The following is a 229,232-nucleotide window of genomic DNA, read 5'->3' as shown; positions in this document are numbered from 1 at the left end:
GATATAGACCACAACCACCGGCTTGCCCAGCTGATGAATCTCCTTGAACAGTTCCAGCTGCACACCTGAGAGGGCCAGCGAGATCCGGTCAATCCCTTCGCCGCAGTCCATATCGCTCCAGGCATGCTCCGTCACCTTTGACGCTCCGGTCTTGAGGTCAATGCTGCCTTCGCCGAAATCGCGGGCACTTGAGCCACCAAGCACCATAACCACAGTGTCAGCCTGCTCGGCGCAAGCCAAGGCGGCTTCGAAGCCTTCTCTGTCCTCGCCTTTGATCCGGCAGCCGGGGGCGTACAGCACCCGCTCCGCTCCAAGCTTGCTGCGGACCCCGTCCAACACGGTGACGATACTGGACCGCGGCTGCGGCGAGGTATAATCCCCCAGCTGATTGTACGGCGCATCGGCGTTCGGGCCGATGACCGCCACCTTGCCGGTGCTCCCGCTGCCCGCGCCCATGCTACCGTTACCCGCCAGCGGCAGCGTCCCGCCATCATTCTTCAGCAGAATGATGCTCTCCGCAGCCAGCTTCCGGGCAAGCTCCCGGTGCTTCGCGCTACCGATGAACTTCTCCGCCGCCTCCGGATCGGCGTACGGCTGCTCGAACAGGCCGAGCTTGAACTTCAGCTCCAGCACCCGCTGCACGGCACGGTCCAGGACTTCCACGGCCAGCTTGCCGCTGCGGACAGCGTTCACCAGATGCTTGACGAACATCGCGCCGGACATCTCCATATCGATCCCTGCCGTGATCGCCTGCACCGACGCATCCAAACCGTCCTCGGCGACATCATGGCCGGCGGCCAGCATTTCGATGGCACCGCAATCGGTAATCACGAGGCCGTCAAAACCCCAAGCCCCCCGGAGAATCTCCTCCAGGAGTGCGGTATTCGTCGTACAGGGCACGCCGTCAATCTCATGGTAGGCAGGCATAATGGACACCGCGCCTGCTGCCACCGCCTTCTTGAACGGTAGCAGATCCACTTCCAGCAGCTCGCGCCAGCCCATATGCACCGGACCGGCATTGCGTCCGCCCTCGGAGCTGCCGTAGCCGACAAAGTGCTTCAGTGTAGCACCCACACTTTCCGGGCTGCTCAGCGATTCTCCCTGAAGCCCCTCCACGGCGGCAACCGCCAGCTCGCTGATCAGATAGGCATCTTCGCCAAAGCATTCCTCCGTCCGGCCCCAGCGGGGATCGCGCACGACATCCAGCACAGGCGAGTAAGTTACCGTCCCCCCTTGGCTGCGGGTCTCCAGTGCCACCGCCCGGCACATCTCCCGGTACAGGTCCACATTCCACGAGCTGCCCAGGGATAGCGGAACCGGAAATACGGTCGCCCCGATGGCCATATGGCCGTGCGAGCACTCTTCCCCGATCAGGATCGGGATGCCGAGGCGTGAGTTCCCGATGGCATAACGCTGAATCGCATTCACTGCCTCCGCCCCCTGGCGCGGGGACAGCCCGCTGGCCAGGGTCACTCCGGTCCACGGATCCGCACGGAGCATGCCGTAGAGCGAGCCGATGCCCGTCTCTGCCACCTGGCGTTTGAAGTCTTCCGTAAGCGTAATTGCTCCATCTGTATGTTCATAGACTTGCCAGCCGAAGGGCTGAACCAGCTGTGCGGCCTTTTCTTCCAAGGTCATCTGTCCCAGCAGATGCTCCGCCCGTTCTTGGGGAGAGTGCTGACTAGACTTGTCACTCATAGGCTTCTCTGACCTCCCTTTCCTGGAGTTATCCTTTAACACTGCCGAGTACGAGACCCTTCACAAAATACTTTTGTAAAAATGGATAAACAAGCAGAATGGGGAGCGCTGTAAGAAAGATCTGAGCTGCCCGTCCCGTACGGTCCGACACGAATTTCAAGGTATCCGGGTCCTGCATTTTCATATTTTTCAGCGAATTGGCATCTATTGTAACGGCTTGAAGATAAGTCGCGAGCGGATAATGCTCCGGGCTTTTCATATAGATCAATCCGTCGAACCAGGAATTCCAATGGAATACCATCGTTAACAGCGCAACGGTCGCAAGCGAAGGGAGTGAAACGGGCAGATAGATGCGGAAGAGCACGGTCAAATGGTTCGCACCATCCATCAAGGCCGATTCCTCCAGTTCTTTAGGCAACCCCCTGAAAAAATTCAGGACAAGAATGACATTGAACACGTTAACGGCACCAGGGAGAACCAGGGCCCAAATCGTATCCAGTATCCCCGTCTGTTTTACTGCCAGATAGGAAGGGATTAGACCCCCGTTGAACAATATCGTAATGACGAAAATCCATGCATAAATGCTTCTCCAGGGAAATTTATCGTTTTCCTTAGAGAGCGGGTAAGCGGTAAGGACACAAATGAAAAGACTCAGCACAGAGCCGAGCACAAGCCGTTCCACTGAGTTGAACAGGGAATGCATGAATGTGCCATACTTCATCACGACTGCATAAGAGTGGAGATTGAAATCCACCGGCCAGAAGTTGACCTGACCTGCACTCACCGCGCCCGAAGAACTAAAGGAGACCGCCAGCACATTGAGCATAGGCAGGAGACAAACGATAGATAAGACGATTAGGAAGACATAATTGCAGATCATAAACAGCAGCCGGGATTTTGAACGTTTATACATATCAGGAACCCCTTTGGTTAGAAGATTCGGTAATTCGCCAGGCGATAGGCCAGATAATAGGAGCTCGAAATGAAGAATAGCGAAATCAGCGATTTGAATAGTCCGATAGCCGTAGATACGCTGTACTGGGCATCAACAATACCAATGCGGTAAATCAGTGTATCCAGCACATCTCCCGAAGAATAGGTGGCAGGTGTGTACAGGTTGAAGATCTGGTCAAAGCCTGCATTCAGCACATTGCCCAGGCTCAGTGTCCCCAGGAGAATAATAATCGGCAATATCCCCGGGAGGGTCACATTCAGCGTCTGCTTCCATCGCGAGGCACCATCCATCAGTGCGGCTTCGTACAGGGAAGGATTAATTGCGGTAAGTGCCGCCAGATAAACAATCGTATTGAAGCCAAATTCTTTCCAGATATCGGTGCCCACCAGTACAAAACGGAACCATTGATTATCCCCCAGAAAGAACACCGGATTGAACCCGAAGAAGGTAATCACCTGATTGACCACGCCGGAGGAGGGCGAAAGAATATCCTTCAGAATCCCGGCCAGAATAACCCACGAGAGGAAGTGGGGAAGATAGATCAGGGTTTGAACGCCTTTTTTGATAAAAGTGTGTACCACCTCATTGAGCAGCAGGGCAATGATGATGGGCACAATCAAATTACCAATCATTTTCATCACGGCAATCAGTACTGTATTTCGCAGTACCGGCAGAAACTCCGGCATTTTAAACACATAGGTGAAATTATCGAAGCCCACCCAGGGTGAATGGAGCATCCCCTTAAATCCTGAGAACTTCTCAAACGCTATCACAATGCCGGCCATAGGATAATAGCAGTAGACCAGCACGAGAATTAGAGCGGGAAGCAGCATCAGGTGCAGGATTGTGTGTTCTTTGAAACTTCTCAGATAGCGCATTCTCTTCGTCTCCCTCAATCCATTTATTGATATGAGGCCATTCGAATAGGCGAAGGGGAAGAATCCTCCCCCTCCGCTCACCGATATTCTTTTAATGCGAGGCTTTCCAATCATTAACTTCCTTGGTGATTTGCTCACCGCCGAGAGAGTTCCAGTCTGCTACGAACTTGTCAAAATCCTCGCCGGAGCCTTTATTCATAATGATTTTCGTGAAGACCTCCTGCTCCAGCTTATCCAGTGAGCTTTTCTTGGTTACCATCGTCGGAGTAGGCGCCCCGTAAAACTCGGATTTCAGCTGATTCGGCAAATTATCTTTTTTGATAATGGCAAAAGCGTCAAATTGGCGCATGGTGCCGTAGCCCTTGGCGATATCTCCTTTTTTGAAAGCTTCAATTGCATTGAAGGCTTCGATCTGCTCGGAATTCAGTTTGGAGGAATCTCCAGAGGTGAGCGCTGCTTCCACTGCATCGAGATTATCGGGAATATCTTTGGTCGTCGGCCAGGATTGCACGAGCGGATATTTAAAGTAGCTGACGACCGGTGTAACATTCATATTTGCTCCGAATTTGGCATTCTCGGATGTTGCTCCCCACATTTTTTCCTGGAATTCATTCAGCAGCTTCACTGCCGCCTCCGGATGCTCGTATCCTTTGCGGATAACCGTATAGGAGTTGACTGTTGGATTGACCGCTTGAACCACGGGCTTGCTGCCATCTACAGATACGATGGAATAAGGCTTCAAGTTGACCAGATCGGCATTTTTACTGACATCAATGGGCCAGAGTGAATTCCAGTTCCCGCCATACCACATGCCAAGCTTATTACCAATGATATCTTCGCCCAGCTTGCCTCCATCCTTGACAATCCATTCCTTATCGATGAGTCCGTTTTTGTACAGCTCCTGCAGCTTAAGCAGAGCTTCCTTAACTTGAGGCTGAATGCCGCCATAGACAATCTTGCCATCGCTGCCCTTCACCCACATTCCGGGATAGGCCTTAAATCCGGCAAACCAGCCACCGAGATCGGCAACATCTCCTCCAGTCATTACCGGACCCTGGGCAATGCCCAGCCCGTAGCTGTCCTTCTTGCCGTTTCCATCCGGGTCCTTGTTCACAAAGGCATCAGCGATAGCCTCCAAATCCCCGATAGTTGCGGGTTCGGCCAGTCCCAGCTTCTTCAGCCAGTCCGATCTCAGCCAGAGCACATCATTATTGGTTATGGTTCCAGCCAGATTAGGCAGCGCCATAAGCTTGCCGTCAAAAGTAGCGGAGCTGATCCCGATACCTCCGTCCTTGTTCATCAGTTCTTTGGTGAACGGCTTGGCAGATTGCTCAAAGGCTTCTGTCAAATCGGCAAGTTGACCCTCCTCTACAAGCTGCTGCAGCTGAGTGGAATTGACCTGAAACATATCGGGCAGGTTGTCTCCCGAGCCGATAATGACATTCAGTTTGTTGGTATAATCCTCTGCTTTGGCCGCGGTCCAATCCAGCTTCACCTTGATGCCAAGGGTATCGCTGAAATAACGGCTCCACACATTGTTGTTAATATCATCCCCGGAATCATATACCCAGTTGGATTCCGCCAGCTGTGCCGCTACAATCTCAATCGGAGGATCGTACTTCCCGTCTTTTTGTCCTGCAGGGGCATTGGTGCCGGCATTGGCTCCGGCAGTGCCGGCCGCTGTTTCCTGTGCCTTCGGTTCATTGTTCACTTGGGCTTCTTTGTCAGAACATCCTGACAATACCAATACCGTGGCCAGAATAAGAGCTAGACCACTGCTTCCTGTCACCTTTTTGCTCATGTTCATGTTATAGCCTCCCTAGAATTCGTCTATCTAAGTGTAAGCGGAGCTGAAAGATTGCCCGCATAGTCTTCCATGACCACGTATACAGAAGTAGCCGTGGAGGTGAAGCTCAGGCTTGCCTTGGTTGTGCGCCCCCGGATAATACGGGGTTTGCTGCCGCTGCTGTAAGTGGTGTCGAAGGATTTTGGTGTTCCGTTCTCATACACGTACAGATAACGCCAATCCCGGGTCGTAGGCATAGGCAGATTCAGTGTATTCCCGCTCCATGACCAGCTCTCGGCATAAGGAGCACAGACCACATCAATGAAATTGCCGCTTTTGGATACCGGCAGATTGCTGCCGATAGCTACAGTTACCTCATAATCATCCCCGTTCACCGGCATATTGCTGAAGGTAGCCGAGGTCGTTCCTTGGGCAACAGTGGTTTGAGCCGAGACAGCCGCCGGAGTCGTGATTTGATTCAACGATTTAACGGTTACCTTGATCGAGCCTGCTACCCCGGCCGGATTCGTCCAGGATACGGTCAAATTACCATTGGACTGTGAGCTTGCGTTCAGATTTGAAACTGCATTATTCAGGTTGTAGTCGAGGGTTGCAGCTGTTCCTTCATTACCGTCAGCACCTACAGGAACAACCTTGATGGTGCCCGACTGGGCAGGTAATTTTTTAATATAGAACATACTGTCATATTTGCCGCCCATAAAAATGTCATTAACATACACGTTATACTGCTTGACCTGGGCATAGTTGGTGTTCATATCCCAGTTGAGCACCATTTCTCCGGTACCCGGATAAGCAGAAGCGATGGCAAGTCCGGTTGGAGCTGCTGGTGAAACTGCTGATCCGTCATACACACGGAGCTGGCCGACGTTCATCTGATAATTGGCAACAGCGGCGGAGCCAGGGTTATAGACAAGGCCGAGCGCAGCGATTTTTTGGCCTGCATAAGCGCTCAAATTGAGCTCAGCAGTGGTCCAGCCAGTGGTCTTGTTGCCGCTGCCGGGAACAGCGATTTTGACAACAGTAGTCGGATTGGCTGCCGTCACAAGCCCGATATACATCGTGGAGGTGTCATTATTGGAAGGCTTATTGTAGGTAACAGATACCTTGGAATTGGCATTTACGCTAAGGTCGGTCTTATACAAACGGAGAAAATTCTCCGCATTCAGATTTCCTTTGACCACAAGTGAACTGCCGCCTTTGTAGCCTCCGATTTGCTGATAGCTGAACCGGGTTGTGCCGGTAAGGTCATAGGAAGGGCCATAGTCAAAATCAACAGCGAGCCGGTTGCCGGTTGTATCCTGCCACCACTCCCAGGTCACCGGAATGTCCTGCAAGCTCATGTTAGACCATTCTGCAGTATTGGAGACCGCTCCGTTCACATAGTAAGACAGCCCGTGTCCCGTATTGAAGCTGGTGCTGAAGTTGTTCCCTCCGATTACCGAGCGTTCGGCAATAACCGAGGCTACACCCGGCCAATTACGGTTATCTGCGTAAACGTCAGTAACTGTATTGGTGGATGATGGTGTTGTGTTCTTCGGATTAACATTGGGACCGGACCACCACAGCTGCTCGCGCAAGGTCGTCATCCACTGATATTTATTCTCTGACCGGTGGCTGACCGGATAAGACAATCCCATATCCTCATCCAGGCCGGAATGTACGAAATCTGCCCCGAGTGTAGACAGGCTGACTCTGGGCACGCCTCCGCTCAGCTTGCTGCTCAGCTGCGAACTGTTCGTGGTACTCCAGCGGTTAGCACCCGCTTCAATCCCTGCGAATCCATTCTTCAGAATGTTATAGCTGGTGCCATTGGCGGTATTGAAGCTGTTAAGATAATTGATTGCATTGGTAATCTGTGTGCCGGTCATCCCGTAATCGAAGAAAAAAGAATTGGATACCTGCTTCCCGCCGTTATACAGGAAGGAAATATTATTGGCATTGAAGGTGCGGGCGAATGTATTGGCACCTGTACTGGTATTGACCGAATCATCCCACTGCACATAAAGTCCGGCGTCCTGAAGAACTTTCATAAATGCGATGTAATTCGGAATATCGGCGACGGCGATATCAGGATTCAGCTCTTCCTGGTTGATGAAGAATCCGTCAAACCCATAGTATTGGGCCATTTCAATCAGCTTGAGGGCTACCGTGAACTGGCCGCTGGCATTCTTAACGAGCATCTGCTTATACGTTTGCTGACCGCGGTCATTGTTGGAGAAGAAGATGCCTGCCAGGGAGAGAACCCCATTCTTGTGCGCGGCATCTGTATAGGTTGGGTTCGGGATGTTCAGCATCCCGAACTCGAACCACTTCTCCTGCCAGTTGGACTGCGCTAGGCTGTCGTAATAAGAAGGAGGGGTATATGCGGTGGCTGTTCCATGCCAGTAAGAGTAATAATCGGTGTACTGCCAGAAGTTGAAATGGTATTGGGCAAACTTGTTAGTATAGGGGGCATTTTCAATGAAAGCATTCCCATAATCCCCGGCAATGGTGCCCATTTGCACACTAGGATTCAGCGTCTGATTCGCTTGTGTTGCCGTAAAAGGGGCGATCCGGGTCTGCAGTGGCACGCGGGACCGGAGCAGTGCAGAATCGGGGTCCGTTTGCGGGGTCCAGTTCGCAATTTGACTGCTGGTATAGCCATGTACACTAGGCTGGTTGGCTCCGTGAGCGCTTTCACCAGTGAACGGCCAGGTGTCGCCGGCACTCACTGTTGTTGCCCCTAGCAGCACTAAGGCTATCACAGCTGGAAGCAAAGAGGCCCTCTTTCTTTTTCCCGTCCATGCGTTTCTACTCAATGTCATCACCCATTTCTATAATAATGGTGTTGCCAAAATAACCATAGCATGGGGGAAATAGACCTCTCTACTATTCAATTTACAGATGAACTGTCTTATTTACAGTTTGGGCTTTTCGCGGTATTCACTTGGTGTCATTCCTACTGTTTTCTTGAAAAAACGGTAAAAATACCCTTCCGATATAAAGCCTACCGCTTGGGATACCTCCTGAACACGCAAGTCACTCTCTTGCAGCAGCAGCTTCGCTTTATTCAGACGCAGCTCTGTTATGTAATCCAGCAGACCAGTCTTTGTGGTCTGCTTGTACAATCGGGAGAGATAATAGGGATGATGGTTGAAGACCATGCCCAGTCTGGTCATGGATAAATCCTCCGCTAAATGACTGCTGATATAGTGCTCCAGTTTCTCAACAATGTCATTCTCCTGATTCGTACTTTGAAGGGTCCGGCAAGCAAACAACACATCGGCCAGTTGAATAAAGTAAGCTTTGTATTCATTCCAATCCCTCTCTGCCCCTATACGGAAGAGCAGATCCAGGTCAAGCTGCCTGGCAATCTCCTGCCAGATCCCCCAACGGTTAATGGCTGACAAATACATCCCGCCGAGTGATAATGCAACCTCCAGCCGGATCATCTCTTCATTTCCGTCCGCCCGCACCGGCAGCCCGAGAATATGTCCGAGCAGATCGTAGAACTCTCCCCGCTCCCCATTCTCCAGATGCTCTTGCAATTTATGTATTTGAAAGGAAATTGCCGGTGCATGTCTTGGAATACTCTCTCCGGGAGCGGGATGGACGGCATCCGTAGTCTCGAGCAGAATCGCCTCCTCCTTGATGCCGAGCCCTCGGTTCAGCAGCAGCTTCAGCGATTCGAAAGGCTCCTGCAGTGCGTCCCATTCGTGAAAAGAGTTGCCCACTGCAAAGGAAAGTGTAATATTCAGCAATTGATTGCAAGTCGCCTGAATATCCTCCAGCGAGTGCTGGAGGAACAACAGAGAACGCCGCCACAGCTTGTCCTCATCCGTAAGACTCTCGTCCTCTCTGGGTTGAACGAACCAGATCATCCGTGATGTTTCATAGGGGTAAGAGTAGCACGACAAGAACGGATGGAGATATTCTGCGGCGATATTCTGGATGGAATAGATGATCAGTGCCCGGTCAGACGGGGCGGATATTCCCCGCCAATGATCGATACGTGTGAGGAACAGCAGCACCGGAGACTGGCTGTCCAGATGAATCTGGAGATGCTCGAACTGTTTCACACGCTGGGTCAGTGCAACCGGGTCCCCTTGCAGCAGACGATTCATCAGTTCTTTGCCCATATACGGCAGTGTGGTACGAAACTGCTCCCTGGAGCGCTCGATCAAGCTCTGGAAGCGGACCGCTTCCTGCTGCTGCTGGAGTGCAGCTATGACTGCTGCCCCAATAACCTCATATCCTTCGGTCTTCAGAATATAATTACCGGCCCCTCCGCGCATAGCCTGCTGGATCAGCTGAAAATCATCATAGCCAGAGAGAAAAATCATACGGCAATGCGGCCATCGCTGTGATACCTGCTGTTGCAGCTCCAGCCCGCTCATTCCCGGCATACGGATATCGGACAGCACAATATCCATCTTGGTCTCTTCCAGCAGCCGGAGCGCTTCCTTACCGGAATGCGTACCATACACCTCCAGCGCTTCCAGCTTCAGATCCAGAAAATACCCAACCAGCCCGTCCACAATAATCTTCTCATTGTCTACAATCAATAACTTACTCATGAAATCCTCCTTCTATAGCAGGGTTAGAGCGGGATGCGCAGCGTTACACAGAGCCCTCCCGATTGACCTATTGCAAGCTCCAGACCGTAGGCTTGCCCATATCTGAGCTGCAGGCGGCGGTGTACATTGAACATTCCGGTTGTTTCCCCCGAATAAGCGATCGTGTGCAGCCGATGGTTCAGCTCCTCAATCATTTCCCGATTCAGATGTCCGCTGTTATCCTCTACCCGAATCATCAGCAGTTTCTCATGCTGCTCCACTTCAATTAGCAGCAGCCCAGGTCCCTCCATCTTCTCCAGTCCATGCAGATACGCATTCTCTACCAGTGGCTGCAGGATGAGCCGGGGAACCCGGACAATCCGGCAAGCCTCCGGTATTTCACCCCAGCGGATCTGAATATCCGGGAATCTTAAGGACTGGATGCCAGCGTAAGCCTGGGTATGCATCATTTCATTCTCCAGTGATACCTCGTCCTCGCCGGTACGGGTGATATAACGAAAGTAATTGCCCATGTGAAGCACCAGCCGCTCCGCACTGTCTTTATCTTCCTGCCGGATTAGCGTCAGTAGAATGAAGAGACTGTTATATAAAAAATGAGGGTTGATCTGGGACTGGAGCTGCTTCAATTCTGCATGCTGAGAGCGTGTCTGCTGCTCCGATACCTCCCCGATCAGGGTGCCGATCCGGCTTACCATCGTATTGAACTGCTGAAATACATCCTGAAATTCATCATTGTAACGGTGCTGCAGGCGGAGCTCCAGATTCCCTTCTCCCACCTGTGCCAGAGAGTTGACCAGCCGCCGCATCGGTTTATGGATAAGCAGAAAGATTCCATAGGAAAATATGTAAACAATCAGAATAGAGACCAGCGTAATGACCCAATACCAGCTCTGATACTGCTTCAACACACCTAATGCTTCCGCTTCCGGCACATAATGGACAAGCGTGAGGCCAAGAGACTCCGATTGCTCATAATAAATCAGATACATTTTATGGTCCATTTCAATCCGGCCCATTCCGCTTGCCGTCTGACGGTCCTCCTGTCCGGATACAAATTGGCGGATCGATTGGGTGATGGATTCATCGTTCGTATCCCCTATGACCCACTGTTCAGGTTCATTTAAGAGAATGGAGCCTGCATTTTTCTTGCCTGACATTTGTGCCATGGACTGCTGCAATAGCGGTATAGACAGCTCTACCTCTATCATAAACATCATGTCATTTCCTGTAGTCGGATACAGCATTCCAAGAATCAGACGATTATTCACAAAAGTAAACGGAGATTGCGTCCGCTTGTCTTTACCGGCTATCACTCTGATCTCATCATCGGGGATGGTGCTGCTGAAGCTTGTTGTCCAAATCGTACGGCCGAGACTGGGGAAATAGATACGGATATCCTTGATATACGGACTCGAGCTTTTGAGAATGGAGAGCTTGTTCTCAATTCGTAATATGGTCAGGCCCCGTTCATAATCGTCCATCGAATCGGGAATGACCCCCGCCTTGAGGAAATCACCGTCGCTGCTGATATATTCCCGCTCCAGGCGGAGAATCCGGTTGATCTCCGTTTCCAGCGAGCTGAGATAAAAATGCACATTGGAGGCGCTGGATTGCAGAATTTCATTCTGCACCTTGTTTACACTCGAATGGTTCATCATCAGACTGAGCGTTTGAATGGGGATAAGCACAACCAGGAAGGAGATGATGATTTTGGGCAGAATGGTTAAGCGTTGTCCGAATAAATTGAAAGAAACAGGCTTCATAGACAGGCTCCTTAAATACTCAAGTGGACGGAAACATCTCGATGGAATGATTATAGGCCTGTCCGTTTGAAAATACATCCGTTTGCCTGCAAATAATTGTCTGTTAGAATTCACTAAACAGCCAGCCGCCGGAAATTTTACCCGCGGCTGGCTGTTCTCTATTAAAGGATAACGTGTGTATGAGCTCTACTTACAGCTTCCAAATGCGGTACACAATGACTGCCGCTTCAGCGCGGGTGAGCGAATCGCCCGGAGCAAGCTTGCCGTTCTTGCCGTTCACGATTCCGTATTTCACCAGGGATGCAAGGCTCTCTTTGGCATAATCAGAAATTTGGTCTGCATCCGAATACGCACTCAGTGTTCCGCTGCCGCTGGCCTTCTTACCGGCTGCCGCCAGAGCGCGGACAGCGATCACCATCATATCCTGGCGGGAAATCACATGATCCGGTTGGAAGGTGTTATCTTCATAGCCGGAGACGATGCCCAGTTGCTTCGCGACAGCTAGTTCTTTGCTGTAATAAGCGTCCCCCTGGACATCGCTGAATGCGGCTTGATCCTGGCCTGCGCCGTTCAGCTCAAGGGCTCTCACAAGAAGTGCGATGAAGTCTCCCCGCTGCATAAAAGCAGCTGGCGAGAAGCTGCTCCGGGAGGTGCCTTGGATAATATCACGGGCTGCCATGGCAGACACTGCCTGCTGTGCCCAAGGCACGTTCCCCAAATCTTCAAATCCTAGAGACATATACGCTGCCGCATAAATACCAACTTGGGCAGTCTGGAAAATAAGTGCTCCGCTTCCTGTGTCATATCGGCCATTAGGGATCGGGGTCACGCTGCCGTTGTCAGCGAGGTGCAGGGCCACTAGCGAATCTGAATGGCTAAGCTGCTCCGCCGTTGGCATGTAGGGAATAGATACCTTAACAGGCGCATTCGGATTGCTCCATGCCATAACCTGGCCGCCAGCAAGCACGCTCAGTTCGATCACCGGACCGCTGCCCATCCGGTCACGGGCTGCCGCTGCCAGATGGTCTTTGGAGCCTTCTTTTACTCGGATGGACACGTATTCCATATTTTCGGTCATGTTGGTCAGCATGTTGCTTGGAATCTCAAGGATTGCTTGGTCAGTCTTCAGTAAAAGAACGAAGTTTTCCGTACCCTTTAAATGTTGGGCCGGCAATTGCACTTCATACGATAGGGCGTTGGCCTGTTTCGGCAGTTCGATGATGACCTGTTTCTTGCCGTTTGCTGACGGAGCGGCTTGTTCAAGCGCTGTGTTCAGGTCGGTGCCCGAAACTGCCGCCTTGGCCCCTCCGCCATCAGTCTTCACTTCGGGTTTGATTGTAACCACGCCGTCCTTGCCCACAACACTTCCTGGCTGTGGAGTAAATCCGCTAACACTGCCGTTGCCGGTAACGACGGGAGCCGCCGGTGTAGGGGTTGCCGTTGATGTTGGTGTTGCAGTTGCAGTTGCAGTTGCAGTTGCAGTTGCAGTTGCAGTTGCCGTTGGTGTCACTGTCGGTTCTGAACCGGCGGGTTTACCGGATAGGGTCAATACGCCGTACACAGAGGTATCCTGATAGCCGTTTCCGGTCGTATCATTCCATGCGGCAACACTTTGTCGGGCACCGTCTTTGGCGTCATTAATCTGTATGTCAAATCCCAGCTTATTGTTATTGCCGGCTGTTATTTTTTTAAAGGGAATCTTCATTTCAACCGTGTAGTTGGTTCCTGTAATCCGGGTGGCCGATTGGAAGCCTTCAGCGATGCTTGCCGGATTGAAGGAAGTTTCGTTGTCAAAATTAACCCTGAATTGTCCGTCATCGTCCTGGTAGAACGTTGTTTTCCCGTTGTTTTCGTCCAGGAACATTTCGACGGAATCCTGTTCCCATACGTTTGCACTGCTTTTATCGAGCTGGGCATCGCTAACCTCGATGAGCACATACAGATTCTGATCATCCCACAGGGTTCTCGCCACACCACTTGCACCCTGCCAAGCCATCTGGTACCGGTTAACCTGCATTTGGGCCGCATTGCTCCAGACCGCATCAACCGTCCCGTCCACAGCAGGTGTGGCATAATTCGCGGTGGACTGGTAGGCATCCGTGGGATCAGGCTGATGCTCAACCATATACTTTGCAGGATCAATGACGCCATAGTACGCCGGTTTAGCCTGCAGGTTCTTGTCGAACAGAAGCGGGTTGGACGCGGCCCTCCAGCTCGTATGATCATCCAGTCCCCAGAAGGTCACGCGCTTGATATGGGCTGCATGAGCTCTGAAAATATCCATCAGCTGTGCGTACAGATAACCCTGGGCATCCGCCAGCTTATCAGTAAGCTGATTGTTGCTGCCAGCCTGAATGTCCAGCTCAGTAATACTAACTTCGACGCCCAGGGAGATAAACTTTTCCAAGGTCAATTTCACGTTCTCCGGGTTCGTGTTCACATTGTAGTGCGCCTGCATGCCGATGCCGTCGATCAGGAGCTTTCCCGGATGGGTAAGCGCATACTTTTCGTTGAGGGATTTAACCATATTGTAAATGGCCTGTGCTTTCTTCTGGTTATCTTCGTTGTAGTCGTTGTAGTACAGCTTAATATCCCAACCGGGATGTTCGTCCAGCACTTCTCTCGCTGCGAGGAAAGCCTGCTCCAAATAGTCTGGTCCAATGGCATTGTACCAAGGAGATTGACGGAGGGACCCTTCCCAATCGGAGGGATTCGCCGGGTTATCGTTCATCGCTTCATTGACGACATCCCAGGAAATTACCTTGTCACCAAAGTGCTCCATGACAGTTCGGATATGGTTCTTCAAGTTAACGAGTGCTTCATCCCGTCCCAAGGAAATGGTATTCCCTGCTCCATCCTTTACCGTATTCATCCATTCCGGAGACTGCTGATGCCATACCAGTACATGTCCATGCATCTGCATCCCTTCAGCCAGAACCTTAGCTACCATTGCATCCGCTGCCTCAAAGGTAAACTTCCCCTTCACCTGCTGCAGCGCATCCGGTTTCATGGCATTGCCAGCAGTAGCGACATTGTGGTGCATTTTTAGAAGCTCAAGCCGGACGCCTTCGAGATCCTCACTTGTGATAGCATTGCCGATCAGAAAATCGTCTTGGTACACATTTTTAATGGGGATGAGGTCCTTCTGTATGGCAATAGGGCCAGTGCCGGTTTTCTCAAAGCTGATGTCATCGATATAAAAAGACGCGGTTGCATGATTTGAGCTTTCGATATAAAGGGTCAAATATTCGCCGCCTACACTGTTATAGCGGTAGCTTCCCTCAAACTTAACCCAGCCGTCGCTGGTGCTGATGGTTTTGGGTGCAAGAGCCACATAATTCGCGCTGCTTCCACTGCCGGTCTGCGTAGACAGCTGGAGCTGGGAGCTTGCGGGATCAATCAGCTTGACCCAGGCCGATATGGTATATTCGCTTCCCTTGTCTACATATTTTTCCACACGCAATGAAGGCCCGTTCCAGGTAGCGGATCTGTTCTCTACCTTCAAAGCATAAGAACCATTCCGGGTATGGTTCTCCTCCCCTGTGACGGTCAGCTTCTCCGTCCCGGCTCTGCCTTCAAAACCGCCCGGGGTCTGGTCTTCAAAGGTAATGGTATTGAAAGGCAGCGCCGGGTCTCTAGGCGGCTCTTCTCCACCGTCCGTAGCTCCCTTCCCGGTAATAAGGAGGTCTCCGATGTAGAACGGAACCGCAGCCCCGGCTGCATTGGAGTTCACGCGCAAGACTTGATCTTTGGTTGTATCTACGGTGAATTCCTTAGTCAAAATAACGGCTGTACCAACTACATAAGGCACTTCTGCATAATTACCGTAGCTGCTTACGGTTTGGAGCGCCACATTGGCACCATCCGGCAGATTTACACCCGCATCAACATAAACGGCAGCGGTCACCGTGTAGGTTTTTCCGTTCTCTAGTCCAAGGCTGCTGAATTTGAAATCAGCCGCATCCCAGTTATTCGCCCTGTTGCTTACGTATAACGCTGCTCCGTCCGCATTGCCGGCAAAACCTTTACCGGTGACAGCCGTCAGGCTTGCAGCACCCGACTGAACGGCTCCGCCTGCACCTCCTGCAAAGGTTTCATGATAAACCGTAGTGGTCTCTTCATGTTGCAGAGTTTCAGCTTTCACTACCGGAGCAAGCCCGCCAAACGGAATCAGCAGGATCACCGCCAGGAAGACCGGGAAGATCTGTTTGAACATTTTGATCATGTTTGCACTCCTCTAAACAGATTTTGTTAAAGCGCTTACAACAATAAAAAAGCCGCCCCCCTTTCTCAACCCAAATCGTAGCATAATCCAATTAGTGCGTCTTACTCCAAATTAAAGATTGTGTCGTGGTTTTCTTAGTTCATTCAGGAACCCGGGGCTGGTCCGCTTGAATAAACCGATGCGGTTATGCCGGACAGGTAAATCAAGTCATTGGTACAGTCTTTCTAAGCAGAAAAAAGCCCCCCTTCCCAGAGGGGGAGGGGAGGCTGCAGGTTATGATCAAACATTTATAAACCCTCTGTATTCACTACATACACCCGCGCCAGGGTAGGGAATCCGCGGAACTCCTTGAACACTATTTTCAAGCGGTCTGCGCGCGTCTCCGGTAGGCGGATGATTTTTTTATAGCCAATAATGGTTCCTGCCGCCACCTTGATCCATTCCCCCTGAACTTCGCACCAGAGCTCAAACCCTTCTACCCGTTGTCCCTCCATGATCTGTTCCTGCAGAATGACACTGTTCATATCAACAGCTTCCGGGAATGCGATTTCGACCCATGGCTCCCGGTCATCTTCCGCCGGCTTCCAGAATATACCGTCCTCATTATCCGTCAGCCGAGCCGCTGTATCTGCAGAGCTTGACGCGGTAACCGTAGCCTGCTGCATTAGAGAAACATCTTCCAGCCGGGCAATTCTATTACCCAAATCCGCCAGTGCTTTCCGGTCCGTTTCCACGATCTCACCCTCTTTATTCGGGGGAATGTTGAGCAGGAAGGTTGCATTGCCTCCCACGGCATTCAGATAAATATCATACAGCTCTCCGCCGCTTCGGACCTGGCCATCTTCCTCTTCATGATAGAACCAGCCGGGCCGGATGGAGGTATTGACCTCTGCCGGATACCACACCCAGTCCTCGCCCTCATAAGCAGCCATAGCTGCACGGCTTCCTAAATCCTCATCCATCGAATTCAAAGAACGCGAGAACCCGCCGTCATCGGCCTGCTGGGATTTCTCCGCAATCTTTTCTGCATCCTGGAGCCGCTTGGGCACAACACTCCATTCTTCTTGTCTTGTATGTCCCGCTTCATTGCCCACCCAGCGGATATCCGGGCCGCAGACGCTAATCACACACTCCGGCTGAAGCCTGCGGATCGTCTCATAGTAACGGTCCCAGTCATAATATTGCTTTTTGCCGCTGGGTCCCTCACCGTTCGCCCCGTCCAGCCAGACGCACCCGATTTCCCCGTAATTCGTCAGCAGCTCGGTCAACTGATGCACATAGAAATCGTCATAGGCTCTGCCTTCGCCATAGGTTTGCTCTGTCCTGTCCCATGGAGACAGGTAGACTCCGAACAGCAGCCCCTGCTCCCTGCATGCTTCTGACAGGTCCTTGACCAGATCTCCCTTGCCATCCCTCCACGGTGTGCGGGCTACGGTATGCACTGTATACCGGCTGGGCCAAAGGCAGAACCCATCATGATGCTTGCAGGTCAGAATGACCGCCTTCATTCCTGCATTTTTCAGCACCGAGGCCCATTGCCCGGCATCCAATTTGGACGGATTGAACACACTGATATCCTCATGTCCCTCGCCCCATTCCATGCCCAGCATCGTATTGACGCCGAAGTGAATAAACCCGTAGAACTCCAGCTTCTGCCACTTCAGCTGCCTGCCGGACGGCTTCACACCAAAAATTTCTGTCTGGTTCATCTGTGCGGTCCTCCTTGCTCTTCAACATGTGTTTTGAACTAAAATCCTTCATTTCGGGTATGGGCCGTAACTGCGGTGATGTTTGGACTTCCGGCCGCTGTTATGTTTGGATTTCCTGATTTAAACCGTTGTCCACGGTAGAAATCCAAACATAGCCTATGCTTACGATGCCAGCTTTCCTACGGAAAGCTCTCAGGCGGACGCTACCGCTCCTACAGTTCCAAAATCCCCTCCGTTACTTTTACCTTTTTGTATTTTTCTAGTTCGCTTTGTATCATTTTGCTTCGCTTCTTAAAATCCCCTCCACAGGATGCCGCCCGCTTCTAGCTGTACTTCCGAGGTGTTCCCCTCTCCATCATAGACAGTGGTGGATTGGGGTTCATGCGAATTGTTGACGATGGCATACGTACTGCTCTCCGGATATGCGTGTACCTCGCAGGACGGATTATCCGCGTACCATATCTCTAAATCCGCTTCTTTGCCGGCAGCATAATACAGGCTTCTCATCAGCAGTCTGCTGTTCTGAGGAGTATAAGGCAATCCGGCGATGTACACCGCTCTGCCCTCACCCGCCTGATTGGCCGCCAGATGGATTTCACCATGGGAATACTCCAGAATGCTTACACGGTCATGCAGCGCATACACATTCTTCATGCTCTCGCCAAAGCTAAATTCCGTAATACTGTCCGTGATAAAATGCCCTTCAGTCAGCTTGCTGAAATACTTATCTGTGGACAGACTGAAGCCCAGTTCTTTATCCACCCCAAAGCAATCGGCCAGTTGAAAGAACCGGCCGTGATGAGAAACCGCAGAAGGCTCCCCGACCCCAATCAATCCGCCGCCGCCGTAGACCCATTCTCTGAGCAGCTCTACTAAACGGGAATTCTTCCAGACCTCCCCGCCGGAAAACGCCGTATGGACATCACCCGCATTAATAATCACATCAATGGAAGGGTCAATCCCCTTGCTTAACACATCCTCGAAGCTGATAAACTGCACATCGACATTCATTCCGCTCAGCGATTCAAGGATTCCATAATAGGAATAGGCTTGTTTGGAGTACAAGCTGTGCGCCACCGTAAAAGCCTGCCATGTACGCAAGGCTCCCCAGCAGTTCAGCACGGCTACCTTTAAACCGGTATATGGCTGGGTCAGAAGGATATGCTCGTGAATCTCTCTGAACTCATCCGTGATTTTCTCCACGTAATCTACAAAAGCTGGAAATGTATAAGCCAGACTCAGGTAACCGCCATAGCCCATCCGGTCAATCGGCTTGCGGAGAATCGCCCGGCGGGCCGTGAGCCAGTTGTCCCGGGCTTCGGCGACAGGATCATTGCCATCATAGAATACATCCGGGAAAAAGTAAGGCAGAAAACGTCCCTCGGTGTATTTTACATGGGGAATATCGGAAATCATCCGCAGCGTCGTGCCATCGCCTACACTGCCGACAACCGCATCCAGGCCGGTGGTTTCAAAATACGGACCATAAGGCTCCACGCCGATCCATTGGTCCCCCAGAAACATAATTGCTTCTTTGCCGCTCTGATGCACCAGATCCACCAGCTTTTTCGTCTCGGTAGAAACAAAAGCAGAAACAAAATCAACATACTCTAAGTACGATGGAGAGGGCACTCTGAAAGAGGAATTGTAATATCCCTGATCCACAAAATCCTCTGCAGTCAGCGCATAACCCTTCTCCTTGCGAAAATCCTCGAGCATCGCCACAGAGACGCTTGCCCCATAGCCGAACCAATCCACGAATTTCTCCTTGCCATACTGGTTGAACACGAGACTGAATTGATAAAAGAAAGTAGTGAACCGGACCACATCCACCTCCGGGTTATCCTGAAGCCACTGCTTCATGGTGTCATAGATAAAAGCGTTGGAGTGGGGCTGCTTCACATCGAACGGAATTTCATGCGGCTTGTCGCCCCAGTTATTGGTGATGTGATTGTACATCTGAACCGGGTCCCATTGGATATAAGCCAGAAAAGAGACTGTATACTCATGCCATGGCGTGGTTTTTAGAACGACTACCTTATTATCCTGCTCCAGAACCTGCCAATTCTCCACCGGTACAAGCTCCCCGGAGGTTCTGTCGTAGACTTGCCAATACCGTTTGGGATCATGAATATAGTCCACATCCAGCTGTTCGCTGTAATAGGATTGGAGCAAATCAATCACAAGCTCATCCGCCCGAGCCAGCGTGAAATCCGACATCAGGTAGATTTGCGGACACTCTTCCATATGCTGTCCAATGAACTCGTTATGGCCTCTGGTCGGAAAGTAGGCGGTATAGATTGTGGCATCCAGCGATTTGATTTCAGCATCCAGTTTGGTTCCGTCACTGTCCCGGATAGCGTCCGCACCCCAGCGCAACATCATTTCCTTGGTCTCTTCGACAAATCCCTCTTCACTTGGCAGGGTTACCCTTCCTTTGGGTTTGGTCATTCGTGTCTCTCCTTATTATTAAGAATGTTTCAAAAAGGCTAAGCTGTGACTGCGGGGAATGTCTGGACTTCCGGCCGCTGTTATGTTCCCCTCAGGCACTTCTGCCTTTATGTAGTGCTTAAATACACCTTGAAACCACATACAACTTCAAGGCGCTGTAATCGCGTCATAATTGCCTTGCTCAAGCCTCACGTCGCTCCCGCGGAATTGCTGCTCCAGGTAGCCCTCAAATTTCAGGCTTAACGCTTCCGCCTTTAATTGGCTTTCCACTTCCTGTATGGGTACTGCATAATTCTCCGTTTTATCCACCAGTTTGACGATAGAATAGCTGTCGCCCATGTCCGCTACGGTGGACCAGTTGCCCTTCTTAAGTGTCAGGGCAGTTTGAATAATCATGGCTTCCGGGGATAGCGGATGGGTCTGGCTGTCCACAACCGCCGAGTTCTTGAGCAGGCGGAACCCCTTATGACTTTGCACGACTAGTTCTGAAGCTGCCCCTTTATTCAGCTGTCCAAGGGCAGCCTGCATGGCTTGTAATGCACTGTTTTTATCCGCTTCCCCGGAATAAGGAAGAGACAGCTCCTCAATCTCCAGCCGGGTCCGGTTCTGATAATCCTTGGCATGCGCCTGGTAGGCCTGCTTAATCTCTTCTCCGGTTACTTGTAATTCCGTCTTGCCCATTAGCTCTTCCAGTTCAAGCTTCAGATTGCTGAGAGTATAGAAATAATACTGGCTGAGATCATATTGTCCCAAACCAAAAACAGCCTTGTTATCGCTGATATCCTGCTCACGCTGCTTGTTGCCGTCAGCCCAATCCTTCATTAATTGCCCGAATCCGCTATACTCCACCAGCCCTTTGGCCTGTGCAAGAGTTTGCAGGAGTTTGCCTTTGGCCGCTTCATCCGCAGCGAGGCTCTTCAGCCTGTCGATGGGCCGTTCCCCGCCAAATTCGGTGGTCCAGTAGTCCACTTGGTCCGCTGCGTTATGCTGTATGCTGAACTCATTGGTAACGGCGCCTTTTTCCTTATCCATATACAGTTGGAACTCCTGCCGGGTCACAGGCTCTCCATTCACATACAGAATGATCGTGCCTGATCCGGGCTGAGCCGCTTCGGCTGACTCCGAATTCGAAGGAGGCAGCTTCACGAAGCCTATAAGTATCAATCCTGCAAGAACCGTGCAGCCCAACCCCCATATGAAGGCTTTGCGCTGGATATCCCTTTTCATGAATACTCTCATTACCGCTTCCTCCCGCCGCATGACTTGTCAAGCCGTTCATACCGGTATAGCAGGGCGATTGCCCTTTTTACCAGATAACTGAGGTGGAATTTCTCCACTTCAATCCGCTGAGTGACCTCCCCAGGTATTGTCATCTGGAAAAACTCCACTTATTTCCCCGCAAAATCACCGAATGGATGGAAATGGAGAGAATCAAGTCTACTTTTTCCACCTAATCACCAAAAAACCGGTGAAATTTGCGAATTAGGTTTCCTTTTTCCACTTCAATCGCAAGGGTTTGCCATGACCGGTACAGCCTGAAGCCTCAGCCCTTCACCCCGCCCAGCATCATGCCAGCGGTCAGTTTCTTTTGCAGCAGCACATAGACCAGAATGGTCGGCGCCAGAACGATCACCAGACCTGCGAACAAGGAGCCCCAGTCCGTAGCATACTGCTGAATCTGCATCAGATTGGACAGGCCTACAGGAATGGTTTTCTTCGCGTCATCACTGATAAAGGTCATGGCCATTACATATTCATTCCAGAAGTCAAAAAAGCTGAACACAATCAAGGTGATAATCCCGGGCCGGGCCATCGGCACAATAATACGGAACATGGTGCTGAAGTAGCCGCAGCCATCAATCATTGCCGCTTCTTCGTAGTCGTGGGGAATAGATTTCATGAAGCTGGTTAGCAGAAAAATAGAGAAAGGAAGACTCCCGGTTGCATACACCGCACTCAGCCAAAAGCGGCTGTCCAGCATATGCAGACTGTTCATCAGGATAAACAGCGGAACAATGACATACACGCCCCCGATAAATAAACCGGCAATATAAAAATTATTGAAGAAGGACCGTCCGCGGAATTGCATTCTCCCCAGCACATAGGCTGAAGGTACAGCGGAGATCAGCAGAATCGTCATGGACAGAACAACAACCAGTACCGAATTCAGCATGTAGTCCCCGATCCGGGCACTTGTAAAGGCATGGGCATAGTTGATCCATTCAATGCCCTCGGGCAGCTTCCAGGGATTATCCATAATTTCCGCATTCGTTTTGAACGATGCCATCACGTTCCACAGCAGCGGATAGACTACCGCAATGGTCTGAACAATGAGCAGCAGGCGGAGAAGAGTTGAGCCGATAGTGCCGCCAAGAGTTTTTTTGGGACGGTGCAGCGTCTGCTGAGCAGCCATAGTTAGTGTGATCCCCTTTCAGTCAGCCTGTTGCTAATTAGCGCCAGAATCATGGAAATAATGAAGATAAACACGCCGATTGCCATCGCATAACCAAAGTTTGAATTTGCGAAGGCCTGGGAATACAGATAAGTCATAACCACCTCAGAATGATGGTCCGGTCCGCCCGCAGTCATGACTGATACTATGACAAAGCTGATGCTGAGCACACCGTTAATGCTGAAAATAATCGTCACCCGGATAATCTCCCAGAGCATCGGAATGGTAATATGAAAAAATTGCTGTATGCGCGTTGCACCGTCCAGCTCTGCCGCCTCGTACAGGTCGGGTGAGATGCCGTCGATTCCAGCCATGTAGATGACCATATAATAACCTGCCGCCTGCCAGATCAGCGTAACCGCCAGCGCCCACAGTACAACACGCTGGTCTCCGAGCCAGGGCAGTGCCCATTTGCCGAGTCCGACGGTCTCCAGTCCCGAATTCAGAAATCCCATCGTCGGATGGTAGATAAAGGACCACAGAATGGCAATGACCACAAACGATAAAATACTCGGGAAGAAAAACACCGTGCGGTACAGGTTGCGCTCCTTCAGCTTGGATTTCGTCAGAATGGAAGCATTCACCAAGGCGATCAGCAGGGTAATTACAGGTACGACCAGCATGAGCAGCCCGGTATTCTTGAGGGACAGCAGGAAGGTATCGTCCTGAAACATATCTACATAGTTCTTCATCCCGATGAATTTCGGCTTATCGCTAAGCCCGGTCCATAAATAGAATGATTTGTGAAAAATCTGCACGGTCGGGTACACCTTGAACAACAGAAACAGGGCCAGCCCCGGCAGCAGGCATAAGGCAATAAACAGGCTTCTCCTAGTCTTCATTGTCATCATATGATGTAACCTCCGCTGCATCAGTCCTGGATAGCCTCTTTGCTCGAGTCATGTAATGTTGCAGCCCCTTTCTTCTGGATGCTCTTATTATAGGTTTGAACGCCTTTCCGCCAAATGAACAAAAAGAAGGATGTTCATGGATGATTTTAAGCTCTAAGGCAGTTCTTAAAATTGTACAGGTTTGCGGTGTAAAGGAAGGGCTGCCCCCGGTCCATCCATGACGAACCTGAGACAACCCCTGTGCATGATTAGTTGTAGAGTCCGATTTCCGCCAGCTGTAAATGCGGTTCTCCGTTGTTAGCAGTTATATTCAAGCGATAGTAGGCATAAGCAGTCGTATTGCTGAACGTATAAGTCTTCTTCAGGAACCGGCTTGCAAATGCTTCATTGGTTCTGGTATCCAGCGTGGTCCAGCTTGAGCCGTTATTCGATCCCTGCAAAGTCCAGTTCTTAGGGTCACGGCCTGGAACATCATTGGCTGAAGTAATGGAATAGGAGGTGACCGTCTGGGTTACCCCTGCTGCGAATCTATACTGAATCCACCCGGCATTCGTGGTGATCAGCCATTTGGTGGAAGCGTTACTGTCGAACGCCTTCTCCTTTTCCTCCCCGGAAGGGCTGCTCGTGGAGCTCGCGGTAACCGTTCCTCCTATGGTTACGGAGACCGGCTCTGTTGATCCGCCAGTCACCGCAGATTCGAAGACGCCGATATCAGGTGCGGAGCCGCTATACAGCGTATTGCCGTAGAAATCCTTAGTGCCCAATTGAGGCACATTCAGCCCGGCATTGATGAGCGGTGAGGTATCCTGCAGCTTGTACCCGTTCCAGACGGTGGCACCGCTTGTGTAGCCGTTCGAACCGGCAGTTGGCGCTTGTCCGGGGTTCAGCATCTGCGGAGGCATGATGACTTTGGCCGCATCATTTGGCTCACCGGCTGCGTGGCTGCCATTTGCGACGTAGAAGGCATTGTTTCTGAAGACTGCCGTTCCGTACGCGCTAGGACTGCTTGGCCAGAAGCTGGAGGAAGGCTTGTTCTTATCGTAAAAGACATTGTTGTAGAAATAATAAGGGACACTTTTGAAATAAGTCGAAGCCAGATTGGCATTGGAACTGGTAAATCGGGTCACTGCCCCGTCGTAAATAAACACATTATTCAGGAAATACGTGGCTGAGGTATCCACATCGAACCACCCGAATTTGATCAGGTAGGCTGCATTATCGTCACTGATGTTGTAGCGGGCGATATTGTTGCTGCTTCTGCCAAGGTAAGACATCCATCCCATCGGATTGTTGTGTGTGTAATTGAACTGGTAGACAATATCCGCATTCGGGGAGTCAAAATCAAAAGCGGTACCATCCCCGTTGTTCGCTCCCGTCGTTGTCGGCCCTCCATACACCTCGTTGTTCTGGAAGATCACGTTATGGGATTTCCAAGGGTATATCCCGGCGCTCTCCGCATTGTACCGGCGGGACCAGCCATCGACCACGTTGTATTCTACAACAGCATCCTTGGCATCACAGATGTCAATAGCTCCCTGGCCGATATTCCGCATATAGTTATGGCCAATGTAGATGTTGGTCTGCCACAGATTATACGTATCCACCTCATCCTGAAAGGCCGACGGCGTGGTGTAGTTGAAATTGGCGATTGCCAGCAAATCCACCTTTTCAATCGTATTATTTTCGATCCGGACATCATTAAAGGTCATATTCTGCTTCAGTGAACCAATAACGTAGAACATGATTCCACCGTTAAAGGAAGCATTGCCGTATTGATTGGGCCATACGTTGGGACTGTCGACATCATGCACATAATTATCATGAATATAGATATGGTCCATAATTGTGTCGCCTCCGGCAGGAACCTGATCGGTATCCAGCACAACCAGTATTCCGTCACGGATATTCGAAGGCTTGCTGTTCAAATAGCTCACCGCCGTCAGATCGGTACTAAAATTATCATCATTTGTGACCTCCAGGCTGCTGATCTCCCAGTATTGCTGATTCCTCAGCATTACAGCCCCTGTAGACTGATAGTCGCGTTGGGTACCTCCCCCGTTGATAATCGGGCGTACTGTACCTCCATACAGGTCAATTTTAATCGGCAGCCCTGCACTTCCAGATCCTTTGGGCCAGAGCTGTCCATTCCATACCCCGCCGGATTTGAACAGGAGCTGATCTCCCGGCTGAAACGTTGTCGCATTTACTTTGGAGAGTGATTTCCAGGCTGTGGCCGCAGAGGTTCCGGCCGATGAATCATTTCCGCTTGCAGAATCGACATAGTAGGTGGTTCCGGCAGCGTCAGCGGTTTGAACCGGCCCCAGTGTGAATGCAAAGGATGAAAGTAAAATAAGCGATAATACCAGCGAATAAACCTTTTTCACTTTTGATTCCTCCTTATTCTAATGATCCCATTCAGCAAACCGGTGTTACGGCAAGCTCCTCCTTTCCGGGTGAAACCCGCTGTGGGGTGTCCACCAAAATGTTATACAAAAAACCTGCCCATACATGGAAAGGCAGGTTTCTGTACTAGCAAGGAGGATTACTGCTGGCCTTGATCTTGCAGTTCTTTTTGAATTTGGGTGTAGACCTTGTACAGCTTCGCAGAATATTCATCCAGGGTCATTTGCTTGCTCATAATGGAGGATATCGGTTTGTATACTTCGTCGCTGGCGTTGTATTTACTTCCTTTGGCTACCGGCTTGAAGGAACCGCTGACGGCTACCATTCCGCTGTCTACCGCTTTGTAAATATTGTAGGTCGTCTCGGAAATATATTCTTTCGCCAGATCAGGCGCACCAATGACCGCCATAACTCCCTTGGCCTTCTCCGCGTTCAGCTTGATGCTTTTTTCGCTGTACAGGTATTTCAGGAAAGCCTTGGCCAGCTCCGGGTTTTTCGCCTTTGCCGGAATTACCATCTGCTCCACTTGGGTAAGCGCCATAACCTTGCCTTCCGTTCCCAGCGAAGGCACTCCGAGGAATCCGAATTGGAAGCCGTCCTCACGCGGCGCATCCTTCATTTCATCTTCAAACCAGGTGCCATTGGGGATGAACATGGATTTGCCTTGCAGAAATGCAGTTTGGGATTGGGTATGATTGAGCGCAACCGTCCCCTTCATGAGCGCATTGTCTTCGGTGGCGATTTTCTCAAGCAATCCCCATACCTTGGTATACGTCTCACTCTTCCAGAATTCCGGATCATAATTGAAAAATTGATTCAAGGCCTCCTGGCCGCCGGCACTGGCAATCGCGGGAACAATCATTTCCTCCAGATATCCCGGATAGAGTCCCTGGTAAGTGAACAGCGCACGGTTATTTTCCTTGGCGGTGGCATTCGCAGCGAACAGTTCATCCCAGGTCTTTGGCGGTGCAATTTGTTTGGAATCGAACAAGTTCTTGTTATACCAGAGTCCCATCACTCCAAAATTGTAAGGGGCCAGATAAATTTTGCCGTCTCCATAAGGAGAAATCGAGCTGGACGACAGCACTCCGGGCAATATCTGCGTTTTCAGCGGGGTTCCCGATTCTGTATTCGATTCAAAAACATCCGTTAAATCCAATAAAGCCTTGTCCTTGACCAGTCCGTCCAGGATAGGCGTGTTATCGCTTCCGGAGATATACATGAAATCCGGCGGATTCCCGGCAACGATCTTAGGACGGACCAGTTCGGCGATTTTGGGGCTGGCGGTAATATTGATTTTGGTGCCCGGATGATCCTTCATGAATTCGGCGGCAACACTGTCCCAATATTCACGTCCATACCCGCCCTGGAATACAGCGACGTTCAGCTCAGGATTATCGAACGTCTCTCCCGCCGGTGCTGCGCTGGCCGAAGCCTCCGCAGTAGCTTCAGCTGCTGCCGATGCGGAAGGAGCAGCATTGTCCGTATTCTCAGATCCGCAGCCGGCAAGCGGTACAGCCATGAGCACAGCTGCCGAGGCGAGCGCAGTCCATTTTTTTATCGACATCTTGATTTGACCCCTTTCTGGTTTTGGATGTCTCTAATTATAGAATCGCAAGGGGCTGATACATATTAACAAAAGAACGGAGGTTTATGGACGATTTTATGCATAAAGCTCACTTCCTATGAAAGAATACTTTTGAATTTCATGAAAACTAAACTTTCTTTTACTCATTCTTAAAATTGTCCATTTTATCGCTCTGGATATTCTTCACCGTCTTCGGGGCAACCCCGAACTTCTTTTTGAACAGACGGTTGAAATAAAAAGGGTCCGGGATGCCCACTTCCATGGCCACCTGCTTAATTAGATAATTGCCGGAGGACAGCATTTCATAAGCCTTCATCATGCGGATTTCATTGAGCCGGGTCAATATGCTGGAGCCCGTTTCGGCTTTGAATACCTGACACAAATAGGGTTCGGAAAAACCGACATGTGCTGCCACCTCGGAAATAAACACCCGCTCGGAGAAATGCTTTTCCAGATAGGTATTGGCCTGCCGGATTTCCTCGCGCATAAACTTCTGGCCGGGGTTTCTCCCGATCATATTCATCACTTCATCATGCATGTCCTGAATAATGAGCATCAGCTGGGAGTCCGTAGGGGCGGCTTCGATTTGCTCTATCCACCAGGTTTCGTTCCATGCGGCTTCCCTGCTGATAATGTTAGAATTGGCGATGCTCCAAACCCCGCCGATGATCGCTCTTTTCACGGAATTCGGCGGAATGCGCAATTCGGCGGCTGCCCGGATTAATACAGAAGCACCTTCAAGCCACAGGTCGATCTCCGTCCCGCTGGAGTGGCGCAGGCTGTTTTTCAACTGAATCTCCAATGCCTTAAACTCCTGGTCATCCTCACTCTGTACAGCGGCACCGCCATTACATATGCCGTTTTCCTGGTACTTGTTGTAAAAAGAAAGATAATCAGCAGCCTTGTTCAGCCGGATTTGCCCGGATATCCCTTCATAGTCAGCAACAGGATTCCCGTATATGACACAAATCTCCATATCATAATAAATTTTGGACAAGCCTTTGATCCGCTGAGCCAGCTCACCGGGATTCGGAAAGCTTCCTTCAGCTGTCGGAACGGGCGAGACAATCAGCATCAAGAACCGACCCGGCTCTGCGGACACCACATACAGGCCGTGGTTTGCGGGAAACAGACCTTCTGCGATTTGGCGGAGCTTCTCCTGATACCGGGAAACCTCCTGTCCGCGGGAAGAATTGTTAAGAATATGTATGCAAAATGCGTAGGCATGAAGCGAAGGAGGGCCCGACAGGACGTCGAGCAGCGCTTTTCTTCCGGCTTGTTCTCCATGGGCAACGGGTCCGGCATCCATCTCTCTCAGCCATTCCTCCACCACGGTCTTTGTATTCTTCTGGCCGGTGTCATGGAGAAGATTTCTTGTGCTGTTATCATGCTTCCGGTCCAGCTTCAGGGCGATCTCTTCCAGGGTAGCCATGAAAGTTTCCGTTTTCAGCGTAAGCTTGAGCATGTAGTCATGTGCGCCGCATCTCAGCGCCTCACGGACCAGATCAAAGTCGTTATAGTTGCTGAGTACCAGCACCTCACCGGCGAAGGAGGACTTCATCAGCAGCTTGATCAGCTCCAGACCGTCCATCTCACTCATCTTGATATCCGTAATCACAATATCCGGTTCGGTTCTCTGCACCATCTCCAGGGCGGCAGCCCCGTTTGCAGCAGAGCCCGCGTATTCAAACCGGCTGTCATCCCAGCGGATCAGTGATTTTACCGCATGTCTTACGATCATCTCATCATCCACAATCAGCACCTTGTACACAAGCATCCTACCCTTCCTTCTTTTTAAGCGGCAGCCGGATGACTGTCACGGTACCCTTTCCCGGCTCGCTCCGGGTCAGCATGCCATACGGCTCACCGACATACATATGAATGCGTTCCTCTACGTTCACAATGCCAATACCTGAGAGCTTGTCATTGGAATGCCTGCGGGTCTGAACCTCCCTGAGGTCGAAGCCTTTCCCGTTGTCCGCAACCGTCAGCTGCAAGATTCCGTCCCTACCGGAAATCTCCACGCTGATTTTGACTACACGGCCCTCGTCCCCTCCGGCATGAAGGATGGAGTTCTCGACGATGGGCTGGAGGATAAAACGCGGAACCAGACAATCGTACAGTTCTTCCCGTTCCACACTGCAATTCAGCTCGAAGGATTGGCCATACCTGATCCGCTGGATAACCGCATAGTGCAGCAGATTATCGATTTCTTTGCGTAAGGGAATCATCTCTTCCTGGTCCAGAATCGTATTGTGCAGCAGCTCGGACAACGAGCCAATCCCCTCCTCGACTATCGTATTTCCGCTCATCATCGCGCTCCACTTCAGGGAGTTCAGCGTATTGAACAAAAAATGGGGGTTAATCTGCGCCTGCAGCATCTTGAGTTCCGCATCCCGTTTGGCCTTCTGCTCCAGTCCGACCTGATCAATTAACCGCTTCAGCTGGCCGACCATCTGGTCGATGGTCTCTGTGAGCTTGCCCATTTCGTCCGGAGGTGTTGTGGAAGATAAGCTGAAGTCCAGACGACCCAGTTTGATCTGCTTGGCATATTGGAGGAGCTCCCGCATGGGCGTACTGATGCTTTTGTATACCCACATAGCCATCAAGGTGGAGAGCAGCAGAATAATCACGCTGATGTACAGGAGGTTGCCCCGGATCGCCAACAGTTCTGAGACAATATAGGTATGCGGGATCAGTCCGACCATGTACCAGTCTGCGGACCGGATATAGGTGTTGGTCACCAGAACTCTTTTCGCATCCACTTGCGTGTAGAAAGACTTATTGGCTTGGCCTTTAACTATTTTACCGAACACTTCATCCTGCTTGTAACTCGATCCTTGAGGGATATCCGGGTCAGCGGAGGAGACGACTGTGCCGAAACCATCAACAATATAGAGCTTTCCCCCTGTCCCCAGATCCACATGCTCATATGTATTCCGTGTAAAGACCTTTCCGTCGATTACAATGATCAGATAGCCAATTTTTTGATTCAGGTTATCCGCTGAGAAAATCACCCGGCTGAGCGCAATTTTGTCAGTGCCGCGATTGGAACGCAAATAATTCCAGGTGGTGTTGCCCTCAAAAGGATTGATCCGCTTGATCGAATCCGCAATTTGGCTGCCGGGATACCATTCAAACCCCAGATCAAAAAAGGGTTCCTGGTTTTCGGTTAACACGACCACATTGGACAGATTGCTGAGCCTGAATACCTGTTCACCCAGCACGTTGTTAATTTTAGTCTGGAATTCATTGCGCTCATAATCTGTCATGGATTTTGCCTGCTTCAGCCCATTCTGAAGCTCCTGATTTACGATGATGGATTCACTTAGCGTTTCATACTGGGCCAATTCCCGCGACACATTCACCGCAGATTCGGATAAGACCTGCATGGAGAAGGCACTCAGCTTTTCCGATATCGAATCCTCATACCTGACATTGGAGTAAAAGGTGACAAAGATGACGGGCAACAGTGAAGTGATAAAAAATGCGCCGAGCAATCTGTTTTTAATCGAAAATCTTCGCAGATAAGAGGAGCGTTTCCTTACATGCAGGTTAGCGCGTGGTATGTTCATGTTAACTATACCCCTTGTTTTCGACTTTTCACGACATATTCCCTATCATTCTAACACAGGGCAAAAAAAAAACAGTAGACAGTCAAGATTTTCTCTTAACTCCTGCATACTGTTTTTCAAACATAAATAGTATAAAACAAGCTGGCGGCAGCTCAGTCCGCAATAAGATCCGTAACCTCTCTTCTCATACTCAGCGGGGTATCCTGTGTCGGCTGGCCCACGCGGACCAGGAGCTGAATCGTTCCGCCACCCGGAGCATACTCCTTGTGAATCCTCGTGTAAGGCTCCTTCATCTCAGGGTATTCCTCCAGTACCTGGCTCAGAGGCTGCATCACCAGTCCTTCCTCATGTCCGGCCAGAATCAGCCTGCTGTAGAGCATGCCCGCCTTAACCTGACTAGTGCGGCTATTGTCCTTGCTCACAATCAGAGCATAGGCCGGTGAGTGGTCAGCTGCCTCCCGGGCTGCCTGAACGGCAAGCTTGGTTGATGCTTTCTCGTTATTAAACGACGGAAAGAGGGTAATCATCCCCTGAAGGAGATGTTTCTTCACACCTGTGGTTCCTTGTCCTTCAAAAGAGAACCCGTAGCGGTATTTATTCTTCTGATATTCATTGGAACGGAATATGCGTGCTGATTCGTCATTCATCCGCGCAAGTCTGGTTTCGATATTCGTCCCCTCTACTCCATAGGCTCCCAGCTTCTGAATGCTGGCGGAATCCTCCAGTAGGGTTAGGGTTAAATCCTTATCATCATTGGTCTGCTTCAGCTGAGCTGTCTGCTCCGGTGTCAGCGGATCAAGCTTATAGGCCATCCGGTTCGTATCCGGCAAAAACAGATAGTCGAACAACGGATTCACCTGAGGTGCTGTCTTGGTGAGTGTGATTTCCGCCACAGCCTTCTGATCCATGCTCTCGCTTAAGTTCTGCTCATCGTATTCCCCATCCGGGAATAGCTTAATCTCCGCCTGATACCCAAGCTGCTCACCGGCAACCCTAAGGTATTCCAAAAAGGTACCCTGCGAGACTAGGGTCTGCCGGGCCAATGGGTCTGTTTCCAGCGCAAGCCTCGTATGATCTGTATACAAGGAGAGCTTAAGCGGATTTTGCTTGTCCAGGCGAATTTTCCAGGGCTGCATATTGTGTCCATTCGCTGCCAGGAGCCCGTATGCTGCCAATTGCAGGCGCGGATCTTCGAATTGTCCGGCATAATCCCGCTTCCAGGGATCCAAATACTTCGCCTTCTTGAATACACCGCTTGCCGTGAATAGCAAGCTAACCAGAAGCACGAACAGAACAACAACAGACAGAAGTACGATCATTGATCTTTTGGTACGCTTACTCATAGCCATCTCCCTTTGTACATCTCTATTTGATAAGCCTATTCCCATTCAGACGTAATGCCACCCCGGATACAATGACAAGCCGCACATTCCCCCGGGTCCATTACATCAATGCCCGCTTTCTATCCTACCGAGTGCAATAAGTGGATTGATGTGCTACCGTTAAGAGGTGTGCTCCGGGAGACGGCTTCCGGTAAGTGAATTTACTATGCAAAGGAGAGTTATTCACCTATGAAAAGTATCGCTGTATTTTGCGGATCGCGTGACGGAGCTTCCCCCGTCTACAAGGAAAGCGCCCATGCGCTGGGAAAAGCACTGGCAGAACACGGCATCACCCTGATCTACGGCGGGGCAACGGTTGGCCTCATGGGCGAGGTGGCGGACGCCGCTCTGGGAGCCGGAGGGAACGTCATCGGGGTTATCCCCCATTTTCTCAAAAGCCGGGAAATTGAGCACAAGCAGCTCACGGAACTGATCGTGGTGGATTCGATGCATGAACGCAAATTAAAAATGTCGGAGCTGGCCGAAGGATTCATCGCTTTGCCGGGCGGCCCGGGGACGATGGAGGAATACTTTGAGATTTTTACGTGGGCACAATTGGGGCTGCATCAGAAGCCTTGCGGCATATTGAACGTCCAGCATTATTATGATCCGCTGATTACCCTGTTCGACCAGATGGCCCGGGAGCAGTTCATGTTGGAAAAGCACCGCTCAATGGTCCTCACCGATACCACTCCCGAAGGTATGATCCAGCAATTCCTGAGCTATTCCCCGCCACCGGTGAAAACGTACCTTACGGATGAGCGCACCTGATCTGAAATTAAGAATTCCATAGCCGGGGCTTCGGCGGTAATCTAATGAAGCAAGCCGCAAATGACCAAAATCAAAAAACAGCGATCCTCCAATGACCGGAGGATCGCTGTTTTGCTGCTTTTTACTCTTTTAAGAACATAAGACGCTGTCTCTGTTGTAGGCGTATCTATTTATGAGACAGCGGCTTTTTCCTGCTGAAGATCATCTGTACTGCCTAGGCCAGCTTAACCAGACTGTAGTTTTTCTTGCCTTTGCGGATGATGATGAACCGCCCGCCGATGGCGTCTTCGGCAGTGACCTCCGCCCCGATATCGGTAACACGCTCACCGTTAAGTGAAATAGCTTCCTTGGTGATGTCTTCACGTGCTTGGCGCTTGGACGGCTCAATACCCAGATCGACCAGCCAATCCACGATATTCTTTGAATCTCTGCCTGATGTGAAGGTTGGCATTTCCTTGAAGCCTTCCTCGATCTCCTCCGCAGTCAGGGAACGGATATCTCCGCTGAACAGGGCTGCGGTAATACGCTTCGCCTGCTCCAGCAGCTCCTCACCGTGCACGAAGCGGGTCATTTCCTCCGCCAGTGCCTTCTGCGCTTCGCGCTTATGCGGCTCGTTCTGTACCTTTTCCTCCAGGACGCTGATTTCTTCTTGGGTCAGGAAAGTGAAGTATTTGAGGTATTTCACCACATCGCGGTCGTCGGCATTCGCCCAGAACTGGTAGAACTCGTACGGTGTTGTTTTTTTCGGATCAAGCCATATCGCACCGCCAGCGCTTTTGCCGAATTTGGTGCCGTCCGATTTGAGCATCAGTGGGATGGTCAGGCCGAACACCTTGGCGTCCGTCCCTTCTTTTTTACGGATTAGGTCCAGTCCGCTTGTGATATTACCCCATTGGTCGGAACCGCCGACCTGCAGCTGCACATCCTCGTGCTGGTACAAATGCAGGTAGTCGAGCGACTGCAGAATCTGGTAGGAGAATTCCGTGAACGAAATCCCGCTCTCCAGACGGCTGGACACCACATCCTTGGCGAGCATAGTGTTGATGCTGAAGTTTTTGCCATAATCTCTTAGAAATTCGATGACGTTAATCTTATGGGTCCAGTCATAGTTGTTGACCATTCGGACCTGATTGTCGCTTTCAGTCACAAACAGCTTCTTCATCTGCGCCGTCAGCGCATCCACATTCGCCTGAATTTGCTCCATCGTCTGGAGGGAACGCTCACTCTGGCGGCCGCTCGGATCGCCGATGGTTCCTGTTGCCCCGCCAATCAGAATGACCGGACGGTGTCCGGCAAGCTGGAAGCGTTTCAGCACCATGAAGGGAATTAAATGTCCGATATGCATGCTGTCGCCCGTTGGATCTACGCCGCAATAGAGTGAAACTGCCTTCGTATTCGTTAACTCCCGCAGTCCTTCTGCATCTGTCTGCTGATTGATGGCGTCGCGCCATTCCAGTTCATCGATAATGTTCAAGCTGATACAGCCCCTTTATTATGATTTTCGTATTCGTCTGATGTACGTTGAATCAGGTAACTCGTACCTCTTTACGGTGGACCAGGCAACAACAAAAAAATCGCCCCCTTGTCTATACAGACACAGGGACGATTATGATTAACCGTGTTACCACCCAAATTGCACAGACCGCCTGACGGCAGGGCCCGTACCACTCACAGCGAGGTATCGTTCGCTTGATTTCCGCTTGGCATTACCCAAGATACTCCAGAGTGTAATTCGCAGTCCATGTGTGTGCCAGGGTTCCATCCCCCCCGGCTTTCTGTGACAGGGACAAAGGCTGCTACTGTCTCGTTCATCGCATATCAGCTATAAGATTACTGAAAGTATAGTCAATTCAAAATTTGTTGTCAATGCCGGACCCGCCAGCTCTCCAAAGTGTAGACCAGCTTGCCTCCATAAAATCAGATTTTTTTGTTATCTATTTTTGATAACTATTCACAAACAAACCTTTATATGTTATGTTGGATATATATGGATATTGGGAGGTGGTCTGGTCCGGGTACCGAATACACTTCTGGGAGCATGCAGAAATTAGAAAGCAAATCTAAATCCGCAAAGGAGGAACTACCATGAAACCGAGCAAGTATTTTTCGTTCCGCAGCTTTAGTTTTTTGGCCCTAACGTGTGTCCTTATCCTCTCCCTCTCAATCCCCCAGAAGCAGGCTGCAGCAGCAGGAGCCTCAGTCAAGGGCTTTTATGTAAGCGGTACCAAATTAATTGACGCGACAGGCAGCCCTTTTGTTATGCGGGGTGTAAATCATGCGCACACCTGGTATAAAAATGACCTGGCAACCGCTATCCCTGCCATTGCAGCCACCGGTGCTAATGTAGTGCGGATCGTGCTCTCCAATGGGGGCCAGTGGTCCCTCGACAGTCTGTCCGATGTGCAAAATATACTTGCCCTTTGTGATCAGTACAAGCTGACCGCCATGCTTGAGGTGCATGATGCAACAGGCTCGGATAACGCTTCTACGCTGAATGCGGCTGTCAACTATTGGATCAGCATCAAGGATGCATTAATCGGCAAGGAAGACCGGGTCATCGTTAATATTGCTAACGAATGGTTCGGCTCCTGGAGCACAGCGGCCTGGGCCAGCGGTTATCAATCCGCCATTCCAGCCCTTCGGGCCGAAGGCATCAAGAATACACTGGTCGTGGATGCCGCAGGCTGGGGACAGTATCCGTCCTCTATTTTCACTAGCGGGAACGCTGTATTCAATTCTGATCCGCTTGCAAACACGATCTTCTCCATTCATATGTACGAATATTCCGGAGGTTCAGCCGCCACGGTAAAGGGCAATATTGACAATGCCCTGGCCATAGGGGTACCGGTCATCGTCGGGGAGTTCGGCTGGAAGCATACAAGCGGAGATGTCGATGAAGCAACCATTATGAGCTATGGGCAGGAAAAAGGCGTTGGCTGGATCGCGTGGTCCTGGTATGGAAACGGCGCCGGCGTCGACTATCTCGATATGGCCAGCGGCCCTGCAGGCAGCCTCTCGGATTGGGGGAATTCCATTGTGAACGGTCCCTATGGCACGAAGGCTACCTCAGTACTTAACAAAATCTATACCACACCCGGTTACGTGCCTGTTCCGGACAACGGGACAACACCTACACCTACACCTACGGCAACACCCACTGCAACCGTGACACCGTCTCCAACACCTACGGCAACGGCAACACCAACTGCAACACCGATACCAACTACAACACCGGCACCTACTGCCACTGCAACTCCAACAGTTTCGCCAACAGCCGCTCCAACCGGTCTTGAACTCTATTACCGCGTCGGTAATACGAATACTACGGACAACGTGATCAAACCCCAATTTAATATCAAGAACAACGGCACCTCTGCCGTCAACTTGAGCGGGCTGAAGATACGGTACTATTTCACCAAAGACGGATCGCAAACGCTTAATGGTGCAATGGACTGGGCACAGATGGGCGCGGCCAACATTACCATTACTTTTGGAACTGCCAATGCCGCAGGTGCTGATTCCTATCTAGAAGTCGGATTTACCCCTGGAGCAGGTTCTTTGCCGGCCGGAGGACAGACCGGAGATATCCAGCTGCGGCTATTCAAAGGCGACTGGAGTAATTTTAACGAAGCAGATGATTATTCCTTTGATGCCGCCAAAACGGCTTTCAGTACCTGGAATCATGTAACGCTGTATCAAAACGGCACACTCGTATCGGGCGTACAGCCTTAAGCACGGACGTTATCATCTGAATCTGTATAAAAACAAAGGGGAGTACCTTAGGCCGCTGGCGGCCCGCAGTACTCCCCTTTGCTTATCGCTTCGATGACAACCGGGCGGGACAGGGCTGTCCTCCGATTCTTCAATTAAACACCGGCTGGTGTATAATGCAAGAAGCATCTCTGATATTCACTGGTTTAGTAATACATAAGGCATACCATTTCCAATACTACAGATCAGCGGACCTTGCCATTCAAGTGTCCCTGCCGAAAAGAGGTTATCATCATGACATTGTCTGCTTATTCCACCTATGATGCGCTGGGACTTGCTGCGCTGGTCCGGGCGCGGGAGGTGTCGCCCCGCGAGCTTGTTGAGGCGGCTCTCGCCAGATTGGACGAGGTCAATCCCCTGCTGAATGCTGTTGTCCGCACCCGCCGGGAGGCGGCTTTGAAGGAGGCCGATGCCATGCCGGCAGATGATCCGTCCCGGCCGTTTGCCGGTGTGCCCTTTCTGCTGAAGGATATCTCCCAGGCGATTGGCGGCGAGGCACTGACCTCTGGCGCCTTGCTGCTGAAGGACAACATTGCTAAACGTGATTCGAACTATGTCGCCCGTATCCGAAGCGGCGGGTTTATTCCGCTCGGGCACACGAATACTCCCGAGTTCGGACTGAAAAATATCACCGAGCCGCTCCTGCACGGGCCTGCACGGAATCCCTGGAGCACGGACCGCTCGCCCGGAGGCTCCAGCGGCGGAGCTGCCGCCGCAGTGGCTTCCGGAATCGTACCGGCTGCGGGCGCCAGCGACGGAGGCGGCTCGATCCGCATCCCGGCCTCCTTCACCGGCCTGTTCGGACTGAAGCCCACCCGCGGCCGTACGCCGGTAGGGCCGGGAGTCGGCCGCCAATGGCAGGGCGCCTCCATTGATTTTGCGCTGACGCGTTCCGTGCGCGACAGCGCGGCCATGCTGGACCTGCTGCAGATTGTGCAGCCGGAGGCCGCGTTTCAGACGCCGCTGTATCCGGGTGTCTATCTGGACGACCTCATGAAGCCCGCACCACGCAAGCTGCGGATCGCTTTCACAACAGCCTCGCCTGTCGGAACGCCAGTCACCGGAGAGGCAGCTGCAGCTGTATTAAAAACCGTAAAATGGCTCCAGGACGAAGGCCATGAGGTCGAAGAGAAACTCAGTCCGGTAAACGGCGTGCGGCTGATGGAAAATTACTATACGATGAACGCCGGAGAAGTGGCGGCCATGTTCCTGTCACTGGAAACCGGGATGTGCCGCAGCATTGCGGCACATGAGGTGGACATCGTGACCTGGGTGCTGGGCGAAGCCGGTAAAAAGGTCTCCGCCGCCGAATTCGTGCACAGCCTGAACGAATGGGATGTGGCGGCCGCACAAATGGCGGGCCTGATGAGCCGCTTTGACCTCTACATCACACCTGCGAATGCAGATTCCGCACCTAAGATAGGTGAGCTTACCCAGCAGCCGGAGGAAATCGAAGCTTTGCTGCACGTAAGCGAGCTGCCGAAGGATGCGCAGCGGCGGATGATCTACGAGATGTTCGAGCCCAGCCTGACTTATACCCCTTTTACACAGCTGGCCAATCTCACGGGTCAGCCGGCCATGAGCGTTCCCCTGCACCTTACACCGGCAGGCCTGCCCATTGGAGTTCAGGTCATGGCTGCCAAGGGCCGTGAGGATCTGCTGCTGCAGCTGGCCGCCCAATTAGAGCAGTCGGAGCTCTGGGTGGGGATGAAGGGGAATCCATTGTTTGCTTGAGTGGTGTGATTGCATTTCGTGCAATAGATAACTGATATTCCTGTGATAAATACCATTCTGCTGTATTTCGTGCAATAGATTTTCCGGATTTTGGCCCCGAAAGGACCTTACCCCCGGAATCTGCTGCACAGAATACAGCAGATTCTGTTTCTGGGCTGAATTGAAGGCAATCTGATGCAGAAAGTACAGCAGAATTGCCCCCAGACCCGAAATTTCACTGAGCAGGCAGCCACCATAAAAGAGCATTCTTCATTTCAGTCCAAGCCGCAGACACTTCATGTTGGAATACCGGTAACCCGCAGCCTCGTAAAAATACAGCGCCCGCACATTCCCGGCATCCGCAAGCAGGGTAATCCGCAAAAAGCCGTTCTTCTTCGCATACTCGGCAATCCACTTCATAAAGAACCGGCCCCTGCCTCTTCCACGCTCCGCAGCGGCAACAATAAAGTCCTCCAGCATGATGACCAGCCCGGTTGATTTAGAATCAACTGAAGCCCCTTCAGTATGACTTTCGGGAGCTGTGGGAGCAGGTCTTACCCCGAGCGGAATTCCCGGGGGGTCTGTCCGGCCTCACGGTGGAACAGGCGGGAGAAATAATGGACCGAGCTGAAATGATATTTCCCGGCGATTTCTGTGATGCTCAGCGAGGTATGCAGCAGATCCTCCTTGGCCCGGTTCAGCCGGAAGCGGTTCATATACTGGACGGGCGAACAGCCCACTGACTTTCTGAACAGCTCGAAGAAATGCCCCCGGCTCAGCTTCAATTCCCGGTAATAACATTCCAGCGGCCTCGGTACTTCATGCAGCAAATCCTGTTCGAGCCGCTCCAGCAGCGCGCTGATCCGTCGGTCCGGAAACGTCGGGTACCTCAGCATCTGTTGGAGGAAAAAATCAATAAACTCCTGAAAGTTCCGCTGAATGCTCAAATTGCGGATAAACGTCTGCTCATTTACAAATTGACCTGAAGTGTAGAACTTCTGAAACCGTTCAGCCCACACATGGACAGAACCGGCCTGAAGCTGCAGCGGGAGCGGATACGGAAGCTGCGGACCCAGCCATTCCGGCAGCAGCGGCTCCGGTTCATAACAGATTGGGCAGGCCCAATCGAAATGGCCCTCCCGGTCCACATGACTCCAGTCGAAGTAACAGCACAGATGTACCATCGGCTCTCCCGGATCTGCCAGCCATTCATGGGACTGTCCGGGAGGCAGATAGACCAGTGAGCCCGGGCTTACCTGGACTTGTGTCCCCTCGGTTTCCAGTACCCCGTAACCCTCGCTGACCAGATAGACAGAGCTCATATAGCAAATCCGTTTCGAGCTTGACTGCCCCTTGGCAAAAGGATACCGGGTAGCCAGATAGACATACGGGTGCAAGGCTGAAAGCTTCATCTCACCATCCTCCCGCTATGCTTATTGGGCGCCAGAGGATGCTGCCTCCGCTTCAATTGCTGCCGCCAATTCCTCATACGAGCCACCCTTCAGCAGTTTGCCGTTCACCATAAACTGTGGTGTTCCATTGACTCCATAGTTTCCAGCCGTTTTGAAATCCTCCTTCACCGGCAGCATGTAAGTATGCTCCTGCAGATCCTTGGCAAAGCGGTCATAGTCAATGCCGCCGATATTATTTTTGACGAAATCAAGCAGAAACTGCGGTGTGGCCCAGATCTTGGTCTCATCCCCCTGATGGTCGTAGAGCTTGCTCATAAACTCCCAGAATTGTTCGTTGTCCTGGGCTGCAATGGCTTCCCCCGCACTCGCTGCCATGATCGAATCACGGTCTATAAAAGCAAAGTTCATGAAGAACAGCTCAGCCTTGCCGGTATCGACGAACTCTTTTTTGAAGCGTTCGAAGTACGTTTCCTTCCACTTCTTGCAAGAAGGGCATTTGAAATCTGCGAATTCAATCACCTTCACCTTGGCAGTGCTACTGCCCAGATGGGGCTGCTTCTCATATTTCAGGCCTTCGGCATCGTATTCCCCGCGAATCTCTGTGTAGTTCGGCAGTCCTCTGAGGCCTGAGGAAGCCACTGATGGCCGCAGAAAAAATACGGACGCCGCAATTACGAGAATGGCAATCATAACGACAGATATCACAAAGGCTGATCCTGACCGAGGCTGCCCGGCACGGCGCTTGCTGCCGCGGATGGAACGAGTCTGATTGGCTGAATTCGAAAGATTGGATAGCTTGCCCTTTGCTTTGGACATGGTTAAGATCCCCCTCAAAAGAATTTCATCATCTGATTAATAAATGATAACGCTTTCTAAATTAATGGTAGTGGTTCATTCCAGCTCCGTAAAGGTACGTTTGCGGTGCCTTGCGTACCTTTTTCCCTGTGCAGGCCTTTCCTGGCAGTTTGGGTCTACATTTCGCTCCCCTATTGCCTGATTACTGTATAACCATCCGCGAATTCATCCGCCGATCGTGCAAAAATACGACACCTTGCTAAATACAACCGGCCATCACTCAGTTACATTGTAGAGGACTGGATGGCAGGGTTAATGCGCCAATTGCTACGCGTTTGCAGTGATGAAAGGAGGAGAACCTATGCATGAAACCACAAGTATAGGAAATTCAGAGGATTCAATCCTGTCTTTGCCGCTGGAAAAAGAACAGGCCCAGGAAAAGGCGGCGCGGCATGACCTTACTTTGGAGGGACCGGCAGCGGATTTTTTTGAAGGAGCGCTGCTGGGAAACGGCGGGCTTGGGGTGGTGCTCACCACCCGCCCGGATGCGGTGATGCTCCATTTTGGACACAATAATGTCTGGGATATTCGCATCGCGGAGCGACATGCCGAGGAGATTATGACCTTTAAGGAGGTCTATAAGCAGTTCGAAGCGCTTCCCGCTGAATTGGCGCAGCTCATGGACAACCCGTGGTACCGGGAATATTGCGAGATGGCCGGGGACAACTACAGCAAAAGCTACCCGCGCCCGATGCCCTGTGGTTCACTGCTGCTCCGGTATGACCGGCGTACAGCCGAGGTGCTGGGACACACCCTCCATATCGGGGACGGACGCTGCACGGTTGAGTTTCTGGTCCAGGGGAAGCGGGCTGTATTGGAGGTTTTTGTGGATGCCGTTCAGGACCGGCTGTGGATGTCTGTATGCAATTCTGCTGACGGAGAAGCTCTATCGCTGTTTCACGAAGCGCGGCTCATTCCCGACCCCAACACGCCTTCCGGGTTCCCCCCCGCTGTAATCGATGTTGATCCCGCGGCGGGAGTACTGTCCTTTACCCAAGTCCTGCCCTGTGTGGAAGCTCCCGAGGTTCCCTATAGCGGGCATGACCAAGATAAGGCTTTCCGGCTGGCGGTCCGCATCGCAGGCGCAGTTCCTTCAGCTGACGGTGAGGCGGACCGGCTCAGCATCGCAGATACCGGCAGCGGCTTCTCCGCCTGCGCGGAGCTATGGGAGGGCCGCAGGACGGTAATCCAGCAAGCAGCAGCTCAGATACACCCGCCCGAATTGTCCGGGTACACTGATGCCCGGAAACGGACAAACGAAAAGTGGCTGGAATACTGGGAGTGCTCCAGTGTGTCACTAGAGGACGAATTTCTGGAGCGGGTCTGGTACCGCAATCTGTACTTTTTAAATTGCTCTGTCCGTGAAGGGGTCACCTGTCCCGGGCTGTTCGCCAACTGGAGTTATGGTTCCATCGGGTCGGAATGGCATGGGGACTATCACATGAACTACAATACACAGCAGCCATTCTGGGCAGCATTCTCCAGCAACCATCTGGACAAGCATCTGCCTTATGCTGATATGGTAGACCATGTGCTGCCGGTCAGCCAACAATGGGCACGGGACTATTACGGGCTGCGCGGTGCTTATTTCCCCCATTCCGCCTACCCGGTGGATATGACGATGATGCCTTATCCGGTTCCGCACTGGGGCTGGGAGGTCTGTGAAACGCCGTGGACCGTGCAAAGCCTATGGTGGCATTACCTCTACTCCATGGATGAAGCCTTCCTTCGCAGCCGCGCATTTCAGCCGATCCGGGAAGCCGTCCGGTTCATGGCGGATTACATGCAGCGGCCGGAAGCCCGGGGTCCGCGCTGGAATGACGACTGTTATCATATCTTTCCTACTGTCGTACCGGAGCTGTACGAGATTGCACCGGGCTTTGCCCGGAACAGTGATTGTCTGATCGATCTGGCTCTGACAAAATTTATTTTCCATGCATATATCCGGGCCTGCGCGGTGCTTGGACTGGAGGAAGCGGAAGACGGCCTGCTTGCAGAGGTTCAGGAAATTCTTAATCACTTTCCAGAATATCCTACAGCCGAATCCAATGCAGGCCAGGTCTTTGTGTCGGTGGCAGGAGAGAATCCCGAGGTCGTCTACAACGTCCCGGTTCCGCTCGCAACAGTCTTCCCCGGAGAAGAGCATGGTCTGCACTCTTCCCCCGAAGAATACCAGACGGCGGTGGAGTCCTACCGCAATCACCGGAATGAAGGCGGGAATGAACTGGTATTCCAAGCCCTGGCCGGAGCACGGCTCGGCATCCTCGATCTGGAACGGTTCAAGCGGCAAATTGCCTATTGTCTGCTGCCTAACGGCACCTGTACCGACAGAGTGCTGATGAGCGGGGGACGGTACCCGGATACAGCGGACTTTGACTTCATGTCCCGGATGGGTGTCTGGTTCGAAAATTTCTCGCTGCCCGCCGTAATCAATGAGTGCCTGCTTCAGAGCTACAACGGGGTGCTGCGGTTCTTCCCGAACTGGCCGGAGCATCAGAGAGCGGAATTCCGCAGCCTGCGGGCTGTGGGCGGCTTCCTGGTCAGTGCAGCTTTTGAAGCGGGTGAAGTGCAGTGGATTGAGGTGTTCAGTGAAGCAGGAGCCGATTTGTCCTTCTATATCCCTTGGGCCCATGGAGCCGAATGTACCGGAGATTCCGTTGAGCCGCAGATCTGTACAGGAGGGACAGGAACGCTGCGGACAGTTGCCGGGGAAACCCTCCGCATGGTAAAACACAGAAGGGAATAGCCGGTGCTGGTTATGGATTCAGATCCCCCACATTGAAGCGCCCTCCAATCTCTGATTGAAATTGGAGGGCGCTTTTGCAGGGAATACTTCACTTCAGAAAAATAACTGGGGTCATTGTTTCTAACCTACCTGCATCTGCTCCAAGCGGCTGTTCAGTGTATAATTCCCTCCAGCCTCGGTGAGAAGAGTACTCCGGTGTTCACCCGAGCGGACAATTAATGTACCCGCTGAAAAGGTGCGCAATGTGGCCGTGGTTAGTACTCCATCCTTCCAATCCATATCTACCTCAACCTTCCCTTTGGCGCAAAGCCCTGATACCGAGCCTGTGCTCCAATCTGCTGGAAGCGCGGGCAGCAAATGAATCTCTCCAGCCCTGCTCTGCAGCAGCATCTCTGCAATAGCAGCCGTTCCGCCGAAATTGCCGTCAATGACGAAGATATTGCTCTCCGCTCCGGCAATGCCAGCCTTTGAATAGGTCAGCAGATTGTCCAGGCACAATCCGCTGATCAGATGCGAGATATGCCTGTAGGCCCGCTCCCCGTCATGGAGCCGGGCAAAGTACAGACCAAACAGCGCAGCGGTAAATTCCACATCCTCCAGCTCATCCTGCATCATGCGGTTCTCCAGCGTGACCCGGGCCGCCGCGCTGAGCTCCGGCGTCTCCTCGGGTGTAATCCGGCTGGCGGGATAGAGTGCAAACAAATGGGAGAGATGACGGTGCTCCGGCTGTGCCTCCCTGTAATCCTCCAGCCATTCCTGAAGCTGCCCCTGTCTGCCGATCTGCAGCGGTGGCAGTTTGTGGATCGCCTCTCCAAGCTGTACCTGAAGCTCTTCATCCTTGTTCAGCAGCGCTGCCGCTTTCAGACAGAATTCAAAAAGCTCCCGGACCAGCACCTGGTCCATAGTCGGCCCCATAGAGAGCTGCCGGTTCTCACCGCTATGACCCTCCGGATAGAAGCTGTTCTCCGGCGAATTCGAAGGTCCTGTCACCAGCCAGCCGTACACCGGATGTATGGTCATGTAGTCTAGGAAGAAGGCTGCCGCTTCTTTAAGTACAGGGTAGGCCTGCCCCTCCAGAAACTCACGATCCTGACTGTATTCGTAGTGCTCGATCAGATGCATGGCGATCCACAGTCCCCCGGTGACATTGAGCCCCCATGAGGTTTCCCAGCCGGGTGCGGTGAATCCCCAGACATTAGAGAATACATGAGCGACCCAGCCTGCACTGCCGTAGAAATCCCTTGCTGTTACTCTACCCGCACGGGACAAAACCTCAATGTAACGCATTAGCGGCAGATGACTCTCTCCCAGATTCGCAATCTCTGCAGGATAGTAATTCATCTGGGTATTGACATCCAGATGATAATCGCAGCTCCAGCCCATCCGGCAGGCTTCGCCGTCATTCCAGATCCCTTGCAGATGCAGCGGCAGCGGCGAGTCTGCACGTGACCCGGCAATCATCAGGTAGCGGCCGTACTGCAGGAACAATGCAAACAGCTCCGGGTCTCCGCAGTGATTCTGCTGCAGCAGGGCGATGCGTCTGTCCGTCGGCAGATCCGAAATCTCCGAGCGTCCCAGCCGGACATCGACCTTGCAGAATTCCTGGCGGTAATCCCGGATATGATCCGCGCGCAGGCTGTCATAGCCCTTAGCAACCGCCTGTTCCAGACTTCTTGTACTCTGTGCCTGCAGGTCCACTCCTGCATGCTGGTAATCGGTGCTGACCGTAAAATAAATCCAGGCTTCATCCGCCCCGGCTACTGTCAACCGGCCATTCCGGCAGCTTAAGGTTCCCCCGGAGGCTGCGACCCTGATTCCGCCTTCAGCCCTTACCCCACAGGTGCCATCGCTATGCACCTGCTCCCTCGCCTCTGCTTGAAATTCCAGGGTATCCCCGTTCACAGAGCGGACAATGAACGGGCCTGTGCCGCCAGCAGCACTTAACGTGAAGGATACGCCGCCAGGCGATTCACTCCAGATCCTCGCAGCTACAACATCATCTGCATGGGAGGCAAAAACCTCGCGCAGTACCGTGCAACCACCGGTCTGAGATTCCGCATGCGCAACTGCACGGTCCAAATCCAGCCCGCGTCTGAACCGGGCTTCCGCATTCCCTGCCCGCTCCACTTCCTTCTCAGCATCCCCTTGCCTGTCCGGACTTTCAAAAGACAACACAATGTCGCACAATCCCAGGTGGGTCCCGTAATTCCGCTTCACCGGCTGCAGATATTGCTTGGCAAGCCGGTCACCTTCTGCATAATCACCAGCCATAAAAAGCCCCTGCATGCGCCGTAGTGCCTCCTTCCCGCCAAACGGGCCGGGAACAGCCTCTTCTCGTCCAGACCAGTAGGTCACCTCGGTCATACTCCACACTTCACGCTGCGGAGCCGCCATAACCACTGCGCCAATCCTGCCATTTCCGATCGGCAGTCCCTGGCCCCAGCCCGCAGCCGGGCTGGAGTACCATAATTTCAAATCGCTCAATTTGCATCCTCCTGTCTGTCCTCTGATCTGGCATATGAATAAAACCTCCGTTCAAACCATCCGTTCCTAAAAAACAATAGCAGAAACAGCGATGCCGGCCTTGGCAGGCCGGCATCGGGTGGGCGTAGCACGGGTGCTTGTGCAGCGTTCATGCCTGTTTCCGCTTTGCAGTTTCGGGTGCTGTGCAGCGTTCATGCCAGTTTCCGCTTTACAATTTCGGTTGCTTGGGCAGCGTTCAGACCTGCACACTCAGTGAACTCTCCGTCTGCCGCTTTGCACCTAATCTCCTCCTGCCGGCACCAAGGCTTATTTCACTGATGCGTCATACGCCTTTTGCAGAATTTCCAGGTAGCGGTCCAGCTTCAGATCCTTCAGACCCTTCACATAAGCATCCCAGTCCTTGTTCAGATCCTTATTGCCGGTAATGAACTGAAGCTCATTCTGCTCAATGTAGTTTCTCAGGTTCGTCTGCAGCATGCTGGCTTCGTCAATCTCCGTCGGATCAATCCAGATGGACCAGAGTGGGAACAACTCCTTAGGTTCATGACCCTGGTACAGCAGCGAAGCATTGTACAATCTGCGTTCGTAGCCGTTCGAGGAATAGATATCAGTCGCCTGAACGAATGTGTCGCGGTATTCCTTCGGCATGTAGAAATGTCCCATTCCGCTCCAGCCCGCATTACGCGGCGCTTCGCCTTCCGCCATCGGGATCGGCTTGATCACCGGTTTGACATCCTTGCCTAGTGCGACATCGCCTGCCACCGGATCGGTCCAGTCGATTCCCTTCATGCCGCTTGCCGCATTCGTCTGGCCTTCCGGTGTGAACATATAATCTACCATCTTGATCAGAGCCACTTTTGCCTCTTCACTGGCTTTGTTAGTAATGACGAACTTGGCGCCTGGTGACACGCCGCCCGCATCATGTGTCGTGTAGGAGATCCCTTTCGGTCCGGTAAGCGGTGGCAGGGCATTGTAATGTGCGGAACGGGTGTTGCCTGGGTCGATGTTAATAAAAATCGCCGGATGCATGCCTGCACCTGCGCCGAGGATTTCGGCATCCGCATTTTCACCGATTTTCTTAAAGGCTTCCGCATTCTGGGTAAAAGCCCCCGGATCGATCAGACCGGCATCATACAGCGATTTGATATAGGTCAGGCCTTCCTTCCATTCCGGCTTAATAGCGGCTGACTCCACCTTGCCGTCCGTCATATTCAAGTAGTTGCGGTCATCATCATAGACGAAGCTATTCATAAGATAAGGAATAATGCGTACGCCAAAATCTTCAGTAGAACCGCTCAGCGGCACTTCATCGGCTTTGCCGTTGCCGTTCGGGTCCTTCGTCTTGAAGGCTTCCAGCATTTGCTTGAACTCCTCTGTAGTCTTCGGCTCTTCCAGGTTAAGCTTCTTCAGCCATTCGGTGTTGATCCACATTTTGTTCGGATAGGAACAGTGGAAGCACTCGGCGTAAGCGCCCAGACCATAGATATTGCCGTCAGGAGCTGTATTCAGCGTTTTCATTTCAGGGTGCTTTTCCATGGCTGCTTTGATATTCGGTGCATATTGGTCAATCAGGTCATTCAACGGAACCAGAACGCCCTGCTGGCCATATTTCAGTACATCCCCCTGGGAGAATTCATCAATGTAGGCAGTGAGCAAATAAGCATCGGGATAGTCGCCGCTGGCGAGTGAGATTTGGCGTTTTTCCTTGGCGCCGTCGGATGGATTAATCTGCCAGTTGAATTTGATGCCAAATTTGTCTTGAACGAATGTGGTGAATTTATTGGTCGGGATATCAATGCCTGATTCCTGGACGGCAAAGACGCTGACCTCCACAGGTTTTGACGCCTCCGTTGCGTTTCCGCTGCCAGACGCTGTGCCGGATGCTGTACCGGACGGGCTTTCTGTATTGTTTTTACCCGAGCAGCCACTGATCACAACTGTAAATACCGTTACCAGCATTAACAAGGCTAACAAACTTTTCTTCAAAGCTGATCAACTCCCTCTTTGTAGTTGGACAGGTTGGATATGTGTAGTCATGTGATAACGGCTGCGCCGTCCTTAAACGGACAATATCCGTTTAAGCGAGAAAGATAAGGATCATTTATTGCGCGAAGCATATAAATGCTTATCTTTTAAGAAAGGCCTCACCCCCTTGCCGGTTCATCGCTTCCCCTTACCCCTTGACTGAGCCGACCAGCATGCCCTGCACGAAATACCGCTGCACAAAAGGATAAATGACAAGCACAGGCAAGGTGGCGACGACTATCAGCGCATATTTCAGTAGTTCGGCCATCTGCTGGCGCTCTACCATCGCCATGGCATCCATCGCCCCGGCACTGTTGTTCTGGATAATGATACTGCGCAGCACCAGCTGCAGCGGGAACAAGTCCGCCGATTTCAGATAGATCAGGGCATCGAAATAGGAATTCCATTGGCCGACTGCATACATCAGCACCAGCACCGCGATAATCGGCTTGGAGAGCGGCAGCACTACACTGCGGATGAAGCGCATATCGCTGCAGCCGTCAATCTCACTGGCCTCCAGCAACTCCTCGGGAATTGAGGACTGGAAAAAGGACCGGGCAATAATCACCTGCCACACCCAGATCGCATTGGGAATCAGCAGCGCCCAGCGCGTATCGATCAGGTGCAGCTCCCGGACCACCATATAGGTGGGAATCAGCCCGCCGCTGAAGATCATTGTAAAGGTAATGATCATCATCAGTACATTGCGGCCAAAAAAAGCTCTCCGCGACAACGGGTAGGCGATCATAATCGTCAGGGTCACACTGATCAGCGTACCGGCCGCCGTATAAAAGATGGAATTGGCATACCCGCTGATAATCTCATGCGTACTGAACAGGACCTTGAAGCCCTTGAAGGAAATATCGACCGGCCACAGCCAGACCCGGCCCGAGGTGACAGCCGCCGGACTGCTGATGGAGCTGCTGATTATGAAGACAAGCGGATACAGCACAACGATAACTACAAGGATGAGTACGGTGTACACTACAGTCAGAAATATCCGGTCACCGACGGATTCTTTAATTTTTTGGGGAACTGCTGCCGAAGCTGCCATACAGGAACTCCTTTCTTACCAGATGCTGTTATTGGTGATTCGTTTGGCCAGTCCGTTCACGGTAACCAGCAGAACCAGATTGATCAGTGAATTGAACAAGCCGACCGCGGTAGCAAAGCTATAGTTGGCATTCAAAAGGCCGATCCGGTAGACATAGGTGGCAATAATCTCAGAATTAGCGATATTTAGCGGGTTTTGCAGCAGATAGACCTTTTCAAAGCCAATCGCCATCACGTTACCCACATTCAGAATCAGGATAATCACAATCGTAGGTACAATTCCGGGAAGATCGACGTGGCGGATCTTTTGAAACCGTGAAGCCCCATCCACCTTAGCCGCCTCATAGAGTGTAGGATCGATGCCAGCCAGTGCGGCCAGGTAGATCACAGCGCTGTAGCCTGCGGTCTGCCAGATGTCAGACCAGACATAGATGGAGCGGAACATGCCGGGCTCACCCAGGAAATTCACCGAATCCAGGCCGAAGAAATTCATGGCAATGTTGGCGAACCCCAGACGCGGAGCCAGAAACAGCATAATAATGGAGACCATAACTACAGTGGAGATAAAATAGGGCGCAAACGATACAAGCTGGACGAACCGTTTGAACCTGCCGCCACGGATTTCGTTTATCATCAGCGCGAGCAGGATCGGAATCGGAAACCCGGCCAGCAGCAGATAGCCGCTCAGCAGAATGGTATTCTTGACCAGCGTCCAGAACAGCGGATTCTCAAAAAACAGCTCGAAGTGCTTAAAGCCGACCCAGGGGCTGCCCCATATCCCCTTAATTACGTTATAGTCCTTGAAAGCCAGTACAGCATTCGCCATTGGATAATACTTAAAGATCAGAAAGAACAGCAAAGGCGGAATGACGAGCAGATGCAGCTGCCAGTGTTTCATGATATTTTTTCCGGCGGTATGCAGCCAGCCCTGGCGTTTGCTTCGGGGCGCCGTTTGGGTGCTCATAACCATTTCTTTTTCCAGATGAATCTCCCCCCTTAAAAGTTTGGCCAGCGTTACTTCATTGATTTCACTTCGCTTCAAAAACTTGCTTCGGAAGCAGATGCTTAGTTTGGCCAGCCGCTTCTCCCTTGCATTACTTCGAGCAAAAACTGCTTCGGAAGCATTCGCTTTGTATTGTTAGTTTGTGTGATAGCGCTTTCTCACGAGTTGATCATAGGGCATGATAAGCGGCTTTGAACAGGTACACTTCCGTATTTTGCGTACAGATTGCCCGTTTTACAGGGGGCATCACTTCCTGGGACGGCCTGATTTCCGCACTCTTGAAAGCGGATACATTATTTGGCATACCCCTTGGGCAGAAACGGCTGCACCGCCCGGGAGGGACAATGCAGCCGCTTTATTCTTGGGGTTGCTGGAGACTCTGCCTCCCTCTCACCGAGGGGTCCTGCTTCTCCCTGTCCCTTCCCAACTTTCCCGGACCATGAGATAAGCCCAAGTGGAATAAGTGAACTTAATTCCGCCGAAAACAGCAAAAGTGAAGGTTTAGGTGGAAAAAGGAAACTTAAAAACTCCATTTCCCCCTCTATGGAGGGAAATGAGCTAGATTAGTGTTACTTTTTCCACGTAGCTACCGAGCGCAGGGTGCACGAGCCAATTAGTTTTACTTTTTCCACTTTAGCCTACTGAGCGCAGGGTGCTCGGGACAACTAGTTTTACTTTTTCCACTTAGCTACCGAGCGCAGGGTGCTCGAGCCAATTAGTTTTACTTTTTCCACTTAGCTGCCGAGCGCAGGGTGCACGAGCCAATTAGTTTTACTTTTTCCAACACTTTTCTACTCAGCATTCGATTGTCTGTAGGTGCTGGGGGAAATGCCGGTTAACCGCTTGAAGGCTCTACGGAAGGAATGTGAGCTGTTGTAGCCCACTCTTGCCGCAATCTCATCCACCGTATACCTGCTGTCCTTCAGCAGGAGCGCCGCCTGATCCATCCGGACCTTCACCAGATGATCGGAATAATTCACACCAGTCACCTCCTTGAACAGCTGGGAGATGTATTTTTCCGGCCGTTCCACATGCTCTGCCACCCGGTACAGGGTCAGCTCGGTGTCCGAATACATGTCCTCGGTATACTGATAGATCTGCTTGATGATCTGGGTATGCGCGTCCTTCTTTTTATTGGCGATGTACCCGCAGAGTCCCTCCATGACGGCATGGAATTCGGCCTGGATGTTATCCGCCGGCTCCGAGGAACTGATGTCGATGATCCGCTGCTTGACGCTTTCGAACAAGGGAGATTCCATGAAGATTTTTTGATCCAGCAGCTTCAAAAAGGTGCCCTTCATCTCCCCGATCAGCTGATGCTTCATCTCAATGGACAGCTCCCGGCCGCCAAGATTCTGCGCAAAGGTCGAATCCAAAATGCGTTTGGCCTCAGCCAGCTCCCCGGCACGGATCGTACTGATCAGCCGCTGCTCCGTATCAAGCGGATAATAATAGGTCGTATTCTCGATTCTGGCCTCATGATTCCATGTTATGCCTTTTTTGTTCGTATACACGGCATATTCCAGCGCCTGCTTCGCTTGCTCAAACGACCCGCTGACCTCTGTTACTGAAGCGAAATAGCCTCCGAACCCGGACTGCACCGAAATCTTGTATTCCTTCAGCACATATTGCGCCAAATTCTCCATGATGTGTGTAATCGCGACCTCCTGGTCCGATGCAGATTCCTCAGGACCGGAGAAGAACAGGCCGACCATTTTGTCCGAGCCCATATCGGCCATAGGCAGCAGTCCGGTAAGCGAAGCGAGCGCCTGCTTCACCAGTAGGCGGGCGGCGTTCAGCTCATTGAGGATCTCCACGCTATCCATCCCGGCATAGCCGTTAATCTGGATCAGTCCGGCATAGCCAGTTCCCTGATTCAGCCCGATATCCGCCTGGGCGGCAGCAGTGACAATCTCCTCCCGTGACTCAAATTCTCCGGCAACCAGCCGCTTAATAAAAGCATCCCTGACCAGAGGCAGCTGACGGTTAAGCTCGCTTTCGAGCAGCTTATTCTTGGTGATCATGTTGGCAATATTCCCGCTCAGGAAGTCGAACTCACTCTGCTCCGCCGTCTCCTCCTTGCCGAACTGCTCTTTCATCACACTTAGCATCCGGTTGATCGGTGCACTGTTCCGGTAGGCGAGTACTAGGCCGGCCAGTAATCCGAGGAACAGAGCGCCTCCGGTAATCAGCCAGGACATATATTTGATTGTATTGGCATTCTCCAGCAGGATGCTTCGGGGAATGCCTGCCTGGTATACCCAGCCGTTCGAATCCGAACGGGTTGAAATCACCAGATCATCCCGGTAAAACTGGCTGACCTTGCTGTTATCAAACGAGGAATCCGCGTGAAGCCGGTTCACATATGCCTCATCTTTTCCTTGCAGCACAATGGTCTTCCCGTCGGCATCGCTGATATGAACCCAGCCCCCGTAGCGTTCAGTCAGGCCAGACATCAGGCTGGCGATGATTTTCTCGTCGATCATCACGACCACAACCGCCGGAGAAGAATCATTAAAGCTGTCGAGCGGCAGTGACTGCATGTAGGTAATCACCGAGGTTTGTGCCCCCTTGCTGACAAAAGCACTCAGCGGTTTGATCTCACTCCGGTGGGTTTTCTGCAGAACCTGCTTCTTCCATTCCGCCAGCGGAAGATCGTTGTAATGATAGATCTCATAGTAATGCTCCGGACGGTAAGAAGAGCCGGGGGTCAGCACCAGATCGTAATTGGCAAGATAAATATAATAATCCTGCAGGAAATCATTCGTCTGGCCGAAGGTCAGCACATTGCGCATCGTCCTCCAGATTCCGTAGACATTGGTGCCCTCTCCCCGTTCATTCAACAGCACGTTCAGTTCGGGATTCACCGCGAGCTGTCGGGTCAGCCCTTCGACTTCCGCCATCCGGCGCTCAAGAATTTCCTGGCTTTTTTGCAGCTGAATCACACTGTTCTCGATGGAAATGGACTCTGTTACAGAGATCGATGTACGGTAGGACATGTAGCCGCCTATGCCCGGAATAATTAGAATAATGATGTAGGAGATCAGAAATCTGCGGAAAACCTTGGAGTATTTGAGCATGGTTTGATTCCCCTCTCAGTTGGTAGCGCTCACAGCATAAGCTTAAAACAAATTGCTGCACAGTCAAGCCTTTGTCTCCAGCGCCATTAGAAAAGACGGTTTTGATTGCAATCCGACAAGGACCATTCCCGGCAGCTAGAGCGCCTTTGTTCCCCATAAAAAGCTTATCTTTCTGGTCAGGCGGACACAGAATCTGCTGAATGCTCTATAGTCATCATCCTCGTCCTGTATAAGAAGAATGGAATAGGGCCTTCTAAATCCGCATCATCAGAAACATTTGCTGCACTACGGCTACGTATACAGGTTCTATGCCATAATCCGACTATTTTCATTGCCTGGGAAATGATGCGCAGGCTGCAGCCGAATAACTTCAGATTTCTTCTCGATTGAAAAGGAGCCGTTTCCGGCTCCTGTGCTTTTTATCTGCTCCTCCTTAATCGCTCAGTTGTTCTCCGCCACCGTTCCTGTCCTTATATTCATGAGCAGTGGCAGCCTCGAGGATATCCTTGAATGCCCAGTGGGTGACCGGAACATCGCTCCACGGGGAGGCTTCGGCACCGAAGAGCGGGCCTCTGCCGAGTACCCTGTTCATCGCAGTCACCGCTTCGGCACGGGTCAGTGCCTTTCCGGGACGGAAGGTTCCGTCGGCATAGCCATTCAGTATGCCTGCTCCCTGGGCCTGAAGAATGGCTGAATGTGCCCAGTGACCGGCGGCGACGTCTGTATATCCGCCTCTGGGGATAGGATTATTCTTGCTTAACAGCGTAACAAGACTGGCCAATTCCGCCCGCGTGACCTGTTGATTTGGCTTAAAGGTGCCATCCGGGTAGCCTGTCATCAGTCCCATTTCTGCTGCGCCAGCTATTGCTTCGGCCGCCCAATATCCGGAAGGCACATCGCTGAAGACTGCAGCCTTTCCTTGTTTCTCCCGTGCAGAAACCTTGAATAGCAGTGCCGCCATTTCAGCACGGGTAATCTTCTGATCCGGTTTGAAGGAACCGTCTGGATAACCGCTCATATATGCTGCATGCTGTTTCACCGCCCCCTGGCTTGCTTCCGGCGAAGCACTTGGAACAGGAGTGGCGGATGGAGACGCAGTCACTACCGGGCCCGTAGTAACAGCGGGTCCTGGAGTTACCGGAGCCGGTGATGCGGTAGCGGAAGGTGATGGTGTTGACGTTGGCGTTGGTGTCGGTTGTTCGCTAGGTGTTGCCGGTTCACCAGCCTTAGTGCTGACGCTATATTTCAGCTGATCGGCGAACATAAGCGCACCTGATTTCTTCACCACCTTCAGTACGTGAACGCTATCGGCCAGCTCTGCAAGGCTGAAGAGATTCTGCAGAATCTGCCGGTTGCTGCTGTAGGCGCTTGCGGTCTGAATCAGCTTACCGTCCACATAGATTTCCATGTCACCCATATCCGGCCCTTTGGGTCCGGACAAGGAGATTCCAGTCCCGCTGAACGTGTACTCAAAAGAATCACCATCTGTCTCTGTAAAATGAATATCGTTCTGATAATCTCCGTCAAAGGCAAATGTCAGTGGAAGAGTGCCCGCGGGCAACGCGGCGAGGTACGCGGCCTTGAGGGTTACAGTGTCTCCTGCAAGTGTATAATCTGTACCTTCCACCAGTTTATAAGTGCCCTGGCTGATGCCGCCGAACAGCTCCGGCTGACGGAGCAGCTTAACTTCGATATCTGCCGGGACTGCTTGGTCGAAGGCTGCTTCTACCGGATTTATCAGGTCGGGAATTTCCACCTTGAGCATATCCAGCAGCATGAAGCTGCCTGATTTCTTCACAGCCTTGAGGGTATGGAAGCCTTCGGGCAGACCCGCAATGCTGTACAGATTCTGCTGGGCCTGGCGTCCGTTATGATAAGCGCTGACTGTTTGCTGGAACATGCCATCCACATATATATCCATGTCACCCTGTGAGGTATCCGTCTCTGTATAGAGCTGTATACCAGTGCCTCTGAAGGTGTATTCGAAGGAATCCCCATCCTTCTCGGTATATTGCACATCATCCTTGTAGTCGCCCATTCCTCTCCCGGAACTGCGTGACCAGGTGCCATTGTAAGTGATCCCCGGATCGTCATTATTGATCAGCGAATAGCGAACAGTAGCTGAGCCTGTAATGGTCACTGTCAGCACTTCGCTTGCGCCTCCGTCAAAGATGAACGAGAGCTCCGCCGCACCTGAAGGCAGATTGAAAAGATATTCCTTCTTGATCTTCACAACGCCTCCGCTGACGGAATAATCGCTTCCTTCCGTAAGTACAGCCCCGCCGTTCTTAATCTCCAGAAGGGAGTCACTGCCTGCAGGCAGTGTGACAGCTACATCAGCCTGTTTGTCAGGCGCCTTGTCGAAGCTTCCTGTGGCAGGGGCAATGAGCTGATTAACATTGATCTTCAGCGCATCCAGCAGCATGTACTGGCCTGAATCCTTAACCACCTTAAGCGTATGCTCACCGTCGGTAAGGCCGTTGGCACTGTAAACGGTCTGCTGTGCTTCCTTGGCTCCAGCGGTATAGGTGCTTACCGTTTGCGGACTCACGGCATCATCCAGATAGACCTGTACGTCCCCTTGCGAGGAATCCTTCTCGGTTAGCAGCTCAATGCCTGTTCCCTTGAAGGTGTACTCGAAGAAATCACCGTCTGTCTCGGTATAATGTACATCTGCCCCGTAATCCCCGGCGGTTCTGCCGGACTGCGACGACCAGGCGCCGCTGTAAGTGATGCTGCTGTCGCTGTCGTTGATATAGACCGAACGGGTAACCGGGCTAGGAGAAGGATTACCGCCCGGCTGTCCTTCTCCGGGAGCTGCAGCCGAATCCGTGATTTTCACAGTGATATCCTGTGAACCCGGGGTCTGCTCTTTGCCTCCGTTGCGCTGCCATGAGCCGGTATAACGGACGTTCGTATCGTCATCGTTGACGGTGGAGGTTCCGCTCTTGGCGGTTACCTTCAGCATCCGGGATGCATGCGGCTCCAGTACCCCGCCGCTGAAGCCCGTGTCAAAGGAACCCAGCTCACTATGACTCCAGAGATCGCGGACAGAGGCCGGTCCCTCAAGTCCAATGTCGCTCCACTTGACATCTACTGCAGCACTGCGGCTGCCGAGGTTGAACAAAGCAACATTATAGGTTCCATCCCCGTTGTTGGCATACCAGACCTGCTGCTGAGTATCCATGGACACCGGATGGGCGGGATGTCCGGCCTGATTGACGGCGATAACCTCGTTATTGGTCAGCAGCTGCATTCCATAATCGTCCAGCCGCGTCATATCATTTCCGATATAGAGCTGTGCTGCCGAGACTGCCCAGAAGGTCATGGCGGTCTGCCGCTCATCCTTCGTCAATCCGTCCATAGCACCGTTCCCGACATTCAGGGAATCGTAATCATTCCAGCCTCCGGGTCCGGCATCTCTCCACCAGATCGCGGCGTCCGGGAACAGTCTGGCAATGTTGGCCCACTGCGTCAAGCCGACATTACTGTCATAGGACTCCACATCCCACTGAATCCGCCAGCCGTTGGCATATTTTTTCCAGAAATCCACATAGTTATGGTCCAGCGCCCAGGATAGCTCGAACCAGATATTATGTCTGTCCAGAGCCTTGGACCAGGCCTCGACATCACCGCGTGCATCACGGCTGAGGTTGTTGATACCCGACCCCGGGGTTACACTGTCGAACTTTACAAAGTCGATGCCCCATTCCCCGAGAAGATCAGCTATGGAGTCGATGTACTTCTGGGCACAGGGATTTTGAAAATCAATTTTGTAGCTGTAGGAATCCCAGTAATCCATGATTTTCAGCGGCTGCACCGCAATGTCACGTACCCGGCACTCCCCGTTGGTTCCATAGATTTCAAGGTCCTTGTTATACGCGTCAATCGACAGGCCTGGTATCAGATAGATCCCGATCTTCTGCCCGTTGTTATGCACATAATCAATGACCTCCTGAAAACCGTCAGGATAACGCTCGGTGCTCGGCAAAGGCCGGCCGTATTCATCCATGCTGCCATTCCAGCCCGCATCAATATTAATGTATTCATAACCATAAGCTTGCAGCTTCTCGTGCATGGCGTCGGACTGCTTCTTGATGCTCTCCGCCGATATCCAGTTGCCGGAGGGCTCATACACTTGCATGCTGTAGCTGCTCCAGCCCATATATGGCTTCTTCGCCAGCGATTTGTTCGCCGCCTCCGCCACATTCCCTGTGGTTCCTGTCCATCCGGCCTGTACAGCCACCATCATAAACAGCAGCAGACTGATCCCGATCTTATTAGCCAAAGACTTCAAATTATCCCAGCTCCCCTCGCAGTTAATAAAGCGCTTTCCTTTTCGGACGGACCTGCCCGCATGTATATGCGCCTTCAAATGACAGCGCTTTCTACACGAGTAGATCATAGGGGGCCGCCGCCCGTTTTGAATAGGTACAATTGCGGTGTTCGGCGTACAGCTCTCCCGGTTCAGAGGGGGCAAATCCCGGCAGAACAGCCAAATTCCCTTTAGCTCACAAAAAAACCCTGAGGGGATGAATCCCGCCCAAGGCTCAACATTTCCACAACGCACGAGTTTTACACAATAAAATCCAATAACCATTTAGTTGTACTATGCTTATCTCAGAGATTTGAATTCATCTCGGAACGCTTGTCCTACTCCGGAATTTCCTCATGAATCGCAGCATTAAATTTTCGTAAAAGCTCGCCAAAAATCACACGTTCCCCATCGCTCCAGGTACTCAGCATTTTCCCTATGCTCTCCTGCCGTGCCTGTTTGTTCTCATTCAGCACCTCCTCACCCATATCCGTCATTTCAAGCGAATACGCGCGCCCGTCTACAGGGTCGGGGATACGTTTCACATACCCTTTTTGTTCCAGGGCAGCAGCCTGTCTGCTGACTGTGGAAATATCCAAATGAAATTCATCAGACAAAGCCTTAACCCCAGCCGATCCGTGGGAGGCAATTTGATGCAGCAGCAGATAAGCGGAGCGGTCCAGATTACCAATTTTTCTATAGGTGGTCATGGAGACGAGGCGCCGGACCAGAATGGCCATCTCTAGCTCTATCACATCAATTGAATGATCCATGATAATGGTGTCCTTTCTTGTAGAAAATGCGTAGTATGATCATTGACATTACCATTCCCACTTGTATAATACAAGTATATACTTTCATTATACAAGTTATTTAGCGGAATCGTAGCCTGCGGAGGGAAATTATGAAAGCTCAAGAGTTTATGGTCAGACAAGTATACAAAGTCAAGGAAACCGATACGGTTCGCACCTTTATCGAACGATGCATTCAGTTCCGGATCAGCGGCATGCCGGTAGTAAATGATAGAAATGAGATTGTCGCTTATTTAAGCGATGGGGACATCATGAGGTATATCGGCAAACATGAGGATCTTATCGTCGATTCTTTTTTTCAGATCAATGTATTTGTCGGGGATAATGAGGAGTTTGAGGAGCGGACCCGCAGACTGCTGAACCTGAATGTTATGGATATCGCCAAGAAGAAGGTGATCACCGTTCCCTGGGATGAAGATATTGAGAGAATCGCCACCATTCTCGGCAAAAAACAGATCAAAAAGGTCCCGGTCGAGCGAAACCGTGTGCTTGTCGGTATTATCAGCCGCGGTGATGTGATCCGTCATACCTTTAAAACCCTGCTCTAACCCGCATTCTACAATTAAAAGATGCTCCACAGCCGTTTTTCCGGCCAGTGGAGCCTTTTTGCCGTTTGCAGATTTTATTACGCCCAATATCCCCACAAATAAAATTAAACGAGTAAAAGCTGTTCTAAATTCCAAAATGAATTTAAGTATGCTATGCTATGCGGTGTTTGTTTGGTCCAGTGTACGGAAAGGAGTTATTCATATGTTTAAGGATATCAGGGTGAATTGGAGTTTGCTTCTTCAAATCTTCTGGACCTTCTTCAAGATCGGGCCTGTCACCTTCGGAGGTGGCTACGCTGTAATTCCGGTCATTGAACAAGTGGTGGTTACGCGCCGCAGATGGATGAACATGCAGGAGACCGGGGATGTGCTTGCTCTCGGCCAGTCCATTCCCGGCTCTGTGGCGGTCAATGCCGCGACGATCATTGGGTATAAGGTAGCCCGTATTCCAGGTGCAATTGCTGCCATCATCGGTATCATTCTTCCCACCTTCCTCATCGTTATCGGTCTTGGCATTGCTTTTCTCCAGATTCAGGATCAACCGAAGATTGCCGCCGCCTTCAAAGCCATCAAAGCGACGATTGTCGCACTCATAGCCTTTGCCGGATACAAAATTGCCAGAGCGGCTGTGGTGGATAAAACAACGCTCGGCACGGTCCTGACAGCCATCCTGATTATAGCCGCCTTCGATCTGAATCCACTGTACATCATTATTGGCGGGGCGGCTGCCGGAATTGTCCAGGTCCGAATCAAGGACATGCTGGGCTTGACCGTCAAGCTGGAACAGGAGCACGCCGATGCTGCAGGATATATTGACTACTATATTTAGGCCTGTAAGGAGCTGACAATATGCTTTGGGAGCTGTTCCGGACTTTTTTTATGATAGGGCTGTTATCCTTTGGCGGGGGCTATGCCATGATTCCGGTGATTGGCGAGCAAGTGGAGCGAAACGGCTGGATGGATCTTCATACATATATGAATGTTACCGCTGTCGCCGGGATGTCCCCCGGGCCTATTGCTACCAACACCGCTGTTTTTGTAGGGTATAAAACTGCTGCTCTTCCAGGGGCTCTGCTGGCAACGCTTGGCATCCTGCTGCCCTCGCTGCTTCTGTCCGTCCTGATTGCGGGCTTCTTCTACCGGATTTATCAGCACAAACTGGTGAAAGCGGGTTTTTACGGATTGCGACCGGTTGTCGCCGCTATTATTTTTTATGGAGCCTACCGGTTCTCCAGGACCAGCGGGATGATCAGCATGGCCTTTACCTACGATCAGATTATGCTCTGGGGGATTTTTGGCGCCTCCTTATTTGCGTTATGGAAGTTGCGGACCCACCCTTTTTATGTCATTCTGTTATCAGGTTTAGTCGGAATTGCCCTCTTTACCTGATCGGGATACTTGTTAATAAGGAGAGACCTTTGTGCTGCCTATTCATGAACTTATTCCCAGTTCCAGAACCAAGGATATGTATTTGTCCGTTAGAAAAAAAGGGACCGTATCCAAACAAACGCTACTGGAGGAGAGCGGCCTGACCGTCAGTACCTTAACCCGTATCCTCGATGAACTGATTGCCCAAAGCCTGCTGCTGGAGGTAGGCTACGGGGAATCGACCGGCGGCAGACGGCCCACACTCTATGAGACCAATCCCGCTTACGGCTATGTGTTCGGCCTGGAAATCTCCCGGACCCATTCGAGGCTGGTCCTTGCTGATCTCCATCTAACCCTGCTGGATGAATATACATGGGCTATGGATGAGTATGCCACGCCGGAACATCTGATGGATTCCGTGTATGCCCAGGTGCTGCGCATGCTGGAGCAGGCTTCCATTGACATCAGCCGGGTCATCGGACTTGGGATTGGGGCCGTTGGCCCCTTGGACCGCAAGGAAGGCACGATTCTGACACCTGCCGGCTTCGCCGCCCCAGGCTGGTCGCAGGTGCGTATCAAAGAGCGGCTGGAACAGCTGCTGGAGGTGCCGGTGTGCCTGGATAACGGAGCCAACACCGCGCTGCTTGGCGAATACTGGGCCGGCGGCGACCGGCGGCAGCATCAGCTGCTCTACCTGCATGCCGGCATCGGCCTGCGCTCCGCCATTATGAATGAAGGCCGGATTCTGTACGGTGTCATCGACACCGAAGGGGCCGTTGGGCAGATGATCATTGAGAGCACAGGTGTCGCCTCAAGCGTCCCGGGAGGCAATTACGGGGCATGGGAATCCTACGTTTCGATCCGCACCCTGGAAATGCAGGCCCGTGAGGAGTGGAACCGCGGCAGAGCCACCATCCTCCGCGAGCTTTCGGACCGCCCGGAGAATCTGGAATTCAGCCATTTAATTGAAGCCTTGCAGGCCGGTGATTCCGTGGTGAACAGAATCTTCGGGCAAGCTGCGGCCTATTGCGGCATAGGGCTGGCTAATCTGATCAATATTCTCCACCCGGAGGAGGTCATTCTGGGCGGTCCCTTATTCTCGGCTGCCGATGTTTTCTATCAGGAGGCCACAAGGACCGCCCTCGAAAAAACCTACTACCGCGAGCAGTACAAGGTCCGCTTCACCAAGGGCAGCCTAAGCGACAACGCGGTTGCGGCCGGTGCGGCTGCCTTAATTCTGAATCAGCTTACCAGTTGAGGCGGGTACACAAAGAAACAGCGGTAGCCCTGGACTGAAAAACAAAGTCCCGGACTGCCGCTATTTTATTAAACTATAGTATCCGTCAGCCGAAGCATATCCGCTGCCCTGAATCTTACGTTTTCCGGCCGGCTTTAACATGTTTAAGCTGGGCAACAATAATGACGCTGATAATGACCAGAAGGAACCATGAACTGATCTTACTGAAGCCAACCAGATGCCAGGCCTCATGCTGGTTAGGATATTTCCATGCACTAAAAAATGTTGCTATATTTTCTGCTAACCAGATAAAAAAACCTACAATGAAAAAGGCTAATGTCAAGGGCATCCGATAAGTACTGTTCTGTACCCGATAGATGATCCATGTTCTCCAGAAGACTACAAGCACAAGCGCCGTCAGCCACCAGCGAAAATCCGGAAGAAAATGATGTGTGAAAAAATTCAGGTAGATGGCTCCTCCCAATAGCCCCGCAAAGCTAAGCCCCGGCCAGCCGGTCATATCCATCTTCAGTCTGCGCCATACCTGACACATATAGCTTGCTACACTGGCGTACATAAATCCGCTATAGAGCGGTACACCGAATAGCTTCGTAAATCCAGGTTCAGGGTATGACCACGATCCCATCCTTACCTTATACATTTCCAGCAATAATCCAATAATATGAAATATACAGATCACTTTAATTTCATCGAGCGTCTCGAGTCCACTGCGGTACATCAGGTACTGCACGGCAAGTAGTATAAGAAGAACGGCATCATAACGGTAAATGAAGGGCAGCTTTACTACGCTGGAAAGAGCCAGGGTTCCAAAGATCGCAACCGGAAAGATACAGCTCATCGCCTGATGATAGCCAAAATGCAGTAGTTGTATGATTGGTTTCAATAATGGTTTCTCCTCTAATGTGCGTCACTTTTGTTGAAGAACAGCAGCATGGTCAATTCAAATTTAACACATGATTTATCGTTTAACAATATATTTTAATTGATATATGATATTTTATTGCTGTTTCAGACATTCCAATGGTCTGATCTGATCCTCTCATACCCTTGATCATCCCATAATTCCGTTCGCGTAATGTGTCATATACATTTTACAGAAAAGGTAAATAAAACGTCACGTTCCCTGCTATTTCCTTTTTATGCTCAACGCACTAATTGAACCGAACACCCAAATGAATGCAATCAAATATATTATTTTAACTTGAATTCCAGCTCCCGCTTGAAGCGGAAGCATAATTTTTCGCAAGAGGATTGGGGACAAAAAACAGATGATACACGTCAAAAAAACAAACGGATCTATAGCCACTGGTTTCGACTCCCTTAAGGTATCTTATTTCTCAGATTATGCCACAATTTGCTCCTTTATCTCAATTACAAATTTAAACTATAGCCGTGTTCCCGCAGATAACGAAAAGCCCGTTTGAGCCGTAAATATCACGACATGCAAACGGGCTGTATTTTTTAGATATAAGAAATGAACTGCTGCTTGCCACCTGTGCCGCCTCTTGGACAGAATAGCTTAACGTTATCCCATAACTGTTCTCTCTTCGAGACCAGCACTCAGATCACAATGCTTCTCCGCTGTATGCCTGCTGCGATCCCGCCCACCTGAACCCGGGTAATCTCTCCGCCATGGTTCAGGCTTAATCCAGCCTTAATCTCGGAAGGACAGCTCATCGAATATCCTTGCCTGAACACTACATGCTGAGCCTGCTGAATGGACAACTGCCCGTATTTGTACAAATAACTAAGTAACGCGCCGCTTGCGGTCCCTGTTGCACTCTCCTCAGGAATGTCGTACAGCGGCGCAAAGTTCCGGCATTCGGCTGCGGCATCATCCGGGGTATCGAGTGTGAACAGGTGGTAGCCGATGACGTTATATTTCTCGCTGACCGCTGTTATTGCGGCAAAATCAGGTTGTATCCTGGCTAACAGCCCACGGGTACTGACCGGAATCAGAATATCCCGCAGCCCCGTGGACACAATCTGAATAGGCAGCTCCCCGGCCAATTCCTCTGCGCCGATTCTAAGCGATGCTGCAATTTCTTCTCTTGGCAAGGTTTCATAGAACTGTGGCAGCGCCTGCGACAAATAGACATCCCCATCATGGCTGATGCAGACCTCCAATAATCCGGCTTTGGTCTCCAGGGTATAGGTGGCATACGTAACCAGGTTCAAGGAATACATCAGATAAAAAGCGGCAACCGTCGCATGCCCGCACAAATCCACCTCGCTGGCCGGAGTGAAATAACGGACCTTAAAGTCGGCAATCGCCGATTTTTCCACAAAAGCCGTCTCCGATAAGCCAACCTCCTTCGCCGAACGCTGCATTTCCGCTGCATTCAGGGAGCCTGCATCCAGCACTACCCCGGCGGGGTTCCCACCGCTTCCGTCTTTGGCAAAAGCATTTAAAGTGTACACTTCCACATTCATGTCCCGGCCACCCTCTCCATATCTTTTTCTAGTCGTATAACCTGCTGCTTGTCCTAGAATGAAGATTATAGTTCATTAAGAGAACGGGGACAATATGCGAAAAAACACAATACCCCAAAATTGCAGAGTCAATTTCCCGGCGAATATGTGCTGCTCTTAGGTTTGCCGCTGGTTTCAGAAATTCAACATGCCTTGTTCATGTAACCAATTGGTTGTCTGTGCTAAGCCTGCTCTACATGAATAAGCGGAGATGCCGCCAGTCCAAACTTTACAAACGCGTACCGCGCCTGATACACATGCGTATCCTTATCCAGGTCCTTGTCTGTCCAGCCCGGCTTATCCTTATAGCTGTCCGGCCCGACCTTGTAGACTTCACCTTTGATATGATGATGTGGTCCCAGCAGGTTGCGGCAGCTGCTCGTCAGCTCCACTTCGATGATATTGCTCCCGCTATGCAAAAATGAAGAAACCTCTGCGTGGTATGGCTCCCACAAAAAGGTGCGTACCTCGGCCCCGTTAATGAACAGCTTTGTTACTATTGCATCAGGTGGGGCCTGAAAGAAGCATTTCACAGCAGTTGCTTGCGCTACATCGACGGTCAGGCTCTGACGCAAGCGCATATTGCCGGAGAAGAAAGGAAATCCTTGCCGGGTTAAATCCCCTGTCTGCACCTGCTGTGGCGGCTCCGTCAAACGGAAGGGGCCATCCGTGAATACCGCTCTGCGTTCTCCATCCGTGTACCCCGAACTCGAATGTACTCCAAAATCGCCAAGCAGATAGATACTCTCCAGCTCCTGCTCGATCGTAAGCTTGTTGCCTTCCGCTTCGAATGCCTTAGCCCGGGCCAGTCGTTCCGAGATTTCCTGTGAGCCATGGAACTCCATTTTCAGAACTAACGTATTCCGGCCGGATACCGCGAGGCCGCTGATATCTAGGGTCTTGAACGAGATATCCCGCCACCAGCCGCCGCTGACCGCCTCTACCTTAACCCCGTTCAGTTCGATCTCCAGCTCCTCCGGCCGTTCCAGTACAAGAAACAGCTCACGATGTCTGGCCGTGTTGAAATCGATGTGAAATTCAAATTCCAGTTCCACCGCAACCGGCCTGCCGTAAGCCAGCAGCTCCTCCTGGATAAAAATCACCGGCTGCGGCTGTGACCATTCCCCTCCATCCACACGAAGGCATGCGTTGTCCAGCGTCAGGCTATTGAGATCGGAGTGCACCATTTCCCAATCTGTCGCCAGACTCACCGCCATGGTCTCCCGGTTATCCACATTCTCCCCTGGCACCACAGGTTCGGTCGCCTTACCGTCCCCTGTTAATGATGCTGAATTCGGAAGCGGATCAAGCTTCAGCATATAGGACTGGCCGGGATGCAGCGGAAGCCGCAGGCGTACGCCCTGTCCCAGCAGTTCCTGCTCCATATGCTCCATCTGCTCCAGCTCCAGCGGACGGACATCTCCGGTTTCTAGATCAATCAGCGAAACCGTGCCCTCACGGGCCAGCTGTATATTCAGCAGCGGGTAGAACTCCGTGCCGGAATTCACCACATAATGCAGCGTTGAGCCCGCAAGCTCCAGGGTCCGTACATTGATCGTATCCGCAGCGACGGATTCCCCGGCTTCACCGCTAATTCGGATGAACGGCTTGCTGGCCGCGGACACCGCCCGGCACAACGCCTCGCGGCTCCATTCCGTCAGAACAGCAGCCTGCATGAAGCGTGCGAATTCAACATCCTCCCGGCCGTCAACCAGCGCCGGACAAGGGTCAAGAGCAATCAGCTTCCCCCCCTGCGCAACGAACTTCCGCAGAAGCTGCGCTGTCTGCCTGTCGACGGTCACACTAGGCGGTACAATAACTACACGGTACGCCGCTTCGCCGACGATGAAGCGGCCGCCGCTGACCCTGCCATGTCCGGCGATAATGCCCTCGCTGCCATAGTCGTGCTCGATCAGGCTTTGGCACAGCCATCTCGTGAGCTGGGCAAAAGCTTCATGATAAGGCACCACAGCGGAATGATCCCCGCCGCGCTGTAGCGTCCATGCTGTACGCACCGGATGCAGCAACAGAACCTCCGCCTGGGCCGAGCCTTCGGAGAGCAGCAGGGACAGCCTGGCGAAATAGTCATTGAAGCCTTTATAGTCGCTCCACCAAGGCTGCTGATAAAACAGGGATGGCGGGTAATCCCGTTTGCGCAATCCCCTCAATGAGTACCCCTGCAAATGCTGGCACATCAGATTAATGCCATGTACGAACTGCCATTCGCCGATTCGTTTAAGGTCAGCGAAGCTGACGTTCCAGCCGGAGCAGCCAAAGCTCTCGGTTATTGTCCGCTTCTTGCCGAGCTGGCGGGCCACCGAGCTAACCTGCTTCGGCACCAGCGCATCGCTCCCGACAAACCTGCCCAGCCAGTCGCAGCCGGGAATCTGCAAGTGTTCATAGAAGGCCATCGGGTCACCGACAGAGGTCACTTGATTCATTAGCTCCTGCTCATCGACGACATGCCCGGTCGCCGACCAGCCCCTGCCTGCGCACCAGTCTCCGATTTGCTTGGCATATGCCTGCGTGAACATGAAGGTTACGGTCTCCCAGTAAGCATATCGGGCCTCGCTGCAGCCTTCGGTATCCAGGAAGAGCGCTGGCAGAACCGCCCTCACATCGCCTCCATGCCTTGAAGTGAACATCTCCCCAAGCTCAAAAGACCAGGGAAGCCCTCCGCGCCCGAACTGCGGCTCATCCGTGAATACACCGCTCAGCTCCGCACCGAATTCTTCACCGAATTGCTCCCAGTAACGCTCGTAGGTGGTATCGATAAATTCTTTTACTGCCATCGGACTGAGCGTATCTGTGTAGTAAGAATTTACTTTATAGCTGATTCTCAAGGAGGCACCGGCTTCTTCGCCAGGAAGCAGCAATCGGTAGCTCTGTCCGTCCGCTGCGGCGGCATACCAGCCAATTGTCCGTTCCAGTTCCGGCGCATCCTGAAATGGAGCCTGTTCACACAGCAGTTGCTTCTGCTGATAGGCCAGTCCTTTGGCGGGCACCTTCCCGTCTGCAAAGCCGCTGGGCCAGCCGTTTTCATCATAGAACCAGGCGTTCAACCCGAGCTCGCGGCTTTTCTCAATCGAAATGCGGATGGCCTCCATCCATTCTTCGCCCATGTATGGCGTCTGCAGCCCGCCCCGGGCATGCATGAAGAAGCCGCCAATCCCCGCCCGGTGCATCTCTTCAATCTGCCGCTCCAGCTCCTCCTTCTCCAGCCGGTCATTCCAGGACCAGAGCGGAACGGAGCGGTATGCGTTAGGCGGGTTCTTCAGGTCATCCCGCAAATTCATCATTTGTTCATCTCCCCGTTCGCCATCCGGTTTATCATGGTTGTTCATCAGCCTTTCAGGCACAGGGAGATCAGGTCATCCACATGTGCAGTCGCGAGGCATTCTATCGTATCGGCGGAGCCGTAGTAGATTTTGACCTCACCGTTATCCTCCAGAATCATCCCTCCCGGAAAAATAACATTATTCCGGAAGCCGCCTTCAACCTCATAGCGGGTCTCCGGGGCAAGCAGCGGCTGCTTGGACATGCCGATAATTTTCTTCGGATTCTCCAGATCCAGCAGCATGATGCCTGCGGTGTACCGTTTCTTCCAGGCAGGCTCCCAACCGTGTTTGCCACGTGCCGGGTCAATATCCACCGCATGGAAGGTTGTCAGCCAGCCCCTGTCCGTCTTTACTGGAGGTGCGGCAGGTCCTACCTTGTCATTGGCGAAAGGAACATGCTCCACAGCGAACAGCAGGTCGGAATTGCCCCAATATTTCATATCCGGGGATTCCGAAATCCAGGTATCGAAGCGGTCCTTGCCGCCACGGCTGTACACAGTAAACGGACGCTCCAGGCGGACGTAATTGCCGCCTATTTTCTCCGGGAACAGCACCATGTTGCGCAGATCCGGCGAAGACAGGCTGAGGATCTCAAATTCTTCAAAATCATCCGTCACTGCGATCCCGCCCCGGATGCCATGCTTGGTATCGACCGCAAAGCACATATAGCAGCGCTCCCCGATCACCGTCAGACGCGGGTCGTAAGCGCGGATAATCTCTTCGTCATGCAGCTTGAAGCATTTCTTGGGACTGGCCTCCCAGTGGAAGCCGTCATCACTGAAAGCAATCCCCAGGTCGGTCGTGTGATGCGGCTCAATCGTCTGCTCCGTAAGCGAGCCATAATCATTGCGGAACACCATCACATATTTGCCTTTGAACTTGGTGACGCCTGCATTGAACACAAGCGCTGTCCTATAGGGAACCATAGACGCATCCAGCACCGGATTGCCGGGATAGCGGTGAATCAGCGGACTGGATGTAAGAATTGCGGGAACCTGAACGGTCATGTTGTAAACCTCCTGATTATTGCTTGTAGTCTTAAAAACAGCCTAAAGTAGTAGTTTCATCTACGTTGTTATAAGCAGTATATTCCATAGGGAGAGGAGATCGTAAAGGCTCAGCCTATCCCTTCAGGGAACCAGCCGTCATCTGCATAAAAGATTTATTGGCAAAGACATACGCTACGAGAATCGGCACAATCGACAGGCAGGCACCAGCCATCATGTAATGAGTCTGCGAGGCGGCGGAAATGCCATACTTCAGATTCGCCAGGCCCACAGTGAGCGTCTGCAGCTCCGGCTTCGTCATGGTGAACACGAGCGGCAGCAGATATTCATTCCACGCGCCGCGGAAGGTAAAGAGTGCGCCTACCCCCAGTCCAGGACCGAGCAGAGGAAGGATAATAGTCCAAAAAGTGCGGCCGAGTGAGCTTCCGTCAATCCGTGCAGCTTCATCCAGTTCACGCGGAATGCCTTTCATGAAGCTGAGCAGGATAAAAAAGATCGAAGCATGCGCGGAGATCAAAATCAGAATGACCCCCCACAGCGAGCTGTTCAGGTGCAACCTGACCATCAGGTCGAACTGTGGACGCAGTACCACCGCCCCTACGGCGACAAACATTGTGAATGACTGCATACCGATATAGATTTTTTTGCCAAAAAATTCCATTCGGTCTACTACATAGGCAGCCATAGAGGCTACCAGCAGTGTACCGGCGACCGTGGAGAGCGACACGATTAGACTGTTGACCGTATACGTCGAGAAGTGGGCTTTGTCCCAGGCATCCGCGTAGTTGGAAAAATGCCATTTGCTTGGCAGGAAGGTTGCGCCTGTAGTCAGCTCAACGTTTGTTTTGAACGAGCCGAGGATGGTAATCACAACAGGAATCAAGGTTACAAAGGCGAGTGCCAGCAAAAAGATCCATAAAACCGTCTTTCCCGTTATCTCTTTTGTTCTCATATCACATCTCTCCTCAATCAATCCGATTCATTCGTCTGGAGGCATAGAAGTAAATCACGGAAATCATCCCCACGATAAGCGCAGAAACAAATGCGACCGCACTTCCATATCCAAACTCCTGCACCTGGGTTGAGGCTGAGCTGCCCCCGACCGGAAAGAACAGCTTATACAGGTAAAGGAACATGACTTCCGTTTTGCCCGCAGGGCCGCCTTCGGTAAGCACCATTATGCTCTCATAGCCCTTCAGCGCATTGATGATCGCCAGCATAATGACCATCTGCAGCACGGGTCCCAGCATCGGCAGGGTGATGAAGCGGAACTGCTGTATTTTATTAGCTCCATCCAAAGAAGAGCTCTCGTAAACATCCTCGGGAATATTCTGAAGTCCGGCCAGGAACAGCAGCATATAGTTGCCTACCGCACCCCACACCGCCACCAGAATGACCGTAAGCATGGCATGTTTCGGACCCAGCCAGTCAATGCCGGAGGATGAAATGTTAAATTTGATCAGGAACTGGTTCAGAATTCCGTTGTATGAATTAAAGATCGTAAAAAAGACCACAGCCATAACGGCCGTACTGATTACTGTTGGCATGAAAAAAACGGCCCGCAGCAGCTGTCTCCCTCTGATTTTACGGTTCAGAATCGCCGCCAGGAGCAGGGACAGCGGGATCGAGAGCAGCAGCTTGCCTCCCGCATAGACAAAAGTATTGACGACAGAATCCCAAAACTCTGCATCACGCAGAATCCGGCTAAAATTATCGAGGCCGATGAACCGGGCAGTTCCATAGCCCTTGTAGTTGTAGAACATATAGCGGAATGCCCAGGCAATCGGGTAAATTCCCAGCACAAGCGTGAGCAGCGCGCTTGGCAGCAGAAAGCTGTAGGCAAAGGTGGCATTCTTGGTTTTGTTCATGGGTTCCTCCAGGCTCCTTTCCTGTCTTGCTGTCAAAAGATAAGGATGGGGGAAGAAATCCCCCTCCTTAAATGGTCTCTGTGAAATGCTCGGATAAGCTTCTCTTAACTTATTTTGCGAACTTCCCTGCAAGCGCTGCCGGATTAAAGCCTGGGTCCGGTTCGGCTTTCAGGCCGTCATTCTTCATCGCATCATCCAGCGCAGCGTTGTAGCGTTTGTTCAGATCGGCAATCGTGGCATCCAAATCCCCGCCGTTCAGCATGTATTTGAAGAAGGCGTCATCCGATTTCATGCCTTCCGGTGCCACTGCCGGATACACCGGCCATACACCGTCATACTGATTCGGCAGAAACCCCTCGATACCTTTGACTTCAGGGGTTTTGGCGGAGGCGCTGATGGAAGGGACCATCGAGATGCCATAACCATTCTCCTGATAGGCTGTCAGCATTTGATCACTGTACATATACTCCATGAACTTCCAGGCAGCATCCTTATGCTTGGACTTGGCACTCAGAGCCAGCCATTGTCCTCCGAGGAAGCCCGAAGCGCCCTTTGCGTTGCCGTCAATCGTAGGCGCAGGTGCCGCAGCCCAGTCGATTTTGGCCGGGAACTGTGTGCTGTAGACCCCTGGTTCCGAGGAAAAACTCAGGTACATCCCGATCTTGCCCTCGGCAAACTGTGCCCGCAGTGGATCGATATCCAGCGATTCCACACCTGGAAGCATGCTGCCGTCATCTTTGATCTGCTTGAAAGCCTCGATAATCGGCTTGAAACCGCTGAAGTCATAACGCGCCGTTTTGAAGTCATAGCCAAAGCCGCCGAAGCCGCTCATTTCAGCAATAACCCGCGCTGAGCGTCCAAGTGCACTGGTCGGATTTTTGAAGTTCTGCGCAAAGCCGTAGGCACCGTCTGCTTTTCCCGCTGCGGTCAGCTTTTTGGCAGTGTCCACCAGCTCCTGTAAGGTTGCCGGCGGCTTGGTAATTCCCGCTTTGGCGAACAGGTCCTTGTTGTAAACCAGACGCATCGTCGTACCGTAATTCGGAAGGCTGTAGCGTTTGCCGTCAAAGGTGTTCAGATTAACCATCTCCGGAAATTTAGCCTTCATGTCATCGGACAGATACTCGTCGATTGGAGCGAGATATTCTTTTTTATAAAAAGTGCCGATGGTGTTTTCTTTCACCCGGATCACATCCGGAGAGTCGGCAGTCTGGAAGGACAGATCCAGCGCTGTATCGAAATCATCGCCCTTGACGACCAATTCCACCTCAATGCCATCGGTATTCGTTGCGTTGAAATCGGCTACCTTTTCCTTTACGAATTCGGCGTCATGGCGGTCACCTGTCCAGTAGCTGATTTTGGTCTTTTCGCCTGATGCCGATCCTGATCCAGAGTTTGATGGCTCCTTGGAATTCTCAGCAGTATTGGAGTTGCCGCATGCGGCCAGACCGAATGCCAGCACCGCGCTCAGCGAAGTCAGAAGCAGTTGTTTCTTCATTTCTGTTAGCCCCCTTATATGTTCAAAGCTGTGTTTGCCTTACACCCTGATTATAGGGCAGGCCATTCATCTGCATAATGCGGGTAAACCCACATTAAGGGCAGATATCTGCTGAACTAATGCCAAACGGGGATGAACACCCGCAGCATCAGCGGATCGTTCATCCCCGTGGATTCGTAAGTTGTGTATAGTCTGCCCTGCCGAGATAAGATATCTTGAACTCCGACGGTGTCATGCCGGTGTGTTTCTTGAATACCTCGCTGAAGTAGCGGCGGTGCTCATAGCCAAGCTCCATGGCGATTTCCTGCACCTGCAGCCCTTCAATCAGCATCGTCTTCGCCTTCTCCATCTTCTCGTGCATGACGAACTGCTGAAAGGAGATGCCCGCCACCTTCTTGAACAAGTTCGAGAAATAGCCCTGGCTGAGGCTGATTTGCTTCGCCACCTGCTCCAGGGTCAGGCTGGTGTGCAGGTTGGCAGATATGTAGGCCTTAGCCTGACGGATAATCCTTGTGGATTCGATGGAGCGCTCTTCCTCAATCCAGCGGCAGCCCTCGGCGCACAGTCCCTCCAGAAGGGAGCGTATCTCCTGCAGCGAAGGATGCGGGCGGTTCTTCAGACGGTTCACTTCCTGCTCCAGCGGCTGGACCTTCTCATAAGGGAATAGCTCTAGCATGACCCGGCAGATTTTGAATGACAACTCGTAGCCGATGTTCTCCACATACTGCGGCGCGGGCAGCGGGTCGAGCTGAAGCAGCTCATCGAATATACGTACGAGCACCAGCTGGCTTTTCTCACGGTTGCCTGAGCGGAGCGCGAAAAGAAATTCCTGTTCGGCGGCAACAGAATAGTGGCTCGCAGCCCGCTGCTTATGGACGATACTCGCGTAGTTGTATACAGCGTTGCCGCCAGTATAGAAATGATAAGCCAGCGCACCAAGCGCCTGCGCATAGGAATCGGCCAGCTCATGGATCGCAGATACGCCTAGTCCCATTCCAATCGAAACCGTGCAGCGGGAATAGCGGCTGACATTGGCACAGCAAGCCTCGGTGATCTGCTCCGCCATATGGGGGTCGTCCCCGTTGATGATTCCGACATAACGGTTCGTCGCCTCACGGAAGAGAATTCCTTGCGTCCAGGCCAAGATCGTCTCTTCCAATATATTTTGCAGGCTGAAGCGGATCAGTTCGATCTCCTGCACAGGCTGGCGGCAGTACTTTTCGGCAAACTGATCGATCTCGACGATAAACACTGTGAAATTCTCCTGCGCCAGCGGAATGCCAAGATACTCCCATCGCGCTTTCGCACCCGGTTCAGTCGCCCTATGCTGCATTAGGAGAGTCAGATACTCCTGGCGCAGAATCGGCAGACTTTCTTTGATCCGGGCTTGCATAGCCTTTAGGTTCTCCTGCTCTCTGCGATCCTCCAGACACAGTTCCTTTGCCTTCAGCACCACATTCACGATCTCCTCCAGTGAAAAGGGCTTTTTGACAAAATCCATGGCCCCAAGACGAATTGCCTGCTGGGCATAGGAAAATTCCGAGTACGCGCTGAGAATAATGATTTTGCAGTGCGGAGCAAATTCCAGAATCGCCCGGGTCATCTCCAACCCGTCCATTCGCGGCATGCGGATGTCGGTAAGCACAATATCGGGTTTCAGCTCACGGACCTTCTGCAATCCTTCTTCCCCGTCGAGCGCCGTACCGGCTACCTCAATGCCGTATTCCTGCCATTGAGGCTTGCGGGCAATCATGTCTACTACGCTTTTTATATCGTCGATCACGCAAATTTTGACCGGCTTTACTTCAGGATATTTCATAGCTTCCTCCCTCTTCCTTCTGCGGACTGAGCGGTATCCATAGATCGGTTCGCGAGCCTACGCCCGCCTGGCCGGACAGCTCCATCCGCGCCTCTTCACCGTAATAGAGCTGCAGCCGGTGCCTGATATTGACCAGGGCATATCCTTTTTTGGAAAGCTCCCGCTCAGTCATACCCAGCTCCACTTTGGCGGTATCCATGCCTTTGCCATTGTCCTCCACCACAATATGGAGCATGGCCTGCTCCAGCGAAATCCGCACATGTATCCAGCCGCCGCTCCTCCGGTCCGAGAACCCGTGCTGGATACTGTTCTCCACAATCGGCTGCAGCAGTATTTTTGGAATTGGGACCGACAAAAGCTCCTCCTCTTCCGTTTCAGCACGGTACTCGAACAGATTCTCATAGCATTTTTGCTGGATGGCGCAGTACTGCTGCACATGCGAAAGCTCGTCCTCGAGCGTAATCAGATCCTTGCCGCCGCCAAGCCCCAGCTGGAACATTTGCGATAATGCGAGAATCATCTCGTTGACATCCTCATTTTCACCCATCACGGACTTACAATAGATCGTATTGAGCGTATTGTATAGAAAATGGGGCTCCATCTGTGCGGTCAGCGCCCGGATCTCCGCATGGCGTTTGCCTTTTTCCTTCTGCCGCACATCTTCGATCAGTGTTTTGATCTCCGTCATCATCCGGTTAAACTGAAAGCCAACCTGGGCGATTTCATCGTTGTATTTGCTCTCAAAAGAAACGCTGAGCTGGTTCTCCTCCACTCTGCGCATCAGCCGGCTCAACTTGAACAAGGGACGGAGAAGCGCCGCCGTCAGCTTGTTTGAGAAAAACCAGGTCGTCAAAAGAAACACCAGAATCACATACAGAACCGTCCGCTGCACACCCTTGAGCTGCCCGAGCAGCTGATCCTTGGACTGCATCCCGGCCAGGATCCATTCCGGCGCAACCGCCGACTGCTTATAGTTGACCAGATAATCCTCACCGTCAAAAGGATAAAAGAAATTGCCCTCGCTGTCCGCTGTTCTGTCCTGCAGAAATTCCGGCTCTTTCGGCGGCCCCCCCTGGGCAGGCCAGCCCGTTAGCACTACCGTCTCCCCTTCCTTGTTCAGAAGCAAATACTTTCGGTCCTTACCGGCAGTGCCCTGACCAAGCAGTGAAGCAATCCGGTTCTCTCTGAGATTGACCACAATGAACACGTTGGTGATCGGCGTATGCTCATAAATTCCCCGCACTACAAAGGACACCACACGCTGGCTCCCGGTGAACAGCCGGTCGTAGTGCCCTTTGGCCCAGTATCCGCCGGGGCTTTTTTTGCTATTGTCGTACAGCTCCGAGCCGTAAAATGAATTATCCTGTGCACGGACCTGGGTGGTGGAATAAAAATCCCCAATCGGTGTAGCTATGAGAACGTTCTCAATCATTGGCTCATTGAAGGTAGCCTGCGAGAGGACGTACTGCATCTCCGATAAATGGACATAATATTTCGTCACATCATGAGCCTGAACATCAATCATCATCTGCCTGTAGGCATCACTGAGCATCAGTGATTGGACCGACATCGCCACATCATTCAGCCGATAGTCCAGCAGCTGCAGTGTCTTATCCACCGTCTCTTTACTCGTCTCAAACGCATTGTTCTGAATTTCCTTTCCGGCTATCCGGTAGGTTAGAACTCCCATCGCGCTAATGGATAGCGTTATCAATACGAGAAATGAGAGAAGTACCCGCTGCTTGATGGACACCTGATAATAACGTTCACTCGACTTGCTCCAGATCAGGCTGCCCCACTTTCGAAAGAACCTCATGGATACCCGCTCTCCTTCCTACCGCAAAAATTCCGCCAGTTCTCCGGCAACCAGCTTTCATCCCCTGTACCATACGACCGATTTCGGGTTGATGTCAACAAGTTCACCTTGATTTCCTACCCCAGCAATGGTCTCGATCATTTCCTTCTAGAATTCCAGAGCAGCTGGTGAATCTGGCCCGCCCGGCCATTGCTTCCCTTCTGCTGAATGAAATCAAATAGAGCATCCATCTATATCACAGTACAAGCTTGGTCTGCGGGAGCACCTCCCGGGTTTCCTCCAGCACATGGCGGTAAGCCCGCTCGTAACGATCTGTTACACCGCCAGGTTCGTCTTTCATCATTCTCCAGATATCATTGACCCCGATCAGAATACTTAGCACATCCGGCTTCAGATAGATCGCATCCTCATTTCAGCGGCATCATACTCATCCTTTGATCTAGAATTAGTAGTTGTGATAATGCCCCGGAATTGCCCGTTTGGTTCTCATCATATCAGAAAAACGCTCATAAACACGACGGAAGGGAATGCTCCTCTGCACGCTCAGTGATTCATGGAAAGCGTTTCCTAAATCTACATATAATAAAACCTCTCTTAGGAAAGAGAGGTTTGGAGGCTTCTGAAGATGATTCGGTGGAAAGCTGCAGGAAGAACTTCATTTCACATCGGCCTTACAGGTATTACTCGGCACCTACCCCATGTGTCAAAGGTTCAATGAATGAATGCGTTGAAGCGGATTGCATAACTAATGCCGGAGCGTCAACAGCAAAAAAAATGCTACCTACTGCCAGCAGCAGAGCCACTTTTCTTATCATTAATCTTTTGCACCTCGCCAATTAGAATTTTGTATCTTTCCTGATCCTCGCCGGAACTGAGATGTCTGTATTGCTCAAATAGCACTACGCACTGAACAATACGGCTGTCACTGTTCATTCTAACAGACGATTCCAGACATTGGAATAAGTAAGCGATACCATTCCTGATTTTCTGGGCATTTAAGCAATACACAGCCAATTCGTACAACAGTACAGTATATTTGTCCTCGGTCACCTGTGCATTCAGTTTCCCCATTCGGGTCTTCATATCTTTGAGGCCCAGACGAGGCTCAAAGCGTTCAATGATATCATCCACGTTCAAGTCCAGGCGGTTGGCCGCTTGCATGATTTTGATTAGACCCGGGACCCTTTCGTTCTCTCTGGCGCTGATGAATTCAACATAATCCGCAAGCACCCGGGTCTCTCCTGTCATCAGACGATACAGATATGAATTGGCTTCAGCCCATTCTTTAAACTGCTCCATAATCTGCCGGGCCTCCTCCGTGGTCTCTTGGACCTAGCTGAAATCGGAATACAGCGAGACATAATGAAGGGCCTGGATATAATCCCCGCGTTCATCACAAACTGCCGAGCGGAGCAGATGGGCGTAGAGGATATAGAAACAAAGGGGCCTTGCGGGTTCTTTTAGGACCGCACGGCGGCTGACCTTATGATACTTATTCTGATACTGGATAGACGCTTTGTGCCCCATCTCCTCTGCCAAAGCCTCCACTCTGTTCCAGCGGTGCAAGGACGCATAAATATTGGCCAAATCCTTCAGCGCATTCAGCTGATCCACCTCGTCGAGCCGCTCCACAAAGTATTCAAAATGCATCGCCGTCCGCAGATTGGCATCCTGATCTTTCCCCAGGGCTATGGTAAACAGCCGGTACTGGCAGAGAGCCAGCCGCTCCGAATGCTGATATTTCTCACTCTCTGCAACACCTTCATATAACAGCGCTGCCGCTTGCCGCTTGCCCTGTGCAAAGAATTCCTCCGCTGTTTCAAACAGTGCCTGGGCATAAGAGATATTATCCATAAGGGTCCGGACGACCTGCCGGATGCATTCAAGCTTGTCAAGCTCCGCACATCGCTGCAGGAACGGGCCCAGCCGCCGCCAGTCCGGAGTAGAGTGAATAACACATTCATCTATGTATAATTCATAAAACTCACCTTCGGGAAGTCCCATTCCCGCTGTTATTCGGTCCAGCTGCTTCATGGCAATGGGGCGGTTCCCATTGATAATACTGCTGAGCGTACCGGAGTTCACCCCTGATACCCCAGCGAATTGATTAATGGTGATGCCTTCTTTTTTCAAATAAGCTTCCAGTTCTGATTGTATTGTTGTAGTTGTTGATTCCAAACAAACACCTTCCTAGGAACCCATATATTTGAACTATAATCCATATATTCCTATATCTTAGGTTTTATACTGAGATAGGTCAATGTGCATTGGCACGTTAAATATGGGTTGACAGGTATGACCACAGCCGTTCCACTGCCCGGCCCCAGGTCAAGAGATCAGTCTGGACTCCCTATCGCCGCCATAATTGCACCTCCCCATGATGTTATTTGAATAGCTTAATATGCCCAGGAATGGCTTATTGAAAATAATGAATTTGTTTCGACTTACCCCACCTGATTTTTCCACTCCGCAGGTTCAAAAATATTTGCAACATTTTCACCGGAATTACGTTTATAGAGATACAAAGCCCGTTTGAGAACACCAGTAAAGGGTAATGAGGTATATAGACGTATACCGTGTCATAATCATATCAAGGGGGAATTTTTACATGTTCAAAAGAAAATCGGTTGTTCTGTTTCCTGCTCTGGTCCTCCTGTTCCTCTCCCTCGTGACTACGGCTAGTACGGTAGGTACACGCGCAGATGCTCAAAGCGGCGATAAAAGTCAGGAATTGACGGTTTATATACATGCGCTGAAGTCCAAAGACGGACATACGATCATGACCGCCGACCAAATCGAATGGTATGAAGGTGCTGAAGCGAACCGTATCTTTGCTGAACGTGAGCCTGAGGCAGCGGCAGAGCTTGGCGGTGTACCGGATGATTACTATATTGTGAATGACAGTGACTCGCTCACTTCATACCCCATCGCTGACAATGCTGCGGTAACGATTCAGATTTACGACCATACAGGGAAACCGGGAGATTTGGATATACAATGGAATGAAGGGATTACGCTTCACAAGTTCCTGACGGAATTCGCCAAAAAGGACATCATCGATCTCAGCCAATCCCCATACCACATTACGGTTCAAGATGGCAAGGTGATCTCGATCGTACAGCAATACACTCCATAACCTCATATTCTGCACACCAAACGAGCATCGTCTGTACAGACGATGCTCGTTTGGTGTGCAGAATAAATACGTCTATCGAATGGTTACCGACAATTTCTCCGTTAAGCCCACTTACCAGCACCCCCGTTTCTACTGAAGTAAGCTCGTAATCCGATTGATTATCCATCGTTACTGTAAACCGAACACCAAGAGTGAAACCCAAAACGTTTTAAAGTTTGAATATGTGTAAAAAGGTTAGATATCCCCTAAACATTTTAGGTGGTAAGCGCTTTACTTTGGGCCGGATTTCATTAATAATTAGAGAGTTAACGAGTGTATTAAAGTCAGAAAAAAGGGGACATGCCGATGACTGCTTTTGAGCTGCAAGTGGATACACCGGTTGATCTGGAGATCACCGGCAAATTTGTCGCACCGTCCTCCGATTGGGTTCACCTGAGCAGAGTGCTGCAGGATTACGAGCTTATTGTCATGACTGAGGGCGTGTTATATTTGGCGGGTGACAAACAGCAGTTTGTGGTCTCAAAGGGTGAATATCTCTTACTTCCCCCGCTTACCAGGCAATACGGAACCCGCTCATCCGATTGCTGCTTCTACTGGCTGCATTTCTCGGCCAAGTCAGGGATCACAATCACCGATGTGACCACTTCCAGCCGTAGTGAGCAAGACAACACTATTTTGCTTCCCCAGTATGGGACCCTGAAGAGTCTGGAGAAAATTATTGTGATGATGAAGCAATTGCAGGACTCCGTGCGGGGCTATAATCATAAAACGCTGAACAACTACATGGCAACGGTCATTTTATGCGAGCTGTACAACCAGTTGTTCCATGCGGATTCCAATCCGTCCAAAAAAACCAAACAGGAGCAGCTCTACAACGATATCGTGGACTACATAAAATGGAGCCGGAGTGAGCATATCAAGGTATCGCAAATTGCTGCTTACTTCGGATATAACGATAAGTACCTCTCCCACCTGTTTACCACCATCTCAGGCATCTCGTTGAAGCAGTACATTCTGCAGCAAAAGATGGAGCTGGCCAAATTCCTGCTCGCCGACACTAATCAGAACATCAGCGAAGTCTCCATCCAGCTCGGATATACAGACTGCCATAATTTCATGAAATCCTTCAAGAAGATCGTCGGCCTGACGCCCACAGATTTCCGCAACGCTTATGCGAAGCGCCTGCTGTTCTATGAGTAACCCTGGACGATTCTACAGACCGAAGAATGGACTAGCAACTCCTCCTATTATACTGAGTTTACTCGCAGAAGCCTTGCCCCACCAGCCGTCTGTCGTGTGGCACTTCGGACAATCTGCTGTGGGTCAGCCAAAATTTCCATAAATAGCTTATGCCAGTGAGTTTTTGGGGCTTATACAAGCAAAAGTCCCTTCTAATGTGATTACTAAAGATAATGCCTGTACCGGCAAACATGAGGCTATCCGTTGTGGTTGGCCTCATGTTTGCCGTATTAGGGGCTTAATTTGTGATCTTCACATTGCCAAACACGGCCTTATTCTTCGCGTCATCCCCCGGATTGCTGAGCGCTATACCGACATACACCTGGCGGTTCATCGAGATCTGTACAGTTCCGACCTTCGTCCAGCGCTTCCCGTCAGACGAAACTGCGCCGGTGAAGGTATTTCCCTTTCGGTTCAGCTTAAGCCAGCTTGGAGCAGAAGCATCTGTTGTCTGGTCGGCCGAGCTGCCCGTCGTCTCTTCACGATACTGGAAGGTTGCCCCATTCTCAGGGGTAATCATCATGTCCGCGTGCTTTGCATCATGCCCCAGCGACTCCCGAATCATAACGCCGGCCTTGGCCCAGCCGTCCATACGTTCAGTTGAACGCATCTGAACAATGATCTCCGCATCACCCTTCACAGGTTGATAGACAAAGTTCAGCTGATCCGCTTTCCCCCAAATATCCGTGGATGTGCTGCTCATTGTAAATTGCTTTTTGGAAGAATTGTATACAACATTCCCCGGCATGGAGCCGATATTTCTTGCCTTCCACCCTGTTGGCAGTTGAGCCGGATAGTCATGTTCACCCGGCGGTGTCCAGTCCGGTGTCGGCCATGTTGTACGTTCATCGATTTTGGCCAGCTCGGCTTCAGGCCAGGCCCCATAAGAAAAGAACGACAGACGCTTCACGCCAGGGTAATTCTCGCGGATTCCCTGGTAAATCTCCTGATATTGATCATCAGTCCAGTCATTATCCAGCGTTGCTACAATTTCCACTTGGCTGCTGCTGATCCGGTCGCTCGTATCCTTCAGGATACCGTATGCCGTGCTGTACACCCAGTCGCTGTTGAATTCCCAGTCATCAAAGTACGCCATAGGGGCGACAAAGTCGATAGAATCCTTGAATTTGGCTACATTCTGCCCAACCTCTGTAAATTCCGGCGGCAAAATATACACGCCAAGCTGCACATCCGGATTCGAGGACTGGGAAATATCCTGACGGATATCGCCTACATACTGTCCGATTTGATCTGTTCTCCATTCATTCCACTGCTGCCGCTGAGCGGAATCAGCACCGAAATTAATGCTGAGCGGGGAATATCCGAATTGCGCCTTATATTTGGCCACCGTGTAATCGCTGACGTCCATGTTGTAATTGTCGAAACGGATCCAGTCCAGCACAACACCGTCAACAGCATAATTCTCGATTACTTCCTGAATGATGGAGCGTTCATACTGCTGCACTTCATGGTGAATCGGATTGACGAAATATTCGTTACCGTTAGAACCTGTAAACGGAGTCTGAACCCCGTTGACCAGCGACTGCATCTGCCATTCCTTATGCTTCAGGAAGGCCTCCTGATCATGGAACTGCGGAATCCAGGCATGGACTTTAATTCCAGCGGCGTGGGCTGCTGTAATGACCTCCTGAAGGGCATCGAAATTCTCGTAGCCCTGTGCAATCGGAGCGATATCACTCTGATAAAACACCCGCCCGGATGGTACCTCGTCATCTTCATCCTGCTTCACATTCATGCTGATGACATCCACTCCATAGCGTTCGGACAGCCTGATAAAGTTCTGAACATCCGCCATGTTCCTAAACTGGTTTACGGTTCGTACAATGACTTCCGTTTCAAAAGGGGGATTACCCTCCTCCTCGGCCATAACAGGAACTGAAGAACCCAATACGGAGAAAACCAACGCGAAGCTTAACACCGCCATGGACCTTGCTCTCAGTGTAAATGTCATATTCTCGCCTCCATAAAAATAGTCTTCATTATGTTTTAAACAAAAATTATTTCGTCGCGTTGATTTTCTGGACATTCTCCTGCCATCTTTCGGTTTTGAACTCAAGCAGCTTATCCAGCCCAGCTTTTTTGGCATTCTTTTTAGCAGTCTCCAGGGCCGACAGCACCTCTTCATCCGACTTCGCCTGAACCATCTGGGCGAAAGCAAGGGTATGAATATTCTGAATATTTTGGGCGATGATGCCGGTCTCCGTATCGGGAACCGGGTCGGTATTCACAAATTCCGTAATGTCCAGAGCGGTTTTCCAGGTCACCGTGGACTGCGCCACCGTCTCCCACGATTTCTGGTTCGCGGAAAGCGAAGCCTCGAGGTTCATTTTTGCCGTATCGATAAAGGTCGTATTTCCCGCCCAGTTAAAGTCCTCGAATTTCCGCATGATTTCCGTACGCTCGTTAGCAGATGTCGTCTTGTATTTCTCGTTCGGAATCGGAGCGCCATCCGCATCCTCTTCATTCCAATACAGGCCTTTCGGACCGAAGAACAGAACCTTCTGTCCCTCCGGACCCGTTATCCAGTCATAGTAAGCAAAGATAGCCTCCGGATCCTTTGCATTGGTCGTAATGACATTGACGTTCCAGCCCAGCGTCTCGAAACCGCTTACAAACACCTTGTTCTTGTCTAATCCGGCTTTATGAACCGGCCAAATAATCTCATAACCGCTGTCCGGATTGCCTGCAGTCAGTGCCCGGTGTCCCTCGGCTCCGTACGTAGTGATGTTGGACTCGACCATGACCGCTACGCGGCCGGTATTCACCTTCTCCTTGACCGCATCCTGGATTTGCTGCAGCGCATCCTGGGTAATCAGGCGTTCACGGAACAGCTTATTGATATACAGCATCATTTCCTCGAAAGCAGGATCGTCATAGATGGGAAGCAGCTTGTCGCCTTCCGGATATCCCATGAGGGAAATGAATTTGCTGGTGGAATTCTCCTTAAAACCGCCATACATAATATCAAGGCCTGCCCCCTTCTCACCGACCTCCAGAGGCACTACATCCGGATACTTGTCTCGCACCAGGAGCAGATATTGATACAGATCATCGAAGGTTTCCAGCTTCGGTCTGCCGAGTGCGTTATATATATCCTTATTAACCATCCAACCACCGTTGCCGAACTGCCCTGAAGTGTACCAGTTGGGGATTTGATAGATTTTCCCGTCCTCAGAGCGAAGCAGGTTCAGAGTGGATTCCTTAACATATTTCTTGAAGTTCGGGTATTTCTCATAGTAATCATCCAGCGCCACGAGTCTCCCTGCCTGCACCAGCCGTTCCACCGTGGATCCACGGTCGGTGAAGATAACATCCGGCAAATCACCGCTGACGATCAACGTATTGAGCTTTTCCGAGGCTGCCCCTCCAGATTGAACCGGCTCAACGGTAACCTTCCGGTTCTCCTGAATCCATTTCGTTGCCTCATTCTCCCCCCAAGGCGCTGTTGTAAGCCAGTCGTAATTTCCATAGAAGCTGAAGGTAGTAGGCTTTATGCCGCTGCCGTCATCTGTGACTGCCCCGGTATTCCCATTGCCCTTACTTTCATCCTGTGAAGTGTCAGATTTCCCGCTTCCGCTGCAAGCAGTGAGAAGAAGAAGCAGGGAGACAAGCAGAAGCGATACCCATTTCAACCGAATGCGCATTCTTTTCCCTTCTTTCTACACGATATGGAGACTGCTATTCTTTCAATGAACCGATCAATACCCCCTTAACAAAATATTTTTGGAGAAAGGGGTACGACAAAATAATCGGGATAGTGGCGATCATCATCGTAGCCATGGTTAATGACTTCGTTGTAACCGTCCGATTCCGGTTCATATGATCCAGTGCGATGGCATTTGATGAGCCAATTTCAGTCATAATGTTGGAATTCATAATTTGCCGCAGCAGGGTCTGTATAGGAAGCAGGTGATCCTTCGTAATATAGATCGCTCCCGTGAACCAGTCGTTCCAGTAACCCACCGCTGTAAATAAAGCAATCGTAGCGAGCACCGGGCCTGAGACGGGAATGACAATTCGAAAGAAAATGACATAGTTGCTGCAACCATCGATTTTGGCCGATTCCTCCAGCCCGTCAGGCAGAGCAGAGAAGAAGGTGCGGATGACAATCATGTTGTAGACGCTAATGATTCCAGGGATAATCAGAACCCAAAAGGTGTCCAGCATACCCAGTGAGCGGATTAGCAAATAAGTAGGAATGAGCCCTCCGCTAAAAAACATCGTGATCATAAAGAACACCATATACTGCTTGCGGAACAGCAATGTCTTCTTGGACATTCCGTAGGCTAACAGGGCCGTGAAGAAGACGGATAATACCGTACCGCTCAAGGTTCTAAGAACGGTGATCAGAAAAGAGTTCAACAGGCGGTGATCCTGAAACACAATATAATAATTCTCCAGTGTATACTGTCTAGGCCACAGGGTTATGCCGCCAAGTGCTGTATCACTCCCTTGATTGAAGGAAATGACAAGCGCGTTCCAAAACGGGTAGAGCATGATTACCGCCATCAGTGTCAAGAGGAGATAAATCGTCCGCTGCATTACTTTGTCGCCCAGGCTTAGCCTCATTGTTCACCCCTCCTATAGATTTCAGGTCTACCAGAGACTGACATCTGCCCGGCGGGCGATTTTGTTGGCTGTCACCAGCAGAATAACACTGATTACCGCTTTGAATAGCCCTACCGCTGTCGCATAAGAGAATCTGGCATTCAATATCCCAACACGGTACACATAGGTGTCGATAACATCGGAGTAAGGCCGCAGGATTGGATTGGTCGCCAGCAGCAAAATGTCTTCAAAACCTGCACTGAGCAGATTGCCGATAGCAAGAATCATAAAGATGATAATAACAGGGGAAATACTGGGGAGCGTAATGGAGTAAATTTGCTTAAACCGGCTTGCACCATCTATAGAAGCGGCCTCATACATGGCTGGATCAACACCCGCGATTGCGGCCAGATAGACAATGCTTCCAAACCCGATCTCCTTCCACACATTGACGCTCACTAGAATCGACCAGAAATATTCAGGGATCGCCAGAAAGTTGATCGGCTCATGCGACAGGTTCAGCCGTTCCAGTAAATAGTTCACCGTTCCGTTGTCAACGGACAGCAGCGAGAATACCAGGCCGGATACAATGACCCAGGACATAAAATACGGCAGGTAGCTGACCGTCTGGATCAATCGTTTAAAGGCCATATTCCCGATTTCATTTAACATCAGCGCAAGCAAAATAGGAGCAGGAAAGGTAATGATCAGTTTCAGCACGCTAATCACAATGGTGTTTCTCATTACATTCCAGAACTCGGGGGCCTCAAAGAACATTTTGAAATTCATCCATCCAACCCAAGGGCTTCCCATCATACCGTTAAAAATATCGTACTGCTGAAATGCCATCACCACGCCATACATCGGAATGTAACTGAATATTACAACAAAAATTATTCCCGGCCAGACCATGGACTGTAAATCCAACTGATTCGTAAATTTTTCCCACAAACTTGGTTTAACGGCCGCTTTCATCCGCTTGTCCTCCTCTGGCGCCTTCTAGTGAAATAACGGCAGATACGGTTTGTTTTTCTCCAGCATTTCATCCAGCAACTGTTCGGCAACGGCGACCGAAGGCACCAGGGGGTGATGAACCAATGCTTGCAGTGCAATATCCCGGTCTCCGTGCACGGCTGCTTCGATGGTCAGGCTCTCGTATTGCTTAACCGCCGCCAGCAGACCCTTTACGGACTCTGGAATGATCCGCAGCGGAATTGGCAGCGGGCCTTGCTTGGTCACCATACAGTTCACCTCAATGGAGGCATCGTCCGGCAGGAAGCCAATAATTCCGTTGTTACGTACATTCAGCGTCTGGATATCGCGGGAATCATTATAAAGGGACCTCATCAGCAGTACCGCCGCTTCCGAGTAATACGCCCCGCCACGCTGCTCCAGCTGCTTTGGTTTCTCCTTCAGCTCAACGTCACGGTACAGCTCGAACAGCTCTTCCTCCACCTGCTTCACCACCTCAGCACGTGAGCCGGTCGTTGCTGCCGCTTCCTTCTGTTCATTCAGCAGAGCGTCCGTCATATAGTAATAGCTCAGGTAATAAGAGGGGATGGCTTTCAAAGCATTCAGAAACCGGTGATCCCAGGAATCAAACGGTACATTGCTAGCCTTGTAGTTCTGGGGGTAGTCAATGAGCTCCTGCAGCTTGCTCTCTCCGTCAATCACGACATCGGATACCCAGTGCAGATGATTAATGCCGACGAACTCCGAGTAGATCTTTTCGATAGGAAGTCCGAAGAACTCGGAGAGCCACTTTTGAAAACCGATCGGTGAGTTGCACAGACCTACGCTCTTTACCGAGGAATATTTGTGAACTGCCTCAGTTACCATGCCGGCCGGATTCGTAAAATTCAGCAGCCAGGCATCTGGAGCAAGCTCCTCCATATCCCTGCAGATACCCAGAATGACCGGAATGGTCCGCAGGCCTTTCATCATTCCTCCGGGGCCTGTCGTCTCCTGACCAATGACATTGTATTTAAGCGGAATTAATTCGTCCCATTTCCGCGCTTCCAGCATGCCTACCCGGATTTGCGTGCAGACAAAGTCCGCTCCGGTGATGGCCTCCCTTCGATTAAGTGTCTCCACCACTGTTATCGGCAGTCCGGACTCAGTAATCATGCGCTTGCTCAGTTCCGCAATCGTATGCAGCTTCTCCCTTCCCTCCTCAATATCCACCAGCCATACTTCACTAATGGGAAGCTCTTTGTGGTGCATGAGGATGCCTTCAATAAGCTCAGGTGTATACGACGACCCCGCTCCAATGACAACCAGCTTCAATGTTTTCTCCATGACAGACCCTTCCTTCGTCTTTTCATTTGGGTTGGATGATAACTAGCTTATTTATTCGTTACTTTCTCCAGGGACAGGCGATCAAGAATTTCGTGATTGACATGCATCCCGCTGCTTTCCATCGCCAGAACGACCGAGCCTACAACCGGCTCCCGGCTTAATATTCTTAAGGTGCCATTGGGAGCCGACGGCTTCACTCTCTGTTCAATGGCGTGCCGGATGATACCTGAGCGGTCTCCCTTGGTCAGCAGGCTGCCTGCAAGCACAATGTCAAAAGAGTCCTCTTCCATAGACAATTGGCGGATAGTCGCCGCCGCAGCCAACCCCAGTTCATCCCCTTGCTTGATCAGCAATCCGGTGGCAACCTGGTCCCCGTCCTCTGCCGCCTGAAACAGCAGCTCGGCAATACGGGCCGGCAATTCTCTGAAATGATCCAGGTAATCCTCCCGCAGCTCCGAAACGCTGGAATAGCCCAGCAATTGAGTTAAGCGCTCTGTAAGCACCGTCTTGCGCTCTCTTCCATCATCTGCCCGGAGAACGCTGCGGAATACCTCCATACTTAAATCATAGCCGCCGCCAAAATCACCGAACCAGTAGCCGAACCCCCCGCATTGGTAAGTAGTACCCTTCGGATTCTTGCCGGCACAGTTCACGCCCGAGCCGCAAATCAGTACAACTCCAAAGTCCTCCTCGGTCCCTGACCGCAATGCATTCCAGGTATCGCAGGAAATCTCCGTCCGCGGAAGACTGAGGCGGCCGATGATGGGCCGTAAAATTCGGAAATCGGCTACTCTGTCTGCTCCTGCCATTCCAAACCAGGAGTACTCCAGTTGGTCCTTGGTCAGGCCTGACGCCATAAGCGCTTCCGATACCGCCTGCTGCAAACTGTCCTCCGCCTGCTCACGATTCTTTTGGTGATTTCCGTTCCCTCCCCGGCCTATACCGATGACCCGACCCTGTTCATTGGCAATCATCGCGTAGGTTTTACTGCCTCCTGCATCCACTCCCAAGTAATACTTCACAGATCGTTTCACTCCTAATATTCAGGTTAATCTTACAGCTGCGGTCGATTCACGCACGAGAAGCTGAGGAGCGAGCTTCGTTACAGCGGGCAGCATCACCTCCCCATGGATCAACTTCATTAGCAAATCAACGCCGATGCTGCCCATTTGCGCCTCAGGCTGCCTGACTGTCGTCAACCGCGGGTAGAATTCACCTGCGAACTGTTGATCATCAAATCCGACTACCGAGATATCATGAGGCACCCGAATTCCCTCTTCGCGCAGCGCCTGGATAACTCCAAGGGCAATAAAGTCATCTCCGCAAAAAAAGGCTGTCGGCAGCTTATCTTCACGGATCCATCTCTTGGCTACTTCATAGCCGCCGCTTACCGTAAACCCGCAGGAATCTGTGCCGAATGACGTTAACCCTGCTTCCTCCAGCGCTCGGCCATAGCCTCGCTTGCGCTCCGCAACACTCAGGAATACCGAAGGACCGCCAATATAGGCAATCTGAGTATGTCCAAGCTCAATCAAGTGCTTTATCGCTTCATAGCCACCCTGATAATTATCGACCACGACACTGGGAACATCCTCATGCTGGAACTGGTTATCCAGGAGCACAAACGGAATGTTTTTTCTTTTCAGTTCCTCTACATATTTCCTCTCTTCAAGCGGGGACAACAGGATAATCCCGTCCACACGGTCCTTCTGAAACAGAAAATTATCGCCTTCATCCTCATTCTCGGCAATGGATAAGGCCAAAAAATAACCTTGCTCCGTCAGCTTCCGGTTCACCACACGAATCACCCGGTCATAGAAAGAGTCGTTAAAGTTGGTAATCGACATCCCGATGACTCCCGTCTTGCCGCGCACTAGACTCCGCGCAGCGGAATTGGGCTGATAATTCAATTCCTCCATCGCTTTGAGCACTTTCCGTCTATTGGACTCACGCACAGACGGTGAATTGTTAAGCACTCTGGATACGGTCACAACCGAGAGTCCCGATTTTTTGGCTACATCATGAATGTTCATCTAAGATACTATGCCTCCGTCGTCTAGAAAGTTTAATCGATTAAACTTTCTAGATAAATAAAAAATTACCAACCCTTTATTTATCCTTGATCTAACTGTAAATCGAACATTCATTGTCATATTTGTCTTGATTCAAACCATTATAATCTTCTCTAAAGTTTAAAGGTTTTTACTTTGGCTTAATATTACTACCGTTTCTGATATCCGTCAATCCAAAAGCTGCCATCAAGTTCAATATTCCGATAATCATTTGATGCTTCTAACTTGCCCTTTTGGCTTTAGTTTAAGGGCCATCCTTTGCGGAATGGCCCTAACTCACCTTTATTTTAACTATTTCTCCTGCAAGGTGAATGATCAAGTACTTTACGGCTTGTCATCAGACAATATTGTACGAACGAAATTCATGGATAAATTCCTCCAGCCAGTCTTCTGAAAAATCCAGAGCACCCGATTCATGGATGAATTCAACATCAAGACCCATTACCCAAAATCGGCGAGCTATGATAAATAAATCAATTGCCGATTCATCTTTTTCGGAAAAACCCCGGACGGATCGATAGCCTGAGATTAAAGCATCCCACAGTGAGGCTTTCTTCTCCTCTGGTAGGCGTTTTCTATTTCGGACTTGTGCCAAGTCGTAGGCACGCCACCCTTTTGCCGACCATTCAAAGTCATAATGGGTGAAGGTATCGCCTTCCTGGAAGGCATTGTTATTGCCATGCAAATCCCCATGACAAATCCCCCAATCCAAGCCTTGACTAGAAACGTTGTTGATACGCTCCATTAACGCGTTCGAGAACTCACGCAGAAACGGAGTTGCGCTATGTTCCTCTCCAATATAGTTCACAATACGATCTAACGGCTGGCTGATGAGAGCATTTGTATCCAAATTGGATCTAGGAAGGTCTAAGGAAATCTTGTCCATAGCCGCATGTAATTCGGCAGCCGATCTTCCAAAAGAGAAACACGATTCCTCATCATGAAGCACATTCTCAGTGCCAGTCAGATAGCTAAAAATCACGGCAACTCTTGGGCCTTCTGGCGCATTTATAACAGTGAATAAGCTATCGTCTTTTTTGGAAATGGGGACCGAAACCTTTGTACTTACTGCGCTTAATTCGTCATTCAATTGTGTGAGTAGAGATAATTCATAAGCAACATCACTTTCACCTATTGATTGACGGTATATGCGAAGAATATAAAAACCTCTGGAGGTACGAATTCTATACGTATCATTTAATCCGCGTAACCAGAACAAGCAATCCTTCCAGTCTCCAATATCATAAAGATTGCTCAGACCGTATGCTAAATAGTTTGGATCTAAAACTGAACGTAAGGCAGTCGGTTTAGTATAATACATCTTAATCTCCTCAATAAATTAGTGAGTTAGCATCCAAAAGCGGGCTTGGCCTCCAATTGAACAATGGTCTCTTCGAATTTTTTAACCGGACAGTAGGAAAATTCTCTACTTACATCGTTATATCCTCTTCCTTTTCCAATATTCCGGATGATTATGTCTTGTATTATATTAATTTTCTTTGCCTACTACATCATTCTGTAACACAAATAAACTCGCAGAAGCCTGTGATGTAAACAGGCTCCTGCGAGCTTTTTTCAAAAACTTGCTGATTAGTGAAAACAATACGTGGGCTGTGTTGTCATTTCGCGACAATCGGCACAAATATATCTGATAGATGATAGCCCATTTTCTCTTTGAATACCTTGGGTGTAGTAACATGGGTCATTTCGTAACGTTCAGCTGAATCATTCTCGCTTGTTGATATTTCGAAGCACCCACTTGTCTCAACCCACGCGCGAATGGATGCTTTAGTTTCATGGATGGCCACTTCCTCTGCATCTTTTGAAGTTGCAACTGCATATAAGCCCCCAGGGAAATCGGCAACCTCATATCCACCTGTATCTTTGTATCCTTCCGGCAGCGCAAAAAACCATTCCAAGTAACCTTTCTTGACGTTATACCACATAAAGTCGCGGGGCGTAATGTAATGCTTGACATCGACAGAAGACCACCATTGGTCAAACGCTTCGAAATCCTCCATAGATGATATGTTTCCCGAATTAACGACCGTTAGAGGTGGGATCTCAATTACACGGATTCGCTCCATATTCACAAAACCTCCGGAAATAGAAGTACTTTATCCAAGAGTATATACAATGGATAAATCAGGAAATTAAATGCATCACAAGTGGATGAACCGGATGATGCAGAAGAGAGGCTCATGCTGGCATTGCGCCTCACAGCTTCCAACGGCAGGTCATCGTTAAATTGCCCCCATGCAGCTCCGCTGTCAGTGAGCCGTTCATCTTGTCCATTAGACTTTTCGCGATGGAAAGACCAAGTCCCGATCCTTGGGCGGACCGGGTGCGGTCGACCGTATAGAAGCGGTCGAATAGCAGCCTCACATCGATGTCGGATAACTCCTTCGCTTCGTTCACGATCCTGAACATGGCTGTCTTCTCCCGTTGCTCGAAGCAGATTTCCACATGACCGGCCGCATGTTTGACAGTATTAATAAGCAAATTCTCAACGACCCTCCGCACGGCTGATTCGTCGGCATATACAGCCACAGCTTCCTTCGGCAGCCGGATATCCGGCGTAATGTTCCGTTCGTTGAACCGGTCGTAGAAACCAACCAGAATGTCTGACAGGAGGACAGTCATTTCGATCCGCTCGGGCTTAAGCTGATAATCCGAAGATTCAATTAAGGACAGCTCGAAGAAATCGTTCAATAGCGCTTGCAGCCGTTTCGTGCGATTTTTAACGATTGTGAGGTATTCGTGCTTCTCCTCAGGCGTAATAGGCTCTGCTTCCAGCAGTTGAATATATCCAAAGATAGAGGTCAGCGGAGTACGGATATCATGGGAAATGTTCGCAATCGCCTGCCGCAGCTCATTTTCAGTTCGTCTTCTGCGGGCCTCTGCATCGACTACGAGGTCGGACTGGCTGTTAATTTGACCCGCAAGTGCTTCGAGCCGCCGATCGAATAGAGTTACGTCTATTTTTTTACCGGTTGTCTGTTCATTATAGCGGCGCAGCTGCGCCGTCATCCGCCCCAGCTCCCGCCTCATCAGCAGCAGATGAGCAAGCAGAAGAGCCGCCACCGTAACCGATATGAGCGTTATGATAAGCAACTCTCTCCCGCCCCTCTTACTTTTATTTTATTTCCTTTCTACGGAACACGAGTATACCGAGCAGCCCGGCTGCGACAATCGTCAGCAATGGTACAAGCAGGAGCGTTGGCAGATCGCCGCTGTCGATGCTGGGCTTGCCGATATCATTCATCAGCTTGAAGATAGAATAATCATACACTGTAGTAAAGAAAGGGATGTACTCACCCAAGCCCCCCAAAATCGTATCAATCATTAGGAAGAAAATCATCGAGAAGCCGATCGTCTTGCCGCTTTCGGTGAACACGGCAGTGAACAGCGCCCCGATCGCCGCGTAGCCTGCAGTGTACAGCAGTGTTAGTCCGAGGGCCCGTGGTATGAAGAACGCGTCAACCCCCTCCGGCAAATGGCCAAAACCTGAAAGCAGTGAAACTTCGGTCGTGCTTACGATCGGGAATACCAGAGAGACAGCCATGGCTCCGACCGAGAATCCGATCAGCTTGGCGGTGAACAGCCGTCCTCTATCGTTGCCCGACGATGCGATCGTCTTCATGACACCCGTCGCATATTCACTCGCGATGAAGAATCCGGCCAACGCTGCTACGCCGAATTTGATCACATAGCCATTGCTTGTCATAAATTTAATCAGAAATTCGGCTCCTGTAAATTGCGGATCTCCACTCGACTTATTGTCAAAATAGTAGAGCAGTGGATACACCAGTGAAAGAGCGGCGGTTATGAGCAGCAGCACCCGGAATGATCTGTCCTTACGCAGCTTGAACAGTTCTGACCTGATCAGATTATACATGCCCGGCACCTCCGATCCGCTTCATGAAATAGCTCTCCAGGTCTTCGCCCATCGGCATAAACTGCTCGATTTCCAGGCCTGCGGAGAAAAGCGTCGATGATACTTTGCCTGGCTGCTCCGTGTGGCCATACAGCTTGATGGCCCCATCCGGCATCACCTCGAAATCGGCTGTGCCGAGCTCATTCTGAATAACGGTTGCTGCCTTGTCCGGATTATCCGCTTTGATATACACGTACTGCTGGCATTTATCGTTCAATTCCTGTGCAGTGAGCTGTTCCAGCAGCTTGCCGTGATGAATAATGCCGTAATGGCTTGCCAGCAAATGCAGCTCACTCAGAATGTGGCTGGAGATCAGAATCGTTATCCCTCGTTCGTGGTTGAGCTGTTTGAGCAGCTCGCGTATCTCGATGACGCTCATCGGATCGAGTCCGTTGGTCGGCTCGTCCAGAATTAGAAATTCGGGGTCGCCCAGCAAGGCGATCGCCAGACCCAGACGCTGCTTCATACCAAGTGAGAAATTCCTCACTTTTTTCCTGCCTGTTCCCTGCAAACCGACCAATTCCAGCATCCTGGCGACACAGTATTTGCCGGGGATGCCCCGGAGGAGACGGTTCACCTCCAGATTCTCGGCGGCAGTCATGTGGGGGAACAACGAGGGGCTCTCGATAATCAGCCCCATCCGCTTGCGGGCCTGGGTCAACGCCCGCTCATCGCTGGCTCCGAACAGCTCGATACTTCCGTCGGACGGAAAAGCAAGTCCGGTAACGATGCGCATCAGCGTCGATTTTCCGGCTCCGTTCTGCCCAATAAAGCCATATATGGAGCCTTTGCGGATAGACAAATTCACTTTATCCAGCGCTACGCTGCCTTTGAACTTCTTAGACAATTGATTCGTTTGCAATACATATTCGCTCATTGTCGTCTTGGCCTCCCTTATGTGATAGACCAAGTATAGAAACGAAAACTTAAGAGGGGCTAAAGCCAATTCTTAAGAATGTCTTAAGGCTTCAGCCGATAGCCCATGCCCCATACCGTCTCAATAAATTCGCTGCCAGGCGCAGCCTTCGCCAGCTTGCTCCGCAAATTGCTCATATGGACATTGACCGTATTATCGTCTCCGTGGTATGGCTCATCCCATACGCTTTCGTATAGATTGGCTTTCGTGAATACCTTTTTCGGTGCCGATAAAAACAATGCGACAATCTCGTACTCCCGGGCGGTCAGCACAACCTCCGCCCCCTCTGCCGTGACCGTTTTGGAATCGTGGTCGAGCACCAATCCCTTATGCTGCAATACGCTCGGCACAGCAGGAGGAGCGATCTGCGCATACCGGCGCAGATGGGAATCGATGCGCGCCGATACTTCCTCGATATCAAAAGGCTTCGTAATGAAGTCATCCGCCCCTCCGCGCAGAGCTGACACCTTGGTCCGCTGTTCACCCTTGGCCGAAATGATGATAACTGGCACACCGCCCCGCACGCGGATCCATTTAAGCAGCTCCTCGCCCGTCATTCCCGGCAGCATCAGATCGAGCAGTACCATGCTCCATTGCCGTTGCTCCAGATAGAGCAGTGCCTCTGTTCCGGAGAAGGCAGGCTGTGGCACGTAACCGCTTTTTCTTATAATGCTGCACAGCAGCCGGCTGATGTCACTGTCGTCCTCGGCCACGAGAATATTGATCGAATTATTCATCTAATCTCCTTGTACTATCTGTAATCAGCTTTCAATCCTATGTTCATCAGCATTTATGATAGACTATTTTTTCCTCTGATTCCAGAACAGCATTTTTTATGACCTGGCGAAGAGATTAATTTGGACTCCCGTGGCTCGTAAAAAACCAGCAGACCCACTCCGGGACCTGCTGGTTTGTTGTATGCAAGCAATTTGGCCGAGCAGGACTCAATCCCGAAGCACAGGCTCCAGCACTTTATCCTGAACAGTGATACTGTTAAGGGCTGTATTATTAATCCATGAAAGCGCGAGCGTTCCCTCGCCCATATGAACACCTACTACCGGAACAAAAGTCATGATTTCTGTACGTACTGAAGGCGACATTTCCTTGATGGCCGACTCCAGGCTCAGTGCCTCTTCCATATTGTTGGCATGCATAATGCAAATATCCCGGATCCGCCGGATATCCTTGTGGAGTGTCTCCAGCAACCTTTGCTTCGTCTTCTTGAAGGTGCGGATTTTGTCCACAACAACAACTTTGCCTTCTTCGAACTTCAGCAGCAGATGAATCCGCATCAGCTGGCCCAGTACAAGCTGGGAGCCAGAGAGTCGCCCGCTGCGGTGCAGCTGGCTGAGACTGGCAGGGATCAGATAGAAAGACATCTCTTCAATGATATTTTCGATTCTGCTCTTGATCTCCAGCGCTGAGCAACCTGCCTGCTGCCAGTGAACGCCGCGCAGAATCATCTCACGGATCGGGTAAGCGCCTACCTTGGAATCAATGCCAATTACGGTAACTCCAGCGATATCCGCTGCCTGTATAGAGGTATGGAAAGTACCACTAAGCTCGGAGGAACAATGGATCGCAATAATTTCGTCATACTCTTCCTTCAGACGCTCGTATAACTCTACGAACTCACCGATCGGCGGCTGGGAGCTGCCAACCTTGTCATTCTGGCGCATTTTATCATAGAACTGATCGGCGGTGATTTCGATATTTTCTTTATAACATTCATTATTGACAATTAGTCGGAGAGGAACAATATATACATGGTTTTTTATGGCGAATTCAGAATCAATTGTGCTGGTGCTGTCGGTTACCCAAGCGATGGATTTCATGTCACTACTCTCTTTCGTGAGGGATTGGTTGCGATCAGGAATCAGCAGCTTCAACTATCTGCATATTCGTAAATTATACAGGAAACCAAGCGCTCTTATAGCGATTACGAGATAATTACCGGCACTTTTTTCAACATAATTCGACATAAATTCACATTCCACATGATAAATATAACTATTAGAGAACAGACTGGATATGGTATGTGAAGACGCTAAAAAATCTACTTATGATACGGTTCACCAATACAAGCTTTAATCTATAAAACTACCCATGTAACGGATAAGCTCGTTCGTTTAACTAAGCGGTCATTGAGGGTATTTTCAACAAAATGTTAACATGTGATTGACTAGCCGAATCATTAAAAACTGGAGGTTATCCAAATGAATATTGAGATAGGAAAAAAAATCAAAGCACTGCGATTACAAAAAGGAATGACTCAAGAAGCACTTGCGGCAAAACTGAATATGTCATCCCAAGCAATATCCAAGTGGGAAAACAACGTAACCATGCCTGATATACAGTTGCTTCCCAGGTTATCTGTGATTTTAGGTGTCACCATTGATGAGTTATTTGCATTAACCGATGATGCCCATTTAGAACGGATTGAAAATATGATTAGTACTGAGCATTTTATATCAACAGATGATTTCACCTATGCTGAACAATTTCTTACAGAAAAATTGAATAATGACCATAAAAAAACTCAATCCCTCACATTGCTGGCCGAACTGCACATTCACCGTTCAGAGGAGCATCGTGAATTAGCTTCACATTACGCCAAGGATGTACTGAAATTTGCTCCAAATAGCAAACGGAATCATAATGCTTTGCGGGATGCAGAGAATGGAGTCATTTTTGACTGGAACTTCTCCAACCACCATAAACTCATCGAGTATTATAAAAATTTTGTGCCAAATCATCCAGATTACTGGCAAGCTTATGTATGGCTTATGAACTACTTACTTGCAGATGGCAGATGCGCTGAAGCTAAAGAAATTCTAGAAAGATTGAACAAAATCCATCCAGGTTATTTATACCTATTATATGGAGGTCTGATATGTAAAGAAGAAGGTGCTCTTGCTCAGGCATTAACTCTTTGGGAGCAGATGACGGATCTGTACCCTGATGAATGGCTTGCATGGTCCTCCAGGGGAGACTGCATGGCGAAACTGTGCAAATACGACGAAGCAATCGAATATTACACCAAAGGATACGAACTACAACCAAATCCCAAATATTTAGATTCATTGATAGCCATTTCTCATATACATGAAATTCAAGGGAAATATGATAAAGCTATTGAAAAGCTCGAAGAAATCATTAAGCAATTAGAAATAAATTGGGGAATCGCAGAGGGTAAGACAGTTGATTTTTATAAAGGAGAAATAGAGAATTTAAAGATCATGCTAAATAAACAAATATAAGATTCATACGAGGCACACTAGCCTTATATAAAGTTCGTGTTCGTCAGACCGGAGATTTGCCGCCGGCTTCCTTCAGATTCCACCTCGCGGTGGACACCCTTGCCTTAAGCTAATGACTACTACTGCCTCATGCTTGGCGCACAAAAAGACGGCATCTCTGCCGTCCTTTAAGTATGGCATTTGAAATTATTGAATCATATATGAACCTTGCTCATAATCATCGGCGTCCTTCCAGTGAACGCGCAGTGACTTCGTAGTGTACAGTTCCGCGCTATTGGCAACCTCGAAATGAAGATGTGGTTCGCTGGAATTACCCGAGTTGCCGCATTTACCCAGCATATCTCCGGCTTTCACTACGTCGCCGGTTTTGACGCTGACCGATCCTTTTTGCAGATGAGCGTAGTAGCTGAACTCGCCATTGCCATGATCGATAATGACATAGTTCCCGGCAATCTGTTCCGTATTCTCCGTACCAACAGGCTTATTGTCTTGGACGTCATTGACGATTTTCACAACTTTGCCCGCTGCGGCAGCCAGAATAGGTTTTCCGAAAGCAAAGTAGCTTTCATTTTTGGCGGCGTCGCCTTTATAGCTGAACCCATTGTTCACCACGATGAGATCATACGCATACCGCTGCTGCTCAGCCCCGTAATGATAATTAATTAGCTCGTTCGTGCCCCCCCAATAGACAAACCATTTCCCTTGAAAAGGAAGTTCAAAAGTCGTTTGAGTACGCTTCGCATCCGTCTCAGGATACTGCTGCATCGTATTAAATATCAGAGCCTCTATCTTGTTCTTTCTGTCAAACAGAGCTTGTATCGTTTTTTTTCCTTTGGGGTCCTTCCAAGCATAGTAGCTGGTATTGTTTATGAGAAAATGACTAACCAGTTTATAGGATGTGACGTTCTTGTGGTTGAGGCTGACTTGTTTCTTGAAATCCTTTAACGAGAATTGCTTCTTGAATTCGGCTCCGAGTTGTCCATAAATACGTTCATATTTCTCTTGCTGCAGCAGTTTTAAAAGTTCGTCCGGCCGGAAAGAAGCAGTGGCTACTGCTCCTTTCGAAACAGAATTTGCTGATACAACCTCAGGCTTGGCGGACTCAGCCGACGCCGAGGCTGCGAGTGAGCCCACAGTCAGTATGCCAGCGAGGCTAATCAGCATCAGGTTTCTTTTGCTAATGATATTGTTCATCCATTTTCTCTCCTTTATATGGGTTTCACGGATAAGTGTATGCGATGAAGTTTAACACCTGCGAAACGAAACCTTATGATTGTATTAATCAGGAGCTTGGAGAATTAAGGTTCCGTTAAGATTTATATTGTGCTGCTGAAACAAAATGAATGATATATTTAAATGGATACCAAGTTATGTGATAGGGAGATAAGGAAGCGATGAATCAATCAAAGATTCTAATTGTGGATGATGAATCGTCCATTCTAAAACTATTGAAAACGGTATTAAATAAAGAGGGATTTCCACTCGTCGATACGGCCACAACAGGCGAACAGGCCTTACTAGCCTGCCAAACCACCAAGTATGACCTCATCCTGCTTGATGTTATGCTGCCGAAGCAAAACGGCTTCGAGATCTGTCCATGGATTCGGCAAACGACAGATGCCCCTATCCTGTTCTTAACAGCTCGGGTAGGCGATTTTGATAAATTGACCGGGTTTGCCGTTGGGGGCGATGATTATATTACGAAGCCGTTCAATCCGCTAGAAGTGATTGCGCGTGTCCGGGCACAGCTGCGCCGGTATCTCAAAACTGCCGATGTTCCCAATATGAACCGGATATACACTTACAGAACATTTCAAGTTGACGAATATGCTGGAGAGCTTCGCGTGAATGATGTCACGGTCGATTGTCCGGCTCAGGTCTTTCAGCTCCTCTTGTTTTTTTGCCAAAACCCCAACCGGGTATTCAGTAAAAAACAACTGTACGAGCAAGTTTGGGGCGAGCAGAGTCTTAGTGACGACAATACAGTCATGGTTCATATCCATCGTATTCGCGAGCGCATTGAACCCAATCCCAGTGAGCCAGTATATTTGATTACGGCACGTGGCTTAGGTTACAAACTTGTTCGTGAATCTGAGAATTAATGCGATGAACATCAAGAAAAGGTTTATCCTTCAATATATTAGGCAATTGCTGTTTATCGGTGTCCTTCTATTTGTTCTGTTTTTTAGTACATTTACTTTAAGCATTGTAAAGCTGGAGCGGCTTGATCAACAACTGGACTTGATTCAAACCAGTTTGCCTGTGCTCACAGACTCAATTACCCATCATGACGGTAAAATACAATTTGATCCGAAACTTCTTGCCGAGGTACGCGAGCAGGGGGGCTGGCTACAGGTTCTAGATAAGGCTGGAGAGACTATTGCCGCTTACAATACTCCAGCTGATGTACCAGAACGTTACACTCCTGGTGAGCTGATGAGCTATTGGAAAGCGGAGAAGGATTTCCCTTACGGACTATATGCATGGATTCAAGAGCTGGATGGACAAACCTATACCCTCTTATACGGAGTGAAGAATGATATTGCCATGCTCAAAAAAAACTTGCTGCAGCAAGTGACATGGAGAGCGGGCAAGATTGAAGTGAACGGGAGCTTCAAGCAGCAGCTTAATGATATTCATGGCTCGATCGAGCTGCTCGATGGGAATGGGAAGGTACTAGGAGGTTACGGACAAAGGGGCGAAGCGCCAGATCATTATAGCCTTCAGGATTTGATGCTGCGTAACCAATATCCGGAACGTTATGGCATGCAATCATTTACGGTTTATGATTCTGCGACAGGCAGCACCTGGGTCATTCATGCTCCTCTGTCTACCACGGTGGCTTCATGGGTCAATGGCGATACGTATAAGGAAGATATTACTGTATTCTTCTGGAGATCTGCTGCTTTGCTTGTGATGATTCTTATTCTCTTCCTGCTTCTTGCTCTTTGGTATGGTCACCGGTTTGGGACACCCATTCTGCATATGATTGATTGGCTTCACTCTTTGGCCAAGGGTGAATTACGTGAACCGACCAGTCCTAACTCCAATGGGATGCCTCTTAGCCGTAAGCAATCTGGACATTTAAAAGAAAGATTCCGCGTACATGCCGAATTGATAGAATCCTTAGCTCACTTAACAGAGACATTACAGAAAAACGAGCATATTCGTAAGCAGCTGGAGATCACAAGAGAAGACTGGATTGCAGGTGTGTCGCATGATTTGAAGACACCGCTGTCTTCCATAATGGGGTACGCACATTTAATGGAATCGAGAACGTATGAATGGTCACAAGCAGAAATTCGTGAATTTGCAGCCATTATGCGCGAGAAATCCACTTATATGGATGAAATGATCAACGATTTAACCTTAACCTACCGGTTGAAAAACGAAGCCTTTACGTTTGAATTCGTCCCGACAGACATGAATGAATTCATCGATCAAACCATACAAAAGTGGAAACAGCATCCTCAATTCGCCAATGTTCCGATTCATTATAAGGCTTCGGAAGCACCGATTACCTATCCGATAGATGCCAGATACTTCAGACGCGCTCTGGAGAATTTGCTTGCAAATGCTGCCCTCCACAATCCTGAAGGTACGTGGATCAACGTTTCTATAGTTAAGAATAACGTTTCGCAATTTGTAATCCAGATACAAGATAACGGGGTAGGCATAGATATAAAAACGAAGGAACTGCTATTCGAGCGCTACTATCGCGGCATCAATACGGATGAATTAATCCAAGGTACTGGACTGGGTATGGCAATTTCCAAGCAGCTTGTGATCCAACACCGGGGACAGATCGAAATAGAGAGCCAATTGGGGACCGGTACGACAATTTCATTAGTGTTTAGCACGCAAGATAATACAATCCATCCTAAATTACTCTAGTTATCCTAATGAACCCGCTAGTTACCTAGCTTCATGTACCTATGACCAAAAATTGTAGAGGATGTTATCCGGAAGCTGAACAAGGATCGACTGTCAACGTAGTTCCACTGCAAAAGGAACGGAGACAATCGAAAAGGAGCTTGCCGCCATTGACGAGCAGCGCAAGAAATACTTCAAGTTGTACGAAAGAAACGGTATGGACGAGGGTCTGTAAATCGAGCGGTTAAGCGAGTTCAAGGAACAAAACGAGCGCCTCCTTGAGCGTAAAACCGACGTAGAGCAGCGGCTCATGGAGTGCACCTCCGACCCAATTCCGGTGAAGCTGGTGCAGCAATTGCTTGATCAATTTCACTCCCTGCTGCACCCTTCTCCCCCGGAGACCCAAAAGCCCCTCTTCCAGAACGTCATCAGGCAAATTCACTTTGGTGTCTCGAAGCCCCGTTTACGCACCATTTCGACCAGAATGTGACCTACCTCGCTCCCATAATCAGCATGCTGTAAACGCGCTGTCTGTAACGACAAGTTTTAAGGCCCACTCTCTAAATACTGAATCTGATTCGATAGAACGAGCGAAGCGAACTCTTTCAGTGTGTTATTATGATGAAGCACAATCTGTTTGGCAGTCAATTCATCGGAATCGTAGGTACTATGACAATCACTTGCCAGTTCTATTTTATAGCCGTGCAAATATGCACTTTTCACAGTCGCATCCACGCAATACTCAGTTTGAATACCGCATATCACCAAGCCTTCGATCGCATAAATTCTTAGCAACGTGTTAAGATTGGTTTCATGAAAGGAGTCTGCATGATACTTGATAACAAGAGAATCATGTAGACCAGGAGCAATGGGGTCGATAATTTGCCATAACGGTTGGCCGACCGATCGTAGCCCTGTCGCCTCCGTGTACATAATATGGAATATCGGGGACCCAGTTTCTCTAGCTTTTTCAATCAGAAGCCTTGTATTTGCAATCAGTCTTTCTTCCTGATAGAGAGGCTTCCCCCCGTAACTTTTCCATACAAAAGGCATTGCTTGCATATCAATGACCAGTAATGCTTTTTTCACTTTTGACGCCCCCCCCTTTGTCCAATCTTGTCGTGCTTAAATAATCCATGTTGAGTGCAATTTACATAGAGTGATCCACCGTACATCTTAGGGAAACGCAGTTCCGCATTTTGTTCCGGGTACATTTTGATTAACATAAACTTGTCGTATGAAACGTACGCTACAAAAGAAATGTAGTGCTCTCTACTCATCTCATGTTCCAGCATAACGAAAAAATCGTCCTCTATATCGTTAACAGTTATTGCATGATCTTCACTTCCCTTCATTATTTGGAGCGTTTCTAAAATTCTGCCGCAACAGGAAATATTGATTGCCCCTGTACTTGTTATGACATTGCCGCAGTTCTTGCATGAATAAAATTTGACTTGCTTCATACTCCCACTGTCCCGTTTATTCGATTGCAGTTCCCCAGATAAAATCTTTTCAATGTTGACACCCAATATTCTGGATAAGTCGCTTAAAAGCGAAACATCCGGACATCCTAATCCACGTTCCCATTTAGAAATCGTTTTATCACTAATATTCAAGAGAAGGGCCAGATCGTTTTGGGTCATATTCTTTTCTTTACGAAGGCTTTGAATCAAGCCCCCCACCTTTGTACTATCCATTCTATTCACCTCACTACTAGCGTATTGTTTTCGCGTGAATTTCACAATAAACGTTCCGTAGAGTACAGATGCATGTTCCAGAAAACACAAAGATGCTTTCCAATGCAATTCTGCTTGGAAAGCATTCAGTACAAGATATTTTAATAAGAAAAAATATGAACTTGCCCCTACTTATGATACGGTTCACCGCAATTGTGGAGCATCCTTATCTTTTTTGCAAAAAGATCCACCATTGCCGGTCAAAACCGGGAATAAAAATCTCTTCGCAGCCCTGAATCCCGTTCAACCAGCGTCTGGTCAGGGGGATGATATTCTCAAACAAATCTACCGGGTAGCCCCAGTCAAGGTCCAATTGGAACATATAATGATTCATAGCGATAATGCCATCTGTCCGCAGAGATTTCAATAAAGTGTGGATCAAGGTGATAAAAGGCTGCATGGCATGAACTTCGAGTGTACCTGAGGCAACCTCCTGCTGAAGAAGTTTGATCATGGCCGGCAAAGTTTCCATCCAATCCGTATGGATGGTGTCGATTCCAGCCTGTCCGCACAAAATCGCCTGGATGATATCATTGACCGCATGCTGAAAAACGATAAGATCCACTGACCCGGAAGGCAGATGTTTTTCGAGATAAGCTGCATCTTCCTCTATGACTTTCATGTGCAGGGGAAGGCCCAGCGTTTTCTGCAGCAAACTGGTGGTGAGGCTTTTATTCATATTGGCCGTTATGTATGTACTGTTTGGATGGGTTCGTGCCATGACCTGGGGAACCATATCTGCATCGCCGGAAGCCACCTCCAATAATGTCAGGTCATCTCCCAACTGCAGCGCTTCAAAAACCTCTGCCCAACGCGCTCTGAAGTAGACTTCATTTACAACGGTAAAGTGGGCAATCGGACTTTCCAGCAACAGTTTAAGCTGGTGTTCAACCTCGTTTTGTGGGAGGGAGCGATATTGCTTCAGTTCTTGCTCGCTCAAAAAACGTTGTGCTCGCTCATTTATTAATGGGTAGCATTTGTCTACGTCGTCTAATGGAATCATAATAAGCTTCCCTTCCTGGCTATAACTATATTTGCTACTATTATAATTATTAATAGATTTTCCAACAATCTGTATTATTAAAGATATATAGGTTAAAATAAAAGTTTTTCCGAATATTACAACCACGTGTCTGAATTTTAAAATCAATAGTCTTGATTATCTTGAATTTAAGCATTTATAAAAATATGTTAGTTTGGCATAGAACATATTTTGAAATTTCCTGAGAATCCCAAGTCATGTTAGGCATGATGTAAATACGTCTTCTGCCAGCCAGATTCCCTCTATAAACCTTGCCCCTACTTAGGATACGGTTCACCGGAATGTACTTTCAAATAAACTGTCAGTTAGCTTAATGCCCTTATTTTCTTTTAACAGCAAAAAGTGCCCCTCAACCCTAATTAGGGCTGTCAGGACACTTTTGTTACTTGCCTAATGGCTATTTATATACCAATGTTATGATACCTACATCTGCTTCCTTACTTCCCGCCATCCTTCACCGGCACTCCGAAATTCGGCGTGCCGTCTTCATTCCACTCCAGCACCTGGGCGCGGGTATGACGGTTCGGATCATAGAGCGGGTCTCCGGTGATCTTCTTGTAATTGCGCGCATGGTAGATCAGCACATCTTCCCCATTTTCGTTAACCGTAAAGCTGTTGTGACCCGGACCATACTGTCCGTTCTCTTCACTGGTTTGGAATACAGGCTCAGGGTGTTTGTTCCAGGAAGCGGCATCCAGCAGATCACTATCCTCGTCAGCTGTCAGCAATCCCATACAATAATTATGGTCCGTGGCGCTGGCTGAGAAGCTCATGAAAATTTTGCCGCCCCGTTTCAGCACCGCTGCGCCTTCATTGACACTGAATCCGATAATTTCCCAGTGATGCTCCGGTTTGGCTATCATGGTCTGCGGGCCTTTCAGTGTCCACGGATTCTCCATCTCTGAAATGTACAGGTTGGAATTCCCCGGAATGTCCGGATCCTTCTGTGCCCATACATAGTAGAGCACTCCCTTGTGCTGGAAGGTTGTTGCGTCCAGAGCGAACGACTCCCAGGCTGTCTTCACCTGGCCCTTCTCCACCCAGTGTCCCTCCAGCGGATTCGCGGATTCGTTCTCCAGCGCGTACATACGGTGATCGAACAGCCCTTCCTTGGTCTCCGTTGTCCGGGCAGCCGCGAAGTAAATGTACCACTTGCCTTGAATATAATGGATTTCGGGAGCCCAGATGTTGGCACTGAGCGGCCCGGTCTCATATTTGCGCCAGGCAACAGCAGGTACGGCATCTCGGAGCCCTTCAATGGTTTTGGCCCGCCGTACTTCAATCCGGTCGTATTCCGGCACCGAAGCCGTGAAGTAATAATAACCATCCGTATGCTTATAGACCCAGGGATCCGCACGCTGCTCCACAAGCGGATTGCTGTATTCTCTATTCCTGCTCATAATGTTTCTCCTTTATATAGTTCTTTTACTCCAGGGTAAGGACAACAACCGAGGCCGGAGGCAGCTGGCAGTCCAGCACTCTGTCCTTCAGCGCAGCCCCCGTGAAAGGAGCTGTACCCACAGTTTCCGGTGCTTCGAAGGTATTGTGGGCATTCAGGTCAGAATGGGTCAGAATCTGACCCGATACGCTTCCTGCCGAAGTGCCGATCATCTCAATGCTTAGGCTGGCACTGTCCGCATGGCTGATGTTGCAGAGAGAAATGTAAATCTTGCCGGCAGCATCCCGGGAAGCAGACACGCTTACCTGAGGCAGAGACTCTCCGCCCATGCTGTACACCGGACTCTCAAAAGCCACCTCAAGCAGTTCGTTATCCTGATGCACCTTATACATCTCAAAGACGTGATAAGTAGGCGTAAGCAGCATTTTATCGCCTTCGGTTAAGATAAGCGCCTGCAATACGTTGACCATTTGTGCAATATTCGCCATTTGCACCCGTTTGCTGTGATTCTGGAAAATATTCAGGTGAATCCCGGCCACAAGTCCGTCACGCAGTGTATTCTGCTGATACAAGAACCCCGGATTCGTTCCCGGTTCACTGAGGAACCAGGTTCCCCATTCATCTATAATCAATCCTACCCGCTGCTCCGGATCATATTTGTCCATGATCGCTGAATGCCGGGTAATCAGCTCGTCCATATGGAGGGATTTCTTCATCGTTTCGAACCATTCGCCTTGATCGAAGCCGAGTGCATAACGCTTCTCTTCCCAGCTTCCCGGAATCGTGTAAGAATGCAGGCTCAGACCATCCATAAACCGTCCGGCTTCGCGCATCAGCACTTCCGTCCAGTTATAGTCGTCCACGTTAGCGCCTCCGGCGATTTTGTAGAGCTTGTTGTCACCATAATTACGTGCATATGTCTGGTATTGGCGATACAGGTCGGCATAATATTCCGGACGCATATTGCCTCCGCAGCCCCAGTTCTCATTCCCGACGCCAAAATATTTCAGTGCCCATGGTTGTTCCCGCCCATTCTCGGCCCGCAGTCCTGCCATGGGAGATTCGCCGTCAAAGGTCATATACTCCACCCATTCGGACATCTCCTGAACAGTGCCGCTACCGACATTGCCGCAAATATACGGTTCACATTCCAGCAGCTCGCAGAGCCGGAAGAATTCATGCGTGCCAAAATGGTTGTTCTCGACTACGCCGCCCCAGTGGGTGTTGATCATCCGCTTGCGCGTTTCGGGAAGGCCGATGCCGTCCTTCCAGTGATATTCATCGGCGAAGCAGCCGCCCGGCCAGCGAAGCACGGGAATATCCAGCTTGCGCAGCGCAGCTATGACATCATTGCGGATACCATCCGTATTGGGAATGGGAGAATCTTCACCCACCCAAATCCCTTCATAGATACATCTGCCGAGATGTTCGGCAAAATGCCCATAGATATTTTTATTGATTGTACTTTTGGGCAGATCTGATAGAATTCTCATCTTCACAGTCATTGTTTCTCTCTCCTTACCCGGTCTCTATTTAATTAACCCTTGATACCTGAATTCAGATTGATCGATTGGACAAAGTATTTTTGTGCGAACATGAACAACAGCAAGGTTGGAATAATCGCCAAGACCGCTGAACCCATCAGCTGCCCGATCATCCGGTAATTCCCATAAATGTCCTGAAGCAATAACAGCCCTGCAGTAACCGGCATTTTATCCACATCCGTAAACACGATTACAGGCCACAAAAAGTCATTCCATGATCCGGTGAAGGAGAACAAGGCACATACGATCAATACGGGTTTGACAAGAGGCATAATAATCGAGAAATAGATCCGGAAATGGCCTGCCCCGTCCACGTGAGCGGATTCATCAAGGTCTTTCGGAATTCCGTTCATAAACTGTCTGACCAGAAAGATATTACCCATGCCTGCCAGTCCCGGGATAATCATCGCCCACGAGGTGTTGACCCAGCCTAACGCGTCAATAATTTTGTAGGAAGGGATCAGATTGACCACACCAGGGAAAAACGAGATACCTAGCAAGGTGAAAAAGAGTGTATCTCTGCCTTTAAATTTCATCCGCGAGTAGCCATAACCGGTAATGGAAATAACTACAACCACAAAAAGAGTATGCATCGTTGCAATGAATAACGAGTTCATCAGCCAACGCAGTATAGGAGCGGTTGAGGTATTCTCCAGAATTGCGGTATAGTTTTCAAGAATCCATTTTTTAGGGAACAATCTGAATCCGGAAGAAACTACCTCAGACTGTGACCGGAAGGAAGTCGTGATACCAAAAATAACCGGAATGATCCAAATAATACAAAGCACGATCAAAAACAAGTAAGATACATATTTCGAGATGCTGATCCCCGAGGCTTTTCCTTTCACTGCCTGTTCTTTGACGCGGGGACGTTTATCGTATTGCTGCGTCATCTGATTGGACATACGGGTACACCTGCCTTTTTAAATTCCACTTTGGGTTCCTTGCCATATCGTAAATTAAGCCGCATTCCGGTTCATTACATAATATTGCAGAGCCGAGATGGCCAGGATAACCAATCCAAGCAATACAGCCATAGCTGAAGCCATACCCGCAATGGACTCCCCATTGCCGAATGCCAGTTGGCGGATGTACATCATGAGTACATGTGTACTTTGGCGCGGTCCTCCGTCAGTCATCATCAAAGGCTGCCCGAATACGTTGAAAGCCCCGGCAGTTGTCATAACAAAGGTGTAAATCAGCGGGAAACGGATAGAAGGTAGCGTAATACTCGTAAATCGTCTTATCGTTCCGGCTCCGTCCATCTCTGCCGATTCATACAAATCCTGCGACACACCGCTGATAGAGGCACGGTATATAATCATGTTGCCGCCGACCCCACCCCAGATCGTGATGATAATAACGAGGATCCAGGCATAAGGCTGGTGCGCCGGCCAGGAAACATTCGAACCAAAGACATTGCCGGCCATCCCCAGTTGCTTGTTGAAGAGCAGCAGCCAGATCAGCGCCCCTGCAGATATGGAGATTAAGCCTGGAACGTAAATAATCGATTGGATCAGGCTTTTCCCTTTGACTTTTTTGTGTTCAAGCGCCACCGCAACGAGCAGCGGAATAATGATTAATAGCGGAACACTCAGCAGGACAAATATAAACGTGTTCTTAAGGCCGTTGTTAAATTGCGTATGGAAGGTTGATTTGCTGTCAAAAAGAATAGTTCTATAGTTATCCAACCCCACCCAGACCGGCTCGTTCATCAAATTCCATTTGGTGAACGAAGCATAAATCCCGTAGAATGTCGGCAGCAAAATAAAAACAACAAATAGGATAACATGTGGACCGACAAAGAAGGCAGGCGCGAGATTCAGTTTCTTTTTCATAGGCATTCATTTCTCCTTTGACATGAAGCAATGTTCCAGATTACGGCCCATTGCTTCATGCTATCATTTCCGCTATTCTGTTATTTTGCTGCTCCGCTGGTTCCTTCGGCGATTTTGTCTTCAACAAATTTCTGCATGGTCTGTAGGGTTTCATCGATGTCTACATTACCGCGTACAATGTCCCCGCAGTACGTATCTACAGCTTCAGCAATGTACGGATAATATTCATAGGTGTAGATATACAGGGATTGAATTTCTTTTTCACTGGAAGTGAAGAATGATTGAATATAATTTTTGAATTCAGGACTTTCATTGACTTGCTTACTGGCTACGATCTGTCCTGCTTTAGCCCACTCGATTGAATTTTCGCGGATGAACTCCAGGAATTTACCGATGCCTGCTACTTTTTCCTCGGATCTGTCTTTATTCTTCATCATACTGAACAAGTGGGAGGACGATCTGTTGGTGAACTTATCTGGTGTTGGCGAATATACATTCGTTACTCCAAAATTCAAGCCTTCTACCTTTGCATGTGCAGTAGAACTCCAGGTACCGTCTGTGGAGAACAATACGTTGCCTGATTGGAACATCAGGTATCCGTCTTCACCAAAAGGTGTCATCAGTCCCGCATCGTTGATTTTTTTCACATCTTCGAAGGCCTGCTTCATTACCGGTGTGTTGACGGCTGGTTTGCCGTTCTCCTGAATATCTCCACCCAGGTTCTGAATTTGTGCCAGAATAACCCAGCCCAACAGTGCATCGTTAACAACGTAGTCGCCTTCAGCCAGCTTTCCTTTCAGGGAGAGCATTTCATCAATGGTTACCACATTATCATCAAGGAACGACTCCGCACCATATTTCTTAAGCAAATCCTTGTTGTAGTACATCACGTTACTGTGGATATCAAGAGGAACTGTATATTGAGTACCGTCAATTGTGCCTGTCGACCATGCTTGCGGCAGATAATTCTCCTGTTTGATCTCAGGCTGTGCAGCGGTTACGGCTGTCATAGGCTCAAGTACACCCTGCTTGACATAGCCGGGAACACGGTCCGCATGAATAATGGTTAAGTCCGGAACACCTTTGCCGGAGTTAAGTACAGTGGACAGCTTGGTGTACATATCGGAGGTGATTACATGTTTCACTTTAATCTCAGGATTGGTGGCATTGTAATCCTTTACAAGTTGATCCATATAGGCACCGTCGTCACCAGTTAGCGGCGTCCAGAACGTAATTGTCTTTGAATTATCTTTTCCGCACCCCGCCAATACTGTTGATAACATTAGAACAAGCATTAATACTGAAAGCCCCCATTTTTTCTTCACACTTTCTCCTCCTAATGAAATAATTTTAGTGAATCATCTACAAAAATGTTTTTGCAAACAATTAACTCTTCCCTCTTCGCAGGTTGTGCCCTTTGGATGTGGCTGGCAACCGCTTCTTCTTTCACATCTTCATTAAATAATTAAAAAACATTTGAATGTATTCGCTTACAGTTATAAAATAACATACAAGAGGTACCTTGTAAACAAATTTATCTAAACCTATTCACATGTATTCAAAATAAAATGAAAAATATAGCTTTTTAGTGAAATAAATTCGCATTCAACACCTGTTTTCATGAATTTATCTTTAATTAAATATGAATACAAGGTGCAAATTAGTTTGATACAAACTTAATTTTTAAATAAATATACAAATAACTGGAGAATACTTCCCTTTTCAGCTCAATTAGTTTATAATTTTATAAAACAGTTTTGATAATGACGTCTGCGGAAGAAGGTACAGTAATCATGATTTATATTAAAGATCTAATGAGCGGGATTGATATCTTCAAGGCTCTCAGCTCCGAGATCCGGATTCAGATTCTGGAGCTGCTTGCTACGAATCAAGCCCTTAACCTCAATGAAATCGCCAAGAAGCTGAATCTCAGCAATGGTGCCATCACGATGCATATCAAGAAGCTTGAGGATAGTGGGCTGATTGAGATCAATACTTCTGTCGGCAAGCATGGTATCCAAAAGGTGTGCTATTTGAATAAAGACAAACTAATGGTAGATTTGCGAAGCAAGGAGACCGACAATTTGTACGAGGTCGAAATCCAGGTTGGGCATTACAGCAATTATCAGGCGGTCCCTACCTGCGGGCTTGCCACGAAAGACAGTATCATTGGAGACTTTGACGAACCGCGCTATTTCGCCGATCCCCAGCGGATTGAATCCGAGATTATCTGGATGGCAGAAGGATTTCTTGAATACCGGATTCCGAATTATCTGAAAGCGAACCAGACCTTCCGCGAAATACAGTTCTCCATGGAGATTGGTTCGGAGGCACCTGGGTTCAATGATAATTATCCCTCGGATTTATACTTTTATGTAAATGGTATTGAAATCGGCTATTGGACGAGTCCCGGCGATTTCGGCGATGCCCGCGGTACCTTCAATCCAGACTGGTGGCCTCCTCACCTTAACCAGTACGGAATGCTGAAGCTTATCCGCATCAACAATGAAGGAAGCTTTATCGACGGTTGCCGTATCTCGGATATTACACTGGATGATATCAAGCTGGATTACAAAAGCGAGCTGACCTTCCGTATTGCCGTCACCGACAAACCGGTCAACAAACGCGGATTGACGATTTACGGCAAGCACTTCGGCAACTATAGCCAGGATCTGATGGCCCGTGTGCTCTACAATGTACATGAGGTGGAAGATGCAACTACCAGGCTCACCCCAACATTTGCAGAGTAATCCGTTAACTTCCGGGACCTAGGCTGCCTGGCTGTAAGGAATTGGAGAAGGAGATGGCAAGCATCTCCACAGTATAAACCCCCCTCCCTCACCCCATACTAACCAGGTCTTTCAATCCAGCTAAAGAGGGAGTGTTTCGAATGCGTGAAGGTATGATTCCCACCGTTCTCGGAACTGTAGTCACCGCTTCAAGCGCAGCTTTTCTTGGCAGCAGGTATAGGATGGCCGCTACAGGTATTCTTGGATTTGGCCTAGCCCACATCGTGCTGGGAGCCATTGATCTGTTCGAGCACCGCTAAAAAGATTGAAAGATGCCGGCCCTGTATTGTATACAGAGCCGGTTTTTATTTTCAAAAAATCCATCCAATCCATCGGTACAAGCCAGCTGCAGGGACTACAAAAAGGCCCTTCCCTGATACAGGTAAGGACCTCATAAGACTTAGTGTTTATTTCACAGCTACATAAAAGAGCCGTCCGGCACTGTCGTCGGCCTCCACCCATTCAAAATCGGCATAGACCTTCACTTCACTGAAGCCGGCCTTCCGCAGCTCCTCGGTCATCCACTCGGGATCATAAGCCCGCTGAATGTGAGTCTCTTCAAAACGGCGGTAAAGGCCGCTTCCTCCCTCTTCACGGGCGAAGATAGACAGATGATGCTCAATTTCACGGCGCGGCACATCCAGTTCACAAGTCCAGATATAAGATACCGTAGGCTCATCCAGCACAAACGGCTGCTCCTCTTCGTAGCGGATAAGTGTATTGGGATGATGCACATCGAACAGGAAGCTTCCTCCCGGCTTAAGGCCGGCAAAGGTCTGTTCAAATACGGACCGGACATCCTGTTCCTCCAGCACATAGTTCAGACAATCGCAAAAGGAAATAACCGAATCGACAAGCTCCGGCAGCTCCCACTCCTTCATATTCTGCCGTACCCAGCGGATACTGCCCTCACGCAGGAAGCGGCGTCCCTGAGGATGGCGCTCCATCTTCATCTGGGCTACAGACAGCATATCCGAAGACAGATCAATTCCTGTCATGTGGTAACCTGCAGCGGCAAGCGGGATCGTAATGCTTCCGGTTCCGCATCCCAGCTCTGCCACCGTCAACGGCTTGCCGTATTTGCTCCAGGCCGTCTCCGCAAAGGCCAGCCAATCCGGATAGGGCATATCCGCCATCAGCTCATCGTACACATAAGCAAATTTCCCATAGGAAGACACTGGCTTACACCGACTTTCTGTGAATGAAACTGTATAACTATTGTTCCGTTTCCGGATTATTATTGTTCAGGCTCTTGATTATCCTTGGCTTGACTCTGGTCTGCTCCAGCCTCTTCACTCCGGGCTAGATAGGTCCAGTTCTCCTTCTGGGTAACCAGCCCTTCCTTCATCAGCTTGCCAAGCGCACGCTTGAATGCCGATTTGCTGATGCCAAACCGCTGCTTGATGATGTCGGGAGGTGTGGCATCTGAATAAGGCATCGCTCCGCCAGGCCGTTCGTTCAGGAAGTCTAGCAGCGCTGCGGAATCGACATCCCGGCCCACTTCCTTACGCTGGCTCATAGACAGGTTCACACGGCCGTCTTCACGGATATGGGAGACCCGTGCCTCGAATTCCTCGCCAAGCCGCAGCAAGCGGTTACGCTCTGAGGTATGCACCATGCCGATAATCCCGAAGCCCAACACGCCACCGTCAACAAGTACAAAAGTACCCATCTGGAGCGGCTTGTATACTCTTGCCTTAACGGTCTGCCCCATCCAGGACTCTGGTGCAGGCAGCGACAGCGGCGCAAGCTCCTGCTCTCCGGCGAGTTTGGCGCGCAGACGTCCCTGCTTGTCATGCTCCATAAGCACAAAAACCTTGTCCCCCACCTGCGGGCGCAGCTCAATCAGCTCTGGCAGCTCGCGGATCGGCAACAGCAGCTGCCGTCCGAGTCCCATCTCCAGGAAACAGCCCAGACGGGGGTGAATATCCGCCACTTCCAGCAGAGCCATTTCACCCAAGGTCAGGAACGGCTTCTTCATTGTAGCCGCCAGACGGTCCTCTGTATCGAAGAAGATGAACACCTCAACCTTGTCGCCATTCTTCGGCTTACTGCCAACAAGCTCAGTATAATGCAGCATCACATCCTGGTCACCAGCGCCCAGAAAGTAACCGTAAGGGGATACCTCACGCAAGACTTCCAGGGTAACCGTAGTTCCGGCAATCAGACTCATACGGTCTCCACAACCTTGGCGTCAGACCACAGACGCTCGATGTTGTAATATTCGCGCTCGTCGCGATGGAATACATGCACGATTACATCACCCAGATCCATCAGCACCCAACGGGCTGAATCCATGCCCTCAATGCCGCGGATGACCCCACCGGCTTCATGAACAACCTTGCGCACCTCAGTGGCAATGGCTTGAACCTGTGTATCGGAATTCCCGTGACAGATGACGAAATAATCACTGATAGGTGATACACTGCGCAAGTCAAGCGCGACCACGTTCATTGCTTTTTTATCCTCGGCGGCCTTTAGGGCCAATTGCAAAAGCTTGCTTGATTCTACACTCATATTTTATCCTCCATTATTCTAACTAAGTCATTGCGGGCCAGCATGGTTAGCGGGAACACAATGCGGCGTTTCTGAAGCAGCAAACTGATTGTAGAGTCGAACCCTGCTATCAGTCCTTCCTCCAGGCTTACCTTGGACAGCTTGCGGATGTCTTCCACTCCCGGAAAATCCCTTCCCGGCTCGATGTAATCAGCCAGACAGACGATTTTCTCCAACAGGCCCATGTTCTCACGTCCGGAAGTGTGGAAACGGATCGCATCCAGCACCTCGGGATCGGTGATTTCATACTCATGCTCGGCAACAAAAGCTCCAACTTCGGCATGCCACAGCTGCTTGTCATAGCTCAACAGCTCGGCGGACAGCCCGTTCTGCTCAATGATCACTTTCATTCGTTCCACCGGCCAATACTTGGCCACATCATGCAGGATCGCCGCTGTTTCCGCCCGCACCGGATCCCCGCCATAGCGCTCTGCCAGCTTCACGGACGTCTCCATCACGCCCAGGGTGTGCTTCCAGCGTTTGTCGGGCATCTGGGCGGAGACCGCTTCAATCAGCGCTTCTCGGCTGAATGCCATACAATCCACTCCTTTGAACATAATCGTATACAGCATCAGGCACCATATAACGAATAGACTTGCCTTCGGCGGCTCTGGCTCTTAGCATCGTGGAAGAGATATCTACTAGCGGCATGTCCGCCAGCAGTACCTTCTCGGCAATGAAGCCGGGCAGCGCTGCAAGATCCAGTGGAGTGCCCGGCCGTCCTACTCCGATAAAGGTCAGACGCCGAACCAGCTCTTCAATCCCGTGCCATTTCGGCAAATACTGGACCATATCAGCTCCGACAATGAAAAAAAATTCATGCTGCGGGTATTTCTCCTGCAAAATCGTGATGGTTTCGAAGGTATAGGAGACGCCGCCTCTGGCGATTTCCAGGTCCAGAATGCCAAACGCGGAATGATCCCTGACTGCGTCTTCAACCATGGCCAGCCGTTCCTCACCGGATGCTCCTGCCTCATGCTTATGCGGCGGGATATGCGACGGCATGAACCATACCTCTTCCAGCGCATAGGACTCCCTCGCCGTCTCCGCTGCCATCATATGGCCGATATGAAGAGGATCAAAGGTCCCTCCCATAATTCCAACTCTCAAGAGGTCTACCTCCTCTTATTATCAGGGTAAACTGCACTCCCCCGCAAGCTGCGGAAGCCGTATTAACGGGGCAGTTCGATGGTTTTGTTGTCGCGGGATTCCTTGTACAGAATGATGGTCTTGCCGATAACCTGCACCAGTTCGGAACCCGACTGTTCAGCAAGTGCAGCACCAATTTCCTTCGGATCATCCGCGTTGTTGTTCAGCACGCTGATCTTCATCAGTTCGCGCTTCTCAATAGCCTCTTCGATATGGCGGATCAGATGATCGTTGACACCGCCCTTGCCGACTTGAAATACCGCATCCAGATGATGCGCCAGCGAACGGAGATAGCGTTTTTGTTTTCCAGTTAACATAAATGAACAAGCTCCTTAATTAACAAATATTATTACCCTAACTATAACGAACTAATAAGCCGAAGCGCGAGAAAAGAGTGTACCAGCAGGCGAAGTCATGTAGGTTGCATATCAGGAGAGCCTGAGACAATCCATAATCGTCTGACGCATGATATCTATCGGTGCACTTCGTCCGGTCCAGTACTCCAGTGCATAGGCTCCCTGATAGACGAACATGCCAAGGCCGCCATGAATCCTGCAGCCCCGCTTCTGTCCTTCCGTGAGGAGCCTGGTATGCAACGGATTATAGATCAAATCACTAACGATCATCCCTTCCCGAAGCAAAGCAGGATCAAGCGGCGTGGCATCCATGTGGGGATACATGCCGACAGAGGTGGTATTGATCACAATATCCATCCCGGTAATATGGGCCGGAATTTCATGCATTCCAATACCAGAGACCGTACCTTTTGACTGAAATGCCGCAGCAAGCTGCTTCGCCTTATCCTCTGTCCGGTTGGCAATAATCACTTCGAGCGGATGATCCTTCAGCAGCGCAGCAATGATACCTCTTGCCGCTCCTCCGGCACCTATGACCAGGATGCGGGTGCCTGACAATTCCGGCGCTGCCTCCGCCTTCAGCGAGCGGACATATCCGATGCCGTCCGTATTATAGCCGGTCAGTACACCATCGTCGTTGACCACCGTATTGACCGCGCCGACAGCCAGCGCGCTATCATCTAGCCTGTCCATATACTCCATTACCGTAACCTTATGCGGAATTGTCACGTTCACTCCACGGAAACCAAGGGTACGGATGGCCTGAATGGCTTCCCCCAGCTGGCCGGGTACAATATGCAGCGGCACGTATGCCCCGGAAATACCGAGCGCCTTCAGCGCCGCTGCGTGCATAACCGGGGATTTGGACTGGACGATGGGATCACCCATTACCCCAAGCAATATATCCTTATTCCTGTAATCGCTGTTTGCGCTTGTCACAGCTTATTCGCCCTCCTATAGATCAGATCAGCGATGGACGGGTCAGAACCTTGATTCCCCGCGGAACATGGATGGCTACAACTGCCCCGCCTGTACCGTTCACCTTGATCCAGCCCAGGCCGGAAATGAAGAGATCCGTCTGGCTGTTCCGGCCGATGCGGAACTCGTGGCGCTGCCACTGCGGCAGCTTGTCCATGTCAGCGGTCCCCGGCGGAGACAGCAGCTCGCCGCGGTGCTCCTGATAAAGGGAATCCGCACGTTCCAGCTTCGTACGGTGAATCTTCAGCGTTCCGCTGATGTAGCAGGTGAAGGATTGCCGCTCACCTTTCACGAAGTCAAAACGGCCCAGGCCTCCGAAGAACAGCGATTGTCCCTCATTCAGCTGATATGCCGCCGGTTTCAGGGGGTTTTCGGGCATTACGGCTCCCAGATCTTTGCGTTCCACCAGCTCACTATACCGCCATGGGTATACAATCCCCGGAGTATCAATGATGTAGTGTCCGTCATCCAGAGGAATCTTCACCGTATCGAGTGTTGTTCCCGGATAACGGGAGGTAGTCAGTTCCTGCTCCAGATCGCTGTAATCGGAGATCAGACGGTTAATCAGCGTAGACTTACCTACATTGGTAGCTCCGACTACATACACGTCGCGCTGTCCGCGCAGCTCTGTGACTGCCTCCAGCAGACGGTCGAAACCCTGATTGCGCTTAGCGCTGCAGAGAACAATCTCCGCAGTCCGCAGGCCATGCTCCTTGCAGCGCTGCTGCATCCAATTGCGAAGCTTGTTCCAGTTAGTTACCTTGGGGAGCAAATCGCTTTTGTTGACTGCCAGAATGACAGGGTTGTTGCCTACAAAACGCTGCAGGCCGGAGATCAAGCTGCCTTCAAAGTCGAAAAGATCGACAATATGAATGACAAGCGCATTCTTCTCACCAACACCGCTCAGCAGATGCAAAAATTCATCCTGATCCACCGAAACAGAAGACGCTTCATTGTAGTTCTTAATACGGAAACAGCGCTGGCAAATCACGGGTTCCCGTTCAAATGCCACCTCCGGAATATAACCCGGGATGTCCTTGTCTGTGGTCTGCAGCCTGATGCCGCAGCCGCTGCATTTCTCAGGGTGCTTTGTTTCATTTGTTGAATTCATTAAGGTTTATCCTCCTCGTGCCACAATCCTTGCTTGCGGAGCCGTGTAGTCGCTATTCGCTCAACCCGGCGGTTGAATCTGGTGCCGATCCCTTCATCCTTCACAGAGATAGGGAGCACGAGCACCGTATACAGCCCCAGGCGGTTGCCGCCGTATACATCGGTGAGCATCTGATCGCCGACAACAATCGTCTGCTCCGGCTTCAGCCCCATCTGTTTCATCGCTTTTAGAAATGGAGTATTGCTGGGCTTGCGTGCCTGGTGCACAAACTCAATATTAAGCGGCGTTGCAAAGCGTGACACCCGGTCCATGTTATTGTTCGACACGATGATGAGCTTGAATCCCAGCTCCTTCACCTTTGTGAACCATAACAATAGCTCCGGAGTGGCCAGAGGCGCTTTGGCGCCGACCAGCGTATTATCCAGATCCGTAATGATACCGCGGTATCCAAGAGCGTACAGCTCTTCAAGAGCAATGTCGAATACCGTATTCACCCGGAGTTTGGGGATTAACCTTTCAAACAATACGTTCACCTCGATTTCATACGAAAAACTATATCATACTCTTTACGCTTCGCAAATGAATCCGGGACGGCCATTTTTCGCCTCCGCCGCTACTTGCCGGACTTCATGCTTTTGCGCAGCCGCAAAGCTTCAGTATACACGCTGCGCCAGTCTTTGTCTTCAATAACCTCGGGACTGTACTTCGCACGTTCGAACATCCCCAGCAGAGCTGTAAGAGGACCGGAAGCCGCAGGGCGTTCCTGTCTCCAGCGGTCGACGGATTCGCGAAGCGTTTCGTGTTCTTCCTTAAGCATGCCCTTTCTGCGCGCATACCTTACCCAGCGTGCCGTTTCCGCTTCAACTTTCTGAACCGGAGACAACGGCTGGCCGTTGCGCAACCGCTGGATGAAGAAGCGCAGGCTGAAGCGGCGCTGCCAGAGCAGGAAGCCTGCCCAGGACAAAAGCACAACTGCTGCCGCTACTACCATCCATGTTCCCATATGAAAACCCTGATCTTGCGCAGCGTTGCTCACCTTCGCCGGCTTAGGCTGGGTTTCTTCATCTTCTGGTGCCGCGGTTTCTTCAGGCACTGCTTCCTGGCTTTGTGTCAGTAGTGGTGCCGTGAAGCCTGGAGTAGCCTCGATGGGAACCCATCCATAATCCCCAAAATAGACCTCGGCCCAGGAATGGGCATCTGCATTCGTTATCGTATAGTTGTTATTAATGAGATCGCTCCCTTGCTGAATAGCAAGGTTGTCCGGAAGCTGCGCCTGTTCGCCCGGCGCATAGCCCTTGACCCAGCGGGCGGGAATCTCCAGTGAACGGGCCATGGTGACCAGCGCAGTAGAGTAGTAGTCGCAATAACCTTCCATAATTTCGAACAGGAAGCTGTCCACCATATCCTTGCTTTTGCGGCGTGAGAGATCGGGCTGGTTGGTATACGGAAAGCTCTGCTGCAGGTACTGCTGCAGAAGAGCTGTTTTCTCATAAGGTGTCTTCCCCTGGGCTGTGACCTTCGCCGCCAGCTCTTTAACCCGTTCCGGGAATTTGTCCGGCAGCTGCAGGTACTGTTGATCGATCTTTGTCCCGCCGTACAGCTGTTCGTAAGTCTGTCTGTTCAACTCCTGTATTGGAACAACCGGCACTTGTGAGGTCAGCACATATTCGCGGGGGAAAGCCTTACTGTTCCCCTCCGATTCCCATAGCAGTTCGCTGCCTTCTTTTCTCCAGGACAGGCCGCTGCTTGTATCCTGTCCATTCACCGAATTCACTTTCGAGATGGAGTAGCCTCCGAAGAGTACAGGGTAGGAATTGCCTCCCAGCACTTTTACAGTCTGTTTCAACTCTTTAGTATCCACCTTGGAAGCTGTATTACGGTCCAGCTTCTGTCCGACTTCGGCCCCTGCCACCGCTCCTCTGGCTACAGGGTCGTCATCACTCCAGCCTTTACCGGAATATACACTGCGTGTCTCTCCCCGCATGTACGTGCGCAGGTCCGAGGCCACCGTCATCACCGGTGAGTAATCGAAGTTGAAGCCTCCGCCGAGATTGTTGTCATCTGTACTGTAACCAGAGGTTGTGCTCCCATTGGAAGCCGTACCCGTTCCGTTATCGGACGAGCCGGAGCTTCCGGAGCCTGAGGTACCGCCATTTCCGCTCCATTCCTGCCATGCCGTATACGGATCAGTCAGCGTCGGACGCACATCGGGCATATTCACACCGGTAATAATCACTAGAGAAAAGATAATGGCTACATTGATGGCGATTTTAAAAGGATATTTCAGCAAGTGAGTCCAACCGCGCGGGTAATGCAGCTGAAAGCTTCTTAGATGCTGGGTGACCAGCCAGCCCATCCCGGCAGAAACTGTCCAGGCCACCTCTTGCCATAATATAGAAGAAGTAAAAGAGTCCAGCGCAGCAAATGCCGCAATATTCATTCCGGTAAACATCAGAATCCGCGCTTTCGAGGATACCCACCAAGAGGATAAAAGAAGCAAGCCCAGCGCCCCAAAAGCAAACCAGATATATGGCGCCATATGCGAGAGGATATCCGGCAGCCGGTCACGCAGCCCTGGCATCCAGGGATCGGGAACATAAGCCCCGTAATGAAGTATCATCCGGTAGGTAAGATATACCGCAGCCGCAGCTTCAAGCAGCAGCCGGTAGATCGCTTTGACGGGTACAAGGATTTCAATAACCGCCACTGCTAACAGTGTCAGAAGCACCGACGCGGTGGTCACTTCAAGCCAGAAGGTTTCTGTGTAAGAAACCCATTGTAGTGCAATCACTATCAGCCACAGCAGGCTGAAGGAGTGATGCCAGGAGGATTTAATTCCGTTCCACCAGCGTATCATATGACTTTATCACCTCCGAGCACAGCGGGAAGCTCCTGCAGCGAACTGACGCTGTAGCCAGTAATGCCGCGTGATCCCAGTACGTCTATCCACTCCTGAGTACGCTTCATGGCCGCCGGATTACGTACATGAATTTGCGAAGGCGTCATCCCCCGGCTTTCTGCCCAGCGCAGCACATCCAGGACAGGCTGGCCTGACTGTGGACTGATCAGCACAAAATATGAGCCCTTGGGAAACATGCGGGACGCCTTCTCCAGTCTGGTAATTAGCGGTCCTCGGCCCTCAGCATTGATATCGATCAAATATTGTATCATTTTCTGCCGTTCTGCACTGCCTTCGGCAGGTGTGAACACCTTGGTATGCTTGTCCAGACAGCACAGACCGATACCGATCCGTTCACGAATTCCATACCCCAGTAGCGAGGCTGTGATCGAAACAGCAAGCTCAAAATGGTTGGAGCTGCCATAGGACGCTGCACTTCCGTCCAGCACCAGTACAGTTTTAGGAATGGATTCATGCTCGAATTCCTTCGATTTCCAGTCGCCGGTCTTCGCCGTTGCATTCCAGTGGATACGGGTCAGCCGGTCACCGTAGACATAGTCGCGGACACCGTTGATCTGCGTAGTCTCCCGGCGAGAGGGGACCAGAGATGCCTGTGGACCGGCCAGCCGGGCTCTCCGCTCATACAGTTGCCAGCGCGTCACAAATACTGAGCGCGGCAGCACACGGAACTGGCCCTCCGCATGAAAGGTCCCTTTGTGCTCCACAAGCCCGAAGATGTCCTCGGCAAGAATATCCGTACCTTCAAAAGAATAATGGCCCCGCTCAAGCGCCGGTGTCTGAAAGTGCAGTTCTCCCCGGCCCTTCAGGCTCGGGATGAGACTTTCCTCAAACACCCATGACTCCCCGTTGTGGCGCTTCAGTATTTCTCTTACCACTACATACGGCAAGGGCAAAAAGCCCGGAATCGTGATGCTCAGCTTCACCCGCAGGAACCCGCCCGCATATAATAAATCAGGCTTGTCCTGCTCGGAATACAGGCTCCGGGTGCCTTTAGCGCGGCGGACACCGCCGAGGCCTCCGATAATTAAATAAAGAAGCAGCACAGTGACCATAATAAATAGCATAAAGGAAGTTTTGCCGCCCTGGAAAAGTACATAAAGCAGTGTGATGCCCCAAATGGCGAGAACGCCGGCCATTTTGCGGGGCTGAAGAAGCGCGGCCGCCCCAGACAGATAGCTTTTCATATCACTGCCTCATCGTGACGGGCACGTGAATGCTCTGCAGCAGCTTCTGCAGCAGCGAATCCACACTGACGTTATCCAGACGCGACTCCGGCCGCAGCAGGATACGGTGTCCCAGGGCATAAGGTGTCAGATTCTTCACATCATCGGGCAGCACATAATCACGCTCCTGCAGGAAGGCATAAGCCTTGCAGGCCATCATGAACGACAGGGACGCCCGGGGGCTTGCTCCAAGCAATACCAGGGGATGCTCCCGGGTCTGCCGGACCACATCCAGCAGATAGTTCAGCACAGGATCACTGATATAGACGGAACGGATCTCTTCCTGAATGGAAGCAATCTCATCCATCCCCGTCACTGGAGTCAGCCTGTCCACCGGCTGGCCCTCCTGATGGCTGAGCAGCAGGTTCTTCTCGGTGTCTGCATCCGGATAACCGAGGCTAATCCGCAGCATAAAGCGGTCCAGCTGGGCTTCCGGCAGCGTATAGGTACCTTCAAAATCAATCGGATTCTGTGTTGCACATAACATGAAAGGATGCGGAAGCGGGTACGTCTCTCCATCTACAGTAACGTTCCGTTCCTCCATCACTTCAAGCAGTGCGGACTGCGTTTTAGTGGTGGCACGGTTGATCTCATCGGCGAGCAGAATATTGGTCATGACCGGGCCCGGACGGAAATGGAACATTTCATCGCGCGGATGATAGACCGAGACACCGGTAATGTCACTTGGAAGAATATCCGGGTTACACTGAATCCGGCGGTATTCACCGGACATGGATCTGGACAGGGCCCGTATCAGTTGGGTTTTGCCCGTTCCCGGCACGTCCTCAATCAGGACATGTCCGCCGGCAAGAAGAGCAGTAAGCAGCAGCTCTATCTCAAATGATTTACCAAGGATGCAGGATTCCAGATTATTGCGTACAGCGTTCATAATTTGCATGGATTCTTGACGTACGGGCATATAGGGTAAACCTCCAATGTCAGAATAAGCAGTAATAATTATATTTTACATGATTAGGGACCCCAAAGTACATTATTGGAGATTGCTATCTTTCAGATACGTCAAAGAAGCCAGACAAGGTATCCCCCGCCTAGCTTCTGAGATTTTCGTATTCTATTCTTGCTTGAAATCTTCGCCTGAACCGGAGACCAGATCGTTTAATCCCACAATCAGACTCTCCAGCTTGTTGAAGCTCTCCACCATATGATGCGTAATATTGCGCTGCTCCTCCACACCGGCCAGAATTTCTTCCGTCGCGGCGCTGGACTGCTCGGTGACACTGGAGAATTCGGTAATTTCGCCAACAACCTTTTCTGAAAAATGCTTCATGCCCGCTGAGCTTTGCTCTACATCCCCGGCCTGTGTCAGCACCTTGTGGGCGTTCGTCTGGATGGACTGGAACACCTTCTCCGTATTCTGTGCAGATTCACTGCCCGTGTGCAGAATCTCAAGGCTCTGTTCAAACTGCGAGATCAGCCCTTCGGTCTGCTGCTGGAGACTGGCGAGCACCTCGCTGATGGAATCGGCAGTCTGTCCGGAGCTTTCGGCAAGCTTGCGCACTTCCCCGGCCACTACGGCAAACCCCCGGCCATGCTCTCCGGCGCGTGCTGCCTCTATAGAAGCGTTCAGTGCAAGCAGGTTAGTCTGCCGTGAAATTTGCAGAATGCCGTCCAGCATCGTGTGCATGTCCAGACTCCGCTGAGAGAATTCCTGCATCTGTTCCGAGGTATGATTCATCACTTCACGCAGCTCGGTGAATTGTCCCGTTAGCAAGGAGATATTGCTGCTGCCTTGTTCGCTCACCTCAGCCGTGTCTGCAGACAGCTGCTTCATCTCCTGAGAGTAACCGGCGACATCGCGGATATGCTGATCTGACACAGAGATGGACTCCGTGATTTCAGCGATACTGCTCGCCTGATATTCAATACCTTTGGATACCTCCTGAAACCCGATCACGACTTCATTGGTGATGGCATCAACCATCTCCACTTCCTCTTTGAAAGTCCCGGTAAAAGCATACAAGCCGTCTACAGCTGATTTGACGCGGTCCAGCAGATACTTCACCTGGGTGTCTGAAGCCTCTACCCCCTGCCTGTGCTGCTCACTTTGAATAAACAGCTTGCGGTTCACGATCGATACACCGAGCATGGCACCGCAGATTAGAACAAACATCCCAAAGCTGTCTACATAAGCCAGAAAATCCGGATTCGTACCGCCCTCTGAGTGGCCCGATGTGATTTGAATGAAAATATTCACAGCATTAATCCCAGCAATAATTGTGAAATAATGATAGCTTGGATAAAACAGCAACATCGAGCACAGCAGCAGCGGTGTCCCAATGTCATCCGTACCCTGATTCATATACACGGAGAGGGCTCCCAGAATAACGGTAAACACCCAAGGCAGCACAAGAGTTCCCTTTTTCTTCAGATGAAGTATAGTTGACACCACACTTAAGGGAACCGAAACAGCGCTTGTAATCCACAAGTCTGGAACCTGAAATGCCAGAATCAAACCGATCAGTGTAACCACCCATAAGGCAGTGAGAATAATCTTGTTTCTCATCCAAATAATTTCTGTAAATCTTTGATTCTGCAAGTTACACTTCCCCCGTCTTCATATATTGAACCTATTCTTAAGTTCTATATCGTCATTGTTCGACAGATTTTTAACTGCAATTTTAATCAATTCGACCCTTTCATTCCTCTTTGCGCAAAAAAAAGACCGCCATCCGGCGGCCTTAAAACAACTTTCATATCTGCACCGTCCTAGCCCTTCGGGCGCACAACAAGTGCAGCCAGGAACGAGAACACTATAGCCGCTGAGATTCCTGCACTGGTTACATCGAATATGCCTGTAACTACTCCAATCCAGCCATCCCGTTCCAGCTCGGTCAGAGCCCCGTGTACCAGAGAATTTCCGAAGCTGGTAATTGGTACACCAGCGCCAGCACCGGCGAATTTCACGAGCGGATCGTATAATCCGAACGCATCAGCAGCCGCTCCGGCGACCACAAGTGTACTCATGGTATGGGCGGGGGTCAGCGCCAGCACATCCATCAGCAGCTGGCCGATGACACAGATTGCACCTCCGATCAGAAAGGCCCACAAATAAATCATGCCCCATCACCCCCCATCTCTAGAGCCACGGCGTGGGCCACACAAGGAATGCTTTCTCCCTGCTGGTAAGAGAGCGGTGAGAGCAAGGCTCCCGTTGCCACAACCAGCACACGCTTTAACTCGCCTTTTTTCATCCGGTTAAGAATATGACCATAAGTTACCGTTGCAGAGCAACCACAGCCACTTCCTCCGGCAATCACATATTTCTGCTTGTCGAGGTTGTAGATCATCAGGCCACAATCGTTAAAAGTCGTCTGCTCCATAGGAATGCCTTCCTTGGCCAGAAGATCCTTCGCAATAGGCAGCCCGACTGTAGCCAGGTCACCTGTCACAATCAGATCATAATGGCCGGGGGAGAGCGCTGTATCCCGAAAATGTGCGGTTATCGTATCCGCAGCAGCCGGAGCCATGGCCGCCCCCATATTGAAGGGGTCCTTGAGACCCAGGTCCATAATACGTCCCATCGTTGCCATCACTACATGCGGTCCTTCTGCTGTTCCGTCATTACGCCCGATAACTGCACAGCCGGAGCCGGTTACGGTGTACTGGGCGGTTGGGGGCTTTTGCGAGCCATATTCTGTTGGATAACGAAACTGCTTCTCCACAGTACAGTTATGGCTGGAGGTTCCCGCCAGGGCGTATTTGCCGCCGCCGGAATCTATGATCATCGAAGCAATGGCAAGGCTCTCCATGGAAGTGGAGCAGGCTCCGAATACCCCAAGATAAGGCACACCTAGCTTCCGTGCGGCAAAGGAGCTGCTGATAATCTGGTTCATCAGATCACCGCCGACGAAAAACTCCAATTTCTCCTGATCCAGCGCTGCATTCATTAATGCCAGCTTGGCGGCTTTTTCGAAAAGGGCGCGTTCTGCCTTCTCCCACGTCTTCTCGTCCATCTTCAACGAATCGTAGATATAATCAAAATCGGAAGTCAGCGGACCCTCCCCTTCCTCCGGGCCCACTACCGCAGCGGAGCCGAGAATAACAGGTCGGGTAGTATACTCCCAGGTCTGGCTGCCAAGCTGCTTCACAAGTGTCCACCTCCAAAGCCCAGGATGGCATAGACTACGCCCACAATAAATGCGGCAACTACCCCGAACACAATAACAGAACCGGCCAGCTTAAACATGTTAGCGCCTACCCCAAGCACAAGACCTTCCGCGCGGTGTTCAAGTGCTGCTGAACACATACTGTTGGCAAATCCAGTGATTGGAACCGCAGTTCCTGCCCCGCACCATTGGGCAAGCTTGTCATATACACCGAAGCTGGTCAGAATGACGGAAATCAGGATCAGTGTTCCAGCCATTGGGCTTGCGGCTTCCCGTGCGGTCATATCAAAGATAGCCATAAAAGCCTCCTGAATGCCTTGTCCAATCACACAGATCAATCCTCCGGAGAGAAACGCACGCACACAGTTTTTGAACACCGGACGGCTGGGAACATAAGGCTTGGCCAATTGTTCATAATCCTCCGGGGTCAAGGTGTCAAGCCGCAGCTTGACACCGGATTTTCTAGTTTTCGCTGGCAAAAAGGGACACCTCCTGAAAAGGATGCGAAAGGGATGGCCAGTGTTACAGCTCCAGGCTCTCCCTCCCGGAATATTCTTCGTTAGAAGTTTTTCCTTATTCTTCACCATTTCCGGTTTCGTTATGTCCCGCCAGTTCAGGTAAAATACAGCAGAACAACAATCAGCAGCAAAAACAGAATCAAAATAAGCACGGCTTCGCGCTCTGCAATATATCGCAGGCCGCCTCTCCGCCGCATTCCCCGGCTGCTCACTCTGCCGGAGAAGCCCATCGCCCGGGCCCGGGGCATGCTTCCTGCCTTCCTCATCCGCTTCGCTTCCTTTCCCGGCTCCTCCCAGGGGAGCCGCTGCTTTCATAGTATTCGCATCCCTAGTGCCCGGTGTTCATTTTGCCCTCCAGTCATGGACAATTAGAGCCGCAATGTTCATACTAGATGATAGTAAAGGAGCGATATATACAATGAATCCAGAAACACTTGAACTGTTCAAAACACTGACTGAATTCCGCGCCGCACCGGGCTTTGAGCGCGAACTGCGCGCTTATGTCAAGGATGCACTGGCACCTTATACCGATGAGTTCGTACAGGACCGCCTCGGCAGCCTGTTCGGCGTGCTCCGCGGTGAAGAAAATGGCCCGAAAATCATGGTTGCCGGACATTTCGATGAAGTCGGCTTTATGGTTACAGGTATTACCGACAAGGGTATGATCCGCTTTCAGCCCCTCGGCGGCTGGCTAGCTTCGGCAGTGGCTTCACAGCGGCTGCAGATCGTCACCTCCAAAGGTATACTGACGGGTGTTGTCGGCAGCACTCCGATCCATTTGTTGAGTGATGATGAACGCAAGCAGCCAGGCGATATCCGTAAAATGTACATTGATATCGGTGCGGACAGCCTCGAAGAAGCACAGAGCTTTGGCGTAGCTCCGGGACAACAGGTTCTTCCGATCTGTCCGTTCACTCCACTGGCCAATCCTAAGAAGATTATGGCCAAAGCCTGGGACAACCGCTATGGCGTGGGGCTCGCGATAGAGCTGGTTCAGGCCCTGCACGGAAAGAAACTTCCAAACACCGTCTTCGCCGGGGCTACTGTACAGGAAGAAGCCGGCCTGCGCGGAGCACGGACCGCAGCAAATCTGCTGCAACCTGATATTTACTTCGGCCTGGATGCCAGCGCCGCTGCCGACATGACCGGCGACCGCCAGGCTTTTGGACATCTCGGCCAGGGAGCCTTGCTGCGTCTCTATGATCCGACCATGATCACGCACCGGGGACTGATTGAATATGTGCAGGATATGGCAGACACCCACAAGATCAAATATCAGTACTTCGTCTCGCAGGGCGGAACGGATGCCGGTCAGGTGCATGTCAGCGGTATCGGTGTGCCTTCTGCTGTCATCGGCATCTGTTCGCGCTACATCCATACCGCCTCTTCCATCATCCACAGCGATGATTACGCTGCCGCCAAAGAGCTGCTGATCAAGCTGGTGGAAGGGCTGGACCGCACAACACTGCAGACCATTCTAGAAAACAGCTAACTTGTTAGGTATGTCATTAAGGACAGGAGAACATACTTTACTGCTCTCCGGTAGAGTGTTATTCGATGTTCCAAATTGAAAAACGGGCTGACCAGGAATACCTTTCCCGGTCAGCCCGTTTTGTATAGATCATAAATGCCTTTCTATTAGTTCCGCGAACGCACCTCCTGGCGCATGAACACGTAATAAGATAGCCCGAAACAAAGCACGGTTGCCGCAAGCAGGCCGGTCAGCTGCGGCCAGACCAGCAGCAGGCTTTGCCCTAGAGATAACGGACTTGAGATCGCACCCACCAGCTGATCCATGGTCAGAGGCCCCAGGGAACGGACACCCGGAGAGAGCAGTGTGGTAATCGTTTCCGAGAACAGCTCCGTTGGCGAGAGCCGGTTCAGAGCGAGAATGAAGTGGACATGGCGGAGCTGCTCACTGACAGAGGCCATCTGGGACACAGCGGTGGCACTGTCGATCAGGCTGATTATCATGCTGTAGAACAAGGTCAGGAACAGCCAGGCGGCGATGCCTGACAATGCCGAGGTGGCTGCTTGGCGGAAGCGGATGGAGAACAGGATAGACAGATTCAGCCAGAAGCCGATGTAGACCGTGGCGATGATCAGAAAGAACAGGATGCGCCAGAATTCCTCCGGAGTCGGCGGATAGCCGATCGTCAGGAGACCTAGCCCTGTAACCAGCAGCCCCAAGGAAAATACCACGACGGCAATGAGCAGCAATGAAGCGGTGAATTTGGCCTTCAAAAAATCATCCCGGTAAACAGGCTGCGAGAGCAGACGTCCAAGCGTACCTTTGTTCCGCTCCGAGTTTACTGCGTCGAAGCCCAGCGAGATGCCAATCAGCGGACCCAGCCAGGATAGAAAGGTGGTAAAAGTCGGAATGGACAAGGTGCTGCTCGAAAGGGTGAACATTTTTAGAAAGAGAAAGGTCGCTGTACCCTGATCCTCCTGCCCCCCGCTCTTGATGGAGCTGATGGAGGAATAAATAGAGCCGATACAAGCCAGTACGATAATACCGATCAGGATGGTGAACCGCCAGCTGCGGACATGATCCCCCATCTCCTTCTGTACCATAACCCAGAAGGCCGAGCCGCTGCCGCCTTCCCGTTCTCCCTGTCTGTTGTTTATGTCTTCAGGGGATTTTCCGCCCTGCAGTACAGCACGCAGCCTGGACCAGCCCACGCGCAGCGGCGCTGCAGCGTTTTGCGCTTTTACGGTCATCATCCTTCCTCCCTCCTTTCAAAGTAACGGTGATAAATCTCATCCAGTCCAAATTCCTTGCGGGTAATGAAATACAGCTCTGCTCCGCTGTGTATTACTTGGGCGGCAATTGCCGAGGTTAGGTTCCGGTCACAGATCAGCGTCACCAGCACACTGCCCGGCGGCGCATTCTCCCCTTTCCACTCCTCTGTTTCAAGTCTCAGCACACCTTCGATGGCTTCAAGACGTCCAGCCAGCTCTCCGCTCCAGGGCTGAACCGCCAGTTCCACCTCGAACCGCAGTTCCTGATTAAGCTCCCTGGACAGCGTTGCAATATCGCCGCAGGCGATGAGGCGGCCTTGGACAAACAGCCCTACCCGGTCACAGATCTGCTGCACCTGCTGTAATTGATGGGAGGACAGCAGTACGGTAATGCCTTCATTCCGGCTCAGATCGGAAATAAGCACCAGCAGCTCTCTTACCCCTTCCGGGTCGATGCCCAGCGTCGGCTCATCCAGAATAATGACCTCAGGATTCTTAATCAGCACATCAGCCAGGCCTAGACGCTGCCGCATCCCGCGGGAATAGGTGCCTACCTTGGCACGCGCGCTTCCGGCCAGCCCTACCTTTTCCAGCAGCTGTTTCGCACTCCGTGCCGCTTCCTCCGCCTCAATCCCGTTAAGCCTTGCTGTATAGATCAGATTATCCAGACCGGTACGGTCTTCGTAGAAGCCGATATCATCCGGCATGTATCCCACCCGGCGTTTGACCTGCAGCGCATAGCGTGCAGGATCATATCCGCAGATTAGCGCACTGCCGGAGGTGCGCTCCGTCAGGCCGAGCATCATTAGAATGGTTGTTGTTTTGCCGGCACCGTTCGGACCCAGCAGCCCAAAAACCTCTCCTTTGCGGATTGCCAGACTTAGGCCGTCTACGGCAGTGAAGGTACCATACCGCTTCGTCAGACCTTTCAATTCAATAACAGATGGTATATTTCCGTTGTTAACAGATGCACTCGCCATATCTGCTGTTCCCGTTAACAGCCGCTGCTCGATATTAGTATCCATAGGATCACCGTCTTCCGAATTTGCGGAACAGATAATAGATTCCGCCAATGACAGCGGCAATGATCAGCACACCAATCCAGCCCCAGAATACGGAGGTCTTCACTGTAACCCGCAGATCAGCCGTCGCTGATTTGGCTGCAGAAGCGGCGCTGAGACTAACCACATAATCCCCCGGCAGCGAATTGCTGCTGGATTTGATAACGGCCTGGGTCGTTGCGGTTGCTCCCGGTGCAATCGTACGGATGGTGGAAGGATCGAAGGAAACCTCCCAGCCTGTTGGCGTACCTTGTGAAGTCAGCGAGACATCCTCAAGCGGTGCGCTGCCTGTATTCGTAATCACCAGATTAATCCGCCGCTCACCGCCTGCTTTCACATCTGTACTCAGCAGATTGTCTGATGTGCTCAGCTGAATGCCGTAGGTTCCCGTAACCACAGCCTCCAGCTCAGCCTTGGTTTGGGTGGAGCCGCTTGTTGCGGTTACCGGTATTTTGTAGGTGCCCGCCTTGACCTGTTCCGGCGGTTTGGCTTCAATACTGATATTCTTCTCCGCTCCGGCTTCCAGCCCGACCGAGGTTACACTGTTGCCGTCTGCCTTAATCCGCACATCCCATCCGTCACCTGCCTGTGCCGCAAGCGCGTATGACTGCTTCTGCGCCGTGTGGTTCCGCAGCACTGCACTATACGTAAAAGTGGTATCGGAATGGCCTTCCATATTGGACTGGTCTACCGCCAGCTCAGTTTTGAAGGTCCCCTGCTTGGATACATTGACTTTAAGCTTCAGTGAATCCTGTCCAGGAGCGTTAACCGCGAATATATAGCTTCCCTTGTTAATCTCCAGCGGCACCTCCAGCTGCAGGTTGACGCTCTGTGTTTCCCCGCCCTTGACAGCGAGCTGCTGAACCTGGCGTCCTCCTGCTGTCAGCTCATACTTCCAGAAGTTCCCGCCTGCGTCAAATGATAATCCGACCTTCTGCGTAGTGGCTCCATGATTGATTACATCTACCGGATAAGTGACCGACTCGCCCGGTGCCGCAGACAACTCAACATAGGGTGTGTACAGTTCTACTGCGCTTGCAGCCGCCGCTTTAGGCAGTCCCGCATTTGAACTCCAGACCAATCCTGTAAGCAGCAGAATCAGCAGTGCAGCGAGTGGTTTTCCGCATCGTTTTAACATCAATAATTCCTCCTTCGGTAGTTCATCCGATAAAGATACGAACGAAAACCGGCTTTGGATTTACTGTGAAAAATATATTTTTGGAGGTCTTTTAAAAAAATAATTTTAGTGGTACAAAGAAGGAAAGGCAGCTAAAAAAAACGAGCGGGAGTTTCAACCTGTCAGATTTGGACCGATGAATGTTGCTAAGGGAGGAAAAAGAGCGATGGATCCCCACAACGAGGCGATGGCCGAAGCACTGGCGCAGATGCGCGAAGGCTCCACAGCCGCGTTTGACGAATTTTATGGTTGCTATGCGCCTTTCATCATGAAGATCGCCTATGGGCAGACTCAGGATTGGATGGAGGCAGAAGATATCTGCCAGGATATTTTTCTGGAGGTATTGCGGAAAGGCGGAGCCTATGATGCTTCACGCGGCACGATCAAGGCGTGGCTGGCGGTGATGACGCGCAGCCGTTGTATCGACAGGCAGCGCCGGAAGGCCCGGACGGAGCCGATTGCCGATCCCGAGACAGTGCACCGTGAACCGGACGGGCCGCTCCAGGAGGATGCCGCAGTGCGCAAGCTCCAATGCGAAGCGCTGGGTCATGCGCTTCAGTCTCTTCCGGTCAACCAGAGAAAGGCGATCCTTGGCACCTATTACGCCTCGCACACGCATCAGGAGCTTGCGGATTCCTGGAGCGTTCCGCTAGGTACGGTGAAATCGTGGATTAAATACGGCGTTGCCAATATGCGCAGGCAATTCATCAAGCAAGGCTGGATTGAGCAGCCGGAAGGAGACACGTCCCATGAACCGTTACAGAAACGAAAATTCTGAATCCCTCCATAGCGGCAGCGGCTTCCGTGTCTCCTTCCGCCATTACAGCGAAGAGGAATGGATCGATTGGATCGGGAATGACATACAGGGAAACAAGCGGGCGGAGATGGGCTTCCATTTGGAAGAGTGTCCGGTCTGCCGTGAACGATATAACACCTGGTTGCCGCTGCTTGCAGAGCCGTCTCCGGATGCAGAGGGAGGGCCTGCCGAAGCAATGTCAGCCTGGGAAGGAACCTACTCCGCAGAATCTGAAGCTTTCTCTGTCTCTGCAGAACAGCAGGCCCCCCTCTATCCATCAGGTTCAGTGCGGCGTAAGATCAGACGCCGCGTCCGGTGGATAGGATGGCGGCGCAGACTGGCAAACCTGCGTCCGGCTTACCGGCGCGGAGCGGCGGCACTCACCCTGTGCTGCGCCGTAGGTATCATGCTCCTGGGACTGTTCGGAACCGAGCAGGACGGGCGCTCGGAGCGTAACCGCTATGTGAGCAGCTACGAGCCTCAAGCGATGGAGGTGCTGAACAGGCCGGAGACCGTAGCGTATCCGCTGGACTGGAGCCGGAAGGACCAATTCTCCGGCAATGTCTGGTACAACGGCAGCTCCGGGGAGTTGTTCGTGCTGATCGAGGATGTTGCACTCAGCGACAATCTGTCCATTCAGGCCTGGGCTGTGAAGAACGGCAGACGGAACACGCTGGGACTGGTTCAGATTGAAGATAGAAAGGGCCATCTGTACGTTAAGGGCAGCCAGCTGGGCGAAGCGGACAATATCGCTCTGACCGTAGAGCCGACCGGCGGGAGTCTTAAGCCGACTTCTCCGGATGCAGCTTGGGTCCATCTGCTTAAACGGTAAGTTACTCCTCCCCGCCTAACCAGAGGTTTTCCCGTCAATCGATGGAGTCCTTAACCTCGCCTAACAACAAAGGGGGTTTGCGCCTCAGCCGTTACATGAGCTGATGGAAGCGCAAACCCCCTGTTTATATAGCTTTTACTTTAATTTCGCATACTCTGCCATTACCGACTGATGTACCGAATGGTCAGCAGCAATGCCTGTGTATTTCGTTAACGCAGCTTCGGTGCCAAGCTCTGCAATTGCAGCTTGAAGCTCTACGGCTTCGGGATCATCCTTCACATCAAACAGCAAGGCTCCGGCCATGGAACGGGTCAGGGCTGTATAACCCAGTCCTCTGTCATAAGCCTGCAGAGCCGGTGAGACCAGACGGTCATTCGGTGACAGCTTGCGCAGCGGTGAGCGGCCTACACGGGACACTTCATCCGTCAGCGCCGGATTGCGGAAACGCTCAAGGATTTTATCGATATACTTGCTATGCTGCGCTTCATCGAAGCCATGCTTTTGAATCAGCACCGCACCGGTCTCCTCCAGCACTTCTCGCACCCGTGTAGTCAAAGCCTCATCGGCCATAGCCTGCTGGATCGTCTCATACCCGCGCAGATAACCGAGATAAGCAGCCGAGCAGTGTCCCGTGTTCACCGTGAACAGTTTACGCTCAATGTATGGCTCCAGATTATCCACATAATGAACGCCTTCAACTGGAACATAGCCCGGAATCATCTGCGAGGAGTCGATCACCCACTCGTAAAAAGGCTCTACCACTACCTTCAGAATATCCTCATGCTGCTGCAGCGGCACAATCCGGTCCACCGCCGCATTCGGAAATGCTACAGAGACGTCCGCTTTGGCGCGGGACTCCTCGTCCAGCTTGGCGTATACCAGCTCTTTGAGCTGGGCGCTGCCTCCAATAGCGTTCTCGCAAGCAATGACATGCAGCGGAGCAGCGGAGTTAGCCACCCGTCTGCGGATGCCTTCCGCTACTGCACCGGCAATATGCTTAAGGATCGTGACCCCGACTGCCGTCGTTACCAGGTCGGCCTCCGCAACAGCCGCTGCCACTTTCTCCGCATGGGTTACACTACTTAGCGCAGTCACATTCTTGACAATGACCGTTTCCTGGCCCTCACTGGCCAAGGTCACCGGATACTCTTTGCGCTCCTGGAGCTGGGATACAAATGCCTCATTGACATCCACGAAGCATACTTCATATCCCGCTTGCGACAGCAGCAAACCGATAAAGCCTCTGCCGATATTGCCCGCACCGAAATGGACAGCCTTCATTACTCCAGTCCCCCTTCAAAAATAGCAATGACATCAGCTGGAGTAGGTGCATTCATCACCCGTTCAATCGCATCATCTTCCGTGAAGATCATCGCCACATTCGTCAACACTTCCATATGGCCGTCACCTGCGGCTGCAATGCCAATGACCACAAACGCAGGCTCATCTCCGCCAAAATCCACGCCGTCCGGGAAGCGGATGACTGACAATCCAGTGGATTTGATAAAAGGTCTGGCTTCCTTAGTGCCGTGTGGAATCGCTAGGCCTCCGCCCATATAGGTGGATACCACCTCTTCGCGTTCCAGCATCTTCGGCACGTATTCCTCCGTTACATGTCCGGCATCGACTAGCAGCTTTCCGGCCATAGTGATCGCTTCATATTTATCTTTGGCGGCACCGTTCATAATCACTTTGTTTTCAGACAGTATACTCATATGGTTTCTCTCACTTTCAGATTTTATTTTCGAAGAAATGAAGCAGCTCAGACGACAAATACCGCCTGATTTCAGGCTCCGTCCGTTCCTCCAGCAGTTTGACCAGCTCCGAATTCAGCAGAAGGGCGCTGATCTCGCTAAGCACCTCCAGGCTTTCCTTGGACAGCTTGCGCGGGGCAAGCATCAGCAGAATGACACGGACCTCAGTTCCGCCTTCCAAAAGCACCGGCTGGCGCAGCCGGTACAGCGTCAAAGAAGACATATGCACATGACTGCTGCGGGTATGAAACAGCGCAAGTCCTGTATCCGGGATCACCTGGCTGGCCATGCGCTCCCGTTCAAGCAACCGCTCCAGCAGGATGTCGGCATCATCGATTACACCGCTGCCGTTCAACAGATTCAGCATCCCGGACAGCGTCCCGGATAAAGACAGGCCGCTGTTGTCGAGCGGATGGAAGCGGAAGCGCTCAAGCAGACTGACCATTTCATCTAGTATCCCTTTGTAGCTCTTCAACCGGCTTAGCGCAGCTTCTTCCCGGCTGGTATTGCCGGATTCCTGAGGCGCGGCCGTGTCCTGCTCGCTCAGTGTGATATTGTGAATATAATTCAGCAGCTTCTCTATCTCTTCCCCTGTAAGCAAGGGGCTGATCTTGATATAGCGTTCCTTGTCGATCGGCAGATCAATCGTTGAAATAATCAGGTCATAGTCCATATCCGGCAGACGCGCGGCCTCATACCAGGAGATGTTGCCGAGAACCTCAATCTGCGGCATTTCCTTAGCCAGCCTCGTGGCAAGCAGCCGGGAAGAGCTCAGTCCGCTGGCGCAGACCAGAATCGCCCGGACACTGCGCCTGAGCTGGTTCAGCCTCTCCACGGATGCGCCAAAGTGCATCACCAGAAAACCGATCTCTTCATCGGGAATGGTTAACTCCAGCTTCATATCCTGGGCTGCTGCCCGGACAACCGCAAATAAATATTCATAATCTTTGCGGATAGGTCCAAGCAGCGGATTCCGGATACGCGTGCCTTCCCGGATGCGCTTCAGCGCCGGGTCCATATGCTCCAGCAACCCTTCACGCAGCGAACGGTCTCTCTGAAAAGGCAGGCCCGTGCGTTTGGCAACACTTTCTGTCAGCCTGTATACAATCTCCATCAGCTCAATATCGCCGTAGGCAAAACCGCTTGAGGAAAATGAGTCCTGTACACGGTCAAACAATCCGGCAAAATAGAGAATTTCTGCCCGGGGGAATTCCTGTCCGAGGACTGTCTCCAGGCGGCTTACGAACTGCTCGGTCCCGGCAATGTTGCGGTGATCAGATAACCGGGAGTATCCGGCTTCTTCGCCACTAACCATTCCCCGGCCGATCTCGATCCGCCGGGTGCTCACGGCCAGCCCCAGCAGCATCTCCATGTAGACAATTTCGGGAAGCTCTGCGGTCCACTTCCATTCCATGTCCCACAGCATACTCTCGACGCTCATCAGATTGGATTTGCCGACTGTAGTGAGAAGAAGGCGGAAGACCGGATTGCTCTCGGCCTGCGGAGTATGGCCCACCAGATCGGACAGGTCCAGGTGCTCAGCAGCCAGCCGGCAGATCGCCCGGCGCTTGTCAACCTCAAGACCTGTAATCTCTACGCCATACCCTCTCCTTCGGACCAGCTCCAGGCCGAATTTGCGGACCCACGGTTCCAGTTCGTCCAGATCATAGCTGATTGTAGCAACCGTAACCTTAAGCGAATGGGCCAGTGTGAACAGCTTCACCGGCTCTTCAGCCTCCAGCAGCAAGCAGAGCTCAAATATTTTGCGGTCTTCCCCGGAATACTCCGCAGGCTTTTCTTCCCGCAAAAACAGGCGCAGCTCCGCAAGAGCTTGCTCCGGGCCACTCAAAGCGATGCCTTTTCCTGATTTCCGGATCAGATCAAGCCCAAACTCCCCAAGCAACTGCTCAATATCCTCCATCTCCCGGTGAACGGTTCTCACGCTCACTCCGATAGACTCGGCGATTTCAGCGGCGGTGATCTCCTCGTTTACACCCAAGAGGATCCATAGGATCTGGCGCTGCCTTGCGGTTATTTTCTTCATAGCCTGTGTACCCTCGCCCTAACTGGAGACAAACGCTGGCTTTTGAAGGCCAGCGTTTGTCTCCTAATTTAGCTTTATACAGATTGGACCTTCATAATGAATCAGCGGCCCGATTATTTTTTATCTGAGTGGCAAATTTAGCTTATATGATAGTTCTACACACCGAATTCTTACTTTAACCGTTCCACCAGCTCGTCATATTTCGGGCTCTTCAGGAAGTTGTCAATCGAGATATGCTCTGCCTTCGGATTGCTGGCAATCGCACGGTCGGTCAGTGTTTTCTGGGTAACAACAATGTCAGCATCAGCAGGAATTTCGCTTACCGCAGAGTTCACAACAGTAATGTTGACCCCTGCATTCTGCAGCTTCTTCCGCAATACGGAAGCACCCATGGCACTGGAACCCATACCGGCATCACAAGCAAAGACGATTTTGTTCACATCCGCTTTGTTTCGAACGTTGGCTGTTACATTAGGAGTGATTATATTGGCTGTAGTTGCTGCTGCAGGGCTAGCCGCAGTACCGGCAGCTTTCATATCACGCATTTTCGCTGCTGCTTCTTCCAGATCTACTTCTTCCTCGTTGTTTTTGTTGCTGGTCTTAAGCAGAACCGAAGCGATCAGGAAGGAAACTACTGTTGCTACAACAACACCGGCGAACATTGGACCGTAACCACCCTTAGGCGTCATGGCAATGTAAGCGAAGATACTGCCCGGAGATGGTGAAGAGGTAAGTCCTGCGCCCAGAAGCTGGAAGGTGAAGGTACCACTCACGCCGCCGCCGATAACTGCCAGAATCAGACGGGGATTCATCAAGATATACGGGAAGTAAATTTCATGAATACCGCCAAGGAAATGGATGATAATGGCACCCGGAGCGGATGATTTGGCCGAACCTTTACCTACCAGCCAGTAAGCAAGCAGGATACCAAGACCTGGGCCCGGGTTCGATTCAAGCATGAACAGTATGGATTTCCCGATCCGCGCCGATTCTTCCGCAGCGATTGGACTCAGAATGCCGTGGTTGATCGCATTATTCAGGAACAATACTTTTGCCGGCTCAATAATGATGTTAACCAGCGGGAGCAGGTTGTGATTGACAAGAACCTCAACACCGTCGGACAAAATATTGGTCAGTCCCTGAACCAGCGGCCCGATCCCTTTGTAAGCCCCGAGTGTTAAAGCGCCGCCAATAATCCCGAGTGAAAAGTTGTTGACGAGCATTTCGAAGCCTGCTTTGATTTTGCCTTCTACCGCGCGGTCGAAGAGTCTTAATATCCAGCCTGCCAGTGGACCGACTATCATCGCTCCAAGGAACATTGGAATATCTGACCCTACGATAACCCCCATGGTCGCAATTGCGCCGATTACACCACCGCGTTTGCCATTGATCATCTGTCCACCTGTGAAACCAATCAGCAGCGGCAGCAGGAACTTGATCATTGGACCAACCAGCGTAGCCAGATCTTTATTCGGGAACCAGCCCGTTGGAATGAATAAAGCCGTAATTAAGCCCCAAGCGATAAAAGCGCCGATATTCGGCATAACCATACCGCTGAGCATGCGGCCGAATTGTTGAACCTTCACCCTTAAACCACCGGACGAAGTTTGTGTTGTTGCCGTTGTGGCCATTTGAAATGCCCCCTTATGTTATTGAATGGGATGCCCTTTACCAAATACTCTGAAAGGTTATCCGCTATGACCACATCGTAAATCAAAGCGCTTTCTTTGTCAGCAAATTGAAAACACGGTTTCGTCATGATCATTGTTGACATCATTTAAGAGTTCCTGCGAACGGCCTACCATGTGAAAACGGAAGCTTGCATTTTACCGCAAGACCTCCGCCGTTTGATTCATTCTTTATCAGACCGAACCGCATGGTGTAACCATATGCCCATTCAAAATTATCCATGCAGCGCTCCAGCTGAATCAGATGCTTATGGTTAAAATCAATCCGCTTCTGGTCCGCCACGACGCCGTCTGCCGGGTCGTCATTATAGCATGCACCATTCTCCGTAAGATAAATCGGAATATCTCCGTACAATTCATGAATACGGCTGAGAACGGTATACAACCCTGCCGCGGCAGGGCAAAAGAAAAGGCCGTCCCGCTCCCGGGACAGCCCTCAATCATCAAATCATATCCAGCGGCACCTTCCAGGCCGGCTGCGGAAAAGCATCGTCGAGCTTCCAGTACTCCTCGTCGCTTAGCCGGATCTTTGCGGCTGCCGCGTTTTCGGTGACATGCTCCCGGGTCGAGGCTTTGGGAATGGCGATCACATCGCCTTCCCGGATGCTCCAGGCCAGCATAATCTGCAGCGGTGTCGCTCCGTGATTCTGCGCAATTTCACGAACCGTCTCATTCTCGGCCAGTCCTTTGCGCAGCTTACCCGCCTGGGCCAGTGGAGAATAAGCCATTACAGGAATCCTGTGGGTGCGCTGCCAGGGCGCTAGCTCATGTTCAATGCCTCTTGAGCCCAGATGATAGAGCACCTGATTGACAGCGCAGCGGTCTCCGCCAGGAATGCGCAGCAACTCCTTCATATCCTCCGTATCCAGGTTGGAAACGCCCCAACGGGCGATTTTGCCGGAGGCTACCAGCTGCTCCATTCCCTCTACTGTCTCCTGTAGCGGAACCTTCCCTCTCCAGTGCAGAAGATAGAGATCCAGATGATCTGTTCCCAGACGTTTCAGACTCTCTTCACAGCTGCGGATGATTCGGTCCAGGCCAGCATTATGCGGGTATACCTTGGAGACCAAAAACACCTGGTCACGAATCCCCCGGATGGCTTCCCCGACCAGTTCCTCCGAGCGGCCTTCCCCATACATTTCAGCGGTATCAATCAGGTTCAAGCCCAGCTCCACCCCCAGCCTCAGAGCGGCAATTTCCTCGTTACGCGCAGCTTTATTCTCTCCCATATTCCAGGTTCCCTGACCCATCTTTGACAGTACTGTTCCGTCTTTAAGTGTGGTGGTGCCGGATATACCGGTTTTCATCATGAAAGTCTCCCTTAACCGTTTGATTGGATTACGTAAATATACCTACTATATATACTTACCATGTTATCCCAATCGAAACATCGCACAGGTGTCCATTTCATTACTTTCTCCCAATCACCCGATGAGTTTGAGACCGGCGGCCGCTCCAAGAATCATTACAATACAAATAATCCGCCGTAACCCGCGCCCTTCCCCGTAGAACACCATCCCCAGTACCGCTCCCCCGGAAGCACCAATCCCTGTCCATACCGCATAAGCCGTGCCCATCGGCAGGGTGTTCATCGCCTGAGACAGCAGCAGCAGACTGCCGCCAAAGCCCAGTACAAACAAGAACAACGTCAGGAAGTCACGGTCCCTTTGCAGCTTGCCCAGCATAGCCACCCCAAGCATCTCGCAGCAGCCTGCAGCAATAAGCATCAGCCAATCCATGTTATGACACCTCCTTCGTACGGGAGTCCCCGGTAACAAGCTTCAGGCCAATAACCCCTGCCAACAGCACCAGTATAAGCACCAGCTTGAGCAGCTTGAAGGGTTCCCCGAACCAGATCATATCCATAAGGACCGTTCCCGCCGTGCCAAGTCCGACAAATACAGCATATACCGTTCCTGCAGGCAGCTTGCTGCTGGCCGCGATAAGAGTAAAGAAGCTGACCAAAAGCGCCATTCCCGTAACCAGCCACTCCCAGGGAGCGGAAGCATGCTTCAGGCCGATGACCCACACTACCTCCAGACAGGCCGCACCTGCAATACTCAACCATGCCCTATTACTCTTCATAAGTGAATCTCCTCCTGTGTAAAAATAAATAAGCCCGGAAGGCCATCATCCAACTGGACGATACCTCCCGGGCTTTTATCCCTCCGTGTTGACACGGATCATAGGTCCGTGCGTCTTCCCTCGGACCAGCCAGCCGAGATGCGCTGCGGAACCCTAGAAAACTAAAAGAATTATTATATTACAGCGTATGTTAGCAAATTCCGGAGGAGAAATCAAATATTCTAAGTCAGCAGAATCAGAAATCCCCAAGGAGAGAGTTCCAGTTCCTCCTTAGGCGCAACTTTCCGGCCCGACAGCAGTTCTTCAGCAGGGCCATGCGGATATACCAGAGACTGCGGAGAGTCAGAATAATTAAAGTAATAACGCACCGTCTGGTTTTGCGGATTGATGCCTGTTCTGACGATCAGAGGAAAAGCAAGCTCCTGGTCAGCTCCCCATAACCCAGCCTCTTGCACTGCAGCCTTCAAAAGGCTGTCTGCCATCTCTCTGCTTGTCATGCAGCCGATATACATTGCACTTCCCTGTCCATAACGGTTCCGGGTAACTGCGGCATATTCGCCGTAGTGCGGATGATCGTACCGCAGCAGCACCTCCGCTGTCGTCGGTGTGATCAGCTCCATCCACGTTTCCACAAGGTTGTCCTCGCTACGAATCACCGCATCTTCACTCTTCAGCCGTACCTCATGTGGTGTGACGAACATGCTGTAGCTGATGCCGCAGGCCTCGCTAATGATTCCCGGCTGAACGGTTGTACGCACCTGGATGACTTCGTCTGCGAACCCGCTTTTGAAAGAATATACGACATGACCACCGCCGCGCACGTATTCATTCAGGCGTTCAAGAGCCTCATCCGGGACAGCATACAATGCCGGAACGATGATCAGACTGTACTCGGACAGCCCCGGATAATCCGGCTGAATGAAGTCACATTCGATATTCATCCGGTAGAGCCCGTCATACAGCCAGCGCACGACATCATTGTAAGTCTTGCCGTCCGGCAGCTTGAACCACTCCATTGCTGTCAGGGCTTCGTTGCTGACCATTACCGCCACCTTGTTCTGCTTATGCAGACCATATAGCGATCCGCTCAAACGTGCAAAATCCCGTCCAATCGTGATCGCCTCGTTATATACCGGGTTCGGCTTGAAATCATGACTCAGCAGCCCCTTCCAATACGTCTCGAACGAGTTATGAATGGAATGCCAATGCCAGTAAGCGACCATATTCGCACCTGATGCCAGATGGCTGAAGGCCTGCAGCCGCAGTTGACCCGGATAAGGTGTCCAGTGGGGAAAAGCCTGCGCCTGCGTCTCCAGCACCAGGTAGTTGCTGCGCTTCAGCGAACGGGTCATATCGCCGCCGAAGGCGATTTCCGTTCCGGTCAGCTCGTGCTGCGAAGGATGGTAAATATCTACTCCGGCAATATCGAAGGCTTCTGCTGCAGCAAAGTGGTCTACTGAAGACTGAACACCATAGGAATAACCCCGCCATTCAAAATCAAAATTCTGTGTGACAAACTGCCCTGGCTGCTTATACTCGTTCACCAGTGCCACCTGCCAAGCGAGAAACTCCGTCACCAGTCCGCGCTGGAAGCGGGCGAACTCCGCCCCCAGGCTGCCGTTAATGGTGCCCACTACCGAGGGGAAGTCCTCCCAGCTGTTGATCCGGTTGCTCCAGTAATCCAGCCCGAAGCGGTGGTTAATCTCCTCCAGTGTTCCGAAGCGCTCCCGCATATATTTGACGAACAGAAGCTGCACATTCTCTCCGGCCGTATCGTAATGCTTTGTCTCGTTGTCCGTCTGGTAGCCGATCACCGCCGGATGCTTGCAGACCCGGCTGATCAGCTTGCGGATGATCCGCTCAGCATGGAACAGGTAGGTGGGATTGGTAATGTCCATAATCTGCCGCGCGCCGTACTTTCCGGGTCCTTTTGGCGTTTCAGCCAGGACATCCGGATGCTCCTTGACCAGCCAGGTGGGAACGGCATACGTCGGAGTTCCAACGATGACGGCAATCCCCGCAGCATGCATCGCATCCAGCACCCGGTCAACGGAGGTAAAGTCGAATACGCCATTCTGCGGCTCATGCGTACTCCAGGTGGATTCGGCAATGCGGACCGTATTGATGCCCGCCGCCTTCATCATGGCGATATCCTCATCCAGCCTCTCGTGAGGCATATATTCATCGTAGTAGGCAACGCCATAACGAAGTTGATTCATCGTTGCTTTTACCTCCCTTGTGGAATCTTTTGTCTTTGTCTTTATCCTTGTCCTTGTACTTCTCACTCCCATTATAAGTTGAACTTTATAGACATAAAAAGGGTAAAAGTACGGAGGGGACGTTTGGAACTGTAGGAGCGTAGCGTCCGCCTTTATGTTTCGATTTCTACCGCAATCCGCGGTTACACTCAGGAAATCGAAACATAACAGCGGCCGAAAGTCCAAACAGTCCCCGCAGTACGACCAGACCCTATTATGAACTTTTAATGTTCACCTTATATCCTCAACCCTTAATTGCGCCCTCAGCAATGCCCTGCATAATGAACTTCTGGAAGAAGCCGTAGATGACAATCACCGGAAGGGCGGTCAGCACCAGCGCAGCCAGAATGAGTGACCACTCCTTGTTGTATTCCCCAAACAACGTATTCGTCGACAGAATCAATGTGTATTTGTTGGAATCCGTAAGCATAAGCAGTGGCAGCAGGAAGTCATTCCAGATCCACAGGAAGTCGAGAATCGCGATGGTCACCGTAATCGGCAGCAGCAGCGGGAAGATAATCCGGAAAAAGGTCTGAAATTCACCGCAGCCGTCAATGCGTGCCGCTTCCTCCAGCTCCCGGGGAATGGACTTCACAAAACCATGATACAGGAAAATCGCCATGTTTACCCCGAGGCCAATATAGATCAGGGCCAATCCGTAGGTGCTGCCGCTGACATGAAGGGCTTTCGCCATCCGGGTCAACGGAATCATGATCGAATGAAACGGCACCAGCATCGAAGCTATGAACAGGGAGAAGATGGCTGCGCTAAGCCTTCCGGAGGTCCGTGACAGCTTGTAGCCGGCCAGGGCTGCACAGAAGATAATGCCGCCAATACCGATTACGGATACAATGACCGAGTTCAGCGTGCTGTGCAGGAGGTTGATTTTATCAAAGGCCTGGCTGTAATTCTCGAAATGCAGCTTGGTCGGCAAGGCCAGGAAGGAAGAGAACATCTCGCCCTGTGTTTTTACGGAATTGATAATGGCCAGATAGATCGGGAAAAAGGAAATGAGCGCTCCGATCGAAAGAAACAGAGTAATGAGCAGGGAAGCTCCTTTTCTGAGTCTCATGCTTCCACCTCTTTTCGTTTCATGACACCAATCTGGATGAAGGTGAAAATCAGGATAATTACGAACAGAATGACTGATTTGGCGCTGGCATAGCCGTAGCGGAAGTTGTTGGAGAACGCCTCTTCAAAAATATTCATCGTGATGACCTGCGTACTGCGTCCCGGTCCCCCGCCGGTCAATCCATAGACCACTTCGTAAACCTTGAACGCCCCGTTCAGTGTCAGGAAGAAGCAAATGGTCACCGCATGCGTAATCATGGGGAGTGTCACTTTTCGGAAGGTCTGGAATGGGCTAGCGCCGTCAATTACAGCCGCTTCCTTAAGGCTTTGGGGCACACCCTGCAGGGCGGCCAGATATATAATCATCATATAGCCGACACCATTCCACAGCGATACGATTATGATCGAATAAAAGGATACCTTGGGATCGCCGATCCACAGCTGGTCCAGGAAGGACATGGCCGTTTTTTCGGCAATTTGCGGCAGCACCTGGGAGAACACAAAGGTCCACATGAAGGCGCTGATAATCGTACTGATCATATTGGGCATGAAGAAAATGGTGCGGAAAAAGCCTTTAGTACGGGTTTTCGTCTCAATGAACACCGCCAGCACAAGTGCGAATACATTTTGCAGAACGATCATGAACAGCACATATTTCATCGTAAACAGCAGAGCATTCACGAAATCAGGATCTTCACGCAGCGCCTCAATAAAATTGCCGAGTCCGATAAAAGAATAGTTGGGATTAAGCCCATTCCAGTCCGTGAAGCTGTAGTACATTCCGCCAACCGTGGGAATCAGCAGAAATAATGAGTAGATTATCAATGCTGGTGCGACGAAAGCTAGCAGTGAAAGAACATTCTTGTATTTCTTAATCGGCACAGTAACCGCCCCTCTCCCTCTATGTGGGCAGCAGCAAACAGGGATGGAGAAAAATGGGTTCTCCCGCTCTTCCATCCCTGAATATCCGCCGCAGCTTATTTATTGACTTTGTTGAAGGATTTCCATGCTTTATCAAGTGCCTTCAGGACATCATCCTGCGACATTTGTCCGGCGTAGTACGCCTGCAGCCCTTTGCCTACCTCATCTTTGACCGATTGCGGAATAGCCGGGTCTTGAACAGACTTGCCTGCTTTGACATAGGTAGTAGCTTCAGTGATCCAAGGATAGCTCTCATAGGTGTGAACCGTGGATACCGGATTGAACTTAAGCGATTGGAAGAAGGCGTTGGATGCTTGATCGTCCAGCACATAGTTCAGGAAATCGAGTGCTACATCTTTGTTCTTGCTGGTTGGCGATACGGCCAGTGATGTCGAGGCGCTCAGATTGATTAGAGTCGCATTAGCATCATCGTTGATTGGCAGCGGCGCTACCCCAAAGTCCAGATCCGGATTGGATTTGAGAATCGTTTCCGCATACCATGGACCCATCAGCCACATCGCTCCCTTGCCTGCAGCGAAGGCGGCTGCGCCGTCATCGCCACCAACCTCAGTGGCTTTTTCCGTGCCGTTTGCATTGATCAGATCGAACACATCGAAGATCGCCGATTTCATTTCAGTGAAGGAACCTTCATCCTTGTTCATCTTGTTCACAAATTCAGGATCTTCGGTTTTCATCATCCCGCCTACAGCCAGCGGCAGCACCAGCTGCGGAATCCAGGACTCTTTGTACGAGAGTACAAATGGTGTTATTTTTTGAGCCTTCAGCTTCTCGACGACCGTCTTCATCTCTGTCAGCGTCGTTGGTGGAGTCAGTCCCTGCTCACTGAAGATTTTTTTATTGTACAGATAGCCCCAGGACAAGGTTTCCAAAGGCAATGCTACAACCTTGCCGTCCGTAGTGGTGACCGAAGGCTTCACACTATCCAGCAGCTTGCCGACAAACGGTTGGCTGCTCAGATCCTCCAAATATCCAGCTTTATAATAGGACGGGATTTCGTTGACAGCATGAATGGCGAAAATATCCGGCGCATCATTCGAAGCGAGCCGTGTTTTAAGAATCTGGGAAGCGTTGTCAGCCGTAGGCATTTCCAGCTGTACGGAGACGTCGATGTTTTTGTCCGCTTTTTCTTTCTTCACAAACTCGGCGATATAGTTATCGTATTGCTCCTTGAAGCGCGGCTGGGCGATGAACATCTTTAGGGTGACGCTTTTGGCAACACTGCCGGTGCTTGTTGTATCTCCAGATGCAGTGCCTGAATTACCGCTGTTGTTATTACCGCAGCCTGCAAGAAGTGTAGCGGCGAGGATCGTGCAGAGTAACCCTTTGCTCGTCTTTGTCATGCTGTAAGACCTCCCAATGTCTGTGTTTTGTTTACGCTTTCATTGTATCCTGTTTATGAAAGCGTTTAATTGGACGGAATTACCCTTCTGGATTGGACATTTTTAAACCGGCCTTCTGTTTGCGCATTTCTCCCGGTGCCACGCCAAAATGCTTCTTAAACACCCTGTAGAAATACCCCACATCCTCATATCCCGCCAGCTCGGCTACGGTCTTGATTGGAATATTCTCATCGGCCAGCCACTCCCTGGCTTTGTCCATCCGCAGCCCGAGTATGTAATCCGTGACGTTGCAGCCATATTCCAGCTTGAACACCTTGCTCAAATATTCCTTGCTGACAAAAAAAGCTCTCGCCAGCCCCTCCAGCGTTACCGCCTCGGCAAAATGCCCGTCAATATACTGCCTCACCTCTTCGAGGTTCAGCTTGTTTTTGAACTTGCGTTGACCGATCAGCTGCTCGAGACTTGCCTCATAGTGCTCCTTCAGATAAGCTGTGATGCTCCCTGCCGAAGTCAGAGCCGCATGTGGAATCTCCGCTTTCAGAGCATCGTCTGCAAGCCCGTTGCCCCTCATGAGCTCCTTCAAGAGCAGCAGCATTTCACTCCCAGCCTGGCGGAGCGTACCGGGCATATGAGTGCCGCCAAGCTCCAGTTCTTTTCCCATCCCTTCCAGAACGGAACTTACGCCTTCAGCATTCAATTCATTGAAATGCACCCGCATAAGCTGCTTGCAGGAAGCAAGCCATATGGACACATCAATGTCCAGCGCGTATGCACTTTGCCCTTGTGAAGCCGCCTCCAGCTCCTTCCGGCACTTGCCCAGCACAGCGTTCAGCTCCTTCGGATCAATCGGCTTCAGTAAATAATCCACCGCCCCGTACCGGATGGCATTCTGCGCATATTTGAAATCATCATAGCCGCTGACCACAATCATCTTGACCTCAGGAAACCGCTCATTTACAGCATTCATCAACATCACACCATCGGCACCTGGCATGCGCATATCAGTAATGACAATATGCGGCGCCAGCTCTCCGATCAGGCGCAGTGCTTCCCGTCCGTCCTCCGCTTCTCCGGCAATTTCCATGTCAAGCTCCACCCAGGAGCCGAACGTCCGCACGATGTCCCGGTTCCAGCTCTCATCATCCACCAGCAGCACTTTATACATCGTCGGTTCATTCCTTTCGGTTATAAATTGAGCACGGGAAATCAAAATTTCGGGCTCGACCGTGGCTCCAGAGAATGTTTGGACTTCCGGCCGCTGTTATGTTTGGATTTCCTGATTTGAACCGCTTGGCTGCGGTAGAAATCCAAACATAGCCTAGGCTTCCGAAGCGAGCTTTCCTGCGGAAAGCTTTTAGGCGGTCGCTACCGCTCCTACAGTTCCAAACTTCTCTTCCGCCACTTCTTCCCGAATTATTGGGAATTCACAAACTCAATTTTTATAGTTTATTTTTTATAGGGGAATTCTCACGGTCACGGTGGTCCCCTGGCCTTCCCTGCTCTCAACGGAGATACCGTAGCTGTCGCCAAAATGCATCTGAATCCGCGAAGCAACATTGCGCAGCCCAATCCGCTCTCCATGTGTCCATAAATCCCCGCTGCGCCGGGTAAGCCTGCTCTGCAGTTCAGCAAGCCGATCCGGCCCGATTCCTACGCCATTGTCACGGATCATAATGACCGTATCCAGTCCCGCACTGACCACCTTGACCTCCAGCTCCCAAGGACCCTCCTGCCGCTCCAGGCCATGGAAAAAGGCATTTTCCACAATCGGCTGCAGGCTCAGCTTCGGAATGAAGCTCCCCAGTGCCCCTTCATCCACCTCAAGACTATAGCTCAGCCGGGCGGCGAACCGCTGCTGCTGGATCTGCATGTAGTTGTTCAGATGATTCAGCTCCGCCCGCAGCGGGGCCAGATCGTCCGGCTCGCGGATGATATAACGGAACATATCGCTTAGTGATTTGATCACTCCGTAGCTTTCAGCCGGACTGTTCTTGAACAGCATGCTGCCGATCATCTGCAGGGTGTTCTGCAGAAAGTGCGGGTTGATCTGCGCCTGCAGCGCTTTGAGCTCGGCACTTTTTTTCTCCAGGCTGATCATGTACTCTGTGCGGATATGCTCCCGGATGCGGAGCGACATTTGATCCAGCTTCGTCTCCAGCAGGCCGATCTCATCCACACGGGTGGTGTGCCGCATCTCGCGTTCCTTCATCATGCCAAAGCCCTGAATCGAGCGGGCCAGGCTGACAATCGGGGTAGCCAGCCGCCAGGCCAGACTGACTGCGAGCAGAATGGCCACCACAACAGACACGGCACCAATGATCAGACCAAAGTTCATGGTCGCCAGCGCGCTCTGGTTAATGAAGCTGTTAGGGATCACAGTGACCAGCTTAAGACCCACCGGGTCGATGGTGTTGTAGAACACATACTCATCGTCGCCGCGAAAATACCCCTGGCTCTCACCCGTTCGAGCGATCCGGTCCAGGGTTGCTGCTGCCGGAGCGTTGCCCCAGGGCTGGTAGAGTACCTTGCCGTCCACTCCGGCAATAAAAACCGTATGGTCGTTACCGCGCCCCAGCAGATTCAGCGTCTGATCAAGCACTCCCCAGCGGATCTGCAGAGAAATCCCGCCCAGCTTCTCTTGATTCTCAAAGCGGTTAATGCTGCGGATCAGCTGAAACTTGGCCCCGTCTGTGCTGTCCGTGGTGATCATGAAATCCTTGTCCTGATCAAACAGCAGCTTATATGGTGCCGGAATGGCAGCAGGGGATTCAATGTCACTCTGTGAGGCATTGATCGTGTACAGCTTGTTGTATTCCTTCAAATATAGCTCTACGCCGACCACGTGATTCCCTGCGGAGTAGAACAGATTGGTCAAAGTATCGGTAATATTCCGCTGCGCTGTGAACTGGCTGGAGAGGCTCGCTTCCTCGGCATTCGCCAGATAATCGCTCAAATGCGGACTGATCAGCACCGTATAGATCAGATTATTCAGCTGGGCGAACTGATCGCCGAGATAGACTCCGGTCCATTTCATATTGGAGAGATTCGTACTGATCACTTCAGCTTCCATCGAGCGGCGGCTGTTCTCTGCAGCCAGAGCCGTGATGGCGACGATGGGCACCACGGCCAGCAGAATCATCGTCAGAATAAGCTTGTTGCGGATACTCCGCCGGAATGGCTCCGATAACTTCATCATCCATTTGGCAAACATAACGTCCTCCAGCCTCCTTGCCTTACTTGCTGTAGTTTATCCCAAGAATGGAATTCTACCAAGATGGAAACGGCTCGCCGTCCTTGTAGCAAAAAACTAACGCCCCGCATGTTCCGGACGTTAGTTCCTTAGAATATAGCTATGATCTAATCAACCCATCACAAGGGTATGAAAAGATTCCGCCTCCAGCTTGAAGGAAATCAGCGATGACCCACTTTGCAGATGCAGCATCCGCGCCTCCATATAGGGGTTGGCAATAACCAGCGTCAGTTTGCCCTCGGGCGTGCGGAATGCGACGGCATGTCCGCTCCACGGCCCCTTCAGCCCAGCCCTTACCGAACCCGGCGCGGCAAAGCGGGAGAAATGCTTCATCACATAGTACTCCGGATTGTGGATGGTCTGCCTTGAGGCAGGATCAATGGTCAGCATGGAGTTCTGCTCCCAGCCCCAGGTGCTGCGCCCTTTCGGAGCAAGCGCCATATTCCAATAGATATAGGCGTTTACGCCGTTCATAAAATAGTGCTGGTACAGGCCAAATATATATTTGGCGTAAAACCAGGTGTTCTCGCCATCGCCGCATTCATTTTCCGTCTGCATATAGCGAAGCTCCGGGTAGCTCTGCACCGTACGCTGAATCGCATGCTTGCCTGCCCATTGATAACCAACACCCTTGACGTATTTATAAGCTTCCGGATCACCAAGCACCACACCTGCAAAAGCATCAAAATCACTGGATTTCTTCTTCAGCCATTCATCCCACGGCTCCGGGGCATTGATCGTGCCGAGCCATATTTCCGTATCTAGCCCATGCTCCTCGAAAGCCGGTCCGAGATAATCGCGGATAAAAATTTTGAGCTGCTCGCCGGTCCATACACAGGACGGGAACTTCTGGTCGGCAACCACTTCATTCTGCACATGCACCTGATGTATGGTAATCCCCTCTTGTCTGTAGGCTTCCACAAACTTCACGAAGTAGAGGGCGTAAGCGGCAAGGATCTCCGGCTCCCAGCGGAGCGTGCCGTAATTGTAGGCTTTAGGAAATTTCATCCAGGTCGGCGGACTCCAGGGGGAAGCGAATAACTTCAGCTCCGGGTTCAGCGCGAGGGCTTCCTTGATATAGGGAATCAGCAGTTGTCTGTCACGTTCAATCGAGAAATGCTCCATGGCGTAATCGCCATCCGTTTCATTCAAGCTGTACCAATCCAGCGCATAATCGCTGGCTCCGATAGGCAGCCTGCAGATACTGAAGCGCTGCTCTCCCTCAGGATGGAACAAGTTACGCATCACTCTGGCTCTCTCGTCATCCGGCAGATGGCACAGTACAGCATAACCGAGTTCATTGAAGCAGCCGCCGAAGCCTTCCAGCGTTTGATAGGTGTCATCGGTAACGGTTAGATTTGCCGGTGCAGCCTCCTCCGTTCCAGAGACTTCAGCCTCGGCTGCCCCGCGTTCGGTCCAGGGCGCATTTTCTGTGCTGGAGAACCATTTTAGCTGTATATTCGTCATCGTCTATACCCCATTTGAACATATGAATTCAGACATTTATGATTGCGCTTTCATTATAACTTGTCTTCGCTACGGAAGAAATGGACAATCTGGTGATCCGGGATTGGACTATTTTAAATCCGTTTATTGTGAAACGGCCGCAATCTGAAGTTTCTGTCCACAACTAACTCAAAAGGCAGCAAAACCCCGGTAAAGGGCTGCTGCCTTTTTCAATCCACACGAAAAACCTGAAAGGGATAACAAGCTTCTGCGGCTGTTATTTCGCTGCCACTAGAGCATTCAGCTCACTTAGATCCTGAGCCAGATCCGCTTCGGTATATTTCCCCTGACCGAAGCCGATCATGGCCCTCAGCGGCATATATTTCATCATCGCCAGGAACATTTCCGGATTATCCTCCATCGCACTTTCGAGCCCGAAAATACTGCTGAATTTCTTCGCGGTCTCTGCTGTAAGCGGATTGTCCAGGAGATCACCGACTGTAGTATTCCGGTGGAAGCTTACTGCGATTTCAGTCGTGGAAGCCACTTCAAGCGTAGCGTTTAGGCGGATATCGCGGGAAGAGGCTCCGACCCCAATCCGGAAGGTTCCGCTCTCCACATGCCAATCACTAAGCCCTACATTGTAATAGGCAAAGGCGCGTTTATTCAGTGTAAAAGAAACCTCGCGCGCTTCCCCGGGCTGTAGCGCCACCTTCTGGAAGCCCTTCAGCTCCTGCAGCGGCCGGATGAAGTTGCTCTCTATGTCACTTACATAGAGCTGCACAATCTCCTGTCCGGCCCGGCTGCCGGTATTCTTTATGGTTACGCTGACCTGCACGGTTTCCGTATCGCTAATGCCGGTTTTATCCAGCACCAGATCACTGTATTCGAATTCGGTGTAGCTCAGGCCGAAACCAAACGGGAACAGCGGCTCCAGCTCTTTTTTATCATAATAGCGGTAGCCGACGAACAAGCCTTCCTTATACTCCACCTTGTCCCCTTCACCGGGAAAATTCAGGAATGACGGGTTATCGCTCAGCTTCACCGGGAATGTCTCCGCCAGCTTACCGCTTGGACTTACAGCGCCGAAGAGCAGATCAGCAACCGCACCCCCAAAGGCCTGTCCGCCCAGGTAGCCTTCCAGAACCGCCTTTGTCTTGCCTAGCCACGGCATTTCTACCGGAGATCCGTTACTAAGAACGACAATCAAATTCTTCTGCACCTCAGCCACCGCTTCAATCAGCGCAATATGGCTTGCGGGCAGTGACAGATGGCTGCGGTCATAGCCCTCCGACTCATATCTGTCCGGGAGTCCAAGGAACAACACAGCGACTTCCGACTGAAGTGCCGCCTCACACGCCTCACGCAAAAGCTCCTCATTAATCTCATCACTGCCCAGCTCATAGCCCTGTGCGTACAGGAAGCTTGTGGAGGCTCCCGCTACCGCCTGCAGTTCCGCAAAAGCATCATCCAGCTTCGTCGGATTCACATGCGAGCTTCCGCCGCCCTGATAACGCGGCTTCTTGGCGAATTCACCAATGATGGCAATCTTGCCTTCTTGGGCAAGCGGGAGCAGGCTGTCTTCATTCTTCAGCAGCACCATGCTCTCCCTGGCCACTTCACGGGCAAGCTGGTGGTGCTCCTCCGGATTGAACGAAGCGTTTTCAATACGGCACTCTGTCCGTCTGAAAATAAAGCTCAGCAGCCGCTCCACCGCAAGGTCCAGCGTCTCCATGGACAGCTCTCCGCTGTTCACGGCGGCAACGATCTTGGCGTCGCCGATTCCGCCGCTTGAAGGCATTTCCAGCTCAAGTCCCGCCTGCAGCGCCTTCACCCGTTCGTTCACCGCTCCCCAGTCGGACACTACGAAGCCTTCGAAGCCCCATTCGTCCCGCAGAATCCGGGTCAGCAGCGTTTCGCTCTCCGAAGCGTATTCACCATTCACCCGGTTGTAGGAGCACATGACGCTCCAGGGCTGGCTTTGCTTCACGGCCCCTTCGAAGCTCGCCAGATAAATCTCCCGCAGCGTCCGCTCATCAATGACAGCATCGGTAGACATTCGGCGGTGCTCCTGGTTATTGGCGGCAAAATGCTTCAGCGATGTACCCACACCCTGGCTCTGCACACCCTGAATATGATTGGCAGCCATCTCCGATGATAAGTAGGGGTCTTCCGAGAAATACTCGAAATTCCGTCCATTCAGCGGTGAACGCTTGATATTTGCTCCCGGTCCCAGCAGAACGGCCACATCCTCAGCCTGGCATTCTCTGCCCAGTGCTTCACCCACCCGGCGGATCAGCTCACGGTTCCAGGAAGAAGCGAGTCCAGCCGCTGAAGGAAAACAGGTAGCAGGCACACTGTTATGAAGACCCAGATGGTCGGCGCTTTCTGCCTGCTTACGTAGTCCATGCGGTCCATCGGTCACCATTACAGAAGGGATACCCAGCCGCTCAATGCCTTTGGTATGCCAGAAATCCAGCCCCGAGCAGAGTCCAGCCTTCTCTTCAAGCGTCATTTGCGAAATGAGGTGCTTTATGTCAGTAGTCATCATATACCTCCTTGAAAGTGCTTTCTTGTCTCCATTCTAATATACTTCCCGGCAGATTTATGGCAAAATCATTGTATTATTGGTATTTTCATTAGGTGTGAGGTGAGAGAATATGCTTGATCATCTAGAGGACGGTGAACGTATTCCTTATATCTGCAGGTTGCTGTACGAGGCTTACCGGATACCGGTCATTTGGCTGAATACAGAGGGCGAAACGGAGCAGGCACTACCCCAGTTTTACCAAGCCCGGCCTCCCGCTCAAGACAGCCAGGGGCTGCTGGCAGAAGTTCGGGAGCATGTGCTAGATGCAGCGAACAGCGGGAGTGATGCAAGGAATGCTGCTTTGCCGCAAATCTGCACAACGGCATACCTGGAGAATTTCGTTGTACTCCCATTATCTGGTGAACTTAAGCTGGCTGGAACCCTCGTGATCGGCCCTTCACTGTATACGTCCATGAACGAAGAAACCGCGGCAAGCCTCCTGCGAGACCATAATATTTCGTCGGGACAGCTGGAGGTCTGGTTGCAATATTACGACTTGCTTCCCGTACTGGACCGGATGCGGTTGTATCATGCGGCCATCCTGCTGTATACACTGGTAACCGGCCAAGCCCTAACCATCAACGAACTGCTGCTGGATTCACTGAAGCTCCAACCTGCGCAGCTAGAGGGCGGGGCACCTGATCTGGATCTGTCCTACCGCCGGGAGAATACCTGGCTGCACCATGACCCTAGCCAAGAGCGTGAGCTGTTCAGACACATCCGGAATGGAGACAAGGAAGGGCTGCTGCAGACGCATGCGGGTTTTAACGAGGATCAGTATGGATTGCTCTCCAAGAAAAGCCAGCTGCGCAGCAAAAAGAATCTCGCCATCACCTCTATTACCCTGGCGACACGCGCGGCCATGGACGGAGGACTGTTCTGGGAGATTGCCTACACGCTGAGCGATTTTCATATTCAACACATTGAAGAACTGAAGGATATTCCGGCGGTGGACCGGGCCTTGCTAGCCGCCCTGTGCGACTTCGCCGATCATGTGAAAGACAACCACAGGTCCAAGCTGTCCCGCACCTCTGCGCTGTGCCAGAATTATATTTTCAACCATTTATACGAGGAACTCAGCTTGAGCAAGCTTGCCGGGGTGACCGGGCTGAATGCCAGCTACCTGTCCCAGCTGTTCAAGAAGGAAACAGGCCTGGCCGTCAGTGATTACATTCAGCAGGAACGGATCGGGGAAGCCAAACGTCTGATGGAGCTGCCGGGCATCACCCTCTCGGATATCGCAACCCGGCTTCATTTCAACGACCAGAGCTATTTCACCAAAGTGTTCAAGAAATATACCGGGATGACACCCAAGCAGTTCCGCCATGACCGGGGGATAACCTGAGATTTGTAGTGATCAAAAAAATCCATTGCAGAAAGTAAAGTCAAAGCTGGGAGTCTGCTGGAGTTTCGTTACGTTTTCCGCATATCCCCGAGATATGTATCCACCAATTGGCTTATATCTCAGCTAACGTCTCCCGTATTTACTAATCTTATTAAGAAGCTTCGAAAGTCCCAAAATACAAAGCAAAGTTATTCCTGCAACGATGGGCATTGATGAAGCAAATAACAAAAAACACTGTTGACTTAGAGTCGAAACCCCCATATATTATAATTGACTTCAGTTAATTTATTTACTACGGTAAATTTAATTTCGGGGAGGTCTTTCATGATACACAAGCTGGCTAAAAGTCTTGAAACTGTAACGATTAAGCTGTGGCTGCTGTTTCTATTTATGTCTCAATCTATTTTTATCATCATGCAGAGTTATTCTATTCCACGCATAAGCCATGAGGCTGGTGGTCTCTTGATCTTTGATATGAATCCTTTGGGGTATACTTATGAATATGCGCATAAGTTTCTATCTCAGTTATCGGAAAAAGGCTACAAACTGTATCTTCATGTGCAGTTACCCCTCGATATTTTGTTTCCTGTCCTAAATTGCCTAACCGGATTATCTACTTTCATTTTGCTGTTACGTCTACATCGTAAGGTGAAGCCTACCTCAGCATTACCTGTATATTCTTCTTTTTCAAAAGCCGCATTATCTCTTCCCTTGGCCGCTATGTTATTTGATTACCTGGAAAACCTCGTGATATTCATGATGCTTTCGTACAAAGCGGCAGTTCCAGTAAACCTCGTATATACTGCAAGTACCTTTACAATCATCAAAAGCATGTCAACTTCAATATTTTATATTGTGATTCTCGCGATCTTACTAGTAAACGGTGTAGCCTGGATTAGAAGCAGAACCAGGAAGGAGCAAATAGATGGAGAATTTCGGGATTAGGGAAAAAAAAGCAGCTCTTTTGAGGGTATCTATCCTGGAAGAGATGCTTCGTCTGCTGCAAACGAAAAGTATTAATGATTTAACCCTTGAAGAACTGTGTTCTAACATAAATACGACTAAAGTAACTTTTTTTAAAAACTTTAGCTACAAGGAACAGGTTTTAGATTACTTTATATGTAAGTGGCTTTATGATAGAAGTTTTGATATCCACCGCAAAAGGTATCAGGGTGAAACAGGACTGTATAAAGTATTTCAATCGATTTGTGATGACACGGTTCCCGGCAAAAAAATCATGATATCGCTCATTCAATATTATAGTAAGCTTTCAGAAAAACCACCCGCTATCGAACCTTCACCTTACGAGTATTATCTGTTTAATAAGGAGGCCTTTGACCAAAAGGTAGCGCCGCTGAGCCTGCAGCAGGTTTTTATGTACCATCTTTCGGAGATTAAAACGATTCATCCTTCTCAATATAATGAATTTGTATGTCAATTGTTCGCTTTAATGTATGGTGTGCCCATTCAAACCCATATTATGGAGCTTGATGATATGTACCCTTTCTATGAGGCAGGTATCAAGAGGATTGTAGGAGAGCAGTGTCCACCTGTAACGCCACTTTAGATAACAATACAATCACTTGATCTTCAACAGTCAAATATAGCGACGAAACAATGTTGTTTTATTATTTTTCGTGTGTTAATATTTTTCAATTAATAGAAAATAATAGAAGATGATAGACGAATTTAGAAAAGGCCTCTGGAGGATGGAAATGAGAGTCATAAATGTTTTGGTGGTTATTGTTGTTATCGTTTCCATTTTATTTCCGGCATATCTATTGAACGAAGCAAAAAACTATTTCTCGCACAAAAAACAATATGAGAGAAATTGGCAATTAAAATTACCTTCCGAATTCAAGGAACTTGATCAATATACAAATCAAGGTGGATTTCACGGGGAAGGGTTACGCTATACTATTTTTAAATCTAAAGAAAAACACCTTTCCTCAATATTAGAGTCAACAAGCGGAAAAAAGACTATTAATAAATATTCCGGGGATACTCTTCATGATAATGAAAGAGAGATAAAAAAATATGTTGAGAATATATTGCAGCGCTTAGATGTTCCTAAAGATAAAATGCCAAATTTTTATCAAGTTTACTTGTGGCAAGAGTTCAATTATGAATCTGATAGATTAGTTGTGATATATTTTCCCAATAGGAAACTTTGTTATTTTGTGGAAGAATTAAGATGAAGTACATCATGAAAATACGCTGAAACCTCATCTTTTGGAAATTAAAGGTAAGGCGTAGCTTGGCCCCTCCCTTGGTTGGACTTTCACCAACCAGATAATGCGTGCCTCTGGGCACGCTGCACAACAAAGAGAACAGTCCGCAGGCTGTTCTCTTTCGCTGTCTGTCTTAGAAGCACGTGAACGAGCTAATCCGCTTCAAATCGATGCCGAAGTATCCCCAGAAGAAACCGAACCATCTGAACCCTGCAATAGAATTTCGCCCGACGAATACCGGGTAGAACCAGAATTGCTCGCCGTTGTTCAGCCAAATGTATGTGTTGCGGAACAGGCAGCGTCTGATCCCGCCGGGATCGACGGCAAATGTGGTGGCCGACATTTGCGGCACAAATTGCGGTGGAGGAGCCGTTGGCGCTTGAACGCCTCCCGGTGCACCTCCTGGAAATCCCGGAGTCCCGGGAAATCCACCTCCCGGCACACCAGGTCCGCCCGGAAACCCTCCCCCGGTTCCCGGTGTTGGAAAAAATCCCATATGTGATCGCTCCTTTCAATGAGTATGCATAATCATCATATGCATTCGCGGAAAGGGCGCTTGGGCGAATGCCCATAATGCAGTAAAGCACCTATCGCATGGGGAAGTTGGTTTTTATTGATTATGACTTCCGTACGGGTCGGATATACTTCAAAAACCGCTCCGGATCGTGATACACGTAAATGATTCTCCCAGGGGAAGTATCAAAGCAGTAACCAGTGTCTGCAAAATCAAAAGTTGCCATTGCCTTTTCCATCTTTTCCTCTACAATACGATTTTCCTGCTCATAATTGAATGGCCCATGTTCAAAAACAATATACTCGGCTTCGGGAATATCAGTCAAAAGCATTTGAGGTGGTACTTCACCTTTATAATCCAAAGGAAGACGTACACCAAAACACTCTATACGTGGAATACCCCAATCGCAGAGTCTGCCAGCCGGGTCATTAATGTAAGCCATAATCTGACCGCTGCCGCCGTTAGATTCACTGCCACCATCGTCATCCAATTTGCCCTTGATACTATCGAGTAAGCCGCAAATGGTTTCGCAGTCCTGTCCCGGAATAAGACTTTGCTTTTGCCAAAAATCCCAATACCCGTTACTCTCATAGTTTTTAATGTGCAAAAATTGGTGTGCGGGAATGGTTACAAAATAAATATTAACCTCATCTGCAGATTTGATCATACCAATCTCTCCATATCCGAAAAAGTAGCGGTCGAAAGAGTTTATTTTTGTACGAAGGGCGACAGGCATAGGCTTTTTTCGGTATTCACTTGGAGTTACACCATATGTTCCCTTGAAAGCCCTGGTAAATGCTTCATGTGATGAAAAACCATAATCAAATGCAATATCCAAAATGCTTCTTTCACTATCCCGAACCTCTTTTAGTGCAAAGGCTAATTTTCTATGCCGCAGATAATCCCTAAATTGCATCCCCGATATTTCCTTGAATTTTCTCGTAGTATGAAATTCGGAATAACCTAACTTGCGAGAAAGAAATCGTAGCGTTATGGCTTCACTGTTACGATTCTTAATACACTCGTCAATTTCATTAACGATGATTTGGATTTGCTTGTGCCACTCGTACATTCGACTGTTCACCTCGCTTCAACCACTCTATAGTCATTGTAGAGTAATAGAAATTGCATTACTTGATTCTACTTGCGGAAAATAGACAATCGAATAAGCTTTTGAAGAAACGTGTTAGTTCGTTCAAAAATACACGTCGGAACAGTTAATTTCCTGCCCGACCTTTCGACTGCTCCCGGACCAGTGAGAGGAATGCTTCCGCTGCCGGCGACAACGTCTCCTGCTTCCGGGTACAGACGGCAATCGGATTCAGCAGTGAAGCGCCGTTGACCCTCACACGGTCTACTTCTCCGCGCTCGACATTGTCCCTTACAGCCAGGGAGGAGATAAAGATGGCTCCGTAGCCCGCCATGACGGCCCGAACCATCTCGTTCACCCCGTTAAATTGCAGACCGACCTTAGGAGGATTTACGTTCAAAGCCCGGCACAAGGAGAAAAGACGCTCCCGGGTAGAGCTTCCCTCTTCACGCAGAATGAAAGGAACCTTCATCATTTCCGCTAATGTAATTTCCTTCCCGGCGTATGGATGGTTTTTAGGTACGATAAACCAGAGCTCATCTTCCAGAAGCTCCTCCCATTCGATGCCCGGTTGCTCCTCCCAGCCGCCTCCGTAGACGGCTACCTCCGCATCGTATTGCAGTAGTCCCTCCACCGCTTCCCGGGAGTTGGCCGTGGTCAGGACCACCTCCACGGAAGGATGCTCCTGCTTGAAGAGAGCCAGCCATTCCGGCAGCAGCAGATTGGCTGGCAGATAGGTGGCGACGATCCGCAGGATACCGCTGAACCCGGCCTTGTATTCCCGGACCACTTCATCCAGCTCACGCTCCAGCGCAAACAGCCGTTTGGCGTGGCTGGCCAGCATCTGACCCGCATCGGTCAATAGAATGCCGCGCCCCTTGGAGACCAACAATTGGATACCCAGCTCCTTCTCCAGGTTGCGTACTTGTGCAGTAACCGCAGGCTGGCTGATCCGTAGTTCCTCCGCGGCGCGGGTGACTCCGCCTTTTTCAGCGATGGTGTGGAATATTTTAAGGGCGTGAAGATTCATAAGATAACCTGCCTTCTACATCAAAATTGATGAATAACGAAAATATATATATTTTTCTGATAAATCATTATGCTTTATTGTATGAGTTAGAGAAAGTTTTCACAAGAGTTCAACGTTAAATATAAAGGAGAGAAAAGTCATGCGCAAAACTAAAATCGTCTGCACCATCGGTCCCTCCAGCGAAAGCCCCGAAATGCTCCGGAAGCTGATCCAAGCCGGTATGAACGTTGCCCGCCTGAACTTCGCCCACGGAGAGCTGGACGAGCACGCGGAGCGTATCCGCCGCATCCGGGAAGCAGCCAAAGAGCTGAACCAATACGTTGCCGTCCTGCTCGACATCAAAGGTCCGGAAATCCGCATCGGAAAAATGGCCTCGGACTACGCCGAGCTGGTACCGGGTGAAACCGTGGTTCTGACCACCGAGGAAGTGCTTGGCACCAAGGACCGCATTCAAGTCACCTACAAGCAGCTGCCCCAAGATGTGAAGCCCGGCAGCATCATCCTGATCGATGACGGTCTGGTCCGTCTGGAGGTGGTACATGCCGAAGGCACCGAGATCACCTGCCTCATCAAGAACGGCGGCAAGCTGAAGCAGCGCAAGGGCGTTAACGTTCCCGGCGTCCAAACCAGCCTTCCCGGTGTAACCGAGAAAGACGTCCGGCACATCAAGTTCGGCATTGAGCAGAACATCGACATCATCGCCCAATCCTTCGTCCGCAAAGCCGAAGACATTCTCGAAATCAAACATATCCTCAGCGAGCACAAGGCCGGACATATCCAAGTCATCGCCAAGATCGAAAATGACGAGGGCGTGGAGAACCTTGACGCCATCCTGAGCGTAGCTGACGGCCTGATGGTAGCCCGCGGCGACCTGGGTGTAGACCTGCCGGTGGAGGATGTGCCGCTGGTTCAGAAAGAGATGATCAAGAAGTGTAACCTGGCCGGTAAACCCGTCATCACCGCCACCCACATGCTGGAGTCCATGCAGATGAACCCGCGTCCGACCCGTGCGGAAGCGGGCGACGTCGCCAACGCCATCTTCGACGGCACTGACTCCGTTATGCTGTCCGGCGAATCTGCTGCAGGCAAGTACCCGCTGGAGTCTGTCGAGACCATGGCCCGCATCGCCGCCCGCGCCGAGTCCGCCATGGGACGCTACGGCCGCTGCAGCTGTGAGGGCGAAGGGGCTTCCACCGACGTAACCGGCGCCATCGGCGAAGCCGTTGCCCATACGGCCCTCGTGCTCTCTGCCAAGGCCATTCTCGCCTTGACCGAAAGCGGCTTTACCGCCCGCACAATCGCCAAGCACAAGCCGGCTGCACCGGTCATCGCTGTATCCACCAAGGAGAGCGTACTGTATGCCCTGTCCTTAACTTGGGGTGTAACGCCGCTGCTCCGCAACGAGTCCTCTTCCAGCACTGATGCAGCGGTAGCAGCCGCCGTTGAACTGGCCAAGTCGGCCGGCTACGTGCAAGATGGCGACCTGGTGGTAATCACCGCCGGCGTCCCTGCTGGCCGCACCGGAACTACCAACCTGCTGCGGGTTCACCAAGTAGGCGAAGCGCTCTAAAAAATAAAACATCCGTAGCAGGAGCCTGTCGCACCTGCTACGGATGTTTTGATTTTCCTGCGTCCCTATACAAACCTTCCTGCTGGCGCTAACGATAATTTACCGTCTTCCATCCGGTATACCTTGTCGCAGTAGGTGAGCATCCGATCATCATGAGTCACCATAATCGCCGCTTTATGGCGTGTTCTCACCTCATGGGCAATCAAGGAGACAACCTCATGGGCGCGTTTGGTATCCAGGCTTGCTGTAGGCTCGTCGGCCAATATGACATGGGGATCGTTAATTAACGCCCGGGCAATGGCGGTACGCTGTTTCTCGCCCCCAGACAGCTCCTCCGGGTAGCTCTTCAGCTTGGCGCCTAGACCTAATTCTTCAAGTAATTTTATGGCAAAAGCTTTATCAGCTGCGGTAACTTTTCCCGACATCCGCTTCACTACAAGCAACTGATCAAGAACATTCAGGTATGGAACCAAATTTGAAGCCTGCATGATGAAGCCAATCTCACGCAACCGGATGTCGGAAAGTTGGTTGCCTGATAGCTTCGATATATCCTGCCCACTTAATATAACTTCTCCTTCAGTGGCTTTAAGCAATGCACCCGCAACGGATAAGAAGGTACTTTTACCCGAACCGGAAGGTCCCACTACCGCAACAAACTCTCCTGTTTGCACATTTATGGATACGTTATCTAGTGCTGGAATATGACTCATTCCTTCATTGTAATATTTTGAAGCCCCTGTAATTTGCAATCCCTTAGTCATTATTCAACCCTCCCAAGCGCTTTAAGCGGATCAATTTTCGAAATCATGCGTACAGACACCAAGGAACTAAGCAAAGAAATCACTAGTAAAATGATGGAATACGTCAATACCAGCTTTGTTTCAAGCATAAACGGCATGCCTTTTGGCATGATTGCCGCTGTCCCATAAGTTAGGATTACGCCAACAATAATGCTAGAGAGCGATAAAACAAATACCTGTGAGACGACGGCTTTGCCTAAGAACCCATTCTTAGCTCCGATAGCCTTCATAATTCCGAACTGGTTCGTCTTCTGCATTGTAAATACATAGAAGAACACACCAAGTACGAATGCCGAGATCGTAAGCAGGAACGCAAGCATCATCATGATCGTGCCATTCTCTTCTTTGTAACCAGGCATTCCCTGCACCGCTGCTGCACGAGTAACCGTTTCGGTCCCCGCCAATTCTTCATTGATGGCCTTAGGGTCAATATCCTTACCTTGAAGCATGATCGCATTGACTGGTTCCGTGACCCCTTTGTCTGAGCCTGGTGCTGCAAATGCAAGTTTTCGCCACTCTGTAATAGGTATGAAAACTGCAGATACATGGTTGTAAGTCTGATTCTGGACAAAACCCGCAATAGTTAATGATTCCGTTGAACCATCCAGCTTGAAGGTGTCCCCAAGACTAAATCCCTCATCTTTCATGGTCTTATTGACGATAACTTTCGTCATATTCTCGGCTGTCAGTCCCACACCTTCAATAATCGCCGGCTCTAAAAAGCTTCCCGGATCAATACCAATAATAGCTATATCTACTTTATCCTCATTGGCTGCACCATTTCCTTTGATTGCCGATGCCATGATGGTACCCATTGGAGAAACAGCACTAACATTCGGCATTTCTGTTAATTTCGCTGTCAACTCATTAGACAATAAAGATTTACTCATTGACGCTTTCGACCCTTGTTCGAAAACCACATAATCGGCCTTCATGGTTTTAAACGTCGAAGCCGCCAGTGTAGATAATCCATTCCCCAAACCCGATAAAACAAATACCAACCAAGAAATAAGCACAAAAATGACTGCAATCATCACAAACCTTGTCTTGTTGTGTTTCAATTCCTTCCATGCCAAGAACATAGTGTATCCCTCTCCTCCTCTTAAATAAATGACACGAGTGTCAAATTAAACATTTGGTATCTCGTTATAATTATCCTATCTCGTTGTAATCTAGTATGAACCTTTTTCGACACGAGTGTCAAATATAATAAATGGAAATGGACCTCAGTCCCTTCCAGCACCCCCCAGCCACATTTTGTACAATAGCTTACTCCACTCAGGTGTAGGCATGTTCAGCATATTAGGAGTTTCAATAAGGTTAAAATAGACGCCTATGATGACAGGAAGTGGAATGCTTGTATGTAAGTGTCCCTCTTCCTGCGCACGACCAAACAATAGTTCAAGTTGATTCTTTAAAGTGATATGTGCCTGTTCAATAAATTCAAGATCACTCGCTGCCGCAACAGAATTGGCTATATTTATTTTATGGGCATCACCAAGCAATTGATGGAAATTAGCCTCTTCCAGATACACTGTAAGCAGATTCTGAAGAGCGGTCATACAATCCGTCTCATCAATCGCTGACGTTTTTTGTAGTACATTTTCCATTACGCGCTTCATACATGCAGCAACGATCTCGTCTTTATTGGCATAATACTGGTATATTGTACTTCTTGCCCCAACCAGGTTTTGCGATAACAATTTAAGCTGAAACCCCTCATATCCGTGTTGCAGGAGCAACTGCTTGGTCTGGTCAAGCAACTCCGATTTGGTAAAAGCCTGCTTTCTTCCCATGTTGATCACCGCCCCTAATTGTTCAGTAGTCTCATTGTAACAAAAATAACGCTTATTGTATTTTCCAGTTCAATACTCAACACAATCATTGTAAATATGATTAGTATGAAATATCATACTATTATGTAGATGATCTATTAAAGGAGAGATTGATGATGCATCAAAAAAAAGAAAATAGTCACGGAATCGGGCATGGCAAAGTGCTGGGAACAACCTCAATGGGTGAGAGAGGACAAATTGTTATCCCTAGAGAAGCAAGGGAAGAACTTGAACTCAAGCCAGGTGAGAAATTCATCGTTTTCGGGAACAAGCGCAAGGGAGCCGTCATTCTAGTCAAAGCAGAAATGTTCAACAAATTTGCGGATTTCTTCATGAGCGCTTCGAAAAAATTTGAAAGTATGGCCCAAGCGATCTTCGATAAAAATACCACTATTCCTGAAGATGAGGATCATGAACCTGAGGTCGATGAAAAAGAACCTGAGGCCGACGAAAAAGGATGAGCGAATTCTTTAAATTGATGAAGGATCTCCGGTTCAGAAGAACCATGCGGATGATTTTTAAGTTCGCTTGGGATTTCTGGTGGCTGGGCAGGCAAAAGCATTTTATTTCGGGACGGCGCTTTGAAGCGAAAACAAAAGCCTTATATCGAAAACAGGCCACGTATTTTACGAAGACCGCAATGGATATGGGTGGTTTAATTATCAAGCTTGGGCAGCATGTGAGTGCGCAAGTGGATATTTTGCCGAAGGAAATGATTGATGAATTGTCAAAGCTGCAGGATTCCGTAGATTCCGTAGATTTTTCCGAGATACAGCATAAGGTAGAGAGTGAACTCGGAGTATCCATAAGCGAGATTTTTGCTGAGTTTAGTACAACTCCTATCGCAGCGGCTTCCTTAGGACAGGTACATCGGGCGACATTACGGACAGGTGAAGACGTTGCAGTGAAAGTTATGCGTCCCGGGGTCGAGGACATTATCGCCATTGATTGGAAATCCATACAAGTTGCTATTCGATTACTGAAACGCTGGACAAAGATGGCAGACTTCATGGACCTTGATGCGGTGTATGATGAGTTTCACGACACCGTGATGGAAGAGCTCGATTATCAAAAAGAGGGACAAAATGCAGAGGAATTTCAGCTGCAGTTTATCCATCGGGATGATGTCGTCGTTCCGGCCATTCATTGGTCCTATACAACTTCAAAGGTTTTAACCATGGAGTTTTTGGAAGGCGTAAAAATAAACAATTTTGCCCAGCTTGATGCTTGGGGTGTGGACCGGACAAAATTAGCGAAGTCACTGATCGAAATTTTCGTAGAACAGATTCTATTAGAAGGGTTCTTTCACGCAGATCCGCACCCGGGCAATGTTCTCGTACAGCCTGACGGCACCATCGCATTAATCGATTTTGGAATGGTTGGACGAATTGCCGATGATATGAAGGCGCAGATGGTAGCCCTTCTAATGGCCGTGTATTTAAAAGATGCTCACGGCGCCATCGATGCCCTGACCCGTTTGAGATTTTTAAGACGGAATGGAGATTTAGAGGTCTTTTCAAGAAATCTCACCTCATTATTTGAACAAATCAACGGGGACACGTTTGACCTCAGTTTTGTGACGTCAGGTGACAATGCTGAAGAATTACGGGATTTCCTCTACTCTCAGCCCTTTCAATTACCTGCAAATACAACATTTTTGGGAAAAGCCATAGGCACGGTGTATGGGCTTTGTACGGGACTGGACCCTGAGCTTGATCTGATTGGGACCGTTAAGCCTTATGTTGAAGAGGTTGTGCGCAGCGATCTGCGGGGAAGTGTCTTCTCCAACGTTGTAGATGAAGGCAAGAATCTTCTCAAAGGAATCCTTCCTACGACCAAGAAGTTCATTTCGGCAGTAGATAAAATGGATAGCGGAAATTTACGGGTAAAGCTATCAAGTTCCTTTGAGAAAAAATTGATCGATACGCAAAATAGGAATACAGGGCGAATTATTGCAACCATCATTGGAGCGGTATCCCTTCTGACTGCTACAAACATGTGGAATGAAGTGAATCATATGGTTTCTTATGTGCTCGGAACTTTGGGCCTGATCATTATGCTTAGCCAACTCAAAGTGAGAGAACGCCGCCGTGATGTAAGACATGCAAGGCAGATGAGAGCCATGCGTGAAAATAATAGATTGGAAAGGCCAAAGTTAAATTCGCATAAGTAACTGGCAAATACAGAGGAGCTGACCCAAAGGCCATGAGATGGCTGCTTGGGTCAGCCCTTTTTACCGAATCCTGGCCTTTAGATGTGATATTGACTTTTTTAAAGTCTAATATCTCGTCAACGGCTTGATAATACCCGCCTGCCTTTCGAAAGGATTCCTTAAGTCTTGCGGCAGCTTTCTTAAAAGATGAGAGGCCTATCACATGGTCTACAGCTTCAAGCAGTTTATTTACGGTCAAATTTTGCATTTGTAATTGAATGCCTGCTCCGATGTTGGCGACTTGCCTGGCAATGACCGGCTGATCCGCGCTTTGCGGGATTACAATTAGTGGAACCCCATAATAGAGACTTTCCAGGGTACTGTTCATTCCGCCATGGGTAATGAATAATTTCGCGTATTGCAAGACCTCCGTTTGTGGAACGTAGTTTTTCACAATGAAGTTTCTAGGAACTTCTCCTAAATCTGAAATTTGAACTTTATTTCCAATGGCCATGACAATAGAATGATCTGTGTTCTTAAATGCCTCAAAACAAAGCTTATAAAAATCGATGGCTTGGTTAAATACCGTACCCAGTGATATGTAAATGAGGTTCTTCTCCTTGATTGCAGGAAAGTCGAGGTTTTCTTGCGTAAATCTCGAAGAGATGGATGGACCCACAAATTTATAAGTTTGGTCGAATGCTTCTTCACCCGGTTGAAACTCTCTGGTTGTATAAACAATTGTAAGCGGTGCAGGATTACAAAACACTTCGTAAGGAGAATGGATCTCCACATCGTATTTTTCCCTCATCATTGCCGTCAGGCTTTGAAATTTATTGTATATAGGATTAGCTATTTCTGTTGAGACATCCGTGAAAAACGGTTCCAGCATTTTATCGAATGAATCTTTTGTCTGTGCAAAAGAAGTACATGAGTTGACTGCAGGAAGCTTAAGAATTTGAGCAAGTATATGTCCGCAACCAAACATGGAATCATGGATGATGTAATCGAAATGCTCTCCTTCGGTCTGTTCAAGAACGCTTGGTATGACGATATCTGCCGTAAGTAAAAGACCGTTAACTCTCTCGAGTACATAGTCTCTCCCGCCTGAGATAAAGGCTTTTATAAACTTATGATCGTCAAATGTCCGTACCGAAGCCCCCGTCTTCTCCATACGCTCCCGGAAAGCCTCTATACAAAAGTACACCACCTCTTCCCCACGAAGAATAAGCTCTTGCACAATTCCAATCGTTGGATTGATGTGTCCCTCTGATCCGCCATTAATAAATAAAACACGCGCCATATACACCACTCCTCAGATATTTGGGTTATATGCACCCCAAGCAATCTCGCCCGTTCCCCTAAGACGGTTTACCAGAATGTACCTTGAACTATCTTACCTGTTATCATGACTTCTGGTCAAAAATCCCCGTTCCCGCAACTACGCCACTCTGCACGTTAGCTGAATAGGCAGCCGATGATCCCGGCTGCCTATTGTCATGTTCCTAATGTAACCCGTTAGATGCTGCTAATGACACCAATTTCAAAACAGGCGGGGTCAGCCTCTACCGGAAATTTTCTACACACTCATGCAGAAAAGCGTCTAGCGTGCGCGGCTCTCTGCCAAGCAAGCGCTTTACAGTGTCATTTGGACGTTCTGGAACCACCGTAGACATCGTTTGAATTTCCACAACGTGGTTCGCAAGCCAAGGAGGCATATGCCCGTATTCGATAAGATTATGGAGTAGTTCTTGGGGTTCCATGTTGATGTAAGTTATCGGCCGATTGAGCAGGGCGGATAGTCGAGCCGCGATCTGAGGATAGCTGAAAATTTCTGAACCCGTAAGCGTATATATTTGGCCCGATACCTCAGGGTTGGTTAAAGCTTCTGCGGCAACATCTGCGATATCGCGACAGTCAATGAAGTTACACGGTGAATCGCCCATGGAGCCGAAGAAAACATTTTGGGTTGTAATCGTTGGTGCATGGCGCACTAAGTTTTGCATGAACGCATAAGGGCGCAACACGGTGTGGGTGAGACCTGATTCCCTCAGCGCTTTCTCGATTTCTTGATGCCAGCCCGCCACTGCCACTGGAGAGCGCTGCTCAAAGGCAGGGCTGGATATTTTCACGATGTGTTTGATTCCAGATTCGGCTGCCATCTGAATGATTGAAGTTTCCAATTCGATTTGTCTTGGACTGTTGGACATGGCGAGAAAGAGCTGGCTGGCACCTGTAAACGCGCGGCGCAGCGATTCGGGGTCAGCAGCATCTGCCAATGCGACCTCAATAGTCGACCGGCCTTTTTCTCCGATCTGATCACGCAACTTCTCTGGCTCTCTGCTCAGCGCCCTGACGGGCACGCCAAGATCAACCAAACGTTCAAAAAGCGCACTGCCTATCGTACCTGTTGCTCCCACAATAACGATCATTTTTTTATTCTCCTTTTGGATGAAAAATTAGTTGTGACGGCAAGACGCCACCGCCATGTCACTATCGTGCTTGCTATGAATCCAGACAACGGGAAATCGGTCCAGACGCGATCGGCCCAGGCCAAGTGGTTGCCCGGAATCCTAATTTCTAATAAATCAGATGTTATCCATGCGGCACATAGGCCACATAAGGAACCAGCCAATGCGATTCCCCCTACCACAACCAAGTGAGGTGCACCTATGACCCATCGCATATGGCCTACTCGGCTGCGTAATAAAAGGCCAATCATCAAGGCCATCAAGGCCGATGCACCGCCGATTGTGGTTAATGCCCCTATTTGAAGCCCCCTATCAGCAGTAACCAATCCCCCAATACCTGCCATGATGGCAGGAGCAGCATAGGCCATTACAACTTCACGCCACAGTACAAAAGTCTTTTTCCTGGAACCAACAGTCTTAATACCGTAAACATCATCTGTCTGATTCGGGTATTTCGTCTGGTTCATTTCGTTGCTCCCTTCTTCTTGAAATCATTCAATCAATTGCTTTCAGCGAGATATAATTAGGAACCTAACTATATAGGAGTAAAAATAGGCTAGCATCACTAGCCCATTTTACTCATTACTGATGTTTCCCTTTGGTTTCAAGCTTCGTTCGTCCGTAAGTGCAGAGATGCCTTGTGTAACCCGGCCTAGCAAGTCGAGAAATACGCTGCGCTCATCTATACTGAGTAATCCCACCATGGCTTCCAGCCAAGCGAAATGCTCAGGAGCCATTTCACGCAGCTTCTTCGCTCCTTCTTCCGTCAAAATGACCGATCTCTGACGGCCATCTTCTGAGCTTAATCGCCTAGATACTAGGCCATCCCGTTCAAGAATGTCGATCAGACCTGTCACTGTAGCACGTGTAACGCCTAGATGCTCCGCTAATTGCGATGGCAACTCTTCTCCTTCATAATCTTCAAGATCTGCCAATAAACGATATCGACCTGTTGATAAGCCGAATCTAGAGAAATGAATCTCCGAGGCATGCCCAAGCTGGGCTCCCGCTGCCATTAGCCTAGACGCGACGAGTATAGCCTGTGCGTCTATATCTAGGTTATAGCGATCAATCTGACGCTTGGATTGTACAAGCGAGGGAATAGCTTCAATGTCATTTATTATTTTCTTATCGTTGTTCATACATATAGTATGGCCCCTAATCACTTTCGTGTCAAGCAGCTAGCTTTGATTCATGAACATAATTGTGGAAATGCCATTTTTCCGATGCAGATCAGGCACTTTTAACATGCCGATGTCCACTAAATGTTTGAGTACGAAGGCACGTATTATTCCCGACGCCATGCAGTTCTGTGACCAGTAGCGCACATATTTATGTGCATGATCGGGTTGTCCATCGAGGTTCACTTGATAAACAGCTTGATCCAATTTCGCCGCAGCTTCTTTGATTCGTTCGGACGGTTGCGGAATCGCCGCACGCAGACGTTCTCCTGTTTGCTTATCCTTGCAATAAACAATGTTAACTTCAAGGTCAGATTCCGTTCGCAGCAAATATTGTTTGTTGAAAAGACGGCGATAGGCGTCAATGTTCACATCGTTCTGTGGTAAATCACCTTTGATCACATGCATCAGACTGACAAAGTCAGAACTCAGATTATCTCGCCAACCGCCCTGTCTGCCGCACCACCACGTATCGACCTGCCATGCCCTTAGTGCATGTTCATCCGAATCCCGATTCATATCGCCGCAATAATAATATTGTTTTGGATCAAAACTGACGTCAAACTCTCTGTGGATCGTTGCATGAGCGACGTAATGGCCGCCATCTTTTCGGCTGACGGAAACCTCTTCATGGCTAACCTTATTGTGTTCTTTGAAGCTCAATTGATTACCAGCATACGGAATGAGGCTCCACAACAGCAGATTGACATCGCCGCCTGGAATGTAGACACCCGTCTCTTGGAACACTTCACCCATCGAGAAAAACGTCTTGAAATAATGCCCGACGGCAATCTCCGCATATTCTTTGTACAATGAGTGTAATACCTCGCTTTTTATAGAGGACGGATCTTCGATGTACATATTAGTACGATACTTTCCACCCGGTAGTTTATCCATGAAACCGTATTCTTCCAGTGGTTCGATTTCATCCTCGATAAATACAGGTGAAATGCCCAGTTCTTCGGCGATTTCATTAACCGTGAGCGGCTTGTGATACGCTCCGAAAGCGATGTTTTGTCTGATCGCTGTCGCCAAAAAGTCGGCGGTGTCGCCTTTGTTTCCTGGGGATCCGCTATGCCCTAAATTTGTCATGCGGATCGGATTGATGCCCAGATTACCCATCGATCGAATTGTGTTCATCTTGTGTTTCAGCTCCTTTTTCGCTTCAAATAAGTGCCATTTGATCGTGCCGCCAGATAGACCCATCTCAGCCGCGATTTCGCTAATTTTCATTCCACCGTAGTAGTACTTGACAACGATTCCCCGTTGCTGGTGAGATAAAAAAGCTATTTCCCGCCGCAATGCGCCAGCCGTTTCTTGACGGATAATCTCGCCATAGCCCTCGTCTCTGGACATCACCTCACTGTCATCAATCTGCATTTGGTTGGAAGCTTTCACTTTCTCGCCTACGAATTTCGCCCACACATAATGCGCAATCTTAAAGACATAGCTGTTCAGATCCAATAACTCTGTCTTTTTGAGAAGCGCTTGGTATACTTCCAGCGTAATTCTTCCCGCCAGCTCCTCGGCTTCGGCGATCTTTCCCGTTTTGTTCAAAGCAAAACCATATAGCGGCTTGATGTAATCCTTGATGACACGATCAGCATGTTGTTTATTCATGTTCTAAAAACTCCTTGTTATCGAGTGGCACTCCAATATATACTGCATCGAAAACGAAAAAGGTTGGGTGGTTTAAGAAAACTTTTTGTTTCGGACGCACACGGAGTTTAATTTCTGCCAAATATCATGCTGCAGGCCGTTATTCAACAAAAAAGCAGCCGGCTAAAAAGAGGCGGCTGCTATAATGCAAGATTCAATCATATATTATATTCTTTCCTTCTTCAGTTAGTTTTTTTAAAGATATAAGCATATGATTTATTTCTTCATCGGAATGTCTTTCCCATGAACTTAATTCGGCTATTATTTTCAAAGGCGATTTAGACCTATATGAACGTGTTGGATTTCCAGGAAATCTTTTATCAGTTAAGTTCGGATCATTTTCGAAATCACCTACTGGCTCTACAATATAAATTCTCTCTTTTGATTTAGATTTTGCTAATTCAGCACCCCATTTAGCAGCGTCTAATGTTGCAGTAAAATATATATGATTAGATTTTTTATCCTGATAATTGGATAAATACAACGGTTCAAGCAAGTCTCCGATTTTCAATTCTGCTTTAGTCCCATGAAAGAACGGACCTGGATCTAAGATGTTTTTTTTGTCATCCATATAGGCACACCCCTTTTTGTTTTAGACTTTCGTATAAGAGTATAAGGCTACAGGGGGGCAAAAAGTAGTCTATAAATAAATTCCAAATGAGGTTATAATATAAGTAGAGAGTATGATCTTTGGTACTCCCAACACCCCCTCCCCACCATACCCCTCGACAACAGCACCATTAAAGGACTAGGATTCCTCTTCTTTTCGGCAAACATCTTTTTTAATTTCGGTAATAATAACAAAAAAGAACGCCTCTGTAATCCTACCATTTAGGAGGCGCTCTTCTATGAAATTATTTTATAGCTATAATTAAGAACCTTTTAGAATTTGTAATAATCCCCTTAGGTGTTTGATTGTTTTCAATGAAATCATTTAGAATTTGAAAGTCCTTGTCCTCATAACCGAAGTGGGGAATAATGGGTGTGTGTTTAAGCAAGAACAACAGATCTTCGGGTCTGTGATAGTAATCTACGGAATTGTAATCGAAGGATTCTACGGATTGAAAACCCGCCTCCTTAAGTTCCCTTATATATGTCTCTTTTAATGTTCCATCGGCAACTCCAAACGCCTGCCCGCGACCAAAGGCATTTTTTAAATTCAGCTTATCCCCTTCACTTACTTGCTGCGTCAGAAAAGTTCCACCATTCTTTAACACCTTAGCCACTTCATTGGAGAAGAATGGTGCGTGACAACACGAAACAACGTCAATCGAATCAAAGGGGAATTCCAAATCATCAGAAGACATTAGTTTAAATTCAACGTTAGAAATATTCGCTTTATCCAGGTTTGATTTTGCAGTTTCCATCATTCCACTCGATAAATCAATTCCAAATACAGAATGAAATGAAGAAGCGATGGATAGTACGTTTTCTCCTCCCCCTGTTCCTACGTCCAAAAGAACATCCGTGCCTTTAGACCTTCTTATCACTTCCTCATAAAAATCCCACTCTATCCCTTCTGACGTGACCTGCAATTTACTAAAATCCCAACCATTCATTTTGCCGACTTTATCATAAAAATCTTTATATTCTATTTCATTCATGTTGAAATCACCTCTACGCATCCAAAATGGGATTACTAGACTAACGACTTTGAAATCTGATTATTTTCTCACCAACAACCATTTGTTCATCTTGAGGCTTCCCGTTCGAGAGCTCTATCCAGATCATGTGATGCTTCAATAATGGCTGGCTCCAAATTACTGAGCCATTCGGAATACTCTAGATGTGTTGCCATGGATGGATCCTTCCTTAGCTCCTTGCATCTCTTCAAATTCTCTTTCCATCCGCCACTAAGATGTAAAATCCCCCAATCGGCTGCTTGGCTTTTAGAAAGGATGACCCCTTCCTCCCACCAAGCTATAAATTTGGAAGCTAAGAGGAGCCAGTCAATGGAATGAAGGCTATTTCCCTTGCCAAACTCCCGCATACACATGGCATACTCCTTAAAAAAGCTAATGAACTCTTCCCTCGAGAACGATGGAATATGGTCTAGATCGGACTCACCATACAATAAGATACTCTGCTCCTTGATCGTGTACAGGGTGAACAGGTCTAATTGATTTTCGGTCCAGACGGATTCGCGCTTTGTTCCCCACCATAAGCCACTGCCCTTTTCCCCGCTCAGCATATTAATCGTAAGAAAGGCACCCTCAAGCATATCGGTGTAGAGGCTCAGGATCTGTTTATCGGCGGATTTTCTAAGAAGGGATGATCTATAATTGTATCGTAGTTTGTTTAAAAGTTCGACTTCGTCTGGGCTAAGGTCCTCTCCAATGATGACGAGAAAATCCAAATCCCCGTATCCGGGGGATAAATCATTATGGATGGCCGAACCATAAAGGTAAATACTTCGCAACTTTCTATCAAGAATGGCTCGGATATCATCAACAAATATGGACAAGGTTCGTTCAAGTATTTCGTCTTCAAAGGATTGAGTCAACATTAAGATCGCTCCATTATGATTTTAATATTCCATTTCCATTTTATGTAACATTTGAGCAAAGGCTGCCAGAACTTGCGTCTAATGGACAGTTGGATTTATACTGATTAATCCCTTAGATGGAACGTGGGAGGGTATTCTCCAAATGATTATGAAAGAATTATTGCTGGCTCCTTTTAGGGAGCCACGGGATAGTGATACTCGAGAATTGAAGCATGTGGAATTTCGCCTACCTCACCTACCAAGGTACGAAAAGCCATGCCGTGTCCAGTAATGATCACCTTTTGAAATCCGAGATATTTGTCAATTACCTTCTCCATGCGGTTCTTCAGATGTTCTTTCGACTCCCAAAGCTTGGTTCCCTCAGGTGGATAGATTCCATGATTAGCATCATAATCGTCCCCCAGTTCTTTAAGCCTCTCCAATGAATCATATTCAAAGGTTAAGTCGGGTTGCCACTCTCTTAAATCGAATTCAACCATTATTTTTCCTTTGATAAAATAGCAGCCGTTTGAAGTGCTCTTGGATAAGGAGAGGAGACAACCATTTCAGCTTCTTTTAAACGTTTATCCTTTGCTATTAAATATACTTGGTTAACTCCTTTATTCGTAAGAGGAACAAGGTCCCGACCATGTCCCTTTAATTTGTAATGTTCATTTATGTCCCATTGTGGTTCACCGTGGCGAATGAGAAAAAATTGCGTCATTAAAAATCCTCTACACATCCATTTTTGTATTAGGGCACCGATAATAATTATTGGAAGCCAAGGGTCCCTGCCATAAAGTAACTATCATGCCCTCGTGCAACTAAATCCGCCTTTGAAGCTTGACCATACATTCTGTCGTTGTCGCAGTGACGTATTCCATATAATTCACAGAGCCGTTAAAGTTCAAATAAGCTTCATAACGCAAGCGGATTGCGGGTAAAGCAATTAAATCCAGAACACTATCCTTTGGCACCCACCTGCACTCGCTTGTTTCATCAGAAGTAGTCAACTCTCCACCCACAGCTTTGCACACGAAATCAAACATGACCTTCGTAGGAACATCAGTCACACCGTCATACCACTTATGGACTGCAGTATTCGAAATAACACTAATTAAATGGCTAACAGTGGAGTCTATTCCACTTTCCTCTTTGATTTCACGAATCACGCCATCAATGAGGTTTTCTCCAACCTCAGTTATCCCACCAGGAAACACCCAACCATCATCATGGGCTTTTACTAATAGGATATTTCCATTTCCATCTTCTACAATTCCGCCTGCAGATACAATATGTGTCGGAAACGCCATTTCACAACCTCCTAATACGGTGAAGTTGTATATTACTTCCACGTGTTTCCTGTACCTTCCTGCTTCGTAGATTTATATGCTACTTCAGATTTATTCCTTTCATGTCCCCATAGTTCAATGCGAATATCCGCTTAACAAGTGATATGCCATATTTCCGAACTGTCTTACATCACTTAAATAATCGTATCCGATTGGATTACTTAATTGGTTATACATCCTTATTACAACGGCATCGCACTCAGGAATAATCAAACAAGAGCATCCAGTAATACCCAGAATTTGATATGCACAACTTGGTAGTTGTTCACCTAATTGATTTAGAAGTGTATCACTTTGCAACCACCATATAAAGCCGTTTCGTGGATGTTTTAACGGAACAGAACTTGGCGTTTGAAGTGTTGTTACACGTTCAAAAATCGCCCTCGGTAAGCATTTCTCGCTGTTAAGGTATCCTTTTTTAAGATGAATGTAACCCCACTTAGCAAAATCTCGAGCGAATAAATAGATTACTTTGGTCTCCTATATCACTATTGTTTGGTCCAACCCACGTATCTTTATCTTTATAATAATTATATATCAGATCTTCACGATACTCCGTTCTCCACCCTGTTTCTAAAAGCTGATAAGTATCAAATACATTTTTTTGCATGAATGTACTGAATTTTTGCCCCGTCACCTGACTAAACAATTTATATAGCATATTAATCCCAGTGTTTCTGTAAGACCATCCACTGCCAACGGGAAATTCTCTAAGTAAATTTCCGTCTTTCTCATATAAACCATGAGTGTGGGTAAGGAGATGACGTAAAGTAACACCATTTGCCACATAGGCATATTCTTTGAGATAAGTACTAACTTCCTCATCAATACTTTTGATTTCCCCTTGTTCAACTAACATGCTTATTGCAAGACCAAGATACGTTTTACGGGCTGAGCCAACATTGAACTGTGACTTTTCATCAACCAAACGTGAGCCTAGAACAGAATCATGTTTTCCAGAATACCACTCATTGACAACCAAGTTATCTTTTATAATGTAGGTTGCTGCGGCTGTGGCGCCTATTTGCGTTTGAATGCTGTACACATAATCATTAAGACTTTGAAAATGGCTCGTTACTGCTTTAATCACATAAACTGCCCCTTAGTATAAATTGAGAGATACCAGGCATTAATAGTTCATTTTATGAAAAAAACTATAATATATCTTTTTCAAAATTCATCCAGAATTAGATTACAACGTATGTTAACAAGTTCTAGAGGAGAAATCAAATGTTCTAAGTCAGCAGAACATTGCCAGAATAAGCGTGTTGCGGATACTCCACTGGAATGGCTCCCACAGCCAGCAGGTCAAAAGAAACAGGATATCGAGCCCCGGCTTCATTTCACCAAATTGTTCAGGAAATTCGCAGGCATGACACCCATGAAGTTCAGGTGTGACTGGTGGCTAAGGGGATAGTAAAACGAACATCAGAACAGCCTGTTTGAATTAATAGTTTTGTAAGAACTCTATTCGGCGTCTTGCGGTATAATCGCTACAAGGCAGTAGCATTGCAGGAAGGATTGGAGGATTCGGCATGACCATTAAGATATTAATCGCAGATGATGAATCAAATATACGAGATGTATGTACACGGTATTTGGAACGCGAAGGTTACGAAGTACTGACAGCGGTAGATGGGGAAGAAGCCCTGCAAATATGGCATGAAAATGTCCCAGACCTGGTCATTCTCGATGTAATGATGCCCAAAAAAAGCGGCTTCCAGGTCTGTGAGGAAATACGCAATAATCATGACGTTCCGGTCATATTGCTGACCGCACGCGGGGAGGAAGGTGACCGGATCATCGGGCTGACCATGGGTGCCGACGATTATATGATCAAGCCGTTCAGCCCGAGGGAATTGGTCTTGCGGGTGAAGGCGATCCTACGACGGCTTCGCTTGTCAGGCACACAGCCGCAGATCCTCCCACCGGTCGCCGCCCCGAAAGAAACTATTCAGTTCGCCGGGTTGCTCATCCATCTGCCCAGTAGATGCGTCGAAGTGAATAACGTCCGGATTGATTTAACCGTGAAAGAGTTTGAGCTGCTTACACTGCTGTCCACACATCCGGAGCAGGTCTTCTCCCGAAGCCAACTGCTGAATAAAGTGTGGGACGTCGACTATTACGGAGATACGACAACAGTCACTGTTCATATTCGGCGTCTGCGGGAAAAGATCGAAACCAACCCCTCGGAGCCCGAATACATCAAAACGGTCTGGGGAATTGGATATAAATTTGAAGGACGGGAAGTAACATGAAGCTGAAACTGCGGTTGCGTTCCTATTTATTGCTGCTAAACGGGGTAAGTATCGCCGTAATTCTTGTAAGTGTGTCAATTATTTATCGATATATGCTACTGACCTGGAATGAATATATGCTCATTACTGGCATCACAGTAGGAGCGGCTTGCGTGTCTTTGATCATCCATGCTCTACTGACCCGTCCGCTCGCGAGATGGATCAGGGTGCTGGCAGGGGAAACGGAGCGGGTGGCGAGCGGGGATTTCAATATCGACATTCCGCGTATAGGACCACAAGAATTCCAGCAGCTGGCTGCCCAGTTCAACCAAATGTCAAGCAGGCTGCGTGGTCTGTTCGACCGGCTGCACGCATCAGAGGAAGCCCGTTCAGAGCTGATTGCGAACATTTCGCATGATCTGCGGACACCAATGGCTTCCATCCAGTCGTTTGTAGAGGCGCTGCAGGATGACGTGATTCAGGATCCTGTGACCTATGACCGTTACCTGCAAACGATACGGCTCGAAACCCGGAGACTAAGTGCCTTAATTGATGAATTATTCAGTTTATCCCGCCTGGACGCTGAAGTTGTTGAGCTTAAGCAGCAGTCAGCCGCAGTGGACAGCCTAATTTTAGAGGTGCTGCAGAGCCATTATTTGCACCTTAGCGAAAAGCATATTGAAGTCGACGTCCGGGTACCGGAAGAGCTTGGGGCCGTTTGGGTGGATTCCTTTGAGATCAAAAGAGCGCTTGGCAATTTACTGCAGAATGCCATTCGTTTCTCCCCGGATGCTTCGACAATTGTAGTTGAAGCCAAAGAATATGCGAATGCTTACGTAGAGTTATCCATCGCTGATCAAGGGCCGGGGATAGCGGAAGTCTCCCGGAACCGGATATTTGAGCGGTTTTACCGGGATGATCCGTCACGGACCCGGGAAGGCGGTGGAACCGCAGGACTTGGACTGGCGATTGTTAAATCCATCGTACAGCGCCACGGCGGTGAGGTTGGGGTGGTCAGCCAGGAGGGAAAAGGAAGCCGCTTCTGGCTCACAGTGCCGAAAACTAGAATGTTATGAGTTTGTTAATCTTTCTGTAAGAATTGCGTTAGCCTTTCTTAAGAGCCCTTCGGTATTGTTAAGTCCGAAGAACAAACAAACTTAAGGAGGCAACACTAATGAATCCACTGAAAAAGGCAGCTGCAATATCCACGCTCTCCCTCGCCCTTATTCTCCCGGGCATCGCTCAAGCGGACAACACCAAGCCCATGGACTCCGGGATGAACTCCAACAAGGAGTCCAGCATAATGATGGACTCGAAGATGATGGATAACAGCAAGCAGAACGGTATGATGATGAACGGTATGATGATGATGAACGATATGGCTTATGTCCCCCTTCGGCTGCTTGCTGAAACGCTGGGCTACACACTCACTTGGAACGGTGCCGACCAGTCGATTACGATGACCTATATGGGAATGAAGCAGAGTATGGATATGGATATGAGTATGACTGACAAAACCAACGAAACGATGAATGACAGTTACATGGTTAAGGTGATGTTAAATTCGAAGGATATTATGATTGGAATGGATAAAAAAATGCTGGCCCACGCTCCCATGAGCATGGGCGGAATCACCTACGTCACAAAGGAATTCATTAATATGTACTTGCTTGCTCCCTTTATGATGAAGTCTATGTAAGCCATAGAACGGGGTTTTCCTAAAAAGTGGATTTTCTATGACCGGTGATAGGTCTCTTCATTCTTACAACCATCATATGTGAGCAGATCAGCGATTCTCCAGTAACGGGAGAATCGCTGATCTGCGTATACGCTTAGATATTGACTGTTTTGGGATGGTAGTTGTAAGAGTCCCTGCCGGGGGAAGGCTGCAATGATAACGTCGCTACGGGGCAACAGAGTGTGGAATAACTAAAGAAACCGCTCTTTTTGGTATTGGAAGGAGTTACCAAGAAGACGATAACTTTGTGTGAATAAGCATCTGCCCGGCTCCAAATCTATATATAATAATTACTTAACAAAAGACAGGCAACGTTATATTATTATGGTACAATTTGGATAGACAGGCACTTTCAAAAGGTTGATGATGGAAATATAAAGTTATCAGAATAGAATAATCAGGAGGGATAGGTTTGGGTATTGGTATTATTGTTATTGTAGTGTTCGTCTTTATCGTCGCTAAAGCCATTATGAAAGATAACAACAATAAACGCGGTATTAGCGGGAGGGACAGGAACAACTCGGCCGACAGTTTCTTCTTCACGGGAACGGGAGCCGACCTAACCCCTGGTGACGACAGCCACAAACATCATTCCGGCCATCATCATAACGGGGACAACGGAAATAGCGGCTACAACAACCATAACCACGGCGGGAGCAGTTGGGACAGCGGCCATGGCAGCCACGGTGGCTGGGATGGCGGCGGTCATAGCGGCGGACATGACAGCGGCGGCGGCGGTGGTGATTCCGGCGGTGGCGGCGGGGATGGCGGTGGTGGCGGTGGCGGAGACTGAATCCAGGTACATCTTAAGAACCCGCTGGTGCAGCGATGCAGCCCGCGGGTTCTTTTTACGTCTGGATTTCTGCTATTTGAACATGCCAAAGACCCCGCATCCTCTGAATCATCAGAACATACGGGGCCATTGCTGTGTTCCTTCTATGCGCTAAAATGGAAGCGGCTCAGCAGAACCTCGCCGCTAAAGATCATATACACATCCGTGTTTCCTGCTTCCATACTGACAGGAACGGATAGGCTTTTCCACTCCTGGAGGGTGCCGCCTGCCGGAATTACCAGCGTACCTGCCAATTTCCCCGCCGGGCCTCCGGTTCTGATCTCCACACTGCCGCCCTTGGCGGAGGATACGAGCCCCTGGAACTCTGCTGCTCCCTGTGCGAACGCTGCATCCTTGAAGGCAATCCATGCGCCGTCCGCTGTAGGGTGAATGGATGCGCCGCCCGCCTTGCATTCATCCAGAAACACTTTTTCATAGTCATCATAGTTCTCGGCTTTGATTGTATGATACAGGTCACGCGGAGGAACCGTTTCGCCCTGTATTTGTACACGTCCGGTCAGCTGAATGTCGCCCGAGGAACGGCCAATTAAGATCTCGTACTCGCCGGTTTCCACACAATATTGCTCCCGCGTCACATCCCAGAAAGCCAACTCGGCCACCGGTAAAGTAAATGCCAATGTCTGTGTTTGTCTGGCTGCAAGATGAATCTTCTCGAAACCCTTAAGCTGCTTCAGAGGACGCTTCACCCGGGAGGACAAGGCGTGAATGTAGAACTGAACTACCTCGTCACTTGCTACAGACCCTGTATTCTCAACGTCTACTGTCAGTTTAATGGTTCCATCCTGCTTCAAAAGCTCCTCCGCCAGCGACAGCTTGCGGTATGCCACCTGTGCATAGCTTAAGCCATGACCGAACGGATACAGCGGCTCGCCGTCAAAGTACATGTAGGTTCTTTTGCCTTTGATAATATCGTAATCCATCAGGTCAGGAAGTTGATCCACGGAACGGTACCAGGTCATATTGAGCTTCCCTGACGGGCTGTAGTCACCGAACAGGACATCTGCCACCGCATTGCCGAGCTCCTGCCCGCTGTGGGAGGTATATAAGACCCCCGGAATGTTCTCATCTATCCATGTCGAAGAGATCGGGTAGCTTCCCACAATTACTACTACAGTATTGGGATTTGCCTCGTATACTGCCTTGACTAGACGTTCCTGCTCTTCAGGCAGCACAATATCCGGTCTGTCGATTTCTTCTTTGCCGTTCAAAAGCGGATGGTTTCCGACGAACACGACGGCGACCTCTGCGGCCTTGGCAGCTTGGACTGCCGCATCCACGCCATTCACAATGATGGTCTTGTTAAATTCACATGCCTGGGCAACGGTATTCTGATCACCAACCTGGAGTGTGCCATCCTCTGGATTGATAGAGATCAGCTTGTCATTCCAGGTGCGCAGGCTCACGGCTCCCCCGTCTTCCGGCACCAGATTCAGCGATTCCTTCACGTACCAGCCATAGATTTCATCAGCAGAAGCCGTCAAGGTATCCGAGTCGTTCAGTGTAACATACTGTCCCCGGCTTGTTGCTTCCAATGTATTGGCGGTCCAGCCCCAGGCTGTATGACGGAACAATTCCCCACGCTCCGGTACATCATGCAAGACAGCCAATCTTCCGTCTTCGCCGGTCATTCCTACTGCCTTGCCGCTAGCTGCCGAGGTCAGAATAATGCGGTCATCCCCGCTCTCAAAAGCAACCTGCTTCCCGGCCAGCTTCTTCGTCACACCCTGCAGCGGAGTCACACCGTAAGCTAACGTACCGGAGTACCAGTCTCTGAAAGCTTCATCCGCCAGCGGTCCGATAAGTGCGACCTTGGATAGCTCAGTCTTGCTGAGCGGAAGGGTGTTATTGTCATTTTTCAGCAATACGATGGATTGCTTCGCAGCTTCCAGGGACAGCTCACTGTGTTTCTTGCTGAGAATCACAGAATCATCGATGGCCGCATACGGATTGCCTTCCTCGGGATCGAATTCGCCTAGACGGAAACGGACGCGGAACGTATTGAAAAGCGCGCGGTCCAGATCCGCCTCGGTCAGCAGTCCTTCATTCAACGCCTGGTGAATGACCTTAATTGTCTCTTCCGTTTCTTCGGTCACACTGTCGATGCCGTTCTTAATCGATTCTGCCATGGACTGGGCGAACGATTCATAATACTTATGATCCTTCACAATCCCGAACAAATCTCCGGCATCGCTTACAATGAAGCCGTCCATTTCCCATTCGCCCTTCACAATCTCCATGACTGCCGGATGCAGGATTACCGGTACGCCATTCACCGAGTTGTACGCCGTCATCATCGACTGCGCGCCGCCTTCCTTGAAGGCAGGCTTGAAGGCTTCCAGATAATACTCACGCATATTGCGCGGATCTATGCTGGAGGAAGCCACTCCACGGTCAATCTCATTGTTATTACCGAGAAAATGCTTCAGCGTTGCTACCGCTTTCAAATACTTGGGATGATCGCCTTGAATCCCCTTCACGAGCGAGGTGCTTAGACGGCCGGTCAGTTCCGGATCTTCACCATAGGCTTCTTCCGTTCTGCCCCAGCGCGGATCACGCTCCATATCCACTGTAGGCGCCCATAAAGTCAGGCCGTTGACTGTCGGATTTTTCCGGTAAAAAGCTCTGGCTTCGTCGCCGATCGCTTCACCGATTCTCTGCAGCAGCTCCGGGTTCCAGGTGCAGGCCAGTCCGCTCGGCTGCGGAAAAGAGGTTGCTTTGCCCAGCCAGGAAATACCATGTGCCCCTTCCGTACCGTGCTTATAACCGCCTACTCCTAAACGTTCAATAGCTGCTTGATATTGGGGCATCAGGCTCACCTTCTCATCCAGCGTTAGTCTGGAGAGCAGGTCCTGTACACGTTCATTCAGCTGCAATTCAATTTGTTGAAAGGGTAATGTTGCGGATTCCATTGAGATGACACTCCTTTTAATCTTTATGATAACGGTTTCAACTATCCTCCCCATCATAAAAGATTCCCGCAGAGAGCAACACCTGAATAATTGACATAAAAATCAGTTCATAATTAGAGATTCGGGTGTGAAGCTGCGTCTGGAGATGAAGCTACGTGGGACGAAACAACAAACGGACCCTCGGAGACCCAACAACGGCATTTCTGCCGTTGTTCCTCCTCAAACCCGCCGCCCGCGCTCCAACAACGGCATTTCTGCCGTTGTTCCTCCTCAAACCCGCCGACGACGCTCCAACAACGGCATTTCTGCCGTTGTTCGTGCAACCTCCAGCCAACAGTTCCCCGTTCACCACAGCTGGTCGTCCGAAAAAGAATGGATAATCTCATAACGACAAACTCTTCTGCCACTGCTCGTTGGCACAGGTCTGAGCCGCCCCTTTGTACAAAGTATCTGCAGCGTATTTCGAACGGTCCGCAGGTTGATTCCAAGCTCCTTGACCAGGTCAACCGGACGGATCATTCCTTCCCGTGAAACTGCAAACCGGATGATCTCACGCTCCAGACGGTTAAATTGCTCTGCAATGTTATTCCCACTTATAAATGGAGCCAACAGGGACCGTATCAACGAAATCGTAAGCTGCGGGCTTGCTTCGAGGTCATCATACGGAATCGATATTACTCTATAGCCTGCAATTTGCAGAAATGTTTCCCGGTTGAGCTCCTGCCGATACCGTGTCCGGTCCATATTCTGAACATGCGGACCATAGCCCTTCACTTCGAACGCGAACTTTACCTGCCCCGGCTTCCAGACCAGATCCATAAAATAAGGCCGACCCCGCCAATCCGCAACCTCATATTCTGGATGCAGGTCCTGCAAAGAACCCATCATCGGCCACCACACCTGCTCCAAAAACATACGCTCTCCGTGACCATGTCCCCGTTCCAGCCGATTCCTTCTTTCTCCTTTCCTGCGATCAGTATGATACTTGAGCCATAAGCTGTAAGCTTCTTGAAATCCCATAACATGCTTTCCCCTTCCCTTAGCACAAAAAAATCCCGCACCCATGAATCCATGAGTACGGGACGTGCTTCGTCCTTATTAAAAAGTAGTATAGGGGTTTGATATTCCCCTGTAAATTATATACAGCCTATACTTGGAACACTCCAATACAGTGCCTGCCGATTCTTCCATCTACGCACCAGCCATACCCCGCTCAATTCGTCAGAAACTTCCGTGCATCCGGCGAGACACCGGAGAGGTTCTGGTCTCCGCTGGTGATAACATAGGTACCTTCCAGAATCGTCTCAGGCGGACGGCCCCGCACCTCCTTAGGCGTGACGCCGTATCTGGCCTTGAACACCTTGTGAAAATAAGAATACGTGCCGAACCCGCAGCTTCCAGCGATATTTTCCAGCCCCCAGTCGGTATAGCGGATGCGCTCCAGAGCGTTGGACAGCCTAATCTCCTGGGTGTAGTGAATAATCGTATACCCTGTAAGCTTTTTGAAAAGATGCACAGCACGGGAAACACTAAGCCCGGCCGCTGCTGCAACCTCCTCCACCCGCAGCGGGCGCAAGGCATGCTCGTTGATATACCGCTGCATCAGCAGTACCATTTCATTGGAACGCACCAGCGGGTCCTGACGGGAAACGGCCTCCTCCGAGAGGCGGTCGAGTGACAAACATAAGGCGCACAGCAAATGCCGGATCAGCTCGGGGTTACCCTGCACAATCCGGTGCTGTTCGATGCTCAACTGCTGCCACAAGGAGAGCATTCCGGCATCCAGATGGATCCGCTGCTGGATCGGGCGGGGCCGGGTCTTCCACCACTGTTCAATCCACAAACCTTCGCAGAGCAGATAATAATCCCCGCTTTCAATATTCCCGTCCATGGCCTCCACCTCTAAATGATAAAGCTCACCAGGGGGGTAGATCAGCAGATCGCCGGGCTCAATGACTTCCATTTTCCCCTTGACCAGCGCTCTGCAGCTGCCCATCACCTGCAGCCGAAACAGAAAAAAGGGCGGCGGCGTAAAGGATGTTTTGAAGGGAAGGGTATGAAAAGAGTACGCGCAGGCATGCAGCTTCAAATCCATAGTCTCACCGTCCCAGCCAAATAGTAGAGGTTTTCAAGCAGATAAAACATTCTTTAATCATCAACAATTATCTATACTATAACCAAATGAAAGATAAAGCTGCAAGCTGATTCTGAAGGAGACGCTCCCGCCCCTATGTTGAACCGAACCCGTAATCTGTTCCTGATTTCAGGCTATCCTGTATTTCTGATCTGCATGATGCTGCAGGGGATGGCTATATCCATTAGCTCCCCATTTTTGGCTGTCTATTTCACAACAAAGCTGGGTGTATCGGCAGCCACCTTCGGTGTGTTCACGGCCGTAACCATCATTAGCGGCGTATGGCTCAGCATGTCGATTGCCAAACGCTCGGACAGCGGGCTGAACCGCAAAAAGCTGATGGTCACCGCCATGTTTTTCAATGCGCTAGCTTTTTCCGGCTACCTCATCATCCATGAGTTTTATGGACTGCTGCTGTTTATGACCGTATTTACGGCACTCGGTGCCCCGGCCATGCCCCAGCTCTTCGCCAGTGCGCGGGAGGCTGTCAATGCCAGCAAATCCGATGATCATGCCTTAGCCAATTCAACGCTTCGTTCGATGTTTTCACTTGGTTTTATCGTCGGTCCGCTGGTGGGCTCGGTTCTTATCCATTATTTTGGATTCCGGGGCATCTTCACGAGCACCACGCTGATTTTTATCTTGAATGCTATGTTAGCTCTTTTCTTCATAAAAGCTCCTGCCGTTCCGCCAAAAACCGTCAGACAGAAGCCCAAGCCCGTAAGATTGCATCAGAATCCCCGAGTCCTGGTTCCTTTTCTGGTGCTGACGCTGCTATATTCCGGGCATTGGATCAACAACCTGAACATTTCCCTGTTCATTACGGATACACTTGGCGGAGATATGCAGAATGTCGCATCGGTATCCAGTATTTGTGCACTGCTTGAGATCCCTCTGATGCTTGTACTGGGGCTATTGTCCGCTAAATATTCCGCCCGGCTGCTCATGGTCTGGGGAATTGCGCTGGGTGCAGCTTATTACATAGTCGTGCTGTTCTCAACTTCATTGTGGCAGATTCTCGCCGGACAGGTACTGCTGGCCTTCTTCGTAGCTGTTATCTCCGCTATCGGCATCAGCTATATTCAGGACTTGCTTCCCGATTTGCCAGGATATGCTTCAACACTGTATACGAATTCAACGACGATCGGCAGACTGCTGGGAAGTCTGGCCGGGGGGGCAGCAGCACAGTGGTTCGGATACCGGAATGCCTATTGGGTATGTCTGCTGCTGGGCCTGCTCTCTCTGGCTTTGCTTGCACTACCTCAACGTTTGGCGGCAGAAGAGGGAACCCGCTCTACCAGCATCACATAACAGGAGGAATCTGCGATGAAAATTATACTTGTTGACGACAACCCTCATGTGCGCAGTGAGCTTAAGCTGATGCTGGAGCAACTGCCTTTTGAATATGAAGCGATTCTGGAAGCGGCCTGTGATTCGCGGGCCATCCGGCTGATCGAACAGCATGAACCGGATCTTATTGTGACGGATGCCAAGCTGCTGATCAGCGAAGCCAGTGCGATAGAACGTGTGAATGGAAATCAGCCTCATGGCAAGATTGTTGTGACCAGCAGCCACGAATTTGTCCTGGATGCCTTTTGCAAAGGTGGCATGGATGCTCTGCTGAAACCTGTTGCCAAGGAAGGGCTGATGTACGTATTGCTTAGAGCGGCAAGCGCTACGGGGCATGAGAGGATGTATGATGAGCAGCCGAGGGTTGCTCCGGCGGGGTAGTTGTTGTGGAAGGATAAGGCTACATGAAGAACTCTGCGTGAGATTCCTTAGACATTTCCAATAAAACAACTCCGATAATGAACAGGTTAATGATTATCAAACCAATAGTCTGGAATCTCCAATTTTTACGGGTGAATAATCGCGTGAATAGAAACCCCAGTGAGATTCCTTCCCCTATTAAATTCATGGGTAACAGTACTATAGACATAAGAGCCAATGACAGAATATATTCCGATATCATTCCTCCTATTACCAATAATCCAATCAGACCCAAAACATGCACCCAGGGCCACAGGACCAAGATTGTACTAATCTTGTTGGAATCCTTAATTAAAAATCCCAGAGTGACTCCAATACCCGCCAGCAGAACAAGAAACGAAGTTGAAGTCTCTATAGGCACGCTCTCGTGGCTAAATACCCGCCCATCAAATTCCTCAAAAACACTGCGTCCGGTCTTATAACTGCATGCGGATAAAACCGCAAGAACAAAGACAAGAATAATATTCGGTAATCGTGCCATGCTCCATCCTCACTTTCAGTTTCTCTTCTCAATACCTGTCCTTTTCATTCCTTTGCTCAACCTTCAGAACAAACAATATGAACAACAATTGTATAAAAAAACACGCCGTAGGAAAAAGCAGCAGCATTTCGGGCTGCTAGCCTGGAAAAAGATGAAAACTATGATCTTCACTAGCCATATTCTCTTAGCTCAAATACATCCGGGAAACCCAGATGTATAACAACTATAATAAAAACATACGGAATCCCTTTACAGAACAATAAAAAGCCCACACATACAATCATCCTTAAATCCAGTAATTGCCAATATTATCATCGGCTAAATTCTGGAATGAATGAATAGCTCCTGCTTATAACAAAACAAAACCAGCCGTCACCGGCTGGTCTGTAGTCGTATGCCTCCTATTCTACGACCGGGTTTCTACTTTATATCCTAGCAGCAAATCTTCCCCCAGTTACACCGTCGGAATCGTCCCTCCGTCAATCACATATTCACTGCCTGTAATCGAAGCAGCCCGGTCAGATACTAAGAAAGCCACCAACTCGCCAACCTCCTCAGGCAGTCCCGGACGGCCAAGAGGGATACCGCCCAGTGAATCCATCATCTGCTTCAGTGCAGCTTCCCGGCTTCCTGCCGCCTGGGCAATCCGTTCTATCATTGCTTCCGCCGCCTCAGTCTGGATAAAGCCCGGTGCTACGGTGTTAATGCGGATGCCACGCGGTGCAAATTCATTGGACAAGCCTTTGCTGTAGTTGGACAGCGCAGCTTTGGCAGCAGCATAAGCCAGTGTAGTTTCATACAGCGGCAAACGTCTCTGAATCGAGGAAATATGTATGATGACACCGTAGCTCTGCTCCAGCATCAGCGGCAGGAGCCCGCGGTCCAAGCGGACGGCGGCAAGCAGATTCCAGTTCAAAGCCTGAAGCCAGTCTTCATCGGTCAGAACAAGTGCTCCGCCCGGAGGTGTGCTGGAACCTCCTACATTGTTCACCAGAATATCGATGCCGCCAAGCACTTCCTTCACCCCTCGGATGACCTTCTCCACTCCTTCAGTAGTAGCAATATCCGCTTGCACGAACATCTCTGGCTCCGGCAGATCGGCAGGCCGTGTACGGGCAGTCGTCATTACAGTTGCACCGCTGCCCGCCAGCCTTTTGGCGATGGCCTCCCCCATACCCCGGGTACCTCCGGTCACCAGTACTCTTTTCCCTTCAAATTCATGTGCGGTATCCTTATAAGCTATATTCATTTCTTATCCTCCTCTGAATGAGTTACTGCTGTGGAGACACCTTCAATGATAAACCCGCGGTAGGTTCCGCCCCGAAGCCGATGCTGTACCGCATCTTGATACGCTGGACTATAATACCAGGCCTTGGCCTCCTCAAAGCTGGGGAACTCAAGAATAGCTGCTCCTTCCATAGCGGGTCCCTCTATCACTTCATGGGTCCCATACATGGCAAGCAGAGTTACGGGGTGGCCCGCCAGACCGCCAGGCGCTTTTTGTGAATAGATTCCGAGCTCTTCCGGATTTTGGCTTTGCTCGCGAATAAAGATGACAAATGCACTCATAGTTCTCCTCCATTCCTGTATTGAAGTGCCTGCTGATCTGCTACAAGAATAGTTTACACCGCTCCTTTATATAAGTATAATTTATCTTATTCATATAATTGATTATTATTATTCATATAAAAAGGAGGGATTCCCCTGGAACTCACACAATTGGAATACTTCATTACCGTCTCCAAATTTGAGCACATGACCATGGCCTCCAAGGCCCTTAACCTGACCCAGCCTGCCTTAAGCCACGCCATTTCGAAGCTGGAGGATGAGCTCGGGATGCCGCTGTTTGACCGAAGTGGCCGGAATATCCGGCTCAACCGTTACGGGATACAGTTCGCCAAGCGGGTAGAAGAAGCTCTGCGGAGTATTGAAGGGGGGATTCAGGAGATCAGAGAGTGGTCTGACCCGGATACCGGCCTAATCTCCATTTCCTATCTGAACATTCTGGGCGTTGATTTGGTTCCGAACCTGGTGAAGGAATATAAACAGCACCATCCGAAGGTCCGTTTTGAACTATTTCAGGGCAACCTGGGTGATCTGAATGAGCATTTTGACAAGGGCAGTTCGGACCTGATGATTACCTCCAAGGAATCCACAATAATGAAGCACGAATGGCTAACGATTCAGAAGGTGCCGCTGTTTATCGTCGTTTCCACCCAACACCCTTTTGCTCAGCGGACTTCCCTCAGTTTGACCGAGTTGTCCGGTGAACCTTTTGTAGGTCTCAAAAAAAACTGCGGCTTAAAAGCCACGCTCCACGCACGCTTCGAAAATACCGGCTTTCAGTTGACCTCTACCTACGATGCCGAGGATCTGGTTACAGTCGCCGGCTTCATCAAAGCAGGACTCGGCGTATCCGTGCTTCCGCAAACGCCGGGGCTGATGCTGGAAGGGCTCGTATGGGTTCCCATAACCGAGGAAGGCTGGGAATGGGAAATTGGCCTCAAATGGAGAAAAGACCGCTACCTCCCGGCAGCGGTCAAACCTTTTATTGATTTTATCGAACAGCGGCAGGCTCCATGCTAATTCAGCAGGTTAAGCTCCCGTGCCCTGGCAACAGCCTGCGCACGGCGCTTCGCGCCAAGTTTGCCGTATAACCGGAACACATGGCTTTTTACCGTTCCTTCAGTGATCCCAAAGCGGGTGGCAATTTCCTTATTGGAGAGTCCGTCGGATAGCGAGCACAGGATCTCATGTTCCCGGAGCGTCAGCGGTTCCATCAACGGTTCAGCCTGCGCTGCAGCTAACAGATCCACCGGATGCTCACCAGACAAACCGGGGATTAAACGATCCGCTTGCGGCTCAGACCCAGTTGTACCTGCTGTGGAAGGACCCGCCGGACGGGAATCTTCAAGGGCCTGCTGATACACCATCCGGGTGATCATAAAGTCAAGCAAGGTTTGCAACTCATCCGTAAAGGCTCCGGCGATCAGATGATTCTCCAAATAAACAACAGACCTCTCCGCTCCCCCAGGGAAGAAAACAGGCAGACATAACACTGATAATGACTGGTTGCCCATGATGTATGGATCAGCTGCATAGGAACTGACTGAAGCATTAGTAAGCAATACCGGCTCTCCCGTCCTCATTACGTAGCGGACCACCGACTCTGCATATCTGTCTTGCGTATTCTCCGCTGAGCCGCTTCGGGCGACAATTATATATTCTTCCTCACGGCTGCCAAAAATATATCCTTTCACCGCTCCCGAATAGCGGAGCGCCGACTCCAGTAAGCTGTTGAGTCTGTCTCTCCAGTCCGAGCGGCCTGCTCTTTCAGCAGAGCTGGACATTTGCCGGAGCAGCTCTTTTCCGTTGTCTGAATACACCGCAGTTTTAGCGTGTCCTATGGCCGCGCCCACCACCAGCTGCTCCATGGTCCTCCCGGCTGCCGGTAACTTCAAATCCGGATATGCCTTTCCAAGCTGAGTCACCTTGGCGGCAGCCCCCCAGTGCAGATAGGCCATGCAGGCATCCTTTAACAATCCGTCAGCTCCCGTGACCGTTCCGGCCGCCCGGTAAAATGCTGACGCCCTTTCGCAGGATATGCCCTCCAATAGCCCGTTCTTTTCTTGACGTGCAGCTGCAATAGCCTGTTCATAGCCCTTTGCTGCTTCGGTGTGATTCCCGTTCAAATGCTGCATTTCCGCCTTGATCAGCAAATTAGCGGAATATCCCTGACCGAAGTAGCCTGTCCATGATCTCATCACATGCCATTGCTTTCTGAGCTTGCTGCGGATATGCCTCCGTTCTGCCGGAGGAGACTCTGCATACAGCGCGGCAAGCGCCAAGGACTGGTAAACATGCTGCTTGCGCACCTGCATCCGGGTCTGCCGGAAGGTATTGAAGCTCCCCTCTTGTGCCCAGTCCAGCGCATCCCGGAAACGGCCTTCGAGATAGGCGATTTCCATTTGACACGTGCAGATGTAGAACACTTCGTTATTCAGCACTTTACTGGAGCGGCTGCCCTGGACGGGAACCGGGGATTCTTCGCCTTCAGCAGCCAGTCCCTGCAAACGGGCCACGTATGCTTTGGAGATCCGGAAGATATTCAGGGTGACCGTATCCACCAGCTTGCCTGCAAGGCCCTCATATTCTGTAATCAACGCAGATAATGCAGCCGGGCCTCCGGTATGGTTCGTCACCGAGGTTAGCATGGCAATACTGACAAACGGTAAATTGGCCGCTTCCATTCCATGCTTCACCGACTGCCGGAAATGCTGCAGCCCCGCCTTCGGCTGATGCTTTAATAGGGCCAGCCCTCTGATATAGTCCAGTCTGCATCTTAAGTCCACGCTTTCAAAAGAAGAGGCAAGCTGTACAGCCTCTTCGATATAAAAAGCGCCGGTTTGTGCAAAAGATAATTTATTCCGCATGAGCACTAAACCGTAACCGGCCAGAATATAGGCAAATGCTTCATTGTTCCCCCGGCTTAGCCCAAACCGTACAAACCGGGAAAAGAGTACCGCCGCCAAAGACAGGCTTAAGGTAAAGGCGGAGCTCGCAATCGACATGACCAGCTCAGACAATGCTATATAATGAGGGTCCCGGTTGACAGGAAGACGCTGCAGCACATTCCGGTGCTGATATAAGACTTTTTGCGCCAATGCCACCTCCGTTATCACAGCAGCGGAGGAGGGTTTCACCGGCAGCTTCCAGCCCCACTCCGCCAGCGCCTCCCGTCCAACCTGCACTGCCTGTTCATCTTTCTTCAAGTAGGCACACATGGCGATCCGGATGCGGTAGATTCGGGATCGCTCAAGCAGATCTGTTGTAGCGGCCAGCAGCCGTTCGAGCCGCACGGCTGCACGCTCGGTGTAGCCGCACATATATTCACATTCAGGCAGTTCCAGCAGCAGCCTGTAAGCAAGCGACCCGGGAACGGCTTCCTCCTCCCCGAGCAGATGTAGTCCCGTCTCCAGAAAATACAGCGCTGATGCAAACGCCGTAGTCGCCTTCGACTTCAGTCCGGCATGCAGGTTCAAAGCGGCAAGCCCGTTTCTTTCGGTCTCGTCTTCCATTTTCACAGCGCCCAAATTCAAGTGGTGTACCCGCTCAAAAACAGAATACGCGATCCCGCCCATATCCTTGCTCATGCTGCGTCCAATTGCCAAATGCAGGCCTGCCTGCTCCGTGACCGGTATGATGCTATATACGACTTCCTGCACCCGGTCATGTAGAAAAGTATATACAGAATCATCCGCGTCCCCCGGGTCAGCATCCTTCTCCAGGTTGATCAAACCTTCTGCCTCCGCAATGCGCAGCAGAGCCAGCGTATCTTCCACGGTATATCCGCTCATTGCAGAAATCGCCGACACGCGGAAGCGGTGACCCAGGGCTGCGGCTATCCCCAAAAGGCCGATGGTGTCCCCGGGAAGCTGCCGGATGCGCGCCTCCAGGAAATGTAGGAGTCCCGGCGCTTCCGGCAGCTCTGCAATGGCTCCGGTATCCCAGACCCAAAGGGCCTGCTCCTCGTCATAGTACAGCTTGTGCTCACGGTACAGATTGTCCATCAGCCTGTGAAGGTACAGCGGATCACCTGCGGTCCGGTGATACACGAGCTCTGCGAGCTGCCGGATGCGTGAGGTATTTTCCTTCAATAGCTGGGAGAGAAACTGTCTTACATCTTCGTATATCAGGGCTTCCAATTGAATATGCCGGATATGCAGCGGCCTGCCCTGCTGCTTCGGAGATAATACCTCATCCAACCACATAGCAGAGGCGGGATATCCATCTACACTATCCAACCGTTCCTCAATCGTTTCTGAGCGAAAGGTTCCAATGACCATTAACCCGTACATTGCCAAATCTTCAGCAAGGATATACAGGAAATCGAGTGTATCCGGATCAGCCCACTGCAGATCATCCAGGAATAATACGAGCGGCCGTTCCTTACTGGCAAAAGCGCCGATAAACATGGGGAGCAGACGGCGGAAACGGACAGCAGCCTCCACTGGCGGCAGCGCTTCTGCCTGAGATGCCCCTCCAAACAGCCCGGCAGCTTCAGGAAGGAATTCCGTGATAACACCCGCTCCCTGGCCCATGGTCTCTCTCAAATGAATACCCAGCTCCGCTGCCATATCCGGTGTTTCACTCCATACTTGTTGCAGGAGTCCGCCAAGAGCCTGTAAAATCGGGGCAAAAGGCATCTCCCGGTTCATTGGATCGCATTTGCCTGTGACAAAGCGGCCCCCTTCACGGAGTACTGAAATATATAACTCCTCGATCAGCGCCGTCTTCCCGCTCCCTGAGCGGCCAGTCACCAGTACAAAAGCCGAGCTTCCGCCGCAAGCCTGCTCATAAGAAGCATGCAGCTGCTTCGCCTCCAGCTCCCGCCCATACAGCAGCTTTGGCAGCCGGAACCGGCTTGCACGGTCGGCCAGCCCAATCTCAAAAGGAAGGAGTTGACCTGTCTCTTCGTACGCGGCAACACACTGCCGCAAATCGGCAAGCAATCCATAAGCGCTCTGGTACCGCATTTCCGGTGACTTGCTCATAAGCCTCGCGATGATGTCCTCCAAAGGACCCGCCAGCTCAGGCCGGTACTCATGCAGCGGTCCGGGGATGGCAGCCATATGCAAATGAACCCAATCCTCCCGGTGCTCCGCCTGAAAGGGCAGGCGACCGGCAAGCATCTCGTAGAAGATCACACCAAGCGCATACAGATCACTGCGTTCATCCGGCTTATACTCCATTCTGCCCAACTGTTCGGGGGCCAGATAGGCGTAATCCGCGTCTCCATTCTCGATTAGAAAAGCCTCTCTTAAGTCCAGGGCCAAACGGACCGAGGACGGATTTAGGCGGCCAATCATTCTACTCTGATGATGAATCGTCCGGACCATCTTCGTTAATGCTTCAGCACTGTATAGAAAGGAGGATATTTCCATAATGGTACCTTCTATTATTTCCGCCAGCTTGAACCCTTCTTCGATTGGCATTCTGTCATTCCCCCAAGTAGTCCATACGTCGCTCCCGCAATCAAAACAAAGTAAGTAATTATACCTATTCTAGCATTTAATTAAAATTTAACGAGCCTTTTTTAAACAGGAAAGTTGCAGGATAAGCCGCAATGGGGGTATAACACAAAGCAGCGGTTCTCCAGTGAAGGAAGAACCGCTGCTTTGCTGATCTTTTGCATATTCCGTAAGAAGTAGAACTATCTATGCTCCTCCTGCCCGCCCGGCTTCATCTTCAGCTTGCGGTAATCACCCGGAGTCACCCCTACAACCCGTTTGAATACCCGTCCAAAGGTGATGGAGTTGGCGTAGCCCAGCTTCTGTCCGATATCCTGCAGATTGTCGCTGGTAGTGGCCAGCAAATATTCTGCCCGCTGCATCCGTAGCTGGGTCAGAAAATCCACAAATTTCATGTCAAATTCCTCTTTGAACAGGTGGCTTGCATATTTGCCTGAAATCTGGAACCGGTCGCTCAAATGCTTGAGCGATAAGTCAGGATTGTCAAAATTCTCTTCAATATATACCTTCATCTCGCTGATCATCGCACGGTAGCTTTTGGACTCATTGACCGAAACATAGATGCGGTAAATCTCCGCGAGCCAGTTCAGCATGACGGCATGGACCTGTTTCAAAGTCGTTTCCGCTTCGATTTCGCTGTAATATCCCTGCAGGCTCGGCTCGCTGAAGATTCTCTTCAGGCTGTCCGAGAGCTGTCCCAGCTCACGGTCGAGCATTTGGATCAAGGTATGGAGCATCATATGAATCTCTTCGTCCTTTACCTGATCTTCGCTGAACCAGACGAACAGTTCATCCAACTTCTGCCGCCAATTTTCGTCCGCGATGCGGAATTCCCGCACAATCTCACCCAGCATCTGCAGATATTTATAGGACTGCAGCGTGGAGCGGTCCGGCAGGTTATCACTCAGCACAACCCTGTCCTTGCCAAGCGACAGCTTGTGCTGCAGTGCCATATCGGCCGCAGAGGAAGACTTGGGAATTTCTGAAAGTTCCTCTACCACAGGACCGATGCCGATGGCCAGCGAGAGCCCCAGGTTGTCGCTGACCCATCGCAAGCAACGCTCCGCAAGGGTCCGCAAACGGGTCTTGTCTATTGCAGAATGATCGCCGGCGCTGACCATCAGCCCAATCCGGTTGCTGCTGACCCATTCGCCCCAGCCTTCGAGGCCTTCTTCTCCCGCAAGCTCCTGGAACAGATTCATGAGTGTCAGCTTGAGCAGATTCTGATCCTTGGCAGGATATTTATGGCGGAAATCATCGTATTGATTGATTTCTGCCGCAATGTAGGCAAATTGCATGGTTGCCCCGCTGAACGGGCTGAAGCGTTCCAGCCTATCCTCCAGGGAGACAATCTGTTCCCCCTCCAGCAGATCCAGAAACAGCTGGCGGCGCTGGACCAGCAGATTCTCATCATGCTGTTTTTGATAATCCATGGTCTGATGGATCAGAGTTTCGAGCGCCTGGTCAATCATCACCAGTTCGTTCCTTGAGGTGACATCCATGCCCTCTTCCCGGAACTGAAGTGCCTGAATCCGGTTCATCATCGCCTGGATCGGGCGATAATTTTTGCGGGTAATATACAGGATGTATAAGGTCCCCAGCAACACAGTCAGAACGCCGATGATGATCCAAATATATGAAACTACCGACATCCAGGCGAACAGCTCACCGGCAAGGATGCCGCTCTCGAAGGTCCAGCCCACATTGCCGGCAGGTATCCGGGTGAGAACACTGCTGCTCAGGATTTCTTTTTCCCCATGAGCCGTATAGACAAGTTGGCCTTGATCATTGACCACACGCATGAAAGACACCTTGCTGTTCGTCATATCATCAATCATCCGTTCGATCCGGTACATGCTGAGATTGACGACAATGACACCCTCGGAGCCGAAAGGAAGCGGCAGCTTCTTGTACATACTGATGACTTGTGAGGTTGGATCGGAGCTGAACAGCCGCAGGCTGCGCACATCACTCCACTCGCCGGTGCCCGCCTTGGTCAGTGCCTGGTTCAGGTAATCCCGGTCTGCAAAAACATCGCTGTCCACCAGCCCGTTCAGGGTAAGCACCTTCCGGTCGAGCTCCCTGTAAATATAGATGGAGTCAATCAGCTGATTACGGTAAATCATGCCCCGCATATCCTTCACGGTATTATACAGCCGGGTCCGGTCTCCCTGATCACTCTCCCCGCTCAGAAAGTAGCCGTAATCATGATTCGTCTCCATCTCTTGCAGCACAGCCAGTTCCACTTCGCTTAAGGCATTTTGTACGGAATCGACAACGTAGCCGGTAGAGATACGGTTGGCCTTTTCGGTCTCACTGCGTGAAAGCTCACCTACAATGAGAAAGGAGAGAAAGATGAGAATCGATACGGTCAGCAGAAATATTGGGAAGTAAGAGAACATCATCCTGCTGGACCAATTTCGCTTCATATGAACCCCCCCGCCCCTCTTCACTTGAATACCCGAGAGATGCATCAGGAGCTTGGCCATTTACAAGTTCGGTGACACTCTCGCAATTCTGTTAATCCAATATAACATGCCCGCCCCGATTAGTGCACTGACTGTGCAGGCCAGGTACATCACCTGGGGTCCGCCTGCACTATACAAATATCCGTTCAGCAGGTTGCCCACAATTCCCCCAAGACCTGAAAAGACCATATTAAATACGCTTTGCCCGGTAGCCTGCATTTTCTTACCTGCAGCGTTCGCCACATATTCAACTGCAGCGACATAGAACAAGCCGAAGGACAAGCCGTGCAGCACTTGAATGCCAATCATAACCACAGGAATCGGGAACAGCCATTGAATCGCCCACCGCAGTGCGTAGAAAAAAGCAGCCAAAAGCAACGTACGTTCATACCCGATTCTTCGGAGGATTTTGGCGGCAAGCAGCATGGAGGGGATATTGGTCAAGGAAGCCAGCAAGAGCGCGGTGCCGACCATCGAATAGCTGCCTCCGGCATCCTGAAAGGCCAGAACGAAAAAGGAGTTATAGGCGGTAAGCGTCTGATTGACAAAAAAGCAGGCCACCAGAAACATCACGAACAGACGGTTCCCCAGCAGTTCCTTAAGTCCCTGGGACAACGAAATCGTAGTCGCATTGTTCTCCGTGGTGCGGGGTAAGCTCAATACAGTGACGGCGCCTGCGAGGCTGAGCACCAGAAATGGCATCCACAGCTGTGTAATCCCGAACTTTGACAGATAAAATCCCGCGGCATATCCGCCCAGCGCTGTACCCAAGCTGCCCATCATGCGGATCGAACCATAGGAGGTCCTCGCCTTGCGCGCTGCCGAAACGGCATAGGAATCAGCAATCGGGCTTTGCGTAGCCTGAAAGATTATGGACAGGATATACACCATCACGATCACTAAAAAATACTTAAAGCTATAAAAAAAAGAAAGGCAGGCCGGTACAGATATGCTGAGAATAAGCACAAGCTTCGTCTGCCGGTAGCGATCCACCAGCATGCCCCATACAGGCTGCACCAAAATAGATAACAGCGTTCCTATCGACATTAGTGCGCCTACAACCTCTGCCCCTACCCCCTGATGAACAAACAGGGTGGTCAAATACGGATTGAATAATCCACCCGCGAGGCCTGACAACAAATACACCATACGGAGCTTAATCAGCTCCATTCTAGCTTCCAAAGATATTATCGCCGCGTTCTCCATGTTGCATTCTTCCTTTATTGTTAGTATTCGCAAAAGATAGACCTCCCGCCTGGCTTGAGGTCTATCCGGATGGTTTTATGGAGTGAGCGGGTCCAGCTGCAGTGTGAAATTCATATGCGAGTCCCCGTCTTGTGGACGGTACAAATAGATAATCTCCAGCAGCTTTGCTTCCTGATCCCAGTAAATCACAGGGTCTGGTGCGGTGGCAGACACCTTGCAGCTCAGATTAGGCAACGCCCATATATCAGGGGTAATCTCCGTCAATGCAGGGGAAAGTCCAGGTCCGCTGATTTCGAAATAAACCTCGATCTCCAGGTCTGTACTCAGCTGAACGTCTACCGAAAGCCAATCCTTTTGAACAGCCGCCTCAAAAACCATACCCCGCAAATGGCTGTTCCAGCCTTTGCCCTTCTCCCGGCGTAGCAGCCGCAGGTAGCATTTCTCCCCGTCAGCATTCATCCAGTGGATGGTCGCCGGATGCATCTGTCCGTTCGTGTTCCGGCTGCCGGACATCGCTCCGATCATCCGCTTACTTTCAATCCAGGCAGCTGCAGTGCACAAATTGCGGTTCTCCCCGGGTTTATCCCGTTCACAGAGCTCCCGGAACTGTCTTTCGGTCCGGCAGTCTCCGGCATGCATCTTGAACTGCGGCAGCAATTCTTCCGGAAGGTCCACACCCACCAGTGCAATCAGCGGGTCATGGCTGGTCTCGCAGTTCACCGCAGTCATATATTCATAGCCCTTGCCTAGCGCCAGATACAGGAAAACACCGATAGAGCTGTGGCCGACCAGTTCCATCTCATAGGCCCGCCCGAAGGGGCCGGACAGATTCTCCAGATTCGGATTATAGAACTGTGCGATATTCGCCCAGAGTCCATGCTCAAGCTTGCCTCCGGTCTCGCGGATGACAGCAGTCTTGCCGTACACCCTCCACATCCCCAGCACGGTCAGATCGACACCGTAATAGGTAGTCGTATTAAACTCCGCCAGCGAGCTGAATTCCCCGTAAGCAGCCAGCATATCTGCCGCTTCCCGGTCCGCATGCCCCATCCAGGCAGCATCCGCAAAGCGGTATCCGTAGTAGTGGGTGATGAAGATATGCATAAGCAGGATATTGGAGTTCATGGGAATGGCATCCGAGAACCGGCGGTCAATCGAAGCACCCACGGCTTTCCGCATTGAGTCATCCATACGGCGAACCAGGGCCGTAGGCATCAGGGCCTCGAATTCATCTAGAATCACCGCAAAGGTGCAGGCAATGAATTCACGCCAGTTCGGATCATAGCTTTTCCATACCGGCGGCAGCACCTCATCTACCGCGTTCCGCAAGGCTTGTCGGATTGCCTTATCCTCCAGACCGGACGCCGCCAAATTCCCTTGACCGGCCAATTGGCCGGTTAGTTTCTTGCCAACCTTCTCCACCGTCTCACTCAGAAAAAAGGCGAAGCCTGGCGCGAACTTTTTCCAGTCATAGTTGCCTGCAGGGGGTAATCCCGCCTGGGGTGAAGTACGGAAGGTACCGTGGTAAATTTCATCCGGACAGTCGAACTGCAGATCCATCACCCGTTCCAGTACGCCATATGCCCGCTCTGCATCACCAGACGCATTTCGCATCAGCAAAGCCAGTGCATAATGTCCGCTGCTGCGGGTATTGTGTTTGTCCGGCTCTTCTTCGTCCCTGAGCAGCTCCATTGCTCCGTCATAGAGCGGGTCCATCATTTCAAGAGATTGAACCAGCAGGAACCGCTGCTGATCGCTAAGCCGTTCGATCATGACCTCAGTCATGTTGTGCTCCTCCTTCGCTTTAGCCTTTGACTGCACCGACCATCATTCCGCTGATGAAGTAGCGCTGCAGGAACGGATAGACGATTAGAATCGGAAGGGTTGTGAAAATAACGCTTGCTGCCTTAAGGCTCTCCGGCATCAGCTTGTTCATGCCAAGACCTTCCTGCTGCATCAAATCGCTGACCTGATTATTCTGAATCATTTGGTACAGCTTGAGCTGCAGCGGATAAAGATCCGTATTGTTGATGTACATCAAGGCATCCTGGAATCCATTCCAGCGGCCTACGGCATAGAACAGACTCAATGTAGCCAGCGCTGGAAGCGACAAGGGAAGAATAATACGGAACAAGGTCCCCAGATGGGTAGTCCCGTCAATCTCCGCCGCTTCTTCCAAGCTTTTAGGAATGCCGTTCAGGAACGAGATCAGAATGATCATATAGAAGGGACTGATCAGACCCGGCAGCACCAGCGCCCAGACGGTATCCAGCAAATGGAGATTACGGACCAGAATGTAGTCGGGAATAAGACCGCCGCTGAAGAACATCGTAACGACAATAATCAGCATGAACCATTTTCGTCCCCGCAGATCCCTTTTGGAGAGCGAGTACGCAACGGCTATCGTCATGGCCATAGACAGTGCTGTAGCCAGAATGGTCAGAAAGATCGTGAAACCAAGAGAACGGATCATGGACATATCGGAGAACACCTGGGTGTACGCTTCAAAGCTGATTTCCCTGGGGAAAAAGCTGACCAGTCCCGCCATAATCGGACGGCTGGAGCTTAAGGATATCGCAATAATATGAATAAAAGGCATTAGGCATAGGATCACAACGAACGTTATTAGCAGGATATTAAAGACATCAAATATCCGGTTAGCTGCGCGTTCACTCATTTTTTTCTCCCCCTCATTCTCTGTTTATTCAAATATAAGAAAGTATAAGTTTCACACTATACTTTATCCTTCTATTTCTCGCTGAAACGAATACCGTCCTTTTATGGACGGTGTAGGCGTTTCTACTTGCGGCTCTGGACTAGAGTATGCTCTCATCCGCCAGTTTCTTGGATGCATAGTTCGATGCGAGCAGGAAGATCAGCCCTACCAGTGCTTGGAACAGGCCTACCGCTGTTGCCAGTGATATTTGGCCAGACTCGATACCCACACGGTATACAAAGGTACTGAGCACCTCGGAATAATCCCGGACAGCGACATTACCGATAATGAACGGACGGTCGAAGCCGATGGAGATCATGTTGCCCAGATTGATGATGAGCAGCGTAGCGATGGTGGTTTTAATGCCCGGTAAGGAAATATGCAGGATCTTCTTGAACCGGCTGGCTCCGTCTACCTCTGCAGCCTCGAACAGCTCTTTGTTGATACCGGTCAGTGCCGCCAGATACAGGATGGTTCCCCAACCCGCGCTCTGCCATACGCCGATTAGAAGGTAGGTGACGAGCCAATAGTTTTTGTCTGATAGAAAAGGAATGGCATCCAGGCCCATACCGGTCAGCAGATTGTTAATGAACCCCGATTGGGTCCCGAACACCTGCAGTACAATGCCTCCGATAATAACCCAGGAAATAAAGTGGGGCACATACAGGATCGTCTGGGCTAGCTTCTTGAACCAGGTTATTCTAAGCTCATAGAGCATGATAGCCAGGATCAGAGGTGCGGGAAACGAAACGATCAGATCCAGCAGATTGAGCATCAGCGTATTGCGCAGCGCCTTGAAGAAGTTGTTGTTCTGGAACACTTCCCGGAATACATCCAGGCCTACCCATTCACTGCCGCCAATCCCCTGAAAGAAGTTAAAGTCCTTAAAAGCGATCTGTACCCCATACATGGGTCCATATTTAAAGATGATAAAGTAAATGACCGGCAGCAATAGCAAACCATACAACTGCCAATGTCTGCGTAAATAAACTGAATTCCTCACAGCCTTCACTCTCCCTCTTCCATCCTGCGGCAGCGGATGGCAGGGAAGCCGGAAGTGGCTCCCTCTACCGGTACTTCGCCGTCATTCAGCTTATTTTATTTGGAGCTCATTTCTTTGTAAGCTGCAGTACGTTCATCCAGAATAGCCTGGCCGCCGCTAGCCATGTAATCTTTGATCATAGAATCGTAATTGCTGTCGAACTGATCCGGTTTGATCATAGTCAATTTCACGATAATTTCCTGGAACTTGTCAGCCAGTGCCGTGCCGTATTTCGCTTCCGCTTCAATCGGGTGATCGAATTTCACAGGCTGAATATTGTCTGTATTCGAGATTTCCACCGACTTCTTCATATCTGCCTGATACTTCTCTGGTGTCTGTGCAATGTACGCTGCTTCATTCTTGGCATCGTCTCCGGCATATTTACCATTAACAATGATGGCAAGGTCACCGAAGTTGTAGATCCGGTCCATAGCTTCCTGAGTCGCATCCGGTTTCACTACAGGCACTCCGTCTACAAGCGTATAGTTCTCGTTCTCTACACCGAACTGCATGTCGAAGAGGTTCGTACCCGAAGCCATCCAATCGAGATATTTCAATGCGGCTTCAGCATTTTTGCTGGATTTCGGGATCATGACGTACATGGCATTTGGCGCATAAGCCGGCTTGGCATGTTTGCCCTCCGAGTTAGTAAATGCATCAACAGGTGTGATCACTGCGCCAGGCACATTGGCCTGCAGATTTTCGTACCCGCCATTTGCTGAGAAGTACAATTCACCTGCATCCTCTGTATAGAAGCCAAGCAGACCGTTCTGCAAATTCTGCCATAACTGCTTCTTGTCTTTATCAAGACCGAAGTCTTTGCTTATAAGGCCTTCGTTATACAACTTGTTCATGAATTTCAGACCATCCTTGAAGCCCGGAAGCAGTGTTGGATAATCATTGGAGCCAAGCTGCTGGGTCAAGGTATACTTCTGCTCATCGGTGAGCGGCTGGATGAAGGACCAGAGAAGCGGCTCATATTGAGCGGATGCCAGACTCACACCAAATGGAATCACCTTACCTCCGGTATTGCCCGGGTCTTTATCCTTAAATGCTTTGAGTGTAGTGTAGAGCTCATCTGTTGTCTGCGGCACCGGCAAGCCAAGCTTGTCCAGCCAATCCTGGCGGATGTAACCGGCGTATTTGCCCAGTACAAGTCTTCTGCCCGGAAGCGCGAATTGCTGTCCTTTATATTGTCCGTAGGCTAACGTGTCCTCGCCCAGAAATTTCTTAAGGTTCGGAGCATTCTTATCCAGCAAGTCCGTAAGATCTGTCAAACCGCCCTGCTCAGCATACCGGTTGAAGGTTCCAGAATCGTAGGTGAACACAATGTCCGGCACTTCACTTTGGCTGGCCATCAGTACATTCAGCTTCTGAATTTCTTCCGAACGCGGCACCGGCACGAACTGGACATCAATATTGTTCGGCTTGCCAAAACGTTCCTGCACCAGCCTTGTCAAATAACTGTCGGTGATGGTGTAGCCGGCGGGTGAGTTCCCCCGGTCGAACAACTCTACTTTTAATGTAGTAGGCTTGGATGATTCTGACGCCGCATTCCCGCTGGCTGCATCCTCCTTGGAAGAACATGCGGATAATAGCATAGAGGAGATTAATACGACCGCCACTGTAGGACCTGCCCATTTCTTAGACCATCTTGTTGTCATTCTCTCATCACCTTTCCCCTTTTGATGTTATTTAACATGTCATCGAATGTCTATCCACTGGTGTATGTCGCCTTCGATGTCACCTAGTATTACATACGAATACAAGTGCGCACAATAAACCATTTTCTGTTGATAAATATAGAGATTATGGCGCTATATATGTAGGGAAACATAACAAGTAAACAATAATCGTTAAAGTAAACTGCATTCCGCACACCAAAAGGATGCACGTCCTGCCTGCACTTCCCCCTATTGTGTGCCCGCTCTGGCATACTTATGCCACTGATGTTAGGTATTTGCCCACCCCCTCCCATTAGTTTACACAGTTCAAGTCTTGAGAAGCAAAAAAAAGACGCTCCCGGCGTCAGGCCCGGGAACGTCTGCAGTACATATTTCTATTGGCGCGCGCTAGAATGAAAACTTCTGTCCAACAAAAAAGCCAATGGATACAAACAAAACCGTCCAGACAGCGGCTCCAATACAGCATAATAAAAAATACTTTTTAAACGGCATCGCCGTAATTCCTGATATGTATCCGGCTGCATGTCTTACTCCTGGAATGAAATAAGAAAAAAAGATTGTCCAGACCCCATATTTTGCGAACCATCTTTTTACCTTCCGATATCGTTTGGGAGTCAATCCAACCCATTTACCGCATTTGTGAATAATACTGTAACCCAGCTTTCTTCCAATGGTATAGCTGAGGGTCATCCCTGCTACGGACCCGATAAAACTAAACAGTATCACAAGCAAGTAATTCAACACATGTACAGAAGCTAAGTAACCAACAAACACCATTAGTGTCTCATCGGGTACGGGAAGACCTACTATTCCGAGTGCGAGCAAAACTACGATTGCCGCATAACCGAATTGTGAGATGAATTCCGTGACCATCTCCATGATTTCACTTCCTAACCGTTATCTTTTTTAATGATGGAAACCGGATCCGGCTAATCATTAACAAAGAAAGGGCGCCAATTAATGCTATAATCACTGCTGGCTCCATATGATGATTGGGAACAGAAAAGAACGATAGAATCACTCCGGCCGCTGTAATCGGCAACCCTGTAAATTCCGTACTGGATGCAGATACATTAAATCGGGCTAATCGGAGAGCACCACAAATGATAAATACAATGGCCGCAGCTCCGCCTCCCCCATGCAAATCGCCTGACTGGTGCAGTAGAATCAGAAAAACAGGCGCAGCCCCAAATGAAATCAGATCTGCCAATGAATCGAGCTGTTTACCGAATTCACTCGGACAGTTCATTAATCTGGCTAACAGACCGTCAAGCACATCAAAAAAGGCTGCCAGCAGAATCAGAAAAAATGCAATCCTATAATAGGCTTCAATCGTAAATATCAACGAAGCTGCTCCAGCTCCTAAATTAAATACAGTGCATATCGAGGGTATCCATTTCCATATCATGATGATCTACTCCTTCTAAGAACCTTACTTATCTCCAGTCTCTTGATGAAACTTATATCCTGCACCGATGACCGTACGAATATAACTCGATTCATACCCAAGCTTCGCTCTCAGTTTCTTAATATGTGAATCCACAACCCTATAATCCCCATCAAAATCTATACCCCACACCCGATTAATGATCGCCTCTCTGGAAATCACTACATTTTCATTATTCATAAGCAGCAATAACAGCTCATATTCTTTCGGTGCCAGCTCAACCTCTCTGCCATCCACCTCCAGTTTGTGGGCTAACGTATTTAACATTGCGGACCCAAATTTCATCAAATGCCCTTGTGGCTTATAATTTTCATTTGCACGTTTCATAAGCGAGTTCGCTCTGGCAATAAGCACCTTGGGACTAAACGGTTTGGTCACATAATCATCCGCTCCAAGCTCAAAGCCGTGTACCTTATCATGATCTGCTGATTTAGCTGTGAGTATGATGATGGGCACTCCTGAGCGGCTGCGAACTTTCCGGCATACTTCAAACCCATTCATCTTAGGCATCATTACATCGAGAATTATTAAATCCGGGTAGAACAAATCGAAATCATCTAACGCATCCTTTCCGTTCTCAGCTTCAATAACCTCCCAGCCATCCTGAATGAAATAGTCTGAGATAATTTCCCTGATTCGGGTCTCATCTTCAACAATAAGAACTTTCTTGCTCATCGCATTCCCTACTTTCAATCTTGTGACTATCGTTTAATTGCTGAAATGGATGATAAAACGGACCCCATTCTGCAAATTTTCCACTTCATAGTCGAAACCGTGCATGCCCAAAATCTGCCCGGCAATCGAAAGGCCCAGCCCTGTACCGCCGGTCTTGCGGCTGCGTGAAGGCTCTCCCCGGTAAAACCGTTCCCAAATCAGATTGAGCTGATCGTCTGGTATGTTCTCGCCAATATTATCAACATAGAGATTAGTACTGGTGTCGCTATGAATCTCAATGGAGATCACACTTCCTTCTTCGGCATGACGAATGGCGTTCATAATCAGGTTGATAATGACTTGTTCCATCCATTCCTGATCAGCCAGTACATGCAGTTCATTCACAGGCACAACTATAATCTCCAGTTCCTTCTCCTTGAGTAAGTACACCAGCTTGTCAGCAACTTTCTCCACCAGTTCGCTGAGCAAAAACATCCGTTTCCTCAGCACTATGGTTCCTGACTCCAACCTCGCCAAATCCAGCATATCCTTAATCAGCATCTCCATCTTACCCGCTTCTTCGATAATGACTGACATGTAGTGCTCGCGTTTATTTACATTCACTCCATCCTGCAAGCCTTCCGCGAAGCTTTTGACAATACTCAGCGGGGTCTTTAATTCATGTGAAGCGTTGGCAAAAAAACTCTGCTGGAGCACTTCGAGTCTCTGTTTCTGCTCAATATCCTCTAGCAATTTGACGTTGGCGTCTTTCAGATCACTTAGCGCACTGTCCAGTTTCTGCGACATCAGCAGCATACTGTTCGACAGGCTGCCTAACTCGTCCTTTTGGCGAATCGGGGATACAGCCGTAAAGTCGAAGTTAAGCATCCGCTTCGCCATCTGATTCAGGGCGATCAGCGGTTTGGTTACTATTTTTGAGAAGAACAGGGATAAGATAAGGATCAGTAAGAAGCCCCCAATTCCCAAATAGATATAGAATTCACGAAGTGCATCATTGGTATCGCTAATTTCCTGGATGGAGGTAACCGAGAACAGGATTTCCAGCTCTCCATTATTTTTTAAGAGAGGCTGCAAAATGATAACATTGTTTGTTCCACTCCAGGATTCAAACCATGGGAACTGTTGTATCTCCATATGGTTCAGCCGCTTTTTTAATTCACCGGATAACGGAAATGTCTCGGACAACGCCTGCATGAGCAGACCTTGCCGCTGATTCCAGATTTTAAAGTAAGGCAGTTCAATATTGCTTACCGTCCCTGACACCTGAGAGGAAACCTCTCCCTCATACTCACCGATCACTTTAGAATCCGATATGTATATTTTTTCGGGATAGAGCACGCTGGTATTCTCTTTCCCCCGTTTCTCTACCTCACCCAAGAGCGTGATCCGATCCCCTTTCTGAATATTCGCAGCTCTGAACTGGTCTCCATACAGAGTCATAAACAGAGATAATGAGACTGTCATTTTCTGACCGTCATCCTGCGTGATACGCATATGGTAAGGATCATCAACAACCACTTTTCCATCCATATCTATGATTGCCAGTTGGCTTCTGTTCCGGGTCATGAATTTGAGTATTTCACGGGTGAGCTGATTGGAGCTCCAATCCTTACGGGTATAATCAGAGGCAAACTTCGCCAGATGCTGTTCCACCTTATTTAATTTGTGATTCTCGTAAAAGTCATTAAAGAGCAGCAGTTGCGAGAGAATGATCATCATATAAAAAAAGGCAAAAAACAAAACAGTTATCATAAAGAGTTTGAACGTAATACTCTTATTTTTCATAAATTCTCCTTGTACTTCAACTCTATTTATCTATTATACCTAATTGGTTTGTTCGCTATGTGTCCAAAAAAAAAAGCCCTTCAGAATCGTTTGAAGGACTTCATTCCACTATTTCGTACCTTTTCAGTAGCCTCGCCTAACCCAGGAACGTCTGCAACTTAAATATTATATTAGTCTACATCACTTTTACCCGAAAGGCTTCAACACTGACTTGATTCCCGTTCATCGTCAAGGCTGCATCGTAATATCCCCGGTCCCCGTTCGGCTTGCATTTATAATCCCCCGAGCATCCGCAGACAAAAAACTTGGTTGTGGCAAATCCAGGGTAGATATGGTCAAGCTTCCGGTAAAATAAATGTCCATGATGCGTAAAAATGGCAAGTACCCTGTCTCTTGCTTTTGGAGGGATGGCCATGAAAAACTTGCTGGTTTCCGACTGGCTCAGCACATGGCTCGGCTCCACAGTAATCCCGGCAATCTTCAAAGGCCAATGAAAATCAATCACATAAAAGTGCTTGTCATCCAGCTTCTTCAGCAGCGCCAGGCTCGCCGGACTGAACTGGCCTAACGCACAATCGAGCCACACGTACTTCACTTTGCCTTGCGTTCCCGGAAAGTTCATTTGTCCAGACACAGCACCCAAATATTTAGTGAATAACGGCCGGGTACTCGCCTCCCAATTGCCTATGGATGCTTTGTAAGGAATACTTCCAAGCGTGCTTAATACAGTGTTCTTGAAGTCCTTGTAATACTCATCTGCATGATTCCCATGATCTGCCCCCGCCTGGGCATTGTCGCCGCCGAATATCACAAACCCCGGTTTTACACCGCTCACCGCTTTCGGCAAAAGGTTCTTAAATATGGCGGAGCTGTTCCCATATCCCACATGACTGTCCCCGATCACCGCAAAGCGGATAACCTGGGCTTTGGCCGAGGGACCGGCTGTCCGCTTAACCGCAGTTCTGGAGGGAAGAATTCTTGCGGGGACCGGTGAAGCCTTCTTTTTCATCATGTCTCGCCTCTCTCGAATGGTTTAGTCAGATGTAATAGTATTTATATTCAATACTGAATTACATATCTTGGACATAGGAGAGGCTTTTTCAGGAGTTCTGATCAAGAAAGCTTCTGCAAAAAATCTACAATTTGCTCCATATAGCCTTTGACCGTGATTTGTCTTGGCGCGAACAGGCTGATCATCACGGCCCGCAGCCTGGAATCCGCCGTTCGGGTAGTCAGCATGGAGTGCTCTGTGCCGGGAAAGACCTTGACCGTGAGCAAGGATGGGCTCACCTCTCTGCGGTATACCTCCTCCGTTTCCTTCCAGTCTATATTCACATCCTCTTCTCCCAGCAGGAGGAGTACAGGAGAGTTGAAGTGCTGCAGATCGTCAGTCGCATCCGCACTGAAGTTCTTGCTCACGAAGGTCCAGCGGTCCCGGGACATCACATCCTCCTTATTCGCTGCTTTTACATATTCTTCATACGTTGCGTTCTTTGCCAAAAGCTCCTTGATTTGCTGTTCATACGCTACCTGAGCTGAAATTTCTTCCCCGGAATATCCATCCTTCGCCATTTGCATCCGCGTATTGTACTCCCCCTGGGTTAACCAGTTGATCGCTGGAGATACCAGAATACTGAAGGCAAGCGGCTCCTTCCCCGCAAGCTTCGGAATCACCCATCCAGCCTGGCTGGCTCCCCACACACCTATCCGTGAAGGATCAATCATCGGCTGTGTTCTCGCCCAGGCCAGCGCCTGGCGTGCTTCTTCCACGCGGTCATCCATGCTCTGACCGAGCCAATTCCCTGCTGATCCGTCAATGCCTCTCTTGTTCAGCGACAGCGAAGCATAGCCCTGTGCAGCAAGCCGCTCCCATAACGGCTTATATCCATCCTCGTGGGAAGCATTAATCGGCCCGTCACCGTGAATGAACAACACAAATCCCAGCTTACCGGAAGCGTTCTTCGGCAGGACAAGCGTACCGGTTAACTTGCCTTGGGGAGAAGCGATCTCGATGGACTGCTCCCTCATGTCGAAGCTGTTTTGCTGGAATACATACAACACCGCACCCGCACAGAGCAGCACACCAACCAGGAGTGATATTCCTATTTTTCTTTTCATTAGGACTCCTCCCCGGCTCTATTCTCTGTGGGATCGAGCGGCAAAATCATATAGTCCCATTCCCATTCACGAACAAGAACATACAGCAGCAGACGGTGCTGCTCTTCTTGCGTACAGAAGGAAAATTGTTCATACAGCCGCTTGGCACCTGCATTGCTCCCGGAGACATGGAGGCTCAAGAAGGTCCATTGCGGCTGACAAACCGCATGAGCCTGCGCCCATTGCAGCAGCAGCTTGCCTGTCCCCTTCCCGCGATGCAGCGGATGGACAGACAGATCGGCAATATAGCATTCTCCGTCTTGCGGCTCATGGCTCAAAACGTGTAACGCGGTCAACAGCTTGAACACCTTCCATCTCCCGAACCGGGCCAGTTCCCGCATCTCTGAAAATCTTGCAGGGGGATGCGCTGCCGCAATATCAACGCCTGCACCCGGTTTCCACTTGAGGCACAGCGTTCCAATCACCGTTTCTTCATGAATGGCTACCACACGTTGACTTGACTGTTCTCCCGGAAAGGCATCCAGCAGCTCTTCGAACAAGAGAGCCAGATCGCCCTCCCCCATCCGGGTTAAGGGAGAAAACTTGCCGCTGAACGCGTGCACAAGAAGTTGGCTGACCTGCCGGTTGTACTTGGCCTGCATCGGTTCAATAGTGAAGGAGGATTTAATCATGCGGATACCATCCGCTGCAGCAGCTCGTAATGAAGCTTATCCTGACTGAACAGGGAGAGATACGATTTCTCAATGAGGATCAGAGGTCCCGCGGAAATATAGGCATGCTCTGCCGCATATTCGCCAAACCGGACGATCTGTTGAGCCAGTTCCTCCTCCCGGGACACCAGAAACGGGGAGCACAGATACTCTCCTGCAGCCAACACCAGGTCTACCGTTTCCGTGGCTTCCGTGACTTCTGTGCAAAGTACAGCGGAACCGGTGCCTTCATACACATAATGAATGTCTGCTTCAAACAGGTTAAGGGCAGGCTTGGCATACTCCGCAAGCTGTCTTGCCTGTAGGGCAGACTGTGCGTTAAGCTCGAACCACCGCCTCAAATTTACGGATTCCCGCCGCACTACCCGGTAAGCCGTGGTGTCCTGGCTGAAGTCATCGTGCTCATGCAGTACCTTGCCAATAAACTGCTGAAGCTGCTGAAGCCGGAGAATCTCGGATTGCGTGTCTTCCAAAGAGTTCTGAAGCAACTGCCGGACCTCCTCCGGCCCAAAGTCTGTCATACATGCCTTGACCGCCTGGACCGGCAGCCCCAGCTTCCGCAGCAGCATAATATGGGCCAGCTGATAAATCTGGTCGATGCTATACCTCCGGTACTGGTTGTCGTCAGTATAAGAAGGCAGAAGTACACCCTTTTCTTCAAAATAGCGGATCTGATGCACCGACACATTCATAAGCTTGGCTAGTTCACTGATGGTGATCTCACTCTTCATTAACTTCACTCCTACCGTTCTGGATATCTGTAAAGATACACCTTAGGTCAGACCTAAGGTCAAGAGTGGAACATCCTACAGCCATTCCTCCGTCAAAAGCTTCTTTAGCAGTTCAACCTGCTCCTGCCCTAATCGATCTATGATCTGCCGCTCCATCTCTACCTTAATCTCCAGCATACTCCGGCATGCCTCAGACCCTTTTCCAGTTAGAGTGATATGCTTGTCCCGGGCGTTGCCAACGACCTGGGCGATCTTGACATATTCTTCGGCAAGCAGGCCGTTGATGCATTTCTGTGCACCCTGCCGGGAAATATGGATTAACCTGCTAATTTCTGAAATAGACAACAAGCTATGCAATTCAAGCATGGCCAATATATGAGTTTCGGTCTTATTAAGCGGGTAGCTGCTCCGCCCGTTCACCTCTTCCCGCAAAGCCTTATGCTTTTCGCTGATTAAGTCAATTAAATTCAGGTTTTGTATATAATCCTTCATCTGTCGGGCCTCCAAATATACAGGTGATTTAAGTGTATCACTTTCAGGATGTTCTTTGTCAACCTGGTTGACGATTAATTTGGGGTCTGTTACTATGATCGCAGTCACAAAATTATATTTCAAGGGAGTTTGGGCAATGGGAAAGAATAAAAAAGAGGCTTTGATCTTTACGGCAATCATGTGTACGTTAATGGTGCTCTTCATGAGCATTTATAATGTAGTTCTCTCTACTGGCTGGACCAGCAGCGTCATTGCGGAGGTAGCCATCGGCTTTGTACCCGCATTAATTGTCGGCCTGTTCATGGATGTGGTGGTAGTCAGCAGAATAGCCAAAGGAATCGCGTTCAAGCTCGTCAAACCGACAGATCCAACCATCAAAAAGGTACTTACCATCTCCTTCTTCATGGTCTGCGGCATGGTGCTGTGCATGTCCTTATACGGCACCCTGGCACACTACGGACTTAGCGGCAACTTCTTCGCCCATTACTTTTCAACGGTGGGACTCAATTTCATCTGCGCGCTGCCCCTTCAGCTCATTGTAGTCGGTCCGCTCACCCGGTTCCTGTTCATGCGGATTTTCCCGGTGCCGGCTCATGCGGCTGCATAACCTATATTTCCAACGCCAAAAAGCAGAGATCATCCATTCATTGGATAATCTCTGCTTTTTGTTTATTACGTTCCGATTCAACAACGGGAGGATAGTTCAATTATAGTTGTTTTATATTTCCAGCGAAACTTTTTTAAATGTTAATATGGAATTAATTGAACTGATAAGGAGTTTTAAAGGATGAACAAAGGTAGAATCGTATTTTTAAATGGCGTTACGAGTTCTGGAAAAACATCAATAGTAGATGCTTTGCAGTTAAAATCGAACGAATTTTTTTATGTTGTTGCCAATGACCTTTTTGAAGAAATGATAGGCGAACGTTATCTTCGTGAAGATTACTGGAAGTATTTAAGTGAAGTAATTATTATGATGTATCATACAGCCAAATTATTTTCTGACCATGGTAAAAATGTACTTATTGATGGTATTCTGGTAGAAAGACCTGAGTTGAAACCCCATTATGAAAAAGTGAAGAATATATATTCTGGGTACCCATTATACATAGTTGAAGTGTTTTGCCCTTTAGACATTTGTCGTCAGAGAAATATTTCACGGGGAAATAGAACCGAAGACCAATCGGACTGGCAACACAAAATCATGGCAAAAGATATCCAGTATAATTGTACGGTCAACACACATTTAAATACTTCCGAAGAATGCGCAGATTTGATTTTAAAAAATATATATGAAGATGAAGTATGAATTACTCTACTCAGGGCGGCATATTCGTCTAACGGGGAACGATAGTTCTCATTGAAACGAGGAGGAATACATTTTGCAAATCATAACTGAACGACTAATCATCACTGCTTTTAACCAGGAAAATTACAAGAAGGTATCTGAAACGTATTCTATAAGAAAGCATATCGTCAATTATTTGGATAACCTTAAGGAAGACCCTGAATTGTTGGGCTGGGGCGTGTGGTTTGTAACTTTAGCTGATCATAACCAAGTTATTGGCGACATTGGATTTAAAGGAAAGCCTGATGATCAAGGCATTGTAGAAGTTGGGTATGGTTTTATTCCGGAAATGCATAACAAGGGGATCGCTACAGAGTCGGTTAGAGCAATTATTGAATGGGCATTATTATCAAAAAAAGCAAAAAAAATCGTGGCAGAGTGTCATTTAGATAACATTCCTTCTATTAAAGTTCTGGAGAAATTGAAGATGACAAGAACCGGAATGGAGAACGGAATGATTAACTGGGAATTACAACATGATCACCATCGTGGATCTTAGAAGAAACGTATCTTCAATAAAACAGCGGCAGTCAGGGACTTCATTTGTCGTCCCTGACTGCCGCTGTTTCTTTTATTAGGGGCTACCTATTTGCAGGAAGAATTCCTCCTATTTACCTGCCAGTCTGCTCCTGACCGCTGCCGCAGCTCCGATGGCTCCAGCTTGATTGCCTAAGACCGCCTGCCTGATGATTACAGGTTGATGCGGAGCATAACGGCTGACACGGTCTGTAATCTCCTGGACATAACCAGCATTCTTCTCCACTACCCCGCCGCCGAGAATGATTAGATGAAGGTCAAGAGTGATCGTTATATTCTTAATGACAACCGCCATCTGCTCATAAGACTTGTTCAAAATCTGCACAGCGGCTGCATCCTCCTGTTCCGCTGCTGCAAATACATGCTCCGCCCGGACCGGTCCGCTTCCCGCGATTTGCCGGATCAGGGAGAACCGGCTGTCCTCAAGCAGATAATCGGCGGCCTTCTGGCCAATCCCTGTACCGGACACAGCCATTTCAAAAGGCCCGAATTCACTGTTCTCCGAATCGGCAGAAACAAGGTCAGCTTCCGGTTCAAGAATTAAGTAACCAATCTCACCGGCCGAAAATCCGGCCCCCCGGTACAGCTGCCCGTTCAAAAACATAGCTCCGCCAATTCCCGTTCCTACTGTAATCATCATAAAATGTTCAGAGCCGGCGGCGGCTCCGGCAGCATGCTCTCCAAGCGCCGCCATATTCACATCGTTATCAAGCACAATAGTCCCCGGATAATGGTCTGCGATGACCGGACGGATATCTATGGCAGGCCAATTCAGTGCAGGGGCACTGGATAGAATCCCCGTGGATTCATTCATCACCCCGGGAAACCCGATACCAATTCCGCTCAGCGAAGAAAGCCCGCCCCCGTTCTGCACACAAAACTGCTCCAATTCATCAAACAACCAGGCGAAGAACAACCGGGGATCACGCGTAAGTTGTGTCTCAAGCTTACGCTGCGCCAGGATATTCCCTTCTTCGTCAACCAGGCATAACAGCGTTTTGGTTCCGCCCACATCGATTCCGGCACTATGAATGTTCATTCCAGCATACCTCCAGATTCTATTGATTATGTCTAAAGCGTCCATTCTTCACGGAGGCGGCGAAAGGCAGCTTGTACCGCAATTTGAATGGCTCCGGTAACGACATCCCTCTCCCGGTGGCATGAGACTGCCAGGTGCGGGTTGCGATCCAGCCCTGTTAACCGGGCTTCCAGCCGGTGTAGCAATACGTCTCCGTTGCTGCCAAGTCCTCCACCTAAAACAATTGAATCCGGAGCGATTACAGCGCAAATATTGGTTAATGCCTCTGCCAGGATTCCACTATACGCGTCCATTACGGACTGTGCCACAGGGTCACCCTTTCTGACCTCTTCGAACAATCTCTCGGCAGAGATTCCGGGTTCAGAACTGAAGTAATCCGGCTTCTTGTCCTGCTCCCCTGTTATAGCGGAGGTAAGCTTTTGAAGTCCCTGGGCAGAAAGAACATCCTCCAGCCTCCCGGCACTGAGCCTCATATTGGCTAATTCCCCTGCTCCTCCGCCCAGGCCGCGGTAGATTGCACCATCAATAATGATGCCTCCCCCGGTTCCCTCGCCTAACGAGAAGTATAAGAGTGAGCCCCCTCCTCCGGCATCGCCGGTTAAGGAATACTCCGCGAGTGCCGCCAGATTCACATCATTTTCAGTGATAACGGGGACGGGAAGAAGCCGGGTTAAGTTGGCAAGCTCCAATGTAGTTTCGAGGCCCTTCAGCGGTGAAACCAGCCTAGACACTTCACCGCCAGCAGGGTCCACGACCCCGGGAATTCCGATCGCGGCAGCCATAATCTTGTCCCATGCGACACCGTATTCCTTAAGCAGCCCTTCCAGGCTTTGAACTAAAAAGGTCTGGAACTCTGTAGCCGTCAGGCTTCCTTCAGGCATTGCCAGCTGTTGGTACTGGACAATCTGCCCTCCCATATCAGCCAGCGCCATCCTGATCCGTGTAGCCCCCAGATCAACGCCAGCCACATAAAAGCAATGGGTATTGAATTCAAGCCAGGTTGCTTTTCTCCCCTGGGAGTTGTCGGCCCTGCCCGTCTCCCTGACCAGTCCACGCCCGATGAGATGAGTTATGGCTGAGGATACGGTTGGTTTGCTTAACCCGGTCTGACGGCTGAGATCGGCCCGTGATTGCGGTCCCCCGCCTATAATCTCATCCAGAATCAGCAATTCATTCAGATTGCGCATGGTTCGCGGCGTACCTGCAGATTGGTTTTTCATTGTTCATCCTTTTTGATATAGTTAGTTAATTTTATTAACTAACTATACCTGCTGGCCCTATATTTTTCTAGCCCCCAAGAAAAGTATTTATTTCTCTTAGCTCCCTGGGGGCTTAGGTTCTTCTATTCTTTCACCAATCCCTCTCTCATCAAGCCATATAGAACAATATCACTCATCGCCTTGATGCCGGACTCGAAGCTAACCGGATGATTGGCAATAAACTCATAATCGAGCAGCTTTCTCAGGGTTTCATTCAGCATGAGCTTGAGAATGACCGTGTCCACCTTCCGCAGCTCCTGATGATTCATTCCTTCCTGCACCAGCTCAATGACACCATCCCAAATCGTATCCAGGTGATGGTTCACCTTCTCGTAGAGCCGGGGATAATAACGCTGAAGGTCATCCATATGCCGGATAATAGTACCAATCGAATAAGCATCAGGTATGTTCTGAAAATAGAGCCTGATTTTCTCCTGAACAGAAAGCTCTGCATTTTCCAGGATGTCCGTATCTGATTGGGTAATTTCCGTAAACACAAAATCTATGGTTTTCTCTATCATTTCATCCTTACTTGAAAAATAGGCATATACGGTACGTTTACTCGTACCCAGCTCTCTGGCCAGGTCCTCTGTCGTAAACCTCGTGCCTTTGGCGCCAAAACATTTTAAAATTTTTAAATATACGTTATTGTCCATGCCCTTGCCCGTCCACCCTTCCTCTAGCTTCCCGTTACTACCTTAACACTTAGGTAAGGATACGCGGAAGGGGTTTTACCATACGATATAAATAATACGGTTTTTTCTCTATCGTATCCGCGATCTGGTATCCCAGCCGCTCATATAGCTTGATGGCCCGGAAATTCTCTTGCTTGACGGTCAGGGAGCATTTCCCGTAGTTGCTCAATCTGGCTTTTCCCTCTGCAAAATGAATTAATTTCGAACCGATTCCGTATCCCCGGCCTTCCGGCAAGGTAGCCAATGCTCCGATGTGATATTCATCCGCTCTTCCCTCATTCAGGCTCACCATAGACCACAAATCCTGCAAATGCAGCAGCGAATGCTTGATGAGCTTCCATTTCCGCATTTTGATTAGCTCCCGGACCGTGGGCCACACCAGCTTATCCATCACCGATACCGGGTAGCAGGTAATCATCCCCATGGTTCTGTCATCCAGTCTTGCCTCAAAAGCATATTGATGGCTGAAACGGTTTTTTCCGAGACCCCATAATTGTTGTAATGTGCTCTCAATTAATGTTTGATCTATCGTTCCGACCAGCGGATAAGCCATATAATCCAGTGCCATACCCATCAGTCTGCCTCCGGACGCCGATTTGGGGTTGCCATTCATAATTGTAATGTTATCCATAATAAAAGCTCCTTTCGATTTTACTATTTCGGTACTTAAATAGTTTTTATAGTACCAAGATACGTTAACCCCTGCCCCTTGTCAAATAACGCCTGTATCACGTCCAATCATTCACACACCAACATACATATTTTATAAATAGACCAAATCTATTACAAGGAGCTGAGTACCGTGGCCCAGATTCTCGATTTCAGTAAAAGTGTTGCCGCCAGCTTCAGCCAGTCGATCTCGATCCCCATTCTTGGAACGCCTTCAAGCAATACGCTCGCTCAATTCGGTTTGGCAACAGGGCAGGGAGGCAATGTGTGGCTGAGCGCGTCAGTCGGTGTCCAGAATACGATGGGAAGTCCGGATTTGCTGTTCACAATTTCACGGGGAAGCACGGCGGTGTTTACGATTACGGCGAGTGCGCTGAATATCAATCAATATGATCCGATCAGCTTCTCTTTTGTGGACAGTAACTTGACCGCTGGCTATTTCGCCTATACCCTTACCGTTTCGCAGATGAATTCCGCTGTTCTGAACAGTGCAAATCTGGTAGGTCCCGTGTTATTTTCGGGCCTTTCCCTGGTGTGACTGCCATGACACAAATTATTGATCTGGGTAAAAGCATCCCGTCCAGCTTCTCTCAGTCCACCTCTTTATCTATATTAGCTTTGCCAAGCAGCCTCATTCTTGGACAATTCGGGTTGAATGTTGCCACAGGAGGATCGGTTCAGCTTGAAGCCACTATCGGTCTGCAGAGCACCGGCATTAATTCCCCGGATGTTATCTTCACTATCGTACGCAATGCGGTGCAGATCAGCACCTTCCGGTCCAGCGGTACAGCTGTGAATGCCTTTGATGCAGTGAAATTATCTTATGTGGACTCCGGGCTGACTTCGGGTTACTACGCTTATGCAATAACCGCGTCTTCTGTATCGGGCGGAAATATCCCCAACGTCATCGGACCTATTGTATTTGCAGGCTTATCCATAATCTAGGCGGGGTACAGCAGAGAGAGAATTCTTCTCCTCTGTACCTATACATATTTCGGGATGATTTGCATAGGACAAATACAAAGCAGCATATTTTCTTAACAGTCGTTAATCAGGCCGGAAGGAGTTCATGCGATGCCCTTCACAACGGGAGCGGTATATAATCCCCCAACAGGCTCCACCCATTTGGACCGGATTCAAATCTCCTGCTTAAACGATTCCACTATTTCCCCCATTAATCTCACGCTGCAGGTATTCCATTTTCGGGGAGCCAATTCCACACGTGTGGCTGTAGGAGAGGCACTTTTCCAGCTGGACCCCCAGCAGCTTGTGATCCAAACCTTCTCCGTAAGTCTAGCCAATTATTATGAGGTTCAGATTAATTTCTTTAGTGCGGTAAACACGGTTATTAATATCTTTGCACTCGATGTTAACGGAAACGTGCTGGATCGGATCCTGCAGTCTGAGCTTACATACTTTGACCGTTTATCGATTATTACCCCCTAAAATGAGGTGATCCATTGGCTAACGTGAACATTACTGCTGCCTTACCGGGCAACCATATTGAACCCTCCATAGCCGTAAATACGCTGGACCCCAATATTCTGTGTGTGGTAGCGGTGGAAGACAGTACGGGTACTGCATTAACCGGTTTTTACCGATCGATCGACGGGGGATTAACCTGGTCAAGCTCTGTATTGCCGCAAGCTCCGGGGTACATGAGTGCAGAAGCGCCTACGATCGATTATACGTTCCCCAACACCTTTATCGTAGCGGTTCACTTTTTTAATGAATTCCGGGATGGAACCATTGCGACCTACACCTCTTTTGACAACGGGCTTACCTTTAATCCTCCTGTCCTTGTGCAGCAAGGATATGGCTTATACGTACATAACGATGAACCTTTCATCGCTGTTGACCGCTCTCCCTCCAGCCCATACCGGGGAAATGCTTATGTAGGGTATACACCCATTTATGATCTTTCCCAGAACTCGGCCATTTTTTTTCAGCGTTCTCTGGATCAGGGACTCAGCTGGGAGAGCCCCCAGCGTATATCGGATCCCCGGGGGGAACTTGACCGTGCCGCTCTAGCCGTTGGACTCGCCGGAGAACTATATGTAGGGTACATTCAGACCCGGTCCAACCTTCCCACTTATGCGCTGATTCGGGTGTCCCTGGACGGCGGGCTCACCTTCAACCCTCCGGTTACCCGGGGAGCCACATTCATAGCCAATACGGTGCCTGTACCCAGCCCCTTGCCTGTGCCGAATTATGCTTTTCGTGTACAGACCAACCTGAGTTTGGGGACCGACATTTCCGCCGGACAGTTCGGGGGGTTTGTGTATGCGGTCTGGAATGATTTCCGTCTGGGCTATGCGGATATCTTCTTTTCCCGTTCACCGGACGGGTTGTTGTGGTCCACGCCCGTCAACATCACAGGAGCACCGGCAGGCTCACAGAACTTCTCCCCTTCCATTACCGTCTCCCCCTCGAACGGAACCATACGGGTGATTTATTACACCAACCGGGTGAACGGATTTCTATTGGATGTTTTTGTCGCCGAATCTTTCAATGCCGGCGTCTCCTTCGCCAATCGGCGGATATCCGATGTTTCCACCAATCCAAACGGTAATTCTCCCACGCCTGTTCCTCTGATTGGCGACTATATCACTGCAGCTACCAAATTCCCTGATACACTGGCTGCGGTCTGGAACGATTCGAGATTGGGCAAGCAGGATATCATTTATGGAAATTGAGAACTTCACACGAATTTGCGCGTTAATTTGTGGGATCCAGGACATACTATGCCAGTAAGCAGAGACGGAACTACCGTCTTTTGAAAGAAAAATAAAAGGTATAAAGGAGTATGTGTATGTCAGGGATATTAGGCGGAAATTCAAAAGATGAACCTATGCATTACGGAGAAATCTATGGTGTATGGCAAGCTTCAATAGTTGCAAAGGGATCTATCTCCTGTTACCGTGCATACCTGAATCACGCAGGCGACCATGATCTGAAGAAAGTCCTTGGCGCACTGATTGATCAGGCTGAACTGGAAATAAGCGAATGCGATAAACTATTGACAGACAACGGTATTGGCACTGCTCCGGCACTGCCTGACAGACCACAGGTCAAGCTCGAAGACATTCCTGTGGGAGCAAGGTTTACAGACCCCGAAATTTCAGCCAAAATTGCAGCGGACGTCGCCACTTCATTGGTAGCCTGCAGCCAAGTAATGGGACAAAGTATTCGTGAGGATATTGGGGCTTTATTCGCCAAGTATCACATGACCAAGGCAGCCCTTGGTGTTAAAATTCTGAAGATGTCTAAAGAAAAAGGCTGGCTTATTCCTCCGCCGCTACAAGTGAAAAGACATGAAACCGTAAACGCCTAACAGCAGTAGCCCTTTTTATCCGAACCGGATAGAGAGGGCTTTTTAATTTCACACTTGTAAATTCTCCGCAAAAGAAAGGCTTAATTTCCAATCTGGCGGCTACAATATACATATTCAAATGATTGGGAGGTCTTTTGTGAAGAACAAGGATTGTATTGTGAATTCTGCGGCAGAGCATAAACCTATTCATCTGGAAGGCCTGCATCATGTCCCTCATAGCAACTGGGCATACCTCTATAACAATGACACCTTCCATTTGCGCGTCCGGACCCAGAAGGAGAATGTAGAGCAGGTCTTTGCCCTTACGGGCGACAAATATGATTGGAAGAACTATCATCATGAGCACAGGATGCAAAAGATAGCAGCCGACCAGCTTTTTGATTATTGGGAAACGGCTGTAAAACCCGAAAACAAGCGCTTCTCTTATGCCTTTCGCTTTCAAGCCGGAGAGGAGACCGTCTGGATGACGGAAGCAGGAATCTTCACCAGGCAGCCTGAACCGCCGGAAGGATACTTCGAAAGACCTTATATCCATGAAGTGGATCTGTTTAAGGCTCCGGAATGGGCCAAGTCTGCCGTATTCTATCAGATCATGCCCGACCGGTTCGCCAATGGCGACCCCGGAAATGATCCCGTGAGTATTTCGGCATGGGGAGATGCGCCTACTGTTGAAAGCTTCTTCGGAGGAGATCTTCAAGGAATCATAGACCATCTGGATCATTTGGCTGAGCTGGGGATCACTGCTATATATCTGACCCCAATCTTTGAAGCTCCGAGTAACCATAAATATAATACAACCGATTACAGGAAGGTGGACCCGAATTTTGGTGACCTTGCGGTACTGAAGAATCTGGTCCAAAGCGCTCATGCCCGGCATATCCGTGTTGTGCTTGACGCCGTGTTTAATCATATCAGTGCACAGTCGCCCCAGTTTCAGGATGTGATCGAACATGGACCACACTCCCCCTATGCCGGCTGGTTCCACATTCATGAGTTTCCTGTGAAGGTAACCCATGGGAAGCCCAACTATGAGGCGTTTGGTTTTTTTGCTGAGATGCCCAAGCTGAATACGGCAAATCCTGAGGCCCGGAAATATCTGCTGGATACTGCTGCGTATTGGATGAACGAAGTAGCTATTGACGGCTGGAGACTGGATGTGGCCAACGAAGTTGACCATACCTTCTGGAGGAACTTCCGCAGGCTTGTTAAAACCATCAATCCCGACGCTTTTATCATTGGAGAGGTATGGAGTGATTCTATGCGCTGGCTGCACGGAGATCAATTCGATTCGGTCATGAACTATCCGCTTGCAAGGCGTTTGATTGAATATCTGAATAACGGTGACATTGACGCTCAACGCTTCGGAGCCCAGATTAGCAACCTCCTGATGCGTTACCCGCAGCAAGCCAATGAGGTATTGTTCAACCTGCTCGCGAGTCACGATACTCCGCGGATTCTCACGCAGCTGGGCGGGGATGCAAGAAAGCTTAAGCTTGCTGCAGCCCTCCTGTTCACTTTTACCGGCACTCCCTGCATCTTGTATGGCGATGAAATCGGTCTTGAGGGGACTGGTGATCCGGATTGCCGCAAATGCATGATCTGGGAAAAAGAGTTCCAGAACCGGGAGCTGTTCGAGTGCTACCGGTTTCTGATCCGGCTGCGCGGAACGTTCCCGGCTTTGCAGACAGGCCGTTTCCATGTCCTGAAGGCAGATCCGGGGGAACGTGCTTTTGTATATGAACGTATGGATGAGCATGCACATTTCGTGATTTCACTGAACCCTTCGGACCAGCTTGTTTCCCTGTCCCTTCCGCTGGAAGGACACTTTCAGGATGTAACAAATGAGGAACCGGTGATTTCAACAGGGGGCAGCTTGCAGCTCCATCTTGATCCGTTCAGTTACCAAGTTCTGATCAAGAGGTAAAAGCAGCCCCCGTCTGAACCGGAGACAGCGCGTGGGTATGATCGAGATAAATAAAAGCGTTGTAGCGCTTCGAAAGAATGGAAGGTACGTAATTGCCCCGCTCTCGTTCCGGATGGTAGACCACACCAATAGCCCGGTGTCCGATAACCTTCTGATCTAGTACGGTCTCTCCCTGGCTGAACAGGAGCAGCTTGTCTTCTGCCCCATCCCGGTGCAGCAGCTCCTCCCAGCTGTTCTTCAGCGCTGGCGGAACCTGCATTTCCTCCGCTGGAGCTCCCCAGGCTCTCCCGGCAATTACCGTCCCCCGGTACGTCCCGAAGCCTACGGCATATACGGTGCTTCCATATTTTTCACGCAGCAGTTGGCCCACATTGACCATTTGGTCTTCAGCCATATCCGTTGCCCGGGCATCACCAATATGAGTGTTATGCTCCCACACCACTACCCGGGCGCCCTCACCATGGAACTCCATCAGCTTCTCCAGGGCTGCCACCATGTGGCGGTCCCGGATGTTCCAGGAATCGGAGTCATGACGTATCATCGTCCGGTAATAGGATTCCGCCCCCTGTACAGTCATCGCATTGAGCTCCGCGCTTAATGCATTCTCGCGGTCAGCCGGATGGGCCTGCTTCCACTCATCCTGAAGTTTGCTTAACAGCGAAACAACCTCCTCCTCGCAGCCCTCTCCATATAAAGACGCTGATATCCCATACGACTGCCCCTCCCTGCCATAAGGTTCAAAGCATTCAAAAGCATGTATAGCCGCTTCCAGGTCCGGGCTGCCTTTGGAAGCGAGGTATTTCAGGATTTCATCCATCGATTCCCAAAGACTATACATATCTATGCCGTAAAAGCCAACCTTCTCTGAATCCGGCCGCTCTTGATTATAGCTGCGCAGCCATTCCGCCAATTCCAGAATTTCGCGGTTTGCCCACATCCAGGAGGGCCAGCGGGTATAATCGCTGAGAGCCGCCCTTGCATGGTCTGCCGCATCCGGATACCCTTTGATATAGCGGTTAAGCGTGTAGCAGGATGGCCAGTCCCCTTCTACCGCGATGAACCGGAAGCCTTCTTCTGCGATAAGACGTTTGGTCAGCCCGGCACGAACGCTGTAGAACTCTGAGGTGCCATGCGATGCTTCTCCGAGCAGAACATAACTTGCGCTTTTGGCCTCAGCGATCAGACTGTCATACGATTCATCGCTGCCCAAAGGCTGTGCGAGCTTCCGTATGGATTGCATAAGGGTTAAATCATTCATTCGCCGTCACTCCTCCAGTTGTAATTTCATTTTTGGGTTCCATTAGTTCCGGTTTCCTCGACTCCTGCCCGGACAGGCAGCTGCCTCACATAGCTGTCCGACTGTTTCATCCGCTCCATAATATGGTCATAGTCTGCCTTGTAGGGAGTGATATCTTCGATACGCTTAAGCGTTCTGATGGAAGTCGCTTTCCCATCCTTGAAGCCTTCCTTACCAGGAACAAAGAGCACCTCATCATTAAAAAACGAGCCTGTGGGCAAATAATAGCGCATGCCGATAATATTATGGTCTGTATTGACCAGATCCTGCCCAAAAGCCGTAAACCCTTCCGCCTTCAGATCAATGCCCATGATATTGGCTACTGTCGGAAGAATGTCGGTCTGGCCTCCGGTCTGGTCTATGATTCTCCCGCTGAGCTGTCCCGGCAGGTGAATCAACAGCGGCACATTAAAGGTGCTAATGTGCTTATGGTAGGGAATGTTCAGGGCATCGCTGATCTTTTGAGGATTATACTTTTTCTTATTGAGTCCGAAATGGTCCCCGTATACAACAACTACGCTGTTATTCCACAATCCGGTTTGTTTAAGCTTATGGATGAAGGTCCCAAGGGCATAGTCAGCATAATGGATGGCCGTAAGATAATCCCCTAGCGTCTTGCCGTCTAATGCCGCATTCAGCTTCAGACGTTTCCTGTCTTCCGGGATCCTGTAAGGAGAGTGGCTGGAGACGGTAACCAACTGGGCATAGAACGTTTGATGCTTCAGCGCCAAAGCGTTCAGCTTGTTGAAGGCTACGCGGTAGAGCTCCTCGTCCGAGGCCCCGAAACGGTTAAACTTCTCTTTGTGAAAATAGGGCTGGTCATAATAGGTGTCGAAGCCCAGTGCCGGGTACAACTGGTTCCGGTCCCAAAAGCTCACATCGTTCACATGAAACGTATTCGCGGTATATCCCCGCTTATGCAGCAATCTGGCCAGACTGGGAAACTTCCGGTTCCCATATTTCGATGACATGGGTGTTCCCCCCACCGGATAGATGGAGGTATTGGCGGCAAACTCTGCATCCGACGTATTTCCACGGCCAATTTGCTGAAACAGATAGGGAAAATATAAGCTTTCAGACGCCAGTTCATTCAGTACAGGAGTCAGAGGCTGGTCTTGAACAGATTGATTCAGCAAGAAGTTCTGGAAGGACTCCAGCTGAATGATAATGAGATTATGTCCTTTTCCCGCTCCAAAATAGGCTCTGGGGCCGTCTGCACTCCGCATGGCAGCAAGCTGCTCCAGACCGGATTCAGACTGGACCCTCTTGTAGGAATGCCATAGAATAAGTACAACACTTACAAGAAATACTGTCCCCAGTAAAGTTGCTTTCCGGATAGAGAACTTTCCCAATTGATTCGTCTCTCCTCTCCTTCCTGATCAGTTACCGTGCTCGCTGGCGTTGCCATGGATTCTTCATGCCTCTCCCGGATTTGAAAGGATTATTGTCCTTAGGGTTTCCGCCTTCACTGGGCTTCACTGCGAATAATGTCAGCAGCCCCCCCACGGCCCCGACAGCTGCCATCGTTCCGAACAGTACCCAGTGTCCTCTGGTCATTAGAAGGGAAACAACGGGTGGACCCAGAGCGACCCCGATGAAGCGCATACTGCTGTACAGAGACGTAATGGTCCCCCGGTTCTCCTTTTCGATACTCTCCGTAATCAAAGCGTCCATGCAGGGCAAAGCCACGCCAATGCCGATACCGCTGAGACTCAGGAATCCGACCATGAAATAAATATTGCTGTTGAACCCTGTGATGACCATGGCTGCTGTCAGCAGGACCATGCCTCCGAATCCCAGCCATTTCATCCGCAGCTTGTTCTGGCCGATAATCTTACCACTTCCGTAAGAAGCCAGACAGAGCAGGGCCAGTGGAATCGCCAGAACGAAGCCCTTGGCGGAGCCGTGAAGGTTGTACTTGGCCTCCAGGGTTTCCGATAAGTAGAACAACACTCCAAACGTTACGAACATGCAAATCCCGCCGATGGCAAAAATCGAATATAACCAGCGACCTTTTTCATGCAGGATCTCCTTGATTCCTTTTAAGAACTGTCCCAGCGCTTTTTTCTCCGCCTGCCCTTCAGATTTCGGCTCCTTCACGAGCAATATCATTAGGACAAAGGCTACCAGACATAGAATCGGGATCGCAATAAATGGAGCGTACCAAAGTACCGTTCCCAGATAAGCGCCCAGAATGGGACTAAGCACTTTGCCGAAGGTATTCGAGGTCTCCACGACACCCAAGCCTCTGCTGACTTCTTTCTCATCCTTGAACAAATCCCCGACAAAAGGAATAACGATCGGGAAGGCTCCGGCAGCTCCGATCCCCTGGATAAAGCGCCCGCCCAGAATAACCCAGTATGCAGTGGCCCCCTCCAAAAACCATGCGGCAGCAACACAGCCAGCCCCGCCCAGAGCAGCAATGATTAAGCTTGGCAGAATAACCTTTTTACGCCCAAATCGGTCGGATAAGTACCCCGCAATCGGGATCATCAGGATAGCTATTAGTCCGTAAACGGTGATAATCATACTGACCTGAAAAGCGCTGACCCCCAGCTCGCCAGAAATTTGCGGCAGAATAGGCAGCAGCATGGAGTTGCCTAATGTCATGATCAGCGGGATGGAAGCGAGTGCAACCAGAGCCCCTTTCTTTCCCTTCATGGTAGAACCACCTTTGTAGTTATTCACATGTTGATATTGTGGTTTCTTGCAGAGGAATTCATACACTTTGTTTCCTACGGAAATTTATAACTCTGTGGCAAGATGCAGAATAAACATGCGGTCTCAGGGGAAGATACCTCACAAGAAAATTACTTTTAAGGGGGTTTCCATTTGTATTTTTACAAAGAAGGTCTGATCAATAATATTGAGGTAGATAAGCCCGATCCGGCTGCAGCCAAGGTACTCCAAGAAATTCTGGGCGGTCATTACGGAGAAATGCGCACTATGATGCAGTATTTTTTTCAGAGCAGTAATTTCCGCGGTGCAGAACTTCAGTTCCGGGACTTGCTCCGGGGCGTGTTCCTGGAGGAAATTGCCCATGTTGAGCTGGTGCAGCACACCATTAATCAATTACTGAACGGCTCAGGAGCCAATGAGGCCGGTAACGGCGGTACAGATAGTGCTCCTCTGAACGAAGCCGTAAAACATGCCAATCCGCATCATTATATTGTAGGTGCCCAAGCTTCCCTGCCTGTTGACGCAGCGGGTAATCCATGGCTTGGCAATTACGTATACAGCCACGGGAACCTGATTGCTGATCTGCTGAATAATGTCGTACTGGAATCCACAGGTGTGCTGCAGAAAACACGGATATATGAGATGAGCTCGAACAAAACCTTCCGTGAAACCCTCGCTTTCCTGATTGTCCGGGATAATGCCCACCAAAATGCGTTCGCCAAAGCGCTGGAAACGCTGGGTGTCAACTGGGGATCTCTCTTCCCTATTCCGAACTACGACATCAACAAATACCCGGAGTGCCGAAAATTTGTGGACCTCGGATATCATAACGCGCAATTTAATTTCAGTATGGAACCTAACCGGATGGGTGAGATCTTTCAGGGAAGCTCTCCAAGCCGCAACAAAGGGACGCTTGAAGTGGTGCCTCCTCCTGTTGGATTTCCAGTGCCGATGATGCCGGAATTGGCGAATGAGCACAGTCCCGGACTACATGATTTAAATCGTTAGTATAGATTATCACCAAGTTTAGAGTCACACTCTACCCAGTCCTGAATAGGCTAACGCATACCGCTTAGGAGGGATTGGGATTGTATACTTACGAGACACATAACCAGCAACACCAGCATTTGGCATGGCATGAAACCATGGAGCTGCACGAATTAACAGCTTTCCAGAGCAACCAGCTGATGCACTTTAAAATGATGATAGGCGATGTGCAAGACCCGGGGCTGCATACTCTTTATCTTGAGGCCATCCAGGGTGTAGAGCAGAATTTAAGAGAGCTGCTGCAATACTATCCGCTTGCTCCCCAAGGAACCCGGAACAGTCCCAAGGATATGGATTTGACTGCATTCTATGCAGGACAGCTGCTGGGATTTGCCAAGACCGCCGTACGCAGTTATGCGATCGGAATTACCGAAACAGCCACGCCACAGCTAAGAGCCACTCTGCAAAAGCAACTGAATGCATGTATCGCACTGCATGGCAAGGTCTTCTACTTTATGCTGGAACGCGGCCTGTATCCCTCCTATGATCTCCCCAAACTGCTTTCCAATGATGTGGCTACGGCAAACAAGGCCTTGTCCTTGTAACAGCAGCAGCCTCAAAAAGGCCCCCGGTTTTTTCGGCGGGCCTTCATTTGTTGTCCTATAACCACTCCTTACAGAATATGCTAGCTACAGAATAGTATAAGGAGGGCGGGCACTATTAATGTATTCATAGGTTATATCTTTTTGGGGCTGTCGCTTTCAGCACCGATTGGACCGATTAATGCTGCACAACTGGACAAGGGTATCCGGGGAGGCTTTATGCATTCCTGGTTTGTCGGGCTTGGGGCCATAAGTGCAGATATCATTTACATGCTTCTGGTCTATTTCGGTATTATCCATCTGCTCGATGCTCCATTTGTCAAAGCGTTTTTATGGTTGTTTGGATTTTTTGTGCTGGTATACACAGGTGTGGAGAGCATCAAAAATGCAGGCATCATCGAAGCCTCCGAAATGAGAAGCAGCGAGGCCTCCCTTTCCAAATCTTTTCTGGCCGGATTCCTGATGTCTTTATTCAATCCGCTCTCCATCCTGTTCTGGCTGGGCATTTACGGCTCTATCCTGGCAAAAGCCGCCAGCGAGTATCCGATGCATCAGCTGCTGATGTACAGCAGTGCCATTGTACTGGGAATTCTGCTCTGGGATGTATCCATGGCGGCAGCGTCCAGTGTTTTCCGTAAATTGCTGACTGCCCGCGTGCTTAAGGCGATCTCAGTGCTGTCGGGACTTTCGCTGGTCGGCTTTGGTTTTTATTTTGGGGTACAAGCCATGCGGCTGCTGTTTTTTCATTAAAGCTTGCTTTTGCGCATACGCATGCGGATCCCTTTAATCTTGAACTGCAGGCCTCCATCCAGTCTCTGAAACTCGTCTTCCAGTTTCTCCGGAGGACGGTGTCCGGAGGAAGGGGCCTCTCTCTTCTTGCGTACCTTATGCACGATAAGATCACTTGCCGCGATCAGGGCCACCAGCAGCAGACTGATGTAGAAGCCGGGCCGGCTAAGCTTATGGAAAAGTGTACCGGTCACAGCTGCACCAATAAGCACCAGACCTGTCCAGCGCTTAAATCCGCTTAACTTCGCAGCTTGGAGCAGCTTCCCTGATGACAGCAGAATAAAAGCCCAGTTGTACAAAAGCATTAATCCGGCAGCTGTAGTGATGTATTCATATACCTTCCCCGGCAGCAGCAGGGACATCACTATCGCTGCGATTAGTCCTACGGAGATCAGACACATGGCCAGCAAAGGATATTTACCCTTTAACTTCCGCGAAAAAAGCTGTGGCGCATCCCCTTCCTGCGCAAGGGTAAGCATCATTGATGTCACCGCATAGAGCGAAGCGGTCATGGTCGAGAACCCGGCGATAATCAACACACCATTGAACAGATGCGGTATAAAAGCCAGATGATCACTGGCCAAGGCAAGCACAAACGGACTTTCCTTTGGATTAAAGGCACTCAAAGGCACCATGGTCACTGCGAGGCCAATCGATACAACATATACCGCAGTTAACAGCAGCAGCATCACTTTCCCTGCTTTTGGCGCCTCTTCGGGCTTGTTCAGCCGATAGGACATGATTCCCAGCACCTCAATACCGCCATAAGCATAGAAAGCAAAGATAAAAGCAGACCACAGGCCAATGCCCCCGGCCGGAAACAATGCTGTATACGTAAGCGGAAGTTTAGGTGTATATTTACCGCCCCCGATCCATCCCGCCAGTAAAGCTGCTGCCAGCACCATAAACATCAGAATGGCGGCCACCTTGATGACAGCCAGCACATTTTCAACACGGTCAAAGCCCTTATTTCCAAAGAAAACAATCAGCAGACCCGTTAAACCAAAACCTGCAGCAAAGATCCACATCGGCACGTCCGGAAACCAGAACCGGGCAAAGATCGACAAGGCCGTAAGTTGACTCCCCATGATCAGCAGCTCCGAGAACCAGTATACCCAGCCGCTGGCAAAACCCGCCCAGCTTCCA

The 229,232-nt window shown here is 50.0% G+C and carries 190 protein-coding genes, 3 pseudogenes and 1 riboswitch (1 of these 194 only partly in view); of the genes and pseudogenes, 44 read left to right on the top strand and 149 right to left on the bottom strand.

Going from position 1 to position 229,232, the window contains the following annotated elements:
* The 19 genes from ACTJKB_RS24065 to ACTJKB_RS23975 all read right to left on the bottom strand — a co-directional run.
* A partial coding sequence (locus tag ACTJKB_RS24065; RefSeq protein ID WP_440836881.1) for a glycoside hydrolase family 3 protein occupies positions 1-1,698 on the bottom strand: 1,698 nt, incomplete at its 3' end.
* Between the two features lie 28 nt (positions 1,699-1,726).
* The gene (locus tag ACTJKB_RS24060; protein ID WP_440836880.1) at positions 1,727-2,611 is read right to left on the bottom strand and encodes a carbohydrate ABC transporter permease; all 885 of its coding nucleotides are present in this window, start codon (positions 2,609-2,611) and stop codon (positions 1,727-1,729) included.
* Between the two features lie 17 nt (positions 2,612-2,628).
* Positions 2,629-3,531 carry an ABC transporter permease gene (locus tag ACTJKB_RS24055; RefSeq protein WP_440836879.1) on the bottom strand — a complete coding sequence of 301 codons (903 nt, stop codon included), beginning with the start codon at positions 3,529-3,531 and terminating at the stop codon, positions 2,629-2,631.
* 91 nt (positions 3,532-3,622) lie between these two features.
* The gene (locus ACTJKB_RS24050; protein WP_440836878.1) at positions 3,623-5,338 is read right to left on the bottom strand and encodes an extracellular solute-binding protein; all 1,716 of its coding nucleotides are present in this window, start codon (positions 5,336-5,338) and stop codon (positions 3,623-3,625) included.
* A gap of 23 nt (positions 5,339-5,361) precedes the next feature.
* Entirely contained in the window at positions 5,362-8,082 is a 2,721-nt protein-coding gene (locus ACTJKB_RS24045) for an endo-beta-N-acetylglucosaminidase (RefSeq protein WP_440836877.1), read from the bottom strand.
* Between the two features lie 153 nt (positions 8,083-8,235).
* Positions 8,236-9,894 (bottom strand): response regulator, encoded by a 1,659-nt coding sequence (locus tag ACTJKB_RS24040; protein ID WP_440836876.1) that lies wholly within the window; start codon positions 9,892-9,894, stop codon positions 8,236-8,238.
* A 23-nt stretch (positions 9,895-9,917) separates the two neighbouring features.
* Entirely contained in the window at positions 9,918-11,657 is a 1,740-nt protein-coding gene (locus ACTJKB_RS24035) for a sensor histidine kinase (RefSeq protein WP_440836875.1), read from the bottom strand.
* A 190-nt stretch (positions 11,658-11,847) separates the two neighbouring features.
* Entirely contained in the window at positions 11,848-15,882 is a 4,035-nt protein-coding gene (locus ACTJKB_RS24030) for an endo-1,4-beta-xylanase (protein ID WP_440836874.1), read from the bottom strand.
* Between the two features lie 287 nt (positions 15,883-16,169).
* Positions 16,170-17,591, bottom strand: coding sequence for an alpha-L-fucosidase (locus ACTJKB_RS24025; RefSeq protein WP_440836873.1), 1,422 nt, complete (start codon positions 17,589-17,591; stop codon positions 16,170-16,172).
* 291 nt (positions 17,592-17,882) lie between these two features.
* Entirely contained in the window at positions 17,883-20,042 is a 2,160-nt protein-coding gene (gene gnpA, locus ACTJKB_RS24020; protein ID WP_440836872.1) for a 1,3-beta-galactosyl-N-acetylhexosamine phosphorylase, read from the bottom strand.
* A 147-nt stretch (positions 20,043-20,189) separates the two neighbouring features.
* Positions 20,190-21,281 (bottom strand): peptidyl-prolyl cis-trans isomerase, encoded by a 1,092-nt coding sequence (locus ACTJKB_RS24015; protein WP_440836871.1) that lies wholly within the window; start codon positions 21,279-21,281, stop codon positions 20,190-20,192.
* Complete coding sequence (locus ACTJKB_RS24010) at positions 21,281-21,415, bottom strand: hypothetical protein (protein ID WP_440836870.1); 135 nt, start codon at positions 21,413-21,415, stop codon at positions 21,281-21,283. Before ACTJKB_RS24010 ends, ACTJKB_RS24015 begins: the two co-directional genes overlap by 1 nt.
* Before the next feature lie 170 nt (positions 21,416-21,585).
* Positions 21,586-22,455, bottom strand: coding sequence for a carbohydrate ABC transporter permease (locus ACTJKB_RS24005; protein WP_440836869.1), 870 nt, complete (start codon positions 22,453-22,455; stop codon positions 21,586-21,588).
* A 2-nt stretch (positions 22,456-22,457) separates the two neighbouring features.
* The gene (locus ACTJKB_RS24000) at positions 22,458-23,336 is read right to left on the bottom strand and encodes a carbohydrate ABC transporter permease (RefSeq protein WP_440836868.1); all 879 of its coding nucleotides are present in this window, start codon (positions 23,334-23,336) and stop codon (positions 22,458-22,460) included.
* A gap of 257 nt (positions 23,337-23,593) precedes the next feature.
* Positions 23,594-25,729, bottom strand: coding sequence for a discoidin domain-containing protein (locus tag ACTJKB_RS23995; protein ID WP_440836867.1), 2,136 nt, complete (start codon positions 25,727-25,729; stop codon positions 23,594-23,596).
* Positions 25,730-25,887: 158 nt separating this feature from the next.
* Entirely contained in the window at positions 25,888-27,315 is a 1,428-nt protein-coding gene (locus tag ACTJKB_RS23990; protein ID WP_440836866.1) for a carbohydrate ABC transporter substrate-binding protein, read from the bottom strand.
* A 160-nt stretch (positions 27,316-27,475) separates the two neighbouring features.
* Positions 27,476-29,113, bottom strand: coding sequence for a response regulator transcription factor (locus tag ACTJKB_RS23985; RefSeq protein WP_440836865.1), 1,638 nt, complete (start codon positions 29,111-29,113; stop codon positions 27,476-27,478).
* A gap of 1 nt (position 29,114) precedes the next feature.
* The gene (locus tag ACTJKB_RS23980) at positions 29,115-30,911 is read right to left on the bottom strand and encodes a sensor histidine kinase (protein ID WP_440836863.1); all 1,797 of its coding nucleotides are present in this window, start codon (positions 30,909-30,911) and stop codon (positions 29,115-29,117) included.
* A gap of 152 nt (positions 30,912-31,063) precedes the next feature.
* Positions 31,064-32,254: an Acg family FMN-binding oxidoreductase gene (locus tag ACTJKB_RS23975; RefSeq protein ID WP_440836862.1), complete on the bottom strand. Its 1,191-nt coding sequence runs from the start codon at positions 32,252-32,254 to the stop codon at positions 31,064-31,066.
* Between the two features lie 228 nt (positions 32,255-32,482).
* On the opposite strand from ACTJKB_RS23975, the gene ACTJKB_RS23970 reads away from it, so the two are divergent.
* Complete coding sequence (locus ACTJKB_RS23970) at positions 32,483-33,064, top strand: TIGR00730 family Rossman fold protein (protein WP_440836861.1); 582 nt, start codon at positions 32,483-32,485, stop codon at positions 33,062-33,064.
* A gap of 214 nt (positions 33,065-33,278) precedes the next feature.
* On the opposite strand, the gene tyrS is transcribed toward ACTJKB_RS23970, so the two are convergent.
* Positions 33,279-34,538, bottom strand: a complete 1,260-nt coding sequence (gene tyrS / locus ACTJKB_RS23965; RefSeq protein ID WP_440836860.1) for a tyrosine--tRNA ligase — start codon at positions 34,536-34,538, stop codon at positions 33,279-33,281.
* Between the two features lie 611 nt (positions 34,539-35,149).
* Between tyrS and ACTJKB_RS23960 the strand changes: the two genes are divergently transcribed.
* Both ACTJKB_RS23960 and ACTJKB_RS23955 read left to right on the top strand, forming a co-directional pair.
* A complete protein-coding gene (locus ACTJKB_RS23960; RefSeq protein WP_440836859.1) occupies positions 35,150-36,796 on the top strand; it encodes a cellulase family glycosylhydrolase in 1,647 nt (548 codons plus the stop codon).
* A 273-nt stretch (positions 36,797-37,069) separates the two neighbouring features.
* Positions 37,070-38,569 (top strand): amidase, encoded by a 1,500-nt coding sequence (locus ACTJKB_RS23955; protein WP_440836858.1) that lies wholly within the window; start codon positions 37,070-37,072, stop codon positions 38,567-38,569.
* A gap of 249 nt (positions 38,570-38,818) precedes the next feature.
* Here the strand turns inward: ACTJKB_RS23955 and ACTJKB_RS23950 are convergent, their stop codons facing one another.
* The 3 genes from ACTJKB_RS23950 to ACTJKB_RS23940 form a co-directional block, all read right to left on the bottom strand.
* Positions 38,819-39,028 carry a GNAT family N-acetyltransferase gene (locus ACTJKB_RS23950; RefSeq protein ID WP_440836857.1) on the bottom strand — a complete coding sequence of 70 codons (210 nt, stop codon included), beginning with the start codon at positions 39,026-39,028 and terminating at the stop codon, positions 38,819-38,821.
* Between the two features lie 74 nt (positions 39,029-39,102).
* Positions 39,103-39,960, bottom strand: a complete 858-nt coding sequence (locus ACTJKB_RS23945; protein WP_440836856.1) for an AraC family transcriptional regulator — start codon at positions 39,958-39,960, stop codon at positions 39,103-39,105.
* A 21-nt stretch (positions 39,961-39,981) separates the two neighbouring features.
* On the bottom strand, positions 39,982-40,776 hold the full coding sequence (locus ACTJKB_RS23940; RefSeq protein WP_440836855.1) for a DsbA family protein: 795 nt from the start codon (positions 40,774-40,776) through the stop codon (positions 39,982-39,984).
* Positions 40,777-41,116: 340 nt separating this feature from the next.
* Here ACTJKB_RS23940 and ACTJKB_RS23935 point away from each other — a divergent pair, with 340 nt between their 5' ends.
* Entirely contained in the window at positions 41,117-43,561 is a 2,445-nt protein-coding gene (locus tag ACTJKB_RS23935) for a glycosyl hydrolase family 95 catalytic domain-containing protein (RefSeq protein WP_440836854.1), read from the top strand.
* Between the two features lie 120 nt (positions 43,562-43,681).
* Here the strand turns inward: ACTJKB_RS23935 and ACTJKB_RS23930 are convergent, their stop codons facing one another.
* The 7 genes from ACTJKB_RS23930 to ACTJKB_RS23900 all read right to left on the bottom strand — a co-directional run bounded on the left by ACTJKB_RS23930 (position 43,682) and on the right by ACTJKB_RS23900 (position 58,294).
* Entirely contained in the window at positions 43,682-46,045 is a 2,364-nt protein-coding gene (locus tag ACTJKB_RS23930; RefSeq protein ID WP_440836853.1) for a glycoside hydrolase family 95 protein, read from the bottom strand.
* A 306-nt stretch (positions 46,046-46,351) separates the two neighbouring features.
* On the bottom strand, positions 46,352-48,031 hold the full coding sequence (locus tag ACTJKB_RS23925) for an extracellular solute-binding protein (protein ID WP_440836852.1): 1,680 nt from the start codon (positions 48,029-48,031) through the stop codon (positions 46,352-46,354).
* 187 nt (positions 48,032-48,218) lie between these two features.
* Entirely contained in the window at positions 48,219-49,124 is a 906-nt protein-coding gene (locus tag ACTJKB_RS23920; RefSeq protein ID WP_440836851.1) for a carbohydrate ABC transporter permease, read from the bottom strand.
* 15 nt (positions 49,125-49,139) lie between these two features.
* Entirely contained in the window at positions 49,140-50,087 is a 948-nt protein-coding gene (locus ACTJKB_RS23915; RefSeq protein WP_083606809.1) for an ABC transporter permease, read from the bottom strand.
* Between the two features lie 830 nt (positions 50,088-50,917).
* Complete coding sequence (locus ACTJKB_RS23910) at positions 50,918-53,206, bottom strand: helix-turn-helix domain-containing protein (protein WP_440836850.1); 2,289 nt, start codon at positions 53,204-53,206, stop codon at positions 50,918-50,920.
* 433 nt (positions 53,207-53,639) lie between these two features.
* On the bottom strand, positions 53,640-57,503 hold the full coding sequence (locus tag ACTJKB_RS23905) for a X2-like carbohydrate binding domain-containing protein (protein ID WP_440836849.1): 3,864 nt from the start codon (positions 57,501-57,503) through the stop codon (positions 53,640-53,642).
* 356 nt (positions 57,504-57,859) lie between these two features.
* Positions 57,860-58,294, bottom strand: coding sequence for a MarR family winged helix-turn-helix transcriptional regulator (locus tag ACTJKB_RS23900; protein WP_440836848.1), 435 nt, complete (start codon positions 58,292-58,294; stop codon positions 57,860-57,862).
* 131 nt (positions 58,295-58,425) lie between these two features.
* On the opposite strand from ACTJKB_RS23900, the gene ACTJKB_RS23895 reads away from it, so the two are divergent.
* From ACTJKB_RS23895 to ACTJKB_RS23880, 4 genes are all read left to right on the top strand, one after another.
* Complete coding sequence (locus ACTJKB_RS23895) at positions 58,426-58,881, top strand: CBS domain-containing protein (RefSeq protein ID WP_440836847.1); 456 nt, start codon at positions 58,426-58,428, stop codon at positions 58,879-58,881.
* A 202-nt stretch (positions 58,882-59,083) separates the two neighbouring features.
* A complete protein-coding gene (locus ACTJKB_RS23890; RefSeq protein WP_440836846.1) occupies positions 59,084-59,710 on the top strand; it encodes a chromate transporter in 627 nt (208 codons plus the stop codon).
* 20 nt (positions 59,711-59,730) lie between these two features.
* Complete coding sequence (locus ACTJKB_RS23885; RefSeq protein ID WP_074111761.1) at positions 59,731-60,270, top strand: chromate transporter; 540 nt, start codon at positions 59,731-59,733, stop codon at positions 60,268-60,270.
* Between the two features lie 31 nt (positions 60,271-60,301).
* Entirely contained in the window at positions 60,302-61,507 is a 1,206-nt protein-coding gene (locus ACTJKB_RS23880; protein WP_440836845.1) for an ROK family protein, read from the top strand.
* Positions 61,508-61,622: 115 nt separating this feature from the next.
* Here ACTJKB_RS23880 and ACTJKB_RS23875 read toward each other — a convergent pair whose 3' ends face one another.
* From ACTJKB_RS23875 to ACTJKB_RS23825, 11 genes and pseudogenes are all read right to left on the bottom strand, one after another.
* Positions 61,623-62,390 carry a DUF817 domain-containing protein gene (locus ACTJKB_RS23875; RefSeq protein WP_440836844.1) on the bottom strand — a complete coding sequence of 256 codons (768 nt, stop codon included), beginning with the start codon at positions 62,388-62,390 and terminating at the stop codon, positions 61,623-61,625.
* Positions 62,391-63,067: 677 nt separating this feature from the next.
* Positions 63,068-63,940 carry a PhzF family phenazine biosynthesis protein gene (locus tag ACTJKB_RS23870; RefSeq protein WP_440836843.1) on the bottom strand — a complete coding sequence of 291 codons (873 nt, stop codon included), beginning with the start codon at positions 63,938-63,940 and terminating at the stop codon, positions 63,068-63,070.
* Positions 63,941-64,161: 221 nt separating this feature from the next.
* A complete protein-coding gene (locus ACTJKB_RS23865; RefSeq protein ID WP_440836842.1) occupies positions 64,162-67,323 on the bottom strand; it encodes a glycosyl hydrolase in 3,162 nt (1,053 codons plus the stop codon).
* Positions 67,323-68,324 (bottom strand): glycoside hydrolase family 130 protein, encoded by a 1,002-nt coding sequence (locus tag ACTJKB_RS23860; RefSeq protein ID WP_074107403.1) that lies wholly within the window; start codon positions 68,322-68,324, stop codon positions 67,323-67,325. Before ACTJKB_RS23860 ends, ACTJKB_RS23865 begins: the two co-directional genes overlap by 1 nt.
* Positions 68,325-68,439: 115 nt before the next feature.
* Entirely contained in the window at positions 68,440-69,276 is an 837-nt protein-coding gene (locus tag ACTJKB_RS23855; protein WP_440836841.1) for a carbohydrate ABC transporter permease, read from the bottom strand.
* A 13-nt stretch (positions 69,277-69,289) separates the two neighbouring features.
* A complete protein-coding gene (locus ACTJKB_RS23850; protein WP_074100261.1) occupies positions 69,290-70,192 on the bottom strand; it encodes a carbohydrate ABC transporter permease in 903 nt (300 codons plus the stop codon).
* A gap of 109 nt (positions 70,193-70,301) precedes the next feature.
* Entirely contained in the window at positions 70,302-71,687 is a 1,386-nt protein-coding gene (locus ACTJKB_RS23845; protein WP_440836840.1) for an ABC transporter substrate-binding protein, read from the bottom strand.
* A gap of 160 nt (positions 71,688-71,847) precedes the next feature.
* Complete coding sequence (locus tag ACTJKB_RS23840) at positions 71,848-73,506, bottom strand: response regulator (protein ID WP_440836839.1); 1,659 nt, start codon at positions 73,504-73,506, stop codon at positions 71,848-71,850.
* Positions 73,493-75,322: a cache domain-containing sensor histidine kinase gene (locus ACTJKB_RS23835; protein WP_440836838.1), complete on the bottom strand. Its 1,830-nt coding sequence runs from the start codon at positions 75,320-75,322 to the stop codon at positions 73,493-73,495. Before ACTJKB_RS23835 ends, ACTJKB_RS23840 begins: the two co-directional genes overlap by 14 nt.
* 238 nt (positions 75,323-75,560) lie before the next feature.
* Positions 75,561-75,734 (bottom strand): annotated as a pseudogene (locus tag ACTJKB_RS23830) (lysophospholipase); the annotation flags it as partial.
* A 365-nt stretch (positions 75,735-76,099) separates the two neighbouring features.
* Positions 76,100-77,500, bottom strand: a pseudogene (locus ACTJKB_RS23825) (helix-turn-helix domain-containing protein).
* A gap of 430 nt (positions 77,501-77,930) precedes the next feature.
* Here ACTJKB_RS23825 and ACTJKB_RS23820 point away from each other — a divergent pair.
* Both ACTJKB_RS23820 and ACTJKB_RS23815 read left to right on the top strand, forming a co-directional pair.
* Positions 77,931-78,458 carry a hypothetical protein gene (locus tag ACTJKB_RS23820; protein ID WP_440836837.1) on the top strand — a complete coding sequence of 176 codons (528 nt, stop codon included), beginning with the start codon at positions 77,931-77,933 and terminating at the stop codon, positions 78,456-78,458.
* A 345-nt stretch (positions 78,459-78,803) separates the two neighbouring features.
* Positions 78,804-79,658 carry an AraC family transcriptional regulator gene (locus ACTJKB_RS23815; protein WP_440836836.1) on the top strand — a complete coding sequence of 285 codons (855 nt, stop codon included), beginning with the start codon at positions 78,804-78,806 and terminating at the stop codon, positions 79,656-79,658.
* A gap of 277 nt (positions 79,659-79,935) precedes the next feature.
* Here ACTJKB_RS23815 and ACTJKB_RS23810 read toward each other — a convergent pair whose 3' ends face one another.
* The 14 genes from ACTJKB_RS23810 to ACTJKB_RS23745 all read right to left on the bottom strand — a co-directional run bounded on the left by ACTJKB_RS23810 (position 79,936) and on the right by ACTJKB_RS23745 (position 95,324).
* The gene (locus tag ACTJKB_RS23810; RefSeq protein ID WP_440836835.1) at positions 79,936-81,669 is read right to left on the bottom strand and encodes a family 10 glycosylhydrolase; all 1,734 of its coding nucleotides are present in this window, start codon (positions 81,667-81,669) and stop codon (positions 79,936-79,938) included.
* Positions 81,670-81,715: 46 nt separating this feature from the next.
* On the bottom strand, positions 81,716-83,362 hold the full coding sequence (locus ACTJKB_RS23805; RefSeq protein ID WP_440836834.1) for an extracellular solute-binding protein: 1,647 nt from the start codon (positions 83,360-83,362) through the stop codon (positions 81,716-81,718).
* Positions 83,363-83,396: 34 nt separating this feature from the next.
* Complete coding sequence (locus tag ACTJKB_RS23800) at positions 83,397-84,287, bottom strand: carbohydrate ABC transporter permease (RefSeq protein ID WP_440836833.1); 891 nt, start codon at positions 84,285-84,287, stop codon at positions 83,397-83,399.
* A 27-nt stretch (positions 84,288-84,314) separates the two neighbouring features.
* Positions 84,315-85,241: an ABC transporter permease gene (locus ACTJKB_RS23795; protein ID WP_440836832.1), complete on the bottom strand. Its 927-nt coding sequence runs from the start codon at positions 85,239-85,241 to the stop codon at positions 84,315-84,317.
* A 24-nt stretch (positions 85,242-85,265) separates the two neighbouring features.
* Positions 85,266-86,564, bottom strand: a complete 1,299-nt coding sequence (locus ACTJKB_RS23790) for a 6-phospho-beta-glucosidase (RefSeq protein ID WP_440836831.1) — start codon at positions 86,562-86,564, stop codon at positions 85,266-85,268.
* Between the two features lie 47 nt (positions 86,565-86,611).
* Complete coding sequence (locus ACTJKB_RS23785) at positions 86,612-87,586, bottom strand: N-acetylglucosamine kinase (protein ID WP_440836830.1); 975 nt, start codon at positions 87,584-87,586, stop codon at positions 86,612-86,614.
* A gap of 21 nt (positions 87,587-87,607) precedes the next feature.
* Positions 87,608-88,597, bottom strand: a complete 990-nt coding sequence (locus ACTJKB_RS23780; RefSeq protein WP_440836829.1) for a LacI family DNA-binding transcriptional regulator — start codon at positions 88,595-88,597, stop codon at positions 87,608-87,610.
* Between the two features lie 376 nt (positions 88,598-88,973).
* Complete coding sequence (locus tag ACTJKB_RS23775) at positions 88,974-89,957, bottom strand: phosphotransferase (RefSeq protein WP_440836828.1); 984 nt, start codon at positions 89,955-89,957, stop codon at positions 88,974-88,976.
* A 298-nt stretch (positions 89,958-90,255) separates the two neighbouring features.
* Positions 90,256-90,723, bottom strand: coding sequence for a hypothetical protein (locus ACTJKB_RS23770; protein WP_440836827.1), 468 nt, complete (start codon positions 90,721-90,723; stop codon positions 90,256-90,258).
* Positions 90,724-90,853: 130 nt separating this feature from the next.
* Positions 90,854-91,750 (bottom strand): sensor histidine kinase, encoded by an 897-nt coding sequence (locus ACTJKB_RS23765; RefSeq protein ID WP_440836826.1) that lies wholly within the window; start codon positions 91,748-91,750, stop codon positions 90,854-90,856.
* Positions 91,751-91,772: 22 nt separating this feature from the next.
* Positions 91,773-92,534, bottom strand: a complete 762-nt coding sequence (locus ACTJKB_RS23760) for an ABC transporter permease (protein WP_440836825.1) — start codon at positions 92,532-92,534, stop codon at positions 91,773-91,775.
* Positions 92,527-93,450: an ABC transporter ATP-binding protein gene (locus ACTJKB_RS23755; protein ID WP_440836824.1), complete on the bottom strand. Its 924-nt coding sequence runs from the start codon at positions 93,448-93,450 to the stop codon at positions 92,527-92,529. Before ACTJKB_RS23755 ends, ACTJKB_RS23760 begins: the two co-directional genes overlap by 8 nt.
* An 83-nt stretch (positions 93,451-93,533) precedes the next feature.
* Positions 93,534-94,226, bottom strand: coding sequence for a response regulator transcription factor (locus ACTJKB_RS23750; RefSeq protein ID WP_440836823.1), 693 nt, complete (start codon positions 94,224-94,226; stop codon positions 93,534-93,536).
* Positions 94,227-94,433: 207 nt separating this feature from the next.
* Complete coding sequence (locus ACTJKB_RS23745) at positions 94,434-95,324, bottom strand: DegV family protein (RefSeq protein ID WP_440836822.1); 891 nt, start codon at positions 95,322-95,324, stop codon at positions 94,434-94,436.
* Between the two features lie 381 nt (positions 95,325-95,705).
* Between ACTJKB_RS23745 and ACTJKB_RS23740 the strand changes: the two genes are divergently transcribed.
* Positions 95,706-96,749, top strand: coding sequence for a helix-turn-helix domain-containing protein (locus ACTJKB_RS23740; RefSeq protein WP_440836821.1), 1,044 nt, complete (start codon positions 95,706-95,708; stop codon positions 96,747-96,749).
* A 186-nt stretch (positions 96,750-96,935) separates the two neighbouring features.
* On the opposite strand, the gene ACTJKB_RS23735 is transcribed toward ACTJKB_RS23740, so the two are convergent.
* Positions 96,936-97,943, bottom strand: a complete 1,008-nt coding sequence (locus ACTJKB_RS23735) for a M23 family metallopeptidase (protein WP_440836820.1) — start codon at positions 97,941-97,943, stop codon at positions 96,936-96,938.
* 200 nt (positions 97,944-98,143) lie between these two features.
* Here ACTJKB_RS23735 and ACTJKB_RS23730 point away from each other — a divergent pair, with 200 nt between their 5' ends.
* Together ACTJKB_RS23730 and ACTJKB_RS23725 are read left to right on the top strand one after the other, a co-directional pair.
* Positions 98,144-98,851 carry a response regulator transcription factor gene (locus ACTJKB_RS23730; protein WP_440836819.1) on the top strand — a complete coding sequence of 236 codons (708 nt, stop codon included), beginning with the start codon at positions 98,144-98,146 and terminating at the stop codon, positions 98,849-98,851.
* A 4-nt stretch (positions 98,852-98,855) separates the two neighbouring features.
* Entirely contained in the window at positions 98,856-100,643 is a 1,788-nt protein-coding gene (locus ACTJKB_RS23725) for a sensor histidine kinase (RefSeq protein WP_440836818.1), read from the top strand.
* 223 nt (positions 100,644-100,866) lie between these two features.
* On the opposite strand, the gene ACTJKB_RS23720 is transcribed toward ACTJKB_RS23725, so the two are convergent.
* The 9 genes from ACTJKB_RS23720 to ACTJKB_RS23680 form a co-directional block, all read right to left on the bottom strand.
* Complete coding sequence (locus ACTJKB_RS23720; protein ID WP_440836817.1) at positions 100,867-101,064, bottom strand: hypothetical protein; 198 nt, start codon at positions 101,062-101,064, stop codon at positions 100,867-100,869.
* Between the two features lie 104 nt (positions 101,065-101,168).
* Positions 101,169-101,711, bottom strand: a complete 543-nt coding sequence (locus ACTJKB_RS23715) for an isochorismatase family protein (RefSeq protein ID WP_440836816.1) — start codon at positions 101,709-101,711, stop codon at positions 101,169-101,171.
* Positions 101,708-102,319 (bottom strand): helix-turn-helix domain-containing protein, encoded by a 612-nt coding sequence (locus ACTJKB_RS23710; RefSeq protein ID WP_440836815.1) that lies wholly within the window; start codon positions 102,317-102,319, stop codon positions 101,708-101,710. Before ACTJKB_RS23710 ends, ACTJKB_RS23715 begins: the two co-directional genes overlap by 4 nt.
* A gap of 205 nt (positions 102,320-102,524) precedes the next feature.
* Positions 102,525-103,508, bottom strand: a complete 984-nt coding sequence (locus tag ACTJKB_RS23705; RefSeq protein WP_440836814.1) for a hypothetical protein — start codon at positions 103,506-103,508, stop codon at positions 102,525-102,527.
* 329 nt (positions 103,509-103,837) lie between these two features.
* Positions 103,838-104,800: a glycoside hydrolase family 43 protein gene (locus ACTJKB_RS23700; RefSeq protein WP_440836813.1), complete on the bottom strand. Its 963-nt coding sequence runs from the start codon at positions 104,798-104,800 to the stop codon at positions 103,838-103,840.
* A 25-nt stretch (positions 104,801-104,825) separates the two neighbouring features.
* Positions 104,826-106,304, bottom strand: coding sequence for an alpha-N-arabinofuranosidase (locus ACTJKB_RS23695; protein ID WP_440836812.1), 1,479 nt, complete (start codon positions 106,302-106,304; stop codon positions 104,826-104,828).
* A gap of 32 nt (positions 106,305-106,336) precedes the next feature.
* Positions 106,337-107,248: a carbohydrate ABC transporter permease gene (locus ACTJKB_RS23690; RefSeq protein ID WP_074111794.1), complete on the bottom strand. Its 912-nt coding sequence runs from the start codon at positions 107,246-107,248 to the stop codon at positions 106,337-106,339.
* 54 nt (positions 107,249-107,302) lie between these two features.
* The gene (locus ACTJKB_RS23685; RefSeq protein WP_074085960.1) at positions 107,303-108,181 is read right to left on the bottom strand and encodes a carbohydrate ABC transporter permease; all 879 of its coding nucleotides are present in this window, start codon (positions 108,179-108,181) and stop codon (positions 107,303-107,305) included.
* Positions 108,182-108,261: 80 nt separating this feature from the next.
* Complete coding sequence (locus tag ACTJKB_RS23680; protein ID WP_440836811.1) at positions 108,262-109,506, bottom strand: extracellular solute-binding protein; 1,245 nt, start codon at positions 109,504-109,506, stop codon at positions 108,262-108,264.
* A gap of 468 nt (positions 109,507-109,974) precedes the next feature.
* On the opposite strand from ACTJKB_RS23680, the gene ACTJKB_RS23675 reads away from it, so the two are divergent.
* Positions 109,975-110,931, top strand: coding sequence for an ArsR/SmtB family transcription factor (locus ACTJKB_RS23675; protein WP_440836810.1), 957 nt, complete (start codon positions 109,975-109,977; stop codon positions 110,929-110,931).
* Between the two features lie 140 nt (positions 110,932-111,071).
* Positions 111,072-111,230, top strand: a complete 159-nt coding sequence (locus ACTJKB_RS23670; protein WP_440836809.1) for an asparagine synthase — start codon at positions 111,072-111,074, stop codon at positions 111,228-111,230.
* Positions 111,231-111,377: 147 nt separating this feature from the next.
* On the opposite strand, the gene ACTJKB_RS23665 is transcribed toward ACTJKB_RS23670, so the two are convergent.
* From ACTJKB_RS23665 to ACTJKB_RS23585, 17 genes are all read right to left on the bottom strand, one after another.
* Positions 111,378-112,148, bottom strand: coding sequence for a class I SAM-dependent DNA methyltransferase (locus tag ACTJKB_RS23665; protein WP_440836808.1), 771 nt, complete (start codon positions 112,146-112,148; stop codon positions 111,378-111,380).
* A gap of 59 nt (positions 112,149-112,207) precedes the next feature.
* Entirely contained in the window at positions 112,208-113,143 is a 936-nt protein-coding gene (locus ACTJKB_RS23660) for a CvfB family protein (RefSeq protein WP_440836807.1), read from the bottom strand.
* Positions 113,140-113,487: a ribosome silencing factor gene (rsfS, locus tag ACTJKB_RS23655; RefSeq protein ID WP_440836806.1), complete on the bottom strand. Its 348-nt coding sequence runs from the start codon at positions 113,485-113,487 to the stop codon at positions 113,140-113,142. The genes ACTJKB_RS23660 and rsfS overlap by 4 nt, the downstream gene beginning before the upstream one ends.
* Complete coding sequence (gene yqeK / locus ACTJKB_RS23650; RefSeq protein ID WP_440836805.1) at positions 113,484-114,062, bottom strand: bis(5'-nucleosyl)-tetraphosphatase (symmetrical) YqeK; 579 nt, start codon at positions 114,060-114,062, stop codon at positions 113,484-113,486. The genes rsfS and yqeK overlap by 4 nt, the downstream gene beginning before the upstream one ends.
* Positions 114,034-114,636, bottom strand: a complete 603-nt coding sequence (locus tag ACTJKB_RS23645; RefSeq protein WP_440836804.1) for a nicotinate-nucleotide adenylyltransferase — start codon at positions 114,634-114,636, stop codon at positions 114,034-114,036. Before ACTJKB_RS23645 ends, yqeK begins: the two co-directional genes overlap by 29 nt.
* 62 nt (positions 114,637-114,698) lie before the next feature.
* Positions 114,699-114,992, bottom strand: coding sequence for a ribosome assembly RNA-binding protein YhbY (gene yhbY, locus ACTJKB_RS23640; RefSeq protein ID WP_019912522.1), 294 nt, complete (start codon positions 114,990-114,992; stop codon positions 114,699-114,701).
* Positions 114,993-115,103: 111 nt separating this feature from the next.
* Complete coding sequence (gene aroE, locus ACTJKB_RS23635) at positions 115,104-115,970, bottom strand: shikimate dehydrogenase (RefSeq protein WP_440836803.1); 867 nt, start codon at positions 115,968-115,970, stop codon at positions 115,104-115,106.
* A gap of 22 nt (positions 115,971-115,992) precedes the next feature.
* Positions 115,993-117,120, bottom strand: a complete 1,128-nt coding sequence (yqeH, locus tag ACTJKB_RS23630) for a ribosome biogenesis GTPase YqeH (RefSeq protein WP_440836802.1) — start codon at positions 117,118-117,120, stop codon at positions 115,993-115,995.
* Entirely contained in the window at positions 117,120-117,644 is a 525-nt protein-coding gene (locus tag ACTJKB_RS23625) for a YqeG family HAD IIIA-type phosphatase (RefSeq protein ID WP_440836888.1), read from the bottom strand. The genes yqeH and ACTJKB_RS23625 overlap by 1 nt, the downstream gene beginning before the upstream one ends.
* Positions 117,645-117,733: 89 nt before the next feature.
* The gene (locus ACTJKB_RS23620; protein ID WP_440836801.1) at positions 117,734-119,977 is read right to left on the bottom strand and encodes a DUF4129 domain-containing transglutaminase family protein; all 2,244 of its coding nucleotides are present in this window, start codon (positions 119,975-119,977) and stop codon (positions 117,734-117,736) included.
* A complete protein-coding gene (locus ACTJKB_RS23615) occupies positions 119,974-121,224 on the bottom strand; it encodes a DUF58 domain-containing protein (RefSeq protein ID WP_440836800.1) in 1,251 nt (416 codons plus the stop codon). Before ACTJKB_RS23615 ends, ACTJKB_RS23620 begins: the two co-directional genes overlap by 4 nt.
* 1 nt (position 121,225) lies before the next feature.
* Complete coding sequence (locus ACTJKB_RS23610) at positions 121,226-122,182, bottom strand: AAA family ATPase (protein WP_440836799.1); 957 nt, start codon at positions 122,180-122,182, stop codon at positions 121,226-121,228.
* Between the two features lie 153 nt (positions 122,183-122,335).
* On the bottom strand, positions 122,336-123,787 hold the full coding sequence (locus tag ACTJKB_RS23605; protein WP_440836798.1) for a methyl-accepting chemotaxis protein: 1,452 nt from the start codon (positions 123,785-123,787) through the stop codon (positions 122,336-122,338).
* Between the two features lie 203 nt (positions 123,788-123,990).
* Positions 123,991-124,341 carry a stage V sporulation protein AE gene (gene spoVAE / locus ACTJKB_RS23600; RefSeq protein ID WP_440836797.1) on the bottom strand — a complete coding sequence of 117 codons (351 nt, stop codon included), beginning with the start codon at positions 124,339-124,341 and terminating at the stop codon, positions 123,991-123,993.
* A complete protein-coding gene (gene spoVAD, locus ACTJKB_RS23595; RefSeq protein WP_440836796.1) occupies positions 124,338-125,372 on the bottom strand; it encodes a stage V sporulation protein AD in 1,035 nt (344 codons plus the stop codon). Before spoVAD ends, spoVAE begins: the two co-directional genes overlap by 4 nt.
* A complete protein-coding gene (gene spoVAC, locus ACTJKB_RS23590) occupies positions 125,369-125,821 on the bottom strand; it encodes a stage V sporulation protein AC (RefSeq protein ID WP_440836887.1) in 453 nt (150 codons plus the stop codon). The genes spoVAD and spoVAC overlap by 4 nt, the downstream gene beginning before the upstream one ends.
* 182 nt (positions 125,822-126,003) lie before the next feature.
* Entirely contained in the window at positions 126,004-126,174 is a 171-nt protein-coding gene (locus tag ACTJKB_RS23585) for a hypothetical protein (RefSeq protein WP_440836795.1), read from the bottom strand.
* 152 nt (positions 126,175-126,326) lie between these two features.
* On the opposite strand from ACTJKB_RS23585, the gene ACTJKB_RS23580 reads away from it, so the two are divergent.
* Positions 126,327-127,400: a M42 family metallopeptidase gene (locus tag ACTJKB_RS23580; RefSeq protein ID WP_440836794.1), complete on the top strand. Its 1,074-nt coding sequence runs from the start codon at positions 126,327-126,329 to the stop codon at positions 127,398-127,400.
* A 146-nt stretch (positions 127,401-127,546) separates the two neighbouring features.
* Here the strand turns inward: ACTJKB_RS23580 and ACTJKB_RS23575 are convergent, their stop codons facing one another.
* From ACTJKB_RS23575 to ACTJKB_RS23565, 3 genes are read right to left on the bottom strand one after another with little or no spacing between them, the layout of a single operon-like run.
* Positions 127,547-128,632 (bottom strand): ABC transporter permease, encoded by a 1,086-nt coding sequence (locus ACTJKB_RS23575; RefSeq protein WP_440836793.1) that lies wholly within the window; start codon positions 128,630-128,632, stop codon positions 127,547-127,549.
* Entirely contained in the window at positions 128,629-129,630 is a 1,002-nt protein-coding gene (locus tag ACTJKB_RS23570; RefSeq protein ID WP_440836886.1) for an ABC transporter ATP-binding protein, read from the bottom strand. Before ACTJKB_RS23570 ends, ACTJKB_RS23575 begins: the two co-directional genes overlap by 4 nt.
* Positions 129,631-129,679: 49 nt before the next feature.
* A complete protein-coding gene (locus ACTJKB_RS23565) occupies positions 129,680-130,849 on the bottom strand; it encodes a COG1470 family protein (protein WP_440836791.1) in 1,170 nt (389 codons plus the stop codon).
* 205 nt (positions 130,850-131,054) lie between these two features.
* Here ACTJKB_RS23565 and ACTJKB_RS23560 point away from each other — a divergent pair, with 205 nt between their 5' ends.
* Positions 131,055-131,666: an RNA polymerase sigma factor gene (locus ACTJKB_RS23560; protein ID WP_440836790.1), complete on the top strand. Its 612-nt coding sequence runs from the start codon at positions 131,055-131,057 to the stop codon at positions 131,664-131,666.
* Positions 131,638-132,516, top strand: a complete 879-nt coding sequence (locus tag ACTJKB_RS23555; protein WP_440836789.1) for an anti-sigma factor — start codon at positions 131,638-131,640, stop codon at positions 132,514-132,516. The genes ACTJKB_RS23560 and ACTJKB_RS23555 overlap by 29 nt, the downstream gene beginning before the upstream one ends.
* A gap of 135 nt (positions 132,517-132,651) precedes the next feature.
* On the opposite strand, the gene ACTJKB_RS23550 is transcribed toward ACTJKB_RS23555, so the two are convergent.
* The 16 genes from ACTJKB_RS23550 to ACTJKB_RS23475 form a co-directional block, all read right to left on the bottom strand.
* On the bottom strand, positions 132,652-133,797 hold the full coding sequence (locus ACTJKB_RS23550) for a mannitol-1-phosphate 5-dehydrogenase (protein WP_440836788.1): 1,146 nt from the start codon (positions 133,795-133,797) through the stop codon (positions 132,652-132,654).
* Complete coding sequence (locus ACTJKB_RS23545; protein ID WP_020432921.1) at positions 133,797-134,231, bottom strand: PTS sugar transporter subunit IIA; 435 nt, start codon at positions 134,229-134,231, stop codon at positions 133,797-133,799. The genes ACTJKB_RS23550 and ACTJKB_RS23545 overlap by 1 nt, the downstream gene beginning before the upstream one ends.
* Positions 134,232-134,247: 16 nt before the next feature.
* Positions 134,248-136,314 carry a BglG family transcription antiterminator gene (locus tag ACTJKB_RS23540; protein ID WP_440836787.1) on the bottom strand — a complete coding sequence of 689 codons (2,067 nt, stop codon included), beginning with the start codon at positions 136,312-136,314 and terminating at the stop codon, positions 134,248-134,250.
* Positions 136,315-136,484: 170 nt separating this feature from the next.
* Entirely contained in the window at positions 136,485-137,945 is a 1,461-nt protein-coding gene (locus ACTJKB_RS23535) for a PTS mannitol transporter subunit IICB (protein ID WP_440836786.1), read from the bottom strand.
* A 142-nt stretch (positions 137,946-138,087) separates the two neighbouring features.
* Positions 138,088-138,387 (bottom strand): family 1 glycosylhydrolase, encoded by a 300-nt coding sequence (locus ACTJKB_RS23530; protein ID WP_440836785.1) that lies wholly within the window; start codon positions 138,385-138,387, stop codon positions 138,088-138,090.
* Between the two features lie 58 nt (positions 138,388-138,445).
* Entirely contained in the window at positions 138,446-139,309 is an 864-nt protein-coding gene (locus tag ACTJKB_RS23525) for an aldo/keto reductase (protein ID WP_440836784.1), read from the bottom strand.
* 117 nt (positions 139,310-139,426) lie between these two features.
* Positions 139,427-139,741 carry a DMT family transporter gene (locus tag ACTJKB_RS23520; RefSeq protein WP_440836783.1) on the bottom strand — a complete coding sequence of 105 codons (315 nt, stop codon included), beginning with the start codon at positions 139,739-139,741 and terminating at the stop codon, positions 139,427-139,429.
* 1 nt (position 139,742) lies between these two features.
* Positions 139,743-140,087 carry a DMT family transporter gene (locus tag ACTJKB_RS23515; RefSeq protein WP_440836782.1) on the bottom strand — a complete coding sequence of 115 codons (345 nt, stop codon included), beginning with the start codon at positions 140,085-140,087 and terminating at the stop codon, positions 139,743-139,745.
* Positions 140,088-140,149: 62 nt separating this feature from the next.
* A riboswitch (guanidine-I (ykkC/yxkD leader) is annotated at positions 140,150-140,255 on the bottom strand.
* Positions 140,256-140,308: 53 nt separating this feature from the next.
* Entirely contained in the window at positions 140,309-142,306 is a 1,998-nt protein-coding gene (locus ACTJKB_RS23510) for a beta-galactosidase (RefSeq protein ID WP_440836781.1), read from the bottom strand.
* 283 nt (positions 142,307-142,589) lie between these two features.
* Positions 142,590-143,417 (bottom strand): carbohydrate ABC transporter permease, encoded by an 828-nt coding sequence (locus ACTJKB_RS23505; protein ID WP_074113541.1) that lies wholly within the window; start codon positions 143,415-143,417, stop codon positions 142,590-142,592.
* Positions 143,414-144,298: a carbohydrate ABC transporter permease gene (locus ACTJKB_RS23500; protein ID WP_440836780.1), complete on the bottom strand. Its 885-nt coding sequence runs from the start codon at positions 144,296-144,298 to the stop codon at positions 143,414-143,416. The genes ACTJKB_RS23505 and ACTJKB_RS23500 overlap by 4 nt, the downstream gene beginning before the upstream one ends.
* Positions 144,299-144,393: 95 nt before the next feature.
* Entirely contained in the window at positions 144,394-145,698 is a 1,305-nt protein-coding gene (locus ACTJKB_RS23495; protein WP_440836779.1) for an ABC transporter substrate-binding protein, read from the bottom strand.
* Between the two features lie 79 nt (positions 145,699-145,777).
* Positions 145,778-146,863 carry a response regulator transcription factor gene (locus tag ACTJKB_RS23490; protein ID WP_440836778.1) on the bottom strand — a complete coding sequence of 362 codons (1,086 nt, stop codon included), beginning with the start codon at positions 146,861-146,863 and terminating at the stop codon, positions 145,778-145,780.
* A gap of 288 nt (positions 146,864-147,151) precedes the next feature.
* Positions 147,152-148,909, bottom strand: coding sequence for a sensor histidine kinase (locus ACTJKB_RS23485; RefSeq protein WP_440836777.1), 1,758 nt, complete (start codon positions 148,907-148,909; stop codon positions 147,152-147,154).
* A 150-nt stretch (positions 148,910-149,059) separates the two neighbouring features.
* Positions 149,060-150,415: a glycoside hydrolase family 30 protein gene (locus ACTJKB_RS23480; RefSeq protein ID WP_440836776.1), complete on the bottom strand. Its 1,356-nt coding sequence runs from the start codon at positions 150,413-150,415 to the stop codon at positions 149,060-149,062.
* 256 nt (positions 150,416-150,671) lie between these two features.
* On the bottom strand, positions 150,672-152,942 hold the full coding sequence (locus ACTJKB_RS23475) for a glycoside hydrolase family 3 C-terminal domain-containing protein (protein WP_440836775.1): 2,271 nt from the start codon (positions 152,940-152,942) through the stop codon (positions 150,672-150,674).
* Positions 152,943-153,054: 112 nt separating this feature from the next.
* Between ACTJKB_RS23475 and ACTJKB_RS23470 the strand changes: the two genes are divergently transcribed.
* From ACTJKB_RS23470 to ACTJKB_RS23455, 4 genes are all read left to right on the top strand, one after another.
* Positions 153,055-154,329 (top strand): helix-turn-helix transcriptional regulator, encoded by a 1,275-nt coding sequence (locus ACTJKB_RS23470; protein WP_440836774.1) that lies wholly within the window; start codon positions 153,055-153,057, stop codon positions 154,327-154,329.
* Positions 154,330-154,653: 324 nt separating this feature from the next.
* Positions 154,654-155,274: a hypothetical protein gene (locus tag ACTJKB_RS23465; RefSeq protein ID WP_440836773.1), complete on the top strand. Its 621-nt coding sequence runs from the start codon at positions 154,654-154,656 to the stop codon at positions 155,272-155,274.
* Positions 155,255-155,896: a TetR/AcrR family transcriptional regulator gene (locus ACTJKB_RS23460; RefSeq protein WP_440836772.1), complete on the top strand. Its 642-nt coding sequence runs from the start codon at positions 155,255-155,257 to the stop codon at positions 155,894-155,896. The genes ACTJKB_RS23465 and ACTJKB_RS23460 overlap by 20 nt, the downstream gene beginning before the upstream one ends.
* A gap of 148 nt (positions 155,897-156,044) precedes the next feature.
* Positions 156,045-156,527 carry a hypothetical protein gene (locus ACTJKB_RS23455; protein WP_440836771.1) on the top strand — a complete coding sequence of 161 codons (483 nt, stop codon included), beginning with the start codon at positions 156,045-156,047 and terminating at the stop codon, positions 156,525-156,527.
* 166 nt (positions 156,528-156,693) lie between these two features.
* On the opposite strand, the gene ACTJKB_RS23450 is transcribed toward ACTJKB_RS23455, so the two are convergent.
* The 3 genes from ACTJKB_RS23450 to ACTJKB_RS23440 form a co-directional block, all read right to left on the bottom strand.
* Positions 156,694-157,056 carry a collagen-like protein gene (locus ACTJKB_RS23450; protein WP_440836770.1) on the bottom strand — a complete coding sequence of 121 codons (363 nt, stop codon included), beginning with the start codon at positions 157,054-157,056 and terminating at the stop codon, positions 156,694-156,696.
* A gap of 121 nt (positions 157,057-157,177) precedes the next feature.
* Positions 157,178-158,146 carry a helix-turn-helix transcriptional regulator gene (locus ACTJKB_RS23445; RefSeq protein ID WP_440836769.1) on the bottom strand — a complete coding sequence of 323 codons (969 nt, stop codon included), beginning with the start codon at positions 158,144-158,146 and terminating at the stop codon, positions 157,178-157,180.
* 145 nt (positions 158,147-158,291) lie between these two features.
* Complete coding sequence (locus tag ACTJKB_RS23440) at positions 158,292-159,194, bottom strand: LysR family transcriptional regulator (RefSeq protein WP_440836768.1); 903 nt, start codon at positions 159,192-159,194, stop codon at positions 158,292-158,294.
* Positions 159,195-159,333: 139 nt separating this feature from the next.
* On the opposite strand from ACTJKB_RS23440, the gene pyk reads away from it, so the two are divergent.
* Positions 159,334-160,764: a pyruvate kinase gene (gene pyk / locus ACTJKB_RS23435; protein ID WP_440836767.1), complete on the top strand. Its 1,431-nt coding sequence runs from the start codon at positions 159,334-159,336 to the stop codon at positions 160,762-160,764.
* Positions 160,765-160,829: 65 nt separating this feature from the next.
* Here pyk and ACTJKB_RS23430 read toward each other — a convergent pair whose 3' ends face one another.
* The 3 genes from ACTJKB_RS23430 to ACTJKB_RS23420 all read right to left on the bottom strand — a co-directional run bounded on the left by ACTJKB_RS23430 (position 160,830) and on the right by ACTJKB_RS23420 (position 163,360).
* Complete coding sequence (locus ACTJKB_RS23430) at positions 160,830-161,525, bottom strand: ABC transporter ATP-binding protein (protein WP_440836766.1); 696 nt, start codon at positions 161,523-161,525, stop codon at positions 160,830-160,832.
* Positions 161,525-162,646: an ABC transporter permease gene (locus ACTJKB_RS23425; protein WP_440836765.1), complete on the bottom strand. Its 1,122-nt coding sequence runs from the start codon at positions 162,644-162,646 to the stop codon at positions 161,525-161,527. Before ACTJKB_RS23425 ends, ACTJKB_RS23430 begins: the two co-directional genes overlap by 1 nt.
* Positions 162,647-162,790: 144 nt before the next feature.
* Entirely contained in the window at positions 162,791-163,360 is a 570-nt protein-coding gene (locus tag ACTJKB_RS23420; protein WP_440836764.1) for a TetR/AcrR family transcriptional regulator, read from the bottom strand.
* Positions 163,361-163,515: 155 nt separating this feature from the next.
* Between ACTJKB_RS23420 and ACTJKB_RS23415 the strand changes: the two genes are divergently transcribed.
* Entirely contained in the window at positions 163,516-163,860 is a 345-nt protein-coding gene (locus tag ACTJKB_RS23415) for an AbrB/MazE/SpoVT family DNA-binding domain-containing protein (protein WP_440836763.1), read from the top strand.
* On the top strand, positions 163,857-165,572 hold the full coding sequence (locus ACTJKB_RS23410; RefSeq protein ID WP_440836762.1) for an ABC1 kinase family protein: 1,716 nt from the start codon (positions 163,857-163,859) through the stop codon (positions 165,570-165,572). The genes ACTJKB_RS23415 and ACTJKB_RS23410 overlap by 4 nt, the downstream gene beginning before the upstream one ends.
* A 97-nt stretch (positions 165,573-165,669) precedes the next feature.
* Here the strand turns inward: ACTJKB_RS23410 and ACTJKB_RS23405 are convergent.
* The 12 genes and pseudogenes from ACTJKB_RS23405 to ACTJKB_RS23350 form a co-directional block, all read right to left on the bottom strand.
* A pseudogene (locus tag ACTJKB_RS23405) lies at positions 165,670-166,854 on the bottom strand (macrolide family glycosyltransferase); the annotation flags it as partial.
* 262 nt (positions 166,855-167,116) lie between these two features.
* Positions 167,117-167,983, bottom strand: coding sequence for an SDR family oxidoreductase (locus ACTJKB_RS23400; RefSeq protein WP_440836761.1), 867 nt, complete (start codon positions 167,981-167,983; stop codon positions 167,117-167,119).
* Positions 167,980-168,489, bottom strand: coding sequence for a hypothetical protein (locus ACTJKB_RS23395; protein WP_440836760.1), 510 nt, complete (start codon positions 168,487-168,489; stop codon positions 167,980-167,982). Before ACTJKB_RS23395 ends, ACTJKB_RS23400 begins: the two co-directional genes overlap by 4 nt.
* Before the next feature lie 108 nt (positions 168,490-168,597).
* Positions 168,598-169,164: a MarR family winged helix-turn-helix transcriptional regulator gene (locus ACTJKB_RS23390; RefSeq protein ID WP_440836759.1), complete on the bottom strand. Its 567-nt coding sequence runs from the start codon at positions 169,162-169,164 to the stop codon at positions 168,598-168,600.
* 39 nt (positions 169,165-169,203) lie between these two features.
* Positions 169,204-170,823, bottom strand: coding sequence for a sigma factor-like helix-turn-helix DNA-binding protein (locus tag ACTJKB_RS23385; RefSeq protein ID WP_440836758.1), 1,620 nt, complete (start codon positions 170,821-170,823; stop codon positions 169,204-169,206).
* Positions 170,824-171,016: 193 nt separating this feature from the next.
* Positions 171,017-171,433 carry an NAD(+)--rifampin ADP-ribosyltransferase gene (gene arr / locus ACTJKB_RS23380; RefSeq protein WP_440836757.1) on the bottom strand — a complete coding sequence of 139 codons (417 nt, stop codon included), beginning with the start codon at positions 171,431-171,433 and terminating at the stop codon, positions 171,017-171,019.
* Positions 171,434-171,716: 283 nt separating this feature from the next.
* Positions 171,717-172,466, bottom strand: coding sequence for a class I SAM-dependent methyltransferase (locus tag ACTJKB_RS23375; RefSeq protein WP_440836756.1), 750 nt, complete (start codon positions 172,464-172,466; stop codon positions 171,717-171,719).
* Positions 172,467-172,552: 86 nt separating this feature from the next.
* The gene (locus ACTJKB_RS23370) at positions 172,553-173,368 is read right to left on the bottom strand and encodes a hypothetical protein (protein WP_440836755.1); all 816 of its coding nucleotides are present in this window, start codon (positions 173,366-173,368) and stop codon (positions 172,553-172,555) included.
* 173 nt (positions 173,369-173,541) lie between these two features.
* On the bottom strand, positions 173,542-173,847 hold the full coding sequence (locus tag ACTJKB_RS23365) for a hypothetical protein (RefSeq protein WP_440836754.1): 306 nt from the start codon (positions 173,845-173,847) through the stop codon (positions 173,542-173,544).
* Positions 173,847-174,071 carry a histidine phosphatase family protein gene (locus tag ACTJKB_RS23360; protein WP_440836753.1) on the bottom strand — a complete coding sequence of 75 codons (225 nt, stop codon included), beginning with the start codon at positions 174,069-174,071 and terminating at the stop codon, positions 173,847-173,849. Before ACTJKB_RS23360 ends, ACTJKB_RS23365 begins: the two co-directional genes overlap by 1 nt.
* 100 nt (positions 174,072-174,171) lie before the next feature.
* Positions 174,172-174,660, bottom strand: a complete 489-nt coding sequence (locus tag ACTJKB_RS23355) for an NUDIX hydrolase (RefSeq protein ID WP_440836752.1) — start codon at positions 174,658-174,660, stop codon at positions 174,172-174,174.
* Positions 174,661-175,138: 478 nt separating this feature from the next.
* A complete protein-coding gene (locus tag ACTJKB_RS23350) occupies positions 175,139-175,789 on the bottom strand; it encodes a serine hydrolase domain-containing protein (RefSeq protein ID WP_440836751.1) in 651 nt (216 codons plus the stop codon).
* A gap of 445 nt (positions 175,790-176,234) precedes the next feature.
* Here ACTJKB_RS23350 and ACTJKB_RS23345 point away from each other — a divergent pair, with 445 nt between their 5' ends.
* The 4 genes from ACTJKB_RS23345 (at position 176,235) to ACTJKB_RS23330 (ending at position 179,467) form a co-directional block, all read left to right on the top strand.
* Positions 176,235-176,957: a response regulator transcription factor gene (locus ACTJKB_RS23345; protein ID WP_440836750.1), complete on the top strand. Its 723-nt coding sequence runs from the start codon at positions 176,235-176,237 to the stop codon at positions 176,955-176,957.
* Positions 176,954-178,012: a sensor histidine kinase gene (locus tag ACTJKB_RS23340; protein WP_440836749.1), complete on the top strand. Its 1,059-nt coding sequence runs from the start codon at positions 176,954-176,956 to the stop codon at positions 178,010-178,012. Before ACTJKB_RS23345 ends, ACTJKB_RS23340 begins: the two co-directional genes overlap by 4 nt.
* Before the next feature lie 98 nt (positions 178,013-178,110).
* The gene (locus ACTJKB_RS23335; protein ID WP_440836748.1) at positions 178,111-178,635 is read left to right on the top strand and encodes a stalk domain-containing protein; all 525 of its coding nucleotides are present in this window, start codon (positions 178,111-178,113) and stop codon (positions 178,633-178,635) included.
* 451 nt (positions 178,636-179,086) lie between these two features.
* Positions 179,087-179,467: a hypothetical protein gene (locus ACTJKB_RS23330; protein WP_440836747.1), complete on the top strand. Its 381-nt coding sequence runs from the start codon at positions 179,087-179,089 to the stop codon at positions 179,465-179,467.
* A gap of 143 nt (positions 179,468-179,610) precedes the next feature.
* On the opposite strand, the gene ACTJKB_RS23325 is transcribed toward ACTJKB_RS23330, so the two are convergent.
* From ACTJKB_RS23325 to ACTJKB_RS23315, 3 genes are all read right to left on the bottom strand, one after another.
* Positions 179,611-182,436 (bottom strand): glycoside hydrolase family 3 C-terminal domain-containing protein, encoded by a 2,826-nt coding sequence (locus ACTJKB_RS23325; RefSeq protein ID WP_440836746.1) that lies wholly within the window; start codon positions 182,434-182,436, stop codon positions 179,611-179,613.
* A 345-nt stretch (positions 182,437-182,781) separates the two neighbouring features.
* Positions 182,782-183,351: a hypothetical protein gene (locus ACTJKB_RS23320; RefSeq protein WP_440836745.1), complete on the bottom strand. Its 570-nt coding sequence runs from the start codon at positions 183,349-183,351 to the stop codon at positions 182,782-182,784.
* A 298-nt stretch (positions 183,352-183,649) separates the two neighbouring features.
* Positions 183,650-184,531, bottom strand: a complete 882-nt coding sequence (locus ACTJKB_RS23315; protein ID WP_440836744.1) for a helix-turn-helix domain-containing protein — start codon at positions 184,529-184,531, stop codon at positions 183,650-183,652.
* Positions 184,532-184,666: 135 nt separating this feature from the next.
* Between ACTJKB_RS23315 and ACTJKB_RS23310 the strand changes: the two genes are divergently transcribed.
* Complete coding sequence (locus ACTJKB_RS23310) at positions 184,667-185,881, top strand: sugar efflux transporter (protein WP_440836743.1); 1,215 nt, start codon at positions 184,667-184,669, stop codon at positions 185,879-185,881.
* Between the two features lie 15 nt (positions 185,882-185,896).
* The gene (locus tag ACTJKB_RS23305) at positions 185,897-186,301 is read left to right on the top strand and encodes a LytR/AlgR family response regulator transcription factor (RefSeq protein WP_440836742.1); all 405 of its coding nucleotides are present in this window, start codon (positions 185,897-185,899) and stop codon (positions 186,299-186,301) included.
* A gap of 19 nt (positions 186,302-186,320) precedes the next feature.
* On the opposite strand, the gene ACTJKB_RS23300 is transcribed toward ACTJKB_RS23305, so the two are convergent.
* From ACTJKB_RS23300 to ACTJKB_RS23290, 3 genes are all read right to left on the bottom strand, one after another.
* Positions 186,321-186,821, bottom strand: a complete 501-nt coding sequence (locus tag ACTJKB_RS23300) for a hypothetical protein (RefSeq protein ID WP_440836741.1) — start codon at positions 186,819-186,821, stop codon at positions 186,321-186,323.
* Between the two features lie 454 nt (positions 186,822-187,275).
* Positions 187,276-188,070 carry an SDR family oxidoreductase gene (locus ACTJKB_RS23295; RefSeq protein ID WP_440836740.1) on the bottom strand — a complete coding sequence of 265 codons (795 nt, stop codon included), beginning with the start codon at positions 188,068-188,070 and terminating at the stop codon, positions 187,276-187,278.
* Positions 188,067-188,390: a DUF1330 domain-containing protein gene (locus ACTJKB_RS23290; RefSeq protein WP_074087076.1), complete on the bottom strand. Its 324-nt coding sequence runs from the start codon at positions 188,388-188,390 to the stop codon at positions 188,067-188,069. The genes ACTJKB_RS23295 and ACTJKB_RS23290 overlap by 4 nt, the downstream gene beginning before the upstream one ends.
* A gap of 150 nt (positions 188,391-188,540) precedes the next feature.
* Between ACTJKB_RS23290 and ACTJKB_RS23285 the strand changes: the two genes are divergently transcribed.
* The gene (locus tag ACTJKB_RS23285; RefSeq protein ID WP_440836739.1) at positions 188,541-189,407 is read left to right on the top strand and encodes a LysR family transcriptional regulator; all 867 of its coding nucleotides are present in this window, start codon (positions 188,541-188,543) and stop codon (positions 189,405-189,407) included.
* Here the strand turns inward: ACTJKB_RS23285 and ACTJKB_RS23280 are convergent.
* The 16 genes from ACTJKB_RS23280 to ACTJKB_RS23205 all read right to left on the bottom strand — a co-directional run bounded on the left by ACTJKB_RS23280 (position 189,404) and on the right by ACTJKB_RS23205 (position 210,927).
* Positions 189,404-193,816 carry a helix-turn-helix transcriptional regulator gene (locus ACTJKB_RS23280; protein WP_440836738.1) on the bottom strand — a complete coding sequence of 1,471 codons (4,413 nt, stop codon included), beginning with the start codon at positions 193,814-193,816 and terminating at the stop codon, positions 189,404-189,406. The two genes, ACTJKB_RS23285 and ACTJKB_RS23280, sit on opposite strands and share 4 nt — an antisense overlap.
* A gap of 218 nt (positions 193,817-194,034) precedes the next feature.
* Positions 194,035-196,281: a helix-turn-helix transcriptional regulator gene (locus ACTJKB_RS23275; RefSeq protein WP_440836737.1), complete on the bottom strand. Its 2,247-nt coding sequence runs from the start codon at positions 196,279-196,281 to the stop codon at positions 194,035-194,037.
* Positions 196,282-196,341: 60 nt separating this feature from the next.
* Positions 196,342-197,559 carry an MFS transporter gene (locus ACTJKB_RS23270; RefSeq protein WP_440836736.1) on the bottom strand — a complete coding sequence of 406 codons (1,218 nt, stop codon included), beginning with the start codon at positions 197,557-197,559 and terminating at the stop codon, positions 196,342-196,344.
* 42 nt (positions 197,560-197,601) lie between these two features.
* A complete protein-coding gene (locus ACTJKB_RS23265) occupies positions 197,602-199,311 on the bottom strand; it encodes a hypothetical protein (RefSeq protein ID WP_440836735.1) in 1,710 nt (569 codons plus the stop codon).
* A 19-nt stretch (positions 199,312-199,330) separates the two neighbouring features.
* A complete protein-coding gene (locus ACTJKB_RS23260) occupies positions 199,331-200,203 on the bottom strand; it encodes a carbohydrate ABC transporter permease (RefSeq protein WP_074087085.1) in 873 nt (290 codons plus the stop codon).
* A 139-nt stretch (positions 200,204-200,342) separates the two neighbouring features.
* Positions 200,343-201,245 (bottom strand): ABC transporter permease, encoded by a 903-nt coding sequence (locus ACTJKB_RS23255; protein WP_440836734.1) that lies wholly within the window; start codon positions 201,243-201,245, stop codon positions 200,343-200,345.
* Positions 201,246-201,340: 95 nt separating this feature from the next.
* Positions 201,341-202,948: an extracellular solute-binding protein gene (locus ACTJKB_RS23250; RefSeq protein ID WP_440836733.1), complete on the bottom strand. Its 1,608-nt coding sequence runs from the start codon at positions 202,946-202,948 to the stop codon at positions 201,341-201,343.
* A 408-nt stretch (positions 202,949-203,356) separates the two neighbouring features.
* Complete coding sequence (locus tag ACTJKB_RS23245; RefSeq protein WP_440836732.1) at positions 203,357-203,848, bottom strand: DedA family protein; 492 nt, start codon at positions 203,846-203,848, stop codon at positions 203,357-203,359.
* A 4-nt stretch (positions 203,849-203,852) separates the two neighbouring features.
* The gene (gene pssA / locus ACTJKB_RS23240) at positions 203,853-204,377 is read right to left on the bottom strand and encodes a CDP-diacylglycerol--serine O-phosphatidyltransferase (RefSeq protein WP_440836731.1); all 525 of its coding nucleotides are present in this window, start codon (positions 204,375-204,377) and stop codon (positions 203,853-203,855) included.
* A gap of 24 nt (positions 204,378-204,401) precedes the next feature.
* The gene (locus tag ACTJKB_RS23235) at positions 204,402-205,091 is read right to left on the bottom strand and encodes a response regulator transcription factor (protein WP_440836730.1); all 690 of its coding nucleotides are present in this window, start codon (positions 205,089-205,091) and stop codon (positions 204,402-204,404) included.
* 33 nt (positions 205,092-205,124) lie between these two features.
* Positions 205,125-206,843, bottom strand: a complete 1,719-nt coding sequence (locus tag ACTJKB_RS23230; RefSeq protein WP_440836729.1) for a sensor histidine kinase — start codon at positions 206,841-206,843, stop codon at positions 205,125-205,127.
* Positions 206,844-207,051: 208 nt separating this feature from the next.
* Positions 207,052-207,888: a metallophosphoesterase family protein gene (locus tag ACTJKB_RS23225; protein ID WP_440836728.1), complete on the bottom strand. Its 837-nt coding sequence runs from the start codon at positions 207,886-207,888 to the stop codon at positions 207,052-207,054.
* 101 nt (positions 207,889-207,989) lie between these two features.
* Positions 207,990-208,994, bottom strand: a complete 1,005-nt coding sequence (locus ACTJKB_RS23220) for an alpha/beta hydrolase family protein (RefSeq protein WP_440836727.1) — start codon at positions 208,992-208,994, stop codon at positions 207,990-207,992.
* A complete protein-coding gene (locus tag ACTJKB_RS23215; RefSeq protein ID WP_440836726.1) occupies positions 208,994-209,665 on the bottom strand; it encodes a GNAT family N-acetyltransferase in 672 nt (223 codons plus the stop codon). The genes ACTJKB_RS23220 and ACTJKB_RS23215 overlap by 1 nt, the downstream gene beginning before the upstream one ends.
* Complete coding sequence (locus tag ACTJKB_RS23210; protein ID WP_440836725.1) at positions 209,662-210,435, bottom strand: MerR family transcriptional regulator; 774 nt, start codon at positions 210,433-210,435, stop codon at positions 209,662-209,664. The genes ACTJKB_RS23215 and ACTJKB_RS23210 overlap by 4 nt, the downstream gene beginning before the upstream one ends.
* Positions 210,436-210,510: 75 nt before the next feature.
* On the bottom strand, positions 210,511-210,927 hold the full coding sequence (locus tag ACTJKB_RS23205; RefSeq protein WP_074087102.1) for a MarR family winged helix-turn-helix transcriptional regulator: 417 nt from the start codon (positions 210,925-210,927) through the stop codon (positions 210,511-210,513).
* A gap of 136 nt (positions 210,928-211,063) precedes the next feature.
* Here ACTJKB_RS23205 and ACTJKB_RS23200 point away from each other — a divergent pair, with 136 nt between their 5' ends.
* The 3 genes from ACTJKB_RS23200 (at position 211,064) to ACTJKB_RS23190 (ending at position 212,774) form a co-directional block, all read left to right on the top strand.
* Entirely contained in the window at positions 211,064-211,534 is a 471-nt protein-coding gene (locus tag ACTJKB_RS23200) for a DUF2798 domain-containing protein (protein WP_440836724.1), read from the top strand.
* A gap of 180 nt (positions 211,535-211,714) precedes the next feature.
* On the top strand, positions 211,715-212,236 hold the full coding sequence (locus ACTJKB_RS23195) for a phosphotransferase-like protein (protein WP_440836723.1): 522 nt from the start codon (positions 211,715-211,717) through the stop codon (positions 212,234-212,236).
* Positions 212,237-212,309: 73 nt separating this feature from the next.
* Complete coding sequence (locus ACTJKB_RS23190; RefSeq protein ID WP_440836722.1) at positions 212,310-212,774, top strand: GNAT family N-acetyltransferase; 465 nt, start codon at positions 212,310-212,312, stop codon at positions 212,772-212,774.
* 108 nt (positions 212,775-212,882) lie between these two features.
* On the opposite strand, the gene ACTJKB_RS23185 is transcribed toward ACTJKB_RS23190, so the two are convergent.
* The 4 genes from ACTJKB_RS23185 to ACTJKB_RS23170 form a co-directional block, all read right to left on the bottom strand.
* Positions 212,883-213,851: an ROK family protein gene (locus tag ACTJKB_RS23185; RefSeq protein ID WP_440836721.1), complete on the bottom strand. Its 969-nt coding sequence runs from the start codon at positions 213,849-213,851 to the stop codon at positions 212,883-212,885.
* A 32-nt stretch (positions 213,852-213,883) separates the two neighbouring features.
* The gene (locus tag ACTJKB_RS23180) at positions 213,884-215,071 is read right to left on the bottom strand and encodes an ROK family transcriptional regulator (RefSeq protein WP_440836720.1); all 1,188 of its coding nucleotides are present in this window, start codon (positions 215,069-215,071) and stop codon (positions 213,884-213,886) included.
* Positions 215,072-215,193: 122 nt separating this feature from the next.
* Positions 215,194-215,766 (bottom strand): TetR/AcrR family transcriptional regulator, encoded by a 573-nt coding sequence (locus ACTJKB_RS23175; protein WP_440836719.1) that lies wholly within the window; start codon positions 215,764-215,766, stop codon positions 215,194-215,196.
* A gap of 49 nt (positions 215,767-215,815) precedes the next feature.
* Positions 215,816-216,436: a GNAT family N-acetyltransferase gene (locus tag ACTJKB_RS23170; protein ID WP_440836718.1), complete on the bottom strand. Its 621-nt coding sequence runs from the start codon at positions 216,434-216,436 to the stop codon at positions 215,816-215,818.
* A gap of 171 nt (positions 216,437-216,607) precedes the next feature.
* Here ACTJKB_RS23170 and ACTJKB_RS23165 point away from each other — a divergent pair, with 171 nt between their 5' ends.
* The 6 genes from ACTJKB_RS23165 to ACTJKB_RS23140 all read left to right on the top strand — a co-directional run bounded on the left by ACTJKB_RS23165 (position 216,608) and on the right by ACTJKB_RS23140 (position 221,732).
* A complete protein-coding gene (locus ACTJKB_RS23165) occupies positions 216,608-217,012 on the top strand; it encodes a hypothetical protein (RefSeq protein WP_440836717.1) in 405 nt (134 codons plus the stop codon).
* A 5-nt stretch (positions 217,013-217,017) separates the two neighbouring features.
* Positions 217,018-217,419 carry a hypothetical protein gene (locus ACTJKB_RS23160; protein ID WP_440836716.1) on the top strand — a complete coding sequence of 134 codons (402 nt, stop codon included), beginning with the start codon at positions 217,018-217,020 and terminating at the stop codon, positions 217,417-217,419.
* Positions 217,420-217,548: 129 nt separating this feature from the next.
* Positions 217,549-217,920, top strand: coding sequence for a hypothetical protein (locus ACTJKB_RS23155; protein ID WP_440836715.1), 372 nt, complete (start codon positions 217,549-217,551; stop codon positions 217,918-217,920).
* 14 nt (positions 217,921-217,934) lie between these two features.
* The gene (locus ACTJKB_RS23150) at positions 217,935-219,170 is read left to right on the top strand and encodes an exo-alpha-sialidase (RefSeq protein ID WP_440836714.1); all 1,236 of its coding nucleotides are present in this window, start codon (positions 217,935-217,937) and stop codon (positions 219,168-219,170) included.
* Positions 219,171-219,286: 116 nt separating this feature from the next.
* Positions 219,287-219,808: a DUF3231 family protein gene (locus ACTJKB_RS23145; protein ID WP_440836713.1), complete on the top strand. Its 522-nt coding sequence runs from the start codon at positions 219,287-219,289 to the stop codon at positions 219,806-219,808.
* Positions 219,809-219,992: 184 nt separating this feature from the next.
* Positions 219,993-221,732, top strand: coding sequence for an alpha-glycosidase (locus ACTJKB_RS23140; RefSeq protein ID WP_440836885.1), 1,740 nt, complete (start codon positions 219,993-219,995; stop codon positions 221,730-221,732).
* Here ACTJKB_RS23140 and ACTJKB_RS23135 read toward each other — a convergent pair.
* Genes ACTJKB_RS23135 through ACTJKB_RS23125 form a run of 3 tightly spaced genes read right to left on the bottom strand, consistent with a single transcriptional unit; the run spans position 221,722 to position 225,690 of the window.
* Positions 221,722-222,990, bottom strand: a complete 1,269-nt coding sequence (locus ACTJKB_RS23135; RefSeq protein WP_440836712.1) for an erythromycin esterase family protein — start codon at positions 222,988-222,990, stop codon at positions 221,722-221,724. The two genes, ACTJKB_RS23140 and ACTJKB_RS23135, sit on opposite strands and share 11 nt — an antisense overlap.
* 26 nt (positions 222,991-223,016) lie before the next feature.
* Complete coding sequence (locus tag ACTJKB_RS23130) at positions 223,017-224,381, bottom strand: LTA synthase family protein (protein WP_440836711.1); 1,365 nt, start codon at positions 224,379-224,381, stop codon at positions 223,017-223,019.
* 31 nt (positions 224,382-224,412) lie between these two features.
* The gene (locus ACTJKB_RS23125; protein ID WP_440836710.1) at positions 224,413-225,690 is read right to left on the bottom strand and encodes an MFS transporter; all 1,278 of its coding nucleotides are present in this window, start codon (positions 225,688-225,690) and stop codon (positions 224,413-224,415) included.
* A gap of 171 nt (positions 225,691-225,861) precedes the next feature.
* On the opposite strand from ACTJKB_RS23125, the gene ACTJKB_RS23120 reads away from it, so the two are divergent.
* From ACTJKB_RS23120 to ACTJKB_RS23110, 3 genes are all read left to right on the top strand, one after another.
* Positions 225,862-226,716, top strand: a complete 855-nt coding sequence (locus tag ACTJKB_RS23120) for a manganese catalase family protein (RefSeq protein ID WP_440836709.1) — start codon at positions 225,862-225,864, stop codon at positions 226,714-226,716.
* A 137-nt stretch (positions 226,717-226,853) separates the two neighbouring features.
* The gene (locus ACTJKB_RS23115) at positions 226,854-227,300 is read left to right on the top strand and encodes a spore coat protein (RefSeq protein ID WP_440836884.1); all 447 of its coding nucleotides are present in this window, start codon (positions 226,854-226,856) and stop codon (positions 227,298-227,300) included.
* Positions 227,301-227,414: 114 nt separating this feature from the next.
* The gene (locus ACTJKB_RS23110; protein WP_440836883.1) at positions 227,415-228,047 is read left to right on the top strand and encodes a LysE family transporter; all 633 of its coding nucleotides are present in this window, start codon (positions 227,415-227,417) and stop codon (positions 228,045-228,047) included.
* Here ACTJKB_RS23110 and ACTJKB_RS23105 read toward each other — a convergent pair.
* Positions 228,044-229,232 carry the 3' portion of an amino acid permease gene (locus ACTJKB_RS23105; RefSeq protein ID WP_440836708.1) on the bottom strand. The gene runs 257 nt beyond the window's last position, so 1,189 of the gene's 1,446 nt are visible here — the last part of the coding sequence; its start codon lies off the right edge, out of view; the stop codon is at positions 228,044-228,046. The two genes, ACTJKB_RS23110 and ACTJKB_RS23105, sit on opposite strands and share 4 nt — an antisense overlap.

Source organism: Paenibacillus sp. 22594, assembly GCF_052044425.1.
Lineage (GTDB): Bacteria > Bacillota > Bacilli > Paenibacillales > Paenibacillaceae > Paenibacillus_AQ.
Note: the sequence above shows the minus strand (reverse complement) of the source record. Positions and strands in the feature narration are given on the sequence as shown.

Bases quoted from the DNA above. Each gene is read 5' to 3' on its own strand.
- ACTJKB_RS23685 (WP_074085960.1), bottom strand. From the start codon at position 108,181: ATGAAAAAGAAACTGAATCTCGCGCCTGCCTTCTTTGTCGGTCCACAT.
- ACTJKB_RS23400 (WP_440836761.1), bottom strand. From the start codon at position 167,983: ATGATCGTTATTGTGGGAGCAACAGGTACGATAGGCAGTGCGCTTTTT.
- ACTJKB_RS23735 (WP_440836820.1), bottom strand. From the start codon at position 97,943: ATGAACAATATCATTAGCAAAAGAAACCTGATGCTGATTAGCCTCGCT.
- ACTJKB_RS23815 (WP_440836836.1), top strand. From the start codon at position 78,804: ATGACTGCTTTTGAGCTGCAAGTGGATACACCGGTTGATCTGGAGATC.
- ACTJKB_RS24010 (WP_440836870.1), bottom strand. From the start codon at position 21,415: ATGACAATACCTGGGGAGGTCACTCAGCGGATTGAAGTGGAGAAATTC.
- ACTJKB_RS23850 (WP_074100261.1), bottom strand. From the start codon at position 70,192: ATGAACAAAACCAAGAATGCCACCTTTGCCTACAGCTTTCTGCTGCCA.
- ACTJKB_RS23920 (WP_440836851.1), bottom strand. From the start codon at position 49,124: ATGGCAGCTTCGGCAGCAGTTCCCCAAAAAATTAAAGAATCCGTCGGT.
- ACTJKB_RS23125 (WP_440836710.1), bottom strand. From the start codon at position 225,690: ATGAAGGGAAAGAAAGGGGCTCTGGTTGCACTCGCTTCCATCCCGCTG.
- ACTJKB_RS23180 (WP_440836720.1), bottom strand. From the start codon at position 215,071: ATGAAAAACCAATCTGCAGGTACGCCGCGAACCATGCGCAATCTGAAT.
- ACTJKB_RS23770 (WP_440836827.1), bottom strand. From the start codon at position 90,723: ATGGAGCGAATCCGTGTAATTGAGATCCCACCTCTAACGGTCGTTAAT.
- ACTJKB_RS23395 (WP_440836760.1), bottom strand. From the start codon at position 168,489: ATGAACCAGACGAAATACCCGAATCAGACAGATGATGTTTACGGTATT.
- ACTJKB_RS23985 (WP_440836865.1), bottom strand. From the start codon at position 29,113: ATGCTTGTGTACAAGGTGCTGATTGTGGATGATGAGATGATCGTAAGA.
- ACTJKB_RS23300 (WP_440836741.1), bottom strand. From the start codon at position 186,821: ATGGCACGATTACCGAATATTATTCTTGTCTTTGTTCTTGCGGTTTTA.
- ACTJKB_RS23385 (WP_440836758.1), bottom strand. From the start codon at position 170,823: ATGAATAAACAACATGCTGATCGTGTCATCAAGGATTACATCAAGCCG.
- ACTJKB_RS23755 (WP_440836824.1), bottom strand. From the start codon at position 93,450: ATGAGCGAATATGTATTGCAAACGAATCAATTGTCTAAGAAGTTCAAA.
- ACTJKB_RS23845 (WP_440836840.1), bottom strand. From the start codon at position 71,687: ATGAAGAAACAACTGCTTCTGACTTCGCTGAGCGCGGTGCTGGCATTC.
- ACTJKB_RS23210 (WP_440836725.1), bottom strand. From the start codon at position 210,435: ATGAAGAGTGAGATCACCATCAGTGAACTAGCCAAGCTTATGAATGTG.
- ACTJKB_RS23945 (WP_440836856.1), bottom strand. From the start codon at position 39,960: ATGAAGCTTTCAGCCTTGCACCCGTATGTCTATCTGGCTACCCGGTAT.
- ACTJKB_RS23265 (WP_440836735.1), bottom strand. From the start codon at position 199,311: ATGACTGAGGTCATGATCGAACGGCTTAGCGATCAGCAGCGGTTCCTG.
- ACTJKB_RS23855 (WP_440836841.1), bottom strand. From the start codon at position 69,276: ATGAGAACAAAAGAGATAACGGGAAAGACGGTTTTATGGATCTTTTTG.
- ACTJKB_RS23510 (WP_440836781.1), bottom strand. From the start codon at position 142,306: ATGAATCAACTTCGTTATGGCGTTGCCTACTACGATGAATATATGCCT.
- ACTJKB_RS23780 (WP_440836829.1), bottom strand. From the start codon at position 88,597: ATGAACATTCATGATGTAGCCAAAAAATCGGGACTCTCGGTTGTGACC.
- ACTJKB_RS23310 (WP_440836743.1), top strand. From the start codon at position 184,667: ATGTTGAACCGAACCCGTAATCTGTTCCTGATTTCAGGCTATCCTGTA.
- ACTJKB_RS23220 (WP_440836727.1), bottom strand. From the start codon at position 208,994: ATGAAAAGAAAAATAGGAATATCACTCCTGGTTGGTGTGCTGCTCTGT.
- ACTJKB_RS23795 (WP_440836832.1), bottom strand. From the start codon at position 85,241: ATGAAAGCGGCCGTTAAACCAAGTTTGTGGGAAAAATTTACGAATCAG.
- yqeH (WP_440836802.1), bottom strand. From the start codon at position 117,120: ATGAATTCAACAAATGAAACAAAGCACCCTGAGAAATGCAGCGGCTGC.
- ACTJKB_RS23775 (WP_440836828.1), bottom strand. From the start codon at position 89,957: ATGTATTATACTAAACCGACTGCCTTACGTTCAGTTTTAGATCCAAAC.
- ACTJKB_RS23425 (WP_440836765.1), bottom strand. From the start codon at position 162,646: ATGTTCTTGGCATGGAAGGAATTGAAACACAACAAGACAAGGTTTGTG.
- ACTJKB_RS24060 (WP_440836880.1), bottom strand. From the start codon at position 2,611: ATGTATAAACGTTCAAAATCCCGGCTGCTGTTTATGATCTGCAATTAT.
- ACTJKB_RS23990 (WP_440836866.1), bottom strand. From the start codon at position 27,315: ATGTCGATAAAAAAATGGACTGCGCTCGCCTCGGCAGCTGTGCTCATG.
- ACTJKB_RS23750 (WP_440836823.1), bottom strand. From the start codon at position 94,226: ATGAATAATTCGATCAATATTCTCGTGGCCGAGGACGACAGTGACATC.
- ACTJKB_RS23515 (WP_440836782.1), bottom strand. From the start codon at position 140,087: ATGAAGAGTAATAGGGCATGGTTGAGTATTGCAGGTGCGGCCTGTCTG.
- ACTJKB_RS23935 (WP_440836854.1), top strand. From the start codon at position 41,117: ATGCATGAAACCACAAGTATAGGAAATTCAGAGGATTCAATCCTGTCT.
- ACTJKB_RS23730 (WP_440836819.1), top strand. From the start codon at position 98,144: ATGAATCAATCAAAGATTCTAATTGTGGATGATGAATCGTCCATTCTA.
- ACTJKB_RS23605 (WP_440836798.1), bottom strand. From the start codon at position 123,787: ATGAGAAACAAGATTATTCTCACTGCCTTATGGGTGGTTACACTGATC.
- ACTJKB_RS23520 (WP_440836783.1), bottom strand. From the start codon at position 139,741: ATGGATTGGCTGATGCTTATTGCTGCAGGCTGCTGCGAGATGCTTGGG.
- ACTJKB_RS24015 (WP_440836871.1), bottom strand. From the start codon at position 21,281: ATGAGAGTATTCATGAAAAGGGATATCCAGCGCAAAGCCTTCATATGG.
- ACTJKB_RS23560 (WP_440836790.1), top strand. From the start codon at position 131,055: ATGGATCCCCACAACGAGGCGATGGCCGAAGCACTGGCGCAGATGCGC.
- ACTJKB_RS23810 (WP_440836835.1), bottom strand. From the start codon at position 81,669: ATGACATTTACACTGAGAGCAAGGTCCATGGCGGTGTTAAGCTTCGCG.
- ACTJKB_RS24025 (WP_440836873.1), bottom strand. From the start codon at position 17,591: ATGAACCAGACAGAAATTTTTGGTGTGAAGCCGTCCGGCAGGCAGCTG.
- ACTJKB_RS23375 (WP_440836756.1), bottom strand. From the start codon at position 172,466: ATGAATGAAATAGAATATAAAGATTTTTATGATAAAGTCGGCAAAATG.
- ACTJKB_RS23320 (WP_440836745.1), bottom strand. From the start codon at position 183,351: ATGTTTTTGGAGCAGGTGTGGTGGCCGATGATGGGTTCTTTGCAGGAC.
- ACTJKB_RS23280 (WP_440836738.1), bottom strand. From the start codon at position 193,816: ATGCCAATCGAAGAAGGGTTCAAGCTGGCGGAAATAATAGAAGGTACC.
- ACTJKB_RS23355 (WP_440836752.1), bottom strand. From the start codon at position 174,660: ATGGCGTTTCCGACACATATTGTATCTGCAGGCGGAATTGTAGAAGAT.
- ACTJKB_RS23870 (WP_440836843.1), bottom strand. From the start codon at position 63,940: ATGAATGTGGAAGTGTACACTTTAAATGCTTTTGCCAAAGACGGAAGC.
- ACTJKB_RS23250 (WP_440836733.1), bottom strand. From the start codon at position 202,948: ATGACAACAAGATGGTCTAAGAAATGGGCAGGTCCTACAGTGGCGGTC.
- yqeK (WP_440836805.1), bottom strand. From the start codon at position 114,062: ATGGCATTCAGCCGAGAAGCGCTGATTGAAGCGGTCTCCGCCCAGATG.
- gnpA (WP_440836872.1), bottom strand. From the start codon at position 20,042: ATGACCAAACCCAAAGGAAGGGTAACCCTGCCAAGTGAAGAGGGATTT.
- ACTJKB_RS24050 (WP_440836878.1), bottom strand. From the start codon at position 5,338: ATGAACATGAGCAAAAAGGTGACAGGAAGCAGTGGTCTAGCTCTTATT.
- ACTJKB_RS23345 (WP_440836750.1), top strand. From the start codon at position 176,235: ATGACCATTAAGATATTAATCGCAGATGATGAATCAAATATACGAGAT.
- ACTJKB_RS23570 (WP_440836886.1), bottom strand. From the start codon at position 129,630: ATGGCGAGTGCATCTGTTAACAACGGAAATATACCATCTGTTATTGAA.
- ACTJKB_RS23215 (WP_440836726.1), bottom strand. From the start codon at position 209,665: ATGATTAAATCCTCCTTCACTATTGAACCGATGCAGGCCAAGTACAAC.
- ACTJKB_RS23895 (WP_440836847.1), top strand. From the start codon at position 58,426: ATGAAAGCTCAAGAGTTTATGGTCAGACAAGTATACAAAGTCAAGGAA.
- ACTJKB_RS23940 (WP_440836855.1), bottom strand. From the start codon at position 40,776: ATGTCCAAAGCAAAGGGCAAGCTATCCAATCTTTCGAATTCAGCCAAT.
- ACTJKB_RS23915 (WP_083606809.1), bottom strand. From the start codon at position 50,087: ATGAGCACCCAAACGGCGCCCCGAAGCAAACGCCAGGGCTGGCTGCAT.
- ACTJKB_RS23470 (WP_440836774.1), top strand. From the start codon at position 153,055: ATGCTTGATCATCTAGAGGACGGTGAACGTATTCCTTATATCTGCAGG.
- ACTJKB_RS23800 (WP_440836833.1), bottom strand. From the start codon at position 84,287: ATGAGGCTAAGCCTGGGCGACAAAGTAATGCAGCGGACGATTTATCTC.
- ACTJKB_RS23450 (WP_440836770.1), bottom strand. From the start codon at position 157,056: ATGGGATTTTTTCCAACACCGGGAACCGGGGGAGGGTTTCCGGGCGGA.
- ACTJKB_RS23550 (WP_440836788.1), bottom strand. From the start codon at position 133,797: ATGAAGGCTGTCCATTTCGGTGCGGGCAATATCGGCAGAGGCTTTATC.
- ACTJKB_RS23415 (WP_440836763.1), top strand. From the start codon at position 163,516: ATGCATCAAAAAAAAGAAAATAGTCACGGAATCGGGCATGGCAAAGTG.
- ACTJKB_RS23115 (WP_440836884.1), top strand. From the start codon at position 226,854: ATGGAGCTGCACGAATTAACAGCTTTCCAGAGCAACCAGCTGATGCAC.
- ACTJKB_RS23185 (WP_440836721.1), bottom strand. From the start codon at position 213,851: ATGAACATTCATAGTGCCGGAATCGATGTGGGCGGAACCAAAACGCTG.
- ACTJKB_RS24000 (WP_440836868.1), bottom strand. From the start codon at position 23,336: ATGAAGACTAGGAGAAGCCTGTTTATTGCCTTATGCCTGCTGCCGGGG.
- ACTJKB_RS23485 (WP_440836777.1), bottom strand. From the start codon at position 148,909: ATGTTTGCCAAATGGATGATGAAGTTATCGGAGCCATTCCGGCGGAGT.
- ACTJKB_RS23975 (WP_440836862.1), bottom strand. From the start codon at position 32,254: ATGAGTAAGCGTACCAAAAGATCAATGATCGTACTTCTGTCTGTTGTT.
- pssA (WP_440836731.1), bottom strand. From the start codon at position 204,377: ATGATATGGAAATGGATACCCTCGATATGCACTGTATTTAATTTAGGA.
- ACTJKB_RS23565 (WP_440836791.1), bottom strand. From the start codon at position 130,849: ATGTTAAAACGATGCGGAAAACCACTCGCTGCACTGCTGATTCTGCTG.
- ACTJKB_RS23805 (WP_440836834.1), bottom strand. From the start codon at position 83,362: ATGCGCATTCGGTTGAAATGGGTATCGCTTCTGCTTGTCTCCCTGCTT.
- ACTJKB_RS23980 (WP_440836863.1), bottom strand. From the start codon at position 30,911: ATGAACATACCACGCGCTAACCTGCATGTAAGGAAACGCTCCTCTTAT.
- ACTJKB_RS23695 (WP_440836812.1), bottom strand. From the start codon at position 106,304: ATGACTGTGAAGATGAGAATTCTATCAGATCTGCCCAAAAGTACAATC.
- ACTJKB_RS24035 (WP_440836875.1), bottom strand. From the start codon at position 11,657: ATGAAGCCTGTTTCTTTCAATTTATTCGGACAACGCTTAACCATTCTG.
- ACTJKB_RS23235 (WP_440836730.1), bottom strand. From the start codon at position 205,091: ATGAGCAAGAAAGTTCTTATTGTTGAAGATGAGACCCGAATCAGGGAA.
- ACTJKB_RS23490 (WP_440836778.1), bottom strand. From the start codon at position 146,863: ATGTATAAAGTGCTGCTGGTGGATGATGAGAGCTGGAACCGGGACATC.
- ACTJKB_RS23525 (WP_440836784.1), bottom strand. From the start codon at position 139,309: ATGAAAACCGGTATATCCGGCACCACCACACTTAAAGACGGAACAGTA.
- ACTJKB_RS23740 (WP_440836821.1), top strand. From the start codon at position 95,706: ATGAATATTGAGATAGGAAAAAAAATCAAAGCACTGCGATTACAAAAA.
- ACTJKB_RS23745 (WP_440836822.1), bottom strand. From the start codon at position 95,324: ATGAAATCCATCGCTTGGGTAACCGACAGCACCAGCACAATTGATTCT.
- ACTJKB_RS23710 (WP_440836815.1), bottom strand. From the start codon at position 102,319: ATGGATAGTACAAAGGTGGGGGGCTTGATTCAAAGCCTTCGTAAAGAA.
- ACTJKB_RS23580 (WP_440836794.1), top strand. From the start codon at position 126,327: ATGAATCCAGAAACACTTGAACTGTTCAAAACACTGACTGAATTCCGC.
- ACTJKB_RS23660 (WP_440836807.1), bottom strand. From the start codon at position 113,143: ATGAGTCTGATTGCCGGAACTACGGTTACCCTGGAAGTCTTGCGTGAG.
- ACTJKB_RS23505 (WP_074113541.1), bottom strand. From the start codon at position 143,417: ATGAGACTCAGAAAAGGAGCTTCCCTGCTCATTACTCTGTTTCTTTCG.
- ACTJKB_RS23545 (WP_020432921.1), bottom strand. From the start codon at position 134,231: ATGAGTATACTGTCTGAAAACAAAGTGATTATGAACGGTGCCGCCAAA.
- ACTJKB_RS23170 (WP_440836718.1), bottom strand. From the start codon at position 216,436: ATGGATAACATTACAATTATGAATGGCAACCCCAAATCGGCGTCCGGA.
- ACTJKB_RS23950 (WP_440836857.1), bottom strand. From the start codon at position 39,028: ATGCTGGAGGACTTTATTGTTGCCGCTGCGGAGCGTGGAAGAGGCAGG.
- ACTJKB_RS23305 (WP_440836742.1), top strand. From the start codon at position 185,897: ATGAAAATTATACTTGTTGACGACAACCCTCATGTGCGCAGTGAGCTT.
- ACTJKB_RS23620 (WP_440836801.1), bottom strand. From the start codon at position 119,977: ATGATACGCTGGTGGAACGGAATTAAATCCTCCTGGCATCACTCCTTC.
- ACTJKB_RS23495 (WP_440836779.1), bottom strand. From the start codon at position 145,698: ATGACAAAGACGAGCAAAGGGTTACTCTGCACGATCCTCGCCGCTACA.
- ACTJKB_RS23455 (WP_440836771.1), top strand. From the start codon at position 156,045: ATGAGAGTCATAAATGTTTTGGTGGTTATTGTTGTTATCGTTTCCATT.
- ACTJKB_RS23430 (WP_440836766.1), bottom strand. From the start codon at position 161,525: ATGACTAAGGGATTGCAAATTACAGGGGCTTCAAAATATTACAATGAA.
- ACTJKB_RS23885 (WP_074111761.1), top strand. From the start codon at position 59,731: ATGCTTTGGGAGCTGTTCCGGACTTTTTTTATGATAGGGCTGTTATCC.
- ACTJKB_RS23555 (WP_440836789.1), top strand. From the start codon at position 131,638: ATGAACCGTTACAGAAACGAAAATTCTGAATCCCTCCATAGCGGCAGC.
- ACTJKB_RS24040 (WP_440836876.1), bottom strand. From the start codon at position 9,894: ATGAGTAAGTTATTGATTGTAGACAATGAGAAGATTATTGTGGACGGG.
- ACTJKB_RS23335 (WP_440836748.1), top strand. From the start codon at position 178,111: ATGAATCCACTGAAAAAGGCAGCTGCAATATCCACGCTCTCCCTCGCC.
- ACTJKB_RS23615 (WP_440836800.1), bottom strand. From the start codon at position 121,224: ATGAAAAGCTATCTGTCTGGGGCGGCCGCGCTTCTTCAGCCCCGCAAA.
- rsfS (WP_440836806.1), bottom strand. From the start codon at position 113,487: ATGAGTGTAGAATCAAGCAAGCTTTTGCAATTGGCCCTAAAGGCCGCC.
- ACTJKB_RS24055 (WP_440836879.1), bottom strand. From the start codon at position 3,531: ATGCGCTATCTGAGAAGTTTCAAAGAACACACAATCCTGCACCTGATG.
- ACTJKB_RS23585 (WP_440836795.1), bottom strand. From the start codon at position 126,174: ATGAGGAAGGCAGGAAGCATGCCCCGGGCCCGGGCGATGGGCTTCTCC.
- ACTJKB_RS23860 (WP_074107403.1), bottom strand. From the start codon at position 68,324: ATGACCGTTCAGGTTCCCGCAATTCTTACATCCAGTCCGCTGATTCAC.
- ACTJKB_RS23725 (WP_440836818.1), top strand. From the start codon at position 98,856: ATGAACATCAAGAAAAGGTTTATCCTTCAATATATTAGGCAATTGCTG.
- ACTJKB_RS23960 (WP_440836859.1), top strand. From the start codon at position 35,150: ATGAAACCGAGCAAGTATTTTTCGTTCCGCAGCTTTAGTTTTTTGGCC.
- ACTJKB_RS23910 (WP_440836850.1), bottom strand. From the start codon at position 53,206: ATGCTCAAATACTCCAAGGTTTTCCGCAGATTTCTGATCTCCTACATC.
- ACTJKB_RS23420 (WP_440836764.1), bottom strand. From the start codon at position 163,360: ATGGGAAGAAAGCAGGCTTTTACCAAATCGGAGTTGCTTGACCAGACC.
- ACTJKB_RS24005 (WP_440836869.1), bottom strand. From the start codon at position 22,455: ATGGCTGCTCAGCAGACGCTGCACCGTCCCAAAAAAACTCTTGGCGGC.
- ACTJKB_RS23760 (WP_440836825.1), bottom strand. From the start codon at position 92,534: ATGTATAATCTGATCAGGTCAGAACTGTTCAAGCTGCGTAAGGACAGA.
- ACTJKB_RS23445 (WP_440836769.1), bottom strand. From the start codon at position 158,146: ATGTACGAGTGGCACAAGCAAATCCAAATCATCGTTAATGAAATTGAC.
- ACTJKB_RS23290 (WP_074087076.1), bottom strand. From the start codon at position 188,390: ATGAGTGCATTTGTCATCTTTATTCGCGAGCAAAGCCAAAATCCGGAA.
- ACTJKB_RS23195 (WP_440836723.1), top strand. From the start codon at position 211,715: ATGAACAAAGGTAGAATCGTATTTTTAAATGGCGTTACGAGTTCTGGA.
- spoVAE (WP_440836797.1), bottom strand. From the start codon at position 124,341: ATGATTTATTTGTGGGCCTTTCTGATCGGAGGTGCAATCTGTGTCATC.
- ACTJKB_RS23465 (WP_440836773.1), top strand. From the start codon at position 154,654: ATGATACACAAGCTGGCTAAAAGTCTTGAAACTGTAACGATTAAGCTG.
- ACTJKB_RS23370 (WP_440836755.1), bottom strand. From the start codon at position 173,368: ATGTTGACTCAATCCTTTGAAGACGAAATACTTGAACGAACCTTGTCC.
- ACTJKB_RS23205 (WP_074087102.1), bottom strand. From the start codon at position 210,927: ATGAAGGATTATATACAAAACCTGAATTTAATTGACTTAATCAGCGAA.
- ACTJKB_RS23955 (WP_440836858.1), top strand. From the start codon at position 37,070: ATGACATTGTCTGCTTATTCCACCTATGATGCGCTGGGACTTGCTGCG.
- ACTJKB_RS23135 (WP_440836712.1), bottom strand. From the start codon at position 222,990: ATGAATGATTTAACCCTTATGCAATCCATACGGAAGCTCGCACAGCCT.
- ACTJKB_RS23890 (WP_440836846.1), top strand. From the start codon at position 59,084: ATGTTTAAGGATATCAGGGTGAATTGGAGTTTGCTTCTTCAAATCTTC.
- ACTJKB_RS23820 (WP_440836837.1), top strand. From the start codon at position 77,931: ATGTTCAAAAGAAAATCGGTTGTTCTGTTTCCTGCTCTGGTCCTCCTG.
- ACTJKB_RS23790 (WP_440836831.1), bottom strand. From the start codon at position 86,564: ATGGAGAAAACATTGAAGCTGGTTGTCATTGGAGCGGGGTCGTCGTAT.
- ACTJKB_RS23275 (WP_440836737.1), bottom strand. From the start codon at position 196,281: ATGAAGCGAAATTGGTCCAGCAGGATGATGTTCTCTTACTTCCCAATA.
- arr (WP_440836757.1), bottom strand. From the start codon at position 171,433: ATGGATGACAAAAAAAACATCTTAGATCCAGGTCCGTTCTTTCATGGG.
- ACTJKB_RS23475 (WP_440836775.1), bottom strand. From the start codon at position 152,942: ATGACTACTGACATAAAGCACCTCATTTCGCAAATGACGCTTGAAGAG.
- ACTJKB_RS23410 (WP_440836762.1), top strand. From the start codon at position 163,857: ATGAGCGAATTCTTTAAATTGATGAAGGATCTCCGGTTCAGAAGAACC.
- pyk (WP_440836767.1), top strand. From the start codon at position 159,334: ATGCGCAAAACTAAAATCGTCTGCACCATCGGTCCCTCCAGCGAAAGC.
- ACTJKB_RS23155 (WP_440836715.1), top strand. From the start codon at position 217,549: ATGCCCTTCACAACGGGAGCGGTATATAATCCCCCAACAGGCTCCACC.
- ACTJKB_RS23575 (WP_440836793.1), bottom strand. From the start codon at position 128,632: ATGATGACCGTAAAAGCGCAAAACGCTGCAGCGCCGCTGCGCGTGGGC.
- ACTJKB_RS23260 (WP_074087085.1), bottom strand. From the start codon at position 200,203: ATGAGTGAACGCGCAGCTAACCGGATATTTGATGTCTTTAATATCCTG.
- ACTJKB_RS23230 (WP_440836729.1), bottom strand. From the start codon at position 206,843: ATGATAACTGTTTTGTTTTTTGCCTTTTTTTATATGATGATCATTCTC.
- ACTJKB_RS23970 (WP_440836861.1), top strand. From the start codon at position 32,483: ATGAAAAGTATCGCTGTATTTTGCGGATCGCGTGACGGAGCTTCCCCC.
- ACTJKB_RS23535 (WP_440836786.1), bottom strand. From the start codon at position 137,945: ATGGCCACAACGGCAACAACACAAACTTCGTCCGGTGGTTTAAGGGTG.
- ACTJKB_RS23360 (WP_440836753.1), bottom strand. From the start codon at position 174,071: ATGACGCAATTTTTTCTCATTCGCCACGGTGAACCACAATGGGACATA.
- ACTJKB_RS23700 (WP_440836813.1), bottom strand. From the start codon at position 104,800: ATGAGCAGGAATAGAGAATACAGCAATCCGCTTGTGGAGCAGCGTGCG.
- ACTJKB_RS23835 (WP_440836838.1), bottom strand. From the start codon at position 75,322: ATGAGGTTCTTTCGAAAGTGGGGCAGCCTGATCTGGAGCAAGTCGAGT.
- ACTJKB_RS23340 (WP_440836749.1), top strand. From the start codon at position 176,954: ATGAAGCTGAAACTGCGGTTGCGTTCCTATTTATTGCTGCTAAACGGG.
- ACTJKB_RS23390 (WP_440836759.1), bottom strand. From the start codon at position 169,164: ATGAACAACGATAAGAAAATAATAAATGACATTGAAGCTATTCCCTCG.
- ACTJKB_RS23480 (WP_440836776.1), bottom strand. From the start codon at position 150,415: ATGACGAATATACAGCTAAAATGGTTCTCCAGCACAGAAAATGCGCCC.
- ACTJKB_RS23540 (WP_440836787.1), bottom strand. From the start codon at position 136,314: ATGAAGAAAATAACCGCAAGGCAGCGCCAGATCCTATGGATCCTCTTG.
- ACTJKB_RS23245 (WP_440836732.1), bottom strand. From the start codon at position 203,848: ATGGAGATGGTCACGGAATTCATCTCACAATTCGGTTATGCGGCAATC.
- ACTJKB_RS23690 (WP_074111794.1), bottom strand. From the start codon at position 107,248: ATGTCCAATCAGATGACGCAGCAATACGATAAACGTCCCCGCGTCAAA.
- ACTJKB_RS23675 (WP_440836810.1), top strand. From the start codon at position 109,975: ATGATTTATATTAAAGATCTAATGAGCGGGATTGATATCTTCAAGGCT.
- ACTJKB_RS23840 (WP_440836839.1), bottom strand. From the start codon at position 73,506: ATGAAATATCCTGAAGTAAAGCCGGTCAAAATTTGCGTGATCGACGAT.
- ACTJKB_RS23670 (WP_440836809.1), top strand. From the start codon at position 111,072: ATGCGTGAAGGTATGATTCCCACCGTTCTCGGAACTGTAGTCACCGCT.
- ACTJKB_RS23610 (WP_440836799.1), bottom strand. From the start codon at position 122,182: ATGCCCGTACGTCAAGAATCCATGCAAATTATGAACGCTGTACGCAAT.
- ACTJKB_RS23295 (WP_440836740.1), bottom strand. From the start codon at position 188,070: ATGAATATAGCTTATAAGGATACCGCACATGAATTTGAAGGGAAAAGA.
- ACTJKB_RS23365 (WP_440836754.1), bottom strand. From the start codon at position 173,847: ATGGTTGAATTCGATTTAAGAGAGTGGCAACCCGACTTAACCTTTGAA.
- ACTJKB_RS23175 (WP_440836719.1), bottom strand. From the start codon at position 215,766: ATGGACAATAACGTATATTTAAAAATTTTAAAATGTTTTGGCGCCAAA.
- ACTJKB_RS24030 (WP_440836874.1), bottom strand. From the start codon at position 15,882: ATGATCAAAATGTTCAAACAGATCTTCCCGGTCTTCCTGGCGGTGATC.
- ACTJKB_RS23440 (WP_440836768.1), bottom strand. From the start codon at position 159,194: ATGAATCTTCACGCCCTTAAAATATTCCACACCATCGCTGAAAAAGGC.
- ACTJKB_RS23325 (WP_440836746.1), bottom strand. From the start codon at position 182,436: ATGGAATCCGCAACATTACCCTTTCAACAAATTGAATTGCAGCTGAAT.
- ACTJKB_RS23900 (WP_440836848.1), bottom strand. From the start codon at position 58,294: ATGGATCATTCAATTGATGTGATAGAGCTAGAGATGGCCATTCTGGTC.
- ACTJKB_RS23460 (WP_440836772.1), top strand. From the start codon at position 155,255: ATGGAGAATTTCGGGATTAGGGAAAAAAAAGCAGCTCTTTTGAGGGTA.
- ACTJKB_RS23145 (WP_440836713.1), top strand. From the start codon at position 219,287: ATGTCAGGGATATTAGGCGGAAATTCAAAAGATGAACCTATGCATTAC.
- ACTJKB_RS23315 (WP_440836744.1), bottom strand. From the start codon at position 184,531: ATGGATTTGAAGCTGCATGCCTGCGCGTACTCTTTTCATACCCTTCCC.
- yhbY (WP_019912522.1), bottom strand. From the start codon at position 114,992: ATGTTAACTGGAAAACAAAAACGCTATCTCCGTTCGCTGGCGCATCAT.
- ACTJKB_RS23865 (WP_440836842.1), bottom strand. From the start codon at position 67,323: ATGAACAACCATGATAAACCGGATGGCGAACGGGGAGATGAACAAATG.
- ACTJKB_RS23225 (WP_440836728.1), bottom strand. From the start codon at position 207,888: ATGATGAAAAAGAAGGCTTCACCGGTCCCCGCAAGAATTCTTCCCTCC.
- ACTJKB_RS23160 (WP_440836716.1), top strand. From the start codon at position 217,018: ATGACACAAATTATTGATCTGGGTAAAAGCATCCCGTCCAGCTTCTCT.
- ACTJKB_RS23200 (WP_440836724.1), top strand. From the start codon at position 211,064: ATGGGAAAGAATAAAAAAGAGGCTTTGATCTTTACGGCAATCATGTGT.